Origin of the sequence: Zavarzinia aquatilis, from assembly GCF_003173035.1 — a bacterium.
Classification (GTDB): Bacteria; Pseudomonadota; Alphaproteobacteria; order Zavarziniales; family Zavarziniaceae; genus Zavarzinia; species Zavarzinia aquatilis.
This window is the reverse complement of record NZ_QGLE01000007.1, coordinates 55,698-249,960: the sequence shown is the minus strand read 5'-3', so window position 1 is coordinate 249,960 and position 194,263 is coordinate 55,698. Positions and strand designations below refer to the sequence as shown.

The window sequence follows — 194,263 nt, the reverse complement described above, 5'->3', positions numbered from 1 at the left end:
CTCTCCCACGGTTGCAGCCAGAGGGCAGACGAGTGCCGGCCGCCTGTGATGGGACCGGCGGCCGCCGGTCCCATCACAACGTCAGTCTCGTCTACAACCAACGCCCTTTCCAGATACAAGGGCGGGGGGTGAGGGCGGGGGGTGAGGTGGGCAAAGCCTACGATTTCGGCGCCGCCAGCAGCTTGTCGATGGCGCCGGACAGGCCCGTGGGGCCGGTGAAGGCGGAATAGCTGTCGACGATCTGGCCGTCCTGCCCGATCAGATATTTGTGGAAATTCCAGCTCGGCACCTGGTCTTCGCCGAAACTGGTCGCCGCCCATTTGTAGAAGGGGTGGGCGTCCTTGCCGATGACATGGGTCTTGCCCGCCATCGGGAAGTCGACGCCATAGGTCAGCTCGCAGAATTCCTTGATCTCGGCATTGGAGCCCGGCTCCTGATCGAAATCGTCGGACGGCACGCCGATGACGATGACGCCCTTGTCCTTATAGGCATCCCACAGTTTCACCATGCCCTTGTACTGGTCGGTGAAACCGCAGAAGGACGCGGTATTGACCACGACCAGCACCTTGCCCTTGTAGGCGGCGAGGGGCAGTTCGCCGCCCTCCAGCTTCTCGAAACTGAAGTCATAGGCGCTTTCGGCCAAAGCGGGCGCGGCGCCGAGGCAGAGGGCGAAGGCAAGGGCAAGGGACTTCATGGGGACAGCTCCGCAGGACATATCCCCATGGTGCGGCATCGGGCCGGCGGGGCCAAGCATGGCCGTCCCACCCGCTGGTTATCCGTGGTCGTGGCCGCAGGGCTGGAAGGTCGCGGCCTCGTCCAGAGCCGTCTCGCCGACCTTGCGATAGAAGCAGGTGCGGGCACCGGTGTGGCAGGCGGCGCCGGTCTGGTCGACGATCGCCAGCAGCGTGTCGCCGTCGCAATCGACGCGGAGTTCGTGCAGCACCTGGACATGGCCCGAGGTATCGCCCTTGCGCCAGAGCGACTGACGCGAGCGCGACCAATAGGTTACCCGCCCGGTCTTCAGGGTCTCGATCAGCGAGTCCCGGTTCATCCAGGCCATCATCAGGACCTCGCCGCCCTCGCGGGCCTGGGCGATGGCGGGGACGAGGCCGTTGCCATCGAATTTCACCGCCGACAACAGGGCCTCGATCGCGGCATCCGTGGGCATAGACACTCTCCGCTGTTACAATATCACGCCGCCTTGTAGCATCCCGGGGCGGTGCGGGTATAGTGGCAGGCGATGATGCACGATCACGATCACGACCATTGCGTCGCCGAAGCCCTGACCCGGGCCGAGGCGATCTGCGCCGACCGCGGCGCCCGCCTGACCGAGTTGCGCCGCCAGGTCTTCGAGCTGGTGCTGGGCAGCCACCGCCCGGTCGGCGCCTATGACCTCGTCGCCCGTCTGGGCGAGAGCGGCGGCAAGCCGGTGGCGCCCCAGACCGTCTACCGCGCCCTCGATTTCCTGATCGAACAGGGCCTCGTCCACCGCATCGCCTCGCTCAACGCCTTCGTCGGCTGCAGCCACCCGCAGGTCGCCCACGCCGGTCAGTTCATGATCTGCAACCGTTGTCAGGAAGTCGCCGAACTCGGCGACCCGACCGCCGTCGCCGGCCTGATCGACCGCGCCGCCGCCCAAGGCTTCACCGTGCAATCGGTCGCGGTCGAGTTGACGGGGGTGTGCGCGGCGTGCCGGGGGCGGGCGGCGTAGGATTGAATCCTATCGGGTCCTGATGCATCCTGTCGGTGTCGGAGGCCGCTCATGCGCAGCACGCAGCAATATAGCATCACCTTGCCGCTCGATATGGCCGAGGCGGTCGAGCGGAAAGTCAGCAACGGCGGCTATGCTTCGGTCAGCGAAGTCCTCCGCGAGGGGGTGCGCGCCTTGCTGGAGCGCGATGCCGCCCTGGAAAAATGGCTGCGCGAGGATGTCGCGCAGGCGGTCGCGGACTATCGGGCCAATCCCGAGGATGTCATTCCCGTCGGCGATGTCATGAAGCGTATTCGTGCCCGGGCGGCTTCCCGCAAGGAAGAGTCCGGTAAGGCATGACCCTGCGCGTCGTTTTCACGCCGCGCGCCGAGCAACAGCTCGACACCCTCTATACCTACATCGCCACCGCTGCGGGCGAACAACGGGCCGAGAGTTTCGCCGGTCGCATCGTCGCCCATTGCCAAGGTTTCGGAGACTTGCCGCAACGCGGCACGCGCCGGGACGATATAGCGCCGGGCCTGCGCATCGTGGGTTTCCGCCGCCGAGTCACCATCGCTTTCCTGGTCGAGCCCGAGGTCGTGGTGATCGTCGGTATTTTCTATGGCGGACAGGATCACGAAAGCGTATTGCGCGCCGAAGCCGAGGGAGAGGGAGGCGAGTTTCCGGGCGTGTGAACCCCATTCACGCGGTCCATCCTCGCCCCATGGATCGGCCTATTTTGTAAAATCAAGAACGATGACATCGCCATTCTGAAGATCGACACGCACGCGATAGCCGCTCCATGTATTGGCGGTGGGATTTTGGCCGTCCCACCTAAGGCTTACGAAGCAGTCCTGCACATTCGTTGCAGTCGGTAAGGCTCGCCACACAAGATGGTGCCGTTCGCGTCGACCCGCATGAGGTTGCCGCCGTCTTTCACCTCTTCCGCCATCCAGTCGTAGAGCATGATGCTCCCCGCGCCGTTGGCCAGATCAATGCAGTCGAGTATCTGCACCGAGATCAACACCTTGTAATTTCGGATAATTTCGGCGGATAATTTCGGGGACGCTATATCAAATTTCCGCCTTCTCCTACCCACTTGATCAAGCCGGAATATATCCTGCGTGGCACACTAATTTTACGGGCGGACAGAACCGCGGGGCCGGCTTCGAGCACATTGCTCGCGGAGCAGATAGACCCTGGCCAAGGGCCGCCGCGCGACGGGCCGGTAGCTGCCCGATCGTGCCTGGCTTGTTGAGGCCAGATATGAGTGCTATTTAAGGTGCTCTTGCGGAGGCTTGAAATGGCTCACCTGATCCTCGCGGCCACGACGGCCAGCGTCTCTGAACTGAAGAAGAACCCCATGGGCACCGTCGCCGCTGGGGAAGGTTTTCCGGTCGCGATCCTGAACCGCAATGAACCGGCCTTCTATTGCGTGCCCGCCAAGACCTATGAGGCGATGCTCGACCGGCTTGAAGATCTGGAACTGAATGCCATCGCCGATGCGCGGGAGGGCCAGACCGTCCATAAGGTCACCCTGGATGACCTATGAGCTTGCCTTTCTGGACGATGCGCTGAAGGAGTGGCGCAAGCTCGACAACGTCACCCGGGAACAGTTCAAGGCCAAGCTTGCCGAGCGCTTGCAGAACCCGAAAATCCCCTCGGCGCGGCTGCATGGCGCCAGGGAGCGCTACAAGATCAAGCTGCGCAACGCCGGCTACCGCCTTGTCTATGAGGTCAGGGATCGGGAGGTGATGGTGCTCGTCGTCGCGGTCGGCAAACGCGAGCGCAACGAAGTCTATAGGATCGCCGAACGCCGCTAGCACCGTCACGACAATGTCACGAACCGCTCTTGCTTCATTGGCCCTCACCCTGTATCGACAATGATTGTCCCGATATGGGGGCAATGATCTGTGGCGGGGGCGGACATGCCGGATCGGGGGCCGCGGGGGGACAGGCCGCGCCTGCGCGAGATCTTTCGCGCGTTTCTCTTCGTTGGGGCGGCCAGTTTCGGCGGCGGGGTCGTCGCTTACCAGAAAATCCTGCTGACCGAGAAGAAGCCCTGGTTCAGCGTCGACGAGTTCAAGGCGATGCTGGCGATCAGCCAGACCATGCCCGGGCTGAACGCCGTCAATATCGCCGTGCTGGCGGGGGACAGGTTGCGCGGCGCGGTCGGCGCCCTTGTCGCCGCGACCGCCCTCCTGCTGCCGGGCTGCCTCTTCGTCGTGGGCATCGGCCTTCTCTATCTCAATGACCCCGGCAGCGCGGCGGCGACCTGGTTCCTCGTCGGCGTCGCCGCCGCGGCGACGGGGTTGCTCGCCTCGGTCACCTATCGTCTGGCCGAGGGCCGGCTGCTGCGGCTGAACTACGCCGCCATCGCGGTTCTGACCTTCGCCCTGATGAGTTTCTCCGGCCTCTCCTTGCCCGAGGTGCTGCTGATCGTGGCGCCAATCGCGATCTTCCTGAACCGGCCCGGCCGGGCGGGCGAAACCGATGCTGATTAAGCTCGCCGGCACCTTCATTCTCCTCTCCGTCCTCGCGGTCGGGGGCGGCACGGCGGTGCTGCACGAGATGCAGGAGGTTCTGCTGGCGGAGTTCGGCATCGGCCCCGATGTCTTCGTGAAGACCTATGGCATCGGCCAGCTGGCGCCCGGTCCCAACATGACCATGGTCACGCTGCTGGGCATCCAGATCGCCGGGGCTATCGGCGCCGTCGTCGCCGGCCTCGCCTTCTTCGTGCCGTCGAGCGTGCTGTGCCTTTGCGTTGGCCGTATCTGGAGCCGGATCGGCGAGACACCCTGGCGGCGCGCGGTGCAGAACGGTTTCGAGCCGATCTCGATCGGTCTCATGGGCTCCGGCGTCTATGCCGTCGGCAAGACGGCGTTGCTCGGGCCGATCACCGTCGCGCTGGCCATCCTGTCCTTCGGGCTGATCATGCGGGGCAGGGCGAACCCCATGCTGGTCATCCTCGGCCTTGGCAGCCTCGGTGGATTACTGGCCTATCTGCTGCCCTTGTGGCGGTGACGGTTTCCGATCGCGGGAGAGATATCATGCGCCCCCTCTCGTCCACCGCCGAAGGCGGCTTCTCGATCGCCGAAGCCTTCACCCTGCTCAGCCTCGTGTTCCCCAAGGCCAAGGGTTCCCTCGCGCGCTGGTCGGATGTCGATTTCGCGCTGGCGGGGGCGCATCTCATGGACCTGTCGTTCCGGAACAGGATCGACAGCGACGTCGAGACCATCTTCGCGGTTGAGGGCGTGACCGAGGGGGCGGGGGCGATGCCGCTGGCGCTCGCGGTCCTTTACCGGCTCGGCGGCAAGGCTTCGCCGGTCGTCGTGCTGAACGAAGTGGTTTGCCGCGTCGGCGACCTGCGGGCGGAAACGCTGGCCTCGCTCGAGAGGAAGGGGGCCTTGAGGCGCCGGACCCGGCCCATCTTCTGGGCCTTCACCCAGTCGAAGATCGCCGATCCCGCGCAGGCGGAGATCGACGGGATGCGGGAGGTGCTGGCGTCGCTGATCGAGACCGGTGAATTGCCCGATCCCGAACAGGCGGCCTTGATCTCGCTCCTCCACGCCTGTGGCATGATCGGCGCCGTCTTCGGCGGGGCGGAGCCGGGCAAATGGCTGTCCCGGCACAGCGACAGGGTGGAGGCGATCCGCCGGATGGACACGGTCGGTCGCGGCGTCGCCGATGCCCTCGTCACCATGAGGCAGCGGCTGGCGACCTATCTTCTCGCGTCGGGCGAAGGGGCAAAGCCGGCCGCCCGCGGCAAGAAATCCGCTCCGGCCCCGGCCTATGCGCGCTCCCGGACGACCTGGGAATGGCGTGCCTTCTGGCCGGCGGAGGATGCCGTCGAAATCCCGCTCAGTTTCGGCCGGGTGACGGACAGACTGGATCGGCCGGAGGAAGAAAACCTCGACATCTATCTGTTTGTCCACGGCAAGCGGGACAACATCAAGTTCCGGGGCGAGGGGTTGAAGGTGAAGCCGATCGTCGAAGCCTTCGACGAATTCAGCGCCTTCGCCCCGAGCGAGAAAGTCTCCTTCCCGACCAAGGCCTCCGTCCTTTCGGCCATCTTTCCGCGCTTCAACGAAGTCGAGGCCCGCCTCGGCAGCCGGGACGAGCTGCTGGCCGCCCTGTCCGCCACCGGCTACCGGCCGAGCGTGATCGAGGTCGCCAAGGTCCGGCGGGAATACCCTGGTGTCTTCGGTGTTCATGTCGAACTGGCCTGCATCCGGATCGGGCCAAGGATGTTCCATTCCATCAGCCTTGAAAGCCGCTATCTGACGGCGCTTCGCGTGCTGGCCCGGGGCATTCCCATCGGCCATGGCTTCGTCGGCGGTTATGGCGAATTCCTGGAGCAGATCGCGCTCCGGAACGCTCACGCTTCCTCCTAGTCCAGCCGGGGTATGTCCCGGCCGGCCTTGCCCGGCACTCTCCCCCTCGGGTGGATGCGCCCGAGGGGAGGCAGGTTTTGAGCACATCGCTGGCGGGGCGGACGGCCCTGGTGACCGGGGGCAGTGGCGGTATCGGGGCGGCGACGGCGGGGCGCTTGCTGCGCGATGGCGCCGCCGTCGTCCTGATGGCGCGGCGGGAGGCGGAGTTGACCGCCGCGCGGGCGCGTCTGCTGGAGGCGTACCCGGGCGCGGTCGTCGCCGTTTCGGCCGGGGACGCGCTGGTGCCGGGCGATGTCGCCCGGGCGGTCGGGGTGGCGCATGAGCTTCAGGGCCGGCTCGATTTCGTCATCGCCACCGTGGGCGGCAGCATGGGGCACCGGCCCCTCGTCATGCATGACGTCGACAGTTTCCGGGCGGTGATCGACCGGAATCTGACCACGGCCTTCATCGCCCTTCGCGAAGGCGTGCCGCGTATGGCGGAAGGGGGCGGGGTGGTCTTCGTCTCGTCCGTCTGCGGCGAGGTGCCGTCGACCTTTCTCGGGCCTTATTGCGCGGCCAAGGGCGGGCTGGAATCGCTGGTCACCGTCGCCGCCAAGGAATGCGCGCGGCTGAAGATCAGGGTGAACGCCGTCCGTCCCGGCATGACGCGGGCGGCGGGCGTCACCTCGATGTTCGGCGAGACCATCATGCGCGAGCGGGCAAAGGAATTGATCCCGCTGGGCGGGCCGGGCGATCCGGCGGCGGTCGCCGAGGCGATCCGTTTCCTCGCCGGGGCGGACTGGCTGACCGGGCAGAGCATCGCGGTCGATGGCGGCTCGGAGCTCGCCTTCAACCGCGTGTGCGACAATGCCGATGCCGACTTGTTCGGCAAGGCCTGGCCCGCGCCCTGGTCGGACGCGGTCTGAGCCGTCAGGCCGCCGCCATGCGCTCGAAGCCGGCGGCGAGGTCGTCGATCAGGTCGGCGATATCCTCGAGCCCGGCATGGAAGCGGAGCAGGGGGCCGTCGGTCCGCCAGCGTGTGGCACTGCGGATGCTTTCGGGGTGCTGGGGCACGCACAGGCTCTCGAAACCGCCCCAGGACCAGCCCATGCCGAAGAATTCGAGCCCGTCGAGGAAGGCGGCGAGCTTCGCCCGGGGAATGGGGTGCAGCACCGCGCCGAACAGCCCGCTCGCCCCGGAGAAATCGCGTTTCCACAGGGCATGGCCCGGATCGTCGGGCAGGCCCGGGTGCAGCACGCGGGCGACTTCCGGCCGGGCCTGCAGCCAGCTTGCGAGGGCAAGGCCCGTCTCCTGATGGCGGGCGAGGCGGACCGACAGGGTGCGCAGGCCGCGCTGGGTCAGATACATGTCGTCCGGCCCGGTCCAGATCCCCATGTCGCCATGGGCCTTGACGATGGCGGGCAGGGCCTCGGCATTGGCGCTGATCGTGCCGATGAGGACGTCGGAATGGCCGACGATATATTTCGTCGCCGCCTGCACCGAGACATCGACACCGAGGCGGATCGGCTTGAAGAAATGGGGCGAGGCCCAGGTATTGTCGATCACGGTCCAGATGCGGTGATCCGCCGCCTTGGCGGCGGCGATAATGGCGGGCACGTCCTGCACTTCGAAGGTGAGGGAGCCCGGGCTTTCCAGGAAGATGACGGCGGTGTTCGGCCGGATCAGCGCGTCGATGCCGGCGCCGACCAGCGGATCGTAATAGGTCGTCTCGATGCCCAGTTTCGCCAGCATTCCGTTGCAGAAATTCCGGCTGGGGCCATAGCAGGTATCGACCATCAGCAGGTGATCGCCGGCCTTGAGCAGACCGAGCAGCGCGACCGAAACCGCCGACAGACCGGACGGGGTGAGCACGCAGCCCGCGCCGCCCTCGAGCGCGGCGACCGCGTCCGAGAGGACGAAACTGGTCGGCGTGCCGCGCCGGCCATAGGTGACGCGGTGCGGATCATCCGAGGGCTTCTGCGCGGCTTCCAGCGCGTCGAGGGTCGGGAACAGGATGGTCGAGGCATGATAGACCGGCGGATTGACCGCGCCCTTCTGGTCTTCCGGATGACGGCCGGCGTGAACGATCTCGGTGTCGGGGCGGTGCTGGCGGCTCAAGACAGGCTCCTTTTGGACTAAAGTATAGATAGCGCATGTGATCGCGCCTGTCGCCACGCCCAAAGATGAGGCGATGGCGGGAAAGCTTTGTTTGCGGCGCACAAAAAGTAGCCTTTGCGGCTTGGCAAGCCGCTGGAAAGGTTGTTAGCGTGTGTCAGGGCCGAATTGCATCGTGACAAGATCGGCGGCCCGCAACAGCCAAAGGGGGCTTTCTGACATGAACAAGCTGAGCCAGTTCACGTTCGGCGCGCTGCTCGCGCTCGGTACGGTGACCGCAGCCCAGGCCGGTACGCTCGACGACGTGAAGAAAAAGGGTTTCGTCCAGTGCGGTGTCAGCACGGGCCTCGCCGGTTTCTCGGCGCCGGATGACAAGGGCGAATACAAGGGCCTCGACGTCGACGTCTGCAAGGCCGTGGCCGCCGCCGTCTTCGGCGACGCGACCAAGGTGAAATTCACTCCGCTGACCGCCAAGGAGCGCTTTACCGCCCTGCAGTCCGGCGAAGTCGACCTCCTCTCCCGCAACACCACCTGGACCCTGAACCGCGACACGGCTCAGGGTCTTTCCTTTGCCGGCGTCACCTATTACGACGGCCAGGGCTTCATGGTGCGCAAGTCGCTGGGCGTGAAGAGCGCCAAGGAACTCGACGGCGCCTCGATCTGCACCGAAACCGGCACCACGACCGAGCTGAACCTGTCGGATTACTTCAAGTCGAATGGCTTGAAGTACACCGTGGTCGCGCTGGGCTCCAACTCGGAAGCGGTCGCCGCCTATGATTCGGGCCGCTGCGACGCCTATACGACCGACGCCTCGGGCCTCTACGCCACCCGCATCGCCCTGGCCGCGCCGGACGATCACATGGTGCTGCCCGAGATCATCTCGAAGGAGCCTCTCGGCCCCGTGGTCCGTCAGGGCGACAGCCAGTGGTTCAACGTCGTGAAGTGGTCGCTCTTCGCCATGGTCGCGGCCGAGGAATATGGCGTCACCGCCGCCAATGTCGACGAGCAGAAGGCCTCGTCGGCCAATCCGGAAGTGAAGCGTCTGCTCGGCGCCGAAGGCGAATTCGGCACCCCGATGGGCCTGCCGAACGACTGGGCCTACAAGATCGTGAAGCAGCTCGGCAACTACGGCGAAGCCTTCGACCGCAACGTCGGCGCCGGTTCGCCGCTGAAGATCGACCGCGGCATCAACGCGCTGTGGAACAAGGGCGGCCTGCAGTACGCCCCGCCGTTCCGCTGATCGGGTCGGTGTAACGCAGGAAAGTCGCGGCGCATCGCAACACGGTTTGCGATGCGCCGCTTCTCGTTAGGGGGCCCGGTTTCGGGCAAGCAGGGGAAAGACATGGCGAAAGACGGCGCAGGCGCGGGCGGGGCCCCGCGGACGTCACTGCTCTACGATCCCGCCTTCCGCTCGATCGCGTTCCAGATCGTGCTCCTGGTGGCGGTGCTCTTCGTCGGCTGGTATCTGTTCCATAACACGACGCAGAACCTGGCCAGTCGCAACATCGCCTCGGGCTTCGGCTTCCTCGGCCAGCCGGCGGGTTTCGACATCATCCAGACCCTGGTGCCTTATGGCCAGTCGGCGACTTACGGCGAGGCTTTCGTCGTCGCCCTGCTGAACACCATGCTGATCTCGGCGATCGGCATCGTGCTCGCGACGATCATCGGTTTCATCGTCGGCATCGCGCGCCTGTCCAGCAACTGGATCGTCGCCCGCCTCGCCACCGTCTATGTCGAGACGCTGCGCAACATCCCGCTGCTCCTGCAGATCTTCTTCTGGTATTTCGCCGTGCTGCGCGCCCTGCCGGGTCCGAAGCAGTCGCTCTCGCCCTTCGAGGGCATGTATCTCAACCAGCGCGGCCTCTATATGCCGGTGCCCGTGACCGAGCCCGGTTTCTGGACCATTCCGGTCGCGCTTCTGCTCGGCATCGTCGGCGCCATCGCCGTGTCGGCCTGGGCGCGCAAGCGCCTGATGGCGACGGGCAAGCCGTTTCATTCCTTCTGGGCCGGACTCGGGCTCATCATCGGCCTGCCGGTGCTGGCGGCGCTGGCGACGGGCGTGCCCTTCACCTTTGAATTCCCCGAACTGAAGGGCTTCAATTTCCAGGGCGGCGTGGTGCTGATCCCGGAATTCATGGCCGTCCTCTTCGCGCTCTCGCTCTATACCGCGTCCTTCATCGCGGAAGTGGTGCGCTCGGGCATCATGGCGGTGTCCAAGGGCCAGACCGAGGCGGCCCATGCCCTCGGTCTGCGACAGGGCCTCACGTTGCGTCTCGTCGTCATCCCGCAGGCGCTGCGGGTGATGATCCCGCCGATGACCAGCCAATACCTGAACCTGCTGAAGAATTCGTCGCTCGGCGCTGCCGTCGGTTACCCCGAACTGGTCGCCGTCGTCGCCGGCACGGTGCTGAACCAGACCGGCCAGGCGATCGAGGTGATCGCCCTGACCATGGCGGTTTACCTCACTTTCAGCCTGATCATTTCCCTCTTCATGAACTGGTACAACGCCCGCAAGGCGTTGATCGAACGCTGAGGGGAGGGGAGATCATGACCGACCAATCGCAAGCTCACGTCTTCACCCCGACCCCGCCCCAGCCGCCGCCGGCCAATATGGTGGGCGTCGTCGGCTGGCTGCGCGCCAATCTGTTCAACGGCTGGTTCAACTCGCTGCTGACGGTCTTCTCGCTTTATCTGCTCTATCTCACCCTGCCGCCGCTGGTGAGCTGGGCTTTCATCAATGCCACCTTCTCCGGCACCGACCGCACGATGTGCGAGGCTTCGCCCCATGGCGCGTGCTGGACCTTCATCAAGATGCGCTTCAACCAGATCCTGTTCGGCTTCTATCCGGAAGGCGAACAATGGCGGCCCATCGTTACCTTCCTGATCGGCCTTGGCGGGCTGATCGGCACGGCCTTCCGTTTTGCCGGCAAGCGCTGGCTCGTCCTCTTCATGCTGACCGGCTTTCCGATCATCGCCTTCTTCCTGCTCGCCGGCGGTTACTTCGGCCTGACCGAGGTCGAGACGGCGAAGTGGGGCGGCCTGACGGTAACGCTGGTGGTTTCGGTCACCGGTATCGTCGCGTCTTTCCCGATCGGCATCATGCTGGCCCTTGGCCGGCGCTCGCAGATGCCGATCGTGCGTTCCGCCTGCGTCGTCTTCATCGAGGTGGTGCGCGGCGTGCCGCTGATCTCGGTGCTGTTCATGGCCTCGGTGATGCTGCCGCTGTTCCTGCCCGAAGGCATGACCTTCAACAAGCTGCTGCGCGCCCTCGTCGGCGTCACGCTGTTCACCGCCGCCTATATGGCGGAAGTGGTGCGCGGCGGCCTGCAGGCGGTGCCCAAGGGCCAGTACGAAGGCGCGGCGGCGCTCGGCCTCGGCTACTGGAAGATGATGATCCTGATCATCCTGCCGCAGGCGCTGAAGCTGGTCATTCCGTCGATCGTGAACAGCTTCATCTCGCTCTTCAAGGACACGACCCTCGTCTACATCGTCGGCCTGTTCGACGTGCTCGAGATCATCCGCGTCTCCACGAAGGACGCTAACTGGATCGGCTTCGAGAAGGAGGGCTATGTCTTCGCCGCCCTCATGTTCTGGGTCTTCTGTTTCGCCATGTCGCGCGTCTCGCTTCGCATCGAGAAGCGCCTCGACACCAGCCATCGCAAGTGACGGAGTGCATCCCGAAATGACCACCGCAAAACCCGCCACTTCGGAAAGACTCGCCGTCGAACTGTCCGACGTGAACAAGTGGTACGGCGAATTCCATGTCCTGCGGAACGTGAACCTCTCGGTTCACAAGGGCGAGCGCATCGTGATCTGCGGGCCTTCCGGCTCGGGCAAGTCGACCATGATCCGCTGCATCAACCGGCTGGAGGAACACCAGAAGGGCAAGATCGTCGTCGACGGCATCGAGCTGACCTCGGACCTGAAGCGGATCGACGAGATCCGCCGCGAGGTCGGCATGGTGTTCCAGCACTTCAACCTGTTCCCGCATCTGACCGTGCTGCAGAACTGCACCCTCGCGCCGATCTACGTCCGCGGTATGCCGAAGAAGGACGCGGAAGAGATCGCGATGAAATATCTGAAGCGCGTGCGCATTCCCGAACAGGCCAACAAGTTTCCGGGCCAACTGTCGGGCGGGCAGCAGCAGCGCGTCGCCATCGCCCGCTCGCTGTGCATGAGCCCGAAGATCATGCTGTTCGACGAGCCGACTTCGGCGCTCGATCCGGAAATGGTCAAGGAAGTGCTCGACACCATGGTCTCGCTGGCGGAGGAGGGCATGACCATGCTCTGCGTCACCCACGAGATGGGATTCGCCCGTCAGGTCGCCAATCGGGTGATCTTCATGGACCGGGGCGAGATCGTCGAACAGAACGAGCCGAACGAATTCTTCTCGAACCCGAAGAGCGACCGGACGAAACTCTTCCTGTCGCAGATCCTGCACTGATCGCGCCGGACGGTCCCTGCCGCGCGGGGGCCGTCCGTCCCCCGCCCCGGATCGTCAGGGCGTCTCCCCCGGTCCGCGGCGCGGACGGCGCCGGTGACCGACCTCGGCGACCGCGAGCGCGAGGGCGGCGACTGCCAGCGGCAGGACATAATAGATGACCCGGTAGAGGACCAGCGAGCCGACAACCTCGGGCGCGCCCGAAAAGCCGAGGCCCGAGATCATCGTCGCCTCGAAAACGCCGATGCCGCCCGGCGCATGGGACAGGATGCCGAGGGTCAGGGCCGCGGTATAGACGATGGCGAAAGTGCCGATATCGGGTTTCACCGCGTCGGGCAGCAGGACATAGAAGGCGGCGCCAGCGGCGGCGAGGTCGAGGGCGCCGACGGTGATCTGGGCCGCGACCGTCCGCCGGTCGGGCATCGACAGGCTCCAGCCGAACAGGTTGATCGTGCGCTCGCCGGTCGAGACCCACAGCACGAAGACGGCGATGGCAGCCAGCGTGAGCACGCCCGACAGCCGGGCGACGAGGGGCGCGATGGCGAGATTGGCGGCGATGGTCGCCGGGTCGATGGCGAGGAAAAGGCCGATGACGAGGCCGGCCCCCAGCCAGAAGGTGCCCCAGGCGACGGTGACCACGCGGCTGATATCCGCCATCTTGAGACCCGAGGCGGCATAGAGCCGGTAGCGGACCGAGCCGCCGGTCATGATCGGAAAGCCGAGGGCGTTGGAAACGGCATAGCCCGCGGCCCCCGCGAAAGCGGCGGTGCGCAGCGATACCGGCTCCGCGATGGCACTGCGCACCGCGAGGATGTCGTAGGCGGCGAGCGCGGCGAAACTGATCGCGGTCAGGGCGATGGACAGCAGGATGTCGTGGGTCGGTGTCGCCTCGATGGCGGCATGGATGTCGCGGAGGCTGATCTCCGCCGCCATCTTCCGCAGAACCCAGAGCGCGAAGCCCAGAACGGCGACAGCGGCGACGGGACCGATGAATCGGGTCCAGCCGCGACGGCGGGGCGGTCTGGCGTTCAGCGGCCTATTTTCGCCGACGTTCATTGGCGATGTCTTCCATCAACTCGAGCTGGATCTGCTGGATCTCGGTCAGGCGCTCCCACTGGCGCATCAGCAGATGGTCGATTTTTTCGTGCAGGTGGCGGATTTCCAGTTCGGCCTTCAGGTTCACCCGATAGTCGTTTTCCGAGCGGGCACGGTCTTTCTCCTCCTGCCGGCGCTGGCTCATCATGATGATCGGGGCCTGAAAGGCGGCGAGCGACGAGAGCAGCAGATTGAGCAGGATGAAGGGGTAGGGGTCGAACTGCCATATCGTCGCGGCGAGGACATTGAAGGCCATCCAGACCACCAGCAGGCCCGAAAAAGTGATGATGAAGCCCCAGCTGCCGCCGAATTGCGCCACCTTGTCGGCCACCCGGTCGCCGAAACTGCGGGCGTCGCCGAAACTGTCCTCGATATTGCGGGCCAGGGTCTCGTTCCGGGACATGCTGTCGAGCACGCTGCGGTCGAGGGCGGACAATTCACCCCGCTCGCTGACCAGCAGGCCCTCGATATGCCGGCGCCGCGCGGCGGCGAGGTCGTCGAGGCAGATCCAGCCCGTGCGCTGCCACTGCGGATGTTCCTTGTCGAGGACGGCGGCCAGCTGCGGCCGGACCATGGAGCAGGACAGCATCCGGCGATGCGGCAGGCTGCGACCGCAGACACCGCATTCGATGGTGGTGTTCTGTGATGACTTCATGATGGCAGATTTACCCGATCGCCCGAGGGGTGGCGAGGCTGCTCTTACGCGCCGATCATGGCTTCTCGGCGGCGACGAAGGCGATACCGCGCGGACTGAGCGCGTAGCCCTTGCCGGCAGCATCGACCAGCCCCATGTCGACGAGCCGGGCAAGGGCGCGGCGCAGCTCGGGCAGGGGCCTGCCCACCGTCGCCGCGAGGTCGGATGCGGGGCAGCCCGGGGCGGCGGCGAGCGCATCGAGCAGGGGCCGGGTCCAGGGCGTGCCGTCGGCGCGGTCGTGGCGGTCGAGGCGGCGGCGCAGCGCCTTGATCGCGGTCGGGCCGATCTCCACCCCCTCACCCTCGTCGGCGAGGCGCAGGTGCACGCGGTAAATCGGCTCGTCGCCTTCGCCGAGGGAGGCGAGCAGGGCCGGGACATCGGCGAAGCCGGCGGCGCGGGCGTCGTCCGGTGTCAGGCCCGCCGCTTCGACCATGCCGGCATCCGCGACCCGCAAGGGGCCGAGGGGGGACGGCATCAGGTCACCCGCCGCCAGCACCGGGCGCGGCCAGCGCCGGAACACCAGGCTGACGCGGCCGCCGGCGATGGCGTCGAGGATTTTCTGTTTCAGCAGCATGGCGAATCCCTTGGCGGTGCGGCCCCCGTCATAGCAGATCGCGGCGCCGGTTGATGAAGCGACGCGTGAGGGCTAGTCTCCGCGCCAGATTTTTCCGCCTCCAAATCGAGGGTTTTCGCTTGCGGTATATCTCAACGCGCGGCTCGGCGCCGGCGCTCGACTTCGAAGGCGTTCTGCTGGCGGGTCTTGCCCGCGACGGCGGTCTCTATGTCCCCGAAACCTATCCCGATATCGCCGGCCGGCTGGCGGGCTGGCGCGGCCTGTCCTATCAGGCGATCGCCTATGAAATGCTGCTGCCCTTCGTCGGCGACAGCCTGACCCCCGCCACCCTCGGCGACCTGATCGACGGCGCTTATGGCAGCTTCAACCATGCCGCGGTCTGCCCGCTGGTGCAGGTCGGCGCCAACGACTTCCTGCTCGAGCTGTTCCACGGCCCGACGCTGGCGTTCAAGGATGTCGCCATGCAGCTGCTCGGCCGGCTGTTCAACACGGTGCTGACGCGCCGGGGCGAACAGGTGACCGTGCTCGGCGCGACCTCGGGCGATACCGGCTCCGCCGCGATCGAGGCCTTGCGCGGCCTGCCTTCGGTCAAGGTCGTGATGCTGCATCCGAAGGGCCGGGTGTCGGAAGTGCAGCGCCGGCAGATGACGACGGTGCTCGACGACAATATCCACAATGTCGCGATCGAAGGCACTTTCGACGACTGCCAGGCGCTGGTGAAGACGCTGTTCAACCGACTGGAGTTCCGCGACCGCGCCCGCCTGTCGGCGGTCAATTCGATCAACTGGGCGCGCATCGTCGCCCAGACGGTCTATTACGTCACCTCGGCCCTGTCCCTCGGCGCGCCCGACCGGGCGGTGTCCTTCAGCGTGCCGACCGGCAATTTCGGCGATATCTATGCGGGTTATGTCGCCAAGCGCATGGGCCTGCCGGTCGACCGGCTGGTGGTCGCGACCAACCGCAACGACATTCTCGCCCGGGCACTCAATGCCGGCGACTATTCGACCGGCACGGTCCAGCCGACCATCAGCCCGTCGATGGATATTCAGGTCTCGAGCAATTTCGAGCGGCTGCTGTTCGATCTCTTCGGCCGCGACGGCGCGGTGACCGCCGCCGCCATGACCGGCTTCCAGCATTCGGGGCGGCTCGCCCTCGGCGGCAATATCCTCGATGAAGCGCGGCGCAGCTTCGACGCCGTCGCCGTCGACGAGGATATGACGCGCGAGACCATGGCGGCGACCCTGCGCCAGACCGGCCTCGTCGTCGATCCGCACAGCGCGGTCGGCCTTGCCGGCGCGGCGCGGGCGCGGGGCGATGCCGCCGTGCCCATGATCACCCTCGCCACCGCCCATCCGGCCAAATTCCCCGCCGCGGTCGAGGCGGCGACGGGAATTTCGCCCGGACTGCCGCCCAGAATGGCCGATCTCTATACGCGGCAGGAGAGGTATGCTGTTCTGCCCCATGACGCCGACGCCCTCGAAGCCCATATCTCGGCGATCATCGCGTAAGGTCAGGATCGTTCATGAAGGTTGAAACCAGCACACTCGACAACGGCCTTGGCGTCCTCACGGTGCCGATGCCGGAACTCGGCTCCGCCGCGCTCGGCGTCTGGGTCGATGTCGGGGCGCGCCACGAGACCGAGGCGCTGAACGGCGTCTCGCACATGCTCGAACACATGGCCTTCAAGGGGACGGAGCGGCGGACCGCCCGTCAGATCGCCGAGGAGATCGAGGCGGTGGGCGGCATCCTCAACGCCTTCACCAGCCGCGAGCAGACCGCCTATTACGCCCGCGTGCTGCGCGACGATGTCGAGCTGGGCGCCGATATCCTGGCGGATATCCTCACCGCCTCGACCTTCGCGCCCGACGAGCTGGAGCGCGAGCGGCAGGTGATCATCCAGGAAATCGGTCAGGCGCAGGATACGCCCGACGACCTGATCTTCGACATGCTGCAGGAAGCGACCTATCCCGGTCAGGCTCTGGGCCGTCCCATCCTCGGCAGCGCCGAGAATGTCGCCCGCCTGACGCGGGACGAGATCGCCGGCTATATGGCCGATCACTACCGCGCGCCCGCCATGGCCGTCGTCGCGGCCGGCGCGGTCAGTCACGAGCAGATCCGCGCGCTGGCGGAGAAGCATTTCGCCAAATTGGGTCCGCGGGGCAATGCCAAGGCGGAGCCGGCGCGCTTCGTCGCCGGCGACTGGCGCGACGACCGCGACCTCGAACAGGTGCACCTCGCGATGTCCTTCGCCGGGGTGTCCTACGACGACCCGGATTATTTCACCGCCCAGGTCTATGCGACGGTGCTGGGCGGCGGCATGTCGTCCCGCCTGTTCCAGGAAATCCGCGAGGTGCGCGGCCTCGCCTATTCGGTCTTTGCCTATGCGGGCTCCAACACCGACAGCGGCACCATCGGCATCTATGCCGGCACCAGCGAGGAGGACGCGGGCGACCTCGTCCCCGTGATTGCCGACGAGATGGCCAAGCTGGTGACCGACGCCGACGAGGCGGAGGTCGCCCGGGCGCGGGCTCAATTGCGCGCCGGCTATCTGATGGGGCTGGAAAGCCCGTCGTCGGTGATCGAGACCATCGGCCGGCAATGGCTGAACCACAGCCGGATCATGTCGACCGACGAGGTGCTGGAGAAACTGGCGCGGGTCGATGCCGCGGCGGTGCGCCGTTTCGCCGAACGCACGGTGAAGGGCAAGCCGGCGGTGGCCGCGCTTGGCCCGCATGGCGGCATCGAGCCGGCCGCCAGCATCGCGGCCCGCTTCGGCTAGGGGCGGCGATGTCGCTGATCCGCTCGCTGCGCCTCGATCCCCTGCCGGTGGTCACCACGGCGCGGGTCGAGTTGCGGCCGCCGATCGCCAGCGACTACGAGCAATGGGCGACATTGCGCGGCGAAAGCCGGGACTTCCTGACCCCGTGGGAGCCGACCTGGCCCGGCGACGACCTGACGCGCAATGCCTTTCGCCACCGCCTGCGCCGCTATGCCCGCGAAGCGCGGGAGGATATTGGCTATACCCTGTTCCTGTTCGGCCGGGCGGATGGCGCGCTGCTCGGCGGCGTCACCCTGTCCGGCGTGCGGCGGGGGGTGACGCAGAGCTGCGCCCTCGGCTACTGGATGGGCCAGAGGCACGCCGGGCGTGGGCTGATGACCGAGGCCGTGCGCGGCATCGCCGTTCACGTCTTCGAAACGATGCGTCTGCATCGTATGGAAGCGGCCTGCCTGCCCTCGAACGAGGCATCGAAGGCCGTGCTGCGCAAGGCCGGCTTTTCCGAGGAAGGCCTGGCCCGGCAGTACCTGAGAATCAACGGGCAGTGGCGCGACCATCTGTTGTTCGCCATGCTCGCCAGCGACCCGCGGCCCAGGGCCTGAGCGCCGCCGCGACGAGATCGGAGACTGACTTGAGCACTGATTTCGAGCCCTCGATGTTCCAGCCGCAAGGCGGGGAGGGACCGCATCTGCCGGCCTGGGTGATGCCGGCGGCCTATGGCATCCTTGCCGTTATCGGTCTGGTCTCGGCCTATCTGTTCCTGTCGGCGATCTATGGCTTCGGCTGGGCCGGCTTCCTCGTCGTCATCGGCGTTGCGCTGGTCGGTGGGCTGATCGGCGTCGGCCTCAGCTTCATTCCGGTCGGGCCCGCCGATTACCGCCGGACCTTCCGCTGGGTATCCGGCGGTTTCTTTGCCATCGTCGCGCTTTGGGCGATCCACGCCAGCCCCTATGGCGAGGCCAGCGACCGCCGCGCCGCCAGCGCCGCCATCACCGGGGCGGCCTCGGTCAGCGATGCCCATGCAAGGCTGCAGGCCCTCGCCGGCAGCAATCCCTATGCCGCTTACGCGCTCTACGAAATCAAGCGCCGGGCCGAGACGCGGAACGCGATCAAGGCGATCTTCGATCAGGTGCAGGGCGACAATGTTCCCTGGGGGCTCGATTTCGACCCGGCGGACAAGGCGGCCCTTCAGGCCCTGCACAGCCGTCTGCTCGACATCGACGTATTGCTCAGCAGCGTGCCCGATCAGGTCGTCGCCCAGCTTCAGAAGGAGCGGGCGGACCTGAACGCGGCGGCCGAGAAGCTGGATCTGTCCAACCAGTTCCGCGCCGAGATGCAGCAGCCGATGGGCCAGCGCCAGAAGGAGCTGGGGACCTTCTACGTCGCGCTTGCCGTCACCACGCGGAAGGCCGCCGGCACCATCGCCGATATCGCGCTGGCCCTGCAGGCCGGCAAGGCCACCAAGGGCGCCGACGGCAAATTCGCCTATGGCGACGACGCGACCAAGGCAAAGGTCGAGCCCCTGATCGCGCAATTGACCGAGGCGCGCGGCGTCATCGCCAAACTGGCCGAAGCGGCGAAGGCGCTCGACCAGCGGTATGGGGACGGCAGCCAGCAGCGCTGAAGGGAAGGCCGCCGGTCAGGCCCGGCCGGCGGCGCCCGAAAGCTGGGCGACCTCGAAGCCCAGCTTGGCGATGGCCCTTGTCCATTTGGAATCGAGATCGGCGGAAAACAGGATGTCCGGGTCGGCATCGACATGCAGCCAGCCATTGGCCTGGATTTCGGCGTCGAGCTGACCCGGCCCCCAGCCGGCATAGCCGAGGGCAAACAGACAGCGCCGCGGACCCGTTCCCGTGGCGATGGCCTTCAGGATGTCGACGGTCGCGGTCAGCGCGACATGGTCGCCGACATCCATGCTGGTCGCCCGATTATAGTCGTCGGAATGCAGCACGAAGCCGCGCGCGGCTTCGACCGGGCCACCCGACAGCACGCGGATCGGCGCGATTTCGGTCTCCGCCTCGATGCCGAGCTGGGTCAGCAGCTCGGGAAAGCTGATGTGCTCGGCCGGCTTGTTGATGACGAGGCCCATGGCCCCTTCCGGCGAGTGGGCGCACATATAGATGACCGTCCTCTCGAAGCGCGGGTCGCCCATGGTCGGCATGGCCACCAGCAGCTTGCCCTCGAGGCTTTCGGTCGCGGACTCTGTCTTTTGTTTCATGACCAATAGAGTGGAGCCGCCGGGGCGCCGCGGCAAGAGGGCAGGGCCGCGACGACCGGACAAAGGAAACCCCGCCTCCTGAGGGGGAAGCGGGGTCAGTTTGTGCAGGGTTGGCTGCCTCGGGTGCGAGGCAAGGGCAATGTGCCGTGAAAGCGAGGCCGGCGCTGTGTCCGCCGTCACAGTATTTTCTTTTGCGAAAGCCCAGCCGAAGATTGACCTAGCGCGCCTCTCGGTTACCCTTCGGGCCATGTCGACAGGAAGTATGCTTTCCAGGATCAATCTGTTGCAGGGCCTGCCCGAGGCTGCCCTCAACGATCTGGCGCGCGCGGCGCGCTGGCACCGTTTCGACGAAGGGGAAGTGGTCTTCGACCGGCAGAGCGATTGCCGCGGCGTCTATCTCGTCATCGAGGGCGAGGTGGACGTGGTCAATTACTCCAACCAGGGCCGCGAGATCGCTTATGCCCGGGTAAAGGCCGGGGATTTCTTCGGCGAATTGTCGGCCATCGACGGGTTGCCGCGCTCCGCCAACATCGTCGCCCAGACCGAATGCCGGATCGCCGAACTGTCGCGCGACACTTTCGCGGAATTGCTCAAGGGCCAGCCCGAGATCGCTTTCCGGGTGCTGCAGAAGATGGTGCGCATCATCCGCACGGCGGACGAGCGAATCATGGACCTTGCCACCCTCGGCGCGCATCAGCGGGTTTGCATCGAGCTGCTGCGCCTCGCCAAGGCCGATCCGGTGAAACCCGATTCGTGGCTGATCTACCCGATGCCGACCCAGGCGGAGATCGCCGCCCTTGCCTCGACCACGCGCGAGACGGTGGCGCGGGTGATGAGCCAGCTGATCGACGGCGGCTATATCCGCAAGGTGCACAAGACCGTCTATCTGAATTCGCGAGAGAGCCTGGCCGAACTCGCGCAGCGTCTGAATCCGAAGCGCGAGGATGCTCCCGCTCGCTAGGGCGTAGGGCTATCCCCTTACTTTTCGTCTTGATCGTGGTGGCGCGCGGCGCTTGATGACCTGTTGTTAATCCTTTTGGTCTCAACTGAAAGGGTGATTGGCAACACGGCAGGCTGGCGGCGCCATGTCCAGAGTCCCAGGATTTTTCTCTCTGTGCGGATTGGCGCTGGCGGTATTCCTGCTGCGCGCGGCACCGGCCGCGGCCGATCTGACCTTACGCTTTGCGCCCGAGAAGGATTACGGTCCCTTCGTTTATCAGGACGCGTCCGGACAGATCATGGGCCTGTCGGTCGATATCCTGCGCGGTGTCGCCGAAGCCGGCGGCATCGTCCTCGATACGCTGCCCGCGCGCAGCCTGTCCGAGATTCTCGATGCCGTGAAGGCTGGCGAGGTCGACCTCGTTTCGTCGCTGCGGCCCAATCCCGAACGTGGCGCCTTTCTCGATTTCAGTCAGGCCTATGTCGCCGTGCCCGCCATCCTGATCGAGCGGGCGGGGGGGGAGCGCCACACGTTGGACGAAATGGCCGGCCGGCGCGTCGCCGTTGGTAAGGGCTATGCCGTCGAGGCTTTCGTCCGTGACAATTATCCGGCGGTCGAATGGGTGGCGCTGCCGGACGACGGCCAGGGCCTGCAGGCGCTGGCGGACGGTCAGGTCGACGGTGTTGTCGCCGATGCCGCCAGCGTCGCCTTCGTGCGTGCCCGCAAGCGCTTGCCGGCACTGACCAATGGCTCGCCCGTCGGTTTCGACTATGCCCTGAGCTTCGCCTATCCCAAGGGACGGGAGGATATCGGTGCCGCGCTCGACAAAGGACTGCGTGCCCTGACCACCGATCGTCGACATGCCATTCTCGATCGCTGGATCCCGCCGACCGTGGAGCCGGCGGCCGACCAGCGCAAGGCCACGGTGGGCTGGATCGCTGCAGTAGCGGCGGCGTTCGCCGTACTCGTGGCCTTGTTCGCGACGATCAGGCGGATGCGTCATGTTCGCGCGCGTTGATCCCCGCCTTCGCGAAGTGGCGTTTGCGGCGGTGATCGGAATCGCCTGCTTCGTGCTCGCCATCGGCGCCATTCATCTTTCGCGCCAGCCGGGCAGCATCGCGACCTTGTGGTATGCCAATGCGCTGGCCGTCTCCGCCATCGTCTTCAGGCCGCGAAGACGCTGGAGCGCGCCTTTGAGCGGTTTCATGGTCGCCAACATCGCGGCGAATGTCCTGTTCGGCGATCCCCTGGCCCTCAGCGCCATGTTCACGGCCGCCAATATGGCGGAAGTTGTGCTGTCCGGCTGGTTGCTGCAGCGTTGGTGCAAACCGGCGGAGGCGATCGAACATCCGGGCGCCCTGATGAAGGTTCTGCTGCTCGGCAGTTCCCTGCCGGCGGTGGTCGGCGCGACCATCGGCTCCACCATTCTGGCGGCTTATGGGCTGGCACCCTTCGGCACCGTCTGGTTCGCCTGGTTCGTCGGCAGCGCCATCGGCAGCGCGGCCATCCTGCCCATCGCCCTCGCGGTCGGGATCCGGGGTCTGCGCCATGTGTCCGGGGTATTGAGGCAGCCGATGGTGCTCGCCAGCCTGCTGGCGCTGCTGGCCGTCGCGCTCGTGGCGCCGACCCAATTGCCCTATCCCTACGTCTACGTCTCGGTGGCGCTGGTCATCGTCGCCTATATCGGCGGTTTCGAGGCGGCGGCGGTGGGAGGGCTGATCGTGTGCATGACCATCGGGGCCCTGATCGCGCTCGGTATTTTCACCCAGCCACCGGCCGTTTCCCAAATCGGCGAAGTGATGTTCTATCTACCGCTGGTATTCACGCTGGTTCCGCCCATGGCGCTGGCTTCCAGTCTCGAGCTCATCCGGGCCAGCCTTGCCCTCCTGGCCGACAAGACCGAGCGTTTCCGCAGTCTCTACGAACATACGCCCGCCATCATGCATTCGATCGACGCCGATGGCTTCATCGTCAGCGTCAGCGCCGCCTGGCTGCGCCGCTTCGGCTACGAGAAGTCGGACGTTATCGGGCGCCGGTCGACGGATTTTCTCACCCCGGACTCTCGGCGTTTCGCGCTCGAGGAAATCGTGCCCCGCTTCCTGCGCGACGGCTATGTCGAGGATGTGCCGTATCAGATGGTGACGAAGGACGGTCGGTTGATCGACGTCCTGCTGTCGGCGGTATGGGAAACCGACACCCAGGGCAACCGCCTGCGCACCCTCGCGGTGATGGAAGATGTCACCGAAAAACGGTTGCTCGCCGCCGAACTCGCCGCGGAGCAGGAACTGATGGACGCGGCCATGCACGCGATCGGTGACGCCGTTCTCGTGGTCGACGATGGTGGCGTCGTGACCAGTCTCAATCCCGCGGCGGAAAGGCTGCTCGAACGGGATGGTTCGATGATCAAGGGAAAATCGCTGAGCGAAGCCGTTCGCTTGGTCAGCGCGGATGACGACACCACGGTCGTCGATCCGCTTGAAGCCGGCGGGGTGCGTCCGGGCTCGGTCGCGCTGCTGAGCATGGCCGGCAGGCCGGAGCGGGCGGTGAGTCTGCAGGCGTCGCCCATCAGCGCCCGTGATGGCAATCGTCTGGGGTCCGTCGTCGTTCTGCACGACGTGACCGAAGCGCGGCGCATGGCGCAGCGCATGGCGCAACTTGCGCATTACGACAGTGTCACCGGCCTGCCCAACCGTATTCTGTTTCAGGACCGTATTCAGCAGGCCTGCCGGTCGGCCCGGCAGAGCGGCTCATCCTTTGCCGTGATCTTCCTCGACGTCGATCACTTCAAGGGAATCAACGACACGCTGGGCCACGATGCCGGCGACATGGTGTTGAGCGAAGTCGCACTGCGTTTGAGTGACGGGCTGCGCGACAGCGATACGGTCTGCCGTCTCGGGGGCGATGAATTCGTCATGCTCGCCGCGCTCGACAGCGAGGCGGAGGCGGCAGGCCAAGCCGAGCATGTCGCCCGCCGCATCGTCGAGGGGTTCGCCGCGCCGATCAAGGTCGCGGGCAAATCCCTTGATGTCACGGTCAGCATCGGCATGGCGATCTTCTCGCGCGACGGCACCGATCCGGAAACGCTGCTGAAAGCCGCCGATATGGCCATGTATCTGGCGAAGCGCGCGGGCCGTAACGGTTACCGCCGTGCTTCGGACGAAGGGCGCCCGAGGCTGCCCCCCGCGGCCTGAGTCTCAGTCGAGGTAACGCCGCTCCAGATGCCGGCGGAAGGCGGCGGTGCCGAGCGGCAGGCCGGTCGCTTCGGTCAGGATGTCGTCGGTCGTCCGGCTGGAGCCCTTTTCATGGACATTGGGCCGCAGCCAGGCAAGCAAAGGCTTGAAATCGCCTTCCGCGATGCCGGGCAGGATGGCGTCGTCCGCCGCCGTCGCCGCCGCGAAGAGCTGCGCCGCGGCCATGGCGCCCAGCGTATAGGTCGGGAAATAGCCGAAGCTGCCGCCCGGCCAATGGATGTCCTGCATACAGCCGTCGGCATCATCGGGCGGGGTGATGCCCAGCAGCGACTGCATCCCCTCGGCCCAGGCGCCGGGCAGATCGGCGACGCGCAGCTCGTCGGCGATCATTGCCCGTTCCAGCCGGTAGCGCAGGATGACATGGGACGGATAGCAGACCTCGTCGGCATCGACCCGAATGAGGCCCGGGCTGACCCGGTGATAGACCCGGCGGAGGTTGGCCTCGCCGAAGGCCTCGCCGTCGCGGCCGAAGGTCTCGCGGATCAGCGGGGCGAGGAAGCGGATGAACTCGGGCGTGCGGCAGGCCTGCATCTCGAACAGCAGGGACTGGCTTTCGTGCAGGGTCATGCCGCGGGCATTGCCGACCGGCTGGCCGCGCCAGGCGACAGGCAGGCCGCGTTCGTATTGGGCATGGCCGGTTTCATGCACCACGCCCATCAGCGAGCGGGTGAAATCCGAGGTCGCGTAGCGCGTGGTGATGCGCACGTCGTCCGGCACACCGCCGGTGAAGGGGTGATGGCTGACGTCGAGCCGGCCATGATTTCGGTCGAACTGCAGCACGTCGAGGATGCGGTCGGCCAGCCGCCGCTGGTCCTCGACCGCGAAGGGGCCGTCGAGGGCCAGGGCAGGGGGCAGGGCGGCCTGCCGCTCGATCACCCGGCCGCGCAGCTCCGGCAGGAAGTCGCCCAGTTCGGCAAACAGCACGTCGATGGTGGCGGAACGGCCGCCCGGCTCGTATTCGTCGAGCAGGGCGTCATAGGGCGACAGGCCGAAAATGTCCGCCTTGGTCGTCGCCACCTGCCGCACGAGGTCGAGCAGGGCCTGCAGGCGCGGGGCGAGGCTGGCGAAATCATTGGCGGCGCGGGCGGTGCGCCAGGCCAGCTCGGTCTCGTGGGACTGGCGGGCGATGGCTTCGACCAGATCGGGGCCGATGGCGGTCGCGTGGCGCCACTGGCGCCGGGCCTCGGCCAGATTGGCGGCCTGCCACGGCTCCAGCTCGTCGGCGGCCGCCATGTCCATCAGGTCGGCCATTTCGGGCGCGGTCAGCATGTCGTGGGCGATGACCGTCAGGGTGGCGATCTGCTCGCCCCGGGTTTCGGCCCCGCCCGCCGGCATCACGGCGGCGCTGTCCCAATGAAGCACGGCGAGGGCGCCCTGCACGGCCGAAAGACGGCGGAAACGGTCCTCCAGGCGGGCATAGGCGCTCGTCGACATGGGATCAGGCTTTCTCCGGCGGCACCGGCTTGAAGTGATAGAGGAAATAGACCGCGAAGACGCCAACCGCGAGGGCGAACCAGGTGATGGCATATTGCAGGTGGTCGTTGCGCAGGTTGACCACGCTCTGGCCGCCGATGGGCAGGCCGCCGGGGTTCGGCGTCGCATCCGCCTCGACGAAGAGCGGCAGCGCGTCCGGGGCATGGGCCGCCTTGGCCATGGCCGGCAGGTCGCCCCAGAACCAGGTGTTCTTCTCGGGCGAGTTATCGGGCACGAACCAGCCCTGCGGCCAGCCGGGCCGGGCCATGCCGGTCACCGTCACCTCACCCGCGATGAAACTGTCGGGCCGACTGTCGCGGTCGAGAAAATCGGTCGGCACCCAGCCGCGGTTGACGAGAACCGTGGAGCCGTCGGCCCGGACGAGGGGGGTGACGATCTGATAGCCCTGCCGGGCATCGGCGGAATAGGCGACGATGTGCAATTCGTCCGTATGGCGGAACGTGCCGGTCACACTGACGGAGCGGTAGCGCCAGGCCTCGGGGTCGTCGACCTTGGCCGGCAGCACGACCGGCGGCAGCTGGCGATGGGCCTCGAGGGCGTCGATCAGGCCCTGCTTCCAGGCCATGCGCTCCAATTGCCATGCCCCGAGGGCGAGCAGAAGCGCGACGGTGATCGCGGTGACGATGGACGGCCCCAGGGTGGGACGGAAACGGCGCGGCCCCGTGGGAGCCGCAGTCTGGGTGGCCATGGGGGGCCCCTTCTTACCAGCCGAGCTTACGATACTGCTGGTGTATGAGCGCGGTCTTGATCCGGCGCAACATATAGATGGAACCGACCAGGATCAGGGGCAGCCAGATGACCAGATGCAACCAGATCGGCGGCTCGTAATTGACTTCGAGCCAGAGGGCGCCGCCGGTGACGATGGCGCCCAGGATCAGCACGACGAAGACGGCGGGGCCGTCTCCGGTGTCGATGGCGGAATAATCCAGTCCGCAGGAGGAGCATTTCTCACGCAGATTGAGGAGGCCCGTGAACAACGGGCCCTGGCCACAACGCGGGCAACGGGCCTTGGCCAATGTCTGCTCCTCCCGACGGAATCAGCCGTGCGCGACGACGGAGCCTGCGCCCCAGACGTAGATGCTGGCGAACAGGAAAATCCACACCACGTCGACGAAGTGCCAGTACCAGGCCGCCGCCTCGAAGCCGAAGTGGCTGGTCGGGGTGAAGTGGCCGCGATAGGCGCGCACCAGGCAGATCAGCAGGAAGATCGTGCCGATGATGACGTGGAAACCGTGGAAGCCGGTCGCCATGAAGAAGCTGCCGGCATAGAAATTCGCGCCCGCCTCGTTGCCGCCGAAGCTGAAGGCGGCATGGGCGTATTCATAGGCCTGCACGCAGGAGAAGAAGAAGCCGAGGATGACGGTCAGGGTCAGACCCTGGACGACGCCCTTGCGGTTGCCTTCCAGCAGCGCGTGGTGCGCCCAGGTCACGGTGGTGCCCGAGAGCAGCAGGATCACGGTGTTCATGAACGGCAGGTGCCAGGGATCGAAGCTCTCGATACCCTTGGGCGGCCAGACGTGGCCCATGGCCTCGGTCGGGTAGAGGGCGCCATAGAAATAGGCCCAGAACCAGGCGACGAAGAACATCACTTCCGAAGCGATGAACAGGACCATGCCATAACGCAGGCCCAGCTTGATCACCGGGGTGTGTTCCTTCTTGTGCACCGACTCGTCGACCACGTCGCGCCACCAGGCCAGCATGGTGTAGAGCACGCCCGCGAGGCCGACCAGGAACAGGGTCGACTTGGTCGGCATGAAGGACAGGAAGGTCTCGGGGTGCATCCAGTGCACCGCGCCGAGTGCCATCACCAGCGCCGAGAACGAGCCGAGGATGGGCCACGGGCTCGGGCTGAGCAGGTGGTAGTCGTGTTGGGGGGTATCAGCGTGCGCCATGGCGGTTGGTCCCTCGAACGGATCCTCGGTCAATTGGTGGGGGTTGCCGGGGCAGGAGCGGCGGCGGCCTTGGCCTCGTCGTCCTGATCCCGGAAGAACGTGTAGGAAAGCGTGATGGTCTTCACTTCATCGACATTGCGATCTTCCACGACCTCGGGGTCGATGTAGAAGAGCACGGGCATGTCGACTTCCTGCCCCGCCTGCAGCGTCTGCTGCTCGAAGCAGAAGCAGGCGATCTTGGTGAAATAGGGGCCGGTCTTGTCCGGCGTCACATTGAACAGGGCGCGGCCGGTCACCGGGCGATCGGCATGGTTGATCGCCTTGTAGAAGACGACCTTCTGCTCGCCCGCCCGGACCGTGACCGAAGCCTGCTCCGGCTTGAAAGTCCAGGGCAGGTCGCCCGACGTGTTGGCATCGAACTGCACGGTGAACACGCGGTCGGAAACGACGGTGGGCGCGTCGCCTTCGGCGGCGCGCTGGGTCGTTCCGCCATAGCCGGTGACGGCGCAGAACAGATAGTAAAGCGGCACCGAGGCATAGGTCAGCCCGATCATGCCGGCGACGGTCGCCGCCAGCACGAGCGCGGTCCGGCCATGCCGGGGCGGACGATAGTCGGGGTTGGGCGTGTCCCTCATCCGCCGGAAACCTTCACCATGGAGACCAGGAAGATGATGACGACCCAGGCCACCAGGGCGAGGCCGAGGGCGATGTTCCGGCTGCGGCGCCGGCGGTGCATATCGGAGATCGGCATGATGCTCATTCCGTGCTCAGGGCAGATCCGCCAGGCGCCCGACCAGCAGCAGGGCGAACAGCAGGAACAGATAGAGGATGGAATAGCCGAACAGCTGCATCGCCGAGCGGTTGTCGCGCTTTACATAGAGGCGCGCCGACAGGCCGACGAAGACGAGGCCGAGCACGCCCGCGGCAATGCCATAAACCATGCCGGCGAAGCCGAGCAGGGTCGGCGCGAGGCCGAGCGGCGCCAGCAGGACGGCATAGGCGAGGATCTGGCGCCGGGTCGATTCCGGGCCGACGACATTCGGCATCATGGGCACGCCGACGGCGCCGTAATCGGCGGCCTTGACCAGCGAGAGGGCCCAGAAGTGGGGCGGCGTCCAGACGAAGATCAGGGCGCAGAGCGAGAGCGATTCGAGCGAGATCGTGCCGGTGACCGCGGCCCAGCCGATGACCGGGGGCAGGGCGCCCGACAGGCCGCCGATGACGATGTTCTGGGGCGTGCGCCGCTTCAGATACATCGTGTAGACGACGACATAGAAGAAGATCGTGAAGGCGAGCAGCGCCGCCGACAGCACATTGACCAGCAGCCCCATGGTCAGCACTGAAGCGACCGACAGGACGATGCCGAAAGCCTTGGCATCCCCGGCGCCGACGCGGCCGGACGGGATGGGACGGGACAGGGTGCGCGACATGCGGGCGTCGATGTCCGCGTCGTACCACATGTTCAGGGCGCCTGACGCGCCCGCGCCCACCGCGATGCAGAGGAGGGCGGTGAAACCGATGATCGGGTTGAGCGAACCGGGCGCGAGCACCAGTCCGACCAGCCCGGTAAAGACCACGAGCGACATCACCCGCGGCTTGAGCAGCGCGAAGAAATCCGACGCGCGGCCGTCGAGGTCCGCCTCCTGGGAGGCGGACCCCGCGCCTTGCGCGGTGGAGAGACGATGATCGGTGACGATGGTCACGTTGAATGTTCTCCGACCGCTTGTCGTCAGTGGTTGCTGCTGGCCTTGATGACCGGCAGTTCGTTGAACTGGTGGAACGGCGGCGGCGACGACAGCGTCCATTCCAGCGTCTCGGCGCCTTCACCCCACGGGTTGGCGGCGGCGCGCTTGCCCGACAGGAAGGCGTGCAGCACGACGAAGAGGAAGAAGATCACGCTCGCGCCGGCGATATAGGAGCCGTAGGAGGCGATCCGGTTCCAGTCCGCGAAGGCATCCGGATAGTCGGGGATGCGGCGGGGCATACCGGCGAGGCCGAGGAAGTGCATCGGGAAGAACAGCATGTTCACGCCGATGAACATGATCCAGAAGTGAATCTTGCCCAGCGTCTCGGAGTACATGTAGCCCGACATCTTGGGGAACCAGTAATAGAAGCCCGCGAAGATCGAGAACACGGCGCCGAGCGACAGCACGTAGTGGAAGTGCGCCACGACGTAGTAGGTGTTGTGAAGCGCGGTGTCGATGCCGGCGTTGGCCAGCACGACGCCGGTCACGCCGCCGACGGTGAACAGGAAGATGAAGCCGATCGCCCAGACCATCGGCGTGGTGAAGCGGATCGAGCCGCCCCACATCGTCGCGATCCACGAGAAGATCTTGATGCCCGTCGGCACCGCGATGACCATGGTCGCCGCGGTGAAATAGGCGCGGGTGTCGACCGACAGGCCGGTCGTATACATGTGGTGCGCCCACACGATGAAGCCGACCACGCCGATCGCGACCATGGCGTAGGCCATGCCGAGGTAGCCGAACACCGGCTTGCGGCTGAAGGTCGAGATGATGTGGCTGATGATGCCGAAGCCCGGCAGGATCATGATGTAGACTTCGGGGTGACCGAAGAACCAGAACAGGTGCTGGAACAGGATCGGATCGCCGCCGCCGGCCGGATTGAAGAAGGCCGTGCCGAAGTTGCGGTCCGTCAGCAGCATGGTGATGGCGCCGGCCAGCACGGGCAGCGACAGCAGCAGCAGGAAGGCGGTCACGAGCACCGACCAGGCGAACAGCGGCATGCGGTGCAGGGTCATGCCCGGCGCGCGCATGTTGAAGATCGTGGTGATGAAGTTGATCGCGCCGAGGATCGACGACGCACCCGAGAGGTGCAGCGACAGGATCGCGAGATCGACCGCGGGACCGTCATGGGTGACGACGCCGGGGACATTCGACGACAGCGGCGTATAGATCGTCCAGCCGGTGCCGACGCCCGGGTCCGAACCGATGCCCGGCACGAAGACCGAGATCAGCAGCAGGGCGAAGGAGGGCACCATCAGCCAGAACGAGATGTTGTTCATGCGCGGGAAGGCCATGTCCGGCGCGCCGATCATCAGCGGCACGAACCAGTTGCCGAAGCCGCCGATCACCGCCGGCATGATCACGAAGAACACCATGATCAGGCCGTGGCCCGTCACCAGCACGTTGAAGATGTGATGGTTCTGGATCCACTGGGTGCCCGGCTCCTGCAGCTCGAGGCGCATCAGGATCGACATGGCGCCGCCGATCAGACCCGCGATTACCGCGAAGATCAGATAGAGGGTGCCGATATCCTTGTGGTTGGTCGAAAACAGCCAGCGACGCAGCCCGGTCGGATGACCGTGATCGTCGTGGCCGTGGGCCTCGTGGCCGTGCGCGGCAGCATTGCTCGCCATCTGTTACGTCCCTTTCGAGCGATCAGTTCGCGGTGGCCGCGGCCGAGGCCGAGGCGACATTGGTGGTGGTCGACGGAATACCGGCCTGGGCCTTCTGCTGGGCGATCCAGGCGGCATATTCCTCCTTGGAGACGACCTTCACCTCGACCGGCATGAAGCCGTGGTCGGAGCCGCAGATCTGCTGGCACATGCCGTAATAGGTGCCCGTCTTCTCGGCCTTGAACCAGGTCTCGTTGGCGTGGCCGGGGTTGGCGTATTTCTGCACGCCGAAGGCCGGCACGGCCCAGGAATGGATCACGTTGTCCGAGGTGACGATGACGCGGACCACGGTATCGACCGGCACGACCATCGGATTGTCGGTCGAGAGCAGGCGGATCTTGCCGTCGGTCGCTTCTTCCGCGGTGCGCGCGGCGATGCGGGACTCGATCGTCACGTCGCCGGCGTCCGGATAGGAATAGGCCCAGTACCACTGGTAACCCTGCACCTTCACGGTCATTTCCGCATCGGCGGCCTTGTCCGAGAAATAGAGCAGGCGGAACGACGGAATGGCGATCACGACCAGGATCATGATCGGCGCCACGGTCCACAGCACCTCGATCAGCGTGTTGTGCGAGGTCCGCGACGGGTTCGGATTGGCCGACGCCCGGAAACGGAACATCACATAGACGAGCAGGCCCGCCACGAACACGGTGATGGTGATGATGATCACCAGCAGCAGGTCATGGAAGCTGCCGATTTTCTCGGCGACCGGCGTCACCGCCGGTTGCAGATTGAGTTCCCAGCGTTCGGGCTGGGCCGCGAGAGCGACGCCCGGCAGGGCTGCCCCGGTGATCAGGGAAATCAGGCCAGTGGTGGCCCTGTCGAGCTTGTGACCCATGGGTCGATCCAACTCCCGCTTTGATGTCCGGTCCGGGCGCGACATTTCGCCCGGGCCACCCCTCGTTAAATTCCGTGCCGTCCGGCGAAGCCCCGGCCAGACCGAATGCGTACATTCGATTGCGACGGTTCGCCAGCCTCAAGTGCATGACAAACCTATCACCGGCAGGGGGCCCGCGAACAGATGTTGCGTCTGGCGCATTATACCGTCCGAAGCGGCAGCACCATTCGCCGCCCGGTTCTTGCGACGTTATGACGCAAAACACAATTGATCCGCGTCATTTTTTGGTCGAAGTCGGAAATCTGCCCCGGACGGGTGACGAAAGCGGCCCGATCCCCCATATTAGGCGCCTTGCCAAGGAGCCTTTGCGATGTCCGAGTCCGACCGTCTGGTGCCCGATGCCCTGTTTTTCGAGCGCGCGGGTCTCGACCCTGCGCGGGTCGAGCGGCTGGTCGACGATGCGCTCGAAGGGGCGGACGACGGCGAACTCTTCCTCGAATACGCCCAGGCCGAATCATATGCCTTTGACGACGGCCGTCTGAAGGCCGCCAGTTTCGATACCTCGCAGGGTTTCGGCCTGCGCGCCGTCGCGGGCGAGGCGACCGGATTCGCCCATGCCGCCGAATTGTCGGAGGACGCCATCGCCCGGGCCGCGCGCACCGTTCAGGCGGTCGCCCGGGGCAATGGCGGGGTGATGGCCGGGCCACCGCCCGGCACCAACGCCAAGCTCTATGTCGAGGACAATCCGCTGTCGGCCGTGCCCTTCGAGGCGAAGACGACGCTGCTCGCCGAGATCGACGCCTATGCAAGGGCGAAGGATCCGCGCGTGCGTCAGGTTTCCGCCTCGCTGTCCGGTTCCTGGCAGGTGGTCGAGATCGTGCGGGCCTCGGGTCTTCGTGTGCGCGACGTGCGTCCGCTGGTCCGGCTCAATGTCTCGGTCGTCGTGGAGGCCAATGGCAAGCAGGAATCCGGCAGCTATGGCGCCGGGGAACGCGGCTTCTACGAGAAATACATGGACCCTGCCCATTGGCAGGGCGCGGTCGACGAGGCCCTGCGTCAGGCGCTCGTCAATGTCGATGCCATCGCGGCGCCCGCGGGCGAGATGCCGGTGGTGCTTGGCTCCGGCTGGCCGGGCATTCTCCTCCACGAGGCGATCGGCCATGGGCTGGAAGGCGATTTCAACCGCAAGAAGACGTCGGCCTTCTCCGGCCTCATGGGCAAGCAGGTCGCGGCCAAGGGCGTTACCGTGGTCGACGACGGCACCCTGCCGGGGCGGCGCGGCTCGCTCACCGTCGATGACGAGGGCACGCCGACCGGACGCACCACGCTGATCGAGGACGGCATCCTGGTCGGCTATCTGCAGGACCGCCTGAACGCCCGGCTGATGGGCATGAAGCCGACCGGCAACGGCCGGCGCCAGTCCTATGCCCATGCCCCGATGCCGCGCATGACCAACACGATCATGCTGGGCGGCAGCGCCACCAAGGACGACATCGTCTCCTCGGTGAAGGACGGGCTCTATGCCGTCAATTTCGGCGGCGGTCAGGTCGACATCACCTCGGGCAAATTCGTCTTCACCTGCACCGAGGCCTATCTGATCCGGAACGGCAAGGTCGGTCCGGCGGTCAAGGGCGCGACCCTGATCGGCAATGGCCCCGACTGCCTGACCCAGGTCCGTGCCGTCGCCAACGACATGGCACTCGACCCCGGCATTGGCACCTGCGGCAAGTCGGGCCAGGGCGTGCCGGTCGGTGTTGGCCAGCCCACCCTGCTGATCGACGGACTGACCATCGGCGGCACCGGCGCCTAATTCGCGGTGATCGCCCGGCGGATCGGGGCAAGCGGGGCGCTGTCGTCGAACAGCACGGCGCCCCCGTCCGACAGGCGCACGCCCAGGGCGGCGAACAGCGCCGGCAGGTCGGTCGGCGACGGGGCGGCCGCCATTTTCGCGTAAAGCGCGGCCAGGACGCCGGTGCCGGTGGCGCGGTCGCCCTCGGCGACGATTTCCTCCATCGACCAATAGGCGGTGTTGCCGCCGCTGGCCCGGTTGATCGCGGTGAAAGCGTCGCGCAAGGACTGGCGGCCGGCGCTCTGCTGGCGGATGGCGATATCGGCCAGCAGGCAAAAGATCGCGCCGCCCCAATAGGTGCGGCCCCAGGTCGGGGTATGGTCGAGGCCGCGGTCACCCGCCTCGGGCTCGCCCCGGGGCATTCCGGTCAGCGCGTCGCGCCAGACCGACTCGGGCGCGATCTGACTGGCGAGCGCGCGCGCCACCGGCTCGACATAGACCGCGCTGCCTTCCAGCAGCCACAGGAAGCGCTCGTCCATCTGCGGCAGGGCCAGATGCACCATCTCGTGAGTCAGCACCCAGTCGCGGGCGAAGGCCTCGTCGCCTGTATCGCGGCCGACGATGACCCGGATGGCGGAGCCGCCAAAGCCGAAGGTGGTTCCCGTCATCACCCGGTCGCCGCCATCGGCGATGACGAGAAGGCCGACGTCGTCGACCGGAAAGCGCCCGAAATAGGTGGTGACGGCACCCGCCGCCCGCTGCACCCAGGTCAGCACGCGGTCGCGGTCAAGGCCTCGGGCGCCATCGGCGAAGACAACGCGAATGCGGCCGCCGCCGCTCTCGACGACGGCATCGGCCGAACGATCGAGCGCGAGGTAGACCCGGCGGGGATCGTCGAAATCGGCCGCGGCCGCGGGCAGGCCGGCCATGAACAGGCCAAGAAGGGCGCCGGCGAGACGCAAAATCATGACAGAAACCCCCCATTTGATCGGCTGGGCAAATCGCGCTGTCAGGTTAAGTTCGTCGGAGAATCGGACGAAGTTCCGCAAGCGGAGGAAAAACATGAACGGCCTGTCCCCCGAAGCCCGGCGTCTTGCCGGTAACGGCGCGCTTGTCATCGCGGCCGGCCTGATCGCCGGTTTCTGCCTCGGTTTCGTCGCCATTGGCGGCTTCATCCTCGACCCGCTGCCGAGTGCGCGTTTCGATTTCCCGGGCAGCGAGAAGGGCTGGCGGGCGATGCACATCGGCAGCCTTTTGAACGGCGTGATGGCGCTCGCCGTGGCCGGCATCATCGACCGCGCCGTCGCCTCGGCCAAGGCCAAGGCCTGGATCGCGAACGGTCTCATCTTCGCCATCTGGGCGAACACGGTGTTCTATCTGTTCGCCAATTTCGCCGCCAACCGGGGCCTGTCGCCCTGGGACAATGCGGCGGGACCGGGCAATCTGGCTGGGCTGATCGCCTTCACCCCGGCGGCCTTCGGGGCCTTCCTGACCCTCATCCTGATGTTGATGTTCGCGAAGAAAGCCTTCAGCGGGCGCTGACGCCGCCGTCGGCACGCCCGGCCGCCGCCGCTTTGGCCAGAAAGCGCGCGCGGCCGGCAGGGCTCGAATTCCGCAAGGGCGCGCAGACCGTGCGCCGCACCGGACCGATGCCGCAGAATTTCAGCACCGTCTGCGTCATCATGCGGTGCCCCGGCGCGCCATAGACCAGCCAGTTGAACCAGCCCGGCGTGTCCAGCGTGACGATCAGCCGGCCGCTGCGGCCTTTCAGCAGCTTGTCGGGCAAGTTCTGGCGCGCATCCCTATAAGCGAAAGCGAAGCCCGGCAGGAAGCAGCGGTCGAGAAAGCCTTTCAGCAGGGCCGGGACTGAACCCCACCAGATCGGATAGACGAAGACCACATGCTCGGCCGCGAGGATCGCCGCGCGGGCGGCTTCGAGGTCGGGCTCCAGCGCCTGCCGGCTGGCATAGCCATGGCGCAGGATGGGATCGAAATCGAGCTCGCCCAGGCGCAGGACCGAGACCTCGGCCCCGGCGGCCCGCGCGCCGTCGGCGTAAGTGTCGGCGAGGGCGGCGCAGAAACTGTCCGCCGACGGATGGCCGAGGATCACGAGGATGCGTCGGCCGGCCATCGCGGTCAGTAGGCGTATTCGGCGAAGAGTTGCCGGATATCGCCGGCCCAGCGCCCGTTGTAGGCGTCGAGCAGGTCGTCCGCCGGGCTCTTGCCGGTTTCGACCGTCTTCTTCAGGACCTGCAGGAACATGGTCTCGTCGCTGCCCATGCCATTGTCGGCCGCGCGCTTGGCGAGGCCCTTCTCGGCGATGTCGACGACCTTCCGCGCGATGTCGAGGACGGTGCCGCCCCGGAACGGCGCCCGCAGGCCAAGGCGCGGCACGGCGGCGCGCAAAGCCTCGCGTTCTTCCGACGTCCAGTCCTTCACGAGGTCAAGGCAGGCTTCGAGCGCGTCGTCGCAATAGATCAGCCCGACCCAGAGCGCGGGCAGGGCGCACAGCCGCTTCCACGGGCCACCGTCGGCGCCGCGCATCTCGATATAGCGCTTCACCCGCGCTTCCGGGAACAGGGTGGTCAGATGGGCCGACCAGTCGCCCAGATGCGGCTTCTCGCCCGGCAGGGCGGGCAGGCGGCCGTCGAGGAAGTCGCGGAACGACTGGCCCGAGGCGTCGATATATTTGCCGTCGCGGTAGACGAAATACATCGGCACGTCGAGCGCCCAGTCGACATAGTGCTCGAAGCCGAAGCCTTTCTCGAAGGCGAAGGGCAGCAGGCCGGTGCGGTCGGGATCGGTATCCGACCAGATGTGGCCGCGATAGGACTGGAAGCCGTTCGGCTTGCCCTCGGTGAAGGGCGAATTGGCGAAGAGCGCGGTCGCGACCGGCTGCAGCGCGAGGGCGACGCGCAGCTTCGCCACCATGTCGGCCTCGGAGCCGAAATCGAGGTTCACCTGCACCGTCGAGGTGCGCAGCATCATGTCGAGGCCGAGGCTGCCCTTCTTCGGCATATAGGACCGCATGATGTCATAGCGGCCCTTGGGCATCACCGGCACGTCTTCCCGCTTCCAGGTCGGCGCGAAGCCGAGGCCGATGAAGCCAAGGCCGAGTTCCCGCGCGACTTCATGCACCTGTTCGAGGTGAACGCCGACCTCGCCGCAGGTCTGGTGGATGCTTTCCAGCGGGGCACCCGACAACTCGAACTGGCCGCCCGGCTCGAGGCTGATCGAGGCGCCGTTCATCTCGAGCGCGATGATATTCTCGCCCTCGTAAACCGGCGCCCAGCCGAACCGGCGCAGGCCTTCGAGCATGGCGCGGATGCCATTGTCGCCGCCGTAAGGAACGGGTCCGAGATCGTTGAGGCGGAAACCGAATTTCTCGTGCTCGGTGCCGATGCGCCATTCGGATTTCGGCTTGGCGCCGCCGGCCATCCATTCGACAAGCTGGCGCCGGCTTTCGATCGGCTCTCCGGCCGCCTGTACACCCGACATGCGCATTCTCCCGCCCAAGCTGGTCTGGTTGACTAGCCGAAAGCCGATCACCCTGTCCAGCATTGCGGGACGCAGGTCCGACATGCGTTTGCCGGCGTAACTTTCTGCGCGGGGTCAGCCCAGCCGCGCCGCCTCAATGAGGGCGAGGGCGGCGATGGCCGCGGTCTCGGCCCGCAGGATGCGCCGGCCGAGGCCGACCGGCCGGACGAAGGGCAGGCGTTTCAGGAGCACGCGCTCGACGGGGTCGAAGCCGCCCTCGGGCCCGATCAGCACCGCGGCCGGCGATTCGCCAAGCCCCTTCGCCGCCTCCAGAAGGGGCGGCACGTTGCCGTCCTCGTCGCAGAAGAACAGGGGCACGGCCGGATCCCAATCGCCCAGCACCTGGTCGAGCTTGCGGATCTCGGCGATCCCGGGGATGGCGAGGCGGCCGCATTGCTCTGCCGCCTCGATCGCATTGGCGCGCATCCGGGCGCCATTGGCCCGGTCGATCACCGTGCGCCGGGTGATCGCGGGGACGAGGCGGGTGGCGCCCAGCTCGGTCGCCTTCTCGGCCACGAATTCGACCTTGGCGCCCCGGATGGGCGCGAAGACGAGCGTGGTTTCCGCCTCGACAGGCTGGGCCGCCAGCAGGTCGAGCGGGGTCAGGGCACCACCCTTCTTGCCGATGCGGCCGAAGGCGGCGCGCCATTCGCCCTCGCGCCCGTTGAAGGCACAGACCTGGTCGCCGTCATCGAGGCGCAGCACGTTGCCGAGATAATGTGCCTGCCCCTCGTCCAGCGCGACCGGCGCGCCCGCGGCCAGCGGGGCATCGACGAACAGGCGGTAGCGGGGGCGGTCATTCATGCGGCGTCACTCGTTTCTTGAGGCAAGGCGACATTGGGGGTAGCACAGCAGGATGAACATGCCCACCGCCCCGATCGCGACTCCCGAGTTGAAGCCGGCGGATGCCGCGCCCAATTCCTGGGTCGACCGCTGTCCGTCCGGCCTTCGTCCCTATCTTCGCCTCGCCCGGGCGGACCGGCCCATCGGCATCTGGCTCCTCATGTTGCCGTGCTGGTGGTCGACGGCGCTGGCGGCACCGGCCGGCCGGCTGCCGGATGTCGGCCTGCTGATCCTGTTCTTCATCGGCTCGGCGGTGATGCGGGGCGCGGGCTGCACCCTCAACGATATCGCCGACCGGGATATCGACGCGCAGGTGGCGCGGACAAGGGGGCGGCCGCTGCCGTCGGGCGCCGTCGGGGTGAAGGCGGCCTTCGCCTTCCTCGGGCTGCAGGCGCTGGCCGGGCTCGGCGTGCTGCTGACCCTGAATGGCTTCACGATCTGGCTCGGCATCGCCTCGCTGGTGCCAGTCGCGGTCTATCCCTTCATGAAGCGGATCACCTATTGGCCGCAGGCCGTGCTCGGCATCGCCTTCAACTGGGGCGCGCTGGTCGGCTGGTCGGCGGTGCGGGGCGATCTGGGCTGGCCCGCCATCCTGCTCTATCTCGCCGGCATCCTGTGGACCCTCGGCTACGACACGATCTATGCCCATCAGGACAAGGAGGACGATGCCGTCGTCGGCGTGAAGTCGACGGCGCTGCGCCTCGGGGCGAAGACGCGGGGCTTCCTGTGGGCGGTCTATGGCGGCATGGTGGTGCTGGTCGGCATTTCGGGCGCGCTGGTCGGGTTGGGCTGGCCGTTCTGGCTCGGTCTCGCGCTGTGCGCGGCTCATCTGGCCTGGCAGGCGGCGGTGACCGATTTCGACGACGGGGCGGAATGCCTCGCCAAATTCAAGGCCAACGCGCGCATGGGCTTCCTGCTCTTCCTCGCGATCGCGGCCGGGCAATATCTGGCGTGAGGGGGACGGCATGGCCAAGGCATTGACGGTCAGCGAGGCAGGCCTCGCTCAGGCGATCACCGCCCGTCAGCACCATATGACGGCGGACGAGCCGATCCCGGCCGGCGGCACCGACACGGGGCCGGCACCTTACGAAGTGCTGATGGCGGCGCTTGGCGCCTGCTCGTCGGCGACCCTGCGGCTCTATGCCGACCGCAAGGGCTGGACCCTCGGCCGGATCGAGGTGCTTTGCGTCTTCGCCCGGGACGACGCGGGGGTGGAGAGCATCCACCGGACCGCGAAGCTGGGCGCGCCGCTCGGGGAAGAGCAGCGCGCCCGCCTGGCCGAGATCATCGAGAAGACACCGGTCACCAAGACCCTGAAACGCTCGATGACCATCACGACCGAGTTCGTCTGAGCCCCGTCGATCCCTAGACCCGCTTCTCCTTCAGCGACGGCAGGAACACCGTCAGGATGCCGAGGGCGGGCAGGAACGAGCACAGGTGATAGACATACTGGATGCTGGTCGCATCGGCGATCTGGCCAACCACCGCCGCGCCGATCCCGCCGAGGCCGAAGGCGAAGCCGAAGAACAGGCCCGCCACCAGACCGACCCGGCCCGGCATCAATTCCTGGGCATAGACGATGATCGCCGAGAAGGCGGACGACAGGATCAGGCCGATCAGCACGGAGAGCACCGAGGTCCAGAACAGGTCGGCATAGGGCAGGGCCAGCGTGAAGGGCAGCACGCCGAGGATCGAGCCCCAGATGACATACTTCCGGCCGATGCGGTCGCCGATCGGGCCACCGGCGATCGTTCCCACCGCGACGGCGCCAAGGAAGACGAAGAGGCGCAGCTGCGCTTCCTCGACGCTGACGCCGAAACGGTCGATCAGGAAGAAGGTGTAGTAGCTCTGGAAGCTCGACATATAGATGAACTTCGAGAACATCAGGGTGATCAGCACCGCCATGGCGCCAACAACGCGGGCATTGGACAGGGCGATGCCGTTGACCGCCGCGCGCTGGGGCTTGCCCCCCGCGAGGCGGCGCGGGCCATACCAATTGCCGACCCGCCACAGCACGGTCATGCCCAGCAGGGCGACGGCGGCGAACCAGGCGACCGCGCTCTGGCCGTTGGGCAGGATGATGAAGGCGGCGGCCAGCGGCCCCAGCGCCGTGCCGGCATTGCCGCCGACCTGGAACAGCGACTGGGCAAGACCATGCTGCCCGCCCGAGGCGAGGCGGGCGACGCGCGACGATTCCGGGTGGAAGATCGACGAGCCGGAGCCGAGCAGGGCCGCCCCGGCGAGCAGCATCGGATAGCTCCACGCCTGCGAGATGAGGGCGAGGCCGCACAGGGTCAGGCCCATGCCGACCACCAGCGAATAGGGCTTGGGGTGCCTGTCGGTATAGATGCCGACGAAGGGCTGCAGGATCGAGCCGGTGACCTGGAAGGTGAAGGTGACGAGGCCGATCTGCCCGAAGTCGAGGGCGAAATTATCCTTCAGCATCGGATAGATCGCCGGCAGCGTCGCCTGCATCAGGTCGTTCAGCATGTGGCAGAAGCTGATCGCCAGCAGGATGGCGTAGGTGGTGCCTGCGGCCGAGGACGGCGGCCGGCCGGCGGCGGTGATGCTTGTGTCGCTCATCTGTTTTCCCTGGCGGCGCCAGCGCCGCCTCGTTCCGTGTGATCAGAGCTTGATCCTATGGTATTTGTTTTGACCTGCCATCGCAGGCGGGTCGATCATTTTCGTGAGTGGGCCATGGTCCGGAATGTCAGGGCTGCAGAATTCGAAACCGTGCCCAGGGCGGTTGTCGCCGTCGGCAACGATTATTCGGCCGGCTTCGAAGTGGCGCCGCACAAGCATCGGCGGGGCCAGCTGCTTTATGCGACCTGCGGCGTGATGCTGGTCGGCACCGCCGCGGGCACCTGGCTGGTGCCGCCGGACCAGGCGGTATGGATCCCGCCCTGGACCGTGCATTCCATGCGCTCGACCGGCGCGCGGCTCGGCACCCGCAACCTGTTCATCGAGCCGGGCGCCATCGACGGCCTGCCCGAGGATTGCCGCGTGGTGCGGATCACACCGCTGATGCGGGCCCTCGTGCTCGAGGCCGTGGACCTGCCCCTCGAATACGAGGCGGATGGCCGGGGTGGGCTGATCATGAACCTGCTGCTGCACGAACTCCGCAGCCTGCCGGTGCAGCCGATGAACCTGCCCATGCCCGCCTCGGGACTGCTGGCCGACCTGTGCCATGAATTCGCGCTGGCACCCGATCCGCACGCGACCATCGACGACTGGTGCGGCCGCCTCGCCATGAGCCGGCGCAGCTTCACCCGGGCCTTCCGGACGGAAACCGGCCTCAGCTTCGCCCAGTGGCGCCAGCGCGCCTGTCTTTTCGCTGCCATGCCGCGTCTTGGCCGGGGGGAGGCGGTGACCAGCGTCGCGCTCGACCTCGGCTATGACAGTGTCGCCGCCTTCACCACCATGTTCCGCCGCCTGCTGGGCGATGCACCCAGCCGCTATTTCCGTCAGGTCGCGGACGGGCATTGGCCGGCGGCGCAGGCGTGATAGTCTCCGGCCCCCGCCACGGACGACCCCCGCAACGGACCACCGAGCCATGCCCTATAAATCTCTTCGCGACTTCATCGAACGGCTGGAAGCCTCGGGCCGCCTCGTCCGGGTGACCGAGCCGGTCTCGACCGTGCTCGAAATGACCGAGATTCAGACCCGGTTGCTGGCCGAGGGCGGCCCGGCCGTGATCTTCGAGAAGCCGATCCGGGCCGATGGCACGATGTCGCCCTATCCGGTGCTGGTCAATCTGTTCGGCACGGTCGAGCGTGTCGCCTGGGGCATGGACCGCGAGCCGCACGAACTCCGCGAAGTGGGCGAGACCCTGGCCTTCCTGAAGCAGCCGGAGCCGCCGGGCGGTTTCCGCGAGGCCTGGGCCATGCTGCCCCTGGTCAAGACCGTGATGGCGATGAAGCCGAAGACCGTGGGCAGCGCGCCGGTGCATGAGGTCGTGCTGACCGGCGACCAGATCGACCTCGCCGACCTGCCCATCCAGTCCTGCTGGCCGGGGGAGCCGGCGCCGCTGATCACCTGGCCGCTCGTCGTCACCAAGGGCCCCGGCGACGGGCGGGAAGACAGTTTCAACCTCGGCATCTACCGGATGCAGGTGACGGGGCGGAATACCACCCTGATGCGCTGGCTGAAGCATCGGGGCGGGGCGCAGCACTATCGCCGCTGGGCGGCGGAAAAGCGCGAGCCCCTGCCGGCGGCCGTGGTGCTGGGCGCCGATCCGGGCACGATCCTCGCCGCCGTGACGCCGGTGCCCGATACCCTGTCGGAATATCAGTTCGCCGGCCTGCTGCGCGGCCAGAAGGTCGAGCTGGTCGACTGCAAGACCGTGCCGCTGAAGGTGCCGGCGCAAGCGGAAATCGTCCTCGAAGGTTACGTCAGCCTCGATGATTTCGGCGACGAGGGGCCTTACGGCGATCACACCGGTTACTACAATTCGGTGGAACCCTTCCCGGTCTTCACGGTGACGGCGATCACCCGCAGGCGTAACCCGATCTATCTCTCGACCTTCACCGGAAGGCCGCCGGACGAGCCGAGCGTGCTGGGCGAGGCGCTGAACGAAGTGTTCATCCCGCTGCTTGTCCAGCAATTCCCGGAAATCGTCGACTTCTGGCTGCCGCCCGAAGGTTGCAGCTACCGGATCGCCGTCGTCTCGATGAAGAAGGCTTACCCGGGTCACGCCAAGCGCGTGATGATGGGGGTGTGGTCGTTCCTGCGCCAGTTCATGTACACGAAATGGGTGATCGTCGTCGACGACGACATCAACGCCCGCGACTGGAAGGATGTCATGTGGGCGATCTCGACCCGCATGGACCCGGTGCGCGACGTGACCCTGATCGAGGGTACGCCGATCGACTATCTCGACTTCGCCTCGCCGGAATCCGGCCTTGGCGGCAAGGTCGGGCTGGACGCCACCAACAAATGGCCGCCCGAGACCAAGCGCGAATGGGGCACCCAGATCCGCATGGAGCAGAAGGTGATCGACCGCGTCTCGTCGATGTGGGACCGCCTCGGCCTGCCGGGCAGCGGCGCGTCGATCTGGAAGTAGGCGGACCCGGGTCCGGAGGCCGCCAGCCATGCGAACGGGGGCGCCGGCGGTCGCCGAGGGGGCATTGGTCTCCTCCGGCGCGGGCCGCTAGATTGTCGGCCCTTGTCGTGTTGCGTCCGGGCGTTCGGCCGGAGGTCATCTGAGGCGGTCTTCTGTCATGGTCGTCAATACTCGCCGGCTCGCCGTTTCGGCCGCCTTCGGCGCGGCCGGCATCGGCCTCGGGGCCTGGGGCGCCTGTCTGCCCCTGATCAAGCAGGGGCTGGCGCTGTCCGACGGCGAACTCGGCTCCGCTCTCCTGTGTTTCGCGCTCGGGGCGATGCTGGTGATGCCGGTGATCGGGCGGCTTGCGGTCCGCGTGGGCGGCGGGCTGCTGGGCCTTGTGGGCGGCTGCGGTTTCGCCCTCGCGCTGATGGCGACGGCTCAGGCCCCCGGCCTTGCCGTGCTCGCCGCCTGCATCCTGCTGATGGGCCTTTGTTTCGGCGCCCTCGACGTCGCGATGAACCTGCTTGCCGCCGCGGTGGAGCGGGCCGCGCAGGTCCCGATCATGGCCTCGTTCCACGCCGCTTACAGCATTGGCCTGCTCGGCGGGGCGATTCTGTCCGGGGCGCTGTTCGGTGCGGGCTTCGGCGCGGCGGGCACGCTGTTCGTCGCCTGCGCGCTGATCTTCGCCATTTTCGCCATCGCCGGCCTCGCCATGCGGCCCATCGCCATCGTGGGCGAGGGGGGCGGCAGCGGCGCGCCGCGGCGCCAGCTGCTGCGCGATCCGGTGGTGCTGGCCATGGGTGGCCTCGCTTTTCTCGCCTTTTTCGTCGAAGGGGCGATGGCCGATTGGGCGGCGATCTATGTCGTGCAGCAGGTCGGGCTGGACAGCGGCGGCGGCGCGGTCGCCTTCTCGCTCTTCGCCGCGGCGATGGCGGTGGGCCGCATAGGCGGCGGGCGGCTGCAGCGGGCGCTCGGCCCGGTCGCGACCATTGGCCTCAGCGCCATCCTCGCCATCCTTGGCCTTGGCGCCGCCGCCGCCTTTCCCGCGGCTTTCGTCGTCTTGCCGGCCTTCGCGCTGGTCGGCTTTGGCATCGCCAACATCATCCCCGTCGTCTTTTCGGCCGCCGGCCGGCAGGGCGGCGACCGCGCGACCCGGATTTTTCCCGCCGTGGTCGGCATCGGCTATGTCGGGGTCATGGTCGGGCCGCCGGTGATCGGCGCCATCGCGGAACATTTTACCTTGCGCGGCAGCCTGTTCGTGCTCGTGCTGGCGCTGTCCGTGGTGCTGCTGTTCCGGCGCCGCGTGGCGTGATGCCGGCCGTGGCCGCAAATCTGTCGGGAATTTGGTGCCCCAGGTCGGACTCGAACCAACACGCCGTTGCCGGCAACAGATTTTGAGTCTGCCGCGTCTACCATTCCGCCACTGGGGCACAGGGACGGCGCTTCGGGCTGGTAGTGTCCCGAAAGCGAGGCGCGATCATAGCGAGCCGGGCCGGCGGGTCAATCGTCTTGGCGCCCCCTTTTTCGGCTGCTATATGGGGTTGTGGGGTGCCGCCATGAACAGCTTCGGTATTGTATTTGCTGGGTTGAGAAGGCTTGCCGCGCGCGGTCTGGTCGGGCTTGTCGTCGCCCTGCTGCTCGGGGCGGCGCCGCTGCGGGCGGAGCCGGCGCTGTGGCGCCTGACCGACAGCGATTCGACGGTCTATCTGTTCGGCACCATCCATGTCCTTCGTGCCGACACCGACTGGATGAGCCCCCGCATCCGCGAAGCCTTCGAGGGCGCGGATCGCCTGTGGCTGGAAACCGAGACCGGGGCCGGCCTCGGCATGATGATGCCGCTCATGCGCTATGGCATGGACTGGAAAGTCTCGCTCGCCAGCCGTCTCGGGCCCGAGGACACCGCCCGCCTGACGGCCATCGCGGTCAAGGCGGGCATGTCCCCCGCCACCTTCCGTTACATGCGGCCCTGGCTGGTCGCCTTGACGCTCGCCACGGTGCCGATGGCGGACAAGGGGTTCAACAGCACCGAGGGCGCCGACGTGACCTTCGAGCACGAGGCCACGGCGATGAAGAAGCCGATCCACCGGCTGGAGACTGTCAGCCAGCAATTGCGCATCTTCGCCGATCTGCCGCCAGATGAGGAAATGGCCATGCTGCGCGATGCGATCGACGCACTGTCGGCGTCGCAAGATGGCCGGGGCGACAAGGGCGACGAGGGCGCGGGCGACATCGACATCGGCGACATGATCGACGCCTGGATGGCCGGCGATGTCGAGCGTCTGGGCGGTCTTGTCCAGCGAGATGCCATGGCGGGTTCGGCGTCGCTCTACGATGCGCTGTTCACCCGCCGCAACAAGGAATGGGTGCAGCAGATCAAGGCCATCATGGACGGCTCGGGCAGCGATTTCATCGCGGTCGGCGCCGGTCATCTGGCGGGGCCGGACAGTGTCATCGCCGGGCTCGCCGCGCTCGGCATCATCGCGGAAAGACTTTAGCCCGCGGCGCGCGGCTGCTATGACCGGCAGGGTTGGGCGCGCAATTCGAGTGGGAGCACGGACTTGAGCGGATCATCTGCCCCCGCCATCGGCGGGGCACGTCTCGGTGGCCTCGTCGTCGCGGCGGGATCGGCGGCGCTGTTGGGCGGCGCCCTGGGCTTCCAGTATCTGGGCGGGCTTTATCCTTGCGAGCTGTGCATGTGGCAGCGCTGGGCCCATGTCGCGGCGCTGGCGGCGGGTCTGCTCGCCCTGATCTTCCGGGGCGGCCTGGCCCGGGCGGGCTTCGCCCTCGCGGTTCTCGCCCTGCTGGCGGGGGCCGGCATCGCCGTCTTCCATGCCGGGGTGGAGCAGCAATGGTGGCAGGGCCTGACCGCTTGCGGCGGCGCGACCGCCACGGGTTCGGCCGCGGATCTGCTGCAGGCGGTCGAGACGGCGCCCATCGTTCGCTGCGGCGATATCGCCTGGTCGCTCTTTGGCCTGTCGATGGCGGCGTGGAACGCGCTGATGTCCGCCGGGCTCGCCGCGCTCGCCCTGGCGGCGGCGCGGCGGCGCTGACCCTCAGGCTTCCGGTGCCGCGTCCGGCGTTTCCGGCAGCATGAAATGGCCATGGGCGGTGGCGATCGGCCGGGTCGGGTCGTCCTGCCAGGCCTCGACCCGGACGTTGGCGACTCGCCGGCCGTGCTTCGCGACGATGGCGCGGGCGAAGGTGTCGCGTGGCCGGCCGGAGCGCAGATAGTCGATGGTGATGTCGATGGTCTTCGGCATCCCGGGGCCGGCCATGTCGGCCAGCAACTGGGCGATCGCCGTCATTTCGAGAAAGGCGCCGATGGTGCCACCGTGCAGGGCGGGCAGGCGTGGATTGCCGATCAGATGGTCGGCATAGGGCATCCGGGCGACGATCTTGCCGTCGTCGCCGGTGGTCGCGCCGATGCCGAGCAGACGGGCGAAGGGAATCGCCTGCAGCAGGCGCTCCAGCGTGTCGTTGTTCAGGGGCACGAGCGGGGGAAGGGGGGCGCGATCAGGCATTCTGCGCAACCTCGCTGGCGATGCCGCGGTTGATCGGGGCCTTGTTGGCGCCGAGCATGAAGGTGGCGACCGCATGAGCGACCGCCCTGTCCTTGTCGCCATGATGGGCGAGGGCGCGGACGAAGGCGATGCTGCGGGTCGAGCGATAGACCTCGGCGTCGACGATCACCGTCTCGCCCGGGGTCGCGGGCCGCAGATAGTCGATGCGCAGGTCCAGCGTCGCGATGCTGATCATCTTGGTCAGCGAACAGATGACGGCGGTGCCGCAGGCGGCGTCGATCAGGGCGGTGATCATGCCACCGTGCAGGATGCCGCTGCGCGGATCGCCCACCAAATCCTCGCGCCAGGGCAGGGTCAGGGTGGCGCGGGCCGGACCCACGCCCGCCACGCTCATGCCGGTCGCCATGGAAAACGGGATCGCGCTGAGCAGAACCTGCAGGTTGTCGCCGATCAATTCGCCGATCAGCTTGGGCGTATCGTCACTCATCGCCTTTGTCCTGCCTCTGCCCGGCGTCCTTGCCGCCCTTTTCCCCACTCCGCCCCATGATGCGGTCGAGCAGCATCGCGAGTTTCTCGATGTCGCGGTCCCGGATGTTGATGTCCGATTGCGGGAAGGGAATCTCGATGTCGCGTTCGCGGAAAATGCGCTCGACAGCGAACATCAGCTCGGTACGCACGGCAAGGCTTTCCTCGACATTGGCGACGAAGCAGCGCAGTTCGAAATCGAGCGTGCTCGCGCCGAAATTCTGGAACAGCACCCGGGGCTTGGGGAAGGACAGCACCGCCTTGTGGGCGGCCGCGACCTCGAACAGGACTTTTTCCACCATGGCGGGGTCGGTGCCATAGGCGACGCCGACCGGAATGTCGACCCGGCCCATCTTGTTGTGCAGCGTGTAATTGACGATCGACTGCGAGATCAATTCGCCATTGGGCACGATCACGGTCGCCCGCTTGAAGGTCTCGATCTCGGTCGCGCGCACGTTGATGCGCTTCACGACCCCCTCGTTGCCGCCGATGATCACCCAGTCGCCCACTTTGACCGGCCGCTCCACGAGGACGATCAGGCCCGAGATGAAGTTGTTCACGATGTTCTGCAGGCCAAAACCGATACCGACCGAGAGGGCGCCGGCGATGATCGCGATGTTGGAGAAGTCGATGCCGGCGACCGAAACCGCGATCAGGATGCCGATGGTGGTGCCGACATAGCCCGCCGCCGACTTGATCGAATTCTGCACCCCGGTATCGAGCCTCGTCTGCGGCAGCAGCCGGCGCTCGAGCAGGCCCTGCACCATGCGCGTCAGACGCAGCGCGACGATGAAGATGACGATGGCGAGCAGGATATCGGTGAAGGAAATGGTGAAATTGCCGATATGGACGCCGGAAATGCCGGTCTCGAAGAAGGCGGCGATATCGTCCCGGGGCACGCCCGCGCTCGGCAGGAACAGGGTGAACAGCGCGCCCGCGAGGACGACGTTGAAGAAGCCCGTGATCCAGAAATGGGCAATGCCGCCGCCTTCGTCGGAAAAGCCGAGCGCGGCCCTGACCTTGCGCAGCGAGCCGCCCTGCGCGTTCAGCATCGCCGCCGTCAGTTCGCCGACAATGGTCGAAAGCGCGGAGAACAGGCCGAACAGCAGGCCCGCCAGGATGATGTTGCGGGCGATATAGTCCGACAGATTATAATAGCCGGCGGCCGCGGTCACCGGAATGGCGAGCACGAGCAGGCGCAGCAGTCGCCGCGCGGTCGCGTATTTCCGCGGATCGACCACTTCGCCGCCCGTCGCCTCGATCGAGATCGACGCTTCGCTGCGGCGCCAGGCCCGGTCGCCCAGCATGGGCCACAGGCCGAAGGCGAGGGTGCCGTTCATGAAGACATTGACGATGGTGCGGAAGGCATCGCCCGCGCCGCCCAGATGAAAGCCGATCCAGATGAAGCTGTTGAGGCCGAGAATGACGGCGAGGAATTTCAGCCGTGCGTCCAGCGTGTCGGCGCTTTCCTCCGACAGGCGGGCGACGCGCCATTGCGGCAGATGCGGCTGCAGCGCGACATGCGAGAAGCCGGCGATGACGAAATAGAGCGACAGGCCGACGGCGAGGCCGCGCGCCAGCTCTTCGATCCCGCCGAAGAGCAGGCCATGAACTTCGAGCGAGCCATAGATGGAGGCGATGGCCAGAACCGGGATGGCGCAGGAGGCAAGGCCCGCCGCCGTCGCCGCCAGCACGCGGCGGCCGTAGGGCGGCGCTTCCTGGTCGATGCGCGGGCCACCCTTGCGCAGCAGCCAGCGCCGGATCGGCCAGCCCATCACGGTGGCGAAGGCGATGACGAGGACGACGGTCGGCCAGGCGGCGGCGACCTTATCGGGCGTGCCCTCGCTTTCCCACCATTGGCGCGGGGTATCGGCGATGGCGGCGAGCGCCTCCATGGTCTGGGGCAGGCCTTCGCGCCACAGGTCGAGCGAGAAGGGCGAGGTTTCCCGCGCCAGGATGCGGGCGGCGAGACGCTGGCGCGCGGTCTCGACGACGATGCCGAGCACGGATTCGGCCCTGGTGGCGATCACCTGCGCGCGCTTGGCCCTGCCGTCGAGATCGGCGATCTCGCCGTTCAGGCTGGCCCGCTGGCGGGCCACCTCGGGCGCTTCCTTGGCGGTGTCGTCGGCCGGCGGCGGGCCGAGGGCGTCGAGCAGCTGGCGCTTGTCGGCGAGGGCGGCATTGGCGAGATCGGCGAGGGCCTTGGCCGCGGTCACGGTCGCGTCGACCTCGCGGCGCAATTCGGTCAGATCCTGGTCGGACAGGTCGCCGGAGCCGATCTGCTTCTCGATATCGTCGAGCTGGCCGCTCCAGGTCGCGATCTGGCTGGTGACCTGACGGCCGTCGGTCGGCATGGGGGCGCCGGCCAGCGGCTTGTCGGCGCTGTCCTGGGCGCGGAGCGGCGCGGTGCCGGCGAGGGCCGCCAGCAGCGCGAACACGAGGAGGATGGCGCGGGACGTCGGACGGAACATCGGACGGGACATGGACGACTTTCGGCGGATCTCGGGCGCGACACTAGCGAGGCGGGGCCGGGGCGACAAGCGATGGCTGATTTGCACGTTTTGCTGGCCTTCGGAATGCGCTATCGGAAGCAAGGCCGAACAGCGCGAAAGACGCGGCACGGCGAGAGAAGGAGAGGAAACATGGGCGAAACCACGGCTCAATTCGGGCGCATCAGTGTCGAGCGGCGGGAAGGCGTGCTGCTGATCGGTCTCGACCGGCCGGAGAAGCGCAACGGCCTGACACCGGAAATGTTCGTCGCGCTGAACGAGGCCTATACGCTGCTGGAGGACGACGACGACCTTCTCGTCGGCATCCTCCATGCCCATGGCGAGCATTTCACCGGCGGCATCGACCTGCCGCGCTTCGCCGCGGCCATGGCGAAAGGCGGTGACCTGCCCCATGCCCCGGACAAGGTCGATGCCTTTGCCCTGCGCGGCCGGCCGCGCAGCAAGCCGGTGATCGCCGCGGTGAAGGGCATCTGCTTCACCGCCGGCATCGAGTTGATGCTGGCGGCCGATATCGTCGTCGCCGGCAGCGACTGCCGCTTCGCCCAGATCGAGCCGAAGCGCGGCATCATGGCGACGGGCGGCGCCACCTTCCGCTTCGTCGAGCGGGCGGGCTGGGGCAATGCCATGCGCTGGCTGTTGACCGGCAGCGAATTCGGCGCCGAGGAGGCGCGCCGCATCGGTTTCGTCCAGGAGATCGTGCCCGCGGCCGAAGTCCTGGACCGCGCGCTGGCCATCGCGGGGGAAATCACCGACAAGGCGCCGCTCGCGGTTCGCGCCACGAGGGGCAGCGCCCTGACCTATGCGACGGAAGGTCAGGCGGCAGCCATCGCCGCCTTCGGCGCCGTGCAGCAACGCCTCGCCACCAGTGCCGATGCCCGCGAAGGCGTGCAGTCCTTCATCGAAAAGCGACCGCCCCGTTTCACCGGCAGGTGAGGCGGGAGCGTATCCGTTTGACGGCAGCGTCATTTTCGGGAACATGATGCCGGGCCGAAGGGCTGGGCTTCGCCGTCGCGGGCGGGGCAGGTATCATTTTTCGCGACAAGCTGCCCGGCAAACGGGCCAAGGGCGCCGGCAAAGGGGCCGTGGGGGTTGAAGTGTTGATTGCGCGTAGCGCCGGGGGTGCGATGAGGGGACTGGAACTCGACGAGGACGATCTGGGGGACGAGGGCGAGGATGCGCTGTTGGCCGGCAAGAGGGCCGCGACCAAGGCGCTGAACCGTTCGCAGATCCTGGCCGCCGCGCGCGAGGTCTTCGCCGAACTCGGCTATGAGGGGACGACGGTGCGCGACATCATCCGTCGTACCTCGCTCGCGTCCGGCACCTTCTACAATTATTTCCCGACCAAGGAAGCGGTGTTCCGCGCCGTGGTCGAGGACAGCGCCCGCCGGGTCCGCCAGCGCCTGCGCGCCGACCGCCGTTCGGCCCAGAGTTTCGAGGCCTTCTGCTACGGCGCCTTCACCACCTATTTCCGCTATGTCGTCGACGACCGGCCGACCTACGACCTGATCCGGCGCAACGTGGCCGCCATCGCGACCGTGTTCGAGAGCCCGGAGCTGGCCGAGGGCCGCGACGAACTGCGCGAGGATCTGGCGGAAGCGGTCGAGCGCGGCCTGCTGCCGCCGGGTACCGACGTCGACCTGCTGACCCTGACCGTGCATGGCATCGCCGTGAACCTCGCGGCGCGGCTGATCGAAAGCGGCGGCAGCGATGTCGCTCACACCGCCCGTTTCGCCACCGATCTGCTGGTCGGCGGCGCGGCGCGCACGGTCGACCGCGGCTGACCGATCGCGGATCGAAACCAGAGACAACAGAGGGGACCGGGACGTGGGTATCCGCCGCTTTATCGAAAAACTGCTGGTCACGCTGCTGGTGCGGCTGCCCCGGCGCTGGCTGTTGTGGCTGTCGGGGAGCCAGCCGCGCCAGCTCGAGGGCAAGACCCTCGACGCGCAGGTGCAATTCCTGATGGCCCTCGCCGCCAAGCGGCCGACCATCGACAAGCTGCCGCTTGATGCCGGGCGGCAGATGTATCGCGACATGACCTACAGCTTCGGCGGTCGCAAGCGCCAGATGTCGCGGGTCGAGGAGCGCCGGGCCCCCGGGCCGGCGGGCGACGTGCCCATGCGCCTCTATGTCCCTGAAGGCCTGCCGGCCGGTCCGGCGCCCATGCTGGTCTTCTTCCACGGCGGCGGTTTCGTCATTGGCGATATTCCGTCCTATGACCTGACCTGCCGCTACATCGCCGATGTCGCGCGCTGCCAGGTGCTGTCGGTCGAATACCGGCTGGGGCCGGAACATGTCTATCCGGCGGCGATCGACGATTGCGTCGCCGCGTGGCGCCACATCAGCGGGAATCCGGCCGATTTCGGCGCCGATCCGGCGCGGATTGGCGTCGCGGGCGACAGCGCGGGGGGCCACCTCTCGGCGGTCGTCTGCCAGCAGGCCAAATGGTATGGCCTGCCGCTGCCCTGCCATCAGGTGCTGATCTATCCGGTGGTCGACATCTCGCGCGAGCGGCCGTCGCACCAGACCTATGGCGAGGGCTTCCTGCTGACCCGGGACCTGATGCACTGGTTCATGGCCAAATTCCTGCCCGACTGGGTGGACCGCACCGATCCCCGGGTCTCGCCGCTGCTGTGGCAGGACAAGTCCGGCCTGCCGCCGGCGACCGTGGTTGTCGCCGGCTTCGATCCGCTGCAGGACGAGGGCCGGGACTATGCCGAAGCCCTGAAGGCGGCGGGCGTTCCCGTCACGCTTCTGTCCTGCGACAGTCTGATCCACGGTTTCATCTCGATGCCGGGCGTGGTCGAGGCGGCGGACAAGGCCCTGCAGGACATCTGCGCCGAGACCCGCAAGGGCCTCGCCGCGTAAAATCAGCGCCGGCCGTTACTGGCCGGCGCCAAATGTCCAGCCCACGGCGACGCCGACCGCGACTTCCGACAGGTCGACGTCGGCGTTGCCCCCGGCGAAGGCGGGCGGGATCGAATTCTCGCCCTCGAGGGTGACCTTGGGGGCGTAGAAGCCGAAGGCACTGATCTCGAGGCCGCCGTCGCTGTTCCAGGTCGCGCCCAGGGTGAAATGGTGCCGGACGACGCCGGGCGCCAGGATGTTGAAGAAGGTCTGGTCTTCAGGGATGGGCTGGGTGACATAGGCCCAGCCGCCGCGGACCTGCCAGTTCGGGTTCAGCCGGTAATTGGCGCCCAGGCGGAAGACGGTGACATCGTCCCAGCCAAAGCCGGGGCCGTTGTCGGCGCCGAGCGGCACGCCCGCGAACAGGCTGTTCACCGGATTGCCCACCGCCCCGACATCGGAATATTCGATCCGCTGGACCTCACCCGTGACGTCGAGGCCATAGGGCGCCTTCAGCGTGAAGCCGATGCCGTAGTTGGCCGGCAGGTCGAAATCGCCCTGATCGGCGAAGAGGCCGGCATATTTGTCGAATTCCTGCATCCAGGTCTTCGACTGATAGACCGCGCCGATGGTCAGCCAGGGCGTGATCTCGCCCAGATAACCGATCTTCACCCCGGCGCCGAACGAATGGTCGGTGCCCTGGTCCGAGACATGGGCCGGGTCCTGCGAGTAGCCGGCGAAGAGGCCGATGCCCTTCGCCTCGAAACGCTGATAGGCGATGTTCAGCGACACGCCCACGGAATGGCCGGGCACGGGCTGCCAGGCGATGCTGGGGGCAAGAATGGCCTGCTCCAGATTGACCCCGGCCGATCCGGTGGCGCCGAAGCGGCCGAAGGGATTGCGGCCATAATCCGTGTTCATGCCGCCGTTGCCGTAAAGCGCGATGCCGGCGGCCAGCGTGTCGCTCAGCCGGCGGACATAGCCCGCCTCCGGGATCAGGAAATTCTCGGTATCGTTGCCATCGAAGCTCTCGTCCGGGCCGGCGAAATTGCCCGAGAAGGCGGCATTACGGTCCGGCCGGAACAATTCGATGCCGATATCGGCCCGATTGCCGAGGCTGAAGGCCGAGGCGGGATTGGCGCCGATCGCCACGCTGTCCTTGGGGTAGGCGATGGCGGCACCGCCGGCACCCTTGGCCTGGATGCCGATGCCATGGTCGAAGTAACCGACGGTGGCGCTCGCGGGGGTGGCGGCCCCGATGGCCGCGGCGGCGAAGCCGGATGCCGCGATGCGGCGGGTCAGCGGGGAGGGGCGAAACATGGTGAAACTCCGACGAGAAACAAGGATGACGCCCGTCACGCAGGCGCGGACATCACGGCGTCGAAGCTGGCCAGGCAGGGATGGCCTGTAATGTCGTGTGTTTAATAGAGTGATACATAATTTATCAGTCAATAAAAATATAATAACTGGAGTATAGTGTTATATATATGCGCCGAAAATGCCTCACCGCTGTGGCGAGGTCTTATTGCGGCAGGAGTTCGGACGTGTAGCCGGCGGCGTAATAGGTGGCGAGGCCGATCCACTCTCGCAGCGCGCGGGTGGATTGCACCAGGGTCTGGCCGAAGTTCAGCGGCTGCCAGGGGCTGTCGGGGCCGAAGGTGACCGGGTCGACGGGCCAGGGCAGCACGGTCCAGCCGCCGAGGCGGAAGATGCCGACGGCGCGCGGCATATGCATGGCGCCGGTCACCAGTACCCAGGGTTTCTGTGCGTAATCGGCGCCGGCCAGCTTGCGCGCCTCGATCTCGTTTTCGCGGGTATTGCGCGAATTGGGGTCGAAGCGAATGCGCGAGACATCGAAGCCCATGCCGGTCAGGAGTTCGGCGACGAAGGGCGCCTCGGTCTTCTCGACGCTGCCGAGGCCGCCATAGCCACCGGCGAAGATGATCGGCGCCTGCGGGTAGCGGTGGGCGAGGGTGACGAGGGCGGTGATGCGGTCGGGATCGTCGGCGACGATCGGCATGTTCCAGGCAACGGAACGATCGGTGTCGAGCGAGCCGCCGAGCACCACGATGCCGCCGATTTCCGCCGGCAACTCCGTATGGGGCGGGAAGCGGGTCTCGAGAGCGAGGGCGGCATAGGGGCCGGCGGGCGTCGCGGCGGCGAGCAGCAGCACAGCGCCCGCGCTCCACAAGGCCGCCGCCGCGAGCCGGCGCCAGCGCAGAAGCCGGGTGACGAGGGCGATCGCCGCCAGCAGGCAGGCGAGGTTGAGCGGCGCGGCGAGAAGCCAGAACACTTTGGCGAGGATAAAGAACATGGGATCAGGCCTTGCGGAAGACGAGGGCGGCGGTCCAGCCGATGCCGACCGCGATGGCGATGGCGGCGAGACCGTAGAGCGCGGGGTAATTCATGGCCGATTTGTAGATCCAGCGCTCCAGCCCGGTCTTGTCGACGAAGAGCGCGGAGGAATTGGCGCCGACCAGGTCGCCATCGCTGAACAGATAGATTTCGGCCTTGTAGCTGCCGACGGGGACATTGGACGGGAACTGGAATTCCGCCCGGAACAGGTTGGGGCCGACGAAGGTGACCGGCGACATGGGGCTGGCATAAAGCCCCTGACCGAGTTTCAGGCGCCGGATGGCGGCACGGAAGTCCGGGGTCTCGGGCTTTTCCTCCTCGGCGCCATTCGCGCTGCGCTCGCGCAGTTTCAGGTCGTCGAGGCCGATCTGATGCCGCGCGAAGTCCGCCCCGGCGTCGATCTCGGCCAAGGGCCTCGTCGCGGCGACGGCATAGAAGGCGGGGACCCCCTCGAAGGCGAGGGCTTCGTTGTTCACCCAGATGCCGAAGACCCGCTCCTTCTTGCGCACGCGGATCGACTGGTCGGGCCCGCGCAGCACGACGACGACATCGCGCTTGCCCGGGCCGTCCGGCACCACCGCGCCAAAGACGAGGATGGACGAGCCGGTAAAGCTCGAGGTGATGGCGATCAGGCGCTGGGACAGGTCGGTCATCAGGCTGTCCGCCCGCGCGGCGGCGGGCGCCAGCAACAGGGCGCAGAACAGCAGAGCGGCGCGGCGCGTCAAGGCCGGCCCCCGATCAGGCTGAGGGAGTAGAGTTCGGCGGGTGCCGCCAGGAGGTCGGCGGCGAGGCGGATGCCGACCGCGAGCACGAGAAGGCTGAGGAGGACGCGCAGCTGCTCGCCCTTCAGACGGACCGAGACTCTGGTGCCGAACTGCGCCCCGACGACCGAGCCGACCAGCAGGATCATGGCCAGCAAGATGTCGACCGACTGATTGGCCCAGGCCTGCAGGAAGGTGACGGAAGAGGTCACGAAGATGACCTGGAACAGCGAGGTGCCGATGACGACCTGCGTCGGCATCCCGAGGATATAGATCATCGCCGGCACCAGGATGAAGCCGCCGCCCACGCCCATGATCGCCGACAGGATGCCGATCAGGAAGCCCACGCTCATGGGCACGAGGGCGCTGATATAGAGCCGCGACTTGCGGAAACGCAGCTTCAGCGGCAACCCGTGCAGCCAGCTGTGCTGGTGCAGCTTGCGCCGCCGCGCGGTGCCCCGGCGCTGCTTCCACAACGCGCCCGCGCTTTCGATGAACATCAGGCTGCCGATGGTGCCGAGAAAGATCACATAGGATATGGCGACGACGACATCGACCGTGCCGGCCTTGCGCAGGGCGGCGAAGGCCCAGGAGCCGAGGCCGGAGCCGATGAGGCCGCCCGCGGTCAGCACGAGCCCCATGGGCACGTCGACCGTGCCGCGCCGCCAATGGGCGATCACGCCCGAGACCGAGGTGGCGACGACCTGCTGCGCGCCGGTGCCGACGGCGACCGGTGCCGGCACGCCGATGAAGATCAGCAGGGGCGTGATCAGGAAGCCGCCGCCGACGCCGAACAGGCCCGACAGGAAACCGACCGCACCGCCGAGACCGAGGAGCAGGAAAACGTCGACCGACAACTCGGCAATAGGCAGGTAGATCTGCATTCCTGGACTCGGGGCCATCTGAGCATCGCGGTCCGCCGGATTATGCGGGCGCGCGCAGCGGGTGGCCAGCGCGATCGCCACGCCGCCGGGTGTTCGGTACGGCTTCCTGAAATTTGCGCTTGGATTTGGCGCGGGAACACCGTCCAATGAATTGCCTGTCTGTTGGGCAGGCGAGTTTTGTTGCCTTTGTTTTGCTCACCCGACGGTCGTGTCCAGCCTGGAGAGGGGTTTCCGGGGCGGGGTCGCGCGAAAGCCGGGCTTTCGGCTCCGCGGGCGCGGCCGGGGTTAACTGGGGGTATCCATGCGCAAGTCGATCCTGCGCGGCCTCGCGGTCGCGGTTCTGCCCTTTGCCGCCGCTCCATCGGCGTTGGCCGACGAATTCGGCGCGTTTTCCCTGACCACGCTGGAGACGTTGACGACGACTTACGCCGGCCGTCACACCGGCACTGCCGCCTTCGAGGGCGCGGCGGACTGGATGGTCGGCCGCTTTGAGGCTTCGGGTCTTTCCGTCACGCGCCAGTCCTTCACCACGCGGCGCGGCCTGACCTCGCAGAATGTGATCACCAGCATCGCGGGCACCGGCAGCGACTTCATCCTCGTCGGGGCGCATTTCGATTCGGCGCCGCAGCGCGCGGGCTATACCGGACCCGCGCTGCAGGGGGTGGACGACAATGGCTCGGGCGCCTCGGTGCTGACCGAACTGGCCGCCCATATGTCCGGCCTGTCGCTGGAAACCGGCCTCGTCTTCAACGCCTTCGGCGCCGAGGAGACGGGCCTTGAAGGCTCGCAGGCGTATCGCGATTCGCTGACGCCGGAGGAATTGGCCAACCTGAAGGGCATGATCAATATCGACAGCCTGATCACCGGCGACTTCATGTATGCCCATGCCGGTTACAACTACCTCGCCAATCCGGCGCTGAAGTCCTACTGGACGCGCATCCACGCCATCGCCGATGAACTGGGCATCGACCTGCGCAGCAATCCCGGACTCAATCCGGACTATCCGGTCGACACCGGCTGCTGTTCCGACGCCGCCGTGTTCGAGGATCTCGACATTCCGGTGCTCTGGCTCGAATCGACCAATTGGGACATCGGCGATCTCGACGGTTACGAACAGACCACCAACCCGGCGATCCCGGGGGGCGCGACCTGGCACAATCCCGCCCTCGACAATTGGGAGGTACTGACCGCCGCCTTCGGCGAAGATCGCATCCCCGACCGGCTGGAGGCCTATTCCCTGCTGCTGACCCGGCTGCTGGTCGAATTGACCGGGGCCGATCTTCTCGCCTCCGCCTCGTCCGGCGGCTCCACCGCCTATCTGTCGGCGGATCACGTCGTCCGCTATGGCGATGCCTTCGACGCCGCGGTCGACCGGCTGTCCCTGTCGATCCTCGATCATCCGCGCGATGTCGGCGCCTTCACCCTGTCGGTCGGCATCGAAGGGGGGCTGGCGCCGTCCGGCGGTTTCGATGACCGCCTGGATATCGACGGCGCCGCCTCGGGCCGCGCCCTCGTCCATGGAGATTATCAGGTCGGGCCGCTGTTCAATCTGGCCGCCGATCTTCAGGTCGCGCGCAATCGCGACGACGGTGGAGCGGGAGGCAGCCTGTCGTCGACCTCGGTCACCGGCGGTGTCAGCGCGCTCTATGGCTCCGGCATCTCGCCCTGGGCGCTCGCCGCGCTGTCCGCGGCCTATGGCGACCTGTCGGGCACGCGCGCCTTCCACATGACTTCGGGCCTCGGCGCGACCCTGCTCGACCAACGTTTCGCCTATGACACCGATGCCGTGAGCTATGGCGCCCGGCTGCAGGGTGGGCATGACTTCGATCTGGGCGGTTTCGCCCTCGGCCCCGTGGTCGGCCTCGACTATGCCCACTACCGGGTCGGCGGCTATGCGGAGGACCAGAGCCTGCGCACCGCCCTGGCCTTCGAGGCGATGGACTTCGATTCGGCCGAGGCGACGGCGGGTGTCCGCCTGCGCGGCACCGTCGCGCTCGGCGGCGGTCTCGCCCTGTCGCCCTACGGCTCGCTGCTCTATGTCCAGGAACTGGCCGACGGCCGGCCGGAGGATGTGGTCGTGCGCGCCGCGGGCGACGGTGTCGCGCGCAAGGTGACATTCGCCGATGCGGATGATTCCTATGGCCGGGCGCGGCTCGGCGCTTCCCTTGGCCTTGGCGAGGGGGTGGGCACCTATGTCGAGATCGGCACCCGCATCGGCCATGACGATGGCGCCCAGACCGGGGTCACGGCGGGTCTCGGCCTGACCTTCTGATGGCAAAGGGGCAGGGGCGCGGCCATCGGTCCGCCCCTGCCTCGGCTTTCGCTCAGTCGATCACCCCGGCCGCGCGCAGGTGGCGGGGCAGCCGACCGGTCAGCCACAGGAAGAACATCCGGTAATCGGAAACCAGCGACCATAAGGGATAGGTGAAGGTCGCCGGCCGGTTCTTCTCGATGCCGAAATGGCTGAGCCAGGCGAAGAAATAGCCGGCCAGCGGCATCCCCAGCAGCCACCAGAAATTACCCGTCGCGATGGCCCCGGCGAGGAAGCCGAAGGTCAGGCCCGTGCCCACATAGTGAAAGCCGCGGGTCGCCGGCTTCGCATGTTCCTGCAGGTAGTAGGGAAAGAAATCGTCGTAGCGCTCGATCCGCGCCGGCCGGTTGCCCGCCATGCCCCAGTTCCTCCGTTTTTGCATGGCCCGCCCGCGAGGGCGCGGCCCACTTCCGCCATGTTTCGCCCGTGTGATCACATTCGCAATAGTCGTTCAATCCTGGTGTGCGGTGCAGCATAATCTTTCGTCCCTGACAAATTACCAGTTGACGTTAACGTCAACGTCACCTATGAATGCGCCACGTTCGGAGGAGACGATCGAATGAAGGCAGGGGCTGAACCCGCGGGATCGAAGACCTATTCGATCACCCAGCTGTCGGAAGAATTCAGCATCACGCCCCGCGCCATCCGCTTCTACGAGGACCGGGGGCTGCTGCACCCCCGCCGGGACGGCCAGACCCGGATCTATTCCCAGCGCGACTGGGTGCGCCTGCTGCTGATCCTGCGCGGCAAGCGGGTCGGCTTCTCGCTCGCCGAACTGCGCGAGATCCTCGACCTCTACGACCTCGGCGACGGCCAGACCGAACAGATCCGCCGCACGCTGGAAACCGCGCGGGCGAAGATGGTCAGCCTGGAGCGTCAGCGGCAGGACATCGACCAGACCATTTCCGAGCTGAAGACCGCCTGCGGCCATTTCGAGAACCTGCTGGTCGAGCGCGGCATCGACCCCCATATGCCGTTGCCGGCCCAGCGTCGGCGCCGGGCGGGGGCGGCCTGACCATGGCCGGTTTCCGGCCGCGATATCCCGGCGCCCGGCGGTCTCGCCATTCGCGCCGACAATCTTCGGATGGCCGCATGATCGGCTATTCCGTCAACCTGGCGACGTTCCGCGACGGCACGCCCAAAATACTGACAAAAATGTCTGCAAAGCCTCTTGAAGTGTCATCGTCTTCCCGTTATGGCGATGGCAGCCCGACGACCCGCCGTCGGCGGCCGGCCCCCGGGGCCGCCGCCCGCTGTCGCCGGACCCTGGCAGTCTGAGGAGAGACCCATGCCCACCTATAAGGCGCCCGTCGACGACATCCGCTTCGTCCTGCATGACGTGCTCAACATCGAGAAATACTCCAACCTTCCGGGCTTCGCCGACGCCCCCAAGGACGTCGTCGACGCCATCCTGGAAGAGGGCGCCAAGCTGTGCGAGCGCGTCCTCGCGCCGCTGAACCAGCCGGGCGACCAGGAAGGCTGCAAGATCGAGGACGGCGTGGTGACCACGCCCAAGGGCTTCAAGGAAGCCTACAAGACCTTCGTCGAGGGCGGCTGGCCCGGCATCACCTCCGACCCCGCCTATGGCGGCCAGGGGATGCCCTATGTCCTCGGCTTCGCGCTGAACGAATTCGTCTCCTCGTCCAACATGGCTTTCGGCATGTATCCGGGCCTGTCCCACGGCGCCTATGAGGCGATCCACGTCTGGGGCACCGACGAGCAGCGCGAGACCTATCTGCCGAAGCTGGTGACCGGCGAATGGACCGGCACCATGAACCTGACCGAGCCGCATTGCGGTACCGACCTCGGCCTGCTGCGCACCCGCGCCGAGCCGCAGGCCGATGGTACCTACAAGATCACCGGCACCAAGATCTTCATCTCGGCCGGCGAGCAGGATCTGTCGGACAACATCATCCATCTCGTCCTCGCCAAGATCCCCGGCGGGCCGGAAGGCGTGAAGGGCATCTCGCTCTTCATCGTGCCGAAGTTCATGGTCAATGCCGACGGCTCGCTCGGCGCCCGCAACGCGGTGAAGGCCGGCAACATCGAACACAAGATGGGCATCTGCGCCAACGCGACCTGCGTCATGAACTACGACGGCGCGACCGGCTTCCTGATCGGCGAGGCGCACAAGGGCCTGCGCGCCATGTTCACCATGATGAACGCGGCCCGTCTCGGCGTCGGCGTGCAGGGCCTGTCCCAGGCCGAGGTGGCGTATCAGAACGCCGCCGCCTATGCCAAGGAGCGCCTGCAGATGCGCTCGATCTCGGGCACCAAGTTCCCCGAGAAGCCGGCCGATCCGATCATCGTCCACCCGGACGTGCGCCGGATGCTGCTGTCGATCCGCGCCTTCGTCGAGGGCGCCCGCGCCTTCTACCTGTGGACCGGCCTGAAGATCGACCTCGCCCACCGCGACCCGGACGCTTCGGTGCGTGAAGCCAACGACGATATCGTCGCCCTGGTGACGCCGGTCGTTAAGGGTTACCTGACCGACAAGGGCTTCGAGTCCGCGGTCAACGCCCAGCAGGTCTTCGGCGGCCATGGCTACATCAAGGAATGGGGGATGGAGCAGTTCGTTCGCGACGCCCGCATCACCCAGATCTACGAAGGCGCCAATGGCGTGCAGGCGCTCGACCTCGTCGGCCGCAAGCTCGGCCAGAACGGCGGTCGCGGCCTGATGTCCTATATCGGCGAAGTCGAGAAGTTCCTCGCCGACAACGAGGGCAACGCCGACCTGAAGCCCTTCCTCGAGGGTCTGCGCGCGGCGACCAACGACCTGCGCGACGGCGCCATGTGGTTCATGCAGAACGGCCTGACCAACCCGGACAATGCCGGCGCGGGCTCGGTCGACTACATGCACCTCTTCGGTATCCAGGTCCTCGCCTACATGTGGTCGCAGATGGCCAAGGTGGCGATCGAGGCCAAGGCGGCCGGCACGGCGACCGAATTCCACGACAACAAGCTGGTCGTCGGGCGTTTCTTCATCGCCCGCATCGTTCCGGATACCGCCTCGCTGCTGGCGAAGCTGTCGACCGGCGCGGACACGATCATGGCCCTCGACGCGGCCAATTTCTGATCTTCGCTGACGCGGAGGAGAGAGGGGGAGGCGGTGTGGCCAGCGCCGTCTTCCCCGACAATATCAAAGGGAACGCGGCGCCGGGCGAGACGTCCGGCGCCGGGGAAATGAAAACAAAACAACCTGGCAGAGGAGAGACGTCATGTTCGAGCGCACCCTGAGGCTCAGCGAAGAAGACCGGATGGTGTATGACAACGCACTGAAGTTTTTCGAGCGCGAATGCGTGCCCCACAATGCGCGCTGGGCCGAGCAGGGCGTCATCGACCGGGAAGCCTGGGAAAAGGCGGGTGAAGCCGGTCTCCTCTGCGCCACTATGCCGCCGGAATACGGCGGCTCGGGCCTCAATTTCCGCGCCTCCGCCATGCTGATGGAAGCGCAGATCGAAGCGGGCAGCGCCGGCCCCGGCTTCTCGCTGCATTCCGATATCGTCGCGCCCTATATCTATGCCTATGGCACCGAGGAACAGAAGCAGCGCTGGCTGCCGCGCATGGCCACGGGCGAGCTGATCGGCGCCATCGCCATGACCGAGCCGGGCGCCGGTTCCGACCTGCAGGGCGTGCGCACAACGGCCAAGAAGGACGGCAACCAATATGTCGTCAACGGCCAGAAGACCTTCATCACCAATGGCCAGCTGGCCAATCTGATCATCGTCGTTTCCAAGACCGACCCGACCAAGGGCGCCCATGGCACCTCGCTGATCGTCGTCGAGACCGACGAAGTCGAGGGCTTCCGCCGCGGCCGCAACCTCGACAAGGTCGGCATGGCGGCGCAGGACACGTCGGAGCTGTTCTTCGACGAGGTTCGCGTGCCGATGACCAATCTGCTCGGCACCGAGGAAGGCCAGGGCTTCATCCAGCTGATGCAGCAGCTGCCGTCCGAGCGCCTGCAGATCGGCGTGACCGCGATCAAGACCGTCGAGAAGGCGCTCGAGATCACGACCAAATACACCAAGGAGCGCCAGGCTTTCGGCAAGCCCGTGTTCAGCTTCCAGAACACCCGCTTCAAGCTGGCCGAGATCGCGACCGAGGCCCGCATCGGCCGCATCTTCGTCGATCACTGCATCGAGCTGCTGGTCGAGGACAAGCTCGACGTCCAGACCGCGGCCATGGCCAAGTGGTGGTGCTCCGAGCTGCAGTGCAAGGTCGTCGACGAGTGCCTGCAGCTCCATGGCGGCTATGGTTACATGATGGAATATCCCATCGCGCAGATGTTCGTGAACGGCCGCATCCAGAAGATCTACGGCGGCACCAACGAAATCATGAAGGAACTGATCAGCCGGATGCTCTGAGCGGCTGGCCTGGCTTGTAGTTCAATCGTCGCCCCGGCGAAGGCCGGGGCCTCGAGACGGGAGGGAGCCTCTTCCTGTGAGAGATCCCGGCCTTCGCCGGGATGACGAACGGGTGGAGCGGATTTACGTCGCGAGCGACGAAAACCAATAGATGAGGAGAAAGACAATGGCCGACGCATATATCCTCGACGCGGTGCGCACGCCGCGCGGCAAGGGCAAGAAGGACGGCTCGCTTCACGAAGTGACCTCCCTGCACCTCGCGACCACGGTGCTGAAGGCGATCCGCGACCGTAACAACCTCGATACCGCGATGGTCGAGGACGTCGTTCTCGGCTGCGTCGAGCCGGTGGGCGAGCAGGGCGCGGACATCGCCCGTATCGCCGTCCTCAACGCCGACTACGCCGAGACGACCGCCGGCGTGCAGGTCAACCGCTTCTGCGCCTCGGGCCTCGAAGCCACCAACATGGCGGCGGCGCAGGTCATGTCGGGTCAGAGCCCGATGTCGATCGGCGGCGGCGTCGAAGCCATGAGCCGCGTGCCCATGGGCACCTCGGGCGGCGCCTGGCCGATGGATCCGCAGATCGCCTTCAAGTCCTATTTCGCCCCGCAGGGCATTTCGGCCGACCTGATCGCGACCAAATACGGCTTCTCGCGCGATGATGTTGACGCCTACGCGATCGAGAGCCAGAAGCGTGCCAAGCATTCCTGGGACAACGGCTATTTCAAGAATTCCGTCGTCCCCGTGAAGGACATCAACGGCCTGACCATCCTCGACCATGACGAGCACATGCGCCCGGACGCGACCATGCAGTCGCTCGCCTCGCTGCAGCCGTCCTTCGCCATGTTCGGCGAGATGGCCTTCGACGGCGTCGTCCAGCTGCGCTACCCGGAAGTCGAGAAGGTGAACCACGTCCACCACGCCGGTAACTCCTCGGGTATCGTCGACGGCGCCTCCGCCGTCCTCGTCGGCACCAAGGAAGCCGCCGCCGCCGCCGGCATCCGCCCGCGCGCCCGCATCCGCAGCTTCACCTCGATCGGCTCCGAGCCTTCGATCATGCTGACCGGCCCCTCGGCCGCGGCCGAACGCGCCCTGAAGCGCGCCGGCATGAAGGCGACCGACATCGACCTTTACGAGCTGAACGAAGCCTTCGCCGCTGTCGTGCTGCGCTTCATGCAGGCGCTGGACGTCCCGCACGAGAAAATGAACGTGAACGGCGGCGCCATCGCCATGGGCCATCCGCTCGGCGCGACCGGCGGCATGATCCTCGGCACCGTGCTCGACGAGCTGGAGCGCCGCGACCTCAACACCGCCCTGATCACCCTCTGCGTCGGCGCCGGCATGGGCACCGCCACCATCATCGAGCGCGTCTGATCGCCGGGATTGAAACCATGAGCAACAACATCAATTACAACGTCGACGCCGACGGTATCGCCACCATCACCTGGGACATGGCCGGCCGTTCCATGAACGTGCTGAACGAGTCCTCGATCCGCGACTTCGCGGACGCGACCGAGAAGGCGATCAGCGATCCGGCCGTGAAGGGCGTGATCATCACCTCGGCCAAGGATGCCTTCCTCGCCGGTGCCGATCTCGACATGCTGGTGAAGACCGCGTTCGGCCCCAAGGACGCCAAGGCCCTGACCGAGAATTCGGGCACGCTGCAGCGTATCTTCCGCCGTTACGAAACCGCGGGTAAGCCCTTCGTCGCCGCGATCAACGGCACGGCGCTGGGCGGCGGTCTCGAAATCACCCTGGCCTGCCACTACCGCATCGCCGCCGACAATCCGAAGACCAAGCTCGGCCTGCCGGAAGTGAAGGTCGGCCTGCTGCCGGGCGCCGGCGGCACCCAGCGCCTGCCGCGCATCATTGGCCTCGCCAAGGCCCTGCCGCTGCTGCTCCAGGGCAAGGAACTCGACCCAAAGAAGGCGCTGGCGGAAGGCATCGTCAACGAGGTCGTGCCGGCCGACCAGCTGCTGGCCCGGGCCAAGGAATACCTCCTCGGCACGCCGCTGAGCGCCCAGCCGTGGGACGACAAGAAGTTCAAGATCCCCGGCGGCGCGGTCTATTCGCCCGGCGGCGCCCAGACCATGATGGGCGGCATCGCCATGTCGCATAAGGAAAGCTTCGGCAATTATCCGGCGATCAAGGCGATCCTGTCCTGCGTCTACGAAGGCCTGCAGGTGCCCTTCGAGGCGGCTCTGCGCATCGAGACCCGTTACTTCGTCTCGCTGCTGATCGACCCGACCGCGGGCAACATGATCCGCACCCTGTTCATCTCCATGCAGGAGCTGAACAAGGGCGTGCGCCGGCCGCAGGGTGAGCCCGCGACCGACGTGAAGAAGCTCGGCATCCTCGGCGCCGGCATGATGGGCGCGGGCATCGCCTATGTCTCGGCCATGGCCGGGATCGAATGCGTGCTGCTCGACCAGACCATCGAGGCGGCCGAAAAGGGCAAGGCCTATTCCACCAACCTGCTCGACAAGGCCATCTCGCGCGGCAAGTCGACGCCGGAGAAGAAGGAAAAGCACCTTGCCCTGATCAAGACCACCACGGACCATGCCGATCTCGCCGGCTGCGACCTGGTGATCGAGGCGGTGTTCGAGAACCGCGACGTGAAGGCGGAAGCGACCCGCAAGACCGAGGCCGTGATCCCCGCGACCGCGATCTATGCCTCCAACACCTCGACCCTGCCGATCTCGGGCCTCGCCGAGGCTTCGGTCCGGCCGGAGAGCTTCATCGGCATCCACTTCTTCTCGCCCGTCGACAAGATGATGCTGGTCGAGATCATCATGGGCAAGCAGACGAACCAGCGCGCCCTCGCGGTCGCGATGGATTACGTCAAGAAGATCCGCAAGACCCCGATCGTCGTCAACGACAGTCGCGGCTTCTACACCAGCCGCTGCTTCGGCACCTATGTCAACGAGGGCATCGAGATGCTGGCGGAAGGCATCGCCCCCGCCATCATCGACAATGTCGGCCGCGCCACGGGTATGCCCCGCGGCCCGCTCGAGATGAACGACGACGTCGCGCTCGACCTCGGCCACAAGGTGCGCACCCAGACCCGCAAGGACCTGGGCGCCGCCTATGAGGCCACCCCGGCCGACGACATCGTGGAAACCCTGGTGGTCAAGCTCGGCCGCTACGGCCGCAAGAACGGCAAGGGCTTCTACGAATACCCGGCCGACGGCAAGAAGTACCTGTGGGAAGGCCTCGCCGAGCTGGCCCCGGTGAAGATCACCGAAGGCACGCCCGAGCTGATCAAGGAAATCCGCACCCGTCTCCTGTTCCGGCAGGCGGTGGAAGCGGCGCGCTGCGTCGAGGAAGGCGTGACCACCGACGTCCGCGATTCCGACGTCGGCTCGATCCTGGCCTGGGGCTTCGCGCCCTGGACCGGCGGCCCGCTGTCGCTGATCGACCGCGTCGGCGTCGCCGAGTTCGTCAAGCAGTGCGACACCTTCGCGGCCAAATACGGCAAGCGCTACACCCCGCCCCAGCTCCTCCGCGACATGGCGGCCAAGGGCGAGACCTTCTACCAGACGGCGAAACTCGCCGCCGCCGCCGAGTAATCCTCGGCAGTAGAAACGGAAAGGCCGGCGGGGCAACCCGCCGGCCTTTTTCGTTTGGCGTGGTCACTAATCGCTGTCACGCTGGCACTCGATAGTGCAATTGCTCCAGTCTTCTCTGGGCTGTTGCCAATTGGTCGTCAGTGAACAGGTGGCGCCATTTCTTGTCGAGTACGAGGCATTCCATGGAGTGCTGCAAACAGCCCTTCAAGCACAGCTCGGTCAGGCCGTTCGAAATATCACCTGCAGAAAGGAGCCGCTTTGCGGCCTCCAGCCCACCGATGCGGTCGACAAGCTGGAGGAAGCGGGTTGCGCGGTAACCGCTCACACGCTGCACAGAGAAGTAGACGTTTCGCATTTCGAGATGGAACGCCTTGGTTTCCGTTGTCGTCGCCATCGCTGTCATCTCCTTTTCGGTAATAACTAGTGATTAATCAGGCGCGGATGGTAATTTCTATCTGGTCCTCTCTGACGCCGAAAAGCTGTGCGAGGCCGGCTTTGGCCTCTGCGATGGTTAGAGAAGGGGGCTTTGCAGCTGGCTCAGGCACCTTGTCCAGGTTGCTTTCCTCGCCGCCGCAGTATCGGAAAGTCACTCGCTGGCCTTTGAGGTCCAGGTCGGTCGTTTTCCAGCCTGCGCTCTGCCATGCCAAGCTTTGTGTGTGGCCGACACCCGTCTGGTTGGCCCACCAGGCAGGATAGTTATAGGCGCTGCTGGGAAGCGGGAAGCCCAGAATATGGGAAATTTCATCGAAGCTGGCAGTCCAGACGGACGTGTCCAGCCTGGCGAGATGGAAGGAAAGTTCGCTGTATTTCGACATGGGGATCTCCGTTGTCGGCGATCCCTTTATTCCTTGAAGGGTCGATGGTGTCAATAGTGAAAAACTATGTATGTATAAAATATTCTCGTAAGTATGTTTCGCCGCCAGCCCAGAATCCCTGGTGGATATCCGCAGGATGCAGTGAAGGAGGGCTGGCGCGTAGCCGGAATTTGAGGAGCGCTACACCTATTCTGAGTGCCCCCAAACCTGCCTCATCCCCCCTACCGTTTCCCCGGCCGTCGGCGCCAGTCCTTCTTGGGCTGGGCGCCCTTGTAGGCGGCGAGGAGCTTGTCGAAGCTGGCGCGCATGGGGGCTTCGAGGGCCGGGTTCTTCTCGAGGCGGGAGATGAGGACGGCGGCGGATTCGAGGGTGGAGAGGGCTTCCTTCCGCGGCTCTTTCCGCAGGCGGCCGTAGGCGCTCGGGGTCGTCGGGTTCAGGACGAGGCGGCGGCACTTGAGGACCCAGGGGTTGCGCCACCACAGGGTCTTGGCCTGCGACCAGCTGCCGTCGAGCAGGATGACACCGTCGAGGCTGGCGAGGGCGCTCTTCTGGTCGGGCAGGGGCTGGCTCTTGGCATCGACCGCGACCACCTCGCGCCCCTCGGGCATGTCGGCCATGGCGGCGGAGCCAAGGTAAAGGATCGCCCAGCGCCCGGGATCGACCGGCCGGCCCAGCGCCTTGGCGAGGCTGGGCCAGGACAGGCCGATCTTCACCTGCGCCTTCTGCAGGTGCAGGGCGGCGAGGCGGGCGGTGCCCAGCGCCTCGGTCTTTTCCTGGGGATATTGCAGGATCAGCAGCTCGATCCGGTTGGGCATCGGCTCGATCCCCTCGCAGATGCAGAGGGGCGGGCGCTTGCCGCAGCGCGGGCAGGGCTCGGGCAGGGCAGCGGGATCGGTCGGCTTTTCGGCGGCGGCGTCGGTCATGATGGCGCGGATCATGCCGTATCGCGGCGGCGGCGTCACGCTTTGCCGGCGGCGGGCCTCAGCGCCGGATCAGGCCGAAGGGCCAGGGCCGCACCGTGCCATAGAGCGCGAGGCGCCGCGTGCCGGGCAGGGCATCGCCCCTGCGGTGAAAGCCGAGCGTGTCGGCCATCACGAGGCTGTTGGCTGGCACGGTGACGGGCAGGGGCGCCGGCAGGCCGAGGCCGGCCAGCTCCTCCGCCCCGATGCGGAAGGCGCCCTCGGTGCCGATGATGCCGACCTTGTGCGCGGCGCTGGCGCGGATCGCCCGCATCTCCTCCCAACGCAGACGGGCCGGGGTCAGGCGGTGACTGCCGGGGACATAGACGAAGGGCCCGTCGTCGGCCGTCACCGGGTCGATGAAATACCAGAACTTGATGTTGCTGAAGAATGTGTCGCGGTGCAGGACCTTCTGGTCGTCCGGGGTGCGGGCCTCGTCGCCGTTCACGGTCAGATACAGGCGGATGTTGCGCGCCGGGATCGCCGCGCCGAGGCGGGAGCGGGCGAGGGCGGCCAGCCGCGGCTCCCGCGTGAAGGCGGCGAGCGCGGGCGAGCGGCCGGGGTCGATGGTGACGAAGCGGTTCAGCGTGCCGCCGTCGAAACGGTCGAAGCCCCAGGGCGCCTTGCTGCGGGCACCGAAGCCGCGCTGTTCGTTTTCGGAAATGGGCGTATGGGCCTCGCTGGCGGCAAGGCTGGCCCGCGCTTCCGCCGCGACGGCGGAGAAGGCGTCCGGCGGCAGGAAATCGGGCACGACGGCGAAACCCTGTTCGGCGAAGGCTTTCGTATAGGGATCGGGAGCGATGCGGCACTGGGCGCTGCGCATCCGGGCGCAGAAATCCGCCGCCATCATGCGCCGGCGATGCAGGCCCCGGGCGTTCAGGCCGGCATGGGCGATCCAGCGGTCCTCGAAACTCTTCGTCGATGTCAGGATCGACCACATGGCGATATCGCGCGTCCCCCTTCAGCTGGCGCCAATGTCTTAGCACGAAGCCGCTGTGGAAGGGCAGACACAGGCCGCCGATTTCGCGCAAGGCCGCGTGTCCGGCATTGACGGGCGCTTGGCGGCCCCTATTCTGTCCGGGTCGGGACCGCCGAATCCCGGCAGTATATACCCCTTGAGGGAGAGACCGGGGCTTGCCCCGGCGCCGAAGGAGCAACCGCCCCGGAAACTCTCAGGCAAAAGGACCGCAAGGGGGACGGCACTCTGGAAAGCAGGGGCGGCGGCATGATGCCGGCGCGACCTCACCCAAGGGGTAAGCCGATGGACGGGCTCTTCGCCGCCATCCGGTCAATCTCTCAGGTTCTCCGACAGAGGGGGCGGTCCGGGCGCGATCCGTCCGGATGGCAACCCTATTCCGGAGATCCCCCTTGGGCCATGACGACGCTCTGAAATACACGCCGCTCTACGACCTGCACCTCGAACTCGGGGGCAAGATGGTGCCCTTCGCCGGCTATGCCATGCCGGTGCAATATCCCACGGGCATTCTCGCCGAACACAAGGCGACGCGGGAGGGCGCGGGCCTGTTCGATGTCTCGCACATGGGCCAGGCCTATCTCGAGGGACCGGAGGTCGCCGCGCTGATCGAGACGCTGGTGCCCGGCGACATCAAGGGGCTGAAGCCCGGCCAGATCCGCTACAGCCTGCTGATGGCGGACGACGGCGGCATTCTCGACGATCTGATGATCACGCGGCCCATCGACGATGCGGACGGCACCCGGCTGTTCCTCGTCGTCAACGCCGCCTGCAAGGATCAGGATTTCGCCCATATCGCGGCGCGGCTGGCGGGCAAGGCGGTGCTGACGAGGCTCGACGACCGGGCGCTGCTGGCGTTGCAGGGGCCAAAGGCGGCGGCGCTGATGGCGGGCCTTGGTCCTGCGGCCAATGGCCTCAGCTTCATGACCGCGGCGCCTGTCGATGTCGCCGGCATTCCCTGTCTCGTCTCCCGCTCGGGCTATACGGGCGAGGATGGTTACGAGATTTCCGTGCCGGCGGACCGGGCGGTCGACCTCGCGCGCGCCCTGCTGGCGGCGGGGGCGGCGCCCATCGGCCTTGGCGCCCGCGACAGCCTGCGCCTCGAGGCCGGGCTCTGCCTCTATGGCCATGATATCGACACCACGACCGATCCCATCGAAGCCTCGCTGGCCTGGGTGGTGCCGAAGCGCCGCCGGGAAGAGGCGAATTTCCCCGGCGCCGCGCGGGTACTGGCCGCGCTGCGCGACGGCGTCGCGCGCAAGCGTGTCGGCATCAAGCCGCTCGGCCGCGCCCCGGCCCGGGAGGGCACGGTGGTCGCCCGGCCCGGCGGCGGCGATGCGGTCGGCATCGTCACCTCGGGCGGTTTCGGGCCGACGGTGGAAGGCCCCGTCGCCATGGGCTACGTCCCGCCCGACCTCGCCAAACCCGGAACCCCCATCGACCTCGTGGTGCGCGGCAAGCCGCTGCCCGCCGAAGTGGTCGCGCTTCCCTTCACCCCCCATCGCTACGCCAAGGCTTGAGAGACCGACATGACCGTGAAATTTACCAAGGACCACGAGTGGATCGCCGTCTCCGGCACGACCGGCCGGGTGGGCATCACCGTCTATGCCCAAAGCCAGCTCGGCGACCTCGTCTATGTCGAGGTGCCGGCCATCGGCAAGGCCCTGACCAAGGGCGGCGAGGCGGCGGTGGTCGAATCCGTCAAGGCGGCGTCGGAAGTCTATGCCCCGGTCTCGGGCAAGGTGACGGCGGCCAATGATGCTCTGGCCGATGCGCCGGAGACGGTGAATGCCGATGCCGAGGGCGAAGGCTGGCTCTACGAGATGGAGATCGCCGATCCGGCCGAGCTGGGCGACCTGATGGACCGGGCGGGTTATGACGCCTATGTCGAAACCCTGCACTGATCCGGGGACGGTTCCATGCGTTACCTGCCCCTGACCGGGGATGACCGCGCCGAGATGCTGGCGGCGATCGGCGCTCCCTCGGTCGACGATCTGTTCCGCGACGTGCCCGAGGCGGCGCGCCTGTCCGGCCCGGTGGACCTGCCCCGTCACCTCGGCGAATTCGAGGTCGAACAGGCGATATCCGCCATGGCGGCCAAGAGCCGGCATTCCGGCGTCATGGCCAGTTTCCTCGGCGCCGGCGCCTATCGCCACCATATCCCGGCGGCGGTCGATCACCTGATCCAGCGTTCGGAATTCCTGACGTCCTATACGCCCTATCAGCCGGAAATCGCCCAAGGCACGCTGCAGTATCTGTTCGAGTTCCAGACCCAGGTCGCGCTGCTGACCGGCATGGAGGTCGCCAATGCCTCGATGTACGACGGCTCGACCGCCTGCGCCGAGGCGGTGGAAATGGCCCGGCGCGTCACCGGACGGCACCGGGTCGTGCTCTCGGGCAATCTGCATCCCCATTATGCCGAGGTGATCCGCACCCTCGCCGCCCTGCATGGGACTGAAGTGGTCTCGAAGCCGGCGGCGCCGGGGGGTGAGGGCGACCTCTCGGGCGATGTCGACGGCGGCACCGCCTGCGTCGTCGTGCAATATCCCGATGTCTTCGGTCATGTCACCGATTTCACCGCCCTCGCCAAGGCGGTGCAGGGTGCGGGCGCCCTGCTGATCGTCGCCGTGACCGAGGTGGTCGCGCTCGGCGCGCTGGTGCCGCCGGGGGCGATGGGCGCCGATATCGTCGTCGGCGAAGGGCAGGGGCTGGGCGTTGGCCTGCAATATGGCGGGCCTTACCTCGGCCTGTTCGCCGCGCGGGCGAAATTCGTCCGCCAGATGCCGGGCCGCCTGTGCGGCGAGACGGTGGATGCCACGGGCCGGCGCGGCTTCGTGCTCACCCTGTCGACCCGCGAGCAGCATATCCGGCGGGAAAAGGCGACCTCGAACATCTGTACCAATTCGGGTCTCTGCTCGCTCGCCTTCACCATCCATCTCTCCCTGCTGGGGGAGGCGGGGCTGGTGAAGCTGGCGGCGCTCAATCACGCGCGGGCGGTCACGCTGGCCGATGCGCTGGCCGGCGTTCCCGGGGTGAAGCTGCTGAACCAGAGTTTCTTCAACGAATTCACCCTGCGCCTGCCCAAGGCGGCGGCACCCGTCGTCGAGGGGCTGGTCGCGCGCGGCATCCTCGGCGGTGTGCCGGGGGCGCGGCTGTGGCCGGGCGATCCGGCGGCGGACGATCTGCTGATCGTGGCCGCGACCGAAACCAACAGCGAGGCGGAGATTGCCGCCTTCGCCAAAGCTCTCGCCGAGGTGCTGGCATGATGAACCGTCAGGGCAGGCCCAGCACGCCGGGCGAAGCCTCTTCGGGCGCGGTCGATACCGTGCTCGGCCATCGCGGCCTCGATCACGAGGAAGCCTTGATCTTCGAGCAGGGGCAGGCGGGGCGCAGCGGCGTCGACCTGCCGGAGGTGCCGGCGGTCACAAGCCGCCTTGGCAATCTCGCGCGGAAAGGGCCGATCGGCCTGCCCGGCCTGTCCGAGCCGCAGGTGGTGCGCCACTACGTCCGCCTGTCGCGGCGGAATTATGCCATCGACATGGGGCTCTATCCGCTCGGCTCCTGCACCATGAAGCACAATCCGCGCCTGAACGAGAAACTGGCGCGGTTGCCCGGTTTCGCCGATCTGCACCCGCTCGCCCCGCTGTCGACGACGGAGGGCGCGGTCGAGGTCATGGGCGTGCTCGCCCACTGGCTGAAGGTGCTGACCGGAATGCCGGCAGTGGCCTTGACCCCCAAGGCCGGCGCCCATGGCGAATTGTGCGGCATCATGGCGATCCGCGCCGCCCATGTCGCCAGGGGCGAGGGCGAGACGCGGAAACGCATCCTCGTGCCCGAAAGCGCCCATGGCACCAACCCGGCGACCGCCGCCTATTGCGGCTTCACCGTCGATCCGGTGCCGGCGACGGCGGAAGGAAGGGTGGACCTTGCCGCGCTGAAGGCGAAGCTGGGGCCGGATGTCGCCGCGATCATGCTGACCAACCCCAACACCTGCGGGCTGTTCGAGCGTGATATCAGGGAGATTGCCGAGGCCGTTCATGGGGTTGGCGGCTATTTCTACTGTGACGGGGCAAATTTCAACGCCATCGTCGGCCGGGTGCGCCCGGGCGATCTCGGCGTCGATGCCATGCACATCAACCTGCACAAGACCTTCTCCACCCCCCATGGCGGTGGCGGTCCGGGGGCGGGTCCGGTCGTCCTCTCGGCCGCTTTGGCGCCCTTCGCGCCCTTGCCCTGGGTCGTGGAAAAGGACGGGCGTTTCGCGCTGGTCGAAGACGACAAGGGCCAGAGCTTCGGCCGCATGGCCGCCTTCAACGGCCAGATGGGCATGTTCAGCCGCGCCCTCGCCTATATGATGAGCCATGGCGCCGATGGCCTGGCGCAGGCCGCGAGCGACGCCGTGCTCTCGGCCAATTACATCCAGGCGCGGCTGTCCGACGTGATGACCGCGGCCTTCGACGGCCCCTGTATGCATGAGGCGCTGTTCGACGACCGGTTCCTGAAGGACACGGGCGTCACCACCCTCGACTTCGCCAAGGCGATGATCGACGAGGGCTATCATCCGATGACCATGTATTTCCCGCTGGTCGTCCATGGCGCGATGCTGATCGAGCCGACGGAATCGGAATCGAAGGAAAGCCTCGACGAATTCATCGCCGTGATGCGTCGCCTCGCGGAAGCCGCCCGGGCGGGCGAAGTCGACCGCTTCACCGGCGCGCCGCATTACGCCCCGCGCCGCCGCCTCGACGAGACGCTGGCGGCGCGAAAGCCCGTGCTGCGCTGGACCCCGCCGGCCCCTGCCCAGGCGGCGGAGTAACCGCATCGAACCGCCCCGGTCGCCGGCCGGGGCGGTTCGATACTCGTTTTGGTTATGATTTCATGCGATCATGCTACCGAAGCGGGGTGCGCATGATGTCTCTGAAGCCTGTCGTCGTCGCGGCTTGTGTTGTCCTCCCGCTCGCCTGCGGCAAGGCGGCTTGGGCCGATGGTGGGACGAAAGGCGCATTGCCGACCAGGGTGAGCTCGGAGAATTCGCTGTCGCTCTCCGAATCCAGACTGCGGAACGCCTGGGAGGACGACGTCATGACGCATGTGCGCGACGCGCTGGTGTCTGCCGGCGGCCCTGAAATGGTCGATCAGGCCGGCACCGTCACGCTGGGGCTCACCGTCAGTCGCTTCGGCGGTATTCGCGCTTGCAGGGTCGTGGACAGCAGCGGCGACAGTACCCTCGATGATCACGCGGTGAAGACGGTCTGCGCCTTGGACTTGCCGCCCATGCCGGCGCGCCTGTCCATAGAGATGGCCGAACTCAGCCTGCCTCTCGTTTTCGATGGGGAGCGGCCGCCGGAAGTCGTGCGGCAGCAGGACTGGAGCATCGCCGCGGATCAGAAAGAAATCCTGGGCTTCGGCTACATCATTTCCGTGAATAATGGTGCGGGCGATCCCATGGAGGAGAGTCCGCTGATGAGAGGCTGGGTGGATGAGTTCGTAAAGCTTCTGCAGGATACGCTCGTCTATCCGCCGCGCGCCCGGATCGCCCGGCCCAGCGGCACCGTGGTCGTCGAGTTCACCGTGGAGGCGACGGGCAAGGTCAAGGATTGCGTATTGGCGGGCAAGAGCGGCAGCGACACGCTCGACAACTACATGATGGAAACGATCTGCGACCTTGAAATGCCGCCCCTTCCCGCGGACCTCGGCATCAGCGAGGTCCGCCTGCGGCTGCCGCAGACCTTTGAGTTCAGGCAGTATTGAGCCCCGCGGCCTGACATGGTCTAGGTCTCCGCGCGCAGGTGTCGCCCCCGAAGCCGCCAGGTGATGACGGCGGCGAGAATACCGCTGACGATGCCGCCGGCCGGCCCCAGGAAGAACAGCACGCCCATGCTGGTCGCGCCCTCGCGGTCGAAGAAAGCGGTCGCCTCGGCCCAGATCATGTAACCGAGGACGATGGCGAGATAACCGGCGATCCAGCCGCCGATAAAGCCGAGCACGGACAAGAGGAAGCGCCCGCCATTCTGGCCCCGGTGCGGCACCGGCTGGCGCAGGGCGGGAAAGCCGGGCGGCGGCGGGATCGCGCGGTCGTGGCCTTCGGTGATCACCAGATGTTCCGGCCCGAAGGCGCTGTAGACCGCCGAAAGCGCCCCCGGCACTTCGCCGATGCGGGTCTTGTCGATCAGCGAGGCCATGAATTTCGCCTTGGCCTCAATGCCGAATTCCCGGGCGATCTCGGTGTCGAAGAATTCCAGCCGGCTCGCGGCGTGGAATTGCAGCATCGGATGCTCGCGCCGCAACCGCGCCAGCAGAGCCTCCGTCTGGTCGGGAGGTAGCGCGGAATGCCCGAAATAGTCGATGGCCACGATGACGATCCGATTGCCGATAGGGGCGCAAGGATAGTCGGGTGGTGAAAGAGGCGCGGTGACGCCGGTCACAGGGGCGACGTTCTCCCTCTCCGCCCTTCGGGAAGGAGAGGGCGGGGCGAGGTGGGGCGGGAGGCCACGCGGGCGTTGCAGGACGGTGTTTCCCTCCTCACCCAACCCTCTCCTCCGGGGAGGAGGGGGCCTTTTCCGTTCAGAACCCTGCGGCCAGCAGCCGGTTGGCCTGGAACACCGGCCGTCCCGCGACGACGGTGGCCATGACGCGGGGCAGGGCTGGTTGTTCGTCGTCGACGAGGACGAAATCGGCGCGGGCGCCGGGGCGAATGCTGCCCCGGTCGGTCATGCCGGCGGCATGGGCGGGATTGGCCGAGATCAGGGCCCAGGCCTTGTGGAAGGGCAGCACGCCTTCCCGGGCGAGGCGGAAGGCGGCGTGAAGCAGGGACGGGTAGTAATAGTCGGAGGCGAGGATCTGGCACATGCCCTGTTCGATCATCGGCGTCGCCCCGATGGAGCCATTGTGGCTGCCGCCGCGCATCACATTGGGCGCGCCGAGCACGATGGGATCGCCCAGGTCGCGCGCCGTCGCTGCCGCATCCACCGTCTTCGGGAATTCGCTGATGCCGCAGCCGAGGGCGTGGAACTGCTGGCGCATCTGGGCCGTCTCGTCGTCGTGGCTGGCGCTGGCGATGCGCGCCCTGGCGGCGGCGCGGGCGAGCCGGCGGTTGGCGTCGGGCACTTCGGCGCGACGCTCCCATACCCGGCGCAGCAGGGCGGTGAAATCCTCGACCGAGAGATGGGCGCGCTCGGCATATTTCTGCAGGCGGACCGGCGTGTTGATGCGGGCGTGGATTTCCGGCGTGTGGTCGTTGAAGGCGAGCAGGCGCACGCTGCCCTCGGCCAGCCAGTCGATGATTTCGTCGACCGCGTCGAGATTGAAGGTCTCGTGGCGCAGGTGGATATGGGTGTCGGCGGCGAGGCGGGGTTTCATCGTGGTGATGGCGTCGCGCAGGCGGTAGGCCATCTCGCGCCCGCGCAGGCCCGGCTCCCACGACCAGGTGATGGCGTGGAAGGCGGTGGTGATGCCGTTGCCGACGACCTGGAGATCGGTTTCCTGCAGCGCGACGGCGAGCGAAACTTCGACCCCCGGGCGCGGCATGATCTGCCGCTCGAAGGCATCGCCATGCAGGTCGACGATGCCGGGCAGCACCAGAAGGCCGCGCGCGTCGATCACGCGGTGCGCGCAAAGGCCTGTTGCCCTTGTCGGCCCGGCGATCCTGCCGCCTTCGATGGCGAGCGAGCCTTCCTCGATCGTGCCGTCGGGCCAGAGAATGCGGCCCCCCCTGATTTCGACGCGCATCGGCGTGTCTGCTCCAAAGCTGTTCATGATCGACCCTAGCGGCTTTGAGTTGCAGGGCAGTGACAAAAGGAAGCGGATGATCCACCCGGCGTCACGAAATCGGATAGTGCTTCGCGATCGCCAGATTTTCCCTAAAGCCCTGTAAAGCAAGGATGTATGTGGATGGATGCCGGCATTCATCCATGGATTTGCGTCTTTCCTTCACCTCGACGTCACGAAAATATCATTCTAGTCGTCTAGATGTATTGGGGCCGGCGCGGAGCCGGCGGAGTTTCGTATGTCAGGCGTCGTTCTCCAGCACGAACTGCACCCGGGGACCGGAGAATCGGCTGTAGCCGAATTCGATGGCGATGCCGGCACGGTCGATGTTGACCGCCTCGGTGACCAGGATCGGCTGGTTGCGCGGTTGCTGCAGCAGATGGGCGTCGGCCTGATCGGGCATCTGCGCCATGATGCGTGTAACCTTTCGCGTGTAATCGTCGATGCCGCGTTCCGACAGCGCCCTGGTGATGGAGCCGAGGCGGCGGTAATCCTCGACGATGCCATCGAAGCGCGCCTTGGGGAAATAATGGGCGCCGACGCTCATCGGCCGGCCGTCGGCGAAGGACAGGGTTTCGAGCAGGATCACCGGCTTTCCGGCGCGAAGGCCAAGGGGCTTGGCGATGCGGGCCGGCGCCGGCATCTCGACCCCGCGCAGGAAGGTGGAGCCGGGCGTGCGGTCCATCTTGCGCAGGTTTTCCGACAGGCGGATGCGCTGGCCGAGGGCGTAGTCGATCACATCCTCGGCGACGAAAGTGCCGCGCCCCTGTTCGATGCGGACGGCGCCCGCCTCCTGCAAGGCGGCGACGGCGCGGCGCAAGGTGTGGCGGTTGACCCGGAAGCGGGCGGCGAGGGCGGCTTCCGGCGGCAGTTGCTCCCCCGGTTTCACCACGCCGCGGGTGATTTCGTCCTGCAGGGCCTGGGCGATCTGCGCCCAGATGGCGAGGCCGCGGCCCCGCTCCGTCTCGACCACCGGCACCATTCATCCCCCTTGCTGGCCACGCTGCCTGCGGGCATCCTAGATACATCTAGACGACTAGACAAGATGGCGAACGCGCGATGACGACGGAAGACATGACCGAGGAACGCCGCCGCTGGCTCGCCGTGCTGGCGCGGGCGCCTGGTGACGAGCTGGCGGCGGCGGTCGAAGGGGCGGGGGCGCCGCCCTGCCGCGTGGTGCGGGCGGCGGAAACCGGCCTCGTCATGGTGCGTGGGCGGGCCGGCGGCACGGGGGAGCGTTTCAATCTCGGCGAAATGACCGTCTCGCGCTGTACCGTCACCGACGACGAGGGGCGCCTGGGCGTCGGCTGGATCGCGGGCCGTGACAAGCGCAAGGCCGAGGCGGTCGCCCGGCTCGATCTGCTGTTGCAGCGGCCGGAGGGCGCCCTGCTGAAGGCGCGGGTGGTCGCGCCGCTGGCGGCGGCCCAGGCCGCGACGCGCGAGGCCCGCGCGGCGAAAGCGGCGGCAACGAAAGTGGAGTTCTTCACGATGGTGCGCGGCGATGTCTGAAATGGCCCTGATCGACGGTCTCGCCAGCGGTTTCGCCGACGAGACCTTGCAGGCGCAGGCCGCCTTTCGCCTGATCCTCGACGCCATGGCCCGGCCCGGCCGCATTCAGCGCCTGACGCAGCCGGCGCTCGCGCCCCAAGGCCTGTCCCCGGCGGCGGCCAGCGTGCTTGCCGCGCTCGCCGATGGCGACACGCCGGTTCATGTGCCGGCGACGCCGGCCTTGCGCGGCTTTGTCGCCGGGCGGCTGGGCGCGCCGCTGGCGGGCGAGGGGGAGGCGGCTTTCGCCGTCGTTGCGGCGGCCGGACTGTTGCCGCTTACCCGTTTCGCCGCCGGCAGCGATGCCATGCCCGACCAGTCGGCGACGGTGATCGTCGAGGTTTCGGCGCTCGGCAGCGGGCCGGTGCTTTCCCTGCGCGGGCCGGGCATCCGCGAGGTCGAACAGCTCGCGGTCGAGGGCCTGCCGGAAGGCTTCGCCGCGGCCTGGGCGGCGCAGCGGGCGCTGTTTCCACGCGGCGTCGATCTTGTCCTGTGTTGTGGCGACCGGCTGGCGGCCCTGCCGCGCAGCACGCGCATAGTGTAGGGGGCGGCCATGTATGTCGCGGTAAAGGGCGGCGAAGCGGCGATCGACGCCGCCCGCGCCTGGCTGGCGGAAGAGCGGCGGGGCGATCCCGCGGTGCCCGAACTCACCCTCGACCAGATCCGGGAACAGCTCGGCCTCGCGGTCGACCGGGTGATGGCGGAGGCTTCGCTCCACGATCCCGATCTCGCCGCCCTCGCGCTGAAGCAGGCGCAGGGCGATGTGATCGAGGCGGTGTTCCTGTTGCGCGCCTATCGCACCACCTTGCCCCGCTTCGCCGGCAGCCTGCCGGTCGACACGGCCGACATGGCGGTGGAGCGGCGGATCTCGGCGACCTTCAAGGATCTGCCCGGCGGCCAGATCCTCGGCCCCACCTATGATTACACCCACCGCCTGCTCGATTTCGCGCTGGCGGCGGAAGGCGGCGCGGTGCCGGTGGCACCACAGGCGACGCCGGGCGAGGGGGCGATGCCGAGGGTGCTGGAACTGCTGGTCGGCGAGGGCCTGATGGAACGGGAAGTGCCGCCCGAGGACGAGAGCGGCCCGGTCCCCGACCTGACGCGGGAGCCGCTGAGCTTTCCCGCCGGCCGCCCGCTTCGCCTGCAATCCATGGCGCGGGGCGACGAAGGCTTCCTGCTCTCCCTCGGTTACTCCACCCAGCGGGGTTACGGTCGCAACCACCCCTTCGCCGGTGAAATCCGCCAGGGCGAGGTTTCGGTCGAGGTCGAGGTGCCGGAGCTGGGCTTTGCCGTCGACATCGGCGACATCGTGCTGACCGAATGCCAGAGCGTGAACCAGTTCAAGGGCGATGCCACCCGTCCCGCGCAGTTCACGCGCGGCTATGGCCTTGTGTTTGGCCGGGGCGAGCGGAAGGCGATGGCCATGGCTCTGGTCGACCGGGCGCTGCGGGCGGAAGAACTGGGCGAGGCGGTGCAGGGCCCGGCGCAGGACGAGGAATTCGTCCTCTCCCATGCCGACAATGTCGAGGCCTCGGGCTTCGTGCAGCATCTGAAACTGCCGCATTACGTCGACTTCCAGGCGGAATTGCAGCTCGTCCGGGCGCTGCGGGCCAAGGCCCTGAAGGAGGCGGCGGAATGAGCGAAGACAGCGGTTACAATTTCGCCTATCTCGACGAACAGACCAAGCGGATGATCCGCCGTGCCCTCTTGAAGGCCGTGGCGGTGCCCGGCTATCAGGTGCCCTTCGCCTCGCGCGAGATGCCCTTGCCCTATGGCTGGGGCACCGGCGGCATCCAGGTGACGGCGGCCGTGCTCGGTCCTGACGACACGCTGAAGGTCATCGACCAGGGCGCGGACGATACCACCAATGCCGTCTCCATCCGCCGCTTCTTCGCCAAGACGGCGGGCGTCGCCACGACGACGCGGACGGAGGAGGCGAGCGTGATCCAGACCCGCCACCGCATCCCCGAAACACCCCTGAGCGAAAAGCAGATCCTCGTCTATCAGGTGCCGATCCCGGAGCCTTTGCGCTGGCTCGAGCCGAGGGAGGCGGAGACCCGCGCCCTTCACGCCCTAGGCGATTACGGCGTGATGCAGGTCGAGCTTTACGAGGACATCGCCATCCACGGCAAGATCAAGCGCGCCTACGACTACCCGGTCGAGGTCGCGGGCCGTTACCTGACCAGCCCGAGCCCGATCCCCAAGTTCGACAATCCGAAACTGTCGGACTGTCCGGCGCTGCAATTGTTCGGCGCGGGGCGGGAAAAGCGCATCTATGCCATTCCGCCCTATACGCCCGTGCGCAGCCTCGATTTCGAGGATCATCCCTTCGCCGTCGATCATCCGGGGCACCCCTGCGCCATCTGCGGCGACACGGAGAGTTTCCTCGACGAAATCGTGACCGACGACGCGGGCGGCCGCATCTTCGTCTGCTCCGACACCGATCATTGCCGCGCGCGGCAGGAAGGGCTGGCCCATGACGATGCCGCCTGATGCCATCCTCTCGGCCCGCGACCTGCGCTTCGATTACGGCAACGGTCAGGGCGTGCGGGGTGTCTCTTTCGACCTCTGGCCCGGCGACGTGCTCGGCATCGTCGGCGAATCCGGCTCGGGCAAGACCACCTTGCTGAAGCTCCTGGGCGGGCTGCTGGCGCCGTCGGGTGGCAGCCTGTCCTATCGCGACGCGTCGGGCGAGCTGCTCGACCTTCTTGCCCTGCCGGAGGCGCGGCGGCGTCATCTGGCGCGCACCGAACTCGGCTTCGTGCATCAGAACCCGCGCGACGGTCTGCGTCTCGCGGTCACGGCGGGCGGCAATGTCGGGGAGCGGCTGATGGCGACCGGCGGCCGGCATTACGGCCGTATCCGGCAAAGCGCCCTCGACTGGCTGACCCGGGTCGAGATCGACGGCGCGCGCATCGACGACCGGCCGACGCAATTTTCCGGCGGGATGCAGCAGCGCCTGCAGATCGCGCGTAATCTGGTCTCCGGCCCCCGCCTCGTGCTGATGGACGAACCAACCGGCGGCCTCGATGTCTCGGTGCAGGCGCGGCTGCTCGACCTTCTGCGCTCCCTCGTCGCCGACCTTGGACTGTCGGTCGTCATCGTCACCCACGACCTTGGCGTCGCGCGGCTGCTGGCCGATAGGCTGATGGTCATGCAGGGCGGCCGGGTGATCGAGGAAGGCCTGACCGATCAGGTGCTGGACGACCCGCGCGAGCCCTATACCCAGCTTCTCGTTTCCTCCGTCCTGGCGGCCTGAGATGGCGATGCAACCGATCCTGTCCCTTCGCGGCGTCCACAAGCATTTCATCCAGCACCTGCGCGGCGGGCTTCGGCTCGACGTGCTCGCCGGGGTCGACCTCGATCTTCATCCCGGCGAATGCGTGGTGCTGGATGGGCCTTCGGGCGTCGGCAAATCCAGCCTGATCAAGGCGGTCTATGGCACTTACCGCGTCGATGGCGGGCATATTGTCGTCGCCGGCACCGATATCGCGGTGGCCGGCCCCCGGGCGATCATGGCCCTGCGCCGGACCACCATCGGCCATGTCAGCCAGTTCCTGCGGGTGGTGCCCCGGGTCGCCGCGCTCGACATCGTGGCGGAGCCGGCGCGGGCGCGGGGCGATACGCCCGAGGTCGCGCGGGGCAAGGCCGCCGATCTGCTGCGCCGCCTGAACCTGCCGGAAAAACTCTGGTCACTGCCGCCCGCGACCTTTTCGGGCGGGGAGCAGCAGCGGGTGAACATCGCGCGGGGCTTCGTCGTCGACTGGCCGCTCCTGCTGCTCGACGAGCCGACGGCGTCGCTCGACGCGGAAAACGCCGCCGTGGTTGCGCAATTGATCGACGAGGCCAAGGATCGGGGCACGGCGATTCTCGCCATCTGTCACGACGGCGTCCTGCGGGCGCGGATCGCGACCCGTTTGTTGCCGATGAAGCGTGTGGAGCAGGCGGCATGAGTGAAGAGACCATCCTGACCAATGCGCGGGTCGTCACCGCCGATGCGGTGCTCGACGGCGCGACCCTCGTGCTGCGAGACGGGCGCATCGCCGCGGTGGAGGAGGGGATATCGGGCCTTTCCGCCGCCCTCGACATGGAGGGCGACTATCTGCTGCCCGGCCTCGTGGACCTGCACACGGACAACCTCGAGAAACACATGATGCCCCGGGTGCGCGTGCCCTGGCCGGCGGAAGCGGCGATCGTCGCCCACGACCGGCAGGTGCTGGCGGCCGGCATCACCACCGTGCTCGACAGTCTCGCCGTCGGCGACGTCTGGCCGGACGGGGAGCGGGTGAAGACCTTCGGCCTCGCGGTCGACGCCTGGCGTCAGGGCCGGGACAGCGGCATGTTCAAGGCGCGCCACGCCCTGCACCTGCGCTGCGAGATCGGCCACGAACAGGTGGTCGAGCTGTTCCGCGGCCTCGCCGACGATCCGGACCTGCTGCTCGCCTCGGTCATGGACCATACGCCCGGGCAGCGCCAGTTCCTCGACGGCTCGAAATACCGCCAGCAATATCCCCAGCTGAGCGACGCCGAATTCGAGGCCTATGTCGACAAGCGCCGGTCCTTGCGCGATGCCGTCGGCCCGGCCCATCGCGCGGAAATCATCGAAATGAGCAAGGCGCGGGGCATTCCGGTCGCCAGCCACGACGACCGCACGCCGGACGAGGTGGCGGAGGCGCTGGCCGAGGGCATCACCCTCGCCGAATTCCCGACCAGCATCGAGGCGGCGCGGGCCGCCCACGGTCAGGGCATGAGCGTGATCGCCGGGGCGCCCAATCTGGTGCGCGGCGGCTCCCACTCCGGCAATGTCTCGGTGGCGGAACTGGCGGCGAGTGGCGTGCTCGACATCATGGCGTCGGACTATGTGCCGTCGTCGATGCTGATCGGCGCCTTCATCCTGCACGATGCCCATGGCTTTTCCCTGCCGGCGGCGATCAGCACGGTCAGCGCCCATCCGGCGGCGGCCATCGGCTTTCACGACGTCGGCCGGCTGGAGGCGGGCCTGCGCGCCGACGTGCTGCGGGTGCGGCGCCACGGCGCCATGCCGGTCGTGGACATGGTCTGGCGCGACGGCAAGCGGGTGATGTGATCGTGGCTTATCGTTACGCGCTCTATTGGGCGCCGCCCGTGGCCAGTCCCTTGCACCGGCTGGGCAGCCAGTGGCTGGGCCGCGACGCCGAGACCGGCGCACCCGCCGCCCAGCCGCTGCTGCCGCCGATCACGCCGGAGCGTTTCGCCGAGATCACGGCGGAGCCGCGTGGTTACGGCTTTCACGCCACCCTGAAGCCGCCAATGCGTCTGCGCGATGGCATCTCGCCCGACGACTTCATCGAAGCCGCGCGCGGCATTGTCGCCGGCATAAAGACTTTTGCCGCGCCGCCCCTGAAGGTCGGGCGGATCGGCGGTTTCCTCGCCCTGGTGCCGGCGGGTGACATGGCACCCTGGCGGGCGCTGGCCGATCCGCTGGTCGCGGGGCTGGACGAGTTCCGCGCCCCGCCCACGGCGGCCGAGATCGAGAAGCGGAAGAAACATCCCCTGAGCCCGGCGCAGGACGCGCTGCTCGCCCGCTGGGGCTATCCTTACGTTTTCGACGAATGGCGCTTCCACATGACCTTGTCGGCCAATCTGACCTCGCCGGAGCGGGAGCGGGTGGAGGTCGCGGCGCTCGGCCATTTCGCCCCCATCGAGGGCCGGCCGGTCACGGTCGGGCAAGCCTGTGTCTTCGTGCAGGATTCTCCGGGCGCCCCCTTCACCGTGCGGGCGCGCCTGCCCCTCGCGGCCTGAGGCTTGCGGGCGCCGCGCCCGCTTGCCACTATGCTGCAGCATAAATGCAATAAGCATGGGCTGTCGGGTATTGGGGGAGAGCGGGCATGGCATCGGTCGAGGGCCGTTCGGGAGCACTGGTCGTCACGGTCGCGGGCGATGGGCCGCGCAGGATCAGCCTGCGCGCCCGCCTGCTGCGCGCCTTCCTGCGCCGTACCTTCAAGAACCGCATCCGTTTCGACATTCCGGTGCAGGTGGTGCGGGCCCAGGTCGAGAAACTGTCCCGCCGCCTGCCGCCGCCACCCGATGATGTGAAGGTGATCGACGTCGATGCCGGCGGCGTGCCCGGCCACTGGATCGAGCCGGCGAACGCGACCGAAGGGCGCCATATCCTCTATCTGCATGGCGGCGGCTATGTCATGTGCTCGCCGAAGACCCATCTCGGCTTCACCTGGCGCATCGCCCGGGCGGCGGCGGCGCGGATGCTGGTCATCGACTATCGCCTCGCCCCCGAATTCGCCTTTCCAGCCCAGATCGACGATTCCCTGACCGGCTACCGCTTCATGCTCGACAGCGGTATTCCGCCCCAGAAGATCGCGATCATGGGCGATTCGGCGGGCGGCGGCCTGACCTTCGGCCTCCTGATGCGGATCAAGGCGCTTGGCCTGCCCATGCCGGGCGCGGCGGTCGGCCTGTCGCCCTATCTCGACCTGACCGTGACCGGCGAGAGCCATTACATGCACGCCAAGTCGGATCCTATGATCCCGCTGCCGGGTGTCATCTACGGCAGCCTGACCTATCTTCAGGGCGCCGATCCGAAGCACCCCGAAGCCTCGCCCATCTTCGGCGAGGCTTCGGGCCTGCCGCCGACCCTGATCCATGTCGGCTCGGACGAGGTGCTTCTGTCGGATTCGACGCGCATGGTCGCCAACCTGCGGGCGGCGGGCGTTCCCGTCGAAATCGACGTCTGGCACCGGATGCCCCATGTCTGGCACGCCTTTGCCCGCTACATCCCGGAAGGCCGCGCCGCCATCGACAAGATCGGTCACTTCCTGCGACAGACGATACGCTGATCGCGGGGTGCGGCACGCCGTAGCCTTTTCAGGGCCGCAAGGGCGTAGTATGCCGCAGGGCACAGCAGGATTTCGAGGCACGCCATGGATGCTGATATCGCCATCGTCGGGGCCGGGCCGGCCGGCCTGAGCTTCGCCCGCGCGCTGGCGGGCAGCGGCCTGTCGGTCACCCTGATCGAGCAGCAGCCCCGCGCCGCCCTGGCCGATCCCGGCTTCGACGGGCGGGAGATCGCGCTCACCCATGCTTCGCGCAAGATCATGGAAGACCTCGGCCTGTGGTCGCGTATCGCCGAAGCCGACGTCTCGCCGCTGCGCGACGCGCGGGTGATGGACGGGCCCTCGCTCTTCGCCATGCAGATCAAGGCCGCGGCGGCGGGGCACGATGCCCTCGGCTATCTCGTGCCCAATCACCTGATCCGCAAGGCGGCCTTCTCGTCGTTGATGGACGCGGGCGAGGCGCGCCTGATCGCCGAGACCAAAGTGACCGGGATCGAGCGGGACGGGCAGGGCGTCCAACTCGCCCTGTCGTCGGGCGAGACCCTGTCGGCCCGGCTGATCGTCTGCGCCGACAGCCGCTGGTCCGAGACCCGGCGGATGCTGGGCATCGGCGCCGCGACCAAGGATTTCGGCCGTTCCATGATGGTCTGCCGCATGGAGCACGAGGTCGATCACGATCATGTCGCCTGGGAATGGTTCGGCTATGGCCAAACCCTGGCCATGCTGCCGCTGAACGGCCTTCGCGCGTCCGCCGTGCTGACCCTGCCGCAGGGCGAGATGCAGGCGGTGATGGCGCTCGAGGGGGAGGCCTTCAACGCCGAGATGACCCGGCGTTTCGATGGCCGGCTGGGCGCCATGAAGCTGGTCAGCACGCGCCATGTCTATCCGCTGGTCGGGGTCTTCGCCGATCGCTTCGCCGGGCCGCGCTGCGCCCTCGTCGGCGATGCGGCCGTGGGGATGCACCCGGTCACCGCCCATGGCTTCAATTTCGGCCTGCAATCGCAGGAGCGGCTGGCCGGCCGCCTGATCCAGGCCGTCCGCATCGGCCGCGACATCGCCGATCCGGGCCTGCTGGCCGATTACGACCGGGCCCATCGCACGGCGACCTTCCCGCTCTATCAGGCGACCAATCTGATCGCCTCGCTCTATACCGACGAGCGGGTGCCCGCCCGCCTGCTGCGCAAGGCCGCGCTCCATTTCGCCAACCGCATGGTGCCGGTGAAGAAGGCCATCGCCGCCCATCTAACCCAGGCGGTCTGAGCCCTTCCGGGTAAAGATGCCGGCGAAGGCCGGAGACTCGTGACGGACAGGCGCGCTGTCGAAGCCGACGCAGGGCGGCCATGCGCCGCCGCCGATTGCGCGGCGGCGGGGGCTTCTTCACTGTGGCGCCGGCGACGTGAAGACCGAGAACAATGACCCTGGCGCCCCCCTCGACCCCAACCCTGAAGGCACAGGCCGATGCCCGCGATTCCATCGCCGGCATCCTGTGGATGGCTTTTGCCGTCTTCGTCTTCGTCGGCATGGACGCCATGGCCAAGTGGCAGTCGGAAACCTATCCGATCGTGCAGATCATCTTCTTCCGGGCGGTTTTCGGCACGCTGGTGCTGCTGCCCTTCCTCTTGCGCGGCAAGGGCATCGTCGCCCAGCTGAAGACGAAGCGGCCCGGCCTGCATCTGCTGCGCAGCATGATCGGCTGCCTCTCGCTCTTCGCCTTCTTCATGTCCTACCGTTATCTGGCGCTGGCCGATGCCATCGCCATCTCCTTCGTCTCTCCGCTGTTCATGACCGCGCTGTCGGTGCCTTTCCTGCGCGAGCAGGTCGGCTGGCGGCGCTGGTGCGCCATCGGGGTCGGCTTTCTCGGCGTTCTCGTCATCGTCCGGCCGGGCGGGGGGCTGTTCACCGTCTATGCCCTGCTGCCGGTACTCGGCGCCTTCACCTATGCGCTGGTCGGCGTGACCATCCGCCTGCTGTCGCGGACCGAGTCCACGGTCACCATCGTCTTCTACTTCGGTGTCTTTTCCAGCCTCGTCGCCGGGGCGGCGCTGCCCTTCTTCTGGGTAACGCCGGTCTCGGCCCTCGACTGGGCGGGGCAGATCGGCATCGGCCTCATCGGCGGCATCGCCCAGCTCGCCATGACCAATGCCTTCAGGCTGGCGCCGGTCTCGGTCGCCTCGCCGTTTGAATACACCGGCATCGTCTGGGCGGCGCTGGTCGGCTATTTCGCCTGGGGCGATCTGCCGGCGGCCTCGACCTGGGGCGGGGCGCTGCTCGTCATCGGCAGCGGTCTTTACATCCTGCACCGACAGACGTTGCTCGCCCGCGGGCGCTGACACAGAAGCTTCACCGAAACGCAAACTCCGGGTCATCCCGCGCTGCTATCGACAGCCCTGTCAGAGTGACGGGGTAGAGTATGACAGCGGCGATCGAGGTACGGGGCCTGACGAAAACTTTCGGCGGCGGGCGCAAGGCGCTCGACGGCGTCGATCTCGTCGTCGCGCCGGGCGAGATGGTCGCGCTGATCGGTGCCTCCGGCTCGGGCAAATCCACCCTGATGCGCCATATCGGCGGCCTCGTCGCCGGTGACCGCCATGCGACGGCCAGCGGCACGATCACGGTGAACGGTCACGCCGTGCAGGCGAGCGGCCGCATGGCCCGCGACATCCGCACCATCCGGGGCGGCATCGGCTTCGTGTTCCAGCAATTCGGTCTCGTCAACCGCATGAGCGTGCTGACCAACACGCTGGTCGGCGCCCTCGGCCGCCTGCCGCAGTGGCGCACCCTGCTGCGCTGGTTTCCGCGCCACGATGTCGATCTTGCCTTTTCGGCGCTGGCCCGGGTCGGCGTCGCCGACTGGGCGTTCGAGCGGGCAGGGGACCTGTCCGGTGGCCAGCAGCAGCGCGTCGCCATCGCCCGCGCCCTCGTGCAGAAGGCGCCCGTCCTGATGGCGGACGAGCCCATCGCCTCGCTCGATCCCGCCTCGTCGCGCAACGTCATGGAAATCCTGCAGCGGATCAATGCCGAGGATCGGATCACCGTCCTCGTCACCCTGCATCAAGTCGATTACGCGGTGAAATATTGCCCGCGCACGGTCGCCCTGCGGAAGGGGCGGGTCGTTTACGACGGCCCCTCCGCCGCGCTCACGCCCCAGCTCCTGTCCGAGCTTTATGCCGGCGACAAGGAAGCGGTCGCCGCGCTCTGGGGCACCTCGCTCGAAGAAGACGCCGACAGCCTCGAGGCCAAGCTCGCGGCTGGACTGTCGTAACCTCCCCCAACCACAAGGAAGCGGGACATGTTCAAGAAGACCATCGCCGCCATTGCCATGCTGGGCGCCGCGCTCGGCGTGACGGCCAAGGCGAATGCGGCCGAGACGCTGAATTTCGGCATCATCTCGACCGAATCCTCGACCAACCTGAAGACCGTCTGGGACCCGTTCCTGGCCGACATGGCGAAGCAGACCGGCTATGATGTGAAGCCCTTCTTCGCCTCCGACTACGCCGGCATCATCGAGGCGATGCGCTTCAAGCAGGTCGACATCGCCTGGTACGGCAACAAGTCGGCCATGGAAGCGGTCGACCGCGCCAATGGCGAGATCTTCGTGCAGACCGTCGCCGCCGACGGCTCGGCCGGCTATTACGCCCATCTGATCGTCCCGACCGACAGCCCGCTGAACAGCCTTGAAGATCTGCTGAAGCATGGCGGCAAGGATCTGATTTTCGGCAACGGCGATCCGAACTCGACCTCGGGCTTCCTGGTGCCGGGCTATTACGTCTTCGCCCTGAACAACATCGACCCCAAGACCTACTTCAAGCAGGTCCTGAACGCCGGTCACGAGGCCAACGCCCTCGCGGTCGCCAACCATCAGGTCGACGTCGCCACCAACAACAGCGAGAACCTCGCCCGTCTGAAGGTGACGAAGCCGGAAGCCCTGGACAAGATCAAGGTCATCTGGTCCTCGCCGATCATCCCGTCCGACCCGATCGTCTGGCGCAAGGATCTGTCGGATGACGACAAGTCCAAGCTGAAGGCCTTCTTCCTCGGCTATGGTACGGAACGCGCCGGCTTCACCGCCGAGCAGGTCGCCGCCGAAAAGGCCATCCTGGCCGGTCTGCAGTGGTCGAACTTCAAGCCCTCCAACGACGATCAGCTGATCCCGATCCGCCAGCTCGACCTCTTCAAGAAGAAGAGCAAGATCATGGCCGACGAAGCCCTGAGCGCCGACGAGAAGGCGAAGCAGGTCGCCGAGATCGACGAGAAGCTGAAGGCGCTCGAAGCCAAGGCCAAGACCAACTGATCACGCACCCGGGGGCGGTGCCGGTTCACGCCGGCACCGCCCTTTTTCATGTCGAGGGACCGGCCATGTCCATGAGCACCAGCACACATCTGTCGCCCGAGATGGCGGTCCGCGCCCAGATCGAGTCGCGCAAGCGTCTTTATGCCATGGCGGGCTGGCTGGCCTTGATCGGGCTCCTCGTCCTGTCCTACGGCGGCGCCGGGGTCGATTTCGGCAAGCTGTGGAACAATCGCGACAATATCGCGACCCTGGCCTGGGACTTCGTGCCCGCGCATTTCCTGACTTTCGTCGAGCGGGCGGAATGGAGCTTCTACATCGGCGCGATGTGGGAAACCGTCCAGATCGCCATCTGGGGCACCTTCCTCGCCGTCGTCTGCGCCGTGCCCTTCGGCCTCATGTGCTCGACCAATGTCGCGCCCTGGTGGATCGTGCAGCCGACGCGGCGGGTCATGGATGCGCTGCGCGCCATCAACGAGATCGTTTTCGCCCTGCTGTTCGTGGTCGCGGTCGGCCTCGGCCCCTTCGCCGGCACGCTGGCGCTGTTCCTGCACACGACCGGTATCCTGGCCAAACTGTTTTCCGAGGCGGTCGAGGCGATCGACCACCGTCCGGTCGAAGGCATAAGGGCGACCGGGGCGACCAGCCTCGAGGAAATCGTCTATGGCATCGTGCCCCAGGTGATGCCGCTCTGGGTTTCCTACGCGCTCTATCGCTTCGAATCCAACGTGCGCTCGGCTGCCGTGCTCGGCATCGTCGGTGCCGGCGGCATCGGCATGGTGCTCTATGAGGAGCTGCGCTCCTTCAACTATCCGACCGCGTCCGTGATCATGGTGATCATCATCGTCGCGGTCTCGCTGCTCGACATGCTGTCGGCGCGGCTGCGGAAATTCGCCAGCTGACCCCCCCCTCGTTGACAGCTGTAGGCGAGGCACCCTAGCCTCCTCGACGAGAGCGTCCCCCGCCCGTATCCCCGGCGTGAAGAGAGGGCGACCGAAGTCGAGGAGGCGTTCATGAGTGGCATCCTGCATTCCCAGGCCATCGGTGACCTGTTGCGGCGGAGCGCGCGGCGCACGCCGGCCAAGACCGCCATCGTTTATGGCGACTTGCGCCAGAGTTTCGCCGAACTGGACGCGGTGGTGAACCGGACGGCCAATGCCATCGCGGCCAAGGGCATCGTGCGGGGCGACCGGGTGGCCATCCTGTCCCACAACAACCACGGCTTCGTCGTCGCCTATCTGGCGCTGGCCCGGCTCGGCGCGATTTCGGTGCCGGTCAATTTCATGCTGAATGCGGACGAGGTCGGTTACATCTTCGGTCACGCCGGCATCGTCGGGGTGATCGCCGAGGATGCGCTGGCCCCCGTCGCGGCGCAGGCCCTCGTCATCGCCGATCTTGTCGAACGGCAGCGCCTGCGCGTCTTCATTCCCGAGAAGGGCACGGCGCCGCCCGCCGGCTGGCAGCCCGTCGGTGACCTGATGGCCCATGACGACGGGCGCGCGCCCGAGATCGTGGTCGGCGACGACGATGCCATCCAGATGCTTTACACCTCGGGCACGGAATCGAGGCCCAAGGGCGCGGTGATGACCAGCCGCAACCTGATCGCCCAATACATGAGCTGCATCGTCGATGGCGAGATGGCGCCGGACGATGTCGAAATCCACGCCCTGCCGCTGTTCCATTGCGCCCAGCTGCACTGCTTCCTCACCGTCGATCTCTATGTCGGCGCGACCTCGATCGTGCTGCCGGCGCCCGATCCCGCCACCATCCTCGGCCTCATTGAGAGCGAGCGGGTGACCAAATTCTTCGCCCCGCCCACGGTCTGGATCGCCCTGCTGCGCCATCACGACTTCGACCGGCGCGACCTCTCGTCCCTGCGCAAGGGCTATTACGGCGCCTCGATCATGCCGGTCGAGGTGATCAAGGAGCTGGGCCGCCGCCTGCCGCAGGTCCGGCTGTTCAATTTCTACGGCCAGACCGAGATGTCGCCGATGGCGACCCTGCTGCGGCCCGAGGACCAGTTCCGCAAGCTCGGCTCCGCCGGCAAGGCGTCGATCAATGTCGAGACCCTGGTGGTCGACGATGACGACCGGCCAGTTCCCGTGGGCGAGGTGGGCGAGATCGTCCACCGCGGCCCCCATGTCATGAAGGAATATTGGCAGGACCCGGCCAAGACGGCGGAGAGTTTCCGTAACGGCTGGTTCCATTCCGGCGATCTCGGCCGGCTGGACGAGGAGGGCTACCTCTATGTCGTCGACCGCAAGAAGGACATGATCAAGACCGGCGGCGAGAATGTCGCCAGCCGCGAGGTCGAGGAGACGATCTATCAGCACCCCGCGGTCTCGGAGGTCGCGGTCTTCGGCGTGCCCCATCCGCGCTGGATCGAGGCGGTCGTGGCCGCCGTGGTGCCGCGCGCCGGGCAGAGCGTCAGCGCCGACGATCTGGCCGTGTTCTGCCGCGAGCGCCTCGCCGGCTACAAGACGCCGAAAACCTTCGTCGTCGTCGAGCAATTGCCCAAGAATGCCTCGGGGAAAATCCTGAAGCGCAATCTACGCATAATGTACGAAGAAATATCGGAATAACGGTATTATACCGTATAGACTTGCATAATTCCTGTGATGGGTGCAGATTGTCTCCGGCGCGCCGCAGCCCCGCGCCGGAGACCGCATTTTGTCCGATCACGATTTCCTGCCCGCGTTCCCGCCCGGCTGGGTCTGGCTCGCCGGGGCTGGCCCGGGCGATCCGTCGCTGCTGACCCTTGGCGTGCACAGCGCCCTCGGTCAGGCCGATGTCGTCGTGCATGATGCGCTGGTCGGCGGGGATATCCTGCGTTTCGCGCGGCCGGGCGCGGTCCTCGAATACGCCGGCAAGCGGGGCGGGCGGCCCTCCTGTCGCCAGGCGGATATCACGGCGCGCCTGATCCAGCTCGCCCGCCAGGGCAAGCGGGTGCTGCGGCTCAAGGGCGGCGATCCCTTCATGTTCGGCCGCGGCGGGGAAGAGGCGCTGGAGCTGTCCCGCGCCGGCATCCCGTTCCGCGTCCTGCCGGGGGTGACCGCCGGGATCGGCGGCCTTGCCTATGGCGGCGTGCCGGCGACGCATCGCGACGTCAATTCCGCCGTCACCTTCCTGACCGGGCATGATGCCGGCGGCGCGGTGCCGGATAATCTGGACTGGCACGCCATCTCGCGCGGCGCGCCGGTCTTGGTCATCTACATGGGGGTGCGCCATTTCGCGGCGATCGCCGAACGCCTGATCGCCGCCGGCCGCCCGGCCAGCCAGCCGGTCGCCATCATCACCAATGCCTCGCTGCCCGATCAGAAAGTGTGGGAGACCACGATCGCGGAAGCCGCCGCGCTGATCGAACGGGACGCCATCGGTGCCCCGGCCATGATCGTCGTCGGGGAGGTGGTGCGCCTGCGCGCCGAGCTTGACTGGCTCGGCCGGTTCGCTCAGCGGGAAGCTGCGGCGGAAAAAGTCGCCGCCCTCGGCTAACGCCCGCGCCGCCGGGACGGGCGGCGTCCCGGCAATTGCGCCAGCACGGCGCGTTTTTCATCGCCATCCATGAAACCCCAGGCGCCGATCTCTTCGATCGTGCGCCAGCAGCCGGTGCACAGCCGGCTGACCGGGTCCATCTTGCAGACCCTGATGCAGGGGGAGGGCGGATCGTCGCCGCCCGGCGGGGAAAATCGCTGGGACATGATCGCCCCTGTCTATCAGAGCCGCGGCCACTTGCCGATTCCGAAGGCCGGATCGGGTGATCGGCTTCGCTTCTCGCAGCTTGCCGTAGCGTCAAGCGATGGTGCCTTGATCGCACCATTTCCGCCGCTATCATGCCCTGCAACCGGTGCCGGCTCGATAACGGCAAAGACGGGTGAGGAGAGTAAAATGGATCTTTCGTTCAGTGCGGAAGACCTTGCGTTCCAGCGCGAGGTCCGCAGCTTCATCGCCGAGAATTACCCGGCGGACATCAAGGCGCGTTTCGACGCCGGTCTCGAGCCTCGCAAGGAGGATTTCGTCCGCTGGCAGAAGATCCTGTTCGAGAAGGGCTGGGTCGCCCCGGCCTGGCCGAAGGAATATGGCGGCACCGGCTGGACGGCGACGCAGAAATACATCTTCCAGGAAGAGCTGGGCGCGGCCAATACCCCCGGCATCATTCCCTTCGGCCTCAGCATGGTCGGGCCGGTGATCTACACCTTCGCCACCGAGGAGCAGAAGAAGCGTTTCCTGCCGGGCATCCTGTCGTCCGATGTCTGGTGGTGTCAGGGCTATTCCGAGCCGGGTTCGGGCTCCGACCTTGCCTCGCTGAAGACCAAGGCGGTGCGTCAGGGCGACAAATATATCGTCAACGGCTCCAAGACCTGGACCACCATGGCCCAATGGGCCGACTGGATCTTCTGCCTGGTGCGCACGGATTCGTCCGTGAAGCAGCAGGAAGGCATCTCGTTCCTGCTGTTCGACATGAAGTCGCCCGGCGTCACCGTCCGTCCGATCATCACCATGGACGGCGGCCATGAAGTGAACGAATGCTTCTTCGACAATGTCGAGGTGCCGGTCGAGAATCTGATCGGTCAGGAAGGCATGGGCTGGACCTACGCCAAATTCCTGCTCGGCCATGAACGCTCGGGCATCGCCGCCGTCGCGCGCTCCAAGCGCGGCATCGCCAAGCTGAAGCAGATCGCCAACACCGAACAGTCCGACGGCAGCCCGCTGATCGAAGATCCGGATTACCGCCGCAAGCTGGCGGAGCTGGAAATCGACCTGACCGCCCTCGAATATACCGAGCTGCGCACCCTCGCCCGGGAAAGCCAGGGCAAGGGCCCCGGCCCCGAATCCTCGATCCTCAAGATCAAGGGCACGGAAATCCAGCAGGCGATCACGGAACTGGCGGTCGAGGCGGCGGGCTATTACGCCTTCGCCTATAACCGCCGCGCCATGGACGGCGCCAACGAGCCGGTCGTCGGCCCGGCGGCCACGGCCTTCGCCGCGCCGAGCTATTTCAACATGCGCAAGACCTCCATCTATGGCGGGTCGAACGAAATTCAGAAGAACATCATCGCCAAGATGGTGCTGGGACTCTAAGGGGCGGGAACGGTCATGGATTTCAATTACAGCGACGAGCAGAAGCTGCTCATCGACAGCGTCGAGCGTTTCATCCAGGACGACTACGACTTCGACACCCGCCGCGCCATCCTGAAGTCGGAAGACGGCTTCCGCCGTGACCTGTGGCAGAAGTTCGGCGAACTCGGCTGGCTGGCCGTGCCCTTCTCGGAAGAGGACGGCGGCCTCGGCGGCACCGCGGTCGAGACCATGATCATCATGGAATGCTTCGGGCGCGGCCTCGTGGTCGAACCCTATCTCTCGACCGTCGTCCTCGCCGGCGGCCTGCTGCGCCATGGCGGCACCACGGGCCAGAAGGAAACCGTACTGCCCGAGCTGATGGCCGGCACGCTGCTGGCCGCTGTCGGCTATGCCGAGCCGACCTCGCGCTTCAATCTCGCCGACGTCTCGACGACGGCGGAAAAGGCCGCGGGCGGTTATGTGCTGAAGGGCCGCAAGTCGGTCGTGCTGCACGGCCCGATGGCGGACAAGCTGATCGTCTCGGCCCGCACCTCGGGCGGCCGGCGTGACGAGGCCGGTATCACCCTGTTCCTGGTCGATGCCGGTGCCGCCGGTGTATCGCGTCAGGATTATCCGACGGTCGACGGCCTGCGCGCCTCGGAAATCGTGCTCGACGGCGTTTCGGTCGGCGAGGGCGATGTCGTCGGCGTGGTGGGCGAGGGTTTCGCCCTCCTCGAGCGGGTGATCGACGAGGCGACGGCGGCGATCTGCGCCGAAGCGGTCGGCGCGATGGAGACCCTGCACAAGGCGACCCTCGAATATGCCCGCACCCGCGTGCAGTTCGGCCAGCCCATCGGCCGCTTCCAGGTCATCCAGCACCGCCTCGTCGACATGTACATGGCCTATGAACAGGCCAAGTCCATGGCGATCATGGCCAGCCTGAAGCTCGACGCCGCGCCCGAGGAACGCCGCCGCGCCGTCTCCGCCGCCAAGGTGCAGATCGGCAAATCGGCCCGCTTCATCGGCCAGCAGGCGGTCCAGCTCCACGGCGGCATGGGCATGACCGACGAACTCAACGTCGGCCATTACTTCAAGCGCCTGACCATGATCGAGACGTTGTTCGGCAACACGGACTTCCACCTGAAGCGCTACGCGGCGTAAGTCGGCGGATCACCAGAAACGGCGCTCCGGGCCACCGGGGCGCCGTTTTGCTTTCGCAAGCCCGGCGCCCCATGGCTAAGCTGGCGGTCTCGATCCGCCGGAGTCTTCATGTCCGCATCCTCGCCCCTGCCGCTCCCCGCGCTCGATCCGGCCGAGATCACGGCGCTGACCGATTCCTATTTCACGCGGACGCGGCGCATCGTCGAGCATTTCGGCGATATCGACGTGACCTATGCCGTTTTCATGCGGCGGCCCGTGCTTTTCGCCTGCAAGCCGGCCATCGACTGGCTGGGCGCGGTCGCGAAGGCGCGCGGGGTGAATTTCACCGTCGAGCCGCGTTTCGCCGAGGGCGACCGGGTCGGGGCGGGCGAGCCGCTGTTCTATCTCACCGGCAGTTTCCGCCATCTCGTGGAACTTGAGACGCTTTACTTGCAGAAGCTGGGCGCGGCCTGCGTCGCCGCCTTCAATGCCTATGCCATGGCCTGCGAATTGCCCGCCGTGGCATTCCTCGCCATGGAGGCACGGCACACCACGGGACCGGAAATGATGGCGCTGATGGCCTATGCCGCTTCGGTCGGCTCGGCCGCGGCGCGACGCGACGTGGGGGCGAAAGGCTTCATCGGCGGCGCCAATGACGCGACGGCGGCGTTCTTCGGCGCGGCCGCCGGCCTTGGCACCATGCCCCATGCCCTGATCGGCTATGCCGGCTCCACGCTGCGGGCGGCGGAAATGTTCGTCGAGACCTTCCCCGACACGCCGCTGACCGTCCTGCCCGATTACTACGGGCGGGAGGTGACGGACACGCTGGCGGTCTGCCGGCGCTTTCCCGATATGGCGGCGGCGGGGCTTCTGTCGGTCCGGCTCGATACCCATGGCGGGCGCTTCCTCGAAGGTCTCGACCCGCAGAAGTCCTATGCCGTTCTCGAGCGCCACGCGCCCCAGTCCTTCCGCCAGTACCGGACGGAGGAAGAGCTGAAATGGCTGGTCGGCACCGGGGTCTCCGCCGCCGCCATCTTCCGCCTGCGCGAGGAACTGGACGCGGCGGGCTTCCCGGCGGTGAAGATCGTCGCGTCGTCCGGCTTTGGTCCTGCCAAATGCAAGGTCATGGCCAGTGTGCAGGCGCCGATCGACGTCGTCGGCACAGGCTCCTTCCTACCGGACGACTGGCCGGAGACCTATGCGACATCGGACATCGTCCGCTATGGCGAGCGGGACTCGGTGAAGATCGGCCGCGAATTCCTGCTACGGCCGAAAGTCTGAGGCTGCCTTTACCAGCGTCGCTCCGGCGAAGGCCGGAGCCTCGATCCGAGGGAGCCTCATTCTGCGCCGGATCCCGGCCTGCGCCGGGATGACGCGATGGGAAAGGATCTAGCGGTCGAAGTCGCGGTGCAGGTCGTGGACGATCACGCCGTGCCCTTGGGCGGGTTTGCGCAGCCAGTCGGGGCGGGACAGGGTGCGGCGGGTATCGTCATAGCCCGAGCGCCAATGTTCCAGCATCGAGGTGCGGGAAAACTCGAAATCCTTGGCGTCGCCCTCGTAGACTTTCTGCTGGTAGATCAGATGGGCGATGTTCACGGGCGGAATTTGCGAGACTTCGGCCAGCAGGGCGCGGTCTTCCTCGTCGAGGAGATGGGCCGGGACCTTGGACAGTGATTTCGCCACCCGCAGGCGGAAGTCGTGATTGCGCCGATAGGTGTCGGTGGTGAAGCGGGTCCGGCTCGAATAGATGATGTCCTTCTGCCGGGCCATCACGTCGCGCATGTCGCGGGGCAGGGCGCCATTGGCGCTGAACAGGTCGACCTGGAAGGCCAGGGTCGAAAGCTGTTCCTTCTGGCTGAGCAGATAAAGCAGCGGCGTGTTCGAGACGATGCCGCCGTCCCAGTAATATTCGCCGTCGATCTTCACCGCGGGAAAGGCCGGGGGCAGGGCGCCCGAAGCCATCACATGTTCCGGCAGGATCGTGTCGCGGTGATTGTCGAAATAGAGGAAGTTGCCGGTCTGGACATTCACCGCGCCGACCGAGAAGAAAACGTCGTCATTGTTCAGCCGGTCGAAATCGACAAGGCGAAGCAGGGTCTCGCGCAGCAGGCTGGTGTCGTAGAAACTGGTCGAGCCTTCGGCGCCGCGCAGCTGGAACCAGGGATTGATCTGGCGCGGCACGAAAAAGCCGGGCTGGCCCATCATGGTGGTGATCAGCGAACTCCACTGATTGCGCCAGGCCCGGAAGATGTCGCCGTCGGGGGTGTAGAGCCAGATCTTGCGGTCGGAGATCAGCTCCCAGAATTCGCGCAGCCGCTCCACCCGCTGGCCCGGCGGATTGCCGGCGATGATCGCGGCATTGACCGCACCGATGGAAACGCCGGAGAGCCAGTTCGGCTCCACCCCGCGTTCGACCAGCGCCTCATAGACGCCGGCCTGATAGGCGCCGAGCGCGCCGCCACCCTGGAAGACGAGGGCGACGCGGTCGTAATCGGCAGCGATTTCCTCGATGTCGGTTGCCATGGAGACATCCCTGGACTGGTCGAGCATGTGTGATTCCACCGAATTGAACGGGCAGCCTGCCGCCGGGTAAGCCGAGTACTCCGGCCCTGCGACGCGGTGGCCAGACATTCGCACGGACTATGTTGCGCTGCAATAAAGACCTTGTGGGAGCAGGGCAGCCATGATCCGGGACATCTTGCGCCAAGGTGTCGCACCGATGACCATGCCGCCATGGAAAATCCCCCCGCTCTTGGCCATCGCGACATCCGCCGCATCATCATCGGCATCATGCTGGCCATGTTTCTCGGTGCCCTCGATCAGACCATCGTCGCGACCGCGATGCCCAGCATCGGCCGCGACCTCGGCAATGCTTCCGCCCTGTCCTGGGTGATCACGGCCTATCTCCTCGCCTCGACCGCGGTCACGCCGCTCTATGGCAAGCTGTCGGATTCCTATGGCCGGCGACGGATGATGCTGATCGCGATTGCGGTTTTCGTCGCCGGCTCGCTCGGCTGCGCGCTCGCGCCCGATATCGTCACGCTCGTCGTCATGCGCGGCGTGCAGGGGCTGGGCGGCGGCGGGCTGATCTCGCTCGCCCAGACGATCATCGCCGACATCGTCTCCCCGCGTGAACGGGCGCGCTATCAGGGCTATATCGCCGGCATGTTCAGTGTCGCCAGCGTCGGCGGTCCGGTGCTGGGCGGCGTGCTGTCGCAGCATCTGCACTGGTCGGTGATCTTCTGGATCAACCTGCCCATGGGCCTTGCCGCCCTGGTCATGACCGACCGGGTGCTGCGCCTGCTGCCCCGCCACGACCGCCATCACCGGCTCGATCTGCCGGGCGCGGTGCTGATGGTGCTGGCGGCGCTGTCGCTGCTGCTGGCGCTGACCTGGGGCGGCGTCAGCTATCCCTGGACCTCGGCGCCGATCCTTGGAGTGCTCGGGGCTTCCGTCCTGCTCTGGTCCGGTTTCGTCTGGCGCACCGTGACGGCGGAACAGCCTTTCCTGCCGGTCTCGATCCTGGTCAATCCGGTGGTGCGCAACGCCGTCGCCGCCGCCTTCTTCACCATGGGCTCGATGATCGGCCTGTGCATGTTCATCCCGATCTATCTCGAGGTGATGCGCGGGCAGGCCGCCGGCTCGTCCGGCCTGATGCTGATCGCCTTCGTCGGCACGGTGCCCATCGGCGCGCTGATCGCCGGCCGCGCCATGGCCCGGCTGCGCCATTACAAGCTGCCGTCGCTGATCGGCCTGCCGGTATCGGCGCTGATGATCGCCATTCTCGCGCTCTGGCCGGCCGAGGTTTCGGCCACGGGCATTCTTGCGGTGATGGCCGTCGCCGGCATCGGCATCGGCTGCGTTCTGCCGGTCACCACGGTCTCGCTGCAGAACGCGGTGCCCATCGGCCAGATGGGCACGGCGACGGGGGCGATGAATTTCTTCCGGGCGCTGGGCAGTGCCCTGCTGGTGGCGGGCTTTTCAGCCCTGTTCTTCGCCGGTCTGGGTGACGGCGTGTCCGGCGTTCCCATGGAATTGCTTGCCGGGCACCTGGGCGACAGGGGGGCGGGGCTGGCCCCCGTGTTCTCTCACGTCTTCGCGGCGGCTTCCCTCTGCCTCGCCTGCGGCTGGGGCTTCATGCTGAACATGGAGGAAAAGCCGCTGCGCACCTCGGTCGAGGCGAAGCCGGCGGAATAGGCGCGATCAGCGCCGGCCGAGCACGCCGGGCGGCAGGGCGTTGCCCGTGTCGTCGTCGTCGAGAATGGCATTGCCCCGGTCGCGCTGATTCTGCTCGCGCAGGGCCGGGTCGCGCATGATCAGGGGAGCGAGATCGGTCAACTCGATGAAATGGTCGGCCTGGCGGCGCAGTTCGTCGGCGGTCATGGGCGGGCTGGAGCGCACGGTCGAGACGACGGAGACCCGCACCCCGCGCGCCTGCACCGCCTCAACGAGGCGGCGGAAACCGCCGTCGCCCGAGAACAGGATGGCGTGATCGAGCCGCGGGCTGAGATCGAGCATGTCACAGGCGAGTTCGATGTCCATGCCGCCCTTGATGCGGCGCCGGCCTTGTGCGTCGGTGAATTCCTTGGCCGGTTTGGTGACCACGGTGTAACCGTTATAGTCCAGCCAGTCGATCAGCGGGCGGATCGGCGAATATTCCTCGCCTTCAAGGAGGGCGGTGTAGTAGTAGGCGCGGATCATGCGGCCACGTTTCGCGAATTCGGAGAGCAGGCGGCGATAGTCGATATCGAAGCCGAGACTGCGCGCCGCCGAAAACAGATTGGCACCGTCGATGAAGAGCGCGATGCGCTCGTTCGGATAAAAAGTCATGGCTCAAATATCTCCGCGGGGGACAGGACTGTCGGGGGGCGAGCCCTGTCGCAGCATTTATAATCGGGCAAACTAGGGCAGATGACCGCCCTTGGAAAGGACAAGTCGTGATTGTCATCGGTCTTGGAGCGAATCTCCCGGATTCGAAGGGCCGGCCCGCGATCGAGACGCTGCGGGCGGCGATTTCTTCACTTCGTGTTGCGACATGGCTCGATGTTATTGCTGTTTCCCGGTTGTGGGAAACGGCGCCCGTGCCTATCTCCGATCAGCCCTGGTACGTCAATGCCGTGCTGGCGGCGAAATCGGAGCTATCCCCGGTTGAGCTTCTGGGGAATCTGCACGATCTGGAAAATGCCTTCGGCCGCGTGCGGCGCGAGAGGTGGGAGGCAAGGATTCTCGACCTCGATCTTCTCGCCGTGGACGACGAGGTGACCGGCGCCGACCAGCTGTCGGAACTCGTGCTGCCTCACCCCCGGATGTCCGAACGTGCCTTCGTGTTGCAGCCGCTGGCCGAGGTCGCGCCCGACTGGCGCCATCCCGTCAGCGGCGAGGGGATCGCGGCGCTGATCGCCCGGCTCGATCCGGCCCAGGTCTGCCGGCCGCTGCCGGATTGAGGGAATCCTTGCTTTCGCGGTTTCGCCTCACTATGTTCACTGTTCGCCTGAAAAATTAACGGGAGTTGCCGCGTATGGCTCGCGTCACCGTTGAAGACTGTGTTCTCAAGGTTCCGAACCGCTTCGAGCTCGTGCTCCTCGCGGGGCATCGGGCGCGTGCCATTTCGGCCGGCGCCCCCCTGACCGTCACCCGCGACAACGACAAGAATCCCGTCGTCGCCCTGCGCGAGATCGCCGACGAAACCGTGCCGGTGCGTAACCTGCGCGACAGCCTGATCGGCACCCTGCAGCATCACGTCGAGAAGGACGAGCCGGTCGAGGACGACATGCCGCGCCTGATGACCGGGCAGGATATCGCTTTCGAGCAGATCGCCGCCGACGATTACAACGACTCGATGTCCGATCTGGCCGCCGAACTCGACGCCGCACTCGGCGGTGACGACGGCGACGACGAATAAGGCGGTGTTTCCCGCCGCAAGGGACCGCTCTTCTCCAGGGCGGTCCCGTTTTTGTCTGGAATTCCGTCCTTCTGCCCTGCCTCGGGGGTGAGCGCCCTTGATCCGCCAGTATGAACTCGTCGAGCGCGTGCGCGCCTACGATCCCCAGGCGGACGAAAATCTGCTGAACCGCGCCTATGTCTTTTCGATGAAGGCGCACGGCAGTCAGAAACGGGCCTCGGGCGATCCTTACTTCTCGCATCCGCTCGAAGTCGCCGGCATCCTGACCGAGATGAAGCTGGACAGTAACACCATCGTTACCGCCCTGCTGCACGACACGATCGAGGACACGGTCGCCACCTACGAGGATATCGAGAAGCTGTTCGGCTCCAAGGTCGCGCAGCTGGTCGACGGCGTGACCAAACTCTCGAAACTGGAGCGCCCGGCGACCGAATCGGCCCGCCAGGCCGAGAATTTCCGCAAGCTGCTGGTCGCGATGTCGAACGACATCCGGGTGCTGCTGGTCAAGCTGGCGGACCGGCTGCACAACATGCGCACGCTGCATTTCATCAAGGATCCCGAGAAGCGCAAGCGCATCGCGGTCGAGACGATGGAGATCTACGCCCCGCTCGCCGAGCGGATCGGGATGCAGGAAATGAAGGAGGAGCTGGAAGACCTCTCCTTCGCCCAGATCAACCCGGATGCCCGCGAGGGTATCATCACCCGGCTCGAATTCCTGCGAGCCAAGGGCGGGACGATCATCCCCAAGATTTCGGAGCAGCTGCGCCGCACGCTGGCCGCTTCGGGCGTCGACGCGGCGGTGCAGGGGCGCGAGAAGCGGCCCTATTCGATCTGGCGCAAGATGGAGAAGAAAAACATCTCCTTCGAGCAGCTGTCGGACATCATGGCGTTCCGCATCATCGTGGCCGAGCTGCCGGACTGCTACAAGGCGCTGGGCGTCATTCACGCCGCCTATCCGATGGTGCCCGGGCGCTTCAAGGATTACATCTCGCTGCCCAAGCGGAACGGCTACCGTTCCCTGCATTCGACGGTCATCGGACCCGAGCGCCAGATGATCGAGGTGCAGATCAGGACGCGCGAGATGCATGAGGTGGCGGAACTCGGCGTCGCCGCCCACTGGCACTACAAGGAGGCGCAGCCCGGTGCCACCAATCAGCCGGCGCCGACCGACGGGATGCAGTACCGCTGGCTGCGCGAGCTGCTGGAAATCCTCGAACATGCCTCGACACCCGAGGAGTTCCTCGAGCACACCAAGCTCGAAATGTTCCAGGATCAGGTCTTCTGCTTCACGCCGAAGGGGGAGTTGATCGCGCTGCCCAAGGGGGCGACGCCGCTCGACTTCGCCTATGCCGTCCACACCACCATCGGCCATACCTGCGTCGGCGCCAAGGTGAACGGCCGGCTGCAGCCGCTGCGCACCGTCCTCAATAACGGCGATCAGGTCGAGATCGTTCGCTCCAAGGCGCAAAGCCCGAGCGCGGACTGGGAAAACATCGTCGTCACGGGCCATGCGCGCTCGGCGATCCGGCGTTTCCTGCGCAGCCAGCAGCGCGACCAGTATCTGGCGCTGGGCAAGGAAATCCTCGCCAAGGCCTTCCAGCAGGGTGGACACGAGGCCAGCGACAAGGCGCTCGACGTCGCCGTTCGCGCGCTGCGCCAGAAGTCGCTCGACGATCTCTATGTCGCGGTCGGACAGGGGCTGGTCACCGGCCGTTCGGTGGTCGAGGCGATCTTCCCGGGCGAGAAGCTGAAGGATCAGGGCAAGGTCGTGCCGCTGGCCCGCGCCAAGGCGACGCCGCGCGGCGGCGTGGCCAGGGGCGTGCCGATCAAGGGCCTGATCCCCGGCATGGCGATCCATTACGCCGGTTGCTGCCACCCGCTGCCGGGCGATCGCATCGTCGGCATCGTCTCGACGGGACGGGGCGTCACCGTGCATTCGATCGACTGCAAGATGCTGGAGCAATACAACGACCAGCCGGAACGCTGGCTCGACCTCGCCTGGTCGGCCGATGGCGACGAGGAACCTCATACCGGCCGGATCACGGCGATCGTCTCGAACGAGCCGGGATCGCTGTCGACCGTCGCCACGGTCATCGCCAAGAACCTCGGCAATGTCGTCAATCTGAAGTTCACCGACCGCAGCACCGATTTCGTCGAGATGATGATCGACATCGAGGTGCGCGATCTGAAGCACCTGACCTCGATCGTCGCGGCGCTGCGCGCCAACCCCGCGATCACCTCGGTCGAGCGGGCACGCGGCTGAACCGGCCGGGGCCGTCCGGCCCCGCCGTCACTGGATGGAAATCATGAATCAGGCATTGGTACTCGACGAATTCCGCGCGGCCCGGGCGCTGCTCGAAGGTCATTTCATCCTGACTTCGGGCCTGCGCAGCCCGATGTATCTGCAATGCGCCCGCGTGCTGATGGACCCGAAGCGCGCCGACCGTCTGTGTGCCGCGCTGGCCGCCCTGGTCCGCCAGCAGGTGGGTGAGGGCATCGACCTCGTCGTCTCGCCCGCCATGGGCGGTGTCGTCGTCGGTTACGAGATGGGGCGCCAGCTCGGCGTGCCCGCGATCTTCGTCGAGCGGGTGGACGGCCAGTTCGCCCTGCGCCGCGGCTTCGAGATCCCAGAAGGTGCCCGCTGCCTGATGGTCGAGGACGTGGTGACCACGGGCCTGTCGTCGCGCGAATGCATCAAGGTGATCGAGGCCCTGGGCGGCAAGGTCGTCGCCGGCGCCTCGCTGGTCGACCGCTCCGACGGCAAGGCCGACATCGGCGTGCCGCTGGTCTCGCTGCTGCGGCTCGACGTGCCGAGCTATTCGCCCGACAATCTGCCGCCCGAACTCGCCGCCCTGCCGGCCGTCAAACCCGGCAGCCGCGGCCTCAAGTAGGAACAGATCATGAGTGCCGTGCTTCCGCCCTTACGTCTTGGCGTCAACATCGACCATGTCGCGACCATCCGGAACGCCCGGGGCGGTCGCTTGCCGGACCCGGTGCGGGCGGCGCGGCTGGCGGCGGCGGCCGGGGCCGATGGCATTACCGCGCATTTGCGGGAAGACCGGCGCCATATCTCGGACGATGACATTTCCCGCCTTGCCCGGGAGATCGACCTGCCGCTGAACCTCGAAATGGCCGCGACCGAGGAAATGCTGGCCATCGCCCTGTCGCACAAGCCGCACGCCTGCTGCCTCGTGCCCGAAAAGCGCGAGGAGAAGACGACGGAAGGCGGGCTCGACGTCGCGGTCGGCCACCGGGCGCTGGCGCCCTTCATCCGCAGCCTGCGCGATGCCGAAATCCGCGTCTCGCTGTTCGTCGATCCCGAGGATGTCCAGCTGGCGGTCGCCAAGGCGCTGGGCGCCGATATCGTCGAATTGCACACCGGTGCCTATTGCGAGGTGGAAGGCGACGCCCGGCAGGCCGAGCTTGCCCGGTTGCGGCGCGCGGCCGAGACGGCGGCCCGACTCGGTCTCGAATGCCACGCCGGCCATGGCCTTGCCTTCGACACGGTGCAGCCGGTCGCCGCCATCCCCAATGTCGTCGAGCTGAACATCGGCCATTTCCTGGTGGGCGAGGCGATCTTCGTTGGCCTCGAAGCCGCCATCCGCCGGATGCGCGTGCTGATGGACGAGGCGCGCCGGTGATCATCGGCCTTGGCTCCGACCTCATCGACATCCGCCGCATCGCGCGGACGCTGGAGCGGTTCGGCGACCGCTTCATCGAGCGGGTGTTCACCGAGGTCGAGCGCGCCAAGGCCGATCGCCGCAAGATGACAAGGGTCGAGACCTACGCCAAGCGTTACGCTGCCAAGGAAGCCTGCGTGAAGGCGCTGGGCACCGGCTTTTCCAACGGTGTGTTCTGGCGGGACGTCGGCGTCGTCAACGACCGTTTCGGCAAGCCGACCCTGGCCCTGACCGGCGGCGCCCTGCTGCGTCTGCAGGCGATCACGCCGCCGGGCACGCGGGCCGAAATCGCCCTGACCATGACCGACGAGCCGCCCCTGGCGAGCGCGCTCGTGATCATTTCCGCCCTGCCGCCGGGGCCCTCGCAATAGGCGGCGTTACAGGATCGCGCCGTAGCCTTTCAGCGCGGTGACGACGCCGATCCGGTCGACGCGCTGTACCGACAGCTTGCCGATGACCGCGTGGGCCGCGCAAAGGCCCGCGGCTTCACCCGCCATCATATAGGCCGGCTCCATCCTGTAGCTGCAATTGACCACGCGGGTGACCGATGCGCAGACGGGCACGATCAGGTTGGCGCACTGGGATTCCGCCGGCAACATGGCGCGCAGCGGGAGATGGTATCGCTTCGCGCCCATGCCCGGGGTGTCGCCGCTGTTGCTGCCCTCGATCACCAGTTCGCCGTTCGGTCCCTCGAGATACTGGACCGGATGGCTGTCGTAATCGTAGCCCCAGATCAGCACGCCGTCGTCGAAGCGGGCGCCTTCGTTGGTGTCGGTCTGCTTGAGTTTGTAGAGACCCTTGAGGCGGCGGCCTTCACGGACATAGAGCTGGCGGGGCCAGTTGTCGTTGTCGGTGAACTCGCTGCGGGAAAGCCCCCAGGCATTGGTCGAGTCGCGGAAGAACTGCGGCACCCGCGGGTCATTGGCAAAGAAATAGAGCCGGCCGGCCTGGTAGCGGCGGTGAAAATCGGTGATCGCCTTTCGCCGCGCCCGGTTGCCCAACGGGTAGGCCCAGTTCTGTCCCGGCGCCGTGTCGGCGTTTCGGTCGACCTTGTCGATGCCGGGCAACTCGCCGCCGGCATGGAAGCCGTCGGGGGTGAAGCCCTTGGCGATATCGAGCAGATACCAGTTGGAATTATAGCCTGCGGGCCGCTCGAACGGCCGGCGATCGGTCGGGTCGTCGGTCAGGCTGAGGCGGTAGTTGTAATTCATGACCGCCGCGTCGCCGGCCCCGATCGCTGTCGAGGGGAATGGTTTGACGAGGGGAACCAGCGCGCCCGACGCGGTCCGCACCTTGGCCTTGGTCACCACTTTCTGGGCGACGCCGAAGCCCGCCGTCGGCTCGCCGTATTTGGATTGTCCGTCGCGGCCGTGATCGTAGTTGACGCCGGAGGCCGCCATGAGATCGCCCTCGTAGCTGCAATCTATATAGACCTCGCCGACGAGACGGGTTCCGTCCTCGAGCACGATATACTTGATGCGATTGCCGTCGCGCGTGAGCGGATTGCGCTCGAGCGTGTCCTGCTGGAAGACAGTGATTTCGGCATCGGCGAGCAGGGCGCGGAAATGGGCTTCGGCGACGTGAGGTTCGAATCGGAAGGCGGAGGGCTGGCCATAGGCCGCACCCATGGCCTTGAAGAAGGCGCCCGTCATGCCGCCGATCGGCTGCTTTTCATTGGCATCCGCGCGGCTGAGGCCATTCGCGGTCATGCCGCCGATCGGATTTGGGCCGATGACGAGCGCGACCTTCATGCCTTCCCTCGCCGCGGCGTAGGCGGCGAAAACGCCGGCCGAAGTCGCGCCATAGACGACAACCTGGAAGCGGAGGTTGATGGCATGGGCGGTCGGGGCGCCAGCCCCCAACATGACGACCGTCGAGCCGGCGGAAACCAGCAACTTGCGTCGAGAGATCGTTGTCATGGATTGCGCCCCCGCTTCTGTTTCGCCCTGAAGGCGCAGCTTAATCCACAATCGGCGGGACGGTCGCGCCTTAATCCTGCCGGCGCCCGTCCGATTTTCAACCCGATGAAGCCGGTCATCCCGGTCCAGGTGCAAGCCCGATGTTGACAGGAAAGCGGGGTAGGGGCTTCATGCCGCGACTTTGGACGAGTGTGCGATGGCAGTTTCCGGGGAAGACGTTATGAAAAAGGCTGGCCGGTCCTCCTTCGTGGAGACCGTACTTACCGTCGTCTATGCCGTGCTGATCGCGATCGTGATCCGTACCGTGGCGTTCGAGCCGTTCAACATCCCGTCCGGTTCGATGCGGCCGACGCTGGAAATCGGCGACTATCTGTTCGTCTCGAAATATTCCTACGGCTATTCCCGCTATTCCCTGCCGCTCGGCCTCGACCTGTTCGAGGGCCGCGTGCTGGAACAGCCGGTGACGCGGGGCGACGTCGTCGTGTTCCGCAAGCCGGGCGACACGAATATCGACTATATCAAGCGTATCGTCGGTCTTCCGGGCGATCGCATCCGCATGGCCGACGGCGTGCTGATCATCAACGACGTGCCGGTGCCGCGCGTCCGGATCGAGGACTACATCGACAATATGCCGAATGGCGGTGTGCGCCGGATCGAGCAATATCGCGAGACCCTGCCGAACGGCGTCACCTACATCACCTTCAACGAGATCACCGGCGGCAGCGCCGACAATACCGGTACCTATGAAGTGCCGCCCGGGCATTATTTCGCCATGGGCGACAATCGGGACGATTCGTCCGACAGCCGGATCAAGCCGGAATATGGCGGCGTCGGTTTCGTGCCAGCGGAAAATCTGGTCGGCCACGCCCAGATCATCTTCTTCTCGACCGACGGCTCCGCCGGGTTGTTCGAGCCGTGGAAATGGTTCGGCGCCATCCGCTATGGCCGACTGCTGCAAGGCGTCCGGTGATCGCCGTCGACGGACTGATCCAGGCGCTCGGCCATCGTTTCGCCGACCGGGCACTGCTGACCCGTGCCCTGACGCACAAGAGTTTCGGCGCCGAGGTCTCGAACGAACGGCTGGAATTCCTCGGCGACCGGGTGCTGGGCATGGTCATTGCCGAAACCCTCTATGCCGCCCATCCGGGGTGGGAGGAGGGGGCGCTGGCCGTCCGCCTGAACGGTCTCGTCCGGCGTGAAACCCTGTCGCGCATCGCCGAGGATATCGGCCTTGGCCGCTATCTTCGCCTCGCCAAGGGCGAAGACGAACAGGGCGGCCGCTCGAAGCCGGCCATTCTCGCCGATGCGATGGAAGCGGTGATCGCCGCGGTCTATCTCGACGGCGGGCTGCCGGCCGCGCGCGGCGTCGTCTCGCGCCTGTGGGCCGATTATTTCGCCAATCGCATCACCCCGCCCAAGGACGCCAAGACCGAGCTGCAGGAATGGTCGGTGGCGCAGGGCCTCGGCCAGCCGCGCTACGAGACCGTCGACCGCAGCGGGCCCGACCATGCCCCGGTCTTCGTCGTCGCCGCATTGCTGCCCGGCGGCCATTCGGCCGAGGGGCGGGGCTCGTCCAAACGCATAGCCGAGCAGGAAGCCGCCAAGGCCCTGCACGATGCCCTGAAAGCCAAAGCATGACCGATACCGTTCCCGACACCAGCGCGGAGGGCCCGACCCGCGCCGGTTTCGTCGCCATCATCGGCCCGACCAACGCCGGCAAGTCGACCCTGACCAACCGCCTCGTCGGCAGCAAGGTGTCCATCGTCACCCAGAAGGTGCAGACGACGCGGACCCGGGTCACCGGCATCGCCGTGCGCGGCAAGTCGCAGTTCATCTTCGTCGATACCCCGGGCGTCTTCGCGCCGAAGCGTCGCCTCGACCGGGCCATGGTCGCCGCCGCCTGGGCCGGTGCCTCGGATGCCGACCTCGTCGTCATGGTGGTCGATGCCGAACGCGGCATCGACGATGCCGTCGAATCGGTGGTCGAGGGCCTGAAGGGCAGCGGCCGGAAATGCCTGCTCGCCCTCAACAAGATCGACCTCGTGAAGCGCGAGAGCCTGCTCGAACTCGCCAAGGCCATGAACGACCGGCTCGACTTCGATGCCACCTTCATGATCTCGGCCAGCGGCGGCAACGGCTGCAAGGATCTGATGGACGCCATCGAGGCGCGCCTGCCGGAAGGCCCCTGGCTGTTCCCGGAAGACCAGCTGTCCGACCTGCCGGAGAGGATGCTGGCGGCTGAGATCACGCGCGAGAAGATTTACCTGCGCCTGCATCAGGAACTGCCCTATTCGATCCACGTCGAGACCGAAAGCTGGAAGGACCAGAAAGACGGCTCGGTCCGCATCGAACAGGTGATCTATGTCGAGCGGGACGGCCAGAAGGCCATTGTCCTCGGCAAGGGCGGCCAGACGGTGAAGATCGTCGGCAGCATGGCGCGGGAAGAGATGGAGCAGGTCTTCGATCGCCGCGTCCATCTGTTCCTCTTCGTCAAGGTCCGGGCCAACTGGGCCGAGGACCGCGAGCGTTACCAGGCCATGGGGCTCGACTGGCAGGACTGAGGTCGGTCTTTATTCCGGGGGCGATTCCCGCGGATCGGGGCGACTTCGGCGGGGCTCGGCCCTTGACCATTGGTTAACGATGGCATTACCTGCCGCCATGCCGCCCCGCCCGGGCGGCCGCGGGAGGCGGTCGGCAGTTGAACGGCGTATTCACCCATCTGAACTGGCTGGGCTATGTCGTCGCCGGGATTTTCGCCGTCCTGCTGCTCTATGGCACGCTGAAACAGCCCGATTTCATTGTCGTGCCGCGCCGCCGCCGCGCCCGCCGGGTCGTGGTGCCGGGCATGATCGTGTCCGAGGCGGTCGAGTTCCTGCGCCGGTCCCCGCGCGGCTACAGCCTTTATCAGCTCGATTCCGACCATGGCATCGTCGTCTGGGAACAGGGGCCGACGCTGTTTTCGCTCGGGGCGTTCTATCCGCTCTATGTCGACCCGACCAACCAGGGCATCGTGATCACCTGTGCCATCGAGCCGCGCACACCCATCGTCGGTCCCGCCGCGCACCGCCGCCTCAGCCGGTTGCAGCGCCAGGTGATCGGCCTCGTCGGCGGCTATCCGGACTGAGCTTCGTCAAGATCGAGGGCGGCCAGCGCGTCCTCGACCGGCGTTCCCTCGCGGATGACCGAAAATCGCCCGGGCCGGCTGGCCAGCAAGGCGGTGACGCCGCCGCGCGGGCAGACGTCGAGGCACAGGGTCTCGACGACGCCGATCCGCGCGCCCTGCTCGTCGAGAGCGCGGGCGAGCACTTTCGACAAGTCCTTCTTGCCCGACGGGCCGAAGCCGCCCTTCAATTTGCGCTCGCATTTCGCGCAGACCAGGACGATGTCGTCCCATCCGGTGTTCAGCGCCTTGCCCGTGTCTTTCGCCATGGTGTCCTTTCGCGCCGCCCGGCGGCGGGGCAAGATAGGACCGTGTCCGAGTCCCGACAGAGTTGCCGATGCCCGCCGATGTTCTGACCCTCGCCGCGCCCGCCGTTTCGGTCGAGTCCGCAGCACGCCTGATCCGGGAACATTATGGCCTGACCGGCCGTATCGAGGCGATCCCCGGCGAACGCGATCGGAATTTCCGACTGACCGACGACCGGGGCCGCGGCTTCGTCCTGAAGATGGCCAATCCGGCCGAAGCCCCCGCGATCACCCGTCTGCAAGGCGCTGCGCTGTTGCATCTGGCCGCGCGCGATCACGGCTTGCCCTTGCCCCGGGTGGTGCCGACCCTCGATGGGCGGAGCGACTTCGTTCACGGCGAAACCGCCATGCTGACCCGTTTGTTGACCTATCTCGACGGCGTCTCCCTTCATGCCAGCGCGCTGTCGCCGTTGCAGTCGGCGCGCCTTGGCGCGTTGCTCGGCCGGATCGACCGCGCGCTGGCCGATTTCCGGCACGAGGCGATGGAGCGCCAGTTGTTGTGGGATGCGACGCGGGTCGGCCAGGTGCGCGGCTTGCTGAATTCCATCGAGGATGCGGCGGATCGGGCGCTGGTGGCCCGGACCATCGACCATTTCGAGGACCGGACGGCGCCCATTGTCCATGCCCTGCCGCGCCAGCTGATCCACAACGATCTCAATCCCCATAATGTCGTCACCCGGCAGGGCGATCCCGACACGATTGCCGGCATCATCGACTTCGGCGATGCGCTGTCTGCGCCCGCCGTCGCCGACCTCGGCACCGCGCTCGCCTATCAGATGGACGAGGGCGAGGCGCCGCTGGCGCGGGTGCTGGCTTTCGCGCGCGCCTATCACGCCGAGCGGCCGCTGACGGAAGCGGAAATCGGGGTGCTGCCCGATCTGATGGCCGCCCGCATGGTGCTGACCATCGCCATCACCCATTGGCGGGCCGGGCTGCAGCCCGAAAACCGCGCCTATATCCTGCGCAACAATCCCGGCGCTTGGGCCGGCCTGCGTCGCCTGTCGGGTTTCGCGCCCGGCGCGGTCGGGGCCTTGTTCGGCAGCGCCCTGCAAGGAGAGACGCGATGACCATGATCAATGCCTATGTCCCCGGAACCGGCACCGGCGATGCCGCCGAGGACGCCCTGATCGAGCGTCGGCGCCGCCTGCTCGGCCCCGCTTACCGGCTGTTCTATGCCCATCCCCTGCATGTCGTGCGGGGGCAGGGGGTGTGGCTCTACGATCAGGCCGGCAAGGCCTATCTCGACGTCTACAACAATGTCGCCTCGGTCGGGCATTGCCATCCGGTGGTCGTGGAGGCCCTGTCGCGGCAGGCGGCGATCCTCAACACCCACACCCGCTATGTCCACGAGGGCATCCTCGATTACGCCGAGAAGCTGCTGGCCGAGGGGCCGCCCGAACTCGGCCACCTGATGATGACCTGCACCGGTAGCGAGGCGAATGATCTTGCCCTGCGCATCGCCCGCAAGCACACGGGCGGCACCGGCATCATCGTGACCGAACTCGCCTATCACGGTGTCACCGGCGTTCTGGCCGAACTCTCCCCCTCCCTTGGGCCGGCGGTCGCGCGCGGGCCCCATGTCCGGCTGGTGCCGGCGCCCGACGGCTACAGGGGCGAGGGCGATGTCGGTGCCCGCTTTCTGGCCGGGGTCGAGGCTGCGCTCGCCGATTTCGCCGACAAGGGCATCCGGCCCGCCGCCCTGCTGGTGGACACGATCTTTTCCTCGGACGGCGTCTTCGCCGATCCGCCCGGCTTCCTCGCCTCCGCCGTCGCCGCCGTGCGGGCGGCTGGCGGCCTTTTCATCGCCGACGAGGTCCAGCCCGGCTTCGGCCGGCTGGGCACCGGCATGTGGGGCTTCGCGCGCCACGGCCTGGTGCCGGACATGGCGACCGTCGGCAAGCCCATGGGCAACGGCCATCCGGTGGCCGGGGTGATGACGCGCCCCGAGGTGGTGGCCGAATTCGGCCGCGACATCCGCTATTTCAATACTTTCGGCGGCAATCCGGTGTCCTGCGCGGTCGCTGGCGCCGTGCTGTCGGTGATCAAGGCCGAAGGGCTGGTGGAGAATGCGCGGGCAACCGGCGCCCATCTGATGGCGGGCCTGCGCCGGCTCGGCCGGAAGCACGATCTGATCGGCGATCTGCGCGGCAGCGGCCTCTTCATCGGCGCCGAACTCGTCACCGATCGGGCGCGCAAGACCCCGGCGAGCGCCGAGACCGCCCGCCTCGTCAACGACCTGCGCGAGCGGGGCGTGCTGATCAGCGCGACCGGCCCCTTCGCCAACATCCTGAAAATTCGCCCCCCGCTGGTATTCCGGCCCGAACACGCGGACATCTTTCTCGGCCATCTGGACGAGGCGCTGGCGGCGATCTGAGCGGCTTGCCGGGCGATTCTCGACCCGCATTCCGGGGATCGCGCGGAGGGCCCGCCAGGATGGCAAAAAATACCTTTTGAATCAAAGGCTTGCCGGCGGTTTTTTCGCTCTGGCAAAGGCCCGCCCGGGCTTGCTACAGTCCCGTTACGGAACAGGCCGCCGCGGCCATCCGAGACGCTGACGACCGGCGCAAACAGCAAGCATATCTCTTGAGCGAACCCAATTCCGTAGACCAGCCGGGGCCGCAGGACGCGAGCCCGCCGACCGGCGGCGGTCTGCCGCCCGGCGCCGTGCCGCCGCGTCACGACATCGCCCCCATCTCCATCGAAGACGAGATGCGCCGCTCCTACCTCGATTACGCCATGAGCGTGATCGTGTCGCGCGCGCTGCCCGATGCGCGGGACGGCCTGAAGCCCGTTCACCGCCGCATCCTTCATGCGATGAACGAGAGCGGCTACGACTGGAACAAGTCCTATCGCAAGTCGGCGCGTATCGTCGGCGAGGTCATCGGTAAATATCACCCCCATGGCGACAGCGCGGTCTATATGGCCATGGTCCGGCTGGTGCAGCCGTTTTCCATGCGCCTGCCGCTGCTCGACGGTCAGGGCAATTTCGGCTCCATGGACGGCGACATGCCCGCCGCCATGCGTTACACCGAAATCCGCATGGGCAAGCCGGCCCACGCCCTGCTCGAGGACATCGAGAAGGAAACGGTCGACTTCCAGCCGAACTACGACGGCTCGGAACGCGAGCCGATCGTCCTGCCGGCGCGGTTTCCCAATCTTCTGGTCAATGGCGCGGGCGGCATCGCCGTCGGCATGGCGACCAACATCCCGCCGCATAACCTCGGCGACGTGATCGACGCCTGCCTTGCCTATATGGACAACCCGCATGTCCCGATCGAGCGGCTGATCGAGATCGTGCAGGCGCCGGACTTCCCGACGGGCGGTCTCATCATCGGCGGCGGCGGTGCCCGCCAGGCCTATCTGACCGGGCGCGGCTCGGTGCTGATGCGGGCGCGGACCCATGTCGAGGAAATCCGCAAGGACCGCTTCGCCATCGTCGCGACCGAGATTCCCTATCAGGTCAACAAGGCGACCCTCCTCGAGAAGATCGGCGACGAGATGCGCTCGAAGCGGATCGAGGGCATCGCCGAACTGCGCGATGAATCCGACCGCGAAGGTGTCCGCGTCGTCGTCGAGCTGAAGCGCGACGCCATCGCCGACGTCGTGCTGAACCAGCTGTTCAAGCATACGCCGCTGCAGCAGTCCTTCGGCATCCAGATGCTGGCGATCGACCACGGCCGCCCGCAGACCATGACGCTGAAGCAGCTGATCGCCGCCTTCGTCGAATTCCGTGAGGAAGTGATCACCCGGCGCAGCCGGTTCGAGCTGACCAAGGCGCGCGACCGCGCCCATATCCTGGCCGGCCTCGCCATCGCCGTCGCCAATATCGACGAGGTGATCCGGGTCATCCGCACCTCGCCCGATCCGGCCGCGGCGCGCGAGGCGCTGATGAGCCGCGACTGGCCGGTAGGCGATGTCGACGCACTGCTCCGCCTTGTCGAGGAGACGGGCCATCCGGGCGCGGTCGACGGCACCTATCGCCTGTCCGAGGTTCAGGCCCGCGCCATCCTCGACCTGCGCCTGCAGCGCCTGACGGCGCTGGGCCGTGACGAGATCGAGGACGAGCTGAAGCAGCTGGGCGAGCGGATCACCTATCTGCTGTCGATCCTGCGCAGCCGCGAAGTCCTGTTCGGCGTGATGCGCGACGAGTTGCTGGCGGTGAGGGGCGAATTCGCCAATCCGCGCCGCACCGAAGTCGTCGCCTTCACCGGCGATCTCGAGGACGAGGACCTGATCGCCCGCGAGGACATGGTGGTGACCGTGTCCCATACCGGCTACATCAAGCGCGTGCCGCTGACCGCCTATCGCGCCCAGCGCCGGGGCGGCAAGGGCAAGACCGGCATGGCGACCCGGGACGAGGATTTCGTCTCCCGCGTCTTCGTCGCCAATACCCATACGCCGGTGCTGTTCTTCTCGTCGCGCGGCATCGCCTATCAGCTGAAGGTCTGGCGCCTGCCCGAGGGCCTGCCCCAGTCGCGCGGCAAGGCGCTGATCAACATCCTGCCGCTGGAGCCGGGCGAGCGCATCGCCGCCGTCATGCCCATGCCCGAGGACGAGGAGAGCTGGGACAAGCTGCACGTCGTCTTCGCGACGAAGAAAGGCAACATCCGCCGCAACGCCCTGTCCGATTTCGTCGACGTCCGCTCCAACGGCAAGATCGCGATGAAATTCGAGGGCGAGGACGCGGATGACGAACTGATCGCCGTCTCCCCCTGCGATGTCGAGAGCGAGGATATCCTGCTCGCCGTCGGCAGTGGCCGGGCGATCCGCTTCCCGGTCGACGAGGTGCGCGAATTCGCCAGCCGTCATTCGACCGGCGTGCGGGGCATCCGTCTCGAGAATGGCGACCGCGTGGTCGACATGGCGCTGATCACCCATGTCGAGGCGACCCCGGCCGAGCTGCGCGCCTACCTCAAGGCCGCCAAGGCCGGCGACGAGGAGGGGGCGGATATCGCCACCACCGAGGACGAGGAGGAGGGCGAGGACGGCGCCGACGTGACCCTGTCGGACGAGCGTTTCGCCGAACTGCGCGACAAGGAGCAGTTCCTGCTGACCGTGACCGAGAACGGCTACGGCAAGCGCACCTCGGCCTATGAGTACCGGCTGACCCGGCGCGGCGGCAAGGGCATCATCGCCATCACGACGAGCGCCCGGAACGGCGATCTGGCCGCCGCCTTCCCGGTCACCGACCGCGATCAGGTGATGCTGGTGACCGACGGCGGTCAGGTGATCCGCTGCCCGGTGCATGACATCCGCATCGCCGGCCGCAATACCCAGGGCGTCACCCTGTTCCGCACCGCCGAGGACGAGCGCGTCGTCTCCGTCACCCGGCTCGAGGACGCCATGGACGAGGAAGAGGAAGGCGGCGAGGCGCCGGCCGACGAGGGCGTGACGGAAGAGGGGGGCGAGGCATGAGCCGGATCGGCGTCTATCCCGGCACCTTCGATCCGCCGACCCTCGGCCATTTCGACATCATCCGGCGCGGCGCGAAGCTCGTCGACCGGCTGGTGATCGGGATCGGCATCAATTCCGGCAAATCGCCCATGTTCGATTTCGACGAGCGGCTGGAAATGATGGGCGAGCTGGTCGCCGGCCTTGCCGGCGAACCGGGCGTGGGCGAGATCGCCGTGGTGCCGTTCAAGGGCCTGGTGGTCGATTTCGCCCGGGCCCATGGCGCCTCGGTGCTGTTGCGGGGCCTGCGTTCCGGCACCGACTTCGACTATGAATTCCAGATGACCGGCATGAACGCCACCATGGCGCCCGAGGTCGAGACCGTGTTCCTGATGGCCGATCTCGCCCATCAGGCGATCGCGTCGAGCCTCGTGAAGGATGTCGCCCGGTTGGGCGGCAGCTATGGCGCCTTCGTGCCGGCCGTGGTGGCCGAGCGACTGCGCCTGAAGCTGGAAAGCCTCAAATCCGCCTGAGTTATTTGCTCTGTGTCGAGACCTTTACCCAAGACCTTCGGAAGGAGTTGGGGTATGAAGCGCCTGTTTGCAATTCTACTAGCGATGTTTGCCATGACCTCTGCTGCGGCTGCCGCCGATCCCGAAAACACCCTGCTGCTCCAGCTCAAGGATGGCACCGTCGTCATCGAGCTGCGGCCGGACCTCGCGCCGAACCATGTTGCCCGGATCAAGGAATTGACCCGCCAGGGCTTCTATGACGGCATCGTCTTCCATCGCGTGATCGAGGGCTTCATGGCCCAGACCGGCGATCCGACCGGCACCGGCATGGGCGGCTCGGGCAAGAAGCTGAAGGCCGAATTCTCGAACGCGCCCTTCGGCCGTGGCACGGTCGGCATGGCCCGCTCGCAGAGCCCGGATTCGGGCGACAGCCAGTTCTTCATCTGCTTCCAGCCCTCGCGTTTCCTCGACGGCCAGTACACGGTCTTCGGCCAGGTGATCTCGGGCATGGAATTCGTCGACAAGATCAAGCGCGGCCTCGGCCAGTCCGGCTCGGTGCCCGCGCCGCAGGACACCATCATCTCGATGAAGGTCCAGGCCGACGTGAAGTAATCCTGCCGTCACGGCATGTCGCAATGGCCGGGCATGTCCCGGCCATTGTGCATTTTGAAGACCGGTCCATGAAAGTCGCCGATTTCGATTTCGACCTGCCGCCCGAGCTGATCGCGGTCCGCCCGGCCAGCCCCCGCGAATCCGCCCGCCTGCTGCGGGTTCGGGAAAGCGGCATGGCCGATCTGACCATCGCCGATCTGCCGGGTGAACTTCGCGCCGGCGATCTTCTGGTGCTGAACGATACCAAGGTGATTCCGGCCCGGCTGGAAGGCACCATCGGCGAAGCCCATGTCGAACTGAACCTGATCCGTGCCGTGGATAGCCGGACCTGGGAATGTCTGGCCCGGCCCGGCCGGCGCTTCAGGCCGGGCGTCACCGTCGTCTTCGGTGACCTGACGGCCCGGGTGCTGGTCAAGGACCCCGAAGGCACCATCACCCTCGAATTCGACCGGGCGGGGCCGGACCTGATGGCCGCCCTCGATGTCGTCGGCACCATGCCTCTGCCACCCTATATCGCGCGAAAGCGCGCGCCCGATGCGCAGGACCGGACGGATTACCAGACCGCCTTCGCCGCGCGGGAAGGCGCCGTGGCAGCGCCGACCGCCAGCCTGCATCTGACGCCGGAGCTTCTGGCCCGGCTGGGCGCCATGGGCGTGGAGCGGGCCATGGTCACCCTCCATGTCGGCGCCGGCACCTTTCTTCCCGTCAAGGTCGAGGATACCGCCGATCACAAGATGCACGCCGAATGGGGCGAGGTCGGCGCTGCGGCGGCCGAGGCGATCAACCGCGCGCGGGCCGAGGGACGCCGCGTCGTCGCCGTCGGCACCACGGCGCTGCGCCTCATTGAAAGCGCGGCGCGGGATCGCGACCGGGTCGAGCCCTTCGCCGACTGGACCGACATCTTCATCACGCCAGGCTTCCGTTTCCGCGCGGCCGACCTGCTGCTGACCAATTTCCATCTGCCCAAATCGACGCTGGTCATGCTGGTCTCGGCCTTCGCCGGTTTCGACCGGGTGAAGGCCGCCTATGGTCATGCCATCGACAAGGGCTATCGTTTCTATTCCTATGGCGATGCCTGCCTTTTCGACCGTGTGGAGCCCAAAGCATGACCGCCGTTGATTTCGGATTCTCGGTGGAGGCGCGGGACGGCATGGCGCGGGCCGGCCATGTCCGCACCGCGCGGGGTGTCATCCGCACCCCCGCCTTCATGCCGGTCGGCACGGCGGCGACGGTGAAGGCGGCCTGGCCCGAAACCGTGCGCAAGGCGGGGGCGGATATCCTGCTCGGCAATACCTATCACCTGATGCTGCGCCCGGGGGCGGAGCGGGTGGCCCGTCTCGGCGGGTTGCACAAGTTCATGAACTGGCCGCATCCGATCCTGACCGACAGCGGTGGCTTTCAGGTCATGTCCCTGTCGTCCTTACGCAAGATCACCGAGGAAGGCGTGACCTTCCGCTCTCACCATGACGGCAGCAGCCATGCCATGTCGCCGGAACGCTCGATCGAGATCCAGCGCCTCCTCGACAGCGATATCGCCATGCAGCTCGACGAATGCGTCGCCCTGCCGGCCTCGCGCGACGAGACGGCGCGGGCGATGGAATTGTCCCTGCGCTGGGCCAGACGCTCCAAGGACGCCTTCCTGGCCTCCGCGCCGCCGCCCGGGCGGGCGATCTTCGGCATCGTCCAGGGCGGCACGGAATTCGACCTGCGCCGTGCCTCGGCCGAAGGGCTGGTCGAGATCGGCTTTCCGGGCTATGCCCTCGGCGGCCTCGCCGTGGGCGAGCCGCAGCCGGTGATGTTCGAGACCATCGCGGCGACCACGCCCCATCTGCCGCAGGATCGCCCGCGCTACCTGATGGGCGTGGGCAAGCCGTCCGACATCGTCGGCGCGGTCGCCCGGGGCATCGACATGTTCGATTGCGTGATCCCGACCCGCTCGGGCCGCAACGGCCAAGCCTTTACCCGCCAGGGCACGTTGAACATCCGCAATGCAAAACATGCCGAGGATCAGGGGCCGCTGGACAGCCGGTGCCACTGCCCGGCCTGCCGCGACTATTCCCGCGCCTATATCCACCATCTGGTGAAATCGCAGGAAATCCTCGGCGCCATGCTGATGACCGCCCATAATCTTACCTATTATCAGGATCTGATGGTCGGCCTGCGCAGCGCGATCCGCCGGGGCCGGCTGGCCGCCTTCGTCGAAGCTTTCGAGGCAGGCGGCGCCGACTATTGACCGGCAGGGGGGCTTTTCCTATGGTGCCCAGCCGCACGGAGCTTGATTCTCCGTCAGGGCCAGCGTGAGCCGGTAGCTCAGTCGGTAGAGCACGTGACTTTTAATCATGTGGTCGCGGGTTCGATTCCCGCCCGGCTCACCAGTCCCCGATCGCGGCGCCCGCACCCTTACAAGGGGGGGCGGCGCCCGCGGATGGCGCCCGACAGCGCACTGATCAGGAACAGCGCGATCGCGACGAAGAAGATGATCTTCGCGATGCCGATGGCCGTGCCGGCGATACCGCCGAAGCCGAGCACAGCGGCGACGATGGCGATGATCAGGAAGGTCAGAGCCCAGCTCAGCATGATTGTTCTCCTTTGAATGCGCGGCGGCGTCAGCGGCGGGCCGCGTCAGCGACACCGGTCAGGGTCGAGAGGAACACGGCGGCCAGCGGGTGCTCGGCCGCGAGGGTAGTGAGATCCTTCAATACCGGCGCAGGCGGCGCGCTTCGCCGGCGCACGGGCACCAGCAGCAACGCGGCGAGGCCAAGGGCACCGGCACCCACCGTCAGGGCGGAGAGCGCCGGCTCGATATGAGGCACCAGCGCGAGGAACAGCCCGTAAGCACCAAAGCCGATCCCCGCTGTCAGCAGCAGCGCGGCGACGAAGCCGAGCGCCAGCCGGGCCGCCATGGCATCAGCCCCGGCGCAGCAAGGCAGCGCCGATCAGCGTGCCGATGCCGAGGGCGACGCCGCAGGCAAGCGCGGGTTTCGCCCGAACCGCCCGGGCGATGCCCTCGGTGCCGGCCTCGACGAACGCGCGGGCCTGGTTGCCGGCCGCCTTCATGTCGTCGGCGACGGCGATCGTGCCATCCCGACCGGTTTGCTGGACGACCCGGGTCAGTTCGGCGAGGGTCTGGCGCAACTGGTCGATATCGGCGCGAAGGGGCGCCGTGTCACTTTCGTTTTCCCGACGGGCGGAAGCCTGGGTCATGTCTTCGTCCTTTCCTGTCTGGCGGATGGCGGGCAAGCGCGCACCTGTTCCGAAGATGACGTTGAATCATCCTTCAGTACAAATCTGGCCTTGTGCCGTCCTGTTTCCCGGATTCTTATATTATCCCGGGTATTTACAGTCATGGTGGCGATAGTATGCCATAATCCGGGCCGCCATCTGTGGCGATAAGCCCGTATTTTTTGGCCGACCTTGCGAAGGAAAGCCAGGGGGTGGGCATCAATGCTCAATCGCCATCCCGTTATAGCAACGCTGATGGGGATAGTATTGTTCCCGCGGCGGTGGACGTGCCGGTGGATGTGTCGCCCGGACGGAGGCGCCCCGTGGCCTTGAGAAAATTGCGGCAACAGCGTGGCGCGGGTGTGGTCTTCGCCATCTTGTTGCGTTGCCGCGGTCGATTTCTCCGAATTTCAGGCTGAATTCGGTGCCAAATTGCCGCGATTATCGAGATAAGTCCTGCCGATGGGTGGTTTTTCTCGCCCGTGGAGTCAGCGCTGGTGTATTCCTATGGCTATTCTGATTCGTCTGTAGCAGGGGGCAGTTGGTATGTCGTCGACCCGCATCGCCTATTTGGCTTTGACTGTGGCGCTCGGCTTGCAGGCTTGTTCTTTTTCTTCCAAGCCCGAGAGTGCCGTAACCGACGTGAAACCGGCGGAGCCGGCGCCGGTCGTCGTCGCGGCCGTGCCTGAGAATATCGGTCCGATCGTCCCCGGCGGCCCGCCCATGCCGAGCCGCAAGCCGACCGCCGCCGCGGGCGCCACGATCGCCGTGCCGCGCCCGGCCATTCCGGCAGTTTCCGCTTCCGCGGGTGCGCCCCGTATCGGCCCGGGTGCACGAATCCTCGCCGACAATGTGGCGCCGACCGTGTGCCGCAAGCCGGACGAGGCGATGGCTGACGATGTCCGCCGTTTGCAGACCGAACTGATGGTGGCCGCCCTGAAGTGCCATTCGGTTCAGGAGCTGAAGATCGCCGACAAGTACAACAGTTTCGTTCGCAAGTTCTCGGACGAGATGGTCAGCCAGACCAAGGCGCTGCAGTCCGTGTTCAAGCGCCAGTATGGCTCGGCCTACATGAAGCAGTTCGACATTTATGTCACCGCGCTCGCCAACGAAATTTCGCAGCGCAGCCAGCAGACCCCCGGCTACTGCAAGCAGATCGGCGATCTTCTCGATCTTGCCAACGCGGTGAAGCCGAAGGAAATCGGTGGCTTCTCGGGTCAGGCGCCGCTGATCGTGCGCACCTCGCTGAACAAGCCCTGCTGATCTGATCGCAAATCAAAAGAGGCGCGCCGGAGCGATCCGGCGCGCCTTTTCTTTTGTCCCAGGAGAGCCTTTTGGGTTGAGAGGCCATCGTCCCTCCGGCGAAGGCCGGAGTCTGTCGGCGAGAAGGGCGCTATTCCGGGCGCGAGATCACGGCCTGCGTCGGGAAATCGGTGCAAAAAATAGGGGCTCGGCTGACAGCCAGGCAAAGAAAAAGGGCGCCGGATTGCTCCGGCGCCCTTGATGGCTTCGAGAGTCCGCAGATTACTGCAGGACGATCTCGACGCGGCGGTTCTGCGGCTCGCGGACACCGTCGGGGGTCGGGACGAGCGGAGCGCTTTCGCCCTTGCCGATGGTGACGATGTTGGCCGCCGGGACGCCGAGGCCGACGAGGACGGCCTTGACCGCCTCGGCGCGCTTCACCGAGAGCTTCTGGTTGTAGCGCGGCGAACCCGAGCGGTCGGCGTGGCCGGTCAGCTCGAGACGCGCGACGCCGAGCGAGGTCGCGGCGTTGGCGGCGTCCTGAATGATCGCCTGCGCTTCCGGGGTGATCGCGGTCGAATCCCAATCGAAGAACACGATGTAGGAACGAGCGACTTCCGCCGGGGCGACAGGGGTCGGAGCCGGGGTCGGTTCCGGCGCCGGGGCAGCGCCCGTGCCGAAGTTGTAGGTCAGGCCCGCCATGATGTTGTGCGTGGCGTATTCGCCATCGACCTTGTTGCCGGCCGTGTCCTTGAAGGACGGGTCGAGCGTCGCGAAGTAGCGGTAGTCGACGAACAGCGACAGGCCGGTGGTGATCGCCACCTTCACGCCCGCGATGCCCTGATAGGCGAACTGCACGTCATCGTCATCGACGGTGACGCCGCCGCCGACGATTTCGTTGGCATAGACCCAAGCCGCGCCGGCACCGACGCCGATGTAAGGCGTGAAGCGCGACGAATTCTCGAAGTCGTAGAGCACGTTCAGCATCAGGGCGAGCGACGAATAGTCGCCGTTCAGGTCGACATTGCCCGGATCGAACTGATCGGCGTCGTTACGACGGTAGGTCACTTCGGCTTCGACGCGCGGACGGCCGAAATCGTAGCCCATCGCGCCGCCAGCGGCCCAGCCGTTGTCGGTCGACAGGTCACCGTCGAAGCCGGCGCCGGTCGAGTCGGCGCTGAGGTCCGGCTGCATGACATAGCCGCCGAAGGCGCTGATATAGGGGCCGACGCGGTCGGCGTGCGCGGCGGCACCGGCGACCATGATCGCGGCGGCACTGACGAGACCAAGGGTAATCCGCATGGTTATCTCCGTTTCGACTTGATTGTTGCTTCTCTAGAAACCCGTAAGGCGGAACGTCTCTACACGTTCCGCCTCGCGGCATAGTGTACCGGAGGGGCTGGCGATTGGTCCACCGGCCCCGCGCGGTTTTACGGCAGGACGATTTCCACGCGGCGGTTCTGCGCCTCGCGGACGCCGTCCGGCGTCGGGACCAGCGGCGCGCTTTCGCCCTTGCCGACGGTCGAGATGCTGTCGGGCGAGACGCCCAGGGCGATCAGTTCCGCCTTCACGGCCTCGGCGCGCTTCAGCGAGAGCTTCTGGTTGTAGCGCGGCGAACCCGAACGGTCGGCGTGACCGGTCAGCTCGATGCGGGTGACGCCCAGCGACTGCGCGGCGGAAGCCGCATCGCGGATGATCTGCGAGGCATCGGCCGTGATCGCGGTCGAATCCCAGTCGAAGAACACCATGTAGGAGCGGGCGAGCGCCACCGGGGCCGGTTCCATCGGCGCCGGCGCCGGTTCCGCCATCGGGGCGGGGGCGGGCGTGCCGAAGTTGTAGGTCAGGCCGGCGGTGATCGTGTGCTGTTCGTATTCGAACTTGGCGCCATCGAGGTCGGCCTCGAGGGTGCGGAAGTAGCGATAGTCAACGACCGCCGAGAGATTCTCGGTCAGCGAGACCTTGGCGCCCACGATGCCCTGATAGGCGAGGGCGGTATCGGACGCGCCGTCATCCTCGAGATGGCCGAAGCCCATGCCGAAGCCCATGTAGGGGGTGACGATCGAGCTGTTCTCGAAATCATACAGCGCGTTGATCATGCCCGAGATCACGGTCAGGTCGCCCTGAACCTTCACCGGGGGGAGGGCGCCGACCGTCCGCGTGTCGTAATCATTGGCACGGTAAGCACCTTCGAACTCGACGCGGGCGCGGCCGAAGTCGTAACCGACGGCGGCACCGGCGATCCAGCCGTTTTCGAACGACTGATCGCCATGAGCACCGCTGGGATCGAAGTCCACGCCGACGTCCGGGTTGATCGTGTAACCACCGAAGCCGGTGATATAGGGGCCCGACACCACATCGGCCTGCGCGGTGGCACCCGCGACGAGGAGTGCTGCTGCGCTAACCAGACCAAGGGCAAGTCTCATGACCGTCTCCGTTGCATATCTACGTTTTGTAAACCTGTAGCCACCATACTCAGCAGCGCAGCGAGTGACACAGGCTAATGTCTCCATAAAGCGGCACTTCGGCCCAAATTGACGCATACCGTCTTTGAAACGCCACCAAAGACTATGGTTACCGCGCCAAACGGACCCAGGTTGCTTTGCAGGGGCAATGTATTCCCGGGACTTAGAGGCGACAACTGACGAAGTAGGCAGCAAGGCGGCCGCGCCGGAACTCGGACCGGAGTGTTGCGACCTCGCCACAGCCCATGTGGCCGCAAGGCGACAAAGAGACGCGCTTTCGGGCGATGAACAGGTATCAGGCGGAGGTCTTCATGGCGAATCGAAGGGTATTCATGCTCGTGGCCCTGGGCTGTCTCGGTCTCGGGGCCTGCGAATCAACATCGCTGTTCGGTGGCGACGCTCCGGCCTGGCCCGGCGCGGACCGCGCCGCCTATGACGCCATGCGAAGCTCGACGCAGTGCCGTCCCACCCTCGGGACGCCGGACTGCCGTGTGGTCGCCGTGCAGGAAGCCGGGGCGCCCCAGGCCCTGGGACGTCCCGCGAACTGAAACGGCCTAGAGCGCGCGCAGGCGGACTGCCAGCGCCTGCACATAGCGGCGATCCTGTTCGTCGAGACGGCCGGCCGCGAGGTCGGCGCTGAAGCTTTCGAGATCGGCGCGGGTTTCGGCCGACAGGCTGTCGAGGCGCAGCAACCTGTCGAGCGTTCGGGCGATGCTGGCGTCGGCTGTGTCGGGAGTCGGCGAATCGCCATCCTCGTCGTCGAGGTCGATATCCCCATGATCGAAATCCGGCGCGAAATCGTCGCCGTCACGCATGGGGTAGGCGATGAGATCCTGCCAGTCGAGACCGGCGGCATCGACGAGGGCAGCGGCCTTGCGGGCGCTGTCGAGGGCGAGATCGGCATCCTCCGCACCCAGTCGGCGCAGAAGGTCGATCAGCTGTTCGCGTTGCTCACGGTCCATGGTTCGTCCTCGAGGCTGCTCCGGCGGGAATCGCTCCGCCGGCCCGGCATGATAGGACGCAATGCGCGGTCCGGCACCTGTCGCGGCGGAAAATACGGGCCAATCGGCGGCATCAAGAGACGATACAGGTCTGCCCTGCGCTGTCCGGGGCTTGCCTTCCCGGCAAAACCTCTCGATGGTGTCGCGGCAATGGAGAAGAAAATGCCTGTCATGTCCAACCGCCTCGCGGCGGGCCTCTGCGCGGCCGTGGTCCTTCTGACCGGTGCCCGGGTGGCCTTCGCCGACCGCGAGGCCGGGGTCAAGGCCATGAATGCCGGTGACTATGCCACCGCCATGACCGAATTGCGCCCGCTGGCCGAGGCGGGCGACGCCGCGTCGCAATTCGACGTCGGCGCCCTTTACGACAATGGCATGGGGGTTCCCGCGGACCAGGTCGAGGCCGCGCGCTGGTACCAGCGCGCCGCGCGCCAGGGCGATCAGACCGCCATGTACAACCTCGCCGTCATGTACGAGGAGGGGGTCGGCGTCGGCAAGGATCTCGTCCAGGCCTATGTCTATTATGCCCTGGCGGTCGAGCAGGGCCCGCCCTATGCCGCGCGCAATCGCGACAAGGTCAAGGGTCTGCTGACGCCGGACGAGCTCGCCCGCGCCGACGATCTGGTGGCGACCTTCAAGCCGCTGCCCGAGAAGCGGCCATGAGGCGGCCCTTCAATCCGGCCCGTCCGCGCCGCGCGCGCCGCCGTCCGCCTCATGTCCCGACGATGCCCCGCTTCATGCCCGGGCGGGCCGTGCCGGATGAGATCGAATCCGCCATGGCCGAAGCCGAAGTGCTGAGCACGGCCCGTCAGCTCGTCGACCGCTATGGCCGGGAAGCCTCGTCGGTCGCCCTGATGCGGGCGGCTGAATTCGCGGCCTTCGGCGACCGCGAGAACCACGCCGCCTGGGAAGCCGTCATGGTCGCGGTGGAATTTCTTCTGGCGGCGCGTCCCGACCTCGGACGCGGCCTGCACTGACAGCGGCCGCAAGGCCGGGAGCTTCTGAAGATGAGCTTTCCATCAGGCGATGCCGCGGTCCCGGCAACGTCGCGTACCGCCTTTGTCGGCGCGGGCTACGCCGTCGCCGCCTATCTGACCTGGGCCTTGCTGGCGCTCTACTGGAAGGCGCTGGCCCATGTTCCCGCGATCGACGTCATGCTGCACCGGGCGGTCTGGTCCGTGCTGTTCATCCTGGTGCTGATCGCCGTCAGCGGCCGCCTGCCCATGCTGGCGGGAACCTTGCGCAAGCCGAAATCGCTGGCGGTGCTCGCCGCCACGGCCGCGCTGCTGGCCTCCAACTGGTATATGTTCATCTGGGCGATGCAGTTGAATTACGCCCTCGAGGCCAGCCTCGGTTATTACATCAACCCGCTGGTCAATGTGCTGCTTGGCGTCGTCATCCTGCGCGAACCCCTGTCGCGGATCCGGCGGATCGCGGTCGGGCTTGCCACTGTCGGGGTCACGCTGCTTTCGGTCTCCCTTGGCGTGCCGCCCTATCTCGCGCTGTTTCTCGCGCTCACCTTCGGGCTCTACGGGCTCCTGCGCAAGATGGCGCCGGCCGATCCGCTGGTCGGCCTCGCCATCGAGAGCGGCTGGATGGCGCTGATCGCCATTCCCTGGCTCTTGCTGCGGGAAAGCGAAGGTTTTGGCGGCATGGGGCGCTTCGGCCCCGGCACCGACGCGCTCCTTGTGGCGGCGGGCGTCGTCACCGCGGTGCCGCTGATCTGGTTCAACGCCGCGGCCAAGCGGCTGCAACTGTCGACCCTCGGCCTGTTTCAGTATATCGCGCCGACCGGCATGTTCCTGATCGCGGTCTTCATCAACGGCGAGGCGCTGACCACGACCCATATCGTCACTTTCGTGCTGATCTGGGCCGCGCTCGGTCTCGTCGCCTTCGAGACGCTGCGCAACCGGGCACGGGTCGCCTGATCCCGCGCCCGGCGCCCCGTCAGGCCGCGCGCGCCCTGGCGAGGCTGGCGTAGGCCGCACCCTCGAAGGCGAGGTAACCGCCGACCGAGGCGGGATCGGCGAAGGGCAGGATCTGGGTCGCCCAGAAGCCGCCGAGACCCTGCTTGCGGTCGATCCAGTAGTAGAGATTGGCCAGCCCGGCCCAGGCCAGCGAGTTGGCGCTGCGCCCGGTCGGCGCCGCCTCGTCGTTCAGCATGAAGCCGAGAGCCCAGGACTTGCTCATGCCCGGGAAGAATTCGGCATCATGGGTCAGGGCGGGGATGGCGGTCGAAAGCGCGGTCACCTTCAGGTCGCCGAGGCCGTTCTTCACCGCCATGTCGATGGTCTCGGGCTTCAGCACCCGGCCGAATTCGCCCCGTCCGTCGCCCAGCCACAGGCGGATGAAACGCATGTAGTCGCCGACCGTGCCATGCAGGCCGGCACCGCCCAGGTCAACCTCCGGCGGGTTGGGCAGGCGCAGGGTGGGGTCGGCGATCAGGCTGCCGTCGTCCAAGCGGTGGTGAATGGTGGCGAGGCGCGCCTCCATGTCGGGGCGGGGCGCGAAGGCCGTATCCTTCATGCCGAGGGGGGCGAAAATCCGCTCTGCCATCACGTCGCCAAGGCGCTTGCCGCGCAGGGATTCGATGACGAGGCCGGCCCAGTCGATGCCGATGCCGTAATGCCAGCGCTCCCCCGGCTCGAAGGCGAGGGGGGCCATCAGGGCGGCCTTGGTCGCCGTGATGATCATCGGCAGGCCGGTCGCCACCTCGAAATCGCGGATCTTCTCGTTGAAGAAGGAATAGCCGAAGCCCGAGGTGTGGAGCAGCAGCATCCGCGTGGTGATGTCACGCTTTGGCGCGCGCAGCACCGGCTTGCCCGCAGCATCGAAACCGTCGAGCACCTGAATCTGCGCGATCTCGGGCACGTAGCGGCTGGCCGGTGCGTCGAGATCGAGGAGGCCTTCCTCGACCAGTTGCAGCGCGGCGGTGCTGGTCACCGCCTTGGTGCAGGAGAACAGGGCGAAAACCGTGTCCGTGGTCATCGCCTGAGGCTGGCCGAGGCAGCGCAGGCCCGCCGCGCCCTCGTAAATCGTCGTCTCGCGGTCCGTCGCCATGGCGACGACGCCCGGAATGCCCGGCCCGGTGCCGACGGTGCCGCTCAATACCGCGTCCGCCGCGGCCTTCAGGTCCTTGTTCATGACAATCCTCCCGTTACCGGGGCGGCCGTCGTTGCTCGCGGCGCCCCCGGCGGGGAGTATGGCCGGAATTGCCGCGCAAGGCTCCCCCCTATCGGGTAGGCGGGCTCAGTCGGCGATGTCGCGCTCGCCCCGGTTCAGGTCGTGCAGCCGGGCGAGGGGCTCGTCTTCCTGCAAAAGGGCGAGGAAGGCCGCCCGCTCGGCGGCGATGCCTTCCGCCAGCGGCAGGTCGGCGGCGCCCCGGATCAGCTGCTTCAGGCGCGCGGTCGCCGGGCGGTACTGGTCGGCGAAACGCCCGGCCATGATGGTCGCCGCGTCGATGGCGAGATCGGGCGCCATCTCCTGGGCGATGCCCATCTGCAGCGCCTGCACCGGCGAGACGGTGCGGCCCATCAGCATGAGTTCGAGCGCCCGGGCCTGGCCGATCAGCCGGGGCAGCCGCTGGCTGCCGCCCGCGCCGGGGACGAGGCCGAGGTTGGCGTCCGGCAGGCCGAGGGTATAGCCATCGTCCTCGACGATGCGGATGTCGCAGGCAAGCGCGATCTCGAAACCGGCGCCGATGCAGGTGCCGTTGATCGCGGCGATGAAGGGCAGGGGGCTGGCCTCGATCCGGGCGAGGGTATGGGCGAGCAGGGTCGCCACCGGCAGCGGGTCTTCCCCCGGCGACTGTTTCGTCATGCGCAGGTGGCGGGAGAGGATTTCCAGCTCCTCCGCCGAATAATGGCTGGCGAAGACCCCGGCCTCGCCCCCGGTGACGACGACGGCAAAGACCGACGGGTTGGCCTCGATGGTGTCGAGGGCGAAGCCGAGCTGTTCCACCGTCACCCGGTCGACATGGCCGTGGGGCGGATTGCGAAGCACCAGAAGGGCGATGCCCTCTTCGATGCGGACCGAGACCTGGGGCATGTGACGTCCCTCGTGATAAGCCTAGCCCGAGGCGAGATAGCGGACCGCCGCATCCCGCTCGAACAGATAAAGCAGATGGCGCAGGGCCTGTCCCCGCGGCGATTCGAGCTGCGGGTCGGTCTCCAGCACCAGTCGGGCGTCATCATGCGCGATTTCCATCAATCCCGCATGACGGTCGAGATCGACGAGGCGGAATTCCGGCACGCCCGATTGTTTGGTGCCGAGAATCTCGCCCGCGCCCCGGATCTTCAGATCGGCCTCGGCGATGACGAAGCCGTCGTCGGTATCGCGCAGGGTCTCCAGCCGCTGGCGCGCGGTCTTGCCGGCATTGTCCGCCATCATCAGGATGCAGAAGGATGCCTCGCTGCCGCGGCCGACCCGCCCGCGCAGCTGGTGCAGCTGGGCAAGGCCGAAACGCTCAGCCTGTTCGATGATCATCACCGTGGCATTGGGCACGTCGACGCCGACCTCGATCACCGTGGTCGCGACCAGGAGGCGGAGGGCGCCCCCGGCGAACTCCTGCATCACCCGGTCCTTTTCCGCCGCCTTCATGCGACCGTGGACGAGGCCGACGGCCGCGCCGAAGCGGGCGGCGAGATGGGCGAAACGATCTTCGGCCGCCGCCGCGTCGCTGGTCTCCGATTCGGTGACCAGCGGGCAGACCCAATAGACCTGCGCCCCCCGGTCGAGGGCGCGGGCGACCGCCTCCACCATCTCGTCGAGGCGGGAGAGGGAGACGACGCGGGTGTCGATCTTCTGCCGCCCCGCCGGCTTCTCGGTCAGGCGCGAGACATCCATGTCGCCGAAGGCGGTCAGGGTCAGGGTGCGGGGAATGGGCGTCGCGCTCATGACGAGGACGTCGAGCCCGTCCTCGCCCTTGGCGGCGAGGGTCAATCGCTGGTCGACGCCGAAGCGGTGCTGCTCGTCGATGACGGCAAGGCCGAGGTCGCGCCAGCTCACCTCGCCCTCCAGCAGGGCATGGGTGCCGACGAGAATGTCGATCTCCCCCGTCGCCAGTTCGGCCAGCAGCCGGCGCCGCGCGGCCCCGGTGTCGCGCCCGGTGAGCACGCCGAGGCGAAGCCCGGCCGCCGCGCACAGGGGGGCCAGGCTCTTGCCGTGCTGCCGGGCGAGGAGTTCGGTCGGCGCCATCAGGCAGGCCTGCCGTCCGGCCTCGACCGCGATCGCCATGGCGAAAAGCGCGACCACGGTCTTGCCGGCGCCGACATCGCCCTGCAACAGGCGCAGCATCCGTAAAGGCGCGGCGAGGTCGCCGGCGATCTCGGCGATGGCTGTCTCCTGCCCGGTGGTCAGGCAGTAGGGCAGGGCGGCGCGCAGCTTCTCCTGCACCGCGCCGGTGCCGATCACCGGCCGCCCGCGCTGGCGCCGCAACTGCCGCCGCACCAGCGACAGCGCCAGCTGATTGGCCAGCAATTCGTCATAGGCGAGGCGCTGGCGCGCGGCGCCGTCGGGCGAGACATCCTCGGCCGTCTTCGGCTTATGCAGGGTCTCGAAAGCCTCGCGCCAGGGCGCCCAGCCTTCCCGCGCCAGCAGGTGGCGGTCCTGCCATTCCGGCAGGTCGCCCGGCGCCCGCGCCAGCGCGCCCTGCACGATCTTCGCCATCACCCGCGCGCCCACCCCGGCCGACAGCGGATAGATCGGCTCCAGCGGCGGGATCTTGCCCGCGTCCTCGGGCGCGACGACGTGATCGGGGTGGGGCATCTGCAACTGGCCCTCGTAAGCCTCGATCCGGCCCGAGATCACCCGCGTGGCACCGATGGGCAGCAGGCGCGACAGCCAGTCGCCCTCCGCCTTGAAATAGACGAGGTGCAGCTCGGCCGTGCCGTCGCTGACCACGACGCGGTAGGGCGCCCGCGCGCCCCGGCCGGGCCGGTGGCTCTCGACCGTCACCGTCAGGGTCGCGACCTCGTTCACCGGCGCTTCGGCGATGGAAGGCCGCAACTGCCGGTCCACGAGGGCGAAGGGCAGGTGAAACAGCACGTCGATCACCCGCTCTCCGCCCACCGCCTTGGCGACGGGCTTGGCCAGCTTCGGCCCGACCCCGGGCAGGGTCGTCAGCGGCGCGAACAGGGGGAAGAGGGCGGCGGGACGCATGGCCGATGGTTATCGGGTTTTGCCTGAGGGCTCAAGCGGGGGCGCGGACGGGGCGTGTCAGGGCCGGGCAGGGGCGACGGCCGTGACCTTGTGCTCGAAGCTGGTGAAATGGATGGTGAAGCCGGCGCCATCGGCGAAATGGATTTCGTGGGTGACGATGCCCGGGCGGTCGATCCTGATTTCATGGGCGATGATGTCGCCATGGACCGGCGGCCGGCGATAACCGTGGGTCTCCGGCCGCACCTCGGCATAATGCAGGTCGTAGCCGACCACGCCGCCATAGGTGATATGGATGTCGCGATCCCCTTGCGGTCCGAGATAGCACGTCTCGACCACGATCGAGGTCCGGCGGCCGTCGTCACCCTCGATTTCGCGAATGACCAGCGATTTCAGCGAAGCGTCGTGCAGGCTGGTCGGGCTGGAAAAGCTGTAATGGGCTTCATCGGTGGCGAAGGCATGGACAGGCGCCGGCAATTGCCCCCGGATCGTTTCCAGATAGGCGAAATAGGGCACGAAGTCCCAGACTCCGTCGTCTCTCTGCACCAGCCGTTTCATGGCGGCGGAGCATAGGCGTGGCGGGCGCGGACGGGAAGGCCGGGCTTTTGCATCTCGACGATGCGATACTGCTGTCGTTCCTTGCTGCCTGTCAGGAAAAGGAGAAGGCGGCCCGCCGCCCACCATGTTGAAGCCACCTTATCGCTGCCCCTGTTGCCGGAGCCGGACCTTCTACGAGCAGGGGGGCCTGGAGATTTGCCCGGTGTGCTTCTGGGAAGACGACGGTCAGGGCGATCTCGACGCCGACGAAGTCCATGGCGGCCCCAATGGGTCACTGTCGCTCACGGCGGCACGGCGCAATTACGCGGCGTGCGGCGCCTCGGACCCGCTTTACCAGGACAGCGTCCGTCCGCTGACAGAAGATGAACGCTAGACGCCCCGCGCCGACGGCGGCGACACCCCGGGAAGCCCCCTGATGCCCAACATCCTCTTCGTCTGCGGCAAGGCGCGAAAGCGCAGCCCGACGGCGGCCGAGGTCGCCGCGGAAATCCTCGGCGCCCAGACCGATTTCGCCGGCCTTAGCGCCGACGCCGACGAGCGCCTCGGCACCGAACAGATCGACTGGGCGGATATCATCGTCGTGATGGAGAAGGCCCAGCGCAACCGCCTGAAGCGCCAGTTCGGCACTCTGCTGGGCGACAAGCGCGTGCTGTGCCTCGACATCCCGGACCGATACGAATTCATGCAACCCGAACTCGTCACCCTGATCCGGCAGAAATTGCGCCGGCTGTTCGCGGGGGCGACGTCGGCGGGGTAGGGGACCGCGTCGCCTGCAACCCCGGCGTCATTCCGGCGAGGGCCGGCAACTCATTCGGGACAGGCGCCTTGCCGGGGATTTCGGTTGGCCCCATAGTATCGCGGTGAATGAGGAGAGGTGCCCTCATGGCCGTTACCAACCGCAGCCTCTACCACCGTGATTTCTACGCCTGGGCCAACGAGCAGGCGGCCTTGCTGCGCGCCGGCAAGCTTGACAAGGCCGACATCGCGAATATTGCCGAGGAGATCGAGAGCGTGGGGCGCGGCGAGAAACGCGAACCCGTCAACCGCCTCGCCCACCTGCTGAAATGGCGCCAACAGCGGATTCATCGCTCCCCCTCATGGCAGGCGACGATCCGCCTCCAGCGCCGGGCCCTCGCAGATCACCTCGCCGATAATCCCAGCCTGAAAACCCTGCTGGACGAAGCCGTCACCCGCGCCTACGGCACGGCGGTCATCGAGGCGGGCGCGGAGACTGGGCTGCCGGAGGCGAACTTTCGGGAGGCTTGTCCCTAGGATGCGGAGGCAATTCTCGATCCGGCGTTTCTGTCGGAAGGGTGAGGATAGAAAGGGGGGATGAATTGAGCATAATGTCGGCTTGGCATGAGTCCTCTTGACCTATGTTCATTTATGATGTGTGGAGAATAGAATGGCCATTCCGAAGAATTTTCCTCTCCAACAGGGGAGTTTGGATTATTTCTGCAGTATATATGCTTCATTGAATCTTCTCCATCTCAAGGGGAGGTTGGATAATATTGATGACGCTAGTGTGTTATTCAAAGAAATAATATATAATATTGCGGAATCTGATGATGGTGATATCGCTGGTTATGTTACTGAGGGAATTGATCCGGTCCAAATACCATGGTTGCTGGTGGCCTCAAGAATTGTGGAAATAGAGGATTGTGTTATTGAAATAGAAGCTAATATGATTAGGGAAAATATTCCCGCTCTTGTTTTTCTGTGCTGCGAGGACGGATTCACTCACTATACGGTAGTTAATGGCATGAAGGAAAATGGAGAATTTACTCTCTTTGATAGTTATGGGTTCTCAGGAATTTCTCTTGGTGACGCCGGGTTTATGCTCAATGGTGTATTAATCAAGGAACTGCAGGCTTGGACGACACGCTAAAATCCTAGGCGCTGTTGACAAAAGGGATTCCCAGGCGAGCTGAGGCGTGATTCAACACTGGTCTTTACGGAGACCAGTGTCATGCGTGGCGACCTGACGGACGAGGAATGGGCGATCATCGGGGGCTTGCTGCCGCCCGAGCGAGTGCGTTGGTCGCGGCCGGCTCAAGACATCGGCGCTTCCTCAACGGTATGCTCTATGTGTTGCGGGTGGGCTGCCCAAGGCGGGACATGCATGAGCGCATGGCAAATGGAACTCGGTCTACGTCCGTTTCCGCCGTTGGGCCGAGCAAGGCGTATGGGATGCCTTGCTGGAGACGTTGGTTGATCTGGGCCTGACCGACGACTGGCACACATGATCTACAGCACCACGGTCCGGGGCCACAGTCAGGCCGCTGGCGCAAAAGGGGGACTCATAAGGAAGGTTTTGAGTGTTAAGGGGACACTATACTATGAGTGTTAAGGGGACACTATACTAAACTGGCCTTCATTTCTCCCGCGCGCTTCAGGTGCTGTGCGCGGTTTCGGTTCGGCATCGGATAGCGAAGGGTCGATGGCACTACGGTCGTCCTGGCGGCTGTGGAGGGGCAAGCCCCACCTCGCGGCACCTTGCATCGCTACGAGTCCGCCGTCTTGAGGATCGAGAGCCAGTCCTGTCGCCCGCCCAGCAGGCGCAGGATGGCGATGTCTGTGTCGGCGATTGTGTAGACGATCAGATGGCTTTGATGGACGTGGATGCGGACGGGCGGCGTGAATTCGCCGCGCTCGCGGGCCAGGGTCGGCATCCGGGCGATAGCCTCGAAGGAGCGGGTCAGGTCGTCGAGGTAGCGGTCCGCCTGTTCGATCGACCATGTTGCCGCCGTGTAGCGCCAGATGTCCTCGAGATCGGCCAGGGCCCGAGGGGAAAGGCAGTAGGCCGGGGGCTCAGCCGGCGCCATGGCCCGCGCGCATCCGCCGTTTGAAATCGGCGGTGTCGAGGGGTTGGGGTTCGCCGCTCTCGACGCCCTCGGTGATGGCGGCTTGCAGGGTTGCCAGCGCGGTTTTTCGTTCCTGATCCTTGCGGATCAGGTCGCGGACATAGTCGCTCGCATTGCTGTAGAGGCCGCTTTCCGCCTGACGCTCGACCCAGGCTTTCATCGCATCCGGCAGGGAAACATTCATCGTCGCCATGAGGGGTAGCCTCCCGTTCGCGGCTTGCGGCCGGCATATGGCAAAGTTTGCCATGAAGGTGGCGACGAGGGAAGCCGGGCCGTACGCGCCCACCCCAACCTCCCGCGTGACAGCGGGCGGCGAGCGCCCTATATCTTGCCGCCATGCAGGATGACGAACTCGATATCAGGCGGCGGCGGGCGCGGTTCCGGTCGTGGCATCGTGGCACCAAGGAGACCGACATCATTCTCGGGCGCTTCGCCGATGCCCATGTCGGCGGCTTCGGGGCGGCGGATATCCTCGCTTACGAGGCGCTGCTCGAGGAAGAGGACCCGGATATCTACGCCTGGGTGACCGGCACCGCGCCGGTGCCCGAGCGGATGCGGGGGCCGGTCATGGACCTGCTGCTGGCGTTCCAGGTCCACTCCTGATCCCGTTCCGCCCGTGTTGTCCCCCGCTTCGTTCCCCCTCGCTTCGCTGCTCGACGACCGGCCGCGGCTGACCGTCGCCAATGCGCCCGAGGGGGTGGACGCCCTTGCCATCGCCGAGATGGCGCGGCAGTGCGACGTGCTGCACATCGCGCGGGAGGAGGCGCGGCTGCACGCCCTTGTCGCCGCGCTCTATTTCTTCGCGCCCGATCTCGAGGTGCTGGTGCTGCCGGCCTGGGATTGCCTGCCCTATGACCGGGTCTCGCCGGGGGCGGAAATCACCGCCCGGCGCATGGATGTGCTGAGCCAGCTGGCCCTGCCGAAGAAGACGGCGGGCGGGCGCGTCGTGCTCGTCTCCATCGAGGCGGCCCTGCAGCGCCTGCCGCCCCGGGCCGCCATCGCGGCGCAGAGCTTCCGGGCGGCGGTCGGCGACGATGTCGCCATCGACGGGCTGGCTGCCCATCTCGTCCGCATCGGCTATGTCAAGGTCGGCACGGCGGGCGAGCCGGGCGAATTCGCCGTGCGCGGCGGCATTGTCGACATCCTGCCGCCGGGGGCGGAGGAGGGCTTCCGCCTCGACTTCTTCGGCGACACCATCGAGAGCATCCGCCGCTTCGATCCCGCGAGCCAGCGCACCACGGGCACGGCCGGGGAAATCGCCCTGGTGCCCGCCTCGGAAGTGCCTTTCGATCCGGAGTCGATCCGCCGCTTCCGCCAGAATTACGTCGAGCTGTTCGGCGCCATCACCGAGGAAGACCCGCTCTACGAGGCGGTCTCGGCCGGGCGGCGCCATGCCGGCGCCGAACATTGGCTGGCGCTGTTCCACGAGCGGCTGGATTCGATCCTGGACTATTGCCCCGGCGCCCTGGTGACCGAGGATGCCCAGCTCGACGCCGCGATCGAGGCGCGCCTCGCCCTCGTCACCGATTACCATGCCGCCCGCGTCGCCGCCCGTGGTCAGAAGACGGTGGTCATCCAGGGCACGGTCTACAAGCCGCCGCCGCCCGGGCTGCTCTATCTGACCGGCGATACGCTGGAAAAGGCGCTGGACCGGCGCCGGGTGCGGATTTTCGAGCCCTTCACCGCGGCCAAGGCCGCCATCGACCTGAAGGGCAGGCCGGGCCGCGATTTCGCGCCGGAGCGGGCGCAGGGCGGCAGCCCCTATCAGGCGCTGGCCGGCCATCTCGCCGCCACCGTGCAGGCGGGCAAGCGGCCGGTGGTCGCCGCCGCCTCCACGGGCTCGCGCGACCGGTTGATGATGGTGCTGCGCGATCATGGCATCGAGCCCATCATGGCGGTCGACAGCGCGCAGGCCATCGCCGAGCTGCCGCGCAATTGCGTCGCGCTCTGCATCCTCAATGTCGATCACGGTTTCGAGACGGCGGAGATGGCCGTCGTCTCGGAACAGGACCTGCTGGGCGACCGGCTGATCCGCGCCTCTCGCCGGGCGCGCAAGGCCGACAATTTCCTGACCGACGCCACCACCCTGTCGATCGGCGATTTCGTCGTCCATGTCGATCACGGCATCGGCCGCTTCGAGGGGCTGAAGACCATCGAGGTTACGGGCGCGCCCCACGACTGCCTGCATCTGACCTATGACGGCGGCGACAAGCTGTTCCTGCCGGTCGAGAATATCGAACTGCTCACCCGCTATGGCTCGGGCGACGGCGAGGTCCAGCTGGACAAGCTGGGCGGCGGCGCCTGGCAGGCACGCAAGGCCAAGCTGAAACGGCGCATCCGCGAGATCGCCACCCATCTGATCGACATCGCGGCCAAGCGCGCCCTGAAGACGGCGGCGCGGCTCGATGTCTCGGACGGGCTCTATCAGGAATTCTGCACCCGCTTTCCATACGAGGAGACCGAGGACCAGCTGAAGGCCATCGCCGACGTGATGGCCGACATGACCTCGGGCAAGCCGATGGACCGGCTGGTCTGCGGCGATGTCGGTTTCGGCAAGACCGAGGTCGCCCTGCGCGCCGCCTTCATCGGCGCCCTGTCGGGCAAGCAGGTCGCCGTGGTGGCGCCGACGACGCTGCTGTGCCGCCAGCATTACGCGACCTTCTCCAAGCGTTTCGCCGGGCTGCCGGTGCGGATCGGCCAGCTCTCCCGCCTCGTCAGCGCGAAGGAAGCGAGTGAGACGCGAAAGGCCCTCGCCGACGGGGATGTCGATATCGTCATCGGCACCCATGCGCTGCTCGGCAAGACCATCGCCTTCAAGGACCTCGGCCTTCTCATCATCGACGAGGAGCAGCATTTCGGCGTCAACCACAAGGAGCGGCTGAAGCAGCTGCGCGCCGATGTCCATGTCCTCACCCTGACCGCGACGCCGATCCCCCGCACGTTGCAGCTCGCCATGTCGGGTGTGCGCGAGCTGTCGATCATCGCGACGCCGCCCGTGGATCGCCTGGCGATCCGCACCTTCGTCATGCCTTTCGATCCCGTGGTGATCCGCGAGGCCCTGCTGCGCGAGCATTACCGCGGCGGGCAGAGCTTCTATGTCGTGCCGCGCATCGCCGATCTCGACGATGCCGCCGAATATTTGCGCGAGCATGTGCCCGAGGTGAAATTCGTCAAGGCCAACGGCCAGATGCCGCCGGGCGAGCTGGACGACGTGATGAACGCCTTCTACGACGGCAAGTTCGACGTGTTGCTGGCGACCACCATCGTCGAATCCGGCCTCGACATTCCGACCGCCAACACGCTGATCGTGCACCGGGCCGACATGTTCGGCCTCGCCCAGCTCTATCAGATCAGGGGCCGCATCGGCCGCTCCAAGAACCGCGCCTTCGCCTACCTGACGACTCCGCCGCGCATGAAATTGTCCTCGACGGCGGAGCGTCGGCTGGAAGTGCTGCAATCGCTCGAGGAACTGGGCGCGGGCTTCACCCTCGCCAGTCACGATCTCGATATCCGCGGCGCCGGCAACATGCTGGGCGAGGAACAGTCGGGTCACATCCGCGAGGTCGGTTTCGAGCTTTACCAGGAGATGCTGGAGGAGGCGATCGCCAATGCCCGCCTCGCCGGTGGCGGCAAGGACGAGGCGGATGACGGCGAATGGTCGCCGCAGATCAACGTCGGCGCTTCGGTCCTGATCCCGGAAGGTTACGTCGCGGATCTGGAACTCCGCATGGCGCTGTACCGCCGCATTTCCCGCCTCGAGAACCGGGGCGAAATCGACGGTTTCGCCGCCGAGCTGATCGACCGTTTCGGTCCGCTGCCGGACGAGGTGAAGAACCTGCTCTCCATCGTCGAGATGAAGGCGATGGCGAAACGTGCCGGGATCGAGAAGCTGGACGCCGGGCCGAAGGGCGGCACCGTCACCTTCCGCAATCAGGCCTTCGCCAATCCGGCCGGCCTCGTGCAGTGGCTGTCGAAATCGGCGGGCACGATCAAGCTGCGCCCCGATCAGAAACTCGTCTGGTTGCAGGACTGGTCGGACCTCGACAAGCGCCTGAAGGGGGCCTTCCACCTCGCGCTGCGCCTCGCCGAAATCGCCGACGCCGGGCCGGAGAAGCCGGTGGCGCCGATCGCGGTGCAGCCGGCCCGCCCGGCCGCGGCGCCGCAACAGAAGCGCCCGTTCGCGCCGCCGCCGAAGCGGCGCTGAGCTTTACTCGTTATTGGGCGGGCTTGCCGCCGCTCAAGCCGTCGGGGGCGAAGACGCCGCCGAAGGGGGTCGCGGGCGCGGGGGCCGGCTTCGGTGCTGCCGGGGCGGGCGCAGGTGCGCCGCCAAGACCGCCGGGGGCGAAGACACCGCCGAAGGGTGTGCTGGGCGCCGCGCTGCCGGCGGGGGCCGCGGGGGCAGGGGCCTGCTGCTGCTGTTGCTGGGTGCGGGCGCGCATCTCATCCTGCAGGCGCTGCTGCTCCAGCAGCTTGGCGTCGAGGATCGACTGTTCGCAGGCCTTGGAGTCATGGCCCTTGCCGTAATAAACCGCGATCCCGGCAAGGGCGAGCAGCAGGGCACCGACCGTCGCCGGGTGGCGGATGAAGGCGGCCGCCGGATTGGCCAGGATCGCCTGCGCCGCCGCGCCACCCTGAGCGAGGGCCTGGGCCCGGCGCTGATACGCCTCGTGGACGATGGCGCCGATCAGCGTCGTCGCGATGATGACGACGGCGACGGCGGAAATCGACGGGTCGATGCCGAGGCGGACCTTGGATGCGAGTTCCGTGGTGAAGGTGCTTTCGGCGACGATGGAGAAGACCGTCGTGTTGTAGTTCTCGAGCGAGGCAAGGAAGGCGAGCACCGCGCTCGAGAAGATCGCCGGGCGCAGGAAGGGCAGCAGGATCTTGGTGAAGGCCTGGGCCGGCGTCGCGCCCATGTCCAGCGCGGCCTCGGTCAGCGTATGATCGAAACGCTGCAGCCGGGCCATGAACACCAGCATGGAATAGGCCGAGATGAAGCAGACCTGACCGAGGATGGTCAGGAAGAAGCCATCGAAGAAGATCGAATCGAAGCCGAAGCCGAGACCGCTGCCGATGCGGCCCCAGAACAGCAGGGTCGAAATGCCGATGACGATGCCGGGCATCAGGATCGGCGAGATGAAGACGGTATAGAGGATGCCGCGCAGCCGGGGGCCGACTTCCGACAGGGCAAGGGCGCCGGCGAGGCCGACCGGGGTCGCCAGGGCGACGACGCCCGCGCCGATGATCAGCGAATTGCCGAGGCCATGCAGCAGCTTGGCGTCGTTCGCCAGCTTGCCGAACCAGTCCGTGGTGAAACAGTCCCACGGCAGGATGCGCGGGAAGGACGACGAGTTGAACGCCGTCACCACCATGATGATCAGCGGCCCGAACAGGAAGCCGAAGAACAGCAGGCAGAAGGCGATGGTGCCGAGGCGGTTGAAGGCGGTGGAGGTCATCGGCCGATCTCCCCGATCGAGACCTTGAACACCCGCATCATCAGGAAGGTGAACAGGATGCAGACGGCGACGAGAATGACCGCATAGGCGGAGCCGCGCGCCCAGTTCGAGGCTTCGTTGAACCACTGGTAAACCAGCTGGGTGAACCACAGGTTCGATGGCCCACCGAGGATCTGCGGCGCGGCGAGGGAGCCCGTGGTCAGCATGAAGACCATGGTCGAGCCGGACGCGATGCCGGGCTTGGCCATCGGGATCACCACGCGCCAGTGGATGCGCCACCAGCTCGCGCCCATGTCGCGCGCCGCCTCGATCTGGTTGCGGTCAAGGGCTTCTATGGCGTTATAGATCGGGAAGATCATCAGCAGGATGTAGGCATAGGTCAGCCCGGCATAGAGCGCGACATCCTCGCGGATGAAGTCGATGGGGTCGGACCACAGGCCAAGGGCGAGGCCGACGCCATTCACGAGACCGGTCGAGCCGAACAGGATGCGGAAGGCAAAGGCGCGCAGCACCTCGTTCACCCAATAGGGCACGATCAGGCCGATGATCATCAGCCGCGCCGCCTGCGGTTTCGCGCCGTGAGCCAGCACATAGGCGATGGGGTAGCACAGGATCAGGTCGAAGACGGTGACGACGACCGAGGCGATCACCGTCTTCGCCATGATCGTCAGATGCAGCGTGTTGAAGCCGCCGTCGTTGCCGAACAGGAAATAGGCGTAGTTGGAGAGAGTATAGACATCATTGGGGCCGCCACGTTCGGCCGGCGGCAGATTGTGCCCGAAGGACATGTCGATCATCGCGATCTGCGGCAGCAGGATCAGGATGAAGACCCAAAGGCTGATCACGACAGCAACGAAGCTGCCGACGCCAACGCCATAACGGTCGAACAGCGCCTTGAAATCGTAAAGGAGACGCATGGCCGTCACCCCTTGGCCAGCGGCCCGTCGGGCAGCACGAGCGCGCTCTCGACGTCGAAACCGGCTTTGACCACGCCATCCGGCACATCGGGCATCCGGCCGTCATTCACCAGCATCATGCGCAGGCGCAAGTCCCCGGCATCGAGCAGGAGATGGCGGGCGTTGCCCTCGAATTCATCGCCCGCCAATTTCGCCTGGATCACATTGGCGGCGCCGCCATCGGGGCGCAATTGCTCGGGACGGACAAAGAGCAGGCAGGTCTCGCCGATAGGGTAATTGCGGCCGCCAGCGGCGATGCCGCGCAGGCGCAGGCCCGACGCGCTTTCGATTTCCACCACGTCGCCGTCGCGCGCGGTCACCTTGCCGGCGATCGCATTGGTCTCGCCGACGAAGGAGGCGACGAAGGCCGTCTTCGGCTTGTCGTAGAGGGTGACCGGGTCGGCGACCTGCTCGATCACGCCCCGGCTCATCACGGCGACCCGGTCGGACATGGTCAGGGCCTCGCCCTGATCGTGGGTGATGTAGATGAAGGTGAGGCCAACCCGGCGCTGAATCTCGCGCAGCTCGGTCCGCATGTGCTGGCGCAGCTTGAGATCGAGGGCCGACAGGGGCTCGTCGAGCAGCAGGATGTCGGGCTGGACGGCGAGAGCGCGGGCGATGGCGACGCGCTGGCGCTGGCCGCCCGACAGCTCGGTCACCTTCTTGTCGCCCTGACCGGCAAGGGCGATCAGGTCGAGCAATTCGTCCGCCCGCTTGCGCCGTTCTTTTTTCGAGACGCCGCGCACCTCGAGCGGGAAGGCGATGTTTTCCGCCACCGTCATCAGGGGGAACAGGGCGAGGTTCTGGAAGATCAGCGCGGTCGGCCGCTTGTTGGGGCCGACGCCCCTCATGTCGTCACCGCCGATCAGCACCCGGCCTTCGGTCGGCTGGACGAAGCCCGAGACGCAGCGCAGCAGGGTGGTCTTGCCGCAGCCGGACGGCCCGAGGAAAGAAAAGAATTCGCCACCGGCGATCTCGAGGTGAGCGTCGTCGACCGCGAGATAATTGCCGAAGCGGATCGAAACATGATCCAGGGTGACGGTCTTGGTCATGCACGCATCCGATCAGGGCAGGTCACAAGAGACGGTAAGCCAGAAACAACGGGCAGAGGAGGAACCTGCAACAACGGGCAGAGGAGGAACCTGCGTCACGTCCCCGGGAAGGAACACCACCACCCGGACCGCCGGCATCGGCCCGGACGCGGGATGCCGCCGTAGAGGGCGGCAGCGACGCAGGAAACAGACTTCCGTCCCGACAGGTCACGAATAATCATCCGGACCGGCGCGCCCCCCGCGCCGGTCCGGATGGCCGTCACGCGCTCTTGAACTTGTCAACAAATTCAGCGCGCTTTTCGGCATACCAGGGCTTTTCCGGCGGCCAGGGGTTCAGCTTGGCCAAGGCATCGCCCGGATAGGCGTCGCCGAAATTCTTGGCATAAACCTCGCCGGCAAACTTCTCGGCGCCCGTGACCGGCGAATTATAGCCGTGGGTCTTGATCGCCTCGCCCGCCATTTCGGGATCGTAGCAGGCTTCGATGAAGGCATAGATCTGGTCGATGTTCTTCGCCCCGATCGGCAGGGCAAGACCGTCGACCCAGGCCATGGCGCCTTCCACGGGGGCGCGGTACATGACCGGCTCGCCCGCGGTCTTGAGGGCCAGCGGCGGGCCGTCCCAGGTCTGGCCGACGATCACGCCCTCGTTCAGGAGGCCGTTCTTCTGGGTATCGGCGTCGTTCCACAGAAGCTTCAGGTTCTTCTTCTTCGAGATGCAGTATTCGGTCAGCTTGGTCCAGACTTCGGTCAGCTTCTCCGGGGTCTCATAGGCGGACCACATGGTGCCCGGCGCCCAGGTGCCGGCGTGTTCGAGCGCGAGGCCGGCGCCCAGCATCACGGAATGGCCGCGGCCCATGGTCTTGCCGGCGTTGGCGTCGTCCCAAACGTCGCCATAGGAGGGGAATTCGCCCTTCGGGGTGAACTTGTCGGTGCGCCAGGCCACGCCTTCGGTGCCCCAGATGTGCGGAATCCACATCTGGCCCTTGCCGCCGAAGTTCCAGTTGGTCTCGCCGGCCTTGGCCATGGCGGGATTCACCTTGTCGATGGCGATCTTCTTCATGTCGAAGGGCTGGACGAGGCCGAGCGGCTCCCACAGCGGCGAACGGTTCATCGTCGGCGTGATCAGGTCGAAGCCCTGACCGTTCGTCGCCTTCATCTTGTTCAGGATGTCGTCGTTCGAGCCGATGCCGGTGAAGTTGATCTTGATGCCGGTCTTCTTGGTGAAGGCTTCGCGGAAGGAATCCGGCAGGTAATCCGACCACATCATGATGTCGATCTCGCCCGAGGAGGCGAGTGCGCTGCGGCTGATGATCGCCGGCATGGCGAGCGCGGCGCCCCCCGCGGCGACACCCTTCAGCACGGAACGGCGGCTGACGCCTTTGCCCATGCGATTCTTCGATGCCATAGACCCACTCCTTCGCCTGATTGAGCCCCGCCCCTTAAGGGGCCTGTCGGACCTGCCGCAGCAATGATGCGGCGCAAAAACGCTAGGTCGAGACGGCGGATCGGTATTAGATCCACAGGAAGATTATTTTGGTGCCAGATATGAGTCTGCTGGACCGCTATTTCCTCGAGCCGCTGGACCACGACCGGGGACTGCAGCAACAGGTGCACGACCGGCTGGTCGAGGCCATTCTCGACGGCGGGGTGACGCCGCATCTGCCCCTGCCGGCGACCCGCGACCTCGCCACCCGGATCGGCGTCTCGCGCAATACGGTCGTCCTCGTCTACGAGCGGCTGGTCGAGGACGGTTACCTGACGCCGGTGCGGCGGCGCGGCCATTTCATCAACGAACAATATGTCCGCCAGCAGCTGAACGTGCGCCTCGACTATCGGCCCTCGGCCCTGTTTCGGGGCGACGAGGCGGAGGGCAAGGCCTGGACCGAGCGGCTGCGCCAGCACCCGTCGCGCCATCGCAATATCGTGAAGCCGGCCAACTGGCGCGACTATCGCTATCCCTTCATCTACGGTCAGGTGACGACGGACAAGATTTCCATCGCCCGCTGGCGCGATTGCACCAGGCTGGCCGGCACGCCCTATCACAGCAACGCCTGGGTGGGCGACCTGATCGACGCCGACGATCCCCTGCTGGTCGAGCAGATCATCTCGCGCGTGCTGCCCCAGCGCGGCCTCAAGGCCCGGCCGGAGGAGGTGCTGATCACCATCGGCTCGCAAAATGCGCTCTACATGGTCGGGCAGCTGCTGTCGGGTCCGGGGACGCGGGTCGGGCTGGAAAATCCCGGCTATGTCGATGCCCGCAACATCTTCGCGGCGACGGGGGCGGAGCTGGTGCCGCTGCCGGTCGATTCCAACGGCGTCGTGGTCGACGAGCGCCTGGCGGGCTGCAATCTCGTCTATGTGACGCCCAGCCACCAGTCGCCGACCTCGGTCACCCTGTCGCTGCAGCGCCGTCTCGCCCTCGTCGAGGCGGCGCGGCGGGGCGATGTCCTCCTGATCGAGGACGATTACGAGCACGAGCTGAATTTCATCGGCGCCCAGCGCGGCGCCCTGAAGAGTTTCGACAATTCGGGCCGCACGATCTATCTGGGCAGCCTGTCCAAGGCGCTGTTTCCCGGCCTTCGCCTCGGCTTCGCCGTCGCGCCCGAGCCTTTGATCCGCGAGATGCGGGCGCTGCGCCGGCTGATGTATCGTCACCCCTCGGCCCATGACCAGCGCGCCATGGCGATCTTCATCGTCGAAGGGCATCTCGACGCCCATATCCGGCGGACAAGGGACCAGCTGGCGCGGAAATGGACCGTGATGCAGCGCGAACTCGCCCGCCTGCTGCCGGACTGCCGGGTGACGGCGACCACCGGCGGCTCTGCCGTCTGGGTGCGCCTGCCCGAGGGCATCGACTGCTGGGACCTGCAGCGCCAGGCGGCCAAGCGCGGCGTCCTGGTCGAGCCGGGCGATATTCACTTCATCGGTGACGAGCCGCCGCGCGACACCATCCGCCTCGGCTTCGCCGCCATTCCGGCCGAGCTGATCGCCCCCGGTCTCGCCGAACTACATCTGGCGATTGATGATCTGAGGCGGGATGGGCCCTGAAAAAATGGGGGTGGTCAGGCGATTGCGAAATTGCCACCGTCGCTCCCATCACGAGGCAACGCCGGGAAATAACCCCATGACCGACAAGAACAGTGTGCTTTTCCGCCCCTTCGACGTGAAGACCCTGCACATGAAGAATCGCATCGTCATGGCGCCCATGACCCGCGACTTTTCCCCGAAGGGCGTGCCGGGCGCCAATGTCGTCGAATATTACCGCAAGCGCGCGGCCGGCGGCGTCGGCCTGATCGTCACCGAAGGCACCACCATCGACCATCCGGCCGCCTCGGGCTCGGACAATTACCCGCGCTTCCACGGCGATGCGCTCGACGGCTGGGCCAAGGTGGTCGAGGCGGTCCACGCCGAGGGCGGGCTGATCGCGCCCCAGCTCTGGCATCTCGGCATGATGCGCAACCCCAAGCAGGTCTTTAATCCGGATGTGCCCAGCGTCGGCCCCTCGGGCCTCAAGGTGCCGGGCAAGCGCAGCGGCCACACCCTGACCGACAGCGAGATCGGCGACATCATCGCTGCCTTCGCCAAGGGCGCCGCCGACGCCAAGCGCCTCGGCTTCGATGCCGCCGAATTCCATGGCGCCCACGGCTATCTGATCGACCAGTTCTTCTGGGACGGCACCAACGAACGGACCGACAAATGGGGCGGCGATCTGGTCGCCCGCGGCCGCTTCGGTGTCGAGATCGTCAAGGCGGCGCGCGCCGCCGTCGGCCCGGACTTCCCGCTGATCATCCGCCTGTCGCAGTGGAAGCAGCAGGACTTCACCAAGCGTCTGGCCAACAGCCCGGCGGAGTGGGAAGCCTTCGTGCTGCCCTTCGTCGACGCCGGCATCGACATCTTCCACTGCTCGACCCGCCGCTTCTGGGAGCCGGAATTCGAGGGCTCGGACCTCAATCTGGCCGGCTGGACCAAGAAGGTCACCGGCAAGCCGACGATCACCGTGGGTTCGGTTTCGCTCGGCGGCTCGGACGATTTCATCGCCGCCTTCGCCGGCCAGGGCGCCGAGATCGCCGCCATCGACAGCCTGGTCGAGCGGATGGAGCGGGGCGAATTCGACCTCGTCGCCATCGGCCGCGCCCTGCTGGCCAACCCCGACTGGTCGAATGTCGTGAAGAATGGCCGCTTCGCCGACCTCAAGGCCTACAGCAAGGACGTGCTGGTCGAACTGGTCTGACGACGACCTGCCGTCCCGGCGAGCGCCGGGACGGCATGACGGCCGCGCTCAGAGATCGGCGCGGCCGAGCACCTTCTGCAGCACGTCGCCCATGCGGGCCATGTCGTCCTCGGGGGTGACGAGGGCGGGGGCGAAGATGATGGCATCGCCCGTCGCCTTGATGTGCAGGCCGGCATCGAACAGCAGGCGCTGGACGAGGCTGCCCTTCGCGCCCGGGGTGGCGCCCGGCTTCAGCTGGATGCCGGCCAGCATCCCGTAGCCGCGCAGGTCGACGACCTGGGGCAGGTTGCGGAGGCCAAACACCATGTCGAGGAATTGGGGCGACAGCGCCTTCGCCCGCTCGAACAGGCCTTCGTCGCGATAGATGTTCAGCGCGGCGATACCGGCGGCGCAGGCGACGGGATGGGCGGAATAGGTATAGCCGTGGAACAGCTCCGGCCGGTCACCCTGCGCCGCGTCGATCACCGCCGCCTGGATCTCGCGCTTCACCGCGACGGCCGACATGGGGATGACGCCATTGGTCAACGCCTTCGCCATGGTGATGACGTCGGGCTTCACCGCGAATTCCTGAGATGCGAAGGCGGAGCCGGTACGGCCGAAACCGGTGATCACTTCATCGAAGACGAGAAGGATGCCGTATTTGTCGCAGATCGCGCGGATCTTCTCGAGATAGCCCTTGGGCGGCACGATGGTGCCGATCGAGCCGGCGATGGGCTCGATGAAGACGGCGGCGATGGTCTCCCCGCCGTAGAGCTTGCACATTTCCTCGAGGTCGTCGGCCCGGTCGGCGCCGGTCTCGGGCTGCCCGCGGGAGAATTTCTGCTCCTCCGCCCAGGTGTGGCGCATGTGGACGGCATCGAAGGTGACGGCGCCGAAATCGCGCCGGTTGTTCACCATGCCGGCCAGCGAGGTGCCGCCCATGTTGACGCCGTGATAGGCCCAGTTGCGCGAGACGAAGCGGGTGCGCTGGCTCTGGCCCTTGGCCCGGTGGTAGGCGAGGCAGATCTTCACGGCGGAATCGACGGCTTCCGAGCCCGAATTGCCGAAGAACACCCGGTCGATCCCCTCGGGCAGAATGCCCGCCAGCCGTTCGGCGAATTCGAAGGAGACCGGCGCCGCGCGCTGGAAATGCGGCGTGTAGTCGAGGGTCATCAACTGCTTGTGCACGGCATCGGCGATTTCCGGCCGGGCATGGCCCGCCGCGCAGCAGAACAGGCCCGAAGCGCCATCGAGGATTTCGCGGCCTTCCGGCGTCCAGTAGCGGACCCCTTCGGCCTTGGCGAAAATCTGCGGCTCCTGCCAGAACAGGCGGTTGTTGGTGAAGGGCAGCCAGTGGTGCTCCATGTTCGGGACGGCGGGCGCGATGGGGGCATTCATGATCGGCATTCCAAAACAGGGTCCATTGGGTGCACAGTCTGCCGGATTATTGCGGTGCGTTAGATCCACGGATGATTAAATCAGTGGTCCACGCCCCCATCTGGCACCATGAGACCCCCAGGGAGTTCGGCCCCATGACCAAGACTGTTCTCATCACCGGCGCCACCGCCGGCTTTGGCGCCGCCGCCAGCCGCCGCTTCGTGAAGGACGGCTGGAAGGTGATCGGCACCGGCCGCCGGGCCGAACGGCTGGCCGCGCTGACCGACGAACTGGGGTCGGCGAATTTCCACGGCCTTGCCTTCGACATGCGGGACGAAGCGGCGATCGAGGCCGCGCTGGCCAGCCTGCCGGCGGATTTCGCCACCATCGACTGGCTGGTGAACAATGCCGGCCTCGCCCTCGGCACCGGGCCGGCGCAGGACAGTTCCCTCGACCAGTGGCGCCAGATGATCGACACCAACATCACCGGCCTCGTCACCATCACCCGGCTGCTGCTGCCCCGGCTGATCGAGACGAAGGGCGGGGTGATCAATCTGTCCTCGGTCGCCGCGCATTGGCCCTATCCGGGCGGCAATGTCTATGGCGGCACCAAGGCCTTCGTCCGGCAGTTTTCCTATGGCCTGCGCTGCGATCTGGCGGGGACGGGCGTTCGCGTCACCTCGATCGAGCCCGGCATGTGCGAAAGCGAATTCACCCTGGTGCGCACCGGCGGCAACAAGGAGGCCTACGACAAGCTTTATGGTGGCGCCAATCCGCTGCAGCCCGAGGATATCGCCGAGACCATCGTCCATGTCGCCAGCCTGCCGGCGCATATGAACATCAACGCGATCGAACTCATGCCTGTCAGTCAGAGCTGGTCGCCCTTCGCGGTCTACCGCGAAACCGCGAAGCCTGCTTAAACTACTAACGCGAAACACGAGAGAGGGCAGATGACGGATTCGGATGGCGACGAGCAGGATTTCACCACCGGCTCGGGGGCGCCCGCGGTCGCCAATCGCACCCTGGAACAGGCGCTGGGCCTGCAGATCCGTCACCTGCGCCGCCAGCTCGACCTGACCGTCGCCCATCTGGCGACGGCGGCCGGCATTTCGACCGGGATGCTGTCCAAGATCGAGAACGGCCAGATTTCGCCCTCGCTCAGCACCGTTCAGGCGCTGGCCGGGGCACTGAACGTGCCGATCACCGCGCTTTTCGCCTCTTTCGACGAGAAGCGGGACTGTTCCTACGTCAAGGCCGGGCAGGGCGTCGTGATCGAGCGCCGGGGCACCAAGGTCGGGCACCAATACCAGTTGCTCGGCCATGCCCTCGGCGGCGACATCGTCTGCGAGCCCTATCTGATCACCCTGCGCGAGGAAGCGGCGCCCTATACCGCCTTCCAGCATGGCGGTGCCGAGTTCATCTACATGCTGGCGGGCGAGATCGAATATCGCCACGCCGACCGGCTCTATGCCCTGAAGCCGGGCGATGCCCTGCTGTTCGACAGCGGCGCCGCTCATGGGCCGGAGCGGCTGACCGGCCTGCCCGCGACCTATCTCTCGGTCATCATCTATCCGAGGGAACGGGAATAGGGTCCGCAGTTTCCTTTCAAGAAAATTATATTCCCCTGTGTTGACAGTGGGGCGGTGCCCGGCTATGTCTTTGCGCATCATCTCCTGCATCCAGGGGCAAGCGCATGTGCGGCATCGTCGGACTATTCCTGAAAGACAAAGCGCTGGAGCCGCGGCTCGGCGAACTTCTGGCGCAGATGCTCGAAGTCATGAGCGACCGGGGGCCGGACAGCGCCGGCTTCGCGGTCTATGGCGCCGGGCGTCCGGGCTTCGTGAAGATCTCCCTGCGGGCACCTGCGGGCATTGACGCCGAGACCCTGGCGGCGACCCTGCGCGGCGCCGCCGGTGGCGAGGTCGAACTGACGGTGCGCGACAGCCACATCATCGTCGAAGTGCCGGCGGCGGCGGAGGCTTCGGTCCGCGCCGCCCTCGCGGCAAATCATCCGGAAATCGCCGTCGTCGGCAGCGGCGAGCGGATGGAAATCTACAAGGAAGTCGGCCTGCCCAAGGCGGTGGCCGAGCGTTTCGGCCTGTCGGCCATGACCGGCAGCCACGGCATCGGTCACACCCGCATGGCGACCGAATCCGCCGTGACCACCAATGGCGCGCATCCCTTCTCGACCGGGCAGGACCAGTGCCTCGTCCATAACGGCTCGCTGTCGAACCACAACGACATGCGCCGCGTGCTGGCCAAGGAGGGCATCCGCTTCGAGACCGACAATGACAGCGAGGTCGCGGCCGGTTACCTGACCTCCCGCCTCGCGAAGGGCGAGCCGCTGGGCGACGCGCTGAAATCGGCGCTGGGTGACCTCGACGGTTTCTATACGTTCGTCGTCGGTACCGAGAGCGGTTTTGGCGTGCTGCGCGATCCCATCGCCTGCAAACCGGCGGTGATGGCCGAGACCGAACATTACGTCGCCTTCGGCTCCGAATACCGGGCGCTCGCCGGCCTGCCGGGCATCGAGACCGCCCGCGTCTTCGAGCCGGAGCCGGCCACCGTCTATTTCTGGGAGCGCGCGGCATGACCACCCGCATCGTCGACCTCGCCGCGAGCAGCGTGCGCGAGCTGAATCAGGCCCTGCATACCGACAAGGGCCATATGCACTGGCAGGTGCTGAACCCGGCCGGCCGCCATTCCATCGCCGCCGGCCTCGATGCCCCGGCGACGGTCGAGATCGACGGCCACGTCGGCTATTACTGCGCCGGCATGAACAAGCACGCGAGCGTGATCGTGCGCGGCAACGCGGGCGTCGGCCTCGCGGAAAACATGATGTCCGGCCGGGTCCATGTCACCGGCGACGCCAGCCAGGCGGCGGGCGCGACCGCCCATGGCGGGCTTCTGCTCGTCGACGGCAATGCCTCGGCCCGTTGCGGCATCTCGATGAAGGGTGTCGATATCGTGGTCAAGGGCAGTATCGGCCATATGTCGGCCTTCATGGCCCAGGCCGGCACTTTGACCGTGCTGGGCGATGCCGGGGAATCGCTGGGCGATTCCATCTATGAGGCAAAGCTTTTCGTGCGCGGCTCGGTCGCCTCGCTTGGCGCCGACTGTGTCGAGAAGGACATGCGCGACGAGCACAAGGCGCTGCTGTTCGGCAAGCTGACGGCGGCGGGCCTGGCCGGCGCGGTCGATGTCGGGGACTTCCGGCGTTACGGCTCCGCGCGCACGCTGTACCACTTCCATGTCGACAATGTCGGCGCCTATTGAGGCGGGGCGGATCATGAGCGACTACCACAATCCGGTGACCACCCCGCGCAAGTCGGCGACCTTCGACGATTATGCCCTGTCGGAAATCCGCCGCGCCGCCGCGACCGGCATCTACGACATCCGGGGCGGTGGCACCAAGCGCAAGCTGCCCCATCTCGACGACCTGCTGTTCCTCGGCGCCTCGATCAGCCGCTATCCGCTCGAAGGCTACCGCGAGAAATGCGGCACCAATGTCGTCCTGGGCAGCCGTTTCGCCAGGAAGCCGATCGAGCTGAAGATCCCGGTGACCATCGCCGGCATGAGTTTCGGCTCGCTCTCCGCCCAGGCCAAGGAGGCGCTCGGGCGCGGTGCCTCGGCCATGGGCACCTCGACGACGACGGGCGACGGCGGCATGACGCCGGAGGAGCGGGGCCATTCCTCGATTCTCGTCTATCAGTATCTGCCGTCGCGCTATGGCATGAACCCCGATGACCTGCGCAAGGCAGATGCCATCGAGGTCGTGGTCGGGCAGGGGGCGAAGCCGGGGGGCGGCGGCATGTTGCTCGGTCAGAAGATTTCCAAGCGGGTGGCGGGTATGCGCTGCCTGCCGGAAGGCATCGACCAGCGTTCCGCCTGCCGGCACCCGGACTGGACCGGCCCCGACGATCTGGAAATCAAGATCGAGGAATTGCGCGAAATCACCGACTGGGAAAAGCCGATCTATGTGAAGGTGGGCGCCGCCCGGCCCTATTACGACACGGCGCTGGCAGTGAAGTCCGGGGCCGATGTCATCGTCCTCGACGGCATGCAGGGCGGCACGGCGGCGACCCAGGAAGTCTTCATCGAGCATGTCGGCATTCCGCTGCTCTCGGCGATCCGACCGGCGGTGCAGGCGCTGCAGGATCTCGGGATGCACCGCAAGGTCCAGCTCATCGTCTCGGGCGGGATCCGCAATGGCGCCGACGTCGCCAAATGCCTCGCGCTCGGCGCCGACGCGGTTTCCATCGGCACGGCGGCGCTGGTCGCCCTCGGCGACAACGACCCGGCGCGGGAGGCGCAGTATCAGGCCCTCGGCACCACCGCCGGCGCCTATGACGACTGGCACGAGGGGCGGGATCCGGCGGGTATCACCACCCAGGACCCGGCACTGGCCGCCCGGCTCGACCCCGAGCTGGCGGGCCGCCGGCTGGCCAATTACCTGGCGGTCATGACGCTGGAGGCACAGACCATCGCGCGCGCCTGCGGCAAGAGCCATGTGCACAATCTTGAACCCGAGGATCTGGTCGCCCTGACCGTCGAGGCCGCCGCCATGGCGCGGGTGCCGCTGGCGGGGACGGACTGGATTCCGGGGCGCGGCAACTACTGATCCCGATGGGCGGGCGAAACGGGGACGAGGGTTCACATGGCGATTGATCTCGCAGAGGCGGCCAAGGAAAAGGGCATCCGCTATTTCCTGATTTCCTATACCGACCTGTTCGGCGTGCAGCGGGCGAAGCTGGTGCCGGCCTCGGCGATCAGGGCCATGGCGAAATCGGGTGCGGGCTTCGCCGGCTTCGCCACCTGGCTGGACATGTCGCCCGCCAACAGCGACCTCTTTGCCGTGCCCGATCCGGACAGCCTGATCCAGCTGCCGTGGAAGCCGGAGGTCGGCTGGCTCGCCGCCGATCTGTGGATGGATGGCAAGCTGGTGGAGCAGGGGCCGCGCACCGTGCTGAAGACCGCGCTGGCCGCCGCGGCGGATGCGGGCTTCGAGCTGAAGACCGGCGTCGAATGCGAATATTTCCTGATCACGCCGGATGGCAAGGCGGTATCCGACGCGGCCGACACGGCGGACAAACCCTGTTACGACCAGCTGATCCTGATGCGCCGCTACGAGGTGATCACCGAGATCTGCGACGCCATGCTGCAGCTCGGCTGGAAGCCCTATCAGAACGACCACGAGGATGCGAACGGCCAGTTCGAGATGAACTGGGAATATGACAACGCCCTTGTCACCGCCGACCGCCACGCCTTCTTCAAGTACATGGTTCGCTCCATCGCCGAGAAACACGGGATGCGCGCGACCTTCATGCCGAAGCCCTTCATCAATCTGACCGGCAGCGGCTGCCACATGCATGTCTCGCTGTGGAAGGACGGGGCCAATGCCTTCGAGGACGAGGGCGGCGAACTCGGCCTCTCGCCGCTCGCCTATCACTTCATCGGCGGCGTGATGGCGGAGGCGCAGGCGCTCTGCGCCCTGACCAATCCGGCGGTCAATTCCTACAAGCGGATCAATGCGCCCGTGACCCTGTCCGGCGCGACCTGGTCGCCCAACACGGTGACCTATACCGGCAACAACCGCACCCACATGATCCGTATCCCGGAGCCGGGGCGTTTTGAATTCCGTCTCGCCGACGGCGCGGCCAATCCCTATCTGCTGCCGGCCTCGGTCCTTGTCGCCGGCCTTGCCGGGATCGCGGCGAAGACCGATCCGGGCAAGCGCCTCGACATCAACATGTATACCGACGGGCACAAGGTGAGGGGGGCGAAGAAACTGCCGCTCAATCTGCTCGACGCGCTGCGCGCGCTCGGCAAATCCGAGGTGCTGCGGGCCGGCCTCGGGGCGGCTTTCATCGACTCCTATCTGAAACTGAAATACGACGACTGGAACGCCTATTCACGCCATCTCACCCAGTGGGAACGGGATACGACGCTGGATTGCTGATGCAGACTTGACGCGGCGCGGCCAAAAGGCTTTTTGACCGCGCGAGCTTCAAGAGCCGAACGACGAGTGAATGATGTCTGACCGAGCTGGAATCCTCACCCTGTCCTGCCCCGACCGGCCGGGCATCGTCGCCCGGGTCTCGACCTATCTGTTCGAGGCGGGCGGCAACATCCTCGAAGCCCATCAGTTCGACGATACCGAAACCGGCCGCTTCTTCATGCGCGTCGTCTTCGAGCCGGTGGCGGACGACATCACCATCGAGACGATCCGCGACGGTTTCGCCGCCATCGCCGCCACTTTCGCCATGGAATGGACGATCCGGCCGCGGGGCGAGAGGCGCAAGGTGATGCTGCTGGTTTCCAAATCGGACCATTGCCTCGCCGACATTCTCTATCGCTGGCGCTCGGGCGACATCGTGATGGACATCGTCGCCATCGCCTCGAACCACCCGATCGAGACCTATCATCACCTCGATTTCGACGGCATTCCCTTCCATCACCTGCCGGTCACCAAGGCGACCAAGCTGGAGCAGGAAGCGGCGATCTGGGCCCTCGTCAAGGAAAGCGGGGCGGAGCTGGTGGTCCTCGCCCGTTACATGCAGGTGCTGTCGGACGGGCTGGCGGCCAAGCTCACCGGGCGCTGCATCAACATCCATCATTCCTTCCTGCCCGGCTTCAAGGGCGCCAAGCCCTATCATCAGGCGCATGAGCGGGGTGTGAAGCTGATCGGCGCGACGGCGCATTACGTCACGTCGGACCTCGACGAAGGCCCGATCATCGAGCAGGACGTCGAGCGTATCACGCATCAGGACAGCGCCGAGGATCTGGTCGCCAAGGGCCGCGACATCGAGCGCCGGGTGCTGGCCCGGGCGATTTCGGCCCATCTCGAGGACCGGGTGATCCTGAACGGCCGCAAGACCGTCGTCTTCCGCCACTGACCTGCCGCGCAAGCCGTCCAAAGCCGCCGGGAAGGGCATTCCCGGCGGCTTTTTTGCGTTGCGAGCTTTATTCATCACAGTTACCGTTTTTGCGTGGGGCGAAAAACAGCCCCGTCGGGGGTGAGACGACGTAAAACCGGGAAGGGATTGGCGGGCGCCGGCGGAGGGTAAGGGCCGGCGGGGGTCGGTCCATAGTCGACGCCAGGCGTCCAGGGGAACCAACCGCGTCCCGGTCCGGGGAGGGCCGGCGCGCATCCTGGGGATCGTCGTACATGGAGACCGCGGAACTGCAGCAAAAGCTGGAGGCGCTCGAAAAAGCCTTCAGCATGGCCGGCACGATCAATGCCGAAATCTTCTACTGGTGGTGTACGGCGCTGATGATCACCATCCACGCCGGCTTCCTCGCCTATGAGATGGGGGCATCGCGCAGCAAGAATGCGCTGGCCTCCGGCGTGAAGAACATCCTGGCCTTCGCCTTCGTCATCCCGACCTTCTTCTTCTTCGGCTGGTGGATCTATCTCGCCTTCCCGACCGGCTTCACCATATCCGAGGCGGGGGCGGACGGTCTGCCCTGGGCGATGAAGATGGGGCCCAACCTGACCGACAATGCCACCGGCGTGTTCTGGGCCGCTTTCGCCCTGTTCGCCGCGACCACCGCCTCCATCCTCTCGGGGGCGGTGATCGAGCGCATCCGCGTCTCGGGCTTCGTCATCCTCGCCGTCTTCCTCGGCTCGGTGGTGTGGATCCTCGGGGCGTCCTGGGGCTGGCATCCCTCGGGCTGGCTGACCACCGAATGGGGCTTCCACGACACTGCCGCGGCGGGCTGCGTGCATATGATCGCGGGTTTCTTCACCCTCGGCGTGCTGCTGAACCTCGGGCCCCGCATCGGCCGTTTCGGCAAGGACGGTTCGGTCACCGAGATGCCGGGCCACAATCTGCCGATGTCGCTGATCGGGCTGATGCTGATCATCGTTGGCTTCTTCGGCTTCCTCGGCGGCTGCATCATCTTCGTCAACGGCGACCAGTGGGTGACCATCTTCAACACGCCGGCGACGCTTTCCGCTTTTGCCTTCAACACGCTGATGGGCTGTGTCGGCGGCATCCTCGGCTGCTATCTGACCACCCGCGATCCGTTCTGGATGATGTCGGGCGCCCTCGTCGGCATCATTTCGGCGGCGTCGGGTCTCGACATGTATTACCCGCCGCTGGCCTTCCTCATCGGCTTTGTCGGCGGCTGCATCGCGCCGCAGGTCAACAAGCTGCTGATCAAGCTGAAGATCGACGATGCGGTGGGCGCCGTCGCCGTGCATGGCGTCGGCGGATTGTGGAGCGTGATCGCCGCCGGCATCTTCATCGCCGGCTATCCCAATGTCGCCGAAGGGGCGCCGCCGGTGTCCTTCATGGGCCAGCTCGGCAGTGCCGTGGTCTTCGCCCTGCTGGGCTTCATTCCTGGCTGGGTGCTGTCCTATGTGCTGAAGAAACTGGGGCTGCTGCGCACCAGCAACGGCGCGGAGGTCGCGGGGCTCGACACCGCCGAAATCCCGGCCCGTGCCTATCCCGAAGCCTATAATCCCCCGTCGCGGCCCTTCCCGGCGGAATGACGTGAAAGGACGACCATCATGAGCAGCCCGATCACCACCTGGGAAGGGGCGGAAGCCTATTTCACCTTCGCCCACAGCCCGGCCGCGATCGCGATCATCCTCGCGCTGTCGGTCATCGTCGTGTTCTTCGTGCTCTACAACATGGCGATGCACGAGAACGAGAGCTATCGCAAGCTGGACTGAACGCCGTCAGGCAAAAAGAAAGGGCCCCGCGCGGGGCCCTTTCCATTTGTATCGAACCGCATGTCGGGTTCGGCTCGGTCCTTCCCCGGCGCAGGGGGAAAACGAACCGCGCCGGGGAAGTCGAGACGTCCGGGGGGACGCCTCAGAAGTGGAACTGGGCGACGAACTGCGGAACCGAAGCCTCGGTGCCGACAGTGGTCAGGTCGGGATCGTTGCCGAACTTGTTCTTCCACCACTGGTAGCCGAAGCCGACCATGAAGGTCTTCGGCGTGCCGGCGGGGGCGCCGACGTCGAACATGATCGCGGCGTCGAGCAGGACTTCATAGACGGTGTCGTTGCCGAAGCCGTCCTCGCCCTTCGGGCCGATGATGTTCATGAAGCCCTCGAACGACATGGGCACGCCGATGTCGAGCGGAATGGGCAGGCCCCAGGCGGTTTCGATGCGCCAGGTCGGATCGAAATCGACCGAAGCGTCGACGCCCGGAATGTTGTAGGCGAGGCCGATGCCGTTGTGATTGTGCTCGGTGCCCAGCAGCACGCCGACGCTCAGGAAGCCGGGGACTTCGAAGTCGATGGTCGGGCCGATCACGAACTTGCGCACGCGGGCGTTGAAGGCGTCGTCCTTGTAGGACAGGTCGCCGCCGAAGGTCAGGCCGATATCGCGGATGATGCCGCCATAGGAGGCGCCGAAGATCTTGGCCGACGACAGCTTCTCGCGGAACACGGCGTAGATTTCGCGGGCACCGCCGCCGCCGTCCTTCTGCGCCTCGTCGCTTTCCTCGAGGTCGAGGAGAACGTCGATGTTCACGAAGTTCTGACCATAGGTCCAGCCGCTGACGTGCTGGCCCTGGAAGATCACTTTTTCGACGTCATGGTCGTTCGCCGGCTCGGCATAGGTCGCGCCGTAGCGCAGGCCGATGAACGTATCGCTCCACTGGATGATGCCGTCGCCCGCGGCGGCGCCGCCGGTCGAGCCCATCAGGGTCGCGGCCGCGACCGCGAGGCCCGATGCCAGGCGGACCAGCCCGCCCTTGAAACGCTTACTCGCCCCCATTTCAACCACTCCTTGCAGGTATTTCGTTGCGTCGAGTACTAGCCCTGTCTGCACGCGACCCCAGCCGCCCCGGGAACCCTCGTGCCGAATCTTGACCTGTTGGTCAGTTCTATCAAAAAGAATGCCAAGAGAACGAGCAACCGGATAAATTTGTTAAGTTATTGAATTTGAACAAATAACGCGGCATGTGACGATTTTGATACAGGCGGACTCAAGGTCTGTGGCGGTACACTTGTTCATAAAATAGGCATTGTGTTCGAGATGTATGCATAGTGCCGGGCTGACCCGTTCCGGCGGCCGGAACGGGTGCCGGGATCAGACGTGTTCGCTGGCGGCGGCGCCCGCGGCGGCGTCGGCTTCCGCCGAGGCAGCGCTGCCGAAACCGTTGAAGAACAGGTTCAGCACCAGGGCCATCAGCGCGGCGAGCAGGATGCCGGACTCGAGCAGCGGGTGCAGGCCGTGGGGCAACTGCTTGAAGAAATTGGGCGCGACCAGCGGGATCATGCCGAAGCCGACCGAGACGGCGACGATGAACTGGTTGTGCGGCTTCGACTTGAAATCGACCTGGGTCAGGATGCGGACGCCGGTCGCCGCGACCATGCCGAACATCACGATACCGGCCCCGCCCAGCACGACGACGGGCACGGCTTCGACCAGCGAGGCGAGTTTGGGCACGAGCCCGAGGGCGAGCATGATCAGGCCCGCGGCGACGGTGACATAGCGCGAGCGCACCCCGGTGACGCCGACGAGACCGACATTCTGCGAGAAGGACGTATAGGGGAAGGTGTTGAAGATGCCGCCGATCAGCGTGCCAAGGCCGTCGGCGCGCAGGCCCTTGGTCAGGGCGGCGCGGTCGACCGGCTTGCCGGTGATCTCGCCGAGGGCGAGGAACATGCCGGTCGATTCGATCATGACGACGATCATGACGAGACACATGGTCAGGCTGGCGACGAGGTCGAAGGTCGGCATCCCGAAGGCGAAGGGCAGGACGACATCGAACCAGGGCGCCGCCGCCACCTTGTCGAAATGCATCAGGCCGAAGGCGGCGGCGATCATGCCGCCGACCACGATGCCGATCAGCACGGCGACATTGCGCACGAAGCCCTTGCCCCAACGGGTGAGGGCGAGAATGACGATAAGGACCAGCAGGGCGAGGCCGAGGCCGCCGACCTGGCCATAGGCCGGATTGGCGAATTCGCCGAGTTCCTTCACCGGCACGTCGTTCACCACCCGGTCGGCCATCGCCTTCAGGGTCGGCAAGCCGCCGCCTGCCCAGTTGATGCCGACACGCATCAGGCTGATGCCGATGACGAGGATGATGGTGCCGGTCACCACGGGCGGAAAGAAGCGCAGGAGGCGCGAGACGAAGGGCGCGACGGCGATCCCGAACAGGCCGGCGACGATGACCGCGCCGTAAATCCCGAGAAGGCCGAGTTCAGGATCATTCGCCATCGACAGCATGGGGCCGACCGCGGCGAAGGTGACGCCCATCATCACCGGCAGGCGGATGCCGACGCCGGGCAGGCCGAAGCTCTGGATGAGGGTGGCGATGCCGCAGGCGAAGAGATCGGCGTTGATCAACGCCGAGACCTGCTCGGGCGGGAGTTTCAGCGCCCGCCCGATGATCAGGGGCACCGCGACGGCGCCCGCGTACATGACGAGGACATGCTGAAGACCAAGAGTGAACAGCCGCGCTGGCGGCAGTTTTTCGTCCACGGGGTGCACGGCGCTACTCATCGCTCTACTCCTTACAGGGCGGCGACGGCCGCCGGCACGTCTTGTCTTCAGATGATCAACGGGTGGCGGTCCTCATGTCCTCGTACCAGCGCGCCAGCACGCGGCGCTCCTCGACGGGCATTTCGGTGACGTTCGAGGGCGGCATGGCGTGGGTCCAGACCGCGATGGTGTAGATCTGCTCGGCATGGGCGGCGACAGCCGCGGGCGTGTCGAGCACGATGCCCTTGGGCGGCACGGTCACGCCTTCCCAGACCGGCTCCCTGGTGTGGCACATGGCGCAGCGGCCCATGACGATGTCGCTGGCGGCGGCGAGATCGACGCTGGCCTCGGCGACGGCGGGGCTGGGCAGCAGGTTGCCGCTGACGGCGGGGTCGGCCGGGGTGACGCGGCTCAGCGCGACGATGATCAGGGCGCAGACGGCGGCCACCCACCAGGTCCACCACGGCGCGGGCAGGCCCTTGTGCATCGTGTTGAAGAAATGGCGGATGAACACGCCCATGACGATCAGGAAGGCGAGGATCAGCCAGGCCAGCGAGCCGCCATAGGCCAGCGGGTAATGGTTGGAGATCATCACGAAGACGGTCGGCAGCGTGATGTAATTGTTGTGCATCGAACGCTGCTTGCCGGTGCGGCCGAAGCGCGGATCGGGTGCCTCGCCCTTCATCAGGGCGGCGACCACCTTCCGCTGATTCGGAATGATCACCATGAAGACATTGCCGGCCATGATCGTGCCCATCAGGGCCCCGGCCTGCATGAAGGCGCCCCGCGCGCTGAAGATCTGGGTGAAGACGAAGGTGGCGACGACAACGAAGCCGAAGCCGAACAGCGCGAGCAGATTGTCGCTGCGGCCGAGGGGCGAACGGCACAGGCCGTCATAGATCGCCCAGCCGAGGATCAGGCTGCCGGCGCTGATCGCGATCGCTTCCCAATTCGACAGCTCCATGACGGAAAGGTCGATCAGATAAAGCTGCGCGCCGAAATAATAGACGAAGACAAGAAGCGCGACGCCCGACAACCAGGTGGCATAGGCCTCCCATTTGAACCAGGTCAGGTCGTCCGGCATGTTGGACGGGGCCACCAGGAACTTCACCATGTGGTAGAAGCCGCCGCCGTGGACTTGCCAGGCCTCGCCATAGGCGCCCTTGGGCAGGCCGTCGCGCGGCTTCAGGCTGCTGTCGAGATGGACGAAATAGAACGACGAGCCGATCCAGGCGATGCCGGCGATGACGTGCAGCCAGCGCAAGGCCGCTCCGATCCACTCCCACACAATCGGGTCCATCACCGCCTCCGCCAGCGCCGCGCGGCCCCTGCCGGCCGGCGCACGCCTTCATGTCTCTTGCACTGCAATATTCCTACAGTTGCGTTGCGCTAAGAAAAGCCTTTCACTGGCGACAGAACCTTCAAATTTTCGCGAAGAATGGGGACGCCCCTTGGCTTTGATCGAGAACATAAGGGTCTTCGTGCGTGTTCTGGAGCTGGGCAGCCTGTCGGCCGCCGGGCGCCACATGCGTCTGTCGCCCGCTGTCGTCTCCCACCGGCTGCAGCAGCTGGAAGGCCATCTGGGCGTTCGCCTGCTGAACCGGACGACGCGGCGGGTGCGGCCGACCGAGCACGGCTCGGCCTTCTACGAAGCCTGTCAGGACGTTCTCGCCTCGCTCGAGCGGGCGGAGGCGACGGTGGCCGATGCCGGGCGCCTGCCGCGCGGCACCCTGCGCATCACGGCGCCGCTCGGTTTCGGGCGGCAGATCCTCGCCCCCATCCTGCCGGATTTTCGTGACGAACATCCCGAGGTCTCGGTCCAGCTGCGTCTTTCCGACCATGTGCTCGATCTTCTGGCCGAGGGCATGGATGTCGCCATCCGCATGGGGGCGCTGGCGGATTCCAGCCTGATCGCGCGCAAGATCGCCGATTGCCCGCAGGTGCTCTGCGCCGCGCCCGCCTATCTCGAGCGTTGCGGCGCGCCGGAGGAGCCGGCTGACCTGCTGAAACATGCCTGCCTCATCCTGCGCCTGCCGGGCGCGCGGCCGGTGCGCTGGGTTCTCTCGACCGCGGAGGGGCCGGTCACCCTGGCGGTCTCCGGCCCGGTCGATGCCGACTTCGGCGAAATCCTGACCGAATTCGCCCTGCGCGGACACGGCATCGTGATGAAACCCTTGTGGGAAGTGGCCGACTACCTGCGCCAGGGCCGGCTGGTGCCGGTATTGCCCGACTTTCCGCCGCCGCCGATCTCGCTCTCCGTCGTTTATCCGCACCGCCGGCTGGTGGCGGCCAAGACCCGGGCCTTCGCCGATTTCATGCTGAACCGGGGCGGTGCCGCCATCGCCGAGGCGGTGGGCGCCGCCGGTCAGTCCAACGGGGCCTGAGTCAGCAGGACCGACAGAAGCTCGGCCGCGGTCATGGCCGCGATCACCGCCGGCCGCTTGTCCTTCACCGGGCCCGCGCCGATCGGGCAGACGAGGCGGGCGAGGGCCGCCGGGTCGTGGCCATTGGCGATGAAGCCCCGGCAGAAACGGGCCTTCTTGGTCGACGAGCCGATCATGCCGACATAGGCGAAATCGGGCCGCAGCAGGGCGGCTTCGGCGATGCCGTAGTCGAGCTTGTGGTCATGGGTCATCACGACGATGGCGGCGCCCGAAGGTGCCTGTTCGATGGCATCGAGCGGGGCATCGCGCCGGGCGGGCGAGGGGGCGTCGGGCCGCTCGTCGTACCAGCGAAAGCCGAGCGGCAGGGGGCGCAGCGCCTCGGCGAGGGCGATACCGACATGACCCGCGCCGAACAGCAGCACGACGGGCCAGCCGGCCCGCGCCGCTTCCTCCTCCCGCGTCAGCGAGGCGGCGAGAGCCTTGTCGAGCCGGGCGAGGGCGAGGATGACATGCCCGCCGCAGCATTGGTCGAGGGCGGGGCCAAGCGGCAGGCTCATGATCGCGTTTCGCTCGCCCGAGGCCAGCAAGCCTTGCGCTTTTTCGATGGCGGCCCATTCCAGACGGCCGCCGCCGATGGTGCCGAAGATTTCATCCCCGGCGACGATCATGCAGGTTCCGGCGTCGCGCGGGGTGGAGCCGCGCGCTTCCCGCACGGTGACGAGCACGGCCACCCGGCCCGCCGCCACCAGCGCGGTGGCGAGGGGGCCGAGGCCGTCTTCAGGCGTCATTTCGCCCGGGCCCGCACGGCCTCGATGGTGGTCAGTACCCGCTCCGGCGTGGCCGGGGCATCGAGATGGGGACACAGGCGATAGTCGGCCAGCGAGGCGATGGCGTCCGAAATCGCATGGAAGACGGAAAAGCCGAGCATGAAGGGCGGCTCGCCCACGGCCTTGGAGCGGAAGATGGTCTCTTCCGCATTGGCGTTGTCGTCCAGCAGGGCGACATTGAACACCATCGGCCGGTCGCCGCAGGCCGGGATCTTGTAGGTCGAGGGGGCGTGGGTGCGCAGGCGGCCCTTGCCGTCCCACCACAATTCCTCGGTGGTCAGCCAGCCCATGCCCTGCACGAAGCCGCCTTCGATCTGGCCGATGTCGATGGCCGGGTTCAGCGATGTGCCGACGTCGTGCAGGATATCGACCCGCAGCACCCGATATTCGCCGGTCAGCGTGTCGATGGCGACTTCGGAACAGGCGGCGCCATAGGCGAAATAGTAGAACGGCCGGCCCTTGCCACTCGCCCGGTCCCAATGGATTTTCGGCGTCTTGTAGAAGCCGCTGGCCGACAGCTGCACCCGCGCGCCATAGGCGAGGCGGCACAGCTCGGCGAAGGGAATGCTCTCGCCACCGATCTCGACTTGCCCCGCAACGAATTTCACCGTGTCCTCGGCGACCTGCCAGCGTTCGGCGGCGAAGGCGGTCAGGCGCTTGCGGATCTGGCGCGCGGCCGATTGCGCCGCCATGCCGTTGAGGTCGGAGCCGGAAGAAGCGGCGGTGGCCGAGGTGTTGGGCACCTTGGCGGTATCGGTCGCCGTGATCCGCACCGCGCCGACATCGAGGCCGAATTCGCTGGCGACGACCTGGGCGATTTTCACATGCAGGCCCTGGCCCATTTCCGTGCCGCCGTGGTTCAGCATGATGCTGCCGTCGGTATAGACATGGACGAGGGCGCCGGCCTGATTATACCAGGTCGCGGTGAAGGAAATGCCGAACTTCACCGGGGTCAGGGCGATGCCGCGCTTGATCACCGGGCTCTTCGCATTGAACTCCCTGATCTTCGCCTTGCGCGCGGCATAGTCGGAAGACGCCTCGAGTTCCGCGATGATGCGGGGGGCGACGTTATCCTCCACCGTCTGGTGATAGGGTGTGACGTTGCGCGTGTCGCTGCCATAGAGGTTGCGCTTGCGCACCTCGAGCGGATCGAGGCCGAGGTGATAGGCAATCTCGTCCATCACCCGCTCGGCGAGGACGACACCCTGCGGCCCGCCGAAGCCGCGAAAGGCGACGTTGGAGACCGTGTTGGTCTTCAGCGGCAGGGAGGCGAGGCGGGCGGCCGGGTAGTAATAGGCATTGTCGGCATGGAACAGGGCGCGATCCGTGATCGGCCCCGACAGATCGGCGGAATAGCCGCAGCGCGCGGCGAACGTGCCGTCGATCCCGGTGATCACGCCGTCGTCGCCGAAGCCGACCCGGTAGTCGACCTCGAAATCGTGGCGCTTGCCGGTCACGATCATGTCGTCGTCGCGGTCGGGGCGGAATTTGGCCGGGCGCCGGCAGCGTTTCGCCACGATGGCGGCGAGGCAGGCGAAGATATTGCCGCTGGTCTCCTTGCCGCCGAAGCCGCCGCCCATGCGCCGCATCTCGATGGTCACGCAATGCAGCGGCACACCCAGGGCATGGGCGACCATGTGCTGCACCTCGCTAGGGTGCTGGGTCGAGGAATGGACGCGGATATCGTCGCCTTCGCCCGGGATCGCCAGGGCGATCTGGCTTTCCAGATAGAAATGTTCCTGCCCGCCGACGGTAACGCGGCCCTCGATCACATGGGCGGCGGCGGCGATGCCGGCGGCGGCATCGCCCCTTGTCAGGGTCATCGGCGTCGTCACCAGCTTGGCGCCGGCCCGGGCCGAGGCGATGTCGGTCGCCGCCGGCAGGTCCTCGTAGGTCACCTTGCCGAGGCGGGCGGCGCGGCGCGCGGCGTCCCGCGTCTCGGCCGCGACGACGAAGAGCGGGTGGCCGTGGAACTCGACGAGACCATCCGCCAGGATCGGCTCGTCATGGGCATGGACCGGGCTGATGTCGAGGCCGGGCATATCGGCCCCGGTCAGGACGAGGACGACGCCGGGCGCCGCGCGCACCGCCTCGAGGTCCATTGCCAGCACCTTGGCATGGGCCCGCTCGGCAAGGCCAAGGGCGAGATGCAGCGTGCCCGGCAGCTCGGGCAGATCGTCGATATAGGGCGCGCTGCCGGCGACATGGCGCGCGGCGCTGTCGTGGGGGGCGTCGCGGTGAACTGCGAGGCTTTCAGAGGTCGTCAAGGTCGATCCCCCTCTTGTCCCACAGGCGGGTGGAAACCGTGGCGTCACCGATTTCCTGCGCGAGGCGCAGCAGCATGTTGCGGGCGACGGTCATGCGGTAGTCGGACGAGGCGCGCATGTCGGTCAGGGGCTGGAAGTCGATGGCGACGCCGGTCATGGCATTGCGGATCGAACGCGGCTCCAGCAGCTGGCCGGTCAGCAGGGCTTCGGCCGTGCGGGCGCGTTTGGGCGTTCCCGCCATGCCGCCATAGGCGATGCGGGTCGAGAGCACGCGGCCGTCCTGGATGTGCAGGCTGAAGGCGCCCATGATCGCCGAGATATCCTGATCGAAGCGCTTCGAGACCTTGTAGGCCTTGAAAATCTGTTCCGGCACCGGGCGGGGCACGATGATCGCCTCGACGAATTCGCCCGCGGTGCGGTTCTGCTTGCCATAGGCGATGAAGAAATCTTCCAGCAGCAGCTCGCGCCGGGCGCCGCCCTTGCGCAAGCGCACCTTGGCGCCGAGGGCGATGAGCATGGGCGGCATGTCGCCGATGGGCGAGCCATTGGCGACATTGCCGCCGATGGTGCCCGCGTTGCGGATCTGGGTCGAGCCGATGCGCCGGATGACCGAACCCATGTCGGGCCAGATCCACGACAGGCGGTCCAGCGCCTCGGCATAGGTGACGCCGGCGCCGATGGTGATGTCCCGCTCGCTCTCGGTGATGGTGGCAAGATCGCGCGCGCGGCCCAGCCAGATCAGGGTTTCCGGCTGCTTCAGGTGTTTGGTGAGCCACAGGCCGACGTCGGTCGCCCCGGCGACGATGACCGCCTGCGGATATTCGAGCAGCAGGGCCGCCAGCGCGTCGGCGGAGGCGGGGGCGAAGAAGCGCCGCCCGCTCGGCCCGGTCAGGGCGACGTCGGCGCCATCGGCCATGGCGCTCAGCGCGGCGTGGGTCTTGGCCAGTTCATCGTCGAAACGATCGGTGAAGGGCGTCCTGGCCAGCGCCTTGGCGGCGCGGACGATGGGGGCATAGCCGGTGCAACGGCAGAGGTTGCCGGCCAGCGCCTCGTCGATCGTCTGGTCGTCCTTCATGTCGGCGACGCCCTGCTTTGCCATGGCGAAGAGCGACATGACGAAACCCGGGGTGCAGAAGCCGCATTGCGAGCCATGGGCATCGACCATCGCCTGCTGCACCGGATGCAGCGTGCCATCCGGCGCCGCCAGGTCTTCGACCGTGACCAGCTGCGCGCCGTCGAGCGTGCCGAGGGGCTGGATACAGGCGTTGACCGCCTGCCAGTTCAGCGTGCCGTCGGGCAGGGGCCGCGCCACGGCGACGGAGCAGGCGCCGCAATCGCCCTCGGCGCAGCCTTCCTTGGTGCCCGTGCGATGTTCATCGAGGCGGAGATAGTCGAGCACGGTGGTGGTCGGCTCGATCCCGGTAAGGCATTTCTCTTCGGTGCCGAGGATGAAACGCAGGCAGTCGCGCGAGGTCATATCAGCTCCCCCGGTAGGTCGAGTAGCTGAAGGGCGCGGCCAGCAGCGGGACATGGTAATGCTGCCCGGCGTCGGCGACGCCGAAGCGGATCGGCACGACGCCGAGGAACACGGGCTCGGCGAGGGCAAGGCCCTTGGCCTCGAAATAGGGGCCGATATGGAAATCGAGCTGGTAGATGCCGGTGGTGAAGGCGTCGCCGGCGAGCAGCGGGGCATCGCCGCGGCCGTCGGCATTGGTCGCGATGGTCGAGAGCAGTTCCGGTTCCCCGGCGGCGGGCAGGCGATAGAGGTCGACGCGAACACCCGCGGCCGGTACGCCGTGGGCCGCGTCGAGAACATGCGTGGTCAACCAGCCACCTGACATACGAGGCCCCTTCAATCCATACGATTCCCTTATCTATCGTGGCCCGCGGGCAGGGGGCAGGGGAAGGGCCGATTTGCTCAAAGATTTTCCAAAAATCGCGAATGATCGCAGGCCGGTGCCTGTACTATGCCTTGCAATACGGATGTGAATCCGAAGAGGCATGACATGACCTGGCAACCCCCACGCGATTTGATCGGTTACGGCGCCCGGCCGCCCAGGGCCAATTGGCCCGGCGGCGCCCGCATCGCCATCCAGATCGTGCTGAATTACGAGGAAGGCGGCGAGAATTCGATTGAAAATGGCGATCCCGCCTCGGAAGCCTTCCTGTCCGAGGTGGTGAACGCGCAGCCGCTGCCCGGCGTGCGTCACCTGTCGGTCGAATCCATCTTCGATTACGGCGCCCGGGTCGGCTCCTGGCGGCTGCTGAAGCTGTTTCGCGAGCAGAATGTGCCGGTGACGATCTTCGCCGTCGCCCGCGCCGCCGAGAAACACCCCGACCTTATCCGCGCCATGGTCGATGGCGGTCACGAGATCGCCTGTCATGGCCTGCGCTGGATCAACTACCAATATGTCGGCGAGGCGGCTGAACGCGCCCATGTCGCCGAGGCGGTGGAGATCCTGCGCCATGTCGCGGGCACGGCGCCAGTCGGCTGGTACACCGGGCGCACCGGCCCCAACACCCGCCGCCTCGTCGCCGAGCATGGCGGCTTTCTCTACGATGCCGATGGCTATGACGACGACCTGCCCTATTGGCAGGATGTCGCGGGCAAGCCTTTGCTGATCGTCCCCTATACGCTCGACGCCAACGACATGCGCTTCATCAACGCGCAAGGCTTCGGCGACGGCCGGCAGTTCTTCGCCTATCTGAAGGACAGTTTCGACACGCTCCATGCCGAAGGGGCGGAGACGCCGCGCATGTTGTCCGTCGGGCTGCATTGTCGCCTGGCCGGCCGGCCGGGTCGCTTCGCCGCGGTGAAGGATTTCATCGCCTATGCCAAGGGCCATGACGGCGTCTGGTTCGCCCGCCGCGACGAGATCGCCCGCCACTGGCACCAGCACCACCCAGCCCCGGGGGTCTGACATGAAACCGAGCGTCATGGACCGTGACGGTTTCGTCGCCACTTTCGGCGGCGTGTTCGAGCATTCGCCCTGGATCGCGGCGGCGGCCTTCGATGCCGGCCTCGGACCCGCGGCGGATACGGCGGAGGGGCTGCACGGCGCGCTTTGCGCCGCGCTGGAGCCGGCATCGGCCGAGGCAAAGCTCGCCCTCCTGAATGCCCACCCCGACCTTGCCGGGAAACTCGCACTCGCCAGGCAGCTGACCGCGGATTCGACGGCGGAACAGGCGGGCGCCGGCCTCGACCGGCTGACGCCCGACGAACTGGCGCGTTTCACCGCCCTCAACGATACCTACAAGGCGCGCTTCGGCCATCCCTTCATCATCGCGGTGAAGGGGCTCGACAAGGCTGCGATCCTTGCCGCCTTCGAGGCACGGGTGCAGAACCCGCCCGAGGTCGAGTTGAAGACCGCCCTCGACCAGGTGAAGAAGATCGCCCTTCTGCGCCTCAAGGGGCTGCTGGGCGGCTGATCAGCGGCCCTTCGGCGGCTCGTAGGGTTTGTGCGGGCGCCGGGCGCCCGGATCGTGGTTGGCGTGCCAGGCGGCGGGCTCGATCCGGTCGAGATCGAACAGCCCCCGTGTCGAGGCATAGGTCGCGCCGCCCATGCGGCCGACGGCGTCGAGGCCATGGGCGTCGACATGCAGCCGGTCGCTGACGATGGCGCCATCGACATGGGCGGCGACCACCTCGCCCAGCACGATGGTGCGGCCCGTGGGTAGGGCGATCAGCTGGAACACCCTGCACTCCAGCGCGGCGCGCGCCTCCTTGATGCGCGGGGTGGCGACCTTGAAGCCCGGCGCCGGGGTCAGGCCCGCCTCGGTCAGTTCCTCGACGCCATGGGGAAAGGTGATGGCGCAAACCGTCATCGCCTCGACGAGGGCGTTGGAGACGATGTTGACGGTGAATTCCCCGCGCTCGCGGATATTCGCCGCCGTGTCCTTCAGGCTGCCATCGGGGCGCGGCTCGAGACCGAGGCCGACCAGCGGCGGATCGGACGACAGCACGTTGAAGAAGCTGAACGGCGCCGCGTTCAGCACGTCATTCGCGTCGAGGCTGGTCACCCAGGCGATCGGCCGCGGCACGACGAGGCCGGTCAGCAGCTTGTACTGGTCCCGACCGGCGAGATCGGCGAAATCGAAGGTCCTGGTGCTCAATCGAAGGGTGTCCCCGGCGAGAGATGGGCAAGGGCGTCACTATAGGCCAAGGGCCGGGCCAAGGCGAGGTTGCCACGGTTCCCGTTCGTCATCCCGTTCGTCACCCCGCCCTCACGGGATATTTGACATTTGGTCAAAAATGACATTATGTCATTTTCTATGACGGATATTGTGCAGACGAAACGCCATCGGACCCGCGACCAGCTTCTGGTCGCCGCTCAGGAATTGCTGCTCGCGGAGGGGGCGGCGGTGCTGGGCGTCCGCCGGGTCGCCACCCAGGCGGGTCTGGTGCATTCGAGCTTCTATAATTATTACGCCGACACGGGGGCGCTGCTCGATGGTTTGGCGAGCCTGCTTGTCGCGGGCCATCTGAAGGCGGTTGGCCAGGTGCGCGACGGTATCGAGGCGCCGGCGGAATTGTTCGCCGTCACGACCCGGCAGACATTACGCATCTTTCAGGCTTCACCGCGTTACACGCGCCTGATGTTCGACTCCGGTATTCCGGTCGACCGTCTGTCGCGCGGGCTCGGCGCGCATATGCGTCAGGACCTGCGCGCCGGTGTGCGGGACGACTCCTTTCGGGTCCACGACCTGGATGTCGCCGTGACCATCGCCTCCGGAGCCATCCTGGCCCTCGCGCTCGCGCATTTGCGCCGGAGCAAGAGGGCGGCGGACATCGACGGCCTGACGCTCGAGCTGCTCAGGATGCTCGGTGTTCCTGCCGAACGGGCCGAGGCGCTGGCGACGGCGAAAGTGACGTTTTCAGAAGCGCCGGCCATTCCCATGACGTGGAAGGCGCTCGGGCTGGTTGCGCCGGACTGAACGGGCCGGCGCGACATCTTCCAGGCGGAGAGCGAATGATGCGGACCCTCGTGCTGGGCCTCGGCGAAGGCGAAACGACCGACAGCCCCTATGCGCGCTATTTCAACCCCCGCATGGCGCCGCTGCCGGGCCATGTCCTCGAGGCCTTGTCGAAAGGCCCCGTCGCCCATGAATTGCTGGCGCCGTTCGCCAGGGCGGGGGCATTGCAAGAAGATGGCCATGGCCTGGCGGAGACCGCCTATACGCTCGCGCCCGACGGCTCGGCCCGGATCGCCTGCCTGACTGAAATGCCGGGCGTCACGCCCGCGATGTGGGACTGGTGGTTCGCCTGGCACGGCAGCGAGGCGCCGCGATACAAGCTTTGGCACCCGCTCGCCCATGTCGACGTGGCCTGGGCGGACGGCGAGGGCGACACGGGCCGCTATGTCGGCCGCACCTCGAACATCGTCGAATATGTCGGCGCGCGGCGCATGAACGTGGGCGTGCGCTTCGTTGCCCCGGCGGCCATCGGCTTCGACGCAGGGGATCTGGCGCGGCGGGGCCAGGTGGCGATCTGCGGCCGGTGCCTGATGCGCGATCTCCACATGGAGGTCGGGTGGCTCGTCCATCTGATCCGGCCGGTGCCGGGCGGGTCGGAAATGCGCTCCCGGTTCTGGATTGGCGGGCCGCATGTGAACCCCATCGGCATGACCGGCAGGGTCGGCCGGTTCATCGGGCGGACGGCGGCGATGCTGCGCCCGTTCAGCGTCTCTCAGGCGACGGAGCTGCTGATTCACGACGCGCAGGAAATGAACCATCTGGCGGCTTTCCTGCCGGCGCTTTTCGCCGAATTCGGACCCGATGCGACGGGGAGCGGATCATGAAGCGTCCCACGGCCGCCGGCCGGACCATCGAACGGGGCGGGCAAGGCTTCGACGCCGCCGTTCTGGGCACCAGTTTCAGCGGCCGCGATCCGGGCACCCGGCCCGAGGTCCTCGTCCAGGCCAACACCGTCTTCGACGTGCTTCAGGCCGTCCGACGCGCGCGGCGGGACAATCTGAGGATCGCCGTCTGCTCGGGCGGGCACAGCTGGGCGCAGAATCATCTGCGCGATGGCGGTTTGCTGATCGACATGTCGCGATTGAACACCGTGGAGGTCGACGCGGAGCGCCGGATCGCGATCGCGGGGCCGGGGTGCTGGGCGGTCGATCTCGATTTGCAGCTGAAGCGTCACGGGCTTTTCTTTCCCGTTGCCCATGCGGTCGATGTCGGGCTGGGCGGCTTTCTGCTGCAGGGCGGATTTGGCTGGAACGGCCGGAATCTGGGCCTTGCCTGCGAGAGTGTCGTCGGGATCGACGTGGTCACCGCCGACGGGCAGCTGATCCACGCCAGCGCGGACGAACACCCCGATCTGTTCTGGGCGGCGCGCGGCTCGGGGCCGGGCTTCTTCGGGGTCGTGGTGCGCTTTCACCTGAAGGTCTATCCGCGGCCGAGAACAGCGGCCATCGCCATGCAGGTCTTTCGCATGAAACACCTCGACGAGGTGTTCCTGTGGGCGGACAGGGTCGGGCCGGAGGTGCCGTGTTCCGTCGAATTCCAGCTGCTGCTGTCGCGCAATTCGCCCGGCATCTTCGCGCCGGGCATCGAGATCATCGCCCCCGTCATCACCGACAGCTGGCGTCAGGCGCGCGAGGATGTCTCCTTTCTGACGCGCGGCCCCTTGAGACCGAAGGCATCGTTCACGACGCCGCTCCTGCCCATGTCGCCGTCGCTTCTGTCGCGCATCGCGGCTCGCCGCATCTTTCCGCCCGCCATGCGCTGGAGTGTCGACAACATGTGGTCGGACGCGCCGATGGAGCAGCTTCTGCCGGGCCTCCGCCGGATCGCGGACACGCTGCCGCCGATGCCGAGCCATGTCCTGATGCTGAGCTGGCACCCGCCCGCGCAGCGTCCGGACATGGCGTTCTCGATGGAGGGCCGCAATTATCTGGCGCTCTATGGCGAATGGAAGAACCCGAAGGACGACGCGAAATATGGCGGCTGGGCGGCGGGCCACATGCGCGATCTGGCCCCCTTCGCCAAGGGCATCCAGCTGGCCGACGAGAATCTGGCGCAGCGTCCGGCGCGTTTCATGTCCGATGCGAATCTCGCGCGGCTGGACGCGATCCGCGCGACCTATGATCCCGAGCGGCGCTTCTTCGAATGGCGGGGGCGGCCGGCGGCGGCCGTCGTCTGACCGGCGCGCTGTCGACCGGGCGAAGCTTTCAGGCCGCCGGGCGTTCTTCCGTCGGCCGGTTCAGGTAACCGGCGTCGAAGGTGCGGATGAAGTCCATGAGCACGCGCATCGAGATATCGGCATCCCCGACCGTGATCGCCTCGGCCGGATTGTGGCTGATGCCCTTTTCGCAGCGCACGAAGATCATGCCGACCGGGCACAGGCGGGAAAAGGCCATGGCGTCATGGCCGGCGCCCGACGGCAGTTCGCGCACCGGCAGGCCCGCCCGGGCGATGGAGCGGCCAATGGCCTCGACCAGTTCCGGCGCGCAGCGGCAGGCGGCGGCCTCATGCGTGAGGGTGATGGCGATGTCGACACCGCGGGCGGCGGCGATCTCGCCGATGGTGCGGTCGATATCGGCGACCGCGCGGCGGCGCGCCGCGTCGGAGGGCGAGCGGACATCCATGGTGAAGCGCACCAGACCGGGGATGACGTTGACCGCGCCCGGCATCACGTCGACCCGGCCGACGGTCGCGACCAGCTCCGGTTCGGCCCGGCCCCGGCGCTCGACCGCCAGCATCATTTCGGCGGCAGCGGCGAGGGCGTCGCGGCGCAGGTGCATGGGCACGGTGCCGGCGTGATTGGCGGTGCCCCGCACCTCGACCGACAGGCGGCTGGCACCATTGATCGCGGTGACGGCGCCGACCGGCAGGCCGGCGTCTTCCAGCACGGGGCCCTGTTCGATATGCAGCTCGACGAAGGCGAGGACCTGCTCCTTGCGCCGCGCGATCTCGGCGATCTTGTCCGGGTCGCAGCCGAAATCGCTCAGCGCCTGACGCAGGCTGACACCTTCCTTGTCCCGCAAGGACAGGGTGGTCTGGTCGAAGGTGCCGGCGATGGCGCGGGAGCCGGAGAGGGTCACCGGAAAGCGCACGCCTTCCTCATCGCCGAAGGCGATAACCTCGATCGCGAAGGGGAAACGCTCGCCCGCCCGGTTGAATTCCTCGACACAGGCGAGGGCGGCGAGAACGCCCATGTTGCCGTCGTATTTGCCGGCGTCGCGTACCGTGTCGATATGGCTGCCCATCATCAGGCAGGGGGCGCCGGGCTTCAGACCCTCGTAACGCCCGACGACATTGCCGACAGCATCGACATGGGCGGCCATGCCGGCGTCGCGCATCCAGCCCAGCAGCTCGTCGGCGGCCGCGCGGTGCTGCGGCGAGAGGAAGACCCGCGTCAGCTTGTCCTCGTCTTCCGAGTGGCGGGCGAAGACTTCCAGCCGCTCGTAGAGCCGCTGGCCGAGGGTGAGATCATTGGCGGTCGTGCGCATCATGAGAAAAAGATGGGTGCGCTGCCGCGGCCTGTCTCCCCGGGTGTTCCGGAATGGACCTTCTGCGATTATCGAAAAATCGCCCTCACCGGCCACGCAGCCGGGTCAGGGTGGTGCGGGTGGAAATCACCTCGATGCCGAGCTTGAGGCAGAGCAGGGCGGGCAGGCCCTGTTCCGTCGCCGCCAGCGCCTCCTCAAGGGCGGGGGCGAAGGCTTTCGTCTCGCTCACCGTCACGCCGAAGGCGCCGTAGGCGCGGGCGAGGGCGGCGAAATCGGGGTTGGCGAGGTCGGTCGCCACCACGCGGCCGGGGTAATGGCGTTCCTGATGCATGCGGATCGTGCCGAAGGTGCCATTGTCGACGACGATGATCAGCGGCGCGGCGCCATGGCGGATCGCGGTCGCCAGTTCCTGTCCGGTCATCATGAAGCCGCCGTCGCCGACGAAACAGACCACCGTGCGCTCGCCCGCGCATTCGATGGCGGCGCCGACGGCGGCCGGCACGCCATAACCCATGGCGCCGTTGCAGGGGCCGAGCTGGCTCTTGAAATGCCGATAGGTCCAGAAGCGTTGCAGCCAGCCGGTGAAATTGCCGGCGTCGTTGACCATCACCGTATCCGCCGGCAAGCGGTTCTTCAGCACCGCCATCACCGTGTTCATGTCGAGCGGGCCGGGGCTGGAGCCGGGGGCGAGGCTGGCCTCGTAATCGGCGCGGACGCTGGCGGTCCAATCGGCCCAGGTGATGGTGGGCGCGGGCAGGGCGGCGGCGGCCTCGGCGAAGGCATCGCAGCCGGCGTTGATCGCCAGCGCCGGGCGGTAGATCCGGCCGAGTTCGCCAAGATCCGGGTGGATGTGGATCAGCGGCGCCGCCGGCACCGGCACATCCAGCAGCGTATAGCCTTGCGTTGTGATTTCGGACAATCGGGTGCCGACCGCGATGACGAGATCGGCCTCGCGGATGCGGGCGATCAGCCGCTGATCGACCGAGGTGCCGAGTTCGCCGACATAGATCGGCAGGCTGTTGTCGACCACATCCTGCCGGCGGAAGCTGCAGGCGGTGGGCAGATCGAAGCGGCTGGCGAAGGCGCGGATGGCATTCGCCCCCGCCGCCGTCCAGTCGCCGCCGCCGACGATCATCAGCGGGCGTTTCGCTGCCGCGATCATTTCGGCCATGCGGGCGATGTCGGCGGGCGCGGGCACCGGCGACAGGGCGAAGGCGGGCGGCGCGTCCGCGACCTCGACCATGTCGGTCAGCATGTCTTCGGGCAGGGAAATGGCGACGGGGCCGGGCCGGCCGCTGGTCGCGATCTGGAAGGCGCGGGCGATCAGCTCGGGCAGGCGGCGGGCGTCGTTCACCTCGACCGCCCATTTCGTCGTCCAGCCGAACAGCCGGTCGACGTCGATTTCCTGAAACGCCTCGCGGTGGCGGGCATCGCGGGCGACTTGGCCGATCAGCAGGATCATCGGCGTCGAATCCTGCATCGCCGTGTGGACGCCGATCGCCGCGTTGCAGGCGCCGGGGCCACGGGTGACGAAGCAGACGCCGGTCTCGCCGGTCAGCTTGGCGTGGGCCTCGGCCATGAAGGCGGCGCCGCCTTCCTGACGGCAGACCACGCCTTCGATCTCGTCGGCGTGGTCGTGCAGGGCGTCGAGGGCGGCGAGGTAACTCTCGCCGGGGACGAGGAAGATGCGGCGCACGCCGTTGATCGCCAGCTGATCGACGAGAATCTGCCCGCCGCTGCGCGCCTGTGCCACCATGTCCGTGCCTCGCTTCCGACTCGAATGCGGCCGCATTCTAGGCGGGCGCCGGCAAACATGCTCTAGTCTCTCGGCATGGCAGACCGGCGGCGGGGACAGCGCGGATGGTGGAAACGAAGGATGGCGTGGGCATCGACCGGCGGTTTCTGCTCGGGCTCGGCGCCGCGCTGCTGCTGCCCGGCCGGATGGCGCGGGCGGGCGAGGGGCCGGCCCTGCCGCCGGGCCTGACGGACATCGGCACCGGCAAGGTGGCCGAGGTCGTCGACGGCGACACGGTCCGCCTCGCCGGGGGCAAGCAGGTCCGCTTCGTTGGCACCCAGGCGCCGAAACTGCCGCTCGGCCGGCCCGGCTATCCGACCTGGCCCCTCGGGCCGGAGGCCAAGGCCCATCTCGCCACCCTCTGCGCCGGGCGCCGGGTCCGGCTCTTTGCCGGCGGCGCCCGTCAGGACCGCCACGGCCGTATCCTCGCCCATCTCGTGACGGAGGAGGGGCTGTGGCTTCAGGGCGCCATGCTCGAGGCCGGCTTGGCCCGGGTCTATACCTTCAAGGACAACCGCGCCCTCGCCGCCGAGATGCTGGCACTGGAAGCCGCCGCCCGCGCCGCCGCCCTTGGCCTTTGGGCCGACGCCACCTACCGCATCCGCAAGGCGGACGAGACCGACCTTCTCGCCGCCGTGGACAAGGTGCCGGGCTATCTCCTCGTCGAAGGCCGCGTGCTGCGCTCGGCGGCGGGCGGTGGCCGCTGGTTCCTCAACTTCGGCCGCGACCACGCCAACGACTTCACCGCCAGCATCGCCGCTTCCGACCTCCCCCTCTTCACCGCCGCCGGCATCGACCCGGCCACTTACGCCGGCAAGACCTTACGCCTGCGCGGCTGGCTCGAAGCCCGCAACGGCCCCGCGATGACGATCACGCATCCGGAACAGATCGAGGTCGGGTGAGGGGGATGGGTATAGCGTCCCTTTAATTTCCACAAATTGCAAATCACCAGTTTCACCGATTAAAATGCCCTTTCGAGCGAGATTGCCAACCCGGAAGACCCGAAATGTCGACGATTAAAGCTTACCTCTATTTTTCTCCAATAATATTTCTCCTTTCCAACATCATTAATTACATTATTTTAACAAATAGTAATTCATCCTGCGATGAATCCTACATATATTCTTTTAAATTTTACGTCCTGTCTTTCATCCCGGCTATAAATAGTACACAATACTATATAAAGAGCATAATGAATGATTGCCAACGAGCAATGTTCGTTTTCCAGATATATAGTTTCTCATTTCTTTCATTCTTGTTTATCGTTACCTTAAACTATACATTATCATTATTTATGAAATATAGAAGAAAACCGGAATCAACAATAAATGGAACCCAAAAATCATTCTGCCTTGCCTTGTTCTCAATAATATTAATTGCTCAGATATTTGATAATATAGAAATAAACAAATATTCATTTTTCTCAAATAGATCCCACGAATCAGATGCATCATTAATAATTAATATTATATCGCTATCTATATGTATTTTCTTATCCAATATCTATCCCCTCTCCTGGGTCGGCGCAGAAGGCGGCCAGAGGATGCCTGGAGAATAAAATGAGCAAGGAGTTTCGGGGGAGTTTCGGGGACGCGGAGTTTCGGGGACGCTATATCTAACTGATCAGATCGGGCATGGAGTTTCGGGGACGCTATATCTAACTGATCAGATCGGGCATGGCATCAGGCTGCCGGTTGCCTTATCTCCAGGCGACACACCGCCATCACACCAGATCATCCAGCCCGACATTCAGCGCCCCGGCGAGTACCTTCATCGCGCTGATCGAGCCTTCGCGTTTGCCGGTTTCGATCTGGCTGACATAGGCCTGGGACAGGCCGGCCCTGTCGGCCAGAGCCCTTGCGCTGAGGCCACGGTGTTCGCCCAGAGTTTGAGTGGGCTTTCGCCGTCGAGCATGCGCTTGACCATGTCGGCGGGCAGAGCTTCCTCCTCGCCGGCGGCGAGGCGGGCTCGGTAGCGGTCGACGGTGGCGAGGTCGGCGGTGTCTTCGGTGGCCTCGACCAGCCGGATGGCGTCGCTGCCTTTCAGCGCCTTGACGTTATTCGCCAGCGCGGCCGGGTCACGGGCCTGTTTTTCGTCAAATGTGCCCCGGCTCTCGGGTTGCGAGATTGCCCCTGAAGGGCGCGACCTTGATTTCCGCTTCCCGTTTTCGGGTTTCCGCGATATCGAAGCTGTTCTGCATCCGCATCAGCGTGTCCATCGAAACGCCGAAGGCCTTTTCGATCCGCAGGGCCATTTCAGGCGAGAGATGCGCGCGCTCGTTCAGCAGCGCCGACAGCGCGGGCCGGGTCACGCCCAGCGCCGCCGCCGCGTCCGTCACGGTCAGGCCAAGGGCCTCGACAATCTCGCTCCTCACGAAGCCGCCGGGATGGGCGGGATTTTTCATCCGGATGCCCTGGGTCATGCTCGTGGTCCTTTCCTAGTGGTAGTCCTCATAGTCGAGGTCGACGATCTCGATCTCGTCGTGGTCGATGCGAAACGTGATGCGCCAGTTCTTCGTCACGAACAGGCTCCATATGCCCTTGCGGTCGCCGGTCAGCAGATGCGCTTTCCAGCTTGGCACCGCGCGCAACTCGTCTTCCTGCGCCATGTCCTGAAGGAAGGAAACGATACGGCGGAGTTTGTCCGCGACGGCGGGCTGCACGCCGGAGGCATCGTCATCCTCGATGAGGCGACGCAAGCCCTTGTGCAACACATTCCGGATCTTCATGACACATTCTAGCTTCCGATCCGTTTCCTGTAAAGGAACGCTTTACGGATTGGGGCTCGGAAACTGAGGAGGGTGATGGTGCCCCCCAGCCGCTCAGACCTCGATCCAGTCGTCGAGGTCGCCGTCGGGCTGGAAGCAGGCGGCGGCGAGGGTGCCGCCGAAGCCGCAGCCGCCGTCGATGGTGACGCGGTGCTGGCCCATGATCACGCCGCCGCGGTTGCGGTCGAAACCCCGGATGATCAGGCGGAAGTCGCCGTAGGGCGCGTCGTCGTCGAAGCGGCCGGGGCCGCCCCACCAGAAGGCGTCGCGCTGTTCGGTCAGGGGGCGGCCGGCGTCGAGCCCGGCGTTGACGAAGAGTAGGCCCTCGCCGGTCGAGAAGGCATAGCGGCGCAGGCCCGACAGCAGATCGTCGTGGCCCGGATGGTCGTGCACCGCCTGCATCACCCGCGAGGTCCAGCGCGTGATGGCGACGGCGCCGTCGCGGATATGGCCGAAACCGCTGTCCGGCTCGATGCCATAGGCGCGCAGGGTGGCGCCCACGCCCTGGCCGATCATCCAGTGCAGCACTTCGCGCGGGTTGGGCGCGAACTGCAACTGGCCGAGTTTCATCCACATCTCTTCCTGCGCGCCGCGCAGGAAGACGATGTCCCACGGCTCCATCCCGGCGATGCACAGGACATGGCGGCGGAAGGCCAGCAATTCGTCGATGGTGCCGATCGCCTCGGCGCCGTGACCGATCATGTTGCCGAGATAGACGAGGCGGTCGCCCCGGCGCAAGCGCCCGGCGAGGGCGTCATGCAGCACGGCGAGACGGTTGAGATCGGCATGGATGGCGCCGACGCACCAGATCCGCCGCGCGCTTTCCAGCCGCCCGTAGATCTCGCTTCTTGCGCCCGCCATGACGTTCATGGTGCCTTCCGAACGCTCCCGCCGTGCCAATTGCAAAAGAATCGCCCTCCGCCGACCACTGGGCGAAATGGTACCATGTCTTGCCCCGTTGGCGAGGGAAGACGCAAATTCTTGTGGCTTTACGGGGCGGGCGGGGCCGGCGCGGAACAGCCGTAGCGCCGCCCGGCGGGCATCCCCGTCACCGGCACGTCGCACAGGCTTCGCCCCGGGGCGGGATCGTGGCGGCGGCGGGCGTAATCGGCGAAATGCTCGAGCAAGCCGTAGCAGATCACGATCTCGACCGTGTTCGCATTATAGAAGGCATCGGGGTTGCCGCAGTCGGTGAAGACGATGCCGATGTCGCGCGGCAGGCGAAGGCGCTCGGACAGGCGGTCCGCGGCCTCCTGCACGAAGGGATCGGCCTGCACGATCTCGATCAGGTCGCGGACGCGCGACGCCCCCCCGGTCTCATAGGTCACGCGGAAACGGCCGGCGCCCGGTGCCGGCATCTCGCCCGCCGGGCGGCCGTAATGCTGGCTGACCCAGTCGATGGAACGGGCGGCGAGGGCATATTCATCGGGGCAATAGAGCGCCCGCTCGACGGGCAGGGTCGCGGTATCGGCGAGGTCGCGCAGATGCTCGGGATCGGAGCCGAAGATCAGGCAGGTGAAGGTGAACAGGCGCTGGATATCGAGGGAATGCTGGTCCCAATAGGGAATGCTGCTGTCGAGCTTCAGATCGTCGAGCCATTCCAGCAGCCAGCCATCGGCGATGGCCTTCAGCCGCTCGCGGAAATCGGGCTGCAGGCCGGCATCCCGCCGCAGCACGAGGAGCAGCGCGCCCAGCATGTCGGCCGCGTCCTCCTCCCGCCCGAAGACGGGAAGCTGCAGCTGGTCGATCAGGGCGTGGCCGATCTCGTGGCCGACGGTCCATTGCACATTGGCCTGGATGAACAGCCGGTCCCCGGCGTCGAGCGGCCGTGGCTCCGCCGCCGCGGGGGCGGCGCCGAGCAGCAGCAGGAAAAGCAGGCAGAGGCGGCGGATCATGCGGTCGCGGGCGTGGCCTTTCGATGAGCGGCGATCATGGCATCGGCGACGTCCGACTTGAAGTGGGCACGCGGCGGGCGCACGCCATGGGCCAGCAACACCCGGCGCACCGCGGGCTTCGCCCCGCCGATATAGACGATGGCGCCCTGCCGCTCTGCCTTGCGCAGGAAGCCTTCGATGGTCGCGGCCGCGGTCGAATCGAGGAAGGGCACATTGGCGAAATCGAGCACATAGGCGCGCGGACTCTCGCCCAGCCGGTCGAGCACGGCGCCGACGCTGGCCGCCGCCCCGAAGAAGAAGGCGCCGGTGATGTGATGGACCACCACCTCCTTGTCGCTCGACAGGGCGGGGTTGTAACGCTCCTGGCGGCGGGTATCGGTCTTGTCGCTCTGGTCCTCGGCGACGAAGGGCGTCTCGCTCTCCACTTCGACCGACTGCGCCATGCGGTGCAGGAAGAGCAGGGCGCCGAGGGTAAAGCCGGCGACGATGCCTTCCGTCAGGTCGCGGAAGATGGTGAGGAGCAGCGTGGTCAGCAGCACCACCGCATCGCCCCGCGACGTCCGCAACAGGACGGCGAAGGCATGTTTCTCGATCATGTTCCAGGCGACGATGGCGAGCACGCCGGCAAGCGCCGCGAGCGGGATCGCCGAGGCGAGCGGCGCGGCCAGCAGCACGAAGGCCAGCAGGAACACGGAATGCAGCATCCCCGCGATGGGGCCATGGGCGCCGGCGCGGACATTGGTCGCCGTGCGGGCGATGGTGCCGGTCACGCAGATGCCGCCGAACAGGCCCGACGCGATATTGGCCGCGCCCTGCGCGACGAGTTCGCAGTTGGAGCGGTGGCGCCGCCCGCTCATGCTGTCGGCGACGACGGCGGACAGCAGGCTCTCGATCGCGCCGAGCAGGGTGAAGGACAGGGCGGCGGGCAGGACGGCGATCGCCTTCTCGAGGCTGACGGGCGGCAGGCTGGGCAGGGGGATCGACTGCGGAATGCCGCCGAAACGGCTGCCGATGGTCTCGACATCGAGACCAAGGCCGAGCGCGACGAGCGAGGCGAGGGTGACCGCGATCAGCATCCCCGGCCACTGCGGACGATAGCGCCGCAGAATCAGGATGGTGCCGACGGTCAGCACGGTCACGCCGATGGTGGCGGGACTGGCGGTCGTCAGCGCGCCGCCCAGCATCTCGAGCTTGGGCAGCAGCGCGCCCGGCTCCTTGCCCGGCAGGGTCAGGCCCAGCAGGTCCTTGATCTGGCTGGCGAAAATGATGACGGCGATGCCGGCGGTAAAGCCGACCGTGACCGGATAGGGAATGAACTTGATATAGGTGCCGAGCCGGAGGAAGCCGATGGCGGCGAGAAAGACGCCGGACATCATGGTCGCGAGCAGCAAGCCGTCGAGGCCATGGACATCGACCGTCGCGGCGACGAGGACGATGAAGGCGCCCGCCGGGCCGCCGATCTGGAACCGGCTGCCGCCCAGCGCCGAGACGAGGAAACCGCCGACGATGGCGGTGTAAAGGCCGCGATCCGGCGGCACGCCCGAGGCAATGGCGATGGCCATCGACAGGGGCAGGGCGACGATGGCGACGGTCAGGCCGGCGATGGCGTCCGCCTTGAATTCGGCGAGGCCGTAACGCTCGCGCAGGATGGTCACGAGCTTTGGCGTGAACAATTCGATGAAACCGGGTTCGGCGGGCCTCGCGGCCATGACGATCACTCCTTCGGGGCAGATTCGGACTGCCACTGCTTCGGGCAGCAAAGACTGCCGGGCCGCAACCTGCGGCGGGGATCGTCGGCAAAACGTCGGCGGTCGCCGTCGCGATGGGGTCAGACGCCGTCCACCGGCCGGGCGGGCTTGAGGCGCAGGCCTCGGCCACCACCGGCGCTGGGCGCGTTTTCCCCGATCAACTCGACCCCGGCCCGGTCCAGCGCCTCGACCACACGGGTCAGGCTCTCGACCACGCCGCGGACATTGCCCTCGCTGGCCTCCATGCGCTGGATCGTGGGCAGCGACACGCCCGCCAGCTCGGCCAGGGTGCGCTGGTCGATGCCGAGAAGGGCGCGGGCAGCCCGCATTTGCGCGGCGGTCATCATGGGTTAGTCATGTATAAAACATCATATATGAATGATGATATGTCGATTATGCGGGTCAGTCTTCCAATTTTCACGGCTAGCGCCTGATCCTTCCGGGGCTGCTCGTTTTTTACCCAAACACCGGAAAGCTGCTATCATGGGGGCAAGTGGGGCAGCGTGGGCTGTCCCGATCGGTCGAGGTCAATCGTGTCGGACTCGCGCCCCGAGGGGCTTGATCCCGTGAACGGCGTCTTGCGCGCCGGTTTTTCGGGCCATTCTGGTGACGGCGGCGATCCGCCGATGTTCGCGGCCCTCGATCTCGGCACCAACAATTGCCGGTTGCTGATCGCCGAGCCGGCACGCCACGGCACTTTCCGTATCGTCGACGCTTTCTCGCGCATCGTTCGTCTTGGCGAGGGGCTGGCCTCCCATGGCCGCATCGCCGATGCCGCGATCGAGCGCACGCTCGACGCGCTGCAGGTCTGTGCCGGGCGGATGCGCCGACGCCGCGTCACCCATATCCGCGCCATCGCGACCGAAGCCTGCCGGCGGGCGACCAACGGTGGCGAATTCCTCGCCCGGGCGCGGCAGGAAACCGGCATCGCCCTCGAAGTGATTTCCCCGGCCGAGGAGGCGCGGCTCGCCGTCGCCGGCTGCACGCCGCTGCTCGATCCCGACCGGCGCCGTGCGCTTGTGTTCGATATCGGTGGCGGCTCGACCGAACTCGCCTGGCTCGCGGTCAAGGGGCCGGACCGGGCGGAAATGCTGGACTGGATTTCGGTGCCCCTCGGCGTCGTCACCCTGGCCGAGCGTTTCGGCGGGGTCGAGGTCGACGCCACGGTCTATGGCCGCATGGTGGGCGAGGTGCGCGACGCCATGGCCCCCTTCGCCGCCCGCCACGATGCGCGGGAAGCGGCGCGCGACTTCGGTTTCCAGCTGCTCGGCACCTCGGGCACGGTGACCACGCTCGCCGCCGTCCGCATGAACCTGCCGCGTTACGACCGCTCGCGCGTCGACGGCAGCTGGATGACGCGGGACGAGATCGACCGGGTGATCACCGATATCAAGGCGCTGCCTTTCGACGGGCGGGCCGCCAATCCCTGCATCGGCCGCGACCGCGCCGATCTGGTGCTGGCCGGCTGCGCCATTCTCGAGGCGATCCTCGAGGCCTGGCCGGAAAAGCGGCTGCGCATCGCCGACCGTGGGCTGCGCGAGGGTGTGTTGATGGGTTTGATGGCGGACAGCAAGGCATGAGCGGGCAGGGTAGCGGCAAGGGCGGCAGCATTTCGGGGCAGAACCGGGGCCTGCACGTCCGGGTGAAGACGGCGAAGAAGCGGACGGTTTCGTCGGCCCGCTGGCTGGAGCGGCAGCTGAACGATCCTTACGTCGCGGCGGCGAAGCGCGAGGGCTATCGCAGCCGCGCCGCCTTCAAGCTGCTCGAGATCGACGACAAGCTGCGCGTGCTGCGCCCCGGCGCCGTCGTGGTCGACCTCGGCGCCGCGCCGGGCGGCTGGTGTCAGGTGGCGAGCGTGCGCGTCCGCTCCCGCCCCGGCGATCCCGCGCCCAACGGCAAGGTCGTCGGCATCGACCTGACCGAGGTCGCGCCCCTGCCGGGGGCCGAGGTGATCCAGTTCGACTTCCTCGCCGAGGACGCGCCCGAGAAGCTGCGCGAGTTGCTGGGCGGGCCGGCGGATGTGGTGCTGTCCGACATGGCGGCATCCTCGACCGGGCACAAGGCGACCGATCACCTGAAGATCATGGCCCTGTGCGAGGCCGCGCTCGATTTCGCCATCGAAGTGCTGAAGCCGGGCGGCGCTTTCATCGCCAAGGTGTTGCAGGGCGGCTCCGAGAACCAGCTGATGGCGGCCATGCGCAAGCATTTCGCCATGGTCAAGCACATGAAGCCGCCGGCCAGCCGCAGCGATTCTTCTGAAATGTATGTGGTCGCGACCGGCTTCCGGTCGTGATCGGGCGGCGCATGGCGGGCCTGCGTCTGCCGGCTAGGCCCCGGCGGGCGCCCGTGCTATAGAGCGCGACCCCGATTCAGGACCGCTCTTTTTGCTGCACACGGAGGATTAGATGCAGATCCGCGAAGCTCTCACCTTCGACGACGTGCTGCTGACGCCTGCCGCCTCCAGCGTACTGCCCGCCCAGGTCGACACCCGCACCCGCATCACCCGCTCGATCGAGCTGAACATCCCGCTGATGTCCGCCGCCATGGACACGGTGACGGAAAGCACCATGGCCATCGCCATGGCCCAGGCCGGCGGCATCGGCGTCATCCATCGCAACATGGACATCGACCAGCAGGCCGACCAGATCCGTCAGGTGAAGAAATTCGAGTCCGGCATGGTGGTCAATCCGGTGACCATCGCGCCGAACCGCACCCTGGCCGATGCCCATGCCCTGATGCGCAAATTCTCGATCTCGGGCATTCCGGTGGTCGAGCCGGCCTCGGGCAAGCTGGTCGGCATCCTGACCAATCGCGACGTCCGCTTCGCGACCGACGACACCCAGCTGATTTCCGAGCTGATGACCAAGGACAACCTGATCACGGTGAAGGACGGCATCGACCGGGGTGAAGCCAAGAAGCTGCTGCACAAATACCGGATCGAGAAGCTGCTGGTGGTCGACGACGCCTATCGCTGCGTCGGTCTGATCACGGTGAAGGATATCGAGAAGTCCCAGCAGCACCCCAATGCCGCCAAGGACAGCGCCGGCCGCCTGCGCGTCGCCGCCGCGACCACGGTGGGTTCTGACGGTTTCGCGAGGGCGGAGGCGCTGATCGCCGCCGGCTGCGATCTGATCATCGTCGATACCGCCCATGGCCATTCCCAGCGCGTGATCGACGCCGTCGCCGCGATCAAGCGCCTGTCGAACGAGACCCAGGTGGTGGCCGGCAATGTCGCGACCGCCGCCGCCGCCAGCGCCCTGATGGACGCGGGCGCCGATGCGATCAAGGTCGGCATCGGCCCGGGTTCGATCTGCACCACCCGCATGGTCGCCGGTGTCGGCGTGCCGCAGCTGACCGCGGTCATGGATGTCGCCGAAGTCTGCCGCAAGGCCGGCGTGCCGGTGATCGCCGACGGCGGCATCAAGCTGTCGGGCGATTTCGCCAAGGCGATCGCGGCCGGCGCTTCCGTCGCCATGGTCGGCTCGCTGCTGGCGGGGACCGACGAGGCGCCGGGCGAGATGTTCCTGTACCAGGGCCGCAGCTACAAGGCTTACCGCGGCATGGGCTCGGTGGGCGCCATGGCCCGCGGCTCGGCCGACCGCTACTTCCAGGAAGAAGTGAAGGACACGCTGAAGCTGGTGCCGGAAGGCATCGAGGGCCAGGTGCCCTACAAGGGTTCTGTCCACACCGTGATCCATCAGCTGGTCGGTGGCCTGCGCGCCGCCATGGGCTATACCGGCAGCGCCACGGTGCCGGATTTCCAGGACCGCGCCCAGTTCGTCCGCATCACCAACGCGGGTCTGCGTGAAAGCCACGTCCACGACGTGACGATCACGCGCGAAAGCCCGAACTACCCGCAGGGCGGCCGCTGAGGGCCAGCCCATGCAGCCCGCCGCCCGGATTTCCGCGGCGATCGAGATCCTGATCGAGATCGCCGCCGCGACGGAGGCGGCGGACCGCGTCGTCGACCGCTACTTCCGCAACCGGCGCTATGCCGGCAAGCAGGACCGCGCGGCGATCAATGGCATCGTCTGGTACGCCCTGCGCCGTCAGGGCAGCATCGCCCATCTGACCGGCGAGGCCGCGTCGCCCCGCCTGACCGCCATGGCCGCCGCCGTGCTCAGCGGCTTTACCGATGCCGCGACCCTGGAGGGCTGGTGCACGGGCGAGGGCCATGCCCCGGCGCCCTTGAGCGCGGCGGAGCGGGCGGGCCTTGGCCGTCTCGCCACGGTCGGCGATGTGCCGGACTGTGTCGCGGGCGATTACCCGGAAAGTCTCGATCCCCTGTTGCGCCGCCGCTTCGGCGACCGGCTCGGCGCTGTCATGGCGGCGATGGCCGGGCGCGCGCCGCTCGACCTTCGCGTGAACACGCTGAAGGCGACGCGGGAAGAGGTGCTGGGCGAACTCGCCGGTCTCGGCCTCAGGGCCGTGCCCTGCGCGCTCTCCCCGGTCGGCATCCGGATCGAGGGGCGGGAGCGGCTGGGTCAGCTTGCCCCCTTCGCCGAAGGCCGGATCGAGGTGCAGGACGAAGGCTCGCAGCTCGTCGCGCTGGCCTGCGCGGCGCGGCCCGGTCAAGCCATCGCCGATTATTGCGCCGGGGCAGGGGGTAAGGCGCTGGCGCTGGCCGCCGCCATGAACGGGCAGGGGCGCCTCCTCGCCCTCGATGTCGAGGAACGGCGCCTGTCGCGCATGAAGCCCCGGCTGGAGCGGGCGGGCATCGCCGGTTTCGTCGAAACCGCCGCGATCTCGCCCGAATTGATGGCGCGGGAGGCCGGCGCCTTCGATTGCGTGCTGGTCGACGCACCTTGCAGCCTGTCGGGCACCTGGCGGCGCAATCCGGCGGCGCGCTGGTCGCTGACCCCGGACCGCGTCGCCGAACTCGCCGAGCTGCAGGGCCAAATCATCGACGAGGCGGCCCGACTGGTCCGCCCCGGTGGTCGCCTCGTCTATGCCACCTGTTCCGTCTTTATGGAGGAGGACGAGGACGTGGTGGCGGGTTTCCTGACCCGGCATCCGGATTTCGCCCCGCTTGCCCTCGAACAGGCCCTGCCCGGAATCATGGACAACGGATTGGGCGTCGCGCTCGATCCCGCCGCTCAGGGCACGGATGGCTTTTTCGTGTCGGCCGTCACACGCGCCAGCGCCGGTTGAGCATAGCATTCCCCGGGTTTCCATTTCGGGGAGATGCGCGGCCATGCGCGGAACATTGCTTCTACCGTCTTTGGCTCTCACGGTTGTCCTGCGGGGGATGCCTTTCGCCCAGGCCGCGGGAACCGAAACCACCATGCCCTCGGTCGCGGCCACGCTCGACTACACCGCCGGCAAGGCCGCGGTCGAGGCGAAGGACTGGCCGATGGCCATCCGCCGTCTGACCGCCGCGGTCAGGGCCGACCCGGGCAATGCCGACGCGGAAAATCTGCTCGGCTTCGCCTATCGCAAGTCCGGTGACTACGAGGCGGCACAGAAGCACTACTGGCGGGCGCTGAAACTCGATCCGGATCATCGCGGCGCGCGCGAATATCTAGGCGAATCCTTTCTCGAGATGAAAATGCTACCCAAGGCGGAGGAGCAATTGTCACAACTCGTCCGTCTCTGCCCAGCGGGCTGCGATGAACGCAGCGATCTCGAGGCCGCGATCCAGCGTTATCGTCAGGAGAACCCCTGAGGCGCGCCTGTGGTTTCGCCGTCATTTTATTAGAAATCAATGACTTGGGAGGCCGGCGGCCGGTGCGTGGCATCGCGCCGCAATGAATGTGCAATGCGTTGCGACAAAGCCGTCGTGGCGTGATGTCGGAATGCGGGATTTAGGAATGCGGCCGCGCAATTTTTTTGCAATGCATCATGAATACATTCAATTTGGACTCAATTGCACCCGCGTTTCCGGCTGTGCCGGCTGAATCGGCAAGTCACGGAACGCAGGGTATGGGCTCAGGCGTTTGATACAGGGAATTCTTGAATGGCAAGCAGCGTCGAACCCAAGCGCCGCATCTGGGTCGGGCCGTCGGAATATTTCGTCGACAGCATCGGGGCGGCATTCGACGCCGCGCGGATGCGGTTCCAGCCGCTGACTTTCGTGCGCATCGAAATTGACCTGCGCGCCAGCGGCCTGCGCGACAGCCTGGGCGCGACGGAACATTGGATCGAACGTATCGCCTGCGCGGGCGACACCATTGGCTCACTCAGTGAAGGTCGCCTTGGCATGTTGGCCATCGGCCGGACGATGGAACAGATGCGCTTCGATCTCGAGGCCCTGTGGGAAGAAGCCATCGCCGAACCGGGCAAGGCAGCACGAATGCCCACGCTCAGTTTCGGCATCGCTGGTGTCGAGGGGTTCGGCGATGCTGTCGAAAGCATGATGGAGCGCGCCGAGGCCGCGCTGCGTTTCGGCCGCCGGACCGGGGGCTGGAAGGTCGTCTCGGCCTTCCGCTCGGGCGCCATGGTGGTCAGCGATTTCCAGGCCCTGATGCTCGAAGGCGCCGTCTGGCGGCTTGAAAACGCGGAAGATGGCCGGGCGGCCAGGGTCAAGCCGGTGACGGCCGTGGCGGGCATCGGTCTGTCGGCCGATTGATCGCTTCATCCTTGTGTGGAGGGCAGTGCAGGGGCCGCAAAAAGCCCGTTTACGGCGCCGCCGCAAATCAGTAGCGTCCGCGCCATGTCCGACATTGCCCTTCCCCCCGTCCATTCCGCCACCGACACCATTCTGATCGTTGACTTCGGCTCGCAGGTGACCCAGCTCATCGCCCGCCGCGTCCGCGAAGCCGGTGTCTATTGCGAGATCGTTCCCTTCGCCAAGGCCAAGGAGGGCTATGAGCGCCTGAAGCCCAAGGCGGTCATCCTGTCGGGCAGCCCGGCCTCGGTGACCGAGGCGGATGGCCCCCGCGCGCCGGACGAAATCCTGAATTCCGGCAAGCCGATCTTCGGCATCTGCTATGGCGAACAGGTGATCTGCCATCAGATGGGCGGCAAGGTCGAACCCGGCAACGACCGCGAATTCGGCCGCGCCCAGCTCGAGGTGATCGAATCCTGCCGCCTGTTCGACGGGCTGTGGCAGGCGGGCGACGCGCCCCAGGTGTGGATGAGCCATGGCGACCGCGTGACCGCGATCCCGCCGGGTTTCCGCGTTGTCGCCACTTCGCCCGGCGCGCCCTTCGCGGCCATCGCCAATGACGAGAAACGCATCTACGCCGTCCAGTTCCACCCCGAGGTGGTGCATACGCCGGACGGCGCCAAGCTGATTTCCCGCTTCGTGCACGAAGTCGCCGACTGCAAGGCCGACTGGACCATGCACGCCTTCCGCGAGGCGGAAATTGCCCGCATCCGCGCCCAGGTCGGCAAGGGCAGGGTGATCTGCGGCCTCTCGGGCGGGGTCGATTCCTCCGTCGTCGCCGTGCTCCTGCACGAGGCGATCGGCGACCAGCTGACCTGCGTCTTCGTCGATACCGGCATGATGCGCGCGGGCGAGGCGGAGGAGGTCGTGACCCTGTTCCGCGACCATTACAACATCCGCCTGATCCATTCCGACGCCAGCACGCTCTTCCTCGACAAGCTGGCCGGCGTGACCGATCCCGAAAGTAAGCGCAAGATCATCGGTGCCACCTTCATCGACGTCTTCGAGCAGGAAGCCAAGGCCATCGGCGGCGCCGACTTCCTCGCGCAAGGCACGCTCTATCCGGACGTGATCGAAAGCGTCTCCTTCTCCGGCGGCCCCTCGGTCACCATCAAGTCGCACCACAATGTGGGCGGCCTGCCGGCGCGGATGCGGATGCAGCTGGTCGAGCCCCTGCGCGAGCTGTTCAAGGACGAGGTCCGGGCTCTCGGCCGCGAACTCGGCCTGCCCGCCGCCTTCGTCGGCCGCCACCCGTTCCCCGGCCCCGGCCTCGCCATCCGCATCCCCGGCGATATCACCTTCGAGAAGCTGGAAATCCTGCGCAAGGCCGACCGCATCTATCTCGAAGAAATCCGCAAGGCCGGCCTCTATGACGAGATCTGGCAGGCCTTCGCCGTGCTGCTGCCGGTGCGCACGGTCGGCGTGATGGGCGACGGCCGCACCTACGACCAGGTCTGCGGCCTGCGCGCGGTGACCTCGGTCGACGGCATGACCGCCGACAGCTATCCCTTCGAGCACGCCTTCCTGTCCCGCGTCGCGACCCGCATCATCAACGAGGTGAAGGGCATCAACCGCGTCGTCTACGACATCACCTCGAAGCCGCCGGGCACCATCGAGTGGGAGTGACCCTGTAGGGGCGCAACATTGCTCCTCTACTTCGTCTCCAGCGTATAGCGCCCGTCCCAGTCGGCGGGGGGCGGGGTCTCGCTGTAACGCTTCGCGCGCTCCTGGTACAGGGCGGAGACGGGGTCCGTGGGGGCCAGGCGGGCGAAGGCGGCTTCGGCGGCGGTGAAGTCGCGGGCGAGGTAGAGGTCGAGCGCGGCGGTGAAGGCGGCGGCGAGGGTGTGTTGCGCGGGGCCGGCTTCGCTGCGGCGGCCCATCAGCTCGAAGATCGGCACGGGCTTGGTCTTGCCCTTGACCACCAGCCGGTCGATGGGGCGCAGCAGGAAGGCGTCGCCCAGTTTCTCGGCCGTCGGACCGGAGACGATGACGTGGCTGCCATAGTGGTTGTTCGCCCCCTCGAGACGGGAGGCGAGATTGACCACGTCGCCGGTTACCGTGTAGTTCAGCCGCGTGCGCGAGCCCATGTTGCCGACCACGGCTTCGCCGCTGGCGATGCCGATGCGGGTGCCGAGCGGTTTCAGGCCGAACAGGGGAACCACCACCTCGGCATTGAAGCGGTCGAGGGCGGTGCGCGCGTCGAGCGCGGCCTCGGCGGCCAGGCGCTCCGCCTCGTCCTGATTGAGCGGGGCGCCCCAGACCGCCATGACGGCATCGCCGATATATTTGTCGACATAGCCTTCGCGGGCTTCGATCGCCCCGGTCAGCACGGTCAGATACTGGTTCACCACCTCGACGAAGCGTTCGGGATCGGCGGCGAGGCGCTCGCTGAGCGAGGTGAAACCGACCATGTCGGAGAAGAAAATGGTGACCTGACGCCGCTCCCCGCCGAGGCGGAGCGCGCCCGCGTCCTCGGCCAGGCGATCGACGAGGGCGGGGGCGAGGTAATGACGGAAGGCGTGCTGGATGCGGCGCCGGCCGCCGTCCTCGATCACGAAACGATAGGCATAGAGCCCGGCGAAGAGGACGATGGCGCCCCCGGCCAGCGGCAGCACGGGCACGACAACACCCCCCGCCAGCGCGACGACCGTGCCGAGAAACAGGAGGGCGACGGCGACAAGCGCGACCAGGGCGCCCATCGCCGGCCGCAGCACGAAGAAGCCGAGGCCGAGCAGCAGGAACCAGGCAAAGCTCATGGCCGCCTCGGCTGGCGGCGGCAGGGGCAGTAACCACGCGCCCTTGGTGATCGTGTTGATGGCGGCGGCGTGGATCAGCACCCCAGGCATCGACGAGCGGCTGCCAAGCGGGCGGAAGCGTTCGGGATCGGCGGCGACGCGGCAGCGCGGCGGGTCGCGGCTGGCGTCGCCCTCGGTCAGGGCGAGGCGCTTGGCACCGCGGAAACGGTCCTCGATATCCAGAGTCTCGCCAACGAGGACGATCTTGCCGGCGAAGGCGCGGGTGAGATAGTCGGTGTCGCCCGCCTCGATACAGGCATGGATGTCGGCGAGACTATAGGTCGGGATATCGCCCGGCCCGGTGTTGAAATTGATCAGGAAGTCGCGCGCCGGCACCGGAAAGCCCGCCCGCGCCGCGAGTTCGGTGCCGAAGGAGGTGACGCTGCCGCCACCTTCCAGCGGATAGCGCGCGATATAGGAACGTACCACGTCGTCATCGTCGAAGGCGAGGTTGAGCAGGCGGATATTGTCGTCGCCCCGCGCCGCCAGTCGCTGGGCGGCATGGGGGCGCAGCACCTCGCGCGAGAGCTTCGCCTCGCCCAGCACCAACTTGCCGGCGTCGGCCGCCTTGCGCAGCGCAATCAGGAACGGCCGGTCGCGGCCCTGCAACAGGTCCGGCCGGTCGAGGGTGACCGGAAAGACCACGTCGAAGCCGATGGCCCTGGCCCCGCCTGCGAGGGCGGCGTCGATAATTCGGGCGAGCTGCGGCGTCCAGGCGACCTTGGGCGTCTGGTCAAAGGGGGGGATGTGATAGGTCTGCTCGTCGATGGCGACGAGGACGACGTCCGAGGCTTCGGGCGGGAACAGCGGCCCGAACAGGGCATGGCGCAGCGGCAAGGCGAAGTCGATGCCCGCGCGAGCGAGGAAACCCAGCGGGCCGGCGAGGATCGCCGTCGTCAGCAGCGCCGCGAGCACGGTGGACAGGCCCGCCCGCCGCAGCCAGGGGCGGGGCGGGCGGGCCGTCCGGTCAGGGTTTGGCAACCGGCACCAGGCGGTTGGCCAGCGTGTCCGGCAGGCTCAGGGTCGGGTCGATCGAGAAGCGCGCGACGCCGATGATCGCCCCGCCGGAGCGGACTTCGACCCGGTAAGGCACATTGGCCGACAGGCGCGGCGCCGAGGCCGGATATTCGAGATGGCCGTTCTCGCCCTGGCCCGACCACACGAGTTCCGCCGGCACGCGGCCGATGTTGAACACACGGACATCGCCGGTGCCGCCGGCCAGCCAGCTGAAGGCCGGAACGGAAGAACGGATGACCCGGTCCTGAATCTCGTCGGCGAGGCCGTCAAGGCCGGTGCCGCGCACCGCGACCGCCCCCGCCTCGGTGGCATTCGCGGCGACCTGGGCCGAGACATTGGCGCAGCTCGTGGCGACGCTGGGGGTTACCGTGCCGCCGGTCACGGTGGCGCCGGTCGCGGCGAAGCTGACCTTGCCGCCGACGATAATCTCGCTGCGGCAGCCCTCGAGATAGGACACCACCAGCTTGCCGTCGGTGCCGAGGTCAATGGTCTGGCCGGCATAGATGAAATCCATGAAGCCGACGCCCGCCCCGGCGACCGAGATATCCTCGACCACGGCGATCGCGTTGGTGCCGAGATGCGCCAGCGGCGCCTGGGCGCGGGCGATCTGCGCCCCGGCGCCGAACAGCGCGAGGGCGGCGGCTGTGCCGGCAAGGGCGACGAACGCCCCGCCAAAACCCCGACCCGACATCCGGTTGAACTCGTTCATGACTGCCTTCCATCAAAGAATGGCGCCCGCCTCGCGGCGGCGGCGACAGCAAGACCATAGGATAGCCGCCGGTGCAGGGCAGTGATGGTAGTCACCTCCGGGCCCTTTTGGAAACCCCGGACGGGTCGAGCCGGCGGATTTCCAAAAAGGGCTCCATTAGCCCGAAGCAAGGCCGCTCAGACGGGGGTCGTAGCGCGGGGAATCGGCCGGGGCATCGCCGGTGAAGGCGGCGAAAGTGTCGCGAATCACCGCTTCGTCGAGATCGCGGGTGATGAAGACGATGCGGCTGCGCCTGTCTTCGCCCGGCCAGGCGGGCAATTCCACCGCCGGATGGAACAGGTGCTGCACGCCGTGAATCGCCACCGGCCGCTCGTGCCCGATCAGATTGACGATGCCCTTGATGCGCAGAAGGTTGGGGCCCCGGAACGAGGTCAGCACGTTCAGCCAGGATTCGAAGGCGAGGGGGTCCAGCGGCCGTTCGATCACGAAGCAGAAGGCGCGGATGCGGTCGTCATGTCGGTTCGGGTCGTGGTGATGGTGGCCGTGATGATCGTGATCGCCATGGTCATGATCGTGGTCGTGATCGTGATCGTGATGCTCGTAGGCTTCGGCCTTCAGCCACCTGGCGACATCGGCGCTCTTGCTCGCCGGATCGAACAGGCCGACGTCGAGGATCTGCGCGGGGTCGATGGCACCCTGCAGCACGCGAAGGCGCGGCGCCGCCGGGTTCAGGCGGGCGAGGCGGGCCTCCAGCGCGGCAAGGGTGGCGGCATCGGCGAGGTCGCTCTTGGTCAGCAGCAGACGGTCCGCCATGGCGGCCTGTTTTACCGCTTCCTCGTGTTGGTTCAGCGTGTCATCGCCGCAAACGGCGTCGACCGTCGCGACGACACCGTCGAGCCGGTAACGCGCGGCGACCAGCGGATCGGCCATCAGCGTGTGGATGATCGGCGCCGGATCGGCGAGGCCGGTGGTCTCGATCACCACGCGCTCGAATTCCGGCACTTCACCCCGCACACGTTGCAGGAACAGCCGACGCAGGGCGTCGATCAGATCGCCCTTCACGGTGCAGCACAGGCAGCCGGATTTCAGCAGCACCATGTCGTCGCGGGCGCTGGCGACCAACTCGTGGTCGAGGCCGATTTCGCCGAATTCATTGATGATGACCGCGGTCTGCGCCATGCCGGGATGGCGTAGCAGGCCGTTGAGCACCGTGGTCTTGCCGCTGCCGAGAAAGCCGGTGAGCAGGGTGACGGGAACGCCGGTATCGGCGGCGGAAGGGGTCTGGGTCATGCCGACGTTATAATATCACATTCCCGGTGCCGCAAGCGGCCCGGCACCGGGATGCGAGGCCGATCAGCCGAGGCGGGCCTGGATGCGCTCGACCAGCAGCGGCCAGCGGCGCAGCGAGATGAAATGGGCGATGATGGCGGTCATGAAGCCGCGCTTGGTCCAGTCCAGCACCACATC

Annotated in this window: 194 protein-coding genes, 2 tRNA genes and 1 riboswitch (1 of these 197 running past the window's edge); of the genes, 116 read left to right on the top strand and 80 right to left on the bottom strand. The window is 66.7% G+C overall.

Translation table 11 applies throughout. The features are described from left to right. Positions 1 to 157: 157 nt before the first annotated feature. Together DKG74_RS13835 and hisI are read right to left on the bottom strand one after the other, a co-directional pair. Positions 158 to 694, bottom strand: a complete 537-nt coding sequence (locus tag DKG74_RS13835; protein ID WP_109906747.1) for a glutathione peroxidase — start codon at positions 692 to 694, stop codon at positions 158 to 160. A 78-nt stretch (positions 695 to 772) separates the two neighbouring features. Beyond that, positions 773 to 1,168, bottom strand: coding sequence for a phosphoribosyl-AMP cyclohydrolase (gene hisI, locus DKG74_RS13830; RefSeq protein WP_109906746.1), 396 nt, complete (start codon positions 1,166 to 1,168; stop codon positions 773 to 775). Positions 1,169 to 1,240: 72 nt separating this feature from the next. On the opposite strand from hisI, the gene DKG74_RS13825 reads away from it, so the two are divergent. Genes DKG74_RS13825 through DKG74_RS13815 form a run of 3 tightly spaced genes read left to right on the top strand, consistent with a single transcriptional unit; the run spans position 1,241 to position 2,385 of the window. After that, the gene (locus tag DKG74_RS13825) at positions 1,241 to 1,711 is read left to right on the top strand and encodes a Fur family transcriptional regulator (protein WP_109906745.1); all 471 of its coding nucleotides are present in this window, start codon (positions 1,241 to 1,243) and stop codon (positions 1,709 to 1,711) included. A gap of 51 nt (positions 1,712 to 1,762) precedes the next feature. Further along, positions 1,763 to 2,050, top strand: a complete 288-nt coding sequence (locus DKG74_RS13820; RefSeq protein ID WP_109906744.1) for a ribbon-helix-helix domain-containing protein — start codon at positions 1,763 to 1,765, stop codon at positions 2,048 to 2,050. Continuing rightward, positions 2,047 to 2,385, top strand: coding sequence for a type II toxin-antitoxin system RelE/ParE family toxin (locus DKG74_RS13815; protein ID WP_109906743.1), 339 nt, complete (start codon positions 2,047 to 2,049; stop codon positions 2,383 to 2,385). The genes DKG74_RS13820 and DKG74_RS13815 overlap by 4 nt, the downstream gene beginning before the upstream one ends. Positions 2,386 to 2,531: 146 nt before the next feature. Here DKG74_RS13815 and DKG74_RS22070 read toward each other — a convergent pair whose 3' ends face one another. Continuing rightward, positions 2,532 to 2,717, bottom strand: coding sequence for a hypothetical protein (locus DKG74_RS22070; RefSeq protein WP_207779352.1), 186 nt, complete (start codon positions 2,715 to 2,717; stop codon positions 2,532 to 2,534). A gap of 276 nt (positions 2,718 to 2,993) precedes the next feature. Here DKG74_RS22070 and DKG74_RS13805 point away from each other — a divergent pair, with 276 nt between their 5' ends. The 6 genes from DKG74_RS13805 to DKG74_RS13780 all read left to right on the top strand — a co-directional run bounded on the left by DKG74_RS13805 (position 2,994) and on the right by DKG74_RS13780 (position 6,989). Beyond that, entirely contained in the window at positions 2,994 to 3,242 is a 249-nt protein-coding gene (locus tag DKG74_RS13805) for a type II toxin-antitoxin system Phd/YefM family antitoxin (RefSeq protein ID WP_109906742.1), read from the top strand. Further along, the gene (locus DKG74_RS13800) at positions 3,232 to 3,513 is read left to right on the top strand and encodes a type II toxin-antitoxin system RelE family toxin (protein ID WP_109906741.1); all 282 of its coding nucleotides are present in this window, start codon (positions 3,232 to 3,234) and stop codon (positions 3,511 to 3,513) included. The genes DKG74_RS13805 and DKG74_RS13800 overlap by 11 nt, the downstream gene beginning before the upstream one ends. A 105-nt stretch (positions 3,514 to 3,618) precedes the next feature. Next, positions 3,619 to 4,194: a chromate transporter gene (locus tag DKG74_RS13795; RefSeq protein ID WP_109906740.1), complete on the top strand. Its 576-nt coding sequence runs from the start codon at positions 3,619 to 3,621 to the stop codon at positions 4,192 to 4,194. Further along, positions 4,184 to 4,714 (top strand): chromate transporter, encoded by a 531-nt coding sequence (locus DKG74_RS13790; RefSeq protein WP_109906739.1) that lies wholly within the window; start codon positions 4,184 to 4,186, stop codon positions 4,712 to 4,714. Before DKG74_RS13795 ends, DKG74_RS13790 begins: the two co-directional genes overlap by 11 nt. Positions 4,715 to 4,740: 26 nt before the next feature. Further along, positions 4,741 to 6,084 (top strand): GOLPH3/VPS74 family protein, encoded by a 1,344-nt coding sequence (locus tag DKG74_RS13785; RefSeq protein ID WP_109906738.1) that lies wholly within the window; start codon positions 4,741 to 4,743, stop codon positions 6,082 to 6,084. A gap of 77 nt (positions 6,085 to 6,161) precedes the next feature. Next, positions 6,162 to 6,989: an SDR family NAD(P)-dependent oxidoreductase gene (locus DKG74_RS13780; protein ID WP_109906737.1), complete on the top strand. Its 828-nt coding sequence runs from the start codon at positions 6,162 to 6,164 to the stop codon at positions 6,987 to 6,989. 4 nt (positions 6,990 to 6,993) lie between these two features. Here the strand turns inward: DKG74_RS13780 and metC are convergent, their stop codons facing one another. Beyond that, entirely contained in the window at positions 6,994 to 8,181 is a 1,188-nt protein-coding gene (gene metC, locus DKG74_RS13775; RefSeq protein ID WP_109906736.1) for a cystathionine beta-lyase, read from the bottom strand. Positions 8,182 to 8,398: 217 nt separating this feature from the next. On the opposite strand from metC, the gene DKG74_RS13770 reads away from it, so the two are divergent. The 4 genes from DKG74_RS13770 to DKG74_RS13755 all read left to right on the top strand — a co-directional run bounded on the left by DKG74_RS13770 (position 8,399) and on the right by DKG74_RS13755 (position 12,622). Next, positions 8,399 to 9,418 (top strand): amino acid ABC transporter substrate-binding protein, encoded by a 1,020-nt coding sequence (locus tag DKG74_RS13770; protein ID WP_109906735.1) that lies wholly within the window; start codon positions 8,399 to 8,401, stop codon positions 9,416 to 9,418. A 102-nt stretch (positions 9,419 to 9,520) separates the two neighbouring features. After that, positions 9,521 to 10,711 carry an amino acid ABC transporter permease gene (locus DKG74_RS13765; protein WP_109906734.1) on the top strand — a complete coding sequence of 397 codons (1,191 nt, stop codon included), beginning with the start codon at positions 9,521 to 9,523 and terminating at the stop codon, positions 10,709 to 10,711. Between the two features lie 14 nt (positions 10,712 to 10,725). After that, on the top strand, positions 10,726 to 11,844 hold the full coding sequence (locus DKG74_RS13760) for an amino acid ABC transporter permease (RefSeq protein WP_109906733.1): 1,119 nt from the start codon (positions 10,726 to 10,728) through the stop codon (positions 11,842 to 11,844). Positions 11,845 to 11,860: 16 nt separating this feature from the next. Continuing rightward, the gene (locus DKG74_RS13755; RefSeq protein WP_109906732.1) at positions 11,861 to 12,622 is read left to right on the top strand and encodes an amino acid ABC transporter ATP-binding protein; all 762 of its coding nucleotides are present in this window, start codon (positions 11,861 to 11,863) and stop codon (positions 12,620 to 12,622) included. A gap of 54 nt (positions 12,623 to 12,676) precedes the next feature. Here the strand turns inward: DKG74_RS13755 and DKG74_RS13750 are convergent, their stop codons facing one another. Genes DKG74_RS13750 through DKG74_RS13740 form a run of 3 tightly spaced genes read right to left on the bottom strand, consistent with a single transcriptional unit; the run spans position 12,677 to position 14,982 of the window. Beyond that, positions 12,677 to 13,675 (bottom strand): putative bifunctional lysylphosphatidylglycerol flippase/synthetase, encoded by a 999-nt coding sequence (locus tag DKG74_RS13750; protein WP_109906731.1) that lies wholly within the window; start codon positions 13,673 to 13,675, stop codon positions 12,677 to 12,679. Further along, positions 13,656 to 14,369: a DUF1003 domain-containing protein gene (locus tag DKG74_RS13745; RefSeq protein WP_109906730.1), complete on the bottom strand. Its 714-nt coding sequence runs from the start codon at positions 14,367 to 14,369 to the stop codon at positions 13,656 to 13,658. The genes DKG74_RS13750 and DKG74_RS13745 overlap by 20 nt, the downstream gene beginning before the upstream one ends. 55 nt (positions 14,370 to 14,424) lie before the next feature. Next, positions 14,425 to 14,982 carry a helix-turn-helix domain-containing protein gene (locus tag DKG74_RS13740; protein ID WP_109906729.1) on the bottom strand — a complete coding sequence of 186 codons (558 nt, stop codon included), beginning with the start codon at positions 14,980 to 14,982 and terminating at the stop codon, positions 14,425 to 14,427. 119 nt (positions 14,983 to 15,101) lie between these two features. On the opposite strand from DKG74_RS13740, the gene thrC reads away from it, so the two are divergent. Genes thrC through DKG74_RS13720 form a run of 4 tightly spaced genes read left to right on the top strand, consistent with a single transcriptional unit; the run spans position 15,102 to position 19,382 of the window. Next, on the top strand, positions 15,102 to 16,490 hold the full coding sequence (thrC, locus tag DKG74_RS13735) for a threonine synthase (RefSeq protein ID WP_109906728.1): 1,389 nt from the start codon (positions 15,102 to 15,104) through the stop codon (positions 16,488 to 16,490). 14 nt (positions 16,491 to 16,504) lie between these two features. After that, positions 16,505 to 17,761, top strand: a complete 1,257-nt coding sequence (locus DKG74_RS13730) for a M16 family metallopeptidase (RefSeq protein ID WP_109906727.1) — start codon at positions 16,505 to 16,507, stop codon at positions 17,759 to 17,761. Positions 17,762 to 17,769: 8 nt separating this feature from the next. Further along, on the top strand, positions 17,770 to 18,360 hold the full coding sequence (locus DKG74_RS13725) for a GNAT family N-acetyltransferase (RefSeq protein ID WP_109906726.1): 591 nt from the start codon (positions 17,770 to 17,772) through the stop codon (positions 18,358 to 18,360). Positions 18,361 to 18,389: 29 nt separating this feature from the next. Further along, positions 18,390 to 19,382: a hypothetical protein gene (locus DKG74_RS13720; RefSeq protein ID WP_133251592.1), complete on the top strand. Its 993-nt coding sequence runs from the start codon at positions 18,390 to 18,392 to the stop codon at positions 19,380 to 19,382. Between the two features lie 15 nt (positions 19,383 to 19,397). On the opposite strand, the gene DKG74_RS13715 is transcribed toward DKG74_RS13720, so the two are convergent. Beyond that, positions 19,398 to 19,976 carry a YqgE/AlgH family protein gene (locus DKG74_RS13715; protein WP_109906724.1) on the bottom strand — a complete coding sequence of 193 codons (579 nt, stop codon included), beginning with the start codon at positions 19,974 to 19,976 and terminating at the stop codon, positions 19,398 to 19,400. A gap of 262 nt (positions 19,977 to 20,238) precedes the next feature. On the opposite strand from DKG74_RS13715, the gene DKG74_RS13710 reads away from it, so the two are divergent. The 3 genes from DKG74_RS13710 (at position 20,239) to DKG74_RS13700 (ending at position 24,107) form a co-directional block, all read left to right on the top strand. Continuing rightward, positions 20,239 to 20,937: a Crp/Fnr family transcriptional regulator gene (locus tag DKG74_RS13710; protein ID WP_165837678.1), complete on the top strand. Its 699-nt coding sequence runs from the start codon at positions 20,239 to 20,241 to the stop codon at positions 20,935 to 20,937. Between the two features lie 124 nt (positions 20,938 to 21,061). Beyond that, positions 21,062 to 21,934, top strand: a complete 873-nt coding sequence (locus DKG74_RS13705; RefSeq protein ID WP_109906722.1) for a transporter substrate-binding domain-containing protein — start codon at positions 21,062 to 21,064, stop codon at positions 21,932 to 21,934. Continuing rightward, on the top strand, positions 21,918 to 24,107 hold the full coding sequence (locus DKG74_RS13700; protein ID WP_109906721.1) for a diguanylate cyclase domain-containing protein: 2,190 nt from the start codon (positions 21,918 to 21,920) through the stop codon (positions 24,105 to 24,107). Before DKG74_RS13705 ends, DKG74_RS13700 begins: the two co-directional genes overlap by 17 nt. Before the next feature lie 3 nt (positions 24,108 to 24,110). Here DKG74_RS13700 and DKG74_RS13695 read toward each other — a convergent pair whose 3' ends face one another. The 8 genes from DKG74_RS13695 to coxB form a co-directional block, all read right to left on the bottom strand. Continuing rightward, a complete protein-coding gene (locus DKG74_RS13695; RefSeq protein ID WP_109906720.1) occupies positions 24,111 to 25,601 on the bottom strand; it encodes a carboxypeptidase M32 in 1,491 nt (496 codons plus the stop codon). A 4-nt stretch (positions 25,602 to 25,605) separates the two neighbouring features. Further along, the gene (locus DKG74_RS13690) at positions 25,606 to 26,349 is read right to left on the bottom strand and encodes an SURF1 family protein (RefSeq protein ID WP_109906719.1); all 744 of its coding nucleotides are present in this window, start codon (positions 26,347 to 26,349) and stop codon (positions 25,606 to 25,608) included. A gap of 13 nt (positions 26,350 to 26,362) precedes the next feature. Then, on the bottom strand, positions 26,363 to 26,638 hold the full coding sequence (locus DKG74_RS13685) for a DUF983 domain-containing protein (protein WP_243404134.1): 276 nt from the start codon (positions 26,636 to 26,638) through the stop codon (positions 26,363 to 26,365). A 60-nt stretch (positions 26,639 to 26,698) separates the two neighbouring features. Continuing rightward, a complete protein-coding gene (locus tag DKG74_RS13680; RefSeq protein ID WP_109906716.1) occupies positions 26,699 to 27,553 on the bottom strand; it encodes a cytochrome c oxidase subunit 3 in 855 nt (284 codons plus the stop codon). Between the two features lie 29 nt (positions 27,554 to 27,582). Further along, on the bottom strand, positions 27,583 to 28,188 hold the full coding sequence (locus DKG74_RS13675) for a cytochrome c oxidase assembly protein (protein WP_109906714.1): 606 nt from the start codon (positions 28,186 to 28,188) through the stop codon (positions 27,583 to 27,585). Between the two features lie 132 nt (positions 28,189 to 28,320). Beyond that, complete coding sequence (locus DKG74_RS13670; protein WP_243404133.1) at positions 28,321 to 29,256, bottom strand: heme o synthase; 936 nt, start codon at positions 29,254 to 29,256, stop codon at positions 28,321 to 28,323. Positions 29,257 to 29,282: 26 nt separating this feature from the next. Beyond that, positions 29,283 to 30,932 carry a cytochrome c oxidase subunit I gene (ctaD, locus tag DKG74_RS13665; RefSeq protein WP_109906710.1) on the bottom strand — a complete coding sequence of 550 codons (1,650 nt, stop codon included), beginning with the start codon at positions 30,930 to 30,932 and terminating at the stop codon, positions 29,283 to 29,285. Between the two features lie 22 nt (positions 30,933 to 30,954). After that, a complete protein-coding gene (gene coxB / locus DKG74_RS13660; protein WP_109906708.1) occupies positions 30,955 to 31,809 on the bottom strand; it encodes a cytochrome c oxidase subunit II in 855 nt (284 codons plus the stop codon). A gap of 370 nt (positions 31,810 to 32,179) precedes the next feature. Between coxB and tldD the strand changes: the two genes are divergently transcribed. Beyond that, positions 32,180 to 33,619 carry a metalloprotease TldD gene (gene tldD, locus DKG74_RS13655; RefSeq protein WP_109906706.1) on the top strand — a complete coding sequence of 480 codons (1,440 nt, stop codon included), beginning with the start codon at positions 32,180 to 32,182 and terminating at the stop codon, positions 33,617 to 33,619. Here tldD and DKG74_RS13650 read toward each other — a convergent pair. Beyond that, on the bottom strand, positions 33,616 to 34,566 hold the full coding sequence (locus tag DKG74_RS13650) for a hypothetical protein (protein WP_109906704.1): 951 nt from the start codon (positions 34,564 to 34,566) through the stop codon (positions 33,616 to 33,618). The two genes, tldD and DKG74_RS13650, sit on opposite strands and share 4 nt — an antisense overlap. Positions 34,567 to 34,660: 94 nt before the next feature. Between DKG74_RS13650 and DKG74_RS13645 the strand changes: the two genes are divergently transcribed. Next, positions 34,661 to 35,140, top strand: a complete 480-nt coding sequence (locus tag DKG74_RS13645) for a styrene oxide isomerase (protein ID WP_109906702.1) — start codon at positions 34,661 to 34,663, stop codon at positions 35,138 to 35,140. On the opposite strand, the gene DKG74_RS13640 is transcribed toward DKG74_RS13645, so the two are convergent. The 3 genes from DKG74_RS13640 to DKG74_RS13630 all read right to left on the bottom strand — a co-directional run bounded on the left by DKG74_RS13640 (position 35,127) and on the right by DKG74_RS13630 (position 37,939). Beyond that, complete coding sequence (locus DKG74_RS13640; RefSeq protein ID WP_109906700.1) at positions 35,127 to 35,729, bottom strand: NAD(P)H-dependent oxidoreductase; 603 nt, start codon at positions 35,727 to 35,729, stop codon at positions 35,127 to 35,129. The genes DKG74_RS13645 and DKG74_RS13640 overlap by 14 nt on opposite strands. Positions 35,730 to 35,734: 5 nt before the next feature. Next, a complete protein-coding gene (locus tag DKG74_RS13635) occupies positions 35,735 to 37,096 on the bottom strand; it encodes a glutamate--cysteine ligase (RefSeq protein ID WP_109906698.1) in 1,362 nt (453 codons plus the stop codon). A 114-nt stretch (positions 37,097 to 37,210) separates the two neighbouring features. Continuing rightward, positions 37,211 to 37,939 (bottom strand): 16S rRNA (uracil(1498)-N(3))-methyltransferase, encoded by a 729-nt coding sequence (locus DKG74_RS13630; RefSeq protein ID WP_109906696.1) that lies wholly within the window; start codon positions 37,937 to 37,939, stop codon positions 37,211 to 37,213. A gap of 58 nt (positions 37,940 to 37,997) precedes the next feature. Here DKG74_RS13630 and ubiA point away from each other — a divergent pair, with 58 nt between their 5' ends. Together ubiA and DKG74_RS13620 are read left to right on the top strand one after the other, a co-directional pair. Further along, positions 37,998 to 38,933, top strand: coding sequence for a 4-hydroxybenzoate octaprenyltransferase (gene ubiA, locus DKG74_RS13625; protein ID WP_109906765.1), 936 nt, complete (start codon positions 37,998 to 38,000; stop codon positions 38,931 to 38,933). Positions 38,934 to 38,943: 10 nt separating this feature from the next. Then, positions 38,944 to 39,330 carry an OsmC family protein gene (locus tag DKG74_RS13620; protein WP_109906694.1) on the top strand — a complete coding sequence of 129 codons (387 nt, stop codon included), beginning with the start codon at positions 38,944 to 38,946 and terminating at the stop codon, positions 39,328 to 39,330. Between the two features lie 13 nt (positions 39,331 to 39,343). On the opposite strand, the gene DKG74_RS13615 is transcribed toward DKG74_RS13620, so the two are convergent. Continuing rightward, a complete protein-coding gene (locus DKG74_RS13615; protein WP_109906692.1) occupies positions 39,344 to 40,561 on the bottom strand; it encodes an MFS transporter in 1,218 nt (405 codons plus the stop codon). A 114-nt stretch (positions 40,562 to 40,675) separates the two neighbouring features. Between DKG74_RS13615 and DKG74_RS13610 the strand changes: the two genes are divergently transcribed. From DKG74_RS13610 to DKG74_RS13600, 3 genes are all read left to right on the top strand, one after another. After that, positions 40,676 to 41,482: an AraC family transcriptional regulator gene (locus DKG74_RS13610; protein WP_109906690.1), complete on the top strand. Its 807-nt coding sequence runs from the start codon at positions 40,676 to 40,678 to the stop codon at positions 41,480 to 41,482. A 49-nt stretch (positions 41,483 to 41,531) separates the two neighbouring features. Beyond that, positions 41,532 to 43,040: a UbiD family decarboxylase gene (locus DKG74_RS13605; RefSeq protein ID WP_109906688.1), complete on the top strand. Its 1,509-nt coding sequence runs from the start codon at positions 41,532 to 41,534 to the stop codon at positions 43,038 to 43,040. Positions 43,041 to 43,197: 157 nt separating this feature from the next. Next, complete coding sequence (locus tag DKG74_RS13600) at positions 43,198 to 44,334, top strand: MFS transporter (protein WP_109906686.1); 1,137 nt, start codon at positions 43,198 to 43,200, stop codon at positions 44,332 to 44,334. Positions 44,335 to 44,366: 32 nt separating this feature from the next. Here DKG74_RS13600 and DKG74_RS13595 read toward each other — a convergent pair. After that, positions 44,367 to 44,452, bottom strand: a tRNA-Leu gene (locus DKG74_RS13595). Between the two features lie 126 nt (positions 44,453 to 44,578). Between DKG74_RS13595 and DKG74_RS13590 the strand changes: the two genes are divergently transcribed. Both DKG74_RS13590 and DKG74_RS13585 read left to right on the top strand, forming a co-directional pair. Further along, complete coding sequence (locus DKG74_RS13590; RefSeq protein WP_165837676.1) at positions 44,579 to 45,517, top strand: TraB/GumN family protein; 939 nt, start codon at positions 44,579 to 44,581, stop codon at positions 45,515 to 45,517. Positions 45,518 to 45,580: 63 nt separating this feature from the next. Further along, positions 45,581 to 46,072: a disulfide bond formation protein B gene (locus DKG74_RS13585; protein WP_243404132.1), complete on the top strand. Its 492-nt coding sequence runs from the start codon at positions 45,581 to 45,583 to the stop codon at positions 46,070 to 46,072. A gap of 3 nt (positions 46,073 to 46,075) precedes the next feature. Here DKG74_RS13585 and DKG74_RS13580 read toward each other — a convergent pair whose 3' ends face one another. Genes DKG74_RS13580 through DKG74_RS13570 form a run of 3 tightly spaced genes read right to left on the bottom strand, consistent with a single transcriptional unit; the run spans position 46,076 to position 49,551 of the window. After that, a complete protein-coding gene (locus tag DKG74_RS13580; protein ID WP_109906682.1) occupies positions 46,076 to 46,543 on the bottom strand; it encodes a PaaI family thioesterase in 468 nt (155 codons plus the stop codon). Beyond that, entirely contained in the window at positions 46,536 to 47,030 is a 495-nt protein-coding gene (locus DKG74_RS13575; RefSeq protein ID WP_109906680.1) for a PaaI family thioesterase, read from the bottom strand. The genes DKG74_RS13580 and DKG74_RS13575 overlap by 8 nt, the downstream gene beginning before the upstream one ends. Then, positions 47,023 to 49,551, bottom strand: coding sequence for a mechanosensitive ion channel domain-containing protein (locus tag DKG74_RS13570; RefSeq protein WP_109906678.1), 2,529 nt, complete (start codon positions 49,549 to 49,551; stop codon positions 47,023 to 47,025). The genes DKG74_RS13575 and DKG74_RS13570 overlap by 8 nt, the downstream gene beginning before the upstream one ends. Positions 49,552 to 49,710: 159 nt before the next feature. On the opposite strand from DKG74_RS13570, the gene DKG74_RS13565 reads away from it, so the two are divergent. The 3 genes from DKG74_RS13565 to DKG74_RS13555 all read left to right on the top strand — a co-directional run bounded on the left by DKG74_RS13565 (position 49,711) and on the right by DKG74_RS13555 (position 52,446). After that, positions 49,711 to 50,511: a crotonase/enoyl-CoA hydratase family protein gene (locus DKG74_RS13565; RefSeq protein WP_109906676.1), complete on the top strand. Its 801-nt coding sequence runs from the start codon at positions 49,711 to 49,713 to the stop codon at positions 50,509 to 50,511. 191 nt (positions 50,512 to 50,702) lie between these two features. Further along, positions 50,703 to 51,359: a TetR/AcrR family transcriptional regulator gene (locus DKG74_RS22065; RefSeq protein WP_207779351.1), complete on the top strand. Its 657-nt coding sequence runs from the start codon at positions 50,703 to 50,705 to the stop codon at positions 51,357 to 51,359. Positions 51,360 to 51,402: 43 nt separating this feature from the next. Beyond that, positions 51,403 to 52,446 (top strand): alpha/beta hydrolase, encoded by a 1,044-nt coding sequence (locus DKG74_RS13555; protein WP_165837675.1) that lies wholly within the window; start codon positions 51,403 to 51,405, stop codon positions 52,444 to 52,446. Between the two features lie 15 nt (positions 52,447 to 52,461). Here the strand turns inward: DKG74_RS13555 and DKG74_RS13550 are convergent, their stop codons facing one another. From DKG74_RS13550 to DKG74_RS13535, 4 genes are all read right to left on the bottom strand, one after another. After that, positions 52,462 to 53,745: an OmpP1/FadL family transporter gene (locus DKG74_RS13550; protein ID WP_109906672.1), complete on the bottom strand. Its 1,284-nt coding sequence runs from the start codon at positions 53,743 to 53,745 to the stop codon at positions 52,462 to 52,464. 202 nt (positions 53,746 to 53,947) lie between these two features. Continuing rightward, entirely contained in the window at positions 53,948 to 54,739 is a 792-nt protein-coding gene (locus DKG74_RS13545; RefSeq protein WP_109906670.1) for a YdcF family protein, read from the bottom strand. A gap of 4 nt (positions 54,740 to 54,743) precedes the next feature. Beyond that, on the bottom strand, positions 54,744 to 55,505 hold the full coding sequence (locus tag DKG74_RS13540; protein WP_109906668.1) for a TIGR02186 family protein: 762 nt from the start codon (positions 55,503 to 55,505) through the stop codon (positions 54,744 to 54,746). Further along, positions 55,502 to 56,425: a sulfite exporter TauE/SafE family protein gene (locus DKG74_RS13535; protein ID WP_109906666.1), complete on the bottom strand. Its 924-nt coding sequence runs from the start codon at positions 56,423 to 56,425 to the stop codon at positions 55,502 to 55,504. The genes DKG74_RS13540 and DKG74_RS13535 overlap by 4 nt, the downstream gene beginning before the upstream one ends. 301 nt (positions 56,426 to 56,726) lie before the next feature. On the opposite strand from DKG74_RS13535, the gene DKG74_RS13530 reads away from it, so the two are divergent. Further along, the gene (locus DKG74_RS13530) at positions 56,727 to 58,697 is read left to right on the top strand and encodes an autotransporter domain-containing protein (protein WP_109906664.1); all 1,971 of its coding nucleotides are present in this window, start codon (positions 56,727 to 56,729) and stop codon (positions 58,695 to 58,697) included. A gap of 52 nt (positions 58,698 to 58,749) precedes the next feature. On the opposite strand, the gene DKG74_RS13525 is transcribed toward DKG74_RS13530, so the two are convergent. Further along, positions 58,750 to 59,094, bottom strand: a complete 345-nt coding sequence (locus tag DKG74_RS13525) for an Mpo1-like protein (RefSeq protein WP_109906662.1) — start codon at positions 59,092 to 59,094, stop codon at positions 58,750 to 58,752. Between the two features lie 201 nt (positions 59,095 to 59,295). Here DKG74_RS13525 and DKG74_RS13520 point away from each other — a divergent pair, with 201 nt between their 5' ends. The 5 genes from DKG74_RS13520 (at position 59,296) to DKG74_RS13500 (ending at position 66,667) form a co-directional block, all read left to right on the top strand. Continuing rightward, positions 59,296 to 59,751, top strand: coding sequence for a MerR family transcriptional regulator (locus DKG74_RS13520; RefSeq protein ID WP_109906660.1), 456 nt, complete (start codon positions 59,296 to 59,298; stop codon positions 59,749 to 59,751). A gap of 273 nt (positions 59,752 to 60,024) precedes the next feature. Further along, on the top strand, positions 60,025 to 61,812 hold the full coding sequence (locus tag DKG74_RS13515; protein WP_109906658.1) for an acyl-CoA dehydrogenase C-terminal domain-containing protein: 1,788 nt from the start codon (positions 60,025 to 60,027) through the stop codon (positions 61,810 to 61,812). A gap of 142 nt (positions 61,813 to 61,954) precedes the next feature. Next, positions 61,955 to 63,100 (top strand): acyl-CoA dehydrogenase family protein, encoded by a 1,146-nt coding sequence (locus tag DKG74_RS13510; protein ID WP_109906656.1) that lies wholly within the window; start codon positions 61,955 to 61,957, stop codon positions 63,098 to 63,100. A gap of 166 nt (positions 63,101 to 63,266) precedes the next feature. Next, the gene (locus DKG74_RS13505; protein ID WP_109906654.1) at positions 63,267 to 64,472 is read left to right on the top strand and encodes an acetyl-CoA C-acetyltransferase; all 1,206 of its coding nucleotides are present in this window, start codon (positions 63,267 to 63,269) and stop codon (positions 64,470 to 64,472) included. Between the two features lie 17 nt (positions 64,473 to 64,489). Next, complete coding sequence (locus DKG74_RS13500; protein ID WP_109906652.1) at positions 64,490 to 66,667, top strand: 3-hydroxyacyl-CoA dehydrogenase NAD-binding domain-containing protein; 2,178 nt, start codon at positions 64,490 to 64,492, stop codon at positions 66,665 to 66,667. A 76-nt stretch (positions 66,668 to 66,743) separates the two neighbouring features. On the opposite strand, the gene DKG74_RS13495 is transcribed toward DKG74_RS13500, so the two are convergent. The 4 genes from DKG74_RS13495 to DKG74_RS13480 all read right to left on the bottom strand — a co-directional run bounded on the left by DKG74_RS13495 (position 66,744) and on the right by DKG74_RS13480 (position 69,381). Further along, a complete protein-coding gene (locus DKG74_RS13495; RefSeq protein ID WP_133251591.1) occupies positions 66,744 to 67,061 on the bottom strand; it encodes a hypothetical protein in 318 nt (105 codons plus the stop codon). Between the two features lie 37 nt (positions 67,062 to 67,098). Further along, on the bottom strand, positions 67,099 to 67,482 hold the full coding sequence (locus tag DKG74_RS13490) for a DUF7662 domain-containing protein (RefSeq protein WP_109906648.1): 384 nt from the start codon (positions 67,480 to 67,482) through the stop codon (positions 67,099 to 67,101). A gap of 221 nt (positions 67,483 to 67,703) precedes the next feature. After that, positions 67,704 to 68,420: a tRNA-uridine aminocarboxypropyltransferase gene (locus DKG74_RS13485; RefSeq protein ID WP_207779350.1), complete on the bottom strand. Its 717-nt coding sequence runs from the start codon at positions 68,418 to 68,420 to the stop codon at positions 67,704 to 67,706. Positions 68,421 to 68,463: 43 nt separating this feature from the next. Then, the gene (locus DKG74_RS13480; protein WP_109906646.1) at positions 68,464 to 69,381 is read right to left on the bottom strand and encodes a phytanoyl-CoA dioxygenase family protein; all 918 of its coding nucleotides are present in this window, start codon (positions 69,379 to 69,381) and stop codon (positions 68,464 to 68,466) included. A gap of 168 nt (positions 69,382 to 69,549) precedes the next feature. After that, positions 69,550 to 69,639: riboswitch (glycine riboswitch) on the top strand. A gap of 170 nt (positions 69,640 to 69,809) precedes the next feature. Between DKG74_RS13480 and gcvT the strand changes: the two genes are divergently transcribed. From gcvT to DKG74_RS13455, 5 genes are all read left to right on the top strand, one after another. Further along, on the top strand, positions 69,810 to 70,934 hold the full coding sequence (gcvT, locus tag DKG74_RS13475; RefSeq protein ID WP_243404131.1) for a glycine cleavage system aminomethyltransferase GcvT: 1,125 nt from the start codon (positions 69,810 to 69,812) through the stop codon (positions 70,932 to 70,934). A gap of 9 nt (positions 70,935 to 70,943) precedes the next feature. Then, a complete protein-coding gene (gcvH, locus tag DKG74_RS13470) occupies positions 70,944 to 71,318 on the top strand; it encodes a glycine cleavage system protein GcvH (RefSeq protein WP_109906642.1) in 375 nt (124 codons plus the stop codon). 15 nt (positions 71,319 to 71,333) lie between these two features. After that, entirely contained in the window at positions 71,334 to 72,680 is a 1,347-nt protein-coding gene (gene gcvPA, locus DKG74_RS13465) for an aminomethyl-transferring glycine dehydrogenase subunit GcvPA (protein WP_109906640.1), read from the top strand. Further along, on the top strand, positions 72,680 to 74,230 hold the full coding sequence (gene gcvPB / locus DKG74_RS13460; RefSeq protein WP_207779358.1) for an aminomethyl-transferring glycine dehydrogenase subunit GcvPB: 1,551 nt from the start codon (positions 72,680 to 72,682) through the stop codon (positions 74,228 to 74,230). Before gcvPA ends, gcvPB begins: the two co-directional genes overlap by 1 nt. A 92-nt stretch (positions 74,231 to 74,322) precedes the next feature. Then, positions 74,323 to 75,165: a TonB family protein gene (locus DKG74_RS13455; protein WP_165837674.1), complete on the top strand. Its 843-nt coding sequence runs from the start codon at positions 74,323 to 74,325 to the stop codon at positions 75,163 to 75,165. 20 nt (positions 75,166 to 75,185) lie between these two features. Here DKG74_RS13455 and DKG74_RS13450 read toward each other — a convergent pair whose 3' ends face one another. The 3 genes from DKG74_RS13450 to phnF form a co-directional block, all read right to left on the bottom strand. Continuing rightward, the gene (locus DKG74_RS13450) at positions 75,186 to 75,767 is read right to left on the bottom strand and encodes a hypothetical protein (protein WP_109906634.1); all 582 of its coding nucleotides are present in this window, start codon (positions 75,765 to 75,767) and stop codon (positions 75,186 to 75,188) included. Between the two features lie 211 nt (positions 75,768 to 75,978). Continuing rightward, on the bottom strand, positions 75,979 to 77,169 hold the full coding sequence (locus tag DKG74_RS13445) for an alpha-D-ribose 1-methylphosphonate 5-triphosphate diphosphatase (RefSeq protein WP_279340878.1): 1,191 nt from the start codon (positions 77,167 to 77,169) through the stop codon (positions 75,979 to 75,981). Between the two features lie 253 nt (positions 77,170 to 77,422). Next, positions 77,423 to 78,163 (bottom strand): phosphonate metabolism transcriptional regulator PhnF, encoded by a 741-nt coding sequence (gene phnF, locus DKG74_RS13440; protein WP_109906630.1) that lies wholly within the window; start codon positions 78,161 to 78,163, stop codon positions 77,423 to 77,425. A 77-nt stretch (positions 78,164 to 78,240) separates the two neighbouring features. On the opposite strand from phnF, the gene phnG reads away from it, so the two are divergent. From phnG to cobA, 16 genes are all read left to right on the top strand, one after another. After that, positions 78,241 to 78,690: a phosphonate C-P lyase system protein PhnG gene (phnG, locus tag DKG74_RS13435; RefSeq protein WP_109906628.1), complete on the top strand. Its 450-nt coding sequence runs from the start codon at positions 78,241 to 78,243 to the stop codon at positions 78,688 to 78,690. Then, positions 78,683 to 79,270, top strand: a complete 588-nt coding sequence (phnH, locus tag DKG74_RS13430) for a phosphonate C-P lyase system protein PhnH (RefSeq protein WP_109906626.1) — start codon at positions 78,683 to 78,685, stop codon at positions 79,268 to 79,270. The genes phnG and phnH overlap by 8 nt, the downstream gene beginning before the upstream one ends. Positions 79,271 to 79,279: 9 nt before the next feature. After that, positions 79,280 to 80,365, top strand: coding sequence for a carbon-phosphorus lyase complex subunit (locus DKG74_RS13425; protein ID WP_109906624.1), 1,086 nt, complete (start codon positions 79,280 to 79,282; stop codon positions 80,363 to 80,365). Beyond that, on the top strand, positions 80,362 to 81,219 hold the full coding sequence (locus DKG74_RS13420) for an alpha-D-ribose 1-methylphosphonate 5-phosphate C-P-lyase PhnJ (RefSeq protein ID WP_109906622.1): 858 nt from the start codon (positions 80,362 to 80,364) through the stop codon (positions 81,217 to 81,219). The genes DKG74_RS13425 and DKG74_RS13420 overlap by 4 nt, the downstream gene beginning before the upstream one ends. Next, positions 81,203 to 81,985 carry a phosphonate C-P lyase system protein PhnK gene (gene phnK, locus DKG74_RS13415; RefSeq protein WP_109906620.1) on the top strand — a complete coding sequence of 261 codons (783 nt, stop codon included), beginning with the start codon at positions 81,203 to 81,205 and terminating at the stop codon, positions 81,983 to 81,985. The genes DKG74_RS13420 and phnK overlap by 17 nt, the downstream gene beginning before the upstream one ends. A gap of 1 nt (position 81,986) precedes the next feature. Beyond that, positions 81,987 to 82,679: a phosphonate C-P lyase system protein PhnL gene (gene phnL / locus DKG74_RS13410; protein ID WP_109906618.1), complete on the top strand. Its 693-nt coding sequence runs from the start codon at positions 81,987 to 81,989 to the stop codon at positions 82,677 to 82,679. Further along, positions 82,676 to 83,812 carry an alpha-D-ribose 1-methylphosphonate 5-triphosphate diphosphatase gene (locus tag DKG74_RS13405; RefSeq protein ID WP_109906616.1) on the top strand — a complete coding sequence of 379 codons (1,137 nt, stop codon included), beginning with the start codon at positions 82,676 to 82,678 and terminating at the stop codon, positions 83,810 to 83,812. Before phnL ends, DKG74_RS13405 begins: the two co-directional genes overlap by 4 nt. Positions 83,813 to 83,814: 2 nt before the next feature. After that, entirely contained in the window at positions 83,815 to 84,507 is a 693-nt protein-coding gene (locus tag DKG74_RS13400) for a DUF1045 domain-containing protein (protein ID WP_133251590.1), read from the top strand. A gap of 86 nt (positions 84,508 to 84,593) precedes the next feature. Then, entirely contained in the window at positions 84,594 to 85,559 is a 966-nt protein-coding gene (locus DKG74_RS13395) for an alpha/beta hydrolase (protein WP_109906612.1), read from the top strand. Positions 85,560 to 85,643: 84 nt separating this feature from the next. Beyond that, a complete protein-coding gene (gene ubiM / locus DKG74_RS13390; protein WP_109906610.1) occupies positions 85,644 to 86,816 on the top strand; it encodes a 5-demethoxyubiquinol-8 5-hydroxylase UbiM in 1,173 nt (390 codons plus the stop codon). Between the two features lie 152 nt (positions 86,817 to 86,968). Beyond that, positions 86,969 to 87,886 carry a DMT family transporter gene (locus DKG74_RS13385; protein ID WP_109906608.1) on the top strand — a complete coding sequence of 306 codons (918 nt, stop codon included), beginning with the start codon at positions 86,969 to 86,971 and terminating at the stop codon, positions 87,884 to 87,886. Between the two features lie 80 nt (positions 87,887 to 87,966). Further along, positions 87,967 to 88,818: a phosphonate ABC transporter ATP-binding protein gene (phnC, locus tag DKG74_RS13380; protein WP_109906606.1), complete on the top strand. Its 852-nt coding sequence runs from the start codon at positions 87,967 to 87,969 to the stop codon at positions 88,816 to 88,818. Between the two features lie 27 nt (positions 88,819 to 88,845). After that, positions 88,846 to 89,847: a phosphonate ABC transporter substrate-binding protein gene (gene phnD, locus DKG74_RS13375; RefSeq protein WP_109906604.1), complete on the top strand. Its 1,002-nt coding sequence runs from the start codon at positions 88,846 to 88,848 to the stop codon at positions 89,845 to 89,847. Positions 89,848 to 89,918: 71 nt separating this feature from the next. Further along, entirely contained in the window at positions 89,919 to 90,746 is an 828-nt protein-coding gene (gene phnE, locus DKG74_RS13370) for a phosphonate ABC transporter, permease protein PhnE (RefSeq protein ID WP_243404130.1), read from the top strand. A 111-nt stretch (positions 90,747 to 90,857) separates the two neighbouring features. Next, positions 90,858 to 92,426, top strand: coding sequence for a fatty acyl-CoA synthetase (locus DKG74_RS13365; RefSeq protein ID WP_109906602.1), 1,569 nt, complete (start codon positions 90,858 to 90,860; stop codon positions 92,424 to 92,426). A gap of 88 nt (positions 92,427 to 92,514) precedes the next feature. Continuing rightward, a complete protein-coding gene (gene cobA / locus DKG74_RS13360; RefSeq protein WP_109906761.1) occupies positions 92,515 to 93,336 on the top strand; it encodes a uroporphyrinogen-III C-methyltransferase in 822 nt (273 codons plus the stop codon). On the opposite strand, the gene DKG74_RS13355 is transcribed toward cobA, so the two are convergent. Continuing rightward, positions 93,333 to 93,542: a DUF1289 domain-containing protein gene (locus DKG74_RS13355; RefSeq protein ID WP_109906600.1), complete on the bottom strand. Its 210-nt coding sequence runs from the start codon at positions 93,540 to 93,542 to the stop codon at positions 93,333 to 93,335. The two genes, cobA and DKG74_RS13355, sit on opposite strands and share 4 nt — an antisense overlap. Positions 93,543 to 93,729: 187 nt before the next feature. On the opposite strand from DKG74_RS13355, the gene DKG74_RS13350 reads away from it, so the two are divergent. The 3 genes from DKG74_RS13350 to DKG74_RS13340 all read left to right on the top strand — a co-directional run bounded on the left by DKG74_RS13350 (position 93,730) and on the right by DKG74_RS13340 (position 97,323). Further along, positions 93,730 to 94,923 (top strand): acyl-CoA dehydrogenase family protein, encoded by a 1,194-nt coding sequence (locus tag DKG74_RS13350; protein WP_109906598.1) that lies wholly within the window; start codon positions 93,730 to 93,732, stop codon positions 94,921 to 94,923. 15 nt (positions 94,924 to 94,938) lie between these two features. Further along, entirely contained in the window at positions 94,939 to 96,063 is a 1,125-nt protein-coding gene (locus DKG74_RS13345; protein WP_109906596.1) for an acyl-CoA dehydrogenase family protein, read from the top strand. Between the two features lie 108 nt (positions 96,064 to 96,171). Next, on the top strand, positions 96,172 to 97,323 hold the full coding sequence (locus tag DKG74_RS13340; protein WP_109906594.1) for a beta/alpha barrel domain-containing protein: 1,152 nt from the start codon (positions 96,172 to 96,174) through the stop codon (positions 97,321 to 97,323). A gap of 108 nt (positions 97,324 to 97,431) precedes the next feature. On the opposite strand, the gene DKG74_RS13335 is transcribed toward DKG74_RS13340, so the two are convergent. After that, the gene (locus DKG74_RS13335) at positions 97,432 to 98,565 is read right to left on the bottom strand and encodes a patatin-like phospholipase family protein (RefSeq protein ID WP_207779349.1); all 1,134 of its coding nucleotides are present in this window, start codon (positions 98,563 to 98,565) and stop codon (positions 97,432 to 97,434) included. 210 nt (positions 98,566 to 98,775) lie between these two features. Here DKG74_RS13335 and DKG74_RS13330 point away from each other — a divergent pair, with 210 nt between their 5' ends. After that, on the top strand, positions 98,776 to 100,239 hold the full coding sequence (locus tag DKG74_RS13330) for an MDR family MFS transporter (protein WP_109906590.1): 1,464 nt from the start codon (positions 98,776 to 98,778) through the stop codon (positions 100,237 to 100,239). Between the two features lie 6 nt (positions 100,240 to 100,245). Here the strand turns inward: DKG74_RS13330 and DKG74_RS13325 are convergent, their stop codons facing one another. Further along, positions 100,246 to 100,872 carry a LabA-like NYN domain-containing protein gene (locus DKG74_RS13325; RefSeq protein WP_109906588.1) on the bottom strand — a complete coding sequence of 209 codons (627 nt, stop codon included), beginning with the start codon at positions 100,870 to 100,872 and terminating at the stop codon, positions 100,246 to 100,248. Positions 100,873 to 100,979: 107 nt separating this feature from the next. Here DKG74_RS13325 and folK point away from each other — a divergent pair, with 107 nt between their 5' ends. The 6 genes from folK (at position 100,980) to acpS (ending at position 105,995) form a co-directional block, all read left to right on the top strand. Further along, on the top strand, positions 100,980 to 101,486 hold the full coding sequence (gene folK, locus DKG74_RS13320; RefSeq protein WP_109906586.1) for a 2-amino-4-hydroxy-6-hydroxymethyldihydropteridine diphosphokinase: 507 nt from the start codon (positions 100,980 to 100,982) through the stop codon (positions 101,484 to 101,486). A 74-nt stretch (positions 101,487 to 101,560) separates the two neighbouring features. Further along, complete coding sequence (gene rpoZ, locus DKG74_RS13315) at positions 101,561 to 101,944, top strand: DNA-directed RNA polymerase subunit omega (protein ID WP_109906584.1); 384 nt, start codon at positions 101,561 to 101,563, stop codon at positions 101,942 to 101,944. A gap of 97 nt (positions 101,945 to 102,041) precedes the next feature. Beyond that, positions 102,042 to 104,207 (top strand): RelA/SpoT family protein, encoded by a 2,166-nt coding sequence (locus DKG74_RS13310; RefSeq protein ID WP_109906582.1) that lies wholly within the window; start codon positions 102,042 to 102,044, stop codon positions 104,205 to 104,207. Between the two features lie 43 nt (positions 104,208 to 104,250). Further along, the gene (gene pyrE, locus DKG74_RS13305) at positions 104,251 to 104,835 is read left to right on the top strand and encodes an orotate phosphoribosyltransferase (RefSeq protein ID WP_109906760.1); all 585 of its coding nucleotides are present in this window, start codon (positions 104,251 to 104,253) and stop codon (positions 104,833 to 104,835) included. A 9-nt stretch (positions 104,836 to 104,844) separates the two neighbouring features. Then, a complete protein-coding gene (locus tag DKG74_RS13300; protein WP_109906580.1) occupies positions 104,845 to 105,585 on the top strand; it encodes a pyridoxine 5'-phosphate synthase in 741 nt (246 codons plus the stop codon). Beyond that, on the top strand, positions 105,582 to 105,995 hold the full coding sequence (acpS, locus tag DKG74_RS13295) for a holo-ACP synthase (protein ID WP_109906578.1): 414 nt from the start codon (positions 105,582 to 105,584) through the stop codon (positions 105,993 to 105,995). Before DKG74_RS13300 ends, acpS begins: the two co-directional genes overlap by 4 nt. Before the next feature lie 6 nt (positions 105,996 to 106,001). Here acpS and DKG74_RS13290 read toward each other — a convergent pair whose 3' ends face one another. Beyond that, positions 106,002 to 107,543 (bottom strand): FAD-dependent oxidoreductase, encoded by a 1,542-nt coding sequence (locus DKG74_RS13290; RefSeq protein WP_109906576.1) that lies wholly within the window; start codon positions 107,541 to 107,543, stop codon positions 106,002 to 106,004. A 220-nt stretch (positions 107,544 to 107,763) separates the two neighbouring features. Between DKG74_RS13290 and lepB the strand changes: the two genes are divergently transcribed. The 4 genes from lepB (at position 107,764) to DKG74_RS13270 (ending at position 110,667) form a co-directional block, all read left to right on the top strand. Then, complete coding sequence (gene lepB, locus DKG74_RS13285) at positions 107,764 to 108,513, top strand: signal peptidase I (RefSeq protein WP_109906574.1); 750 nt, start codon at positions 107,764 to 107,766, stop codon at positions 108,511 to 108,513. Next, the gene (rnc, locus tag DKG74_RS13280; RefSeq protein WP_243404129.1) at positions 108,510 to 109,181 is read left to right on the top strand and encodes a ribonuclease III; all 672 of its coding nucleotides are present in this window, start codon (positions 108,510 to 108,512) and stop codon (positions 109,179 to 109,181) included. Before lepB ends, rnc begins: the two co-directional genes overlap by 4 nt. Beyond that, on the top strand, positions 109,178 to 110,104 hold the full coding sequence (era, locus tag DKG74_RS13275; protein WP_109906570.1) for a GTPase Era: 927 nt from the start codon (positions 109,178 to 109,180) through the stop codon (positions 110,102 to 110,104). Before rnc ends, era begins: the two co-directional genes overlap by 4 nt. A 137-nt stretch (positions 110,105 to 110,241) precedes the next feature. Beyond that, on the top strand, positions 110,242 to 110,667 hold the full coding sequence (locus tag DKG74_RS13270; RefSeq protein ID WP_109906568.1) for a hypothetical protein: 426 nt from the start codon (positions 110,242 to 110,244) through the stop codon (positions 110,665 to 110,667). On the opposite strand, the gene DKG74_RS13265 is transcribed toward DKG74_RS13270, so the two are convergent. Next, positions 110,655 to 110,972, bottom strand: coding sequence for a hypothetical protein (locus tag DKG74_RS13265; protein ID WP_109906566.1), 318 nt, complete (start codon positions 110,970 to 110,972; stop codon positions 110,655 to 110,657). The two genes, DKG74_RS13270 and DKG74_RS13265, sit on opposite strands and share 13 nt — an antisense overlap. 68 nt (positions 110,973 to 111,040) lie before the next feature. On the opposite strand from DKG74_RS13265, the gene DKG74_RS13260 reads away from it, so the two are divergent. From DKG74_RS13260 to DKG74_RS13225, 8 genes are all read left to right on the top strand, one after another. Further along, positions 111,041 to 112,075, top strand: coding sequence for a phosphotransferase (locus DKG74_RS13260; protein ID WP_109906564.1), 1,035 nt, complete (start codon positions 111,041 to 111,043; stop codon positions 112,073 to 112,075). Further along, positions 112,072 to 113,382, top strand: coding sequence for an aspartate aminotransferase family protein (locus DKG74_RS13255; RefSeq protein WP_109906562.1), 1,311 nt, complete (start codon positions 112,072 to 112,074; stop codon positions 113,380 to 113,382). Before DKG74_RS13260 ends, DKG74_RS13255 begins: the two co-directional genes overlap by 4 nt. 290 nt (positions 113,383 to 113,672) lie before the next feature. Then, positions 113,673 to 116,423 (top strand): DNA gyrase subunit A, encoded by a 2,751-nt coding sequence (gene gyrA / locus DKG74_RS13250; RefSeq protein WP_279340879.1) that lies wholly within the window; start codon positions 113,673 to 113,675, stop codon positions 116,421 to 116,423. Further along, on the top strand, positions 116,420 to 116,932 hold the full coding sequence (gene coaD / locus DKG74_RS13245; RefSeq protein ID WP_109906560.1) for a pantetheine-phosphate adenylyltransferase: 513 nt from the start codon (positions 116,420 to 116,422) through the stop codon (positions 116,930 to 116,932). Before gyrA ends, coaD begins: the two co-directional genes overlap by 4 nt. Before the next feature lie 93 nt (positions 116,933 to 117,025). Then, a complete protein-coding gene (locus DKG74_RS13240) occupies positions 117,026 to 117,523 on the top strand; it encodes a peptidylprolyl isomerase (protein ID WP_243404128.1) in 498 nt (165 codons plus the stop codon). 68 nt (positions 117,524 to 117,591) lie between these two features. Then, entirely contained in the window at positions 117,592 to 118,632 is a 1,041-nt protein-coding gene (queA, locus tag DKG74_RS13235; protein ID WP_109906758.1) for a tRNA preQ1(34) S-adenosylmethionine ribosyltransferase-isomerase QueA, read from the top strand. Then, complete coding sequence (gene tgt, locus DKG74_RS13230) at positions 118,629 to 119,756, top strand: tRNA guanosine(34) transglycosylase Tgt (protein ID WP_109906556.1); 1,128 nt, start codon at positions 118,629 to 118,631, stop codon at positions 119,754 to 119,756. Before queA ends, tgt begins: the two co-directional genes overlap by 4 nt. Positions 119,757 to 119,822: 66 nt before the next feature. Beyond that, positions 119,823 to 119,898: transfer RNA gene (locus DKG74_RS13225), tRNA-Lys, on the top strand. A gap of 25 nt (positions 119,899 to 119,923) precedes the next feature. On the opposite strand, the gene DKG74_RS13220 is transcribed toward DKG74_RS13225, so the two are convergent. Genes DKG74_RS13220 through DKG74_RS13210 form a run of 3 tightly spaced genes read right to left on the bottom strand, consistent with a single transcriptional unit; the run spans position 119,924 to position 120,727 of the window. Continuing rightward, a complete protein-coding gene (locus tag DKG74_RS13220; RefSeq protein ID WP_109906554.1) occupies positions 119,924 to 120,100 on the bottom strand; it encodes a DUF1328 domain-containing protein in 177 nt (58 codons plus the stop codon). Positions 120,101 to 120,129: 29 nt separating this feature from the next. Then, positions 120,130 to 120,426: a hypothetical protein gene (locus DKG74_RS13215; RefSeq protein WP_109906552.1), complete on the bottom strand. Its 297-nt coding sequence runs from the start codon at positions 120,424 to 120,426 to the stop codon at positions 120,130 to 120,132. Between the two features lie 4 nt (positions 120,427 to 120,430). Next, positions 120,431 to 120,727: a hypothetical protein gene (locus DKG74_RS13210; protein WP_133251589.1), complete on the bottom strand. Its 297-nt coding sequence runs from the start codon at positions 120,725 to 120,727 to the stop codon at positions 120,431 to 120,433. Between the two features lie 741 nt (positions 120,728 to 121,468). Here DKG74_RS13210 and DKG74_RS13205 point away from each other — a divergent pair. After that, on the top strand, positions 121,469 to 122,008 hold the full coding sequence (locus DKG74_RS13205) for a hypothetical protein (RefSeq protein WP_133251588.1): 540 nt from the start codon (positions 121,469 to 121,471) through the stop codon (positions 122,006 to 122,008). A 261-nt stretch (positions 122,009 to 122,269) separates the two neighbouring features. Here DKG74_RS13205 and DKG74_RS13200 read toward each other — a convergent pair whose 3' ends face one another. From DKG74_RS13200 to DKG74_RS21795, 3 genes are all read right to left on the bottom strand, one after another. After that, complete coding sequence (locus DKG74_RS13200) at positions 122,270 to 123,289, bottom strand: OmpA family protein (RefSeq protein WP_109906546.1); 1,020 nt, start codon at positions 123,287 to 123,289, stop codon at positions 122,270 to 122,272. 128 nt (positions 123,290 to 123,417) lie between these two features. After that, on the bottom strand, positions 123,418 to 124,410 hold the full coding sequence (locus DKG74_RS13195; protein ID WP_165837673.1) for an OmpA family protein: 993 nt from the start codon (positions 124,408 to 124,410) through the stop codon (positions 123,418 to 123,420). A 593-nt stretch (positions 124,411 to 125,003) separates the two neighbouring features. After that, positions 125,004 to 125,411: a hypothetical protein gene (locus tag DKG74_RS21795; RefSeq protein WP_165837672.1), complete on the bottom strand. Its 408-nt coding sequence runs from the start codon at positions 125,409 to 125,411 to the stop codon at positions 125,004 to 125,006. A 201-nt stretch (positions 125,412 to 125,612) separates the two neighbouring features. Here DKG74_RS21795 and DKG74_RS21790 point away from each other — a divergent pair, with 201 nt between their 5' ends. The 3 genes from DKG74_RS21790 to rarD are packed head-to-tail and all read left to right on the top strand — an operon-like array spanning position 125,613 to position 127,375. Continuing rightward, the gene (locus tag DKG74_RS21790) at positions 125,613 to 126,110 is read left to right on the top strand and encodes a tetratricopeptide repeat protein (RefSeq protein WP_165837671.1); all 498 of its coding nucleotides are present in this window, start codon (positions 125,613 to 125,615) and stop codon (positions 126,108 to 126,110) included. Next, a complete protein-coding gene (locus DKG74_RS13175; protein ID WP_109906536.1) occupies positions 126,107 to 126,424 on the top strand; it encodes a hypothetical protein in 318 nt (105 codons plus the stop codon). The genes DKG74_RS21790 and DKG74_RS13175 overlap by 4 nt, the downstream gene beginning before the upstream one ends. A gap of 30 nt (positions 126,425 to 126,454) precedes the next feature. Further along, positions 126,455 to 127,375 (top strand): EamA family transporter RarD, encoded by a 921-nt coding sequence (gene rarD / locus DKG74_RS13170; RefSeq protein ID WP_109906534.1) that lies wholly within the window; start codon positions 126,455 to 126,457, stop codon positions 127,373 to 127,375. 19 nt (positions 127,376 to 127,394) lie between these two features. Here rarD and acmB read toward each other — a convergent pair whose 3' ends face one another. The 4 genes from acmB to DKG74_RS13150 form a co-directional block, all read right to left on the bottom strand. Beyond that, on the bottom strand, positions 127,395 to 128,591 hold the full coding sequence (gene acmB, locus DKG74_RS13165; RefSeq protein WP_109906532.1) for a methyl acetate hydrolase AcmB: 1,197 nt from the start codon (positions 128,589 to 128,591) through the stop codon (positions 127,395 to 127,397). A 105-nt stretch (positions 128,592 to 128,696) separates the two neighbouring features. Then, entirely contained in the window at positions 128,697 to 129,494 is a 798-nt protein-coding gene (locus tag DKG74_RS13160; protein ID WP_109906530.1) for an enoyl-CoA hydratase/isomerase family protein, read from the bottom strand. A 21-nt stretch (positions 129,495 to 129,515) separates the two neighbouring features. Beyond that, the gene (gene recG / locus DKG74_RS13155; protein WP_109906528.1) at positions 129,516 to 131,606 is read right to left on the bottom strand and encodes an ATP-dependent DNA helicase RecG; all 2,091 of its coding nucleotides are present in this window, start codon (positions 131,604 to 131,606) and stop codon (positions 129,516 to 129,518) included. Positions 131,607 to 131,663: 57 nt separating this feature from the next. Further along, positions 131,664 to 132,149 (bottom strand): hypothetical protein, encoded by a 486-nt coding sequence (locus DKG74_RS13150; protein WP_133251585.1) that lies wholly within the window; start codon positions 132,147 to 132,149, stop codon positions 131,664 to 131,666. A 10-nt stretch (positions 132,150 to 132,159) separates the two neighbouring features. On the opposite strand from DKG74_RS13150, the gene DKG74_RS13145 reads away from it, so the two are divergent. The 4 genes from DKG74_RS13145 (at position 132,160) to DKG74_RS21500 (ending at position 134,049) form a co-directional block, all read left to right on the top strand. Next, positions 132,160 to 132,534: a CPCC family cysteine-rich protein gene (locus DKG74_RS13145; RefSeq protein ID WP_341475860.1), complete on the top strand. Its 375-nt coding sequence runs from the start codon at positions 132,160 to 132,162 to the stop codon at positions 132,532 to 132,534. 42 nt (positions 132,535 to 132,576) lie between these two features. After that, positions 132,577 to 132,918 (top strand): low molecular weight protein tyrosine phosphatase family protein, encoded by a 342-nt coding sequence (locus DKG74_RS13140; RefSeq protein WP_109906522.1) that lies wholly within the window; start codon positions 132,577 to 132,579, stop codon positions 132,916 to 132,918. A 125-nt stretch (positions 132,919 to 133,043) separates the two neighbouring features. After that, entirely contained in the window at positions 133,044 to 133,433 is a 390-nt protein-coding gene (locus tag DKG74_RS13135; protein ID WP_109906520.1) for a DUF29 domain-containing protein, read from the top strand. 133 nt (positions 133,434 to 133,566) lie between these two features. Further along, a complete protein-coding gene (locus DKG74_RS21500; protein ID WP_133251584.1) occupies positions 133,567 to 134,049 on the top strand; it encodes a hypothetical protein in 483 nt (160 codons plus the stop codon). 616 nt (positions 134,050 to 134,665) lie between these two features. On the opposite strand, the gene DKG74_RS13125 is transcribed toward DKG74_RS21500, so the two are convergent. After that, positions 134,666 to 134,986, bottom strand: a complete 321-nt coding sequence (locus DKG74_RS13125; RefSeq protein WP_109906518.1) for a type II toxin-antitoxin system RelE/ParE family toxin — start codon at positions 134,984 to 134,986, stop codon at positions 134,666 to 134,668. Further along, complete coding sequence (locus DKG74_RS13120) at positions 134,973 to 135,218, bottom strand: type II toxin-antitoxin system ParD family antitoxin (protein ID WP_109906516.1); 246 nt, start codon at positions 135,216 to 135,218, stop codon at positions 134,973 to 134,975. Before DKG74_RS13120 ends, DKG74_RS13125 begins: the two co-directional genes overlap by 14 nt. A gap of 143 nt (positions 135,219 to 135,361) precedes the next feature. Here DKG74_RS13120 and DKG74_RS13115 point away from each other — a divergent pair, with 143 nt between their 5' ends. Beyond that, complete coding sequence (locus DKG74_RS13115; protein ID WP_109906514.1) at positions 135,362 to 135,628, top strand: FAD assembly factor SdhE; 267 nt, start codon at positions 135,362 to 135,364, stop codon at positions 135,626 to 135,628. A gap of 118 nt (positions 135,629 to 135,746) precedes the next feature. Further along, positions 135,747 to 139,229, top strand: a complete 3,483-nt coding sequence (gene mfd / locus DKG74_RS13110; RefSeq protein WP_109906757.1) for a transcription-repair coupling factor — start codon at positions 135,747 to 135,749, stop codon at positions 139,227 to 139,229. Between the two features lie 10 nt (positions 139,230 to 139,239). Here the strand turns inward: mfd and DKG74_RS13105 are convergent, their stop codons facing one another. The 4 genes from DKG74_RS13105 to DKG74_RS13090 form a co-directional block, all read right to left on the bottom strand. Continuing rightward, positions 139,240 to 140,481, bottom strand: a complete 1,242-nt coding sequence (locus DKG74_RS13105) for an ABC transporter permease (protein WP_109906512.1) — start codon at positions 140,479 to 140,481, stop codon at positions 139,240 to 139,242. Then, positions 140,478 to 141,398, bottom strand: coding sequence for an ABC transporter permease (locus tag DKG74_RS13100; protein ID WP_109906510.1), 921 nt, complete (start codon positions 141,396 to 141,398; stop codon positions 140,478 to 140,480). The genes DKG74_RS13105 and DKG74_RS13100 overlap by 4 nt, the downstream gene beginning before the upstream one ends. Positions 141,399 to 141,403: 5 nt before the next feature. After that, positions 141,404 to 142,489, bottom strand: a complete 1,086-nt coding sequence (locus tag DKG74_RS13095) for an ABC transporter ATP-binding protein (protein ID WP_109906508.1) — start codon at positions 142,487 to 142,489, stop codon at positions 141,404 to 141,406. 259 nt (positions 142,490 to 142,748) lie between these two features. Beyond that, positions 142,749 to 143,894: an extracellular solute-binding protein gene (locus DKG74_RS13090; RefSeq protein ID WP_109906506.1), complete on the bottom strand. Its 1,146-nt coding sequence runs from the start codon at positions 143,892 to 143,894 to the stop codon at positions 142,749 to 142,751. 140 nt (positions 143,895 to 144,034) lie between these two features. Between DKG74_RS13090 and pdxR the strand changes: the two genes are divergently transcribed. After that, positions 144,035 to 145,537, top strand: coding sequence for a MocR-like pyridoxine biosynthesis transcription factor PdxR (pdxR, locus tag DKG74_RS13085; protein ID WP_207779355.1), 1,503 nt, complete (start codon positions 144,035 to 144,037; stop codon positions 145,535 to 145,537). Positions 145,538 to 145,613: 76 nt separating this feature from the next. Next, positions 145,614 to 146,720: an NADH:flavin oxidoreductase gene (locus tag DKG74_RS13080; protein WP_109906504.1), complete on the top strand. Its 1,107-nt coding sequence runs from the start codon at positions 145,614 to 145,616 to the stop codon at positions 146,718 to 146,720. A gap of 48 nt (positions 146,721 to 146,768) precedes the next feature. On the opposite strand, the gene aptA is transcribed toward DKG74_RS13080, so the two are convergent. After that, the gene (gene aptA, locus DKG74_RS13075) at positions 146,769 to 148,097 is read right to left on the bottom strand and encodes an omega-aminotransferase AptA (protein WP_109906755.1); all 1,329 of its coding nucleotides are present in this window, start codon (positions 148,095 to 148,097) and stop codon (positions 146,769 to 146,771) included. Positions 148,098 to 148,231: 134 nt separating this feature from the next. On the opposite strand from aptA, the gene DKG74_RS13070 reads away from it, so the two are divergent. The 9 genes from DKG74_RS13070 (at position 148,232) to DKG74_RS21785 (ending at position 156,756) form a co-directional block, all read left to right on the top strand. Further along, the gene (locus DKG74_RS13070; protein ID WP_109906502.1) at positions 148,232 to 148,996 is read left to right on the top strand and encodes an SDR family NAD(P)-dependent oxidoreductase; all 765 of its coding nucleotides are present in this window, start codon (positions 148,232 to 148,234) and stop codon (positions 148,994 to 148,996) included. A gap of 30 nt (positions 148,997 to 149,026) precedes the next feature. After that, entirely contained in the window at positions 149,027 to 149,665 is a 639-nt protein-coding gene (locus DKG74_RS13065) for a helix-turn-helix domain-containing protein (RefSeq protein WP_109906500.1), read from the top strand. 104 nt (positions 149,666 to 149,769) lie between these two features. Next, positions 149,770 to 150,669 carry a class II glutamine amidotransferase gene (locus DKG74_RS13060; protein WP_109906498.1) on the top strand — a complete coding sequence of 300 codons (900 nt, stop codon included), beginning with the start codon at positions 149,770 to 149,772 and terminating at the stop codon, positions 150,667 to 150,669. Further along, the gene (locus DKG74_RS13055) at positions 150,666 to 151,352 is read left to right on the top strand and encodes a GltB/FmdC/FwdC-like GXGXG domain-containing protein (RefSeq protein ID WP_109906496.1); all 687 of its coding nucleotides are present in this window, start codon (positions 150,666 to 150,668) and stop codon (positions 151,350 to 151,352) included. Before DKG74_RS13060 ends, DKG74_RS13055 begins: the two co-directional genes overlap by 4 nt. A 13-nt stretch (positions 151,353 to 151,365) precedes the next feature. Next, positions 151,366 to 152,697, top strand: a complete 1,332-nt coding sequence (locus DKG74_RS13050) for an FMN-binding glutamate synthase family protein (protein ID WP_109906494.1) — start codon at positions 151,366 to 151,368, stop codon at positions 152,695 to 152,697. Positions 152,698 to 152,733: 36 nt separating this feature from the next. Next, complete coding sequence (gene glnT / locus DKG74_RS13045) at positions 152,734 to 154,035, top strand: type III glutamate--ammonia ligase (RefSeq protein WP_109906492.1); 1,302 nt, start codon at positions 152,734 to 152,736, stop codon at positions 154,033 to 154,035. 70 nt (positions 154,036 to 154,105) lie between these two features. Beyond that, positions 154,106 to 154,972: a formyltetrahydrofolate deformylase gene (purU, locus tag DKG74_RS13040; RefSeq protein WP_243404127.1), complete on the top strand. Its 867-nt coding sequence runs from the start codon at positions 154,106 to 154,108 to the stop codon at positions 154,970 to 154,972. Between the two features lie 272 nt (positions 154,973 to 155,244). Further along, entirely contained in the window at positions 155,245 to 156,573 is a 1,329-nt protein-coding gene (locus DKG74_RS13035) for an ammonium transporter (RefSeq protein ID WP_109906490.1), read from the top strand. Between the two features lie 18 nt (positions 156,574 to 156,591). Further along, positions 156,592 to 156,756, top strand: a complete 165-nt coding sequence (locus DKG74_RS21785) for a hypothetical protein (RefSeq protein WP_165837670.1) — start codon at positions 156,592 to 156,594, stop codon at positions 156,754 to 156,756. A 142-nt stretch (positions 156,757 to 156,898) separates the two neighbouring features. Here DKG74_RS21785 and DKG74_RS13030 read toward each other — a convergent pair whose 3' ends face one another. From DKG74_RS13030 to DKG74_RS13020, 3 genes are all read right to left on the bottom strand, one after another. Further along, positions 156,899 to 157,810 (bottom strand): hypothetical protein, encoded by a 912-nt coding sequence (locus DKG74_RS13030; protein ID WP_109906488.1) that lies wholly within the window; start codon positions 157,808 to 157,810, stop codon positions 156,899 to 156,901. Positions 157,811 to 158,125: 315 nt separating this feature from the next. Further along, positions 158,126 to 159,547 (bottom strand): nucleobase:cation symporter-2 family protein, encoded by a 1,422-nt coding sequence (locus DKG74_RS13025; protein ID WP_109906486.1) that lies wholly within the window; start codon positions 159,545 to 159,547, stop codon positions 158,126 to 158,128. A gap of 55 nt (positions 159,548 to 159,602) precedes the next feature. Further along, a complete protein-coding gene (locus DKG74_RS13020; RefSeq protein WP_207779348.1) occupies positions 159,603 to 160,826 on the bottom strand; it encodes a urate hydroxylase PuuD in 1,224 nt (407 codons plus the stop codon). Positions 160,827 to 160,977: 151 nt separating this feature from the next. On the opposite strand from DKG74_RS13020, the gene DKG74_RS13015 reads away from it, so the two are divergent. Continuing rightward, complete coding sequence (locus DKG74_RS13015) at positions 160,978 to 161,910, top strand: LysR family transcriptional regulator (protein ID WP_109906482.1); 933 nt, start codon at positions 160,978 to 160,980, stop codon at positions 161,908 to 161,910. Here DKG74_RS13015 and xdhC read toward each other — a convergent pair. Genes xdhC through uraH form a run of 4 tightly spaced genes read right to left on the bottom strand, consistent with a single transcriptional unit; the run spans position 161,892 to position 166,830 of the window. Continuing rightward, the gene (gene xdhC / locus DKG74_RS13010; protein ID WP_109906480.1) at positions 161,892 to 162,698 is read right to left on the bottom strand and encodes a xanthine dehydrogenase accessory protein XdhC; all 807 of its coding nucleotides are present in this window, start codon (positions 162,696 to 162,698) and stop codon (positions 161,892 to 161,894) included. The two genes, DKG74_RS13015 and xdhC, sit on opposite strands and share 19 nt — an antisense overlap. After that, on the bottom strand, positions 162,695 to 165,004 hold the full coding sequence (xdhB, locus tag DKG74_RS13005; RefSeq protein WP_109906478.1) for a xanthine dehydrogenase molybdopterin binding subunit: 2,310 nt from the start codon (positions 165,002 to 165,004) through the stop codon (positions 162,695 to 162,697). The genes xdhC and xdhB overlap by 4 nt, the downstream gene beginning before the upstream one ends. Then, positions 164,991 to 166,481, bottom strand: coding sequence for a xanthine dehydrogenase small subunit (gene xdhA, locus DKG74_RS13000; RefSeq protein WP_109906476.1), 1,491 nt, complete (start codon positions 166,479 to 166,481; stop codon positions 164,991 to 164,993). Before xdhA ends, xdhB begins: the two co-directional genes overlap by 14 nt. 1 nt (position 166,482) lies before the next feature. Next, positions 166,483 to 166,830, bottom strand: a complete 348-nt coding sequence (gene uraH, locus DKG74_RS12995) for a hydroxyisourate hydrolase (protein ID WP_341475858.1) — start codon at positions 166,828 to 166,830, stop codon at positions 166,483 to 166,485. Positions 166,831 to 167,010: 180 nt separating this feature from the next. Between uraH and puuE the strand changes: the two genes are divergently transcribed. After that, the gene (puuE, locus tag DKG74_RS12990) at positions 167,011 to 167,925 is read left to right on the top strand and encodes an allantoinase PuuE (protein WP_109906753.1); all 915 of its coding nucleotides are present in this window, start codon (positions 167,011 to 167,013) and stop codon (positions 167,923 to 167,925) included. A 1-nt stretch (position 167,926) separates the two neighbouring features. Further along, positions 167,927 to 168,433, top strand: coding sequence for a 2-oxo-4-hydroxy-4-carboxy-5-ureidoimidazoline decarboxylase (gene uraD, locus DKG74_RS12985; RefSeq protein ID WP_109906472.1), 507 nt, complete (start codon positions 167,927 to 167,929; stop codon positions 168,431 to 168,433). Here the strand turns inward: uraD and DKG74_RS12980 are convergent, their stop codons facing one another. Continuing rightward, positions 168,434 to 169,117, bottom strand: a complete 684-nt coding sequence (locus DKG74_RS12980) for a flavin reductase family protein (protein ID WP_109906470.1) — start codon at positions 169,115 to 169,117, stop codon at positions 168,434 to 168,436. A gap of 159 nt (positions 169,118 to 169,276) precedes the next feature. Here DKG74_RS12980 and DKG74_RS12975 point away from each other — a divergent pair, with 159 nt between their 5' ends. Genes DKG74_RS12975 through DKG74_RS12965 form a run of 3 tightly spaced genes read left to right on the top strand, consistent with a single transcriptional unit; the run spans position 169,277 to position 172,154 of the window. Next, the gene (locus DKG74_RS12975; protein ID WP_165837669.1) at positions 169,277 to 169,939 is read left to right on the top strand and encodes a TetR/AcrR family transcriptional regulator; all 663 of its coding nucleotides are present in this window, start codon (positions 169,277 to 169,279) and stop codon (positions 169,937 to 169,939) included. Between the two features lie 35 nt (positions 169,940 to 169,974). Next, a complete protein-coding gene (locus DKG74_RS12970) occupies positions 169,975 to 170,802 on the top strand; it encodes a DAPG hydrolase family protein (protein ID WP_207779347.1) in 828 nt (275 codons plus the stop codon). Then, a complete protein-coding gene (locus tag DKG74_RS12965) occupies positions 170,799 to 172,154 on the top strand; it encodes an FAD-binding oxidoreductase (protein ID WP_109906466.1) in 1,356 nt (451 codons plus the stop codon). Before DKG74_RS12970 ends, DKG74_RS12965 begins: the two co-directional genes overlap by 4 nt. Positions 172,155 to 172,182: 28 nt before the next feature. Here the strand turns inward: DKG74_RS12965 and DKG74_RS12960 are convergent, their stop codons facing one another. Both DKG74_RS12960 and DKG74_RS12955 read right to left on the bottom strand, forming a co-directional pair. Beyond that, positions 172,183 to 173,466: an allantoate amidohydrolase gene (locus DKG74_RS12960; protein ID WP_109906464.1), complete on the bottom strand. Its 1,284-nt coding sequence runs from the start codon at positions 173,464 to 173,466 to the stop codon at positions 172,183 to 172,185. An 82-nt stretch (positions 173,467 to 173,548) separates the two neighbouring features. Further along, positions 173,549 to 175,219 carry a thiamine pyrophosphate-binding protein gene (locus tag DKG74_RS12955; RefSeq protein WP_109906462.1) on the bottom strand — a complete coding sequence of 557 codons (1,671 nt, stop codon included), beginning with the start codon at positions 175,217 to 175,219 and terminating at the stop codon, positions 173,549 to 173,551. 104 nt (positions 175,220 to 175,323) lie between these two features. Here DKG74_RS12955 and DKG74_RS12950 point away from each other — a divergent pair, with 104 nt between their 5' ends. Continuing rightward, positions 175,324 to 176,160, top strand: coding sequence for a thermonuclease family protein (locus DKG74_RS12950; protein WP_109906460.1), 837 nt, complete (start codon positions 175,324 to 175,326; stop codon positions 176,158 to 176,160). A gap of 821 nt (positions 176,161 to 176,981) precedes the next feature. Here DKG74_RS12950 and DKG74_RS22520 read toward each other — a convergent pair. The 7 genes from DKG74_RS22520 to DKG74_RS12915 all read right to left on the bottom strand — a co-directional run bounded on the left by DKG74_RS22520 (position 176,982) and on the right by DKG74_RS12915 (position 182,015). Next, the gene (locus DKG74_RS22520) at positions 176,982 to 177,143 is read right to left on the bottom strand and encodes a helix-turn-helix domain-containing protein (RefSeq protein WP_207779353.1); all 162 of its coding nucleotides are present in this window, start codon (positions 177,141 to 177,143) and stop codon (positions 176,982 to 176,984) included. Positions 177,144 to 177,353: 210 nt separating this feature from the next. Beyond that, positions 177,354 to 177,680 (bottom strand): HigA family addiction module antitoxin, encoded by a 327-nt coding sequence (locus DKG74_RS12940; protein ID WP_109906458.1) that lies wholly within the window; start codon positions 177,678 to 177,680, stop codon positions 177,354 to 177,356. Positions 177,681 to 177,695: 15 nt separating this feature from the next. Next, on the bottom strand, positions 177,696 to 177,986 hold the full coding sequence (locus tag DKG74_RS12935) for a type II toxin-antitoxin system RelE/ParE family toxin (protein ID WP_109906456.1): 291 nt from the start codon (positions 177,984 to 177,986) through the stop codon (positions 177,696 to 177,698). A gap of 93 nt (positions 177,987 to 178,079) precedes the next feature. Beyond that, complete coding sequence (locus DKG74_RS12930) at positions 178,080 to 178,895, bottom strand: hypothetical protein (protein WP_243404126.1); 816 nt, start codon at positions 178,893 to 178,895, stop codon at positions 178,080 to 178,082. A gap of 119 nt (positions 178,896 to 179,014) precedes the next feature. Next, complete coding sequence (locus DKG74_RS12925; protein WP_109906454.1) at positions 179,015 to 179,920, bottom strand: DUF4344 domain-containing metallopeptidase; 906 nt, start codon at positions 179,918 to 179,920, stop codon at positions 179,015 to 179,017. Continuing rightward, a complete protein-coding gene (locus DKG74_RS12920) occupies positions 179,917 to 181,629 on the bottom strand; it encodes a SulP family inorganic anion transporter (RefSeq protein WP_109906750.1) in 1,713 nt (570 codons plus the stop codon). The genes DKG74_RS12925 and DKG74_RS12920 overlap by 4 nt, the downstream gene beginning before the upstream one ends. A gap of 119 nt (positions 181,630 to 181,748) precedes the next feature. Further along, positions 181,749 to 182,015: a helix-turn-helix domain-containing protein gene (locus DKG74_RS12915; protein ID WP_109906452.1), complete on the bottom strand. Its 267-nt coding sequence runs from the start codon at positions 182,013 to 182,015 to the stop codon at positions 181,749 to 181,751. Positions 182,016 to 182,201: 186 nt separating this feature from the next. Between DKG74_RS12915 and DKG74_RS12910 the strand changes: the two genes are divergently transcribed. The 7 genes from DKG74_RS12910 (at position 182,202) to guaA (ending at position 189,901) form a co-directional block, all read left to right on the top strand. Continuing rightward, positions 182,202 to 183,248 carry a Ppx/GppA phosphatase family protein gene (locus DKG74_RS12910; protein WP_243404125.1) on the top strand — a complete coding sequence of 349 codons (1,047 nt, stop codon included), beginning with the start codon at positions 182,202 to 182,204 and terminating at the stop codon, positions 183,246 to 183,248. Continuing rightward, the gene (locus tag DKG74_RS12905) at positions 183,245 to 183,961 is read left to right on the top strand and encodes an RlmE family RNA methyltransferase (protein WP_109906450.1); all 717 of its coding nucleotides are present in this window, start codon (positions 183,245 to 183,247) and stop codon (positions 183,959 to 183,961) included. Before DKG74_RS12910 ends, DKG74_RS12905 begins: the two co-directional genes overlap by 4 nt. Before the next feature lie 112 nt (positions 183,962 to 184,073). Then, a complete protein-coding gene (gene guaB, locus DKG74_RS12900) occupies positions 184,074 to 185,540 on the top strand; it encodes an IMP dehydrogenase (protein WP_109906448.1) in 1,467 nt (488 codons plus the stop codon). 10 nt (positions 185,541 to 185,550) lie between these two features. Further along, positions 185,551 to 186,819: an RsmB/NOP family class I SAM-dependent RNA methyltransferase gene (locus tag DKG74_RS12895; RefSeq protein ID WP_109906446.1), complete on the top strand. Its 1,269-nt coding sequence runs from the start codon at positions 185,551 to 185,553 to the stop codon at positions 186,817 to 186,819. A gap of 133 nt (positions 186,820 to 186,952) precedes the next feature. Then, the gene (locus tag DKG74_RS12890; RefSeq protein WP_165837668.1) at positions 186,953 to 187,333 is read left to right on the top strand and encodes a tetratricopeptide repeat protein; all 381 of its coding nucleotides are present in this window, start codon (positions 186,953 to 186,955) and stop codon (positions 187,331 to 187,333) included. Positions 187,334 to 187,624: 291 nt separating this feature from the next. Further along, positions 187,625 to 188,236: a PleD family two-component system response regulator gene (locus tag DKG74_RS12885; RefSeq protein ID WP_109906442.1), complete on the top strand. Its 612-nt coding sequence runs from the start codon at positions 187,625 to 187,627 to the stop codon at positions 188,234 to 188,236. An 84-nt stretch (positions 188,237 to 188,320) separates the two neighbouring features. Beyond that, positions 188,321 to 189,901 carry a glutamine-hydrolyzing GMP synthase gene (gene guaA / locus DKG74_RS12880; protein ID WP_109906440.1) on the top strand — a complete coding sequence of 527 codons (1,581 nt, stop codon included), beginning with the start codon at positions 188,321 to 188,323 and terminating at the stop codon, positions 189,899 to 189,901. A gap of 26 nt (positions 189,902 to 189,927) precedes the next feature. Here the strand turns inward: guaA and DKG74_RS12875 are convergent, their stop codons facing one another. From DKG74_RS12875 to DKG74_RS12860, 4 genes are all read right to left on the bottom strand, one after another. Then, positions 189,928 to 192,051, bottom strand: a complete 2,124-nt coding sequence (locus DKG74_RS12875) for an adenylate/guanylate cyclase domain-containing protein (RefSeq protein ID WP_109906438.1) — start codon at positions 192,049 to 192,051, stop codon at positions 189,928 to 189,930. Next, positions 192,038 to 192,796, bottom strand: a complete 759-nt coding sequence (locus DKG74_RS12870) for a hypothetical protein (RefSeq protein WP_109906436.1) — start codon at positions 192,794 to 192,796, stop codon at positions 192,038 to 192,040. The genes DKG74_RS12875 and DKG74_RS12870 overlap by 14 nt, the downstream gene beginning before the upstream one ends. Before the next feature lie 156 nt (positions 192,797 to 192,952). Further along, a complete protein-coding gene (locus DKG74_RS12865) occupies positions 192,953 to 194,086 on the bottom strand; it encodes a CobW family GTP-binding protein (protein WP_109906434.1) in 1,134 nt (377 codons plus the stop codon). Positions 194,087 to 194,149: 63 nt separating this feature from the next. After that, positions 194,150 to 194,263 carry the 3' portion of a SapC family protein gene (locus tag DKG74_RS12860; RefSeq protein ID WP_109906432.1) on the bottom strand. Its footprint extends 642 nt past the window's final position, so the window shows 114 of its 756 coding nt (coding positions 643–756); its start codon lies off the right edge, out of view; its stop codon occupies positions 194,150 to 194,152.

What these genes read in the sequence shown, in the direction of transcription:
- DKG74_RS13835 (WP_109906747.1), bottom strand. Translation starts at nt 694, where the DNA reads ATGAAGTCCCTTGCCCTTGCCTTCGCCCTCTGCCTCGGCGCCGCGCCC.
- hisI (WP_109906746.1), bottom strand. Translation starts at nt 1,168, where the DNA reads ATGCCCACGGATGCCGCGATCGAGGCCCTGTTGTCGGCGGTGAAATTC.
- DKG74_RS13825 (WP_109906745.1), top strand. Translation starts at nt 1,241, where the DNA reads ATGATGCACGATCACGATCACGACCATTGCGTCGCCGAAGCCCTGACC.
- DKG74_RS13820 (WP_109906744.1), top strand. Translation starts at nt 1,763, where the DNA reads ATGCGCAGCACGCAGCAATATAGCATCACCTTGCCGCTCGATATGGCC.
- DKG74_RS13815 (WP_109906743.1), top strand. Translation starts at nt 2,047, where the DNA reads ATGACCCTGCGCGTCGTTTTCACGCCGCGCGCCGAGCAACAGCTCGAC.
- DKG74_RS13805 (WP_109906742.1), top strand. Translation starts at nt 2,994, where the DNA reads ATGGCTCACCTGATCCTCGCGGCCACGACGGCCAGCGTCTCTGAACTG.
- DKG74_RS13800 (WP_109906741.1), top strand. Translation starts at nt 3,232, where the DNA reads ATGACCTATGAGCTTGCCTTTCTGGACGATGCGCTGAAGGAGTGGCGC.
- DKG74_RS13795 (WP_109906740.1), top strand. Translation starts at nt 3,619, where the DNA reads ATGCCGGATCGGGGGCCGCGGGGGGACAGGCCGCGCCTGCGCGAGATC.
- DKG74_RS13790 (WP_109906739.1), top strand. Translation starts at nt 4,184, where the DNA reads ATGCTGATTAAGCTCGCCGGCACCTTCATTCTCCTCTCCGTCCTCGCG.
- DKG74_RS13785 (WP_109906738.1), top strand. Translation starts at nt 4,741, where the DNA reads ATGCGCCCCCTCTCGTCCACCGCCGAAGGCGGCTTCTCGATCGCCGAA.
- DKG74_RS13770 (WP_109906735.1), top strand. Translation starts at nt 8,399, where the DNA reads ATGAACAAGCTGAGCCAGTTCACGTTCGGCGCGCTGCTCGCGCTCGGT.
- DKG74_RS13765 (WP_109906734.1), top strand. Translation starts at nt 9,521, where the DNA reads ATGGCGAAAGACGGCGCAGGCGCGGGCGGGGCCCCGCGGACGTCACTG.
- DKG74_RS13760 (WP_109906733.1), top strand. Translation starts at nt 10,726, where the DNA reads ATGACCGACCAATCGCAAGCTCACGTCTTCACCCCGACCCCGCCCCAG.
- DKG74_RS13755 (WP_109906732.1), top strand. Translation starts at nt 11,861, where the DNA reads ATGACCACCGCAAAACCCGCCACTTCGGAAAGACTCGCCGTCGAACTG.
- DKG74_RS13750 (WP_109906731.1), bottom strand. Translation starts at nt 13,675, where the DNA reads ATGAACGTCGGCGAAAATAGGCCGCTGAACGCCAGACCGCCCCGCCGT.
- DKG74_RS13745 (WP_109906730.1), bottom strand. Translation starts at nt 14,369, where the DNA reads ATGAAGTCATCACAGAACACCACCATCGAATGCGGTGTCTGCGGTCGC.
- DKG74_RS13740 (WP_109906729.1), bottom strand. Translation starts at nt 14,982, where the DNA reads ATGCTGCTGAAACAGAAAATCCTCGACGCCATCGCCGGCGGCCGCGTC.
- DKG74_RS13730 (WP_109906727.1), top strand. Translation starts at nt 16,505, where the DNA reads ATGAAGGTTGAAACCAGCACACTCGACAACGGCCTTGGCGTCCTCACG.
- DKG74_RS13725 (WP_109906726.1), top strand. Translation starts at nt 17,770, where the DNA reads ATGTCGCTGATCCGCTCGCTGCGCCTCGATCCCCTGCCGGTGGTCACC.
- DKG74_RS13715 (WP_109906724.1), bottom strand. Translation starts at nt 19,976, where the DNA reads ATGAAACAAAAGACAGAGTCCGCGACCGAAAGCCTCGAGGGCAAGCTG.
- DKG74_RS13710 (WP_165837678.1), top strand. Translation starts at nt 20,239, where the DNA reads ATGCTTTCCAGGATCAATCTGTTGCAGGGCCTGCCCGAGGCTGCCCTC.
- DKG74_RS13705 (WP_109906722.1), top strand. Translation starts at nt 21,062, where the DNA reads ATGTCCAGAGTCCCAGGATTTTTCTCTCTGTGCGGATTGGCGCTGGCG.
- DKG74_RS13700 (WP_109906721.1), top strand. Translation starts at nt 21,918, where the DNA reads ATGTTCGCGCGCGTTGATCCCCGCCTTCGCGAAGTGGCGTTTGCGGCG.
- DKG74_RS13695 (WP_109906720.1), bottom strand. Translation starts at nt 25,601, where the DNA reads ATGTCGACGAGCGCCTATGCCCGCCTGGAGGACCGTTTCCGCCGTCTT.
- DKG74_RS13690 (WP_109906719.1), bottom strand. Translation starts at nt 26,349, where the DNA reads ATGGCCACCCAGACTGCGGCTCCCACGGGGCCGCGCCGTTTCCGTCCC.
- DKG74_RS13680 (WP_109906716.1), bottom strand. Translation starts at nt 27,553, where the DNA reads ATGGCGCACGCTGATACCCCCCAACACGACTACCACCTGCTCAGCCCG.
- DKG74_RS13675 (WP_109906714.1), bottom strand. Translation starts at nt 28,188, where the DNA reads ATGAGGGACACGCCCAACCCCGACTATCGTCCGCCCCGGCATGGCCGG.
- ctaD (WP_109906710.1), bottom strand. Translation starts at nt 30,932, where the DNA reads ATGGCGAGCAATGCTGCCGCGCACGGCCACGAGGCCCACGGCCACGAC.
- coxB (WP_109906708.1), bottom strand. Translation starts at nt 31,809, where the DNA reads ATGGGTCACAAGCTCGACAGGGCCACCACTGGCCTGATTTCCCTGATC.
- tldD (WP_109906706.1), top strand. Translation starts at nt 32,180, where the DNA reads ATGTCCGAGTCCGACCGTCTGGTGCCCGATGCCCTGTTTTTCGAGCGC.
- DKG74_RS13650 (WP_109906704.1), bottom strand. Translation starts at nt 34,566, where the DNA reads ATGATTTTGCGTCTCGCCGGCGCCCTTCTTGGCCTGTTCATGGCCGGC.
- DKG74_RS13645 (WP_109906702.1), top strand. Translation starts at nt 34,661, where the DNA reads ATGAACGGCCTGTCCCCCGAAGCCCGGCGTCTTGCCGGTAACGGCGCG.
- DKG74_RS13640 (WP_109906700.1), bottom strand. Translation starts at nt 35,729, where the DNA reads ATGGCCGGCCGACGCATCCTCGTGATCCTCGGCCATCCGTCGGCGGAC.
- DKG74_RS13635 (WP_109906698.1), bottom strand. Translation starts at nt 37,096, where the DNA reads ATGTCGGGTGTACAGGCGGCCGGAGAGCCGATCGAAAGCCGGCGCCAG.
- DKG74_RS13630 (WP_109906696.1), bottom strand. Translation starts at nt 37,939, where the DNA reads ATGAATGACCGCCCCCGCTACCGCCTGTTCGTCGATGCCCCGCTGGCC.
- ubiA (WP_109906765.1), top strand. Translation starts at nt 37,998, where the DNA reads ATGCCCACCGCCCCGATCGCGACTCCCGAGTTGAAGCCGGCGGATGCC.
- DKG74_RS13620 (WP_109906694.1), top strand. Translation starts at nt 38,944, where the DNA reads ATGGCCAAGGCATTGACGGTCAGCGAGGCAGGCCTCGCTCAGGCGATC.
- DKG74_RS13615 (WP_109906692.1), bottom strand. Translation starts at nt 40,561, where the DNA reads ATGAGCGACACAAGCATCACCGCCGCCGGCCGGCCGCCGTCCTCGGCC.
- DKG74_RS13610 (WP_109906690.1), top strand. Translation starts at nt 40,676, where the DNA reads ATGGTCCGGAATGTCAGGGCTGCAGAATTCGAAACCGTGCCCAGGGCG.
- DKG74_RS13605 (WP_109906688.1), top strand. Translation starts at nt 41,532, where the DNA reads ATGCCCTATAAATCTCTTCGCGACTTCATCGAACGGCTGGAAGCCTCG.
- DKG74_RS13600 (WP_109906686.1), top strand. Translation starts at nt 43,198, where the DNA reads ATGGTCGTCAATACTCGCCGGCTCGCCGTTTCGGCCGCCTTCGGCGCG.
- DKG74_RS13590 (WP_165837676.1), top strand. Translation starts at nt 44,579, where the DNA reads ATGAACAGCTTCGGTATTGTATTTGCTGGGTTGAGAAGGCTTGCCGCG.
- DKG74_RS13580 (WP_109906682.1), bottom strand. Translation starts at nt 46,543, where the DNA reads ATGCCTGATCGCGCCCCCCTTCCCCCGCTCGTGCCCCTGAACAACGAC.
- DKG74_RS13575 (WP_109906680.1), bottom strand. Translation starts at nt 47,030, where the DNA reads ATGAGTGACGATACGCCCAAGCTGATCGGCGAATTGATCGGCGACAAC.
- DKG74_RS13570 (WP_109906678.1), bottom strand. Translation starts at nt 49,551, where the DNA reads ATGTCCCGTCCGATGTTCCGTCCGACGTCCCGCGCCATCCTCCTCGTG.
- DKG74_RS13565 (WP_109906676.1), top strand. Translation starts at nt 49,711, where the DNA reads ATGGGCGAAACCACGGCTCAATTCGGGCGCATCAGTGTCGAGCGGCGG.
- DKG74_RS22065 (WP_207779351.1), top strand. Translation starts at nt 50,703, where the DNA reads ATGAGGGGACTGGAACTCGACGAGGACGATCTGGGGGACGAGGGCGAG.
- DKG74_RS13550 (WP_109906672.1), bottom strand. Translation starts at nt 53,745, where the DNA reads ATGTTTCGCCCCTCCCCGCTGACCCGCCGCATCGCGGCATCCGGCTTC.
- DKG74_RS13545 (WP_109906670.1), bottom strand. Translation starts at nt 54,739, where the DNA reads ATGTTCTTTATCCTCGCCAAAGTGTTCTGGCTTCTCGCCGCGCCGCTC.
- DKG74_RS13535 (WP_109906666.1), bottom strand. Translation starts at nt 56,425, where the DNA reads ATGCAGATCTACCTGCCTATTGCCGAGTTGTCGGTCGACGTTTTCCTG.
- DKG74_RS13530 (WP_109906664.1), top strand. Translation starts at nt 56,727, where the DNA reads ATGCGCAAGTCGATCCTGCGCGGCCTCGCGGTCGCGGTTCTGCCCTTT.
- DKG74_RS13525 (WP_109906662.1), bottom strand. Translation starts at nt 59,094, where the DNA reads ATGGCGGGCAACCGGCCGGCGCGGATCGAGCGCTACGACGATTTCTTT.
- DKG74_RS13520 (WP_109906660.1), top strand. Translation starts at nt 59,296, where the DNA reads ATGAAGGCAGGGGCTGAACCCGCGGGATCGAAGACCTATTCGATCACC.
- DKG74_RS13515 (WP_109906658.1), top strand. Translation starts at nt 60,025, where the DNA reads ATGCCCACCTATAAGGCGCCCGTCGACGACATCCGCTTCGTCCTGCAT.
- DKG74_RS13510 (WP_109906656.1), top strand. Translation starts at nt 61,955, where the DNA reads ATGTTCGAGCGCACCCTGAGGCTCAGCGAAGAAGACCGGATGGTGTAT.
- DKG74_RS13505 (WP_109906654.1), top strand. Translation starts at nt 63,267, where the DNA reads ATGGCCGACGCATATATCCTCGACGCGGTGCGCACGCCGCGCGGCAAG.
- DKG74_RS13500 (WP_109906652.1), top strand. Translation starts at nt 64,490, where the DNA reads ATGAGCAACAACATCAATTACAACGTCGACGCCGACGGTATCGCCACC.
- DKG74_RS13495 (WP_133251591.1), bottom strand. Translation starts at nt 67,061, where the DNA reads ATGGCGACGACAACGGAAACCAAGGCGTTCCATCTCGAAATGCGAAAC.
- DKG74_RS13490 (WP_109906648.1), bottom strand. Translation starts at nt 67,482, where the DNA reads ATGTCGAAATACAGCGAACTTTCCTTCCATCTCGCCAGGCTGGACACG.
- DKG74_RS13485 (WP_207779350.1), bottom strand. Translation starts at nt 68,420, where the DNA reads ATGATCCGCGCCATCATGACCGACGCCGCCGCCGAAAAGCCGACCGAT.
- DKG74_RS13480 (WP_109906646.1), bottom strand. Translation starts at nt 69,381, where the DNA reads ATGTGGTCGATCCTGACATCGACGAAGAGTTTCGAGGACCGCTGGATC.
- gcvH (WP_109906642.1), top strand. Translation starts at nt 70,944, where the DNA reads ATGACCGTGAAATTTACCAAGGACCACGAGTGGATCGCCGTCTCCGGC.
- gcvPA (WP_109906640.1), top strand. Translation starts at nt 71,334, where the DNA reads ATGCGTTACCTGCCCCTGACCGGGGATGACCGCGCCGAGATGCTGGCG.
- gcvPB (WP_207779358.1), top strand. Translation starts at nt 72,680, where the DNA reads ATGAACCGTCAGGGCAGGCCCAGCACGCCGGGCGAAGCCTCTTCGGGC.
- DKG74_RS13455 (WP_165837674.1), top strand. Translation starts at nt 74,323, where the DNA reads ATGATGTCTCTGAAGCCTGTCGTCGTCGCGGCTTGTGTTGTCCTCCCG.
- DKG74_RS13445 (WP_279340878.1), bottom strand. Translation starts at nt 77,169, where the DNA reads ATGAACAGCTTTGGAGCAGACACGCCGATGCGCGTCGAAATCAGGGGG.
- phnF (WP_109906630.1), bottom strand. Translation starts at nt 78,163, where the DNA reads ATGGTGCCGGTGGTCGAGACGGAGCGGGGCCGCGGCCTCGCCATCTGG.
- phnG (WP_109906628.1), top strand. Translation starts at nt 78,241, where the DNA reads ATGACGACGGAAGACATGACCGAGGAACGCCGCCGCTGGCTCGCCGTG.
- phnH (WP_109906626.1), top strand. Translation starts at nt 78,683, where the DNA reads ATGTCTGAAATGGCCCTGATCGACGGTCTCGCCAGCGGTTTCGCCGAC.
- DKG74_RS13425 (WP_109906624.1), top strand. Translation starts at nt 79,280, where the DNA reads ATGTATGTCGCGGTAAAGGGCGGCGAAGCGGCGATCGACGCCGCCCGC.
- DKG74_RS13420 (WP_109906622.1), top strand. Translation starts at nt 80,362, where the DNA reads ATGAGCGAAGACAGCGGTTACAATTTCGCCTATCTCGACGAACAGACC.
- phnK (WP_109906620.1), top strand. Translation starts at nt 81,203, where the DNA reads ATGACGATGCCGCCTGATGCCATCCTCTCGGCCCGCGACCTGCGCTTC.
- phnL (WP_109906618.1), top strand. Translation starts at nt 81,987, where the DNA reads ATGGCGATGCAACCGATCCTGTCCCTTCGCGGCGTCCACAAGCATTTC.
- DKG74_RS13405 (WP_109906616.1), top strand. Translation starts at nt 82,676, where the DNA reads ATGAGTGAAGAGACCATCCTGACCAATGCGCGGGTCGTCACCGCCGAT.
- DKG74_RS13395 (WP_109906612.1), top strand. Translation starts at nt 84,594, where the DNA reads ATGGCATCGGTCGAGGGCCGTTCGGGAGCACTGGTCGTCACGGTCGCG.
- ubiM (WP_109906610.1), top strand. Translation starts at nt 85,644, where the DNA reads ATGGATGCTGATATCGCCATCGTCGGGGCCGGGCCGGCCGGCCTGAGC.
- DKG74_RS13385 (WP_109906608.1), top strand. Translation starts at nt 86,969, where the DNA reads ATGACCCTGGCGCCCCCCTCGACCCCAACCCTGAAGGCACAGGCCGAT.
- phnC (WP_109906606.1), top strand. Translation starts at nt 87,967, where the DNA reads ATGACAGCGGCGATCGAGGTACGGGGCCTGACGAAAACTTTCGGCGGC.
- phnD (WP_109906604.1), top strand. Translation starts at nt 88,846, where the DNA reads ATGTTCAAGAAGACCATCGCCGCCATTGCCATGCTGGGCGCCGCGCTC.
- phnE (WP_243404130.1), top strand. Translation starts at nt 89,919, where the DNA reads ATGAGCACCAGCACACATCTGTCGCCCGAGATGGCGGTCCGCGCCCAG.
- DKG74_RS13365 (WP_109906602.1), top strand. Translation starts at nt 90,858, where the DNA reads ATGAGTGGCATCCTGCATTCCCAGGCCATCGGTGACCTGTTGCGGCGG.
- DKG74_RS13355 (WP_109906600.1), bottom strand. Translation starts at nt 93,542, where the DNA reads ATGTCCCAGCGATTTTCCCCGCCGGGCGGCGACGATCCGCCCTCCCCC.
- DKG74_RS13350 (WP_109906598.1), top strand. Translation starts at nt 93,730, where the DNA reads ATGGATCTTTCGTTCAGTGCGGAAGACCTTGCGTTCCAGCGCGAGGTC.
- DKG74_RS13345 (WP_109906596.1), top strand. Translation starts at nt 94,939, where the DNA reads ATGGATTTCAATTACAGCGACGAGCAGAAGCTGCTCATCGACAGCGTC.
- DKG74_RS13340 (WP_109906594.1), top strand. Translation starts at nt 96,172, where the DNA reads ATGTCCGCATCCTCGCCCCTGCCGCTCCCCGCGCTCGATCCGGCCGAG.
- DKG74_RS13335 (WP_207779349.1), bottom strand. Translation starts at nt 98,565, where the DNA reads ATGGCAACCGACATCGAGGAAATCGCTGCCGATTACGACCGCGTCGCC.
- DKG74_RS13330 (WP_109906590.1), top strand. Translation starts at nt 98,776, where the DNA reads ATGGAAAATCCCCCCGCTCTTGGCCATCGCGACATCCGCCGCATCATC.
- DKG74_RS13325 (WP_109906588.1), bottom strand. Translation starts at nt 100,872, where the DNA reads ATGACTTTTTATCCGAACGAGCGCATCGCGCTCTTCATCGACGGTGCC.
- rpoZ (WP_109906584.1), top strand. Translation starts at nt 101,561, where the DNA reads ATGGCTCGCGTCACCGTTGAAGACTGTGTTCTCAAGGTTCCGAACCGC.
- pyrE (WP_109906760.1), top strand. Translation starts at nt 104,251, where the DNA reads ATGAATCAGGCATTGGTACTCGACGAATTCCGCGCGGCCCGGGCGCTG.
- DKG74_RS13300 (WP_109906580.1), top strand. Translation starts at nt 104,845, where the DNA reads ATGAGTGCCGTGCTTCCGCCCTTACGTCTTGGCGTCAACATCGACCAT.
- DKG74_RS13290 (WP_109906576.1), bottom strand. Translation starts at nt 107,543, where the DNA reads ATGACAACGATCTCTCGACGCAAGTTGCTGGTTTCCGCCGGCTCGACG.
- lepB (WP_109906574.1), top strand. Translation starts at nt 107,764, where the DNA reads ATGAAAAAGGCTGGCCGGTCCTCCTTCGTGGAGACCGTACTTACCGTC.
- era (WP_109906570.1), top strand. Translation starts at nt 109,178, where the DNA reads ATGACCGATACCGTTCCCGACACCAGCGCGGAGGGCCCGACCCGCGCC.
- DKG74_RS13265 (WP_109906566.1), bottom strand. Translation starts at nt 110,972, where the DNA reads ATGGCGAAAGACACGGGCAAGGCGCTGAACACCGGATGGGACGACATC.
- DKG74_RS13260 (WP_109906564.1), top strand. Translation starts at nt 111,041, where the DNA reads ATGCCCGCCGATGTTCTGACCCTCGCCGCGCCCGCCGTTTCGGTCGAG.
- DKG74_RS13255 (WP_109906562.1), top strand. Translation starts at nt 112,072, where the DNA reads ATGACCATGATCAATGCCTATGTCCCCGGAACCGGCACCGGCGATGCC.
- coaD (WP_109906560.1), top strand. Translation starts at nt 116,420, where the DNA reads ATGAGCCGGATCGGCGTCTATCCCGGCACCTTCGATCCGCCGACCCTC.
- DKG74_RS13240 (WP_243404128.1), top strand. Translation starts at nt 117,026, where the DNA reads ATGACCTCTGCTGCGGCTGCCGCCGATCCCGAAAACACCCTGCTGCTC.
- queA (WP_109906758.1), top strand. Translation starts at nt 117,592, where the DNA reads ATGAAAGTCGCCGATTTCGATTTCGACCTGCCGCCCGAGCTGATCGCG.
- tgt (WP_109906556.1), top strand. Translation starts at nt 118,629, where the DNA reads ATGACCGCCGTTGATTTCGGATTCTCGGTGGAGGCGCGGGACGGCATG.
- DKG74_RS13220 (WP_109906554.1), bottom strand. Translation starts at nt 120,100, where the DNA reads ATGCTGAGCTGGGCTCTGACCTTCCTGATCATCGCCATCGTCGCCGCT.
- DKG74_RS13215 (WP_109906552.1), bottom strand. Translation starts at nt 120,426, where the DNA reads ATGGCGGCCCGGCTGGCGCTCGGCTTCGTCGCCGCGCTGCTGCTGACA.
- DKG74_RS13210 (WP_133251589.1), bottom strand. Translation starts at nt 120,727, where the DNA reads ATGACCCAGGCTTCCGCCCGTCGGGAAAACGAAAGTGACACGGCGCCC.
- DKG74_RS13205 (WP_133251588.1), top strand. Translation starts at nt 121,469, where the DNA reads ATGCCGAGCCGCAAGCCGACCGCCGCCGCGGGCGCCACGATCGCCGTG.
- DKG74_RS13200 (WP_109906546.1), bottom strand. Translation starts at nt 123,289, where the DNA reads ATGCGGATTACCCTTGGTCTCGTCAGTGCCGCCGCGATCATGGTCGCC.
- DKG74_RS13195 (WP_165837673.1), bottom strand. Translation starts at nt 124,410, where the DNA reads ATGAGACTTGCCCTTGGTCTGGTTAGCGCAGCAGCACTCCTCGTCGCG.
- DKG74_RS21795 (WP_165837672.1), bottom strand. Translation starts at nt 125,411, where the DNA reads ATGGACCGTGAGCAACGCGAACAGCTGATCGACCTTCTGCGCCGACTG.
- DKG74_RS21790 (WP_165837671.1), top strand. Translation starts at nt 125,613, where the DNA reads ATGCCTGTCATGTCCAACCGCCTCGCGGCGGGCCTCTGCGCGGCCGTG.
- DKG74_RS13175 (WP_109906536.1), top strand. Translation starts at nt 126,107, where the DNA reads ATGAGGCGGCCCTTCAATCCGGCCCGTCCGCGCCGCGCGCGCCGCCGT.
- rarD (WP_109906534.1), top strand. Translation starts at nt 126,455, where the DNA reads ATGAGCTTTCCATCAGGCGATGCCGCGGTCCCGGCAACGTCGCGTACC.
- acmB (WP_109906532.1), bottom strand. Translation starts at nt 128,591, where the DNA reads ATGAACAAGGACCTGAAGGCCGCGGCGGACGCGGTATTGAGCGGCACC.
- DKG74_RS13160 (WP_109906530.1), bottom strand. Translation starts at nt 129,494, where the DNA reads ATGCCCCAGGTCTCGGTCCGCATCGAAGAGGGCATCGCCCTTCTGGTG.
- recG (WP_109906528.1), bottom strand. Translation starts at nt 131,606, where the DNA reads ATGCGTCCCGCCGCCCTCTTCCCCCTGTTCGCGCCGCTGACGACCCTG.
- DKG74_RS13145 (WP_341475860.1), top strand. Translation starts at nt 132,160, where the DNA reads ATGGCGGCGGAGCATAGGCGTGGCGGGCGCGGACGGGAAGGCCGGGCT.
- DKG74_RS13140 (WP_109906522.1), top strand. Translation starts at nt 132,577, where the DNA reads ATGCCCAACATCCTCTTCGTCTGCGGCAAGGCGCGAAAGCGCAGCCCG.
- DKG74_RS13135 (WP_109906520.1), top strand. Translation starts at nt 133,044, where the DNA reads ATGGCCGTTACCAACCGCAGCCTCTACCACCGTGATTTCTACGCCTGG.
- DKG74_RS21500 (WP_133251584.1), top strand. Translation starts at nt 133,567, where the DNA reads ATGGCCATTCCGAAGAATTTTCCTCTCCAACAGGGGAGTTTGGATTAT.
- DKG74_RS13125 (WP_109906518.1), bottom strand. Translation starts at nt 134,986, where the DNA reads ATGGCGCCGGCTGAGCCCCCGGCCTACTGCCTTTCCCCTCGGGCCCTG.
- DKG74_RS13120 (WP_109906516.1), bottom strand. Translation starts at nt 135,218, where the DNA reads ATGGCGACGATGAATGTTTCCCTGCCGGATGCGATGAAAGCCTGGGTC.
- DKG74_RS13115 (WP_109906514.1), top strand. Translation starts at nt 135,362, where the DNA reads ATGCAGGATGACGAACTCGATATCAGGCGGCGGCGGGCGCGGTTCCGG.
- mfd (WP_109906757.1), top strand. Translation starts at nt 135,747, where the DNA reads ATGGCGCGGCAGTGCGACGTGCTGCACATCGCGCGGGAGGAGGCGCGG.
- DKG74_RS13105 (WP_109906512.1), bottom strand. Translation starts at nt 140,481, where the DNA reads ATGACCTCCACCGCCTTCAACCGCCTCGGCACCATCGCCTTCTGCCTG.
- DKG74_RS13100 (WP_109906510.1), bottom strand. Translation starts at nt 141,398, where the DNA reads ATGCGTCTCCTTTACGATTTCAAGGCGCTGTTCGACCGTTATGGCGTT.
- DKG74_RS13095 (WP_109906508.1), bottom strand. Translation starts at nt 142,489, where the DNA reads ATGACCAAGACCGTCACCCTGGATCATGTTTCGATCCGCTTCGGCAAT.
- DKG74_RS13090 (WP_109906506.1), bottom strand. Translation starts at nt 143,894, where the DNA reads ATGGCATCGAAGAATCGCATGGGCAAAGGCGTCAGCCGCCGTTCCGTG.
- pdxR (WP_207779355.1), top strand. Translation starts at nt 144,035, where the DNA reads ATGAGTCTGCTGGACCGCTATTTCCTCGAGCCGCTGGACCACGACCGG.
- DKG74_RS13080 (WP_109906504.1), top strand. Translation starts at nt 145,614, where the DNA reads ATGACCGACAAGAACAGTGTGCTTTTCCGCCCCTTCGACGTGAAGACC.
- aptA (WP_109906755.1), bottom strand. Translation starts at nt 148,097, where the DNA reads ATGAATGCCCCCATCGCGCCCGCCGTCCCGAACATGGAGCACCACTGG.
- DKG74_RS13070 (WP_109906502.1), top strand. Translation starts at nt 148,232, where the DNA reads ATGACCAAGACTGTTCTCATCACCGGCGCCACCGCCGGCTTTGGCGCC.
- DKG74_RS13065 (WP_109906500.1), top strand. Translation starts at nt 149,027, where the DNA reads ATGACGGATTCGGATGGCGACGAGCAGGATTTCACCACCGGCTCGGGG.
- DKG74_RS13060 (WP_109906498.1), top strand. Translation starts at nt 149,770, where the DNA reads ATGTGCGGCATCGTCGGACTATTCCTGAAAGACAAAGCGCTGGAGCCG.
- DKG74_RS13055 (WP_109906496.1), top strand. Translation starts at nt 150,666, where the DNA reads ATGACCACCCGCATCGTCGACCTCGCCGCGAGCAGCGTGCGCGAGCTG.
- DKG74_RS13050 (WP_109906494.1), top strand. Translation starts at nt 151,366, where the DNA reads ATGAGCGACTACCACAATCCGGTGACCACCCCGCGCAAGTCGGCGACC.
- glnT (WP_109906492.1), top strand. Translation starts at nt 152,734, where the DNA reads ATGGCGATTGATCTCGCAGAGGCGGCCAAGGAAAAGGGCATCCGCTAT.
- purU (WP_243404127.1), top strand. Translation starts at nt 154,106, where the DNA reads ATGATGTCTGACCGAGCTGGAATCCTCACCCTGTCCTGCCCCGACCGG.
- DKG74_RS13035 (WP_109906490.1), top strand. Translation starts at nt 155,245, where the DNA reads ATGGAGACCGCGGAACTGCAGCAAAAGCTGGAGGCGCTCGAAAAAGCC.
- DKG74_RS21785 (WP_165837670.1), top strand. Translation starts at nt 156,592, where the DNA reads ATGAGCAGCCCGATCACCACCTGGGAAGGGGCGGAAGCCTATTTCACC.
- DKG74_RS13030 (WP_109906488.1), bottom strand. Translation starts at nt 157,810, where the DNA reads ATGGGGGCGAGTAAGCGTTTCAAGGGCGGGCTGGTCCGCCTGGCATCG.
- DKG74_RS13025 (WP_109906486.1), bottom strand. Translation starts at nt 159,547, where the DNA reads ATGAGTAGCGCCGTGCACCCCGTGGACGAAAAACTGCCGCCAGCGCGG.
- DKG74_RS13020 (WP_207779348.1), bottom strand. Translation starts at nt 160,826, where the DNA reads ATGGACCCGATTGTGTGGGAGTGGATCGGAGCGGCCTTGCGCTGGCTG.
- xdhC (WP_109906480.1), bottom strand. Translation starts at nt 162,698, where the DNA reads ATGACGCCTGAAGACGGCCTCGGCCCCCTCGCCACCGCGCTGGTGGCG.
- xdhA (WP_109906476.1), bottom strand. Translation starts at nt 166,481, where the DNA reads ATGACCTCGCGCGACTGCCTGCGTTTCATCCTCGGCACCGAAGAGAAA.
- puuE (WP_109906753.1), top strand. Translation starts at nt 167,011, where the DNA reads ATGACCTGGCAACCCCCACGCGATTTGATCGGTTACGGCGCCCGGCCG.
- uraD (WP_109906472.1), top strand. Translation starts at nt 167,927, where the DNA reads ATGAAACCGAGCGTCATGGACCGTGACGGTTTCGTCGCCACTTTCGGC.
- DKG74_RS12975 (WP_165837669.1), top strand. Translation starts at nt 169,277, where the DNA reads ATGACGGATATTGTGCAGACGAAACGCCATCGGACCCGCGACCAGCTT.
- DKG74_RS12970 (WP_207779347.1), top strand. Translation starts at nt 169,975, where the DNA reads ATGATGCGGACCCTCGTGCTGGGCCTCGGCGAAGGCGAAACGACCGAC.
- DKG74_RS12965 (WP_109906466.1), top strand. Translation starts at nt 170,799, where the DNA reads ATGAAGCGTCCCACGGCCGCCGGCCGGACCATCGAACGGGGCGGGCAA.
- DKG74_RS12960 (WP_109906464.1), bottom strand. Translation starts at nt 173,466, where the DNA reads ATGATGCGCACGACCGCCAATGATCTCACCCTCGGCCAGCGGCTCTAC.
- DKG74_RS12955 (WP_109906462.1), bottom strand. Translation starts at nt 175,219, where the DNA reads ATGGTGGCACAGGCGCGCAGCGGCGGGCAGATTCTCGTCGATCAGCTG.
- DKG74_RS12950 (WP_109906460.1), top strand. Translation starts at nt 175,324, where the DNA reads ATGGTGGAAACGAAGGATGGCGTGGGCATCGACCGGCGGTTTCTGCTC.
- DKG74_RS12940 (WP_109906458.1), bottom strand. Translation starts at nt 177,680, where the DNA reads ATGACCCAGGGCATCCGGATGAAAAATCCCGCCCATCCCGGCGGCTTC.
- DKG74_RS12935 (WP_109906456.1), bottom strand. Translation starts at nt 177,986, where the DNA reads ATGAAGATCCGGAATGTGTTGCACAAGGGCTTGCGTCGCCTCATCGAG.
- DKG74_RS12930 (WP_243404126.1), bottom strand. Translation starts at nt 178,895, where the DNA reads ATGAACGTCATGGCGGGCGCAAGAAGCGAGATCTACGGGCGGCTGGAA.
- DKG74_RS12925 (WP_109906454.1), bottom strand. Translation starts at nt 179,920, where the DNA reads ATGATCCGCCGCCTCTGCCTGCTTTTCCTGCTGCTGCTCGGCGCCGCC.
- DKG74_RS12920 (WP_109906750.1), bottom strand. Translation starts at nt 181,629, where the DNA reads ATGGCCGCGAGGCCCGCCGAACCCGGTTTCATCGAATTGTTCACGCCA.
- DKG74_RS12915 (WP_109906452.1), bottom strand. Translation starts at nt 182,015, where the DNA reads ATGATGACCGCCGCGCAAATGCGGGCTGCCCGCGCCCTTCTCGGCATC.
- DKG74_RS12905 (WP_109906450.1), top strand. Translation starts at nt 183,245, where the DNA reads ATGAGCGGGCAGGGTAGCGGCAAGGGCGGCAGCATTTCGGGGCAGAAC.
- guaB (WP_109906448.1), top strand. Translation starts at nt 184,074, where the DNA reads ATGCAGATCCGCGAAGCTCTCACCTTCGACGACGTGCTGCTGACGCCT.
- DKG74_RS12895 (WP_109906446.1), top strand. Translation starts at nt 185,551, where the DNA reads ATGCAGCCCGCCGCCCGGATTTCCGCGGCGATCGAGATCCTGATCGAG.
- DKG74_RS12890 (WP_165837668.1), top strand. Translation starts at nt 186,953, where the DNA reads ATGCCCTCGGTCGCGGCCACGCTCGACTACACCGCCGGCAAGGCCGCG.
- DKG74_RS12885 (WP_109906442.1), top strand. Translation starts at nt 187,625, where the DNA reads ATGGCAAGCAGCGTCGAACCCAAGCGCCGCATCTGGGTCGGGCCGTCG.
- guaA (WP_109906440.1), top strand. Translation starts at nt 188,321, where the DNA reads ATGTCCGACATTGCCCTTCCCCCCGTCCATTCCGCCACCGACACCATT.
- DKG74_RS12870 (WP_109906436.1), bottom strand. Translation starts at nt 192,796, where the DNA reads ATGAACGAGTTCAACCGGATGTCGGGTCGGGGTTTTGGCGGGGCGTTC.
- DKG74_RS12865 (WP_109906434.1), bottom strand. Translation starts at nt 194,086, where the DNA reads ATGACCCAGACCCCTTCCGCCGCCGATACCGGCGTTCCCGTCACCCTG.